This window comes from Agrobacterium tumefaciens, from assembly GCF_005221385.1.
GTDB classification, from domain to species: Bacteria; Pseudomonadota; Alphaproteobacteria; order Rhizobiales; family Rhizobiaceae; genus Agrobacterium; species Agrobacterium tomkonis.
In genome coordinates this window covers 284,119-513,942 of record NZ_CP039903.1, presented here as the reverse complement: position 1 = coordinate 513,942, position 229,824 = coordinate 284,119, and the positions used below count along the sequence as shown (strand labels likewise).

The following is a 229,824-nucleotide window of genomic DNA, read 5'->3' as shown; positions in this document are numbered from 1 at the left end:
TTCCTCTTTGTAACGCGTCCGGAAACCGCCGCGCATCAGGCTCTCCGCGACTGCGGAGCGAATTGCTCGGCCTGTTCAACGATTTCACGCATGGTGTCGAGCGCAGGATTTAGCCTTTCCTGCAGATCCCGCACGTGACCGAACATGCCCTGGACGGACTTCTCCACATTTTCCGTGTAGAGATCGAAAGCCTGGCCGAGCTTTCCATCCATTTCATCGAGGCGGTCGCCCTGCCCCTTCAGACGTTCCAGCATCACAGAGACACCGCCCAGCGCGTTCTCGATGGATTTCGCTTCCGCCTGGAGGATTTCCTTCGCAGCGGCAAGAGCAGAGGCTGCGGACTCGGCGGTAGCCTCCGAAGACCTCGATACGGTGCTCGCCGCGTGTTGCGTGCTGTCAGTAAGTTGCCGGATCGAACCTTCCATGCGATCCACGACGGCTTTCACGGGAGTGACAGCAGCCACGAGTGAGCTTGCCGCCCCGTTAAAGGTACCCGCAGCCTTTTCCGAAGCATCGGCACCAGCCTTCACTCCATCGGCCATGCGCCGCATGTCTGACGTGCCGTCATTGAGCTGCTTGACCAGACCTTCGAACCTGTTGCCTATTTCAGCCAGCGGAGCGAGCAAGCCGGCGCCGGCTTTCTCGGAAACCTCTTCCGCGACCCGAGCAATCTCCGCGCTGGTGCGGCTGAACACCTCTGCAACGTCCTTGCCGGCAACGCCGATAGCCGAGCTCACCTGCTGACCTGCAAGTTTCATGCGTTCCTGCGCAGCTTCTGTTCCTGTTCGCGCTGCGGACTCGATCTCCTGCTTGAAGGATTCGGCCGCCTGGCGCATGTCCTCAGCCGCTGCCGACATGGCGCGCGCACCTTCGCCCGTATTATCGCGAATGCCCTCAAGCGTACGGTTCATGACCGCAAGGAGCTTCTCGGCACCTTCGTTAAACGTCCCCCCGGTTACCTCGGCCGTGTTCGTGATAGCCGCACGGAGGTCTTCCACAGCTTGGGCGACACGCTCCGTAACGCCTTCCATCTCCGAGCCTATCCGCCCCGAGCTTTGATCGAGACGGTCAGCAAGCAACCCAAGCCTTTCACCTGCATCCGAGATTTTCTGGCTAGCCTCAGTTAGCGCAATACCGATTGAATCGGTAAGCTTGTCCGAAATTCCGGACACCATATCTCCCACGCCCTCTGCGCCGAGTTTGCCCACTCGCTCTACGATCGGTGCCATTGCACCGGCGATCGAACTCTGGATTGCCGCCGGGAGCTCCTCTCTCAATGGACGGCCAATCTCCGCGACCAACTCCATCCCAATCAATCGGAAATGCTCCCGCTGTTCCCGGGTTGCCTTCAGCTGTTCTGTGGCAAGGGCCTCCAGACTGATATAGGTGAGACGCTGCTCAATGGCGGCACATAGTTCATGGATCGACTGCTCCAGTCGCCCGTAGATGCTTCTAAGAAGGATCGTGAAGACGATTGAGCAGAAAAGCCCCGTCAACGACATAATAAACTTCGCCGAGGCCACAGAAAGCAGCTGTCGCATGACACCGCTATCGATCTCTGCTCCTTGCGCCATCGTAGAGAGAGCGGCGATCAACCCCAGGAACGTCAGAAAAAGGCCAACCGAAACAAAGAGCCCGGGTACGATGCGCCAAAAGCCAACCCCAAAACCCAAGTCCTCTGGATTGAGAAACATGGACGGTCGGACGGCATTGCGAAGCACGACCTTGCCGTCTTCTTCGTGAGGTACAAGCGTCTCCTTGTACTTGTCCCACGCCGCCGCCAGTTGCCGGCGGTACTTGTTTGTGCTGCTTTCCTTGATTGAGGCGGACACAACGTCAATGTCACGGCTGAAGTCAGCCCCCGTAGGACTGTTCTGAATTTCGCGCTTGAGCCATTGAACTGCTTTCCGGCGCTGAAAGACTTCCCGAAAGAAAGCGGCAGTAAAAATCACCAGAAGAACGACAATTCCCAGAGCGACGATACCCGGAGCAGCCGCGTCCTTTACAAGATAATTCGCCGCGTCAAGAATCGAGGCAACGACGAAACTTCCAATTTCCTGAACCACTTAATCCCATCCCCAACCACTACCCATGAGCGGTAACGGATTGGAAACTATTAGAGGCACGGCCGTGCAATCAAGTACACCCAGGCGGTTTGCCCGAAACTCCACAAAATTGAACTGCGATGTGATTTATTTTCCACAACTTGCGAAAGAGCGGCGAATCCCCGTTCGGAAGTGTGTGAGACCGGAGATGCCCATCCGGGACGCTCGCGCAGCAAATCTTTGGCGTCCTGGATTCTGTTGCAATACGGAAATGATTTCCGTGTGCAGTTCTTCGCGAAACACAGCAATGAGCATCACAGGAGTTGCATTGCCCTCGTTGGGCCGATTGTATCGGCGATACCGATTCTGGGACCAATTGCATGACCAAGCTATTTACGCCGATGAACTGCATAGATGATGCCAAGGCGTCATACCTAGCTAGCGAGGGTGTTCGTTTGCTACAAAACCATTCACATATCGACGTCATTCCCGACATTCACGCTGATCTGGATCGCCTAACTAAAACTCTCACTTACCTCGGCTATCGGGAATCAGCTTCATGCTGGGCACATCCTGAGGGCCGAATTGTCGCCTTTCTCGGGGACTTCATTGATGGAGGGGACCAAAACTCCGTGGTGATCTCTCTCGTGCGCGCAATGCAACGGCACGGTCACGCGATAGCGATCATGGGCAATCACGAACTCAACGCGCTACTCTATCATGAGCACGGCGAAAATTCGGAGCGCACTAGCGACGGGTTCATGCGGGCTCACACCCTAAAGAATACCGCACAGCACGAAACGTTTCTGAAAGAATTTCCAATAGGCGCACCTCAGACGCAAGAAGTGCTCGATTGGTTCATGACGCTACCACTGTTTATGGACCTGCCCGGGATCAGACTTGTCCACGCATACTGGGACGATCGTCACATCGACACTATTCGACGCCGAACCGGCGATGCGCGTTTGAAGCGAGATGATTTGCAGGAGTTGGCGTTCGAGACGGATGCCAGTCCATTCGCGGACGCGGTCCTATCCAGTCTAAAGGGGCCAGAGGCCGAGCTGCCGCACGGCCATTCTTTCACGGACATAAAAGGACATACCCGCACCGCGGTCCGGCTGAAATGGTGGCAGGCAGGCGATCGCACGTGGCGAAGCTCTGCGCTGTCCGTGCCTCGTTCAGACGACCTTCCGGATACGCCTGTGATCGAAAGTGGCGGGATCAACTTTTATGGCGCGCAGGAAAAACCTGTGTTCTTCGGGCACTACAAAATGCTCAGTCAGCCTGAACTTGCTGCACACAATGCCCTCTGCCTCGACTACATAGAAAGGCCCTGCGCGTATCGGTGGAATGGAGAGCAGTTGTTAAGTACGGACAATCTTATCCTGGTGCCAAAATAACAAGGACAAAGACGCATCCAACAGACGGTTATCGGGCTACAATGCGGAAATAATTTCCGTGTGCAATTCTTTGCCAAACACAGTAATCCGCATCGTAGGAGTTGCATCACCCTCGCGGAGGCGATTGAATGGCGATGCCGATTCTGGGACAGATTGCATGACCAAGCCATTTTACGCCGAGCCAATTCTTAATTCGCCATACGAAGTTCCCAAGCGCCATCATGCGCTGTCCGAAAGTGGCGAGCCGCTCAATCAACCGCCCATCGAAGGCCGGCGCCGGTCGAAATACGTGGCCCCCGTTCCGAAGAGCCGCAAGATCAAAGCAGATGCAAAAAAGCAGGCTACGCTTGATCTCGACCAGACCAAGGACGGCAGCAGCCACTACAACCCTACGCCGATCATCAACGAAATTCGCGGCCACATCGCGTCATGGCGCTCAATTCCCAATCCCAACGACTGGGGCGTCACGCCCGTTACCCAGCGATTGCTCCAATATTGGCGAAGCGACAACTTCTCCGGCCCCCGCCCCTTCTATTGCCAGGTGGAGGCCGTTGAAACTGCGATCTGGCTTGCCGAGGTGGCGCGCAAGAACAAGCAGTACGCTCACATCTTCCGCCATCTCGAAGAAGCAAACCGAGATGCCAACCCAGAAATCTTTCGTCTTGCGCTGAAATTGGCCACCGGCGCCGGCAAGACAACCGTCATGGCCATGCTCATTGCCTGGCAAGCAATCAATGCCGCTCGGCAGCCGAACTCCAGTTTGTTCTCGAGAGGTTTCCTCATCGTTGCGCCCGGCATCACCATCAAGGACCGACTGCGCGTACTGAAACCTTCTGACGGCAATAGCTACTATCGCTCTCGGGAACTTGTCCCACAGGACATGATGCCCGACCTGAACAAGGCGAAGATCGAAATCGTCAACTATCACGTCTTTCAGCGGCGCAAGGCTCACGAGCTGAACGCAGTAGGTCTCCGCCTGATGAAGGGCTGGAAAGGAGAAGCAATCGAGGAACTCGAGACCGAGGGACAGATGCTTCAGCGGGCCTGCGGCGATCTCCTGCAGATGAAGAACGTCGTCGTCATCAACGACGAGGCGCACCATTGCTATCGCGAACGTCCGGGAAGCCACGAAGAAGATGAACTGAAGGGCGAGGAAAAGGACGAAGCCAAGGAAAACAATGAAGCTGCACGGCTTTGGATTTCCGGCATCGAGGCTTTGAAGCGGAAAGTCGGCGTTCGCGCGGTCTATGATCTCTCGGCGACACCGTTCTTCTTGCGTGGATCGGGATACGAGGAAGGTACACTCTTCCCCTGGGTGGTTTCCGACTTTTCGCTCGTCGATGCTATCGAGTGCGGCATCGTCAAGCTGCCCCGCGTGCCGGTGTCGGACAATGCCGTCAATGCCGTCACCCCCGTGTTCCGCAATCTTTGGGATCACATCGGAAAGAAGATGCCGAAGAAGGGGGCGGGCAAATCCGGCGATCTTGATCCGTTGAGCATACCTGCCGAACTGCAGACCGCGCTCTACTCGCTCTACTCCCACTACGAGAAGGAGTTCGAGGCCTGGCAAAAGGTCGGCATCGGCGTCCCGCCGGTGTTCATCGTCGTCTGCAACAACACTGCCAGTTCGAAGCTCATATTCGAATGGATTTCCGGCTGGGAACGGGAAGTTGAAGGTGAGCGCCAGACAAAGCATTACGGGCATCTGGAACTCTTCCGGAACTACGATGACCGCAACGGCAATCGGCTGCCGCGCATGAACACACTGCTGATCGATTCCCAGCAGCTCGAATCCGGCGAGGCGCTGGATTCCAAATTCCGCGATATGGCCGAGGCGGAAATCGAACAGTTCCGCAGGGAGATCAAGGAGCGCGAGGGTGCCGCGGCGGCGGACAAGCTATCGGATTCCGAACTACTGCGCGAAGTGATGAACACCGTCGGGCAGAAGGGCAAGCTCGGGGAGCAGGTGCGTTGCGTCGTCTCCGTCTCGATGCTGACCGAGGGCTGGGATGCCAACACGGTCACCCACATCCTTGGCGTTCGCGCATTCGGAACGCAGCTCCTCTGCGAGCAGGTGATTGGTCGAGGCCTGCGCCGCCAGTCCTATGAGCTGAACGACAGGGGGCTGTTCAACACGGAATACGCCGACATCCTCGGCATTCCCTTCGACTTCGCCACCGAACCCCAGGAGGTCACACGAACACCACCGAAGCCGACCACACGTGTCCATGCGCTGAAAGAGCGCAACGACCTTTCCATCCGCTTTCCGTGCGTTGCCGGTTATCGCGCCGAGCTCCCCTCCGAGAGCTTTTCCGCCAATTTCTCGGCGGACTCAGTCCTCGACCTGACGCCAGAATTGGTCGGCCCCTGTACGGTCCGTCTCGAAGGGCTGGTCGGCGAAGGCCATGACATTTCTCCGGATGCGCTCGATGACATGCGGCCGAACACCGTCGCGACGCATCTCACCAAGAAGCTCATCGAGATGTATTTCCGTGAGCCGGATCAGGACGTTCCCTATTACCTCTATAATCAGCTCCAGCCCATTACCCGGCGCTGGATTGCCACTTGCCTGAAGCTCACTGGCGGCACCAGGGCGGGCATGCTGACCTATGCCGAGCTGGCGGAGAAAGCATCCGAGCTCATCTACCAAGCCATCGTCCGCAGCGCCGGCGAAGATGGGGAGAGTGTCGCGAAGGCGATGCTCGATCCCTACAATCCGCATGGCTACACCGACCAAGTATCCTTCATCACGACCAAGCAGACGCTTTGGGAGACCCGCCTCAGTCACGTAAATTATGTCGTTTGCGACAGCGATTGGGAGGCGGAGTTTGCCCGAGTCGTGGAAGCGCATCCGGCCACGATCTCCTACGTCAAGAATCAGGCGCTCGGTTTCGAAGTGCCCTATCGCTCCGGCAGCGTGCCGCGCCGCTACCTGCCGGACTTCATCATACAGGTTGATGATGGCCGAGGGCCGGATGATCCGCTGAACCTGATCGTGGAGGTCAAAGGCTTCCGCGGTCTCGACGAGCAAATCAAGGCCGAGACCATGACGAACCTCTGGGTCCCCGGCGTCAACAATCTCAAAGCCTATGGTCGTTGGGCGTTTGCTGAATTCCGAAACGCTTTTGCGATGGAGGAAGACTACGGGAAATTGATCGACAACTTCCTCAATGAGCGATCGGCAACTATGCGCGAAGTTTCTTGAAGCACGAAACGCAAAAATACTAGGGACTAGGGTCGGAAGAGCGCAGGGGAATTATGGCTTACACATCGGCGAAAGTTAAAGACATTGTAAAACGGTCTGTTGGTCATGAGTGGAGCATTCCTGAGTTCCAGCGCGGATTTGTCTGGAAGCCTACCCAAGTAAGGGACTTGGCTGAGTCTCTGTGGCTCAACTATCCAGTCGGAACGTTGCTCATTTGGGACAGCGGCGCGGGAGTAGAAACCCAGGGGGCCGTGGACTCGCAGGGCCCAAAGCAGTGGGTGGTCGACGGGCAGCAGCGTACCACGGCATTGTGTATCCTGAGTGGCCGCAAGCCATACTGGTGGCATTCAGGAAAGCCGTGGGACGATCTGGTTCGCAAGTATGACATCAGGTTTGACGTCCATGCAAAGACGCCACCGTTCTTCGTTGTTGCCAATGCAGCAACCCGAAAAGTCACGACCAAGCGCTACATACCCATCCGAGATATTCTGAACCTCGATGTCGAGAACGAGGCCGATCAAAAGAAACTTCTGGACCTCGCCAAGCAAGTAAAACTGGACGGATTGTGTGATGGCATGGACGTCACCGAGGTCTATACAAGGCTGGATCGGCTGCGAAAAACTCGTGACAAGGAAGTCGTTCTGATCACGGTAGACAACGAACTCGAAGACGTTGTCGAAATATTTGCTCGCCTCAACAGCCGCGGTACCCGAGTCACCGAGGCCGACATCTATCTCGGTGTTGTAGCAGCGCGAACGCCCGGCTGGGTTCGTCAACATTACCTTCCCTATATCGAAAGCCTAGCCGAGTCCGGCTTTGACGTGACTCCCAACCTGGTGTTCCGCACCCTCACCGGCATTGGGCGGAAACGCATCCGATACAAGGATATCGACACGGACTTCTGGAACGAGGCGCACATACTGCCTACGTGGGACCGAACGAAGAAGGCGTGGGCGTTGACAGTCAAGCATCTGCGCGAACGTGGCATCTCGGGCAATGCTCTCCTTCCTTCGGATAACGCTTTGGTCCCGCTGACTGCGTTGCTGGATCGCTATCCCGAAGCCCCTTTCAATCAGGTCTTCTACTGGTTCCTGCAAGCGTCGCGTTTCGGACGTTACTCGACGTCATCTACGAGCTCGATGGAAGAAGACCTGAAGGAGATCGCGGACTCGTCGAACGTCAAGGATGCACTCGAGCGCCTGCTGGCGAGAATTCGCTACCTACCGATGCTGACGTCGGAGGATTTCATGCGCGACTACTCCGACAGCCGATTTGGTCGCCTCCTGCTTTATCTGCTGATCCACAAGTCAGGAGCCGTCGATTGGGACAAACCGTACATGAGAATCGGTTTCGATTCGGACGAGCTTGTGGCTGGTTTTACGCCGCAGTTTCATCACATTTTTCCTCGCGGGTTTGTCGGCAACAGCCATCCTGAATCCCTGGTCAACGCCTTGGCAAACATTGCGTTGATAGGCCCCAAGACGAACATCCGAATTTCCAAGAATAATCCGATGAACTACGTCGCGAAATACAGCATCGACGATGAAAAGCTCGCGCAGCAATACATCGAGCCCTCGCTTGCGACAACCGATATAGGTGAGCTGCCAGCGTGGATAGTTTCCCGGGCTGAGCGCCTGGCAAAGGCAGGAAATGAACTGCTGTCTGCGCTACGTGGCGATCTCGAAATTCCCGAACCTATTGCATCCGAGGCAACGACCGAGCACGCATACGTCGGGGATTAAACCCCGTCGAACTTGGCCTTCGCGCCGATTGAAAGACACATGATAGGAAGCCGCTGATGGCCAAGACCCCGCGCGAAAAAGACGTCTCCACCCTCACACACGACAAGGCGGTGAGGCTGAACAATCCGACGGCCGAGATGGCGTCGCTCTATGAGCAGCAGGTGGAGATACTGGGCGAGAGTTCCCGTGAGATGCGCATTCCGCGCGACCGGCCGCTGGCTGAGGGCGAAGTGCGGGATCGGGACATGGACCGCGATCCGCAGATCATCTGGAACGGCGCGAAGATCAGGATCACTGAGGCGCAGATGAAGAAGCTCGCCGAGACCGGCGAGATCGAGATCGGCGACGCCCAGCTCGTCTGGCGCGGCAAGGACCGGCAGGACTGGTCCGATCTCGTGGTCAACGCGCCGCCGCTCTACATCCAGGAAAAGGTGCATCCCAAGGCGATCATCGACGATCTCAAGCGCCGGACGAACAGGGCGCGCGAGGAGAAGTCGGACGCGCCCGATCTGTTCGCCGATTTCAATGGCATTGCCGATCCGGAGGCGCGGGCGGAATTCTACCAGCACACCAAGCATTGGCAGAACCGCATGATCCTCGGCGACTCGCTGCAGGTGATGGCGAGCCTCGCCGAGCGCGAGGAGATGCGCGGCAAAGTGCAGTGCATCTATTTCGACCCGCCCTATGGCATCAAGTTCAATTCGAACTGGCAGGTCTCGACCATGAGCCGGGACGTGAAGGACGGCAAGAAGGAGGACGTTTCCCGTGAGCCGGAACAGGTGAAGGCCTTCCGCGACACCTGGAAGGACGGCATCCACTCCTATCTAACCTATCTGCGCGACCGGCTGATGGTGGCGCGGGAATTGCTGACAGAAAGCGGTTCGATCTTCGTGCAGATAAGTGATGAGAATGTTCACCGGGTAAGAGCGCTGCTGGACGAGGTTTTCGGTGACAAGAATTTCATCTCGGAGATATCAGTTCAAAAAACGGCAGGACAGGGTGCTGCTCATCTAGGAAGAACAAATGATTACATCATCTGGTATGCAAAGGACGTAAAGCTCTCAAAATACCGTCAGCTTTACACAAAGAAGCAGCCGGGAGAGGAAGGCGCGGCCGAATACAAACGGGTTGAGACGGCGTCTGGAGCATTCCGGCCCGCGATTGCGTCTGAGATCGAGGACTACCGCACACTTCCCGATGGCGACCGGCTGTTCGCCACCTACAGCCTTTTTTCAGCCGGGGAATCACCAAACGCCCCCAAGTTCTTCTCATACGTTTCTGAGGCGGGGCCACTGACTATTCCATGTGCTCCACGATATCATTTCAAGTTCACACAAAGCGGTTTGAACCGTATTGCTCGTGCCCGTCGGTTGCTCCCCCAGGTCGGCCAAAGAATTCTCAAACGCTACCTGTTGGATTTCGCATACTCGCCAGTCGTAAACTTGTGGACCGACACCCGCGGCGAGGTAGACATGTCTTATGTTGTGCAAACCTCAGAAAAGGTCGTGCAACGCTGCATACTAATGAGCACGGACCCGGGCGATCTTGTGCTAGACCCCACGTGTGGTTCGGGAACGACAGCAGCAGTCGCTGAGCAATGGGGACGGCGCTGGATCACAATCGATACCTCCCGGGTGGCACTAGCACTCGCCCGCACAAGGCTGATGTGCGCCCAGTATCCGTACTATTTTCTTTCAGACACTCCTGAGGGGCACGCAAAAGAACGGGAAGTTTCGGGTAAGATTCTCCCCGACGCCAGGGCGACTGGCGACATTCGTCAGGGTTTCGTCTATGAGCGGGCTCCGCGCATTACTCTCAAATCCATCGCTGACAACTCACAAATCGACGTGATCTGGGATAAGTGGCAGGACGTACTCGAGCCGCTGCGTCGCCAGCTCAACGAGGCGCTGTCCACCACCTTCGAGGAATGGGAAATTCCCCGCGATCTCGACGCTTGGCTCGACAGCAAGGACGGGGGGGCCAAGGTGCATCTCGTGACCGACGCGGTGCGCAAACTCCATGCCGGCTGGTGGGAGGGGCGCATTGCCCGCCAGAAGGAAATCGACGCCTCGATCGCCCGCGCCGCCGATGTCGAACCGCTCTATGACCGTCCCTATGAGGACAAGACCAAGGTGCGCGTTGCCGGGCCTTTCACCGTCGAGAGCCTGTCACCGCATCGTGTCGTCGCCGCCCGCGAGGATACACTGGGCGCGGAGCTTGGCGCAGCCGGCGCAATCACCTCGCGCGCATCCACCCCCGCCAACATGCCGGAGGCCGATTTCGGGGAGATGGTGCTGGCGCATCTGAGAAGTGCCGGCGTCCATCAGCAGGAGAAGCGTGATACGATCCACTTCAACTCCATCGAGCCCTGGCCGGGTAACTATATCGCCGCCGAGGGCCGCTATGCCGATGGCGGCTCTATCGAGAAACGCGCGGCGATCCTGATCGGCCCGGAATTCGGCACGCTGACCCGCAGCCAGATTACCGCCGCCGCCCGCGAGGCTTCCGACGCCCGCTTCGACGTGCTGATCGCCTGCGCCTTCAATTTCGACGCCCAGGCGACCGACCTCAACCGCCTCGGCCCACTCGCCATCCTGAAGGCACGCATGAACCCCGACCTGCACATGGCCGAGGACCTGAAGAACACCGGCAAGGGCAACCTCTTCGTCGTCTTCGGCGAGCCGGATGTCGAAATCCTCGATGCGCCCGGTGGTGAGATCAAGGTGAAGGTCCACGGCGTCGATGTCTTCGACCCCTCGACCGGCGAAATCCGCTCTGATGACATTAAGGGCATCGCCGCCTGGTTCATCGACACCGAATACGACGAGGAGAGCTTCTTCGTCCGCCACGCCTACTTCCTCGGCGCGAACGATCCCTACAAGTCGCTGAAGACGGCGCTGAGGACAGAGATCGACCCGGAAGCCTGGGAGTCGCTCTACGCCGATACCTCGCGGCCGTTCGCGCGGCCGAGCACGGGGCGGATCGCGGTGAAAGTGATCAACCACTTCGGGGACGAGGTGTTGAAGGTGTTTGGGGTGTGAGGAACAGTGAAGCGAAATGACGCTTAGCTCCGGGGGGATGCAATGCTGGATGTCTATCAGAAACAGTTCTGTGAGTCTTGGGCAGAGGACATAAGGCTGCTCGCCCCAGCCGGAAGCGGGAAGACTCATTCATTGCTGTGGCGATGCAAATCGATTTACGATCGCAAGAAGGGCAGCGCCCGCTTTCTGATCGTGACATTCACGCGTGCGGCCAGGGACGAGTTGCGCAAGCGTCTCGGCGAAAATTCGGAGTTTGCCGGAATTCGCTCCTCTGTTGAAGTCGCCACCCTCAATGCCTGGGGATATCGCCGGGTCCGTCAAAACCATCATAGCGCAAAACTCCACACGTCCGAAGCCGATCGCTCCTTCTGCGTACAGAACGCATTGCAGCCGGTTTGGCAGAACAATAAGCTGATCAAAGGTATGATTGATCATCAGAAGTTCGCCGCTGGCAAGGTCGTGATGAATCTCATGGACCTGCTGAAGTCGCTGGGTTTCAACCATAGAGAAAAAGCCGAAATTCAATGGCAGCACGTCGATCGGCTGAAGGACCAAGGGCTGTTCATAATTCTCGAAACGGCGCTTCGCGATCTGAAGAGCCTGGGGGTGGACATCGATGGGAATGAAGAGAAGACCCTCAAGGAGTTGCTCAAATTCTGGTCCAAGGCCTGCGACCACCTGTTCAGCCAATCACTTTTCACGCTGGAGGACCAGAAGTATGTTGCCTGGCTCGATCTTCTAAAGCAGATCGAGGCGGGCAAAAAACCTCTGGGCGGAGCAAGATATACAAATATTCTCGTTGATGAATTTCAGGACGTAAACCCGCTAGACCTGAATATGATCAAAGCGATTACAGCCATTAATGACGCCAGCCTCGTTATTGTGGGAGATGACGATCAGGCAATATTCGAATGGAGAGGCGCTACATTCAAATATATTGTCAACCCGGAGAAATACCTCTCAAAGAAGTTTGAGACCTTCATTCTGGAGAAAAACTATCGTTGCCCCGCAAACATCGTCGATCACTCACAAAGGCTGATAAAAATAAACAAGAATCGCGTTCCAAAGAACGTACAGGCTGTTCAGACAGCCACGGCTACCATTGAAGTCCGTCCCAAACCCACGTTCCATGAAGCGATTGACGAGGTCGTGAGCACGATCGAAGAGTTTCGCAAAGACCTTTCGTCGGGCAAAAAGCCACCACAAGGGCGTCTTGCCCTAATTTCCAGAAAACGGGCACAGTTAATTCCGTATCAGATACTCTTAGCTTCTCAGAATATTCCCTTTTGTGCAGCTGAGGACCTTCAAGTGTTCCTAAGCAAGGCCTTTGATAGTCTTATCGACGTACTCAGCATTTGCGCCGACGCGCGCGGTCGCCCGCGACCCAGAAAAATTGTTGAGGATGTGCTGACGCTTTGTGACGTCGTAAAACGTTATCCGCTCAGCAAGAACGATAAGGGCCAGCTTGAGGCACATCTGAATAGATCGGCTCCGAGGACATATGACGAAGCACTAGATTTACTTGGCTCCTATGCAGGCGAACTCAAAAAGCAAAAAGACGGTCGTGCAATGGCGCAGTCCTTTGCGTCCGCCATTCGCCCTATACTACGAGGCGAAACCGTTTCCGAAATCTTGGATGCCGTAAGTCAACTCAGCGGCATGGAGAAGGATTACGGAAAGAGCAACGAGGACATTTTCTTTGCCGATCCACCATTCTTTTACCTGAGCCGTTTTGCCTCCCGATACGGAGACGATTTGGAGCGATTCATCGAGGACCTGGAAGAGGCCAAGCGGCAGACTGCCCAGGTGCCGATCGACGATGACGAAGCGCAACAGAATGCTCGATCTGTCGGTGACATGTGGTCCCGACCAATTCACCTCATGACGGCGCTGCGGGCAAAAGGAAAGGAATTCGACACGGTTATCATGCTGGATGTCAACGACGGCATTTGGCCGTCGGTGCATGCCGAGACGGAAAACCAGAAGGAACAGGAAAGACGGCTGTTCTACGTGGCGATGACACGAGCTAAGTCCAAGCTGGTAATGACGCTCAGTGGCCGCATAGACGACAAGGTCATGGCGAGGTCGCCGTTTATCGCTGAAGCGGGGATTGTGTAATGCCCACGATTCTCGCCGACAGCTTTACGACCTCGCTCACTAAGCTCACCAATGACGAACAGAAGCAGGTGAAGCTGACGGCGTTCGATCTGCAGACCGATCCGAACCGGCCAGGCCTGCAGTTCCACAGGATCGATGCGTCCAAGGACCCGAACTTCTGGTCGGTGCGGGTCAATCGCGATCTCCGGATTATCATCCACAAGACCGGCGACAGCGTCATGCTCGCCTACGTCGACCACCACGACGACGCCTACAAGTGGGCAGAACGACGGAGAATCGAGACCCATCCGCGCACAGGTGCACTTCAGATCGTCGAAGTGCGTGAACGGGTTGAAGAGATCGTGATCCAGCCGGCGCCGGCGCGACAGCCAGAGTTGCCGTTCCTCGTTCAGTCAACGCCATCGGCTTCTGCTTTGCCGCTGTTTTCAAAACTGTCAACCGACGACGCATTGTCGATCGGGGTCCCCGAGGACTGGATCAAAGATGTCCTCGGTGCAAGCGAAGACAAATTCTTCACGCTTGCCAATCATCTACCCCAGGAAGCAGCCGAGGCTTTGCTGGAATATGCGGCAACGGGTGTCCTGAGTAAGCCGACTCCGCCGGCTACCTCCGATCCTTATAGCCATCCCGACGCTCAACGGCGGTTTCGTATTCTGGAAGGGCATGAGGAGCTGGCGGCGGCGCTCGACCAGCCATTCGAGAAATGGGCAGTCTTCCTTCATCCATCGCAGAAGGCGTTGGTGGATCGAGACTTCTCCGGACCGGTGCGCGTGGTCGGCTCGGCCGGCACCGGAAAGACGGTGGTCGCCTTGCACCGCGTCGCTCGCATTCTCCGCAACGAGCCTCAGGCGAAGGTGCTCTTGACGACCTTCTCGGAGCCGCTTGCCGCCGCGCTGAAGCGCAAGCTTGGCGTGCTCCTTGCCGACACCCCCTCTCTCGCCGACAGGGTGACCATATCGTCCTTCGAACAAGCGGCTGCTGACCTGTTCGCGCTCATGACGGGTCGAAAGGCCTATCTGATCGGTCGGGAGAAACTGAGGGCACTTATCACCGACGCGGCGAATGCGGGCAGCACAACGAAATACACGCCGCAGTTCCTGAATTCCGAATGGGAGCACGTCATCGACGCCTGGCAAATCGATAGCGCCGAAACTTATGCAACTGTGCCGCGGATGGGGCGTAAGAATCGACTTGGCGCGAAACAGCGCGATGAACTCTGGACAGTGTTTGCGGAGGTACGCAGGCAATTGCGTGCAAAGGCGCTGTTGACCGCTGCCGACCTGTTCACTGTGGTTACCGACCACTTCCGGGACCGCGCAGACAGGCCCTATACGCATGTAGTCGTCGATGAAGCCCAGGACCTCGGCGTCGCCGAACTGCGGTTCTTGAACGCCATAGTGCCCAACCGACCGGACTCGTTTTTCTTCGCCGGGGATATCGGCCAGCGCATCTTCCAGCAGCCGTTTTCCTGGAAGGGGCTGGGTATTGAAGTGCGTGGGCGGTCGTTCACGCTCAAGGTCAACTATCGCACCTCGCATCAGATTAGAAGGATGGCGGACAGGCTGCTTCCCGAAAGTGTCCGCGACGTCGACGGCGAGGAAGATCAACGCAAGGGAACTGTATCTGTCTTCGATGGCGTCGAGCCGGTTATCGTCGTTGCACCTACAATGGATGAGGAGGCTACGGCGGCGGCGCAATTCCTTCGCAACCTCCTGGAACAGGGAATACGAGCCAACGAGATCGGCATCTTCTGTCGATCAAACGATCAGATCGCTCGTGCATCGAAGGTGGCCGAACTGGCAGCCGTCGAGACAGTTTCATCGCTTGTCAGGCGGGGCACGGAAGAGGCAGTGCTCATCGGTACGATGCATCTCGCAAAAGGATTGGAATTCCGTGCAGTCCTGATCGTCGCATGCGATGAGGGGGTCCTGCCGCTGGCGACGCGGATCGATGAGGTCGCCGACGAGTTCGAGCTGGACGAGGTCGTGGCGACAGAGCGACAATTGCTCTACGTCGCCGCAACCCGCGCGCGGGACCATCTCTTCGTCTCGGCGGTCACGCCAGGTTCAGAGTTCCTGGAGGACCTGCTTCACGTTTGATCGGCCTCCTCCCGCGATTCTTATGCAAACGCCGTGATCAGGAGTAATGGGGGGAAGACGTTGGGAAATAGTGGAACGCCGTTTGCGGAATGATACTGCAAGCCTTCAGAGGAAGTGTGAGCTAACACCGCCGCACCCCCGCCATCAACATCATGGTTGAGAGACCATAGGTCGAGGCTTGAGATGCCATTTAGGCCGGAACGGAAAAAGGCCATCCGAGTACCGATCGGCCAGGTCTTCAAAGACATCCTCGCTTTCGCGGACATCGAAGCCCTGGCGTTCCAGCTCGCCAACGATGGCTTCGGACAGCTTGTCCAGAGCAAGTTGCGCATCTTTCCGTCTCTGAGCGGCGGTGATCATTTTCCAGAGCAGCACCCTCGCCAGATCGTCACGAGACGGCCGACGTCGGGCCTTGGCCGCATCCCTCACCCGCTGCTGCCGGGCGACCTGTTCTGCACTGCGTTGTTTCTTCGATTTCCGGGGCATTGCCTGTCTCCTTGTTGTGGAGCCTCAGCCTCGGTGCCGGCCACGCAAGGAACAAGCGGGGCTACCTGTGTTGACATTTCGGACTGGGAGGGCAGGTGCGTCTCCAATCGCCAGCGGGACGGCCTTCAGCCTGCAAATGCGGCTTGTCGGAATCGCCGATAGGGAGTTTGGCAACGAGAAAATTGGATCAGGAATCGCGGAAGGGTAAATTGAGATGATGTGTTACGAGTTGCCCGGAACGTAGACCAAGGCATGGTGCTTTGATCTGATGCGAATCGATTTGCAGAAGACTTGATCCGGCGTGAAGTGCATTGCCGCCACGTTGAGATGCCGCCTTCCGGAGGCGGACAGCATCACAACTCTCGACAACGTACCCTGAGGCCTGTCCAACCAGCTCTGCGGCTGGATTGTGGTGAGGCATCGAGGGTCACTCCGACACACCTCGTCATCGTCCTCTTGCAGCCTACGCCACCTCCGACGGCAGCCGATGGCAGGTCACCCGAACTCGTCCCAACGGTGCCTGTACCGGAGCGGGAATCGAACTTCCGTAGATCGGAATCGATTTCCGCGACTTCGGAATCGGCAATCGGGAACTCGGAATCGGGGTGGCGCCGGCAGGAATCGCGGTTTCAGAGCTCCCCGCCGGGTTTCGTCAGGTAGGTGGACCGGGGGACGCGATGAGCAGACGCGTGATCTCCTCGCCCGTCATGACCCCGACGTCCTTCAACCGCGTTGCGATGGCGACCAGCGCGTCCCGCCTGTTTTCCAGCAGACTGCGGGCCATCGCTTCGGCTTCCATAAGGCGACTGTTGACCCGGTCGGCCAGATGCCGGTCGAGACTGAGGTCATTGATGCTTCCCGCCGCAGACCGATAGAGCAACGGCTGATGATTGGAGAACCCGAGCCGGGTCTCGGCGGCGACCGCATGTTCGGTGGCCCTGGCGAGATCGCTATCATCGTATCCACCTGCCCCGGCCACCGTGTCACCAAAGATCAGCACCTCTGCCGTCCGCCCGGCCAGCATGCAGGCCACGCTGCGCATCAGCCAGTCCTGCGTCTGCGGGAGATGTTGACCTTGACGGCTGACCACCTGCCCCATTCCTCCCATCCCGATGCTTGCGGTAATGACCTCTGCGATCCCCATGTCACAGAAGGCGATGGCATGACCGGCTTCATGAATGGCGGTGCGCCACCGCACATCGTCCGAGAGTTTCAGCTGGCCGGCGAGCAGGGCATGCTCGAGATCGCCCCAAGTCAGGGACCGCTGCTGCCTTCTGGTCTTTCGTCTGATGTCACGAACAAGTCGCTCAATGTCGGCTCCGGTGCTGCCGGACGCCAGCAAGGCGAGCCGTCGAAGATCGGCATGCTGGTTTGATGTGACTGACTGATTTGCTTCACGCATCGCGGGAAACTCCTGGATTGGATTCGTTGATGACATCCGCATCGCGTTCGATAAGCACTTGCCGTTGCCGTTCGGCCTTGATCGTTCTGGAGCTGCCCGACGGCGCAGACGCCAACACACCCGCCAGATCGTCACCGAGATGATGAGCGAGGATGCCGGCCAGCACCTCCGTATCCGGTAGGGGGATGGCGACATGCTTTTCCAATCGCCCCGACCGCAGCAGGGCCGGATCGATCTTTCCGGGGAGGTTCGTCGCCGCAACGACGATCACGCCGTCGGTCTTCGAAGTCCCATCGAGAAGCTCAAGCAGCCGGTTGATCAGCGAGCGCCAGTAGTCATCATGCTGCTCCCGTCGACCTGAAGACCGGCTGCCGATATTGTCGATCTCATCCACGAACAGGATCACGGGCGCATTTTCCCGCGCCAGCTCAAAGGCTCTGGACATGCGCTTCAGGACATCACCGAGATAGCCGGGTTCAAGCCAGGACGCCACGGATGTCACAAGCAGTGGAACCTGCAATGTATTGCAGAGCGCGCGGGCATAGGTCGTCTTGCCGGTGCCGGGCGGCCCGGACAGCATCAGCTTGGTGCTCATTTCATTCCAGGCCAACCCACCGTCGCGCCAGAGCTGCAGGTCTGTCTTGAGGTCGAGCGCCCAATCCCGAGCCTCGCCATAACCCGAGAGCGTCTCGACCCGAAGCTGACGCAGCCGGCTGTGTTCCGGATTGGCCGGATCAACGGATGCGCTGCCACTGCTCTCCTTCCCGGACGACTCCGCTGGCTTCTCCGGTTGAACGACATCGATGCCATCCATGGATTTTGGTGGGTCTTCACCGTCGTTGATCAGGAAGCGGCTCTTGACCTTTGGCCGCCCCGACCGATCACTGCCGCGCCCGGAGACGCGGCCGTCGTCGTCGTCATCGCCCGACTTGTCGGCGGATCGCGCCCGTTCGCCGAGGACTTCGAGGATCGACAGGATGTGTTCGAGACCGCGCCCGGGACGAATTGCCAACGCCAGCGCATCGATCGAAAGCCCTTCAAGATCAAGCGCCATCTTCTCCATCTGCCGCAGCGAGTGCTTCGGCGCGATGCCGCAACACGTCTGCAGGAGTTCCGCGATCAGTTCATGATCGAGACCACCGCTCTCAAGAACGAGATCGGCCGTCATCGACGCAAAGGGCGGAAGCGCGGTCTTTGTCTCATCGGCAAGAACCACGGGCGCTGACCGCTCGAGCAGGACATCGACAAGGAATCGGCTCAACGACCGCTCGACCGCCTTCGGCACATCTGTCCCGGCAAGTGTCTTGATCGTCTTGCGGGGCTTTCCGCGGCGGCGATCACCGTATCCGTCCGAGAGCGGGCTGCTGCGATGGACGTCTTCGAGCTTCGTCCAGTACGGCAGGATCAAGCCATCTTCGAGCATGAGACCGAAGCGGCGTTCGAAACGGCCAACCGGCGCTTTGATCAGCACAAAGGCTCCTGGATGCCTGATGACGGCCGACAATGCTGACAGGTCGGGAACGCTTGAACCAACGGCACGGGCAACCAGCAGGGCGACAGCGACGTGGGCGACAACAGGTGGAGCAATATGTTCCCGAAGCAGTGCCAGGAATTCGCGGCACGTCGATGGCGTCTTCTCCTGAGCCGCGCCCGAAGTCGACTTCAGTGGGCCGGCGGCCGCACGGGTTTCATGGTTGCTCTTGGTCTTCCCGACAGAGCGAGCCTTGTCACGCGGCGGCTCTCCGGGAAGGTCCTGCATCAGCACGTCGAGGGTTGTCGTCTTGTATGGCGCTTTCCCGAGAAGCCGCTCGAGTTCGGCACGCGCCTTGACCGGCTCAGCATCGAGTAGGCGCAAGGACTGTTCCGGGACACGCCAGACCGTGCCGGACGTCTCATCGCCTTCGACGATGAAGTCCGCCTCCAGCAAGCCAACGACAGCGGCGCGCTCGTAGAGATCGAGGATGGCCAGTCGGCGGATGCGGGCAAGGAGGTAACGCGTGATGCGATCGGTCAGGGTTTCCATCACGCGCCCTCCCTCGTTCCATGCGCCCCACAAGGTCCGGGCATCCCATCGATGGTGAGCATCTTGCGATTGCCCTCGAGCCAGTCGCGCAACATCAGCGTCGTCGGATCGCCGGCCGCACACAGCGCAAGAAGTTGCTCGCGGAAGATTTTCGGAATGCTGTCCATCGCGATGCCCTTGCGTCGGGCGAAGCCGATCACGACCTGCGCGACGATCGCCGGATCGGGCAAGGCATCAGGCGTTGCCGCGCACTTGGCCATGGCCTGAGGAATTGCTTGTGACCTGGAAGTCGAACTCTGGCTTGTGGTTTCTTGCAACTTCGCCAGTCGCTTCAGCCGGCTGGATGGCTTCGGCGTCGAAGGCACCTGAAGCGCAGGGTTGTTGGGGAAAGGGATCACGTTGGAAGGGTGTCGGCTCATGACAGACGTCTCCTGTCGCCGAACAGCATGGTTCGGCGCGAACGAATGGAACAGAAAGCGGAAAGGAAGGTCGGCGGGCCGGTCAGCCCGTGCCGGCCCGTGGGATGCGGGCGAAGCCGACACGGATTTGGCCACGACCGGCTGGCTGATGGACCTCGGTGATCGAGCCCGCGTCGCAAGTCTCGTGTCCGTTCGCATCTGCAATGTCCGCCGAGGCACCTCGGCGACCCGGCTCCTCAGGCCCGGCAATGGAATTTCGAGCCAGCTTCCAGTTCTCGTCGATCCGACCATGGAAGCGTTCGCGTAACATGCCGATCGCCTTCCCCGCCCCGCCGACCTCGACGAGATGATCGAGATCGCTCAGTGGCCAGACGCCGCCGGCGATGTCGGAGCGCTGGTTTTCCGCATTCAGGATGACGACGCGAACTTCTTCGGCCACCAGCCGATGATGATCGCGGTAGAGGAGATCGGGAACGACGAGCGCCGCCGCCAGCATGCGGCTCTTCAGCTCGTTGATGCGTGAGACTTCGTATGAGCCGAGGCTGCGCTTGACGTCGATGACGTGCGCAAGCTTCGTCTTCCGGTTCACGACGATCAGGTCTGGCGTATACGTTTTGCGTCCGCCGGTATCCGCATCGAGGGTCAGGGATCGAAAGTGCTTCGGATCGTTTTTCTCGACCAGTTCGAGCGCCGTCTTGGTGACCGGAAGCCGCAGATTTTGCGTCAGCACCACAAGGTGCGGGTTCAAGTCGGCAATGATCCCAATGCCACGCTCGAGCAGCCTCCCCTCCTGGATAGGAATGGCGCGCAGGATCGCGGCGGCGTCAGAGACACCGCCGGCAAGCGCCGTGGAAAGGGCGGCGGCGGAGAAGGGCTGCGACGAAAGCTCGTCGATGAGGACTTCGAAGCGGGGTTCGAGGGCGTCGAGATCGACGGCATGCGGATAGGCTGGCGTGCCCGGCGCACCGGAAAGAATGGTCTTCATGGTATTGCTCCTGCTGACGGTGGCGACCGGCTGGCCAACTTCAGGCGCACGGCGTCCGACGCGGAAATGATTTCCGCATGCGGTGGCCGGCTGGCTTCAAACGAAACCGTGTCCGAAGTCAGGGACGATCAGTTAAGCGAGATCAGACGAGCGCCAGCCCAGAGGCGTGGGCGATCGCACAGCAAGTCAACCGGCGCCGCGGCGAAGCGCGGTCGTCAACAGGATCAGGAGACGGAGAAGCTTCCCGTTCGGAAGCGAAGCAGATATGGGTCGACATAGCCCAAGGCCTTTCGAGAGAAGGTTGCGGGTCAGGCCCTCGTTCGATGTTGGCGCATCGGCGGGGGCCGCTAAGTGTCTGCAGATATTCAATTTCTGCTGACCCCGTCGACATAGCCCGGAGAATCGCGTCCGGCAAGCCGGTCAGAACGCATCCGGAACAAAGAGCCCCGGTATGGTTAACGGGACACGCGGCAGCCAGCGGACAAAAAAATAGCCCCGCACGGCGGCGGGGCTCCTGGACGTCATCTTCAAGCTGCCAGCTTCCTGTATTGGCGTTTCAGGGGCTTGGGATCGAAGACGATCTGGCTCCTGATCTCGTCCCGGCGCTCGGGTGCCACGATCTCCAGGGCATTTTCGACGGTTTCCTGTACCTTGGAGGGCATGTCTTCGAATGCGAGCAGCCCGTCGTCAGCCTCCTCGTCGAGCGGAGCGGCGGCATCCGCACGATCCTCCCCGTCAGCGTCGTCGTGCAAGGCTTCACCGTGGACGACGAAGCGCAGCAGGGGAATGACCTCGGCCTGAAGCCAGGGGACGAAGTCTTCCTTGCCCGGCCAGCCGTTGGCTCCACCCATGGCGGACAGAAGCTCCTGCACCTTGCGCCAGGTCGTGCCTTCCGTCAGCTTGGCCGGCCGCCAGTTGACGCTCGCAACCATCGCCGGCTGCAAGGGGGCCGCGATGCTGTTGATCAGATCATGCGCGTGCTTGCAGTCGTCCATGACCAATTCCTGCAACGGACCCTTGAACACTGCACGGTTTTGCGCCAGCGGTTCCATGGCCTTCTCGACCCGTTTCAGGATGCCGGTTGTCAGCTGGAGGAACTTCACCGAGTCCTCCTCGACTTTCAGCTCGGCTATCTTGCGCAGACCGGCCATTCCGCCAACGTCGAGGACCGCTTCATTCTTCGCCTTCTTCGTAGGCACCGCACCGACCATCGCCTTGACCTGGGCGACGGTGAGCTCCTCGCCGGCCTCGATTGCCGAGATGACCCGTTCGACGTTCGGCTGCTCGGCGTAGGCCAGCACGAACAGGACTGTCGGAGCGACCGCCGCGGCCTCGAGGCGCTCCTTGTAGTCCATCAGGTTGGTATGGACCGCGATGTAGTTGCGACCGGTCTTCGGCGTGAACTTGCACACCGCCTTTATCCACGCGCCGAGCGCTTTCTCCGGGAGGATGGACTTTGCGCGCACGAGGTAGCCGCCGACCTCGTAGGCCTGCGCTGTCGTCCGACGTCCGAGCGAGTGAAAGGCATCGCCCAGCCGCTTCAGCTCGTCCTTCTGGGCCCGGCTGAGGGTCTGCCCCGGCTTGGTCTCGGCGATCGCCTGCCTCTTCCTATGGGTGTATTTCGCCATTCGTTTCTTGTCTCCGTTTTCATCCGGTCTTCATCGATGACCGTGAGATAATGGTGACATGGATTTCGGAAAGGTGTTACAACCGCGATTGTCAACACTCTGTATTTTAACGTTTTTTCTCCATATACAAGAGATTTCCGCCAATCGCTGCGCTGGATTCCTCAATGAATTCAACGCGGCGAAATTTTTTAGTTTGTATTTTAATTGCACAATCACTAATTCAATTAATGATTGATTCAAAATCTCTCACGTAGCAGATTTCCTGGCTCGAGCCGGACGGGACGCATGCGTCAGAACCGACTCGGTCAGATGGATGGGACGAGCCTTCAGGTGCGCGGTCGGCAAAGGCAATGTTGACAGAGCATCGGCCATGACACGCAGGCGTGCTGGGTTCGTATAGCGACCCTCGTTCACCCCTTCGTTGCTGTGTCCCAGGATGTCCTTCCTGATTTCCGCTTGAGTACCGGCCTGCTTCATTTCGTCGTTGCACCAGTGCCGGAGGGAGTGCAGCACCTTTCCCTCCTCCTTGGCCCGGGGTAGCGCTGCCGCCCGGATTTTTTGCCAGCTGTCGTCAAACACGTCGCCCATCGGTGTCGTTGCACATGCGGCCTTCAATTCAGGAAACAGCAATTCATGACCAAGGGTGCGAAGCTCTTCAACATATCGGAGAAAGCCCAGTCGGATCAGCTCCGGATGAACCGGTACACGTCGCTTCGATTGCTCGTTCTTGAGCTTGCGCATGGAATTTTTTTCGATGCGGATGCACGGAAGACCCTGGTCGGTTTCAACCTCCGACAGGAGCAGGCCGCACATTTCCTCCCGGCGCGCTCCGATATAGATCGCCAGCAGCGGAACCCAATAGGCGGCATCATGAAAAACCTCCTCTCCGCTCGCGAAGCGCTCGTCGAAACTGGCCGCGCCTTCCCACACAGGAAGCGAAAAAATCGTCCGGATTTCCTCAGTGGAAAAGCGTCCGCGTTCATTTCTGACGTCACCCCTCCTTTTGGCTCGCAGGCCAGAAACGCCTTCGAAATTGCCGAAGGGATACCCGGCGTGCTTGCAGATGTCGACGATGTTGCTGATCTGCGTCATGTAGCGGTTTATCGTCCCGGGCGACAAGCCAACCTCCTCGGGCGGCAGGCCCTTGGCGCGGGCCAAAAGCTCACTGAGCGGGATGATGTGATCTTTTGGTGACCTGCCGTGGTTTTTCGGCAGCTTGAACAGCATGCTGCGGAACTCCGAGATGTTTGTCTGTTGCATGCGCGCCGGCTGATCGTGCCCAACGAAGCGGACAAATAGCCTGGCGACGCTGACCTGTTGCTTGATCATATCCGATCGCCACTCCCCGATGGCAACCTTCTCCTCTGCTGCCTGCCGGACGATCTCGACGAGCCCCCTGTCCGACTCTTGCAGTTCCAGCTCTGCCTCGTCCTCGTCGTCGAGATCGATCTCATCCTCGGTTTCGGCCGGAGAGGCGGCAACCGCTATTGCACTAACCGGCGTAACCACTTTCGCTGGAGGTGCTACCGGTTGCGAAAACGACAGCGCTGTTCGGTTCGCCAATGGCGCTACCGACGTTTGCTGCGACATGGCCGGAGTCGGCGCAGCATGCGATGCAGCCGCCGCTGCCATATCTCCGATAAGCGCCGCATTCAGGAGGGCAATATCGTCAGGGCGGACACCGGACCATCGCCGCTCGGTATTGAGCAACGCCGCCGACATACCGCGCAAGCATAGCTGCTCGGCCTGGAGGATGTGCGCTTCCGCCGGTGCGATGTTGTGTTCCTTGAGGATCGCTTCCAGTTGGCGGCGACCAATCTGGCCGAAGCCGTTGGTGCTGAGGAATGCGATTGTCTCGCAAACGCCCTGGACCATTTCATCATCAAGGCCGGCAGCCCGCATTTCACGCTCTTCGTCGGGACCAACCCTTGCATTGATCCCCTGGGCTGCGAACAGGCGAAACGCCCAACCGGTACGAATTTCCGTTTGCCGCTTGTTTGCGGCGTCCACGCCTGCCCCCGAACCGATGGCCATCATCGCATCCAGATGGAAGCTGTGCTGCTTGGCGGCTTGGATGAGGATTTTCTTTGCGTCTTCCGGCGATATCATATTGTGTCTCAGGCTGGGCAGGAGACGATGGCTGGCAAGCGTCACCTCGGGAGCGACGACCCGCGCCCGTCCCAGTTCCTTGGTGTGCAGGCTGATTTCGAGCCGCACCCAAGCATGAACACCTGTTCCAAGTGGTAAACGACGCCGCCACCAGTAGACGGAACCGCGCTTGTAGACATGTTGAATCGTTGCCATGCTAAACCCTTTCCTAAGAGGGTGAGCAGGACTTGGGTACCCTTCCTGTAAGACAGCTGTGTACGACAGTCGTGTAAGACAATCCTGTACGACAGTGCCCCGAATTCGATTCCCAGCTAACTCGGAAGAGCTGGAAAACCGCGATTCTGGCTTGAAAAGGGAAGCTTGGCTGGGGCGCCAGGATTCGAACCTGGGAATGCCGGTACCAAAAACCGGTGCCTTACCGCTTGGCGACGCCCCAACAGGGCAGCGAAGGCGAAACGCCGCTGCCTGAACCGCGCCTGATTAGCAAAGCCTGCCCGGCCCGGCAATGACCCGGCGACTTATTTTTTCACAAAATCCAAGCTTTTTGGATGCCGTGCCAGAGATGGCATGTTAGGGCTTGGCGATGGCGCGGTTGAGGCCGTGGCTCAAGCTGGCATGGCATTTTTCAGGAGGTCTCGATGGCGGACCCGGCATTCGATCTCGATTTTAAGCCGGCCTATGGCGAGGCGGTTGCTGTCGCCCCGCTGATCCAGCGCCTCACCGTCAACAACCCTTCCGCCTTCACCTTCCATGGCACCAATTCCTATATCGTCGGCGACCGTTCCGTCGCCGTCATCGATCCCGGTCCGGAGGATGAGGCGCATTTTCGGGCGCTGATGGCGGCGCTCGAAGGCCGCGAGGTGACGCATATCTTCGTCAGCCATACCCATCGCGATCACTCGCCGCTTGCCCGGCGGCTGAAGGAGGCAACCGGGGCGCTGACGGTGGCCGAGGGCCCGCACCGGGCCGCCCGGCCGCTGCATGTGGGCGAGACCAACCCCTTTGCCGAAAGTTCCGATACGGCTTTTGCGCCGGATATCGCACTTGGCGACGGGCAGAGCCTTTCCGGCGACGGCTGGACGCTTACCGCGCTGCATACGCCGGGCCACACCGCCAATCACGCCGCCTTCGCGCTCGATGGCAGCGGCATCGTCTTTTCCGCCGATCACGTCATGGCCTGGGCCACCACCATCGTCGCACCGCCGGATGGGGCAATGAGCGATTACATGGCCTCGCTGGAGCGGCTGCTCACCCGCGACGACCGGCTGTTCCTGCCCGGCCATGGCGGCCCGGTCACCGATCCCGCCGCCTTCATGCGCGGGCTTCGCGCCCACCGCCGCATGCGGGAAAAGGCGGTTCTGAAACGCATCCGCGACGGCGACCGGTTTATCGCCGATATGGTGAAGGTGATTTATGCCAGCACCGACAAGCGCCTGCATGGGGCGGCCGCACTTTCCGTGCTGGCGCATATCGAAGACCTGATCGAAAAGGGCGAAGTGCGGACGGACGGGGCGCCTTCGCTCTCGGGTGAGTATTTTCCGGCGTAGTGGGGGAGCTTTCGAGGATCGTTCAGCCTCATCTCTTGCCGCATCTTTCGACGTGGGCGAGCGGGTGCTGCTTGTTTCTTCTCCCCGAGGGGAGAAGGTCGCGGCAGCGGGATGAGGGGGCGAGGGTCGAGATAAACGGAGAGCTTACCCCCTCATCCGACCCTTCGGGCCACCTTCTCCCCGGCGGGGAGAAGAAAGAGGTGGCGACCTCTCGTCCTCCATCAAGACGACGCGTAGCGTCAACTACACCTCAGTTATCGTTCAACCCCTGCATTTCCGCATCCAGCGCATCGAGATAGGCCTCGGCAATAGCAGCTCCCATGCCGAGATCGTGCGGGGCGTAGCGCGAGGCGACGCGGACATCGACGATGGTGGTTTCCGCCTCTTCCTTGAGGCGGATGAGAATATCGAAACGCAGGCCCCAGATGCGCGTGCGCGTTTCGCCCTGCATCAGCACCACACCGCTGCCGTTAAAGAAAGTGGGCTGCGGTGCCTCGGCCGGTCGGGCCGTGGGCACCGGCACGATAGAGGGCAGGTCTTCGACAGGCCCCTCTTCAGCCGGCGGCGTCTTGTCCTGTTCTGGAATGCCGGTGGAGGGCGCTTCCTCCGCGCCGATGACGCCTCTCGTGTGGCTGATGCGGATATTCTGGGCGGCGGCCATCTTCTTGGCGGCCGCATAGATGCGGTCGATCGCGCCTTCATAACGGCGGCCGGCGAGGCTGGCATAGGCAATCGCCTGCGCGTCCCGGTCTTCCTTTGCCACCATGGCGGGCCTTGCCAGCCATTGCTGGTTCGCCACCGGCACCACCAGCCATTCCGGCACGTCGGTCAGATCTGTCGAGATGTCGTAGATCTTCGGCTGCTGCCAATAAAGATATGCGCCGTAACCGACCACACCGAGCGGCAGGGCCGATAGAAGAAGAGCGGCAAGTGCTGAAAGCCCGCCCCGCGCGCCCCTTGTCCACAGCCGCTCAAGGCCGATCAGCGCCAGAAGCACCGCCATCAGCGCAATGCCGGCGGCAATCATCAGCAACCCCACAAGGTCAGGCGTCGTCAGCGGCCCGAAACGGTGGATACCGGCGGCGATGAGAAAAAGCGCCAGCGCCACTAGTGCGAGATAGCGGGAAAGATAGGCTGCAACCGAAAAAGGCCGGACGAAACGCACAGTCATGGAAGCGGATATCCGTATGATCGCATTGGCGTAAAAGCGTTGCACCCGAAATCTGGCAAGGGAATCACCTGCATATGATGTCATAGACCGGATTTGCGGCGAGGAAAACAAAGGAGGCGGCCGATCTGCCGGTAAAGCGTGCTCACAACCTCCCAAGACCTCTCTTCCGTTATGCCGGACATGATCCAATGCTGTCCGGGTTGAATTTCTGGGCAGGTCGCTGTCCACTTGAAGTCGGTGATGAAGGGTGAACATTCACTCAACGTCATCCTCGGCCTTGTGCCGAGGATCCAACCACGTCGAATAAAATCAATACGTTGGCGGATCCTCGGGACAGGCCCGAGGATGACGGCGGCGCAATTGACATGACTTTCCTTCTCATCGGACGACGGCGCTCTTCTTTGGTGTCCGGTTAAGGCGAAAATCCGGAAAGCCTATTCGAATGAGAGTCTTGTGTCTTGTCCAGAAATTTAAACCGGACACTGGTCCGGGGTGCGCAACACTCTTGCCAAATGCAGACACTCTCCTGGCCTCCGGTATTGCCCCGACGGACTGAGAGGCCACGGCAACAAGAAACGGGAATATTTTTTTGCGTTGTCGCCGCTTAAGAGAATAATTCCCCGACAATGCAACAAATACGCAAGCTCATCCCTTAATTGCTGAGGAAATCGGCGTATCCTCGGCGACCTCCCTCGAGAATGCGTGTAAAAAGTGCAACATTCTCGTTTTCTTGCACAATAAAGAGACATGTCATGTCACAGGCAACGACGTCCGCCGGCCCCTCCGGGCCTAAACCCTTTTATCGCAATTTCGGCTTTCAGGTTCTGATCGCCATGGTTATCGGCCTGCTGCTCGGGCTTCTTGCGCGCAACATCGGTCCCGATGCTGCCGGCAGCCCGAACGGGCTTTCGGTGACGCTGCAGACCATCGGCAGCATTTTCGTGCAGCTCCTGCGCGCGCTGGTGCCGCCGCTGATCTTCACGGCCATCGTTGCCTCCATCGCCAATCTCAAGAACCTTTCCAATGCGGCAAAGCTGGTATGGCAGACACTTTTGTGGTTCGCCATCACTGCGCTCATCGCCGTGGTCATCGGCATCGTGCTCGGCCTCGTCATTCAGCCGGGCGTCAACACGGCGATTGCCAATACGGCTGCGGCAGCGCCGTCCTCCACCGGTTCGTGGCTGGACTTCCTCAAGGGCCTCGTTCCTGCCAACGTCTTCGGCCTCGAAGCGTCTACCAAAATCAACAACGGTTCCGGCAGCACCTCGCTGAACTTCAACGTGCTGCAGCTGCTCGTGGTATCGATTGCCTTTGGTGTTGCGGCACTGAAAGCGGGCAAAGCGGCGGAGCCGTTCCTCGCCTTCAACCAGTCGCTGCTCGCCATCGTGCGTAAAATCCTCTGGTGGGTCATCCGCCTCACCCCGATCGGCACGATCGGCCTGCTCGGCCGCGCTGTTGACCAATATGGCTGGACGACGCTTTCGCAGCTCGGCTGGTATGCGGCGGCCGTCTATATCGGTCTGGCGCTGGTGCTCTTTGTGGTTTATCCGGCGCTGCTGATCGCCCATGGCCTGAAACCCTCGCGTTTCTTTGCCGGCGCATGGCCGGCCATCCAGCTCGCTTTCGTGTCGCGTTCCTCCATCGGCACGCTTCCCGTTACCGAAACCGTGACGGAAAAGAGCCTGGGCGTGCCGCGCGAATATGCCGCCTTCTCCGTGCCGCTCGGCGCCACCACCAAGATGGACGGCTGCGCAGCCATCTATCCGGCGATTTCAGCGATCTTCATCGCACAGTTCTTCCAGGTGCCGCTCGGCATTCAGGAATATGTGCTGATCGTTTTCGTCTCGGTGCTCGGTTCCGCCGCAACGGCAGGTCTCACGGGCGCAGTGGTGATGCTGACGCTGACGCTTTCGACGCTCGGACTGCCGCTCGAAGGCGTGGGCCTGCTGCTTGCCATCGACCCGATCCTCGACATGGGCCGCACGGCGGTCAATGTCGCCGGTCAGGCGCTGGTGCCCACCATTGTCGCCAAGCGCGAAGGCATTCTCAATGAGGCCGTTTATAACAACGCCAAGGATATCGACGCGCTCGATGACCGTGAAGTAGCACCGGCCTGACAGCGATAATTGTGGGGTGTTTCCGGTAAAACGGGAAACACCCCAGGTCGTTTTCTGCTGTCACAAATAGTATCAAAACCGCCTCCCATGGCGCTTATAAAATCTGCTGCATTCAGCTGGAATGGAACGCGCTTTGGAAATGCTTCGAATGTCCCGCGGTCTCGGCAAACACGACCCAGCTCTTACCGTTCGGCGTATTCTCAAGGTCAATCACGCCGGTGAATTTGGCGCTATTCGTATCTACGGAGCGCAGATATGGATGGCTCGCCGGCTGTTTCCGGAGATCGTGCCCGCTCTTCAGGAAATGCGGGAAGACGAAATTGATCATTGCCGCCGGTTCCGGGACGCCATGCCAGCCAGAAAAGCGAAACCTTGTCGCGTAATGGCATTTTGGAGCCTTGGAGGTCTCGTTCTCGGTTTTCTGACCGCGCTCGGCGGACGCAACATGGTCTGGATTTGCACCGAAGCTGTTGAAAGCACCGTTCACCGCCATCTGGAAGATCAATTGGCCTTCCTGCAAACAAGAGATCCCGAGCTTCACGGGCTTATCGCTTCAATTCAAGAACAGGAATTGGCCCATCTGCAGGAAGCCGAGAAAAACCAGACGACGCGCGGTTTGGGCCACAGGCTTCTGCTGCCGATTATCGGCTTTCTCACCGATCTGATGATCTGGCTCTCGACATGGGGGGATTCGAGCTGGATGCGCGCTGAAATGGCGAGATCCAGACAGTCTGGACGATAAGCGCCGTAGCTGGATACCGACTAAGGACCCGACATGACGGTAGAGAGGTTCTCGTTCCAAACGCAACTTTCCGCGCCAACGCGGCTTTTCCCCGTATGAAAACAGGCGTATCAATCGCGGCAATAAAAGTGCCGTACGGCTGTCATGTTCAAGGGAGAAACAAGATGCGTGTTTCCATCGTCCTCGGTGCGCTTGCCACTATGCTGGCGCTCACCGCCTGCCAGACGCTGACGCCGGAAGAGCGACGGGCGCGGGACGAGGCGACATGCCGGGGTTATGGTTTCCGCCCCGGCACAGACCCGATGGCGGGTTGCCTTCTCGATCTGGAAATGGACCGCCGCGCCGATAACCGCGCCTGGCAGGCGCAGATGAACCGCGACATGTTCTACCGGCCGGTCGTCGTCGAGCGTCAGATCATCGTCCGACAGAACCCCTGACGGGAATAAACGCGACATTGCTTGCCACCTGCCCCTCCTTCGCCCGCGCAGCAAGCGTTGCCTGCGCGGCGGCGAGGCGGGCGATGGGCACGCGGAAGGGTGAACAGGACACGTAATCGAGATCGGCATCCTCGCAGAAATGAATGGAGGCCGGATCGCCGCCATGTTCACCGCAGATGCCGAGCTTCAGTTCCGGCCGCGTCTGGCGGCCACGTTCGGCGGCAATACGGATCAACTCCCCAACACCGTCGAAATCGAGCGAGATGAACGGATCACGTTCGATGATGCCCTTGCGCTGATAGGTATTGATGAAGCGCGCCGCATCGTCGCGGGAAATGCCGAAGGTCGTCTGCGTCAAATCGTTGGTGCCGAAGGAGAAAAACTCCGCGGCTTCGGCGATGACATGGGCGCGCAATGCTGCGCGCGGCAACTCGATCATGGTGCCGGTCAGATATTCGAGCGTCATGCCGGTTTCTTCCGCCACGGCGGCAGCAACGCGATCGATAACCTCGGTAACATAATCCAGCTCCGATCGCAGGCCGACCAGCGGCACCATGATCTCAGGCACAACGGGCGCGCCGGTGATGCGCGCCGCCTCAACGGCGGCTTCGAAAATGGCGCGGGCCTGCATTTCGGCGATCTCGGGATAAGAAATGGCGAGACGGCAGCCGCGATGGCCGAGCATGGGGTTAAATTCGTGCAGCGCATCCAGCCGCTGGCGGAACACGGTCTGCGGCATGCCCATGGCGGCCGCCACCTCGACGATCTCGCCATCGGTCTTCGGCAGGAATTCATGCAGCGGCGGATCCAGCAGACGGATCGTCACTGGCAGGCCATGCATGATCTGGAACAGTTCGGTGAAATCCGAACGCTGCATCGGCAAAAGCTCATCGAGCGCTGCCCGCCTGCCCTTTTCGCTTTCGGCAAGGATCATCTCGCGCATCACATGGATACGGTCGCCCTCGAAGAACATATGTTCGGTGCGGCAGAGGCCGATGCCTTCGGCACCGAAGGCGCGGGCGGCGCGGGCGTCGGCCGGAGTATCGGCATTGGTGCGCACGGTCATGCGGCGCAGATTGTCGGCCCAAACCATCAGCTTACCGAAATCGCCTGACAGTTCCGGCTGCGTCATCGGCACTTCGCCCTTCAGCACCCTGCCGGAAGAGCCATCGATGGTGATGATATCGCCGCGCTTGAGCATACAGCCGACGCCGATCAGCACCTTGTTGCGCATGTCGACACGCATGGAGCCGGCACCGGTAACGCAAGGGATACCCATGCCGCGCGCCACCACCGCGGCGTGGCTGGTCATGCCGCCACGCGTCGTCAGAATGCCTTCGGCGGCATGCATGCCGTGAATATCTTCCGGGCTGGTTTCGATGCGCACCAGAATGACGCGGCGACCTTCGGCTTCCGCCGCAACCGCTTCTTCCGAGGTGAAGACGATCTCACCCGTCGCGGCCCCCGGCGAAGCCGGCAGGCCGGAACCGATGATGGGGCGGGAAATGCCCGGATCAATTGTCGGGTGCAACAGCTGGTCGAGCGATGAGGGCTCGATGCGGCAGACGGCCTCTTCCTGCGAAATCAACCCCGCTTCCACCATATCGACGGCGATCTTCATGGCGGCGCGGGTGGTGCGTTTGCCGGAACGGGTCTGCAACATCCAGAGCTTGCCGCGCTCGATGGTGAATTCCAGATCCTGCATGTCGCGATAATGGTTTTCCAGTCGATTGCAGATGGCCAGAAACTCACTGAACGCCTCCGGCATCAGCTTTTCCATCGAGGGCTTGTCGGAACCCGACGCCAGCCGCGCCGCCTCGGTGATGGATTGCGGCGTGCGGATGCCGGCCACCACATCTTCCCCTTGAGCATTGACGAGGAATTCGCCGTAAAGCTCCGCCTCGCCGGTGGAGGGATTGCGGGTGAAGGCGACGCCGGTTGCCGAGGACGAGCCGAGATTGCCGAAAACCATGGCCTGCACGTTGACCGCCGTGCCCCAATCGCCCGGAATATTGTGCAGGTGGCGGTAGGTTACGGCGCGGTGGTTGGTCCAGCTGGCGAAGACGGCGCCAATCGCACCCCAGAGCTGGACATGACAGTCCTGCGGGAAGGCTTCGCCCAGCTCATCTTCGATCAGCTTCTTGTAAAGCGAAACGACGTGCTGCCATTCGACCGCCGACATGTCGGTATCGTATTCGTGGCCGAGCCGGCCTTTCTCGTCCTCGAGAATTTCCTCGAATAATTCGTGGTCGAGGCCCATGACCACATCGGCATACATCTGGATGAAGCGACGGTAGCTGTCCCAGGCAAAACGGGCGTCGCCTGCATCATGGCCCAGCGCCTCGACGGTGCGATCATTGAGGCCAAGGTTCAGGACCGTATCCATCATGCCCGGCATGGAGGCGCGCGCGCCGGAGCGCACTGAGATGAGCAACGGCGAATGGCTGCCGCCGAAGGTCTTGCCCGTCACCGTTTCCATGCCGTGCAGGCCGGCCATGACTTGAAGCTTCAATTCCTCGGGAAGATCACGTCCGTTCTTGTGATAGAGGGCGCAGGCATCGGTTATGATGGTGAGGCCGGGGGGAACGGGTAGGCCGAGACTTGCCATTTCGGCAAGGTTCGCGCCCTTGCCGCCCAATATTGCAACGTCACCTGCCCTGCCTTCGGCAGCACCATTGCCGAAGGTATAAACCCATTTTTTCATTCCACGCTCTCCACCCAGAAGCGTTGTCATTTTTCTATCATCTACAGCATTGCCAGCATGTTGGGAACGCCGCAACGTACAGTTTACATCGCAGTGCAGCATAATTGCGGCGAATTGCGCGCCAGAATTGCCGCAAACACAAAATAACAGCAGGACTGACGCATTCGTGTAGTGCGCAGAAACGGAGTGTTCCCTAAGCCATTATCATCGCCGACAAAGAGATTATTCATGCAATTTACTCGCCGCCATACGTTGAAATTTGCCGGAATTTCTTGCGCCGCCACGGCGCTGGCCGGTGCGCTCAAGGCCGAGGGCGGCACGCCCGCCGCAAATGCCGCGCCCACCCTGCCCTTTGCCGTGACGACACCCATGCATATCGGCCAGGCCGCACTTCGCGTGCGCGACCTTGATCCGATGATCGATTATTACCGTTCGGTGCTTGGCATGAACGAGGTGGGACGCACGGCGAGAGGCGTGACGCTCGGCGTGGGAAGCGTGCCGCTGCTCGATCTCGTCCACAAACCGGCGGCAGATTTCGAAAGCCCTACCTCCGCCGGCCTGTTCCACATCGCCTATCTGATGCCCTCCCGCAAGGATCTGGCCCGCTGGCTGGTGCATGCGGCGCTCAGGCAGGTGCCGCTTTCCGGTTTTGCCGATCACAATGTCAGCGAGGCGGTCTATCTCAACGATCCCGAGGGCAACGGCATCGAGGTTTACAGCGACCGCCCAAAGGACGCGTGGGTCTGGAGCGGCCGCGTGGTGAAAATGGGCACCGAACCGCTTGATGTCGATAATCTCGTGGCGCTGACCGACACAAAAACCGACCATTACGAGGTCGCCCCGGCCGGGATGCGCATCGGCCATATTCACCTGCGGGTCGGTGAAATCGCCGCCGCCCGTGGCTTTTATGAACAGGCTGTCGGCCTGCAACCGACGCAGGATGCGCGTTCGGACGCATCATTCCTCTCCTCCGGCGGCTATCACCATCATCTGGCAGTGAATAGCTGGAACAGCCGGGGTGCGAAGGAACGCAACGCCATGGAGACCGGTCTCGACTGGTTTTCAATCACCGTTCGCAATCCCGATGATCTCGAGGCGCAGAAGACGCGGCTGCGAGCGGCCGGTTATGTGCTGGTGGAGATGGAAAACGATATGGTGGAGGCGATCGACCCCTGGGGCACGCGGCTGCGACTGGTGCCGGGGTGAGTGGTGGTGGGTCTCTCCATGCATGATGCGGAGTACACTGCGCGATTGACGGTTACGTCGAGTTGAGCGTTTAGAGGGCTTCGCAGCATCTTCTCCTTCCGACGTTCCGGCCTTGGAACGCTACTGTCCGGTTTAAATTTTCAGCGTTGGACACGAATGACGTATTGCCGTCGCCCTATGAATGGCAAACCTCGCCAAACACTCCGACGTCATCCTCGGGCCTGTCCCGAGGATCTGCAACGGCTTGATTTTGTTGACGTGTTTAGATCCTTGGGACAAGTCCAACGATGACGTCGAGAAAATGCTCAACGCTCACCACTGCCTTCCACGCCATATGAAGTGTCCAGAAATTTAAACGAGACGGCAGTAGCCTTGAGCCGTAATCCAGCCGACGCGCGTCGGCGCGACGGGAAGAGTCTTTTCAGCCCAAGGACTTGGGCTGGCTGGATACCGGCTCAAGGCCGGCATGACGGAGGAGGTTTGCGCCCCGGAAACGATTACCAGCCATGCAGCCACCTCGCCCTATGAACCCGGGAAAAGAAAGCCTTGCGAGGCCACGGCAGCGGCCTCGCAAGGCATTCCATCCGGTACAGGAAACCGGATGGGGGGTCTGGTGAGAGCCCTTGGTTGTTTCGGAAAACATAGCAAAATGCTGCGCATTGTCGCTCACCCGAATGGGTGATACGGCCAGATAAATTCGCGATGGAGAGAAACGGAAAAGGAGCCTCAGACGGCTTCGCGCAATTGCTCGGCGGTCTGCAAATCCACGGAGACGAGTTGCGACACGCCCTGTTCGGCCATGGTGACGCCGAAGAGGCGGTTCATGCGCGCCATGGTGATGGGATTGTGGGTGATGATGACGAAACGGGTTTCCGTCGAGGCCACCATTTCATCCATCAGGTTGCAATAACGCTCGACATTGTGGTCATCCAGCGGGGCATCCACCTCGTCCAGCACGCAGATTGGCGCGGGATTGGTGAGGAAGACGGCAAAGATCAGCGCCATGGCCGTCAGCGCCTGCTCGCCGCCGGAAAGCAGCGTCATGGTCTGTGGTTTCTTGCCCGGCGGCCGGGCGAGGATTTCCAGCCCCGCTTCCAGCGGATCGTCGGATTCGATCAGCTGCAATTCCGCCGTGCCACCGCCGAAAAGATGGGTGAACAGCCGCTGGAACTGCGAATTCACCACGTCAAAGGCGGCGATCAGCCGTTCACGACCCTCGCGGTTGAGATTCTGGATGCCGGCGCGCAGCTTGCGCACGGCATCGATGATATCGTCGCGTTCCTTGATGAGCGCTTCGAGCTTGGCGGAAAGCTCCGCCTGCTCTTCCTCGGCACGCAGGTTGACGGCGCCCAGCCTCTCGCGTTCGATCTTCAGCCGGTCGAGATCACGCTCGACATCGCGAATATCGGGCTTCGGCTGGTCCGGGCCAAGGCCGGTCAGACGCAGGGCCATATGCGGCTCGGTGTTCAGTGTTTCGCGGATGCGGTGTTCAGTCTCCTGCCGTTTTTCGCGGGCGGAAACCAGGCGTTCTTCGGCACGGCCGCGTTTTTCGCGGGCTTCGGCCAGTTCGGAAAGGGCCGTTGCAGCCACTCGGTCTGCACCGCGTTGCAGGTTCTCCGCCTCGGCCAGCCGGTCGGCGGCCTGCCGGCGGGCGTCCTCGGTCTTTTGCAACTCGTTGAGGAGGTTGCGGCGTTTCTCGTCGAATTCTTCCGGCGCTATATCAAGCTCGGCGATTTCATCGCGCGCCTCTTCCTCACGCGCACGCAACGTCGCGATGTGATCGGCCGCACTTGCCGCGCGCGATTGCCAGGTGGAACGCTCCTGCCCTATTGCCTGTATTCTGCGCTGGCGGCTTTCCGCCTCGCGGCTCACGCCCTCGTGGCGGGCGCGGGCCTCCGCCAGAAGACCGCGATCAGTCGCGACCTCCAGCTGGCTTTCGCGCAGCTTGAAATCCAGCACGGAAAGGTCAGGCGCATCTTCCATTTCGATGCGGGCGTTTTCTTCCTGAACGGCGATCTCGTCGACCTGCGCACCGATCTGGTTCAGCGCTTCGGAAACGATATCGCGACGACGCAGCAGATCGCCCGAAGCCCGTTCGGCTGATGTCAGCGCCTCTCGCGCTTCGGCAAGCTGACGGGTCGCGAGCCGGCTCCGGTCCCGCGCTTCCGAAAGCCGCAATTCGCTGCTTCTGATGGCCTCGGTTCTCGCGGCAAGCTGGTCTTCGGCCTCTTCCAGAATGGAGCGAGCCTCATCCAGTTCGGTCTCGATTTCGGCGAGGCGGTTCTTCTGCGACAGGCGAAGTGCTGCAGCGCCCGGGGCATCGGCACTGGCGATGTGGCCGTCCCAGCGGAACAGCGCGCCTTCGCGCGTTACCAGCCGCTGGCCAGCCTTGAGTGAAGGCAACAGGCGTCGGGCTTCCGATACGTCTGCAACGACACCGATCTGCGCCAGGGCGCGGCGCAGGGCATCCGGTGCCTGCGCGTAGTCCAGAAGCGGTTTCGCGCCCTGCGGCAAGGCGGGATCGCCCTCCCCGTCGCCATTGCCGGCCCAATAAGCGGGAGCGCCGGAATCGAGCGGGCTTTCGATATCGTCGCCAAGGGCGGCACCCAATGCCGCCTCAAAACCGCGCTCCACCGTCATTTCTTCCGCCACCGGCGTGAAGCTGCCATTGGCAGCAGCGCCGGAGGCGAGGATTTTGGTGATGGTGCGTGCTTCCGTTTCCAGCGCGTTCAGCCGGTTTTTCGCCGTTTCCAGCGGCCCGCGCGCCAGCGCTTCGGCGGAGCGCGCCTCGGCGACGGCGGCTTCGGCCTCCTCCGCCACGATCAGCGCATCCTCGACCGCGATTTCCGCCGCCTCTACCGCTTCTCGCCGTTCCGAAGGATCGGGAAGGCCGGAGAGTTTCTCATCGATGGTATCGATCTCGGCGGACGCTTCCTGCGACTGCCGTTCCAGCCGGAGCTTGCGGTCGGAAAGATCGCGGATCGCCCGTTCCAGCTGCTGGCGGGCGGCAGCAGCCTCGGCCCGCTCGGCGGTGATGGCGGTGAAAACGGCTTCGCTCTCCGCCAGTTTGACAGCGGCGGTTTCGAAGGCATCGCGTATTTCTTCCGCATGGCGGCCGGAATCGGAGAGGATTTCGAGGAGTTCGGCTTCCTCTTCATCGAGCCGTGCGAGTATCTGGGCATTGTCAGAGACAAGCCGTTCCTCGCGGATGATATCTTCGCCAAGCTGCGAAAGACGGCGCGCCAGCTCGTCACGACGGCGCAAAAGGCGGTTCGCCTCGTCATCCAGCTGGGTGCGGGCGATCTGCAGGCGTTGCAGGGCGGCGGCCACCCGCGCTTCATCCTCGCGCAGTTCCGGCAGTTTCAGGCTGGCGATGCCCTGCTGCTTGGCAGCTTCCATCTGGCCTTGAGCCTTTTCGGCGACGATATTTGTGGCCTGATTGAGCGCGCTTTCCGCCTCGCCTTCCGCTTCCTTCGCCTCCACCCAGCGGATGTGCAGAAGGGTCGCCTCGCGGGCGCGGATATCGGCCGACAGCATCTTGAAACGGTTGGCCTGTCGCGCCTGGCGTTTCAGGCTTTCGATCTGGCTTTCCAGCTGGGCGGTCACATCTTCCAGCCGCTCCAGATTGGTCTCGGCGGCGCGCAGGCGCAGCTCGGCCTCGTGGCGGCGGGAATGCAGGCCGGAAATGCCGGCCGCCTCTTCCAGCAACTGGCGGCGGGCCTGCGGCTTGGCGTTGATGAGTTCGCCAATACGGCCCTGCCCCACCATGGAGGGTGAGCGCGCGCCGGTGGAGGCATCCGCAAACAGCAGCTGCACATCCTTGGCGCGGGCTTCCTTGCCATTGATGCGATAGACCGAGCCGTTTTCACGCTCGATGCGCCGCGTCACCTGAATTTCATCGGCATCGTTGAAGGCGGCGGGCGCGGTGCGGTCGGAATTGTCAAGATAAAGGCCGACTTCGGCGGTGTTGCGGGCCGGGCGATTGCCGGAGCCGGAGAAGATGACGTCATCCATGCCGGATGCGCGCATGTTCTTGTAGGAGTTTTCGCCCATCACCCAGCGAAGCGCTTCCACCAGATTGGACTTGCCGCAGCCATTCGGACCGACGACGCCGGTGAGACCCGGCTCGATGATGAATTCGGAAGGTTCAACGAAGGACTTGAAACCGACAACGCGCAGCTTGTTGAACTTCATGCCGCCATGCTCCGGCCGGAAGACAGGCAATAAAAAACGGGCGAACGGAAATATCCGCCGCCCGTTTCTCTCAGGGTTCGGCGATCAGAGCAGCTTGTCGATGACAGCCGACATGTTTTCAACCGACATGTCTCCCGCATATTTCTTGCCGTTGATGATGAAAGTCGGCGTGGAGTTTATGCCGAATTCCGTCGCACCGCGTTGCATGGTTGCGTTCACATCATCCAGAAGTTTCTGGTTCGTCAAGCAGGCCTCGAAAGACTCCTGTGAGAAACCGGCCATTTTCGACAATTGCAGCAGGGCGGCGCGCGCATCCTGGGCTACAGCCCAGCTCTGCTGCTGCTTGAACAGCATGGAAACGAAGGGGAAATACTGTCCTTCCGGTGCGCAGCGCGCCAGCATGAAGGCGGCAGCAGCGCGCGGATCGAACGGGAATTCGCGCAGCACGAAATAGACCTTGCCGGTATCGATGTATTTCTTCTTGATCTCTTCGAAGGTCTTGTTGTGGAAGTTTGCGCAGTGCGGGCAGGTCATCGACATATATTCGACGATCTTGACGGGTGCGTTGGCATCACCCAGAGCCGCTTCCGGCAGCGGGCCGGGCTTCATCACGGCGGCCATATCCACGTCACCGGTGGATTCAGGCAGTTCCTGCGCCTCGGCGACACCGGGCGTGAAGGCAAACGGCAGGGCCGCGGCAACGGCGGCAAGGGCAACGCCGCCAAGGAGGCTGCGACGGGAAATGGTCAGTTCGGGAAAATGCATGAAAGCACCTGTTGGTAATAGACTCTATTGTCCGTTGATTCCGATATAGCGCCAGCCTGTTCATCACAAGCGGGGTTTTGAACTCTTCTTGTCAAAGAATTGTGACCAGTCAAGGACAGCGCCGTTCGTCAAATCGCCTTGCGTGGCGGTTTCTTCTGCAAGACCGCCGTGCCAAGCCGCTCCACCGCCTTGCGCAGCGCCTCGCTCTCGATGCCTTCCATCATGTCATCGAGACGTTTTGCCGCATCGCCGCGCAGCGGTGGTGGTTTTCTTTTGCGGGCAATGGTTTGGGAAACCGGCTTCTGCACGATCCGGATCTGGCGCACCGCCGGAAAGCCGAAAAAGCCGTTGATGCGGGCGATGAGTTCGCCCTGCGCATGGGTGAGGAACAAAGCGCGGGCGCCTTCGCAGGCAATGGTCAGCACGCCGGGCTGATAACCGCCGCGATCCGGCCCCTCGTCGCGGCGCGGCCAGGTTATCTTTTCCGGCCGGGTGCAATCGGCAAAGTCGTCACCGGCAATCTCGTCCCAGGAGCCGAGCAGCGCGGTGTTGATGCCCGCCCGCTTCGACAGCACGGGATCCATGATGCCGTTGGCGACTTCGGCGATCTGGACGACGCCCTTGCGGAATGAATCTGCGGGTTTCTTCATGCTCTCCTCGACAGAGGCGAAAGACCTCAAGCGGCCGCGCCGTCGTCATCTTCTTCACCGCGCAACAGCGCACGGAATCGCTGCCAGTCCCGGCGGGCGGCCAATCGTATCATTCCAGCCGCCAAACATCCAAAGAGGAAATATCCGGCGGTCAAAAACTGCAGATGCAATATTCCCGGTTTATCGGAGAGAAAGGCAATCACCAACATGCAGACCAACGCGACCGACAGGTATATCCACAGGCCATAGCAAAAAATCGCCCAGAAACCGGATTCAAAAATCCGAAAGCGGCGCGAAGGCTTTTGCCGCGTCCTTTCCAGTTCGCGAACATGCCGGATTATGCGTGCGATCGCCACGGCCACGCCGTTCTGCAACCCGAAACACAGCCGGCCGATGTGGTTCAGCAGGCTCATGATCAGGCACAGCGCCAGCAGAATTCCGATGACATACAGGAGCGGTTGAGGGATATTTTCCAGCAGCGCATCAGGCATAAGGGTCTTCCTCCGAAATCGGATCAGGGGGGCGATGTCATGGTGTTCATCGCCGGATGCGGTTTTCCACCTCGCCGCAACGGGTCTCCTGTTGCAGATTGCCGTGCCGTGTCTATGTTCAGCGGCGATGAACACACATACGCGGCAACAGATATCACATCCGACGGCGGAACACCTTCTCGCATGGTACGACCGGCACCATCGCGAACTGCCATGGCGCACGTCTCCAGCCATGGCGGCACAGGGGAAACGTGCCGATCCCTACCATGTCTGGCTTTCGGAGGTGATGCTGCAGCAGACAACGGTGCAGGCGGTCAAACCCTATTTCCTGAAGTTTCTCGCCGCCTGGCCTGATGTCAAGGATCTGGCGGCGGCGCCGGTCGAGGATGTCATGGCGGCCTGGGCGGGGCTTGGTTATTATGCCCGCGCCCGCAACCTTAAGAAATGCGCGGAAGCCGTGGCGCGCGACCATGGCGGCGTCTTTCCGGACACCGAAGAGGGACTGAAGGAACTGCCCGGCATCGGCGATTATACCGCCGCGGCCGTGGCAGCCATTGCGTTTAACCGGCAGGCGGCTGTCATGGACGGCAATGTCGAACGTGTCATTTCCCGCCTCTTCATCATAGATGCTCCCCTGCCCGGCTCCAAACCCGCAATGAAAGCGAAGGTGGCGGCGCTGACGCCTGCCGACCGGCCCGGCGATTTTGCCCAGGCGATGATGGATCTCGGCGCAACGATCTGCACACCAAAGCGGCCGGCCTGCGCGCTCTGTCCGTTCAATGGCGCCTGTCTGGCGCTTGCCCGTGACGAGCCGGAGCGTTTTCCGGTCAAGGCGGCGAAGAAGGCCAAGCCCGTGCGGCTCGGCGCCGCCTTCGTGGCCGTAAACAAAAGCGGCGAAATCCTGCTGCGGCGGCGCATCGATAGCGGGCTTCTCGGCGGCATGACCGAGGTGCCGACAACGGCATGGACTGCCCGCATGGATGGCGGCACCGATGCGAGCCACGCGCCCTTTGTCGCCGGCTGGCAGGCGGCAGGCGTGATTGTGCATGTCTTCACCCATTTCGAACTGCGGCTCACGGTCTATCGTGCCCAGGTGGCAGATGGCCTTGAAACCGGGCCGGATGACGGATGGTGGGAGCCGGTTACAAATCTTGACGCGCAGGCGCTGCCAACGGTGATGAAAAAAGTCATCACCCAAGCTATTCCATCCGCGTGTCGGCCCGAAAATCGAAATTGATTTTCGACAGGAACGATGCGCAACTCAAAGATTTAGAGCGTCTGAAAGGCGCGCTAATGTTCGATGAAAGCAGGAAGTTTCGATGACCAAGATTGAGCATATCGTATTCGACATCGGCAAGGTGCTGATCCATTACGATCCGCATATTCCCTATAGCCGCCTCATTCCCGATGCCGACGAGCGCAAATGGTTCTTCGAGAATGTCTGCACCCATGACTGGAACCTCGAACAGGATCGCGGCCGCCGCTGGGAAGATGCCGAAGCGCTGTTGCTGGAGCAATTTCCCGAGCGGGAAGAACATATCCGCGCCTTCCGCAAGTTCTGGCACGAGATGGTCTCGCATTCCTATGACGACAGCGTCGCGATCATGGTTGCCCTGATCAACAACGGCCACGATGTGACGATGCTGACCAACTTCGCTTCCGACACCTTTCGCGAAGCGCAGAAGATGTTTCCCTTCCTCACCTTGCCGCGCGGCGTGACGGTCTCCGGCGATGTGAAGCTCCTGAAGCCTGACGTGGCGATCTACGATCTGCACGCCCGGGAATTCGGCCTCAACCCGGCCACCAGCATCTTCATCGACGACACGCTGGCGAATGTGGAAGGCGCCAAGGCTGCCGGCTGGCAGGCCGTGCACTTCACCGGCGCGGAAAAGCTGCGGCAGGACCTGCGCGCCCATGGGGTGGAAGCCTGAAAATGACAGAACGGGCAGCTCCGAGGGAGTTGCCCGTTCCTTGAGATTGCACCGGAAACCCGGGGTTCAGCCCTGTGCGAAGGGCACGGCGACATAGGTCTGCGAATCGCCACGCTGGATGAGCAGCAGAACGGATTTGCGACCGGCCTTGCCCGCCTGCGCGATCGCCGCCTTGGCATCACCCGCCGATTTCACCGCTGTCTGATTGACCGAAACGATCACATCCCCCGCCTGCAAACCGGCCTCGGCTGCGGGTTTGGAGGGTGTCACGCTTTCGACGATCGTGCCCTTTTCATCCTGCGGGAGATTGAGGGCTTCACGGATCGCCGGGGTGATATCGGCCAGTCCGATACCGATCATCGGCAGGGCTTGCGATGAGGCATCGCCCTTCTGCTGGCCATTGTCAGGGGATGCCTGTGCGCTCTGGGCGTCGTTGCCGCCCACGGTCAGAAGCATGTCCTTGCTTTCTCCCTGGCGCCAGACCGTGACATGTTCCTTCTGGCCGGGCGACAGATCGGCGACCATGCGCGACAGGTCGCGCGGGGACTTGACCGGCTGTCCGCCGAGAGAGGTAATCACGTCGCCGGTCTTGATGCCGGCGCGGCCTGCCGGCGTACCCGCATCGACCTTGGCGACCAGCGCGCCTTCCGCCGTGGCAAGACCGATGGCATTGGCCACGTCAGGGGTCACCGGCTGTATCTGGACGCCGATGAAGCCGTGGTGGATCGATCCGTCCTTCATGAGACGGACAACGACGTTCTGCGCCTGGTCGGAGGGAATGGCGAAACCGACACCGACGCTGCCGCCATTCGGCGAATAGATCGCGGTATTGATGCCGACCACCTTGCCTTCGACATCGACCAGCGGGCCGCCGGAATTGCCGTGATTGATCGGTGCGTCGATCTGGATGAAATCGTCATAGGGTCCGCTATGCAGGTCGCGTCCGCGGGCCGAGACGATGCCGGCCGTGACCGTGGTGCCGATGCCGAACGGATTGCCGATCGCCAATATCTGATCGCCGGCCTTCAGCCTGTCGGAATCGCCCCAGGAAATCACCGCGAGCGGCTTGGGTGAGACGACCTTGAGGACCGCCAGATCGGATTTCGGATCAGCGCCGACAAGCGTGGCGGGAAGCTCCGTGCCATCATCCAGCGTCACCTTGATCGAAGTGGCATTGTCGATGACGTGATTGTTGGTGACGATATAGCCGTCCGGCGAGATGATGAAGCCGGAACCCAGCGCTTCCGCGGTCTGGGACTGGCGCTGCTGCGGCTGCTGTTGCGGCAGGGGAATGCCCTGCTGGCCGAAGAACTGGCGGAATTGCTGGTCGAACGGCGTGGTATCGTCGGTCGCCTGTTCCTGCGTCTTCATTTCCGTGGTGATGGTCACCACCGCCGGCTTGTCGGCGGTAACGATCCCGGCGAATGAACCGCCCGAGGTCACCGGACCGGGAACGGCCGATAATCCGGCCTGGGCAAAAGCGGGTGTGTTATGCAGAAAGACGGGCAGCACAAGCGGTGCGGCGACAAAGGCTGCGCCGAGCAAAGCTGCGATGCGATATCTGCGTAGAATACCGGACATGACGTTTCTCCTTTGTGAGGACATGCTCACGGCCTTAACCGGGAGGGGAGCAGGCTGGGCCGCACCCCGTGCAGCCGGCAGGCGCATGGTTTTTGAGTTTCCATTCGTTGTTTCGAAATCCGCGCGACCCCGTGGGGGATTGGATCGTTCTGACTTTTCTTCGAACCGCCAAAACGATCCAACTGTTTGTCCTGATGGCTGGAGGGCGGGTTCGTGCCCCGTCACCGCTCTCCGGCGCTATCTGCGGCGGCATGGCCGATCCTCGTCACGCGAGGACGGAAAGCCCCGGTCAGCTCATGCGGACGATGTTCCGGTCAAGTTGCCGGACTTCGCCCTGAAGGGTGGCAAATGCCTTCATGGGAATATGGCCACGATGCATTTGGGCGGTTTTCAGCGCCTGGGTACGGATTGCGGACGATTCATTTTCGAGCCTGTGGAAAGCGCTTGTGCTCAACCTGCCCTGCTGGCGTTCAAAATCGATCCGGTGGTCGGCGACACGAAGCTCGTGAAGCACACGAACCAGATGCGGTCTCTGCCCGTAAGCAGCAGGACCCGTATAGTTCATGTACATAGTGTTCATGGACAGGTCGTCATCGTTATGGCGGAAGAAATGTCTCCCACCCCGGTCGAAATCATGGGACCGTTCGCTATGCATTCCGCCGGAGCCGGAATGCTCGCCGTGCGAGTGTTCGGCCGCGAAAGCACCGCCGGTGGCGGCCGCCAGAATGAAGGATGCTATTGTGACTGTCTTGAAAAGCGAGCGCATGGCACGCCTCCTTGTTCATCGCAGGTTGGCCCGCGAATCCGGCTGTCTCGCATCGTCGCGTCGCGATCATTTTGGTCGCCGGCGACACTCAGCCTGGAAGAATATGTACTCCCCGCCGTGTATAGCGTCACGTTAATCTTCCGTAACGCGCAGGACATCTATTGTTAAGGCTGGGGAACTCGTCGCGGCCGGGCGGAGCGTCATGAATGGCTGATGAAAAGCCCGCGCAGGCCCAGAAAAGAAAATTGGCGCAGGCGGAAATGGCGGTCTCCGGCCTGCGCCAGTCCTGCCGCAAGCGGCATGGGACAGCAATGTTTTCGTGATCTGTCCGAACCGGATTTTCACAACCACTGCTTTGACCCAGACAGTATGGGCCGTCTCTTGCGCGAAACTTGTCTGGCTAAAGTTTTATATTCGAAAATACCAACGCCCGATACCGAGGTGCCGGGCGTTGGTCGTTCTCCATCCGGGACTGAAGGTACTAAACCGGACAGAGACGTATTCTGACAAGGGCGGGCGGTGGATCGTCCGTCTACAGCCTCCAAGGCTTTTGACTATTCGGCCTTTGCCATTTCACTGCGAATGATCGTTCTCAGATCATCGATCGGCTTCAATTCGTCGCCGTCCTCGAAATGCCAGAACGTCCATCCGTTGCATGCGTCGAGACCCTGCACCTTCGCGCCGAGGCGGTGAATGGAGCCGGCTGTCCCACCGGATGCCAGGGTACCATCCGCACGAATAATGGCGCTATAACGGCGTCTTGCATCCGTCAGAACCTGGCCGGGGCGAACGAGGCCGCTTTCTACCAGCGTGTTGAAGGCCACGCGCGGCTCAGCCTTCTTGCCGGTCATGACCGTCAGTTCGGCTTTGCCAAGCGGTTCGACGGCGGCGATGCGGGCGGAAGCCGCGTCGATATAATCCTGTTCGCGCTCGATGCCGACGAAGTGGCGGCCGAGACGCTTTGCGACAGCACCCGTGGTGCCGGAGCCGAAGAACGGGTCGAGCACGATGTCACCCGGTTTGGTGGAAGCCATGATGATGCGCGCCAGCAGCGCTTCCGGCTTCTGGGTCGGATGCACCTTCTTGCCGTCGTCACCCTTCAGCCGCTCATGGCCGCTGCAGATCGGGAACAGCCAGTCGGAGCGCATCTGCACATCGTCGTTGGAAGCCTTCAGTGCATCGTAGTTGAAGGTGTAGCTTTTGGCTTTCGGATCACGGCTTGCCCAGATCATGGTCTCATGGGCGTTCTGGAAACGGCGGCCCTTGAAATTGGGCATGGGATTGGTCTTGCGCCAGACGATATCGTTGAGGATCCAGAAATCGAGGTTCTGGAGCATGGCGCCGACGCGGAAGATATTGTGGTAGGAGCCGATGACCCAGATGGTGCCGTTCGGTTTCAGCACGCGGCGGCAGGCGAGCAGCCAGGCGCGGGTGAAGGCGTCATAGGCGTCGAAGGAGGCGAACTGGTCCCATTCGTCATCGACAGCATCAACCAGCGACTGATCGGGCCGGTGAAGCGTGCCGCCAAGCTGGAGATTATAGGGCGGGTCGGCGAAGATCGCATCCACCGACTGGCTCGGGAGGGCATCCAAGGCAGCGACACAATCACCTTTGATGATGCTGTCTTTCCAGGCGTCACTCTCGCCCGCACGATCAAAACCGGCACGCCGAAAATCGGCCAGCGGAAAAACTGCTGCCATTGGTACTCGCTCCATACGCTTACTCTCTACTGACGCTTATGGTTACCGAAGATGGTTATCAAAGCCTGAACAAGTCACGGAAAACGCAAAATAAATGGCTGTGGCGCCCGCCATGGGGGATTTGCGGCGATGGGCGGGGAACCCGAAGCGGCGCAAAAACGTTGTGCACAACGGGTTAGTCTGTCGCGCAGTTCGACGCGGCAGGAAGACGGCAATGGCAAGGGGTGATCCGCAATGGGGTCGATGATGAAAATGGCTTCTTTTTCCGTAAATGTCGTATGCGCTGCGCTTGTCGTTGCGGCGCTGCCGTTACCATTGCGGGCGCAGGCGCCGTCGGCGCAATTTAACGTGGTGACGGATGCGGTGCTGTTCGATGGCGGCCCCTCGCTTGGCAACAGCAACAGGGTGCGTTGGGATTTCTACAAGACCGACCGGGCCGGAGCGCGCACCGACGAAAATGCCGGCGGCTCCTATGACGCCACCTTCGAGGCAAAGCTGCCGGCGGGCAAATATGTCGGCGTCGCAGCGCTGGGCAATGTGAGCCGCGAAGTTGCCTTCGAGGTGAAGGATGGCAGCGTTGCAAGGCCGAAGGTGAATTTCGATGCGGCGGAACTGACTGTCGTGCCGAAACGCAGCCCCGACGGCGATGTGGAAAGCCAGGCGAAAACCGAAATCACCAAGGGCGATTTCAAGGACAGCGTCTATGGCCAGAATGCGGTCTTCGTGCCGGCGGGCGAGATTGTTCTCACCGGCAGCATCGGTCCGGCGCGAGTGCAGGAAACACTTGCCGTCAAGGCCGGCGAAACGATCAGCCACGAGCTCGTCATCCCGAGCGGCGTGGTGGTTGCCAAGGCGGTTTATGCGCAGGACGGCAAAGCGGTTGAAACGGACGACATACGTTTCGAGGCGATGTCGGGCAAGGAAACGCTTGATGGCACCCGCCAGACCATCAACGGCATTTACGGCACGGGCAAGATGATGGAAATGCCGGCAGGCGATTTCGTCATGCGGGGCCGTCTCGGCAAGGTGACGGTGGAACAGCCATTCACGGTGACCGCCGGAAAACGCTCGGAAATCACCGTTAATCTCGATGCCGGCGTTCTTGCCATCACCGCTCCCGGTGCGGAGCGGATTGATATCGTCGAGACCACCAAGGATCTTCAGGGTACGCAGAAGGAAATTTCCGGCCGCTACGGCACACAGCATCAGGAAACGCTGCATCCCGGCGATTATTCGGTGAAGGTAAGCTACGACAAGAAATCCGGGCGCGACCCGAAAGAGATCAAGGCAACGGTCAAGGCGGCCGAGCGGACCGAGACGAATGTGCCGGAGTAATGGCCCAGCCCCCTGCCCTCATTCCTGTGCCCGTCACGGGGATGAGGGTTTGGAATGTCGAACATCACAATTTCCGGCCATGCGGCCCATATTTGGGCCTGAGCATCGGATGCTTCGCAAACCGCGCCGCATCCTTCGGCACTGTCTGTAACGGCTCGCCGATCTTCACGCCCACGAAGCCAGATGCGGCGATGCGGTCACACAGCCTTATCCACTGGCAACCACGACAGGCCTGCCGGATGTCTCCCGCAGCGAAGGCAAGACGCATGTTCGCAAGAAAATCCGGCGTTGCCCGCAGCCGCTTGCCGCCGGTCAGTGCCTCACCCAAAAGCGCTGACACCGAAAGCCTGGCCGCCTCGTCCCGCTGCGCCACTCCTTCGTTAAAACAGTGCGCATGGCTTTCGCAGAGCAGGCCGGTGCAGATATCATCCGGTCCGTCCACCAGCTCGATATCCTCCTCACCCGCATTCAGGCGGGCGGCGACACGGTCGTAATTTTCGACGAAGCCCGAGGTATAGCCCTTGCCGACATAGGTCAGCATACAGAGAAGGTGGTGGGGGCGCAGCCGGACAGTCACGGGCGGCCGCCTATCCGACAATCGCAAAGGCGTCGCGCACCGAGCCGGACGAGGTGCGGATGGCCTTGCGGCCGATCCATTGCACATGTCCGTCGAGAATGCGCACCGCCTCCTCTGCCCTGCCGCCGCGCAGCGCATCGATGATCGCCCGGTGATCGGTATCCGTGCGACGCTCCCAGCCGGCCCGCCAGGCGGAAAACAGGAAACGAGCGCTTGCCGCATGCAGGCCGTCGATCGCTTCCATCAGGCGCGGCATGTTGCAGGGCGCGGTGATGAGGCGATGGAAGCGGCGATTGGCCTCTTCCCAGTGCTGCACGTCAACGGCGCTATCACCTTCCAGTGTCGCGGCCTCGGCCTGATCGAGAATGGCTGACGTCATGTTTGGAATGGCGTGGCGCAGCGCCAGAACCTCGAGCGCAGCGCGCATTTCTGCCACTTCGCGCACATCGTCAAGGCCGAAATCCGCCACCCGGACACCCCGGCGCGGAATGCTGGCGGCGAGCCCCTGCGCTTCCAACCTGCGAAACGCTTCGCGAACCGGCACATGCGACGCGCCGAATTCGGCGGCGATATGATCCTGCCGCAGCCGTTCGCCCGGCGACAGCTCACCGCGGACGATGCGGTCGGCGAGCGTGCGGCTTATGCGTGCGGCAATGGTGTCTTCAGGTGTGGTTTTCACTGGCTTGGGCATAATATCCCATAACGCATATGCCGCGCGACTGTGTAGCTGTTTTTGCAGGGTCCAGATGCGTAAAACCGAATATTCTAAATCAGTCAGCTGCTTATATTCCCCCCGTATTCGGAACGGGCAAGCTATGAGCCCGGTGGGACCGACCCTTGCGGGTGAGCCGGTTGAGCTTGGCGCGGACATGGTCTAAAAGCCCGGCATCACTTTTTCCAGGCACATTCGATACAGGGAGCGCCCATGAGCGGCTTCGACCTCATTATTTTCGACTGCGACGGCGTTCTGGTCGATTCCGAAATCATCGCGGCGCAGGTGGAATCCCGCCTTCTGACCGAGGCCGGTTATCCGATCTCCGTCGAGGAAATGGGCGAGCGCTTTGCCGGCATGACCTGGAAGAACATTCTTCTGCAGGTGGAAAGCGAAGCCAGCATTCCACTCTCCGCGTCGCTTCTCGACAAGTCGGAAAAGCTGCTCGACATGCGGCTGGAACGGGACGTGAAGATCATCGAGGGTGTTAAATTCGCCCTGTCGCGCCTGACGACGCCGCGCTGCATCTGCTCGAACTCTTCGAGCCACCGCCTCGACATGATGCTGACGAAAGTGGGCCTGAAGCCCTATTTCGCACCGCATATCTATTCCGCCAAGGACCTCGGCGCCGACCGCGTGAAGCCGAAGCCCGACATCTTCCTGCATGGCGCGGCCCAGTTCGGCGTCTCGCCCGACCGTGTCGTCGTCGTCGAAGATTCCGTCCATGGCATCCATGGTGCGAAGGCCGCCGGCATGCGGGTCATCGGCTTTACCGGCGCATCCCACACCTATCCGAGCCACGCCGACCGGCTGACGGATGCGGGCGCGGAAACGGTGATTTCGCGCATGCAGGACCTGCCCGCCGTGATTGCTGCGATGGCGGAGTGGGAAGGCGCTTTCTAAGTTGTGAAAGCGCTTCTTTCATGATCTGAGTAGCTACATTGATCTTTTAATAAATGTAGCTACATTAATTCATGAAAATTATATGGGACGAGCCCAAGAGGCTCGCCAATATCGAGAAGCACGGCTTCGACTTTGAAGATATCGATGGGTTTGACTGGGAGAACGCCATCATCGAGAAAAGCCTCACCGAACCGGGAAGTTCGCGTTTCAAAGCGATCGGATATTTTCGGGACGGGACTATGGCCGTTGTTTTTGCGACTGTCGGGACAGAAGCAATATCCATCATCAGCTTCCGACGGGCGAGTTCCAGGGAAAGAAGGAGGTTGCCATGGCCAAAGTTGCAAAACTGAAAGAATTCAAACCCGGCCGCGGCTATACCGAAGCGGATTGGGACGCCGTCGATTTCCCGGAGATGACGGATGAGGAGCTGGCAAATGCACGCCCCGCCCGAGACGTTTTGCCTCCTGCTTTCTTCGAAGCAATTGATGAATACAGAAAGACGCGTGGCCGCCCGCCGGTGGATAAGCCGAAGAAACAGGTAACATTGCGCCTCGATGAAGACGTGGTGGAGCGTTTTCGCGAAGGTGGCAAAGGATGGCAGAGCCGCATCAACGAGGCCTTGCGAAAGGCAGCTGGTATTTAAATCCGTTGCCATTCAAAAAAAACCGGAGCCCGCAAAAGCAGCCTCCGGTTTTTTACATTTCGCCCGTCAAATCACCGGCGCTTGGTCTTGGCCTTTGCGCCCTGCTCCGCGAAGCCGATGTAGACGCTGACCGACTTCGGTGCGCCGCCGGGTCCATTGGGAATGGCCACGTGGTCATTGTTGAAGATGAACTGCGTGCCAGCGGAGCCTGCCGGCACGTCGATGGCGAAATTGGTCGTTTCGCCGTAAATTTCACCGTCACCGTCCTTTACCGTCACGCGGATCGGAACCGTTACGCGGCCGGGCTTGGCCATCGGGCCGGGAACGAGACGACCCTGGGCCAGCACGTTCACCGTCAGCGTGGATTCGTTTGCAGTGCACGAGCGCGTCGTATCTGACAGCGAGACCTGATAGGCGAGCTTCTGCGGATCGTCCTTGGCGCCACCGGCATAAACGCGGTGGACGGCGCTGGCGTCGAGAACCGTGACCGTCGGGCAGTTGGCCTGCACCACCGGGGCAACGGCATTGGCCTGCGCCGCAGGAGGGTTGACGGCAAGCGAGTCCGACGGATTGGAGGAATTGCATCCTGCAACGACGGCCAGAAGCGACATCGCGGCGGACAAACGCAAGAAATTCCCTGACACTCTTCTAATTCCCTCTCCATTGTCCCGGAACCGAACCGGAGACGCTGTTTATTGACCTTTCACGCAGGTTGGCGATGGTCTATAGCAGCGACGCCGGAAAAAATCGATTGGCATGTTCGGTTTTGCTTGAATTTTCAAAAAAGCCCTTCATTACCTCGCCAATCGCCTCATTTCCGTGAGACGCTGCTGGAAAAGATGCCGAAGATCGGCGACGGACATACCGGTTAAGGACAGGGGACTATCTCGTGAAATATGTATCGACCCGGGGTGCGGCCCCTTCGCTTGGTTTCTGCGACGCGCTTCTGGCGGGCCTTGGCCGTGACGGCGGGCTTTACGTGCCGCGCGAATGGCCTTCCATGACGAAGAAGGAAATCCGCAACCTGCGCGGCAAGTCCTATCAGGACGTCGCCTTCGAGGTTCTCCATCGTTTCACGGGCGGCGAAATTCCGGCCGACAAGTTCAGGGCGATGATCGACGACGCCTATGCGACCTTCCGTCATCCGGCCGTCGCGCCGCTGACGCAGACCGGCCCGAACACCTTCGTGCTGGAGCTTTTCCACGGCACCACGCTCGCCTTCAAGGACGTGGCGATGCAGCTCCTCGCCCGCCTGATGGACTATACGCTGGCTGAGCGCGGCGAGCGCGCCACCATTGTCGGCGCCACCTCGGGCGATACCGGTGGTGCTGCGATAGACGCCTTTGCCGGGCGCGAGCGCACCGACATCTTCATCCTTTTCCCGAATGGCAAGGTCTCTCCGGTTCAGCAGCGCCAGATGACGACCTCCACCGCTTCCAACGTGCATGCGCTGGCGATCAACGGCAATTTCGACGATTGCCAGACGCTGGTGAAGGAGATGTTCAACGACGTTAAGTTCCGCGACAGCGTGAAGCTTTCCGGCGTCAACTCCATCAACTGGGCGCGCATCATGGCGCAGGTGGTCTATTATTTCACCGCCTCGCTTTCGCTCGGCGGCCCTGACCGGAAGATTTCCTTCACCGTTCCGACCGGCAATTTCGGCGATATCTTTGCCGGTTACGTCGCCAAGAAGATGGGCCTGCCGATCGACAAGCTGGTCATCGCCACCAATGACAATGACATTCTGGCGCGCACGCTGAAGACCGGCCGTTACGAGATGCGCGGCGTGAAGCCCACCACCTCGCCCTCGATGGACATCCAGATTTCTTCCAACTTCGAGCGTCTGCTGTTTGAAGCCTATGACCGCGATTCCGCTGCGGTGAAGGCATCGATGGATGGTCTGAAGCAGTCCGGTGCGTTTGAAATTCCGCCGAAGGCACTGAAATTCATCAAGAAGGATTTCCGTGCCGGCCGCGCCACCGAAAAGCAGGTGGCCGCGACTATTCGCGAGACACTTGAGAAGTCCGGCTACCTGATCGACCCGCATACGGCGACCGGTGTTTTCGTGGCGGAAAAGCATGAAAAGGCGGGAAGCCCGATGGTGGTTCTGTCCACCGCCCATCCGGCTAAATTCCCGGCAGCTGTAAAATCCGCTTGCGCAATCGAGCCTGCGCTTCCAGTATGGCTAGCTGACATTATGAACCGGGAGGAGCGTTTCGACATTCTGGACGCAGAGCTGAAAGCCGTGGAAACCTTCATTGGCCAACATGCACGCGCCGGCAAATAGAGACGCGGAAAGACGTTGAGTATGAGAGTTAATGTGACCCGGCTTTCGTCCGGGTTGACCGTTGTGACGGAAAGAATGCCGCATCTCGAAAGCGTTGCTCTTGGGGTGTGGATCAAATCCGGATCCCGCAACGAGACGACTGCCGAACACGGCATCGCCCATCTACTCGAACATATGGCGTTCAAGGGCACGGCGCGCCGCACCGCCCGGCAGATCGCCGAAGAGATCGAAAATGTCGGCGGCGAAGTCAACGCCGCGACATCGACGGAAACAACCTCCTATTATGCCCGCGTCCTCAAGGACCATGTTCCGCTCGCCGTCGATATCCTTGCCGATATTCTGACGGAATCTCTCTTCGACGAAGACGAGCTGGAGCGGGAGAAAAACGTCATCCTCCAGGAAATCGGCGCTGCGACCGATACGCCCGACGACGTGATCTTCGACAATTTCTCCGGTGTCGCCTATCGCGACCAGACCATTGGCCGCCCGATCCTCGGCACGCCGGACACCGTGCAATCCTTCACGACAGGCCAGATCAGACATTATCTCGCCCGCAACTACACGACGGATCGCATCTTCGTCGTTGCCGCCGGCGCTGTCGATCACGAAAGCTTCGTGAAGCAGGTGGAAGAGCGTTTCGCCTCGCTGCCGCAACTGCCTATCGCCACGCCGGTGCTTGAGAAGGCGATCTATACCGGCGGCGAAATCCGCGAAACCCGCGACCTCATGGACGCGCAGGTGCTTTTAGGCTTCGAGGGCAAGGCCTATCACGCCCGCGATTTTTATTGCTCGCAGATTCTCGCCAATATTCTCGGTGGCGGCATGTCGTCCCGTCTGTTCCAGGAAGTGCGCGAATATCGCGGCCTCTGCTATTCGGTCTATGCCTTCCATTGGGGCTTTTCCGATACCGGTATCTTCGGCGTGCATGCGGCCACCGGCAGCAATGACCTGCCGGAACTGGTGCCCGTCATTCTCGATGAGCTGCGCAAATCGTCGCAGACCATCCATCAGGAAGAAATCGACCGCGCCCGGGCGCAGATTCGCGCGCAATTGCTGATGGGGCAGGAAAGCCCAGCCGCCCGTGCGGGCCAGATGGCCCGGCAGATGATGCTTTACGGTCGGCCCATTCCCAATGAGGAGATGATGGAGCGCCTTGGCGACATCACGCGTGAACGCCTGACCGATCTTGCGGGACGGCTGTTTTTCGATACAGTTCCGACATTGTCCGCAATTGGCCCGCTTGAACATCTGCCGCCTCTTTCAGACATCACTGCCGCGCTTTCTGCGCAGCAGCCTGCAAGGATAAAGGCGAACGGCTGAGAAAATGGCGGTTTCTTCCGCACAGGGATGGTGAATGCTGCGTTTTCTTTCCCGACATAACGACACGCCTGAACTGCGCAGCGCCGACCATCTTCTCAGACTGCCGCGCTACAGCGATTTCAAGCAATGGCATGTGCTGCGCTCCGAAAGCCGGCAGTTTCTTCAGCCCTGGGAACCCACCTGGCGCCCTGATGAATTGACCGAAGGCTCCTTTCGCATGCGCGTGGTGCGCAACGGGCAGGAGTTTTCTTCCGGCACCGCCGTCTCGTTTCTGCTGTTCGAAAAGGAGACCCTCCTCGTCGGCGGCATCACCATCGGTTACATCCGCCGGGGTGCCGCGCAAAGCTGTATGATCGGCTATTGGACAGGCGAACGGCACGCCGCAAAAGGCCATATGTCTGCCGCATTAAAATTGGTAATACCCTATATCTTCAACGGACTTCAGTTGCACCGTATCGAGGCAGCCTGTATTCCGGAAAACTTCAAAAGCATCCGGCTTCTCGAAAATGCCGGGTTCCAGCGGGAAGGTCTCTTGCGGGAATATCTGAAAATCAATGGCCAATGGCGGGATCATATGATGTTTTCCCTTCTTGCCGACAAGCAAAGCTCCGGCGGAACGAAGTACGATACATGACCTACATTCACCCTGAGCCATGCCTTGCGAAACGTCTGGCGGCAATCGCGCTGGCTGTACCGTTTTTCCTGCTGTTCCTGCTTTTCTCTTCTTATTCCTACGCTTTCGAGCCGGTGAAGATTTCCCGCGACGACACCGCGCTTGATCTGACTGCCACCACCGATATCTATGCCAATCAGGGCGAAGCCTTTCAGGTCTCGACCGCGCCCGGCCCCGACGGCATCCGCCGCCGTATCGAGGTGCGCGCCAGTTCCACCGACCACCAGGGCGACTGGGCGGTTTTCGCGCTCGCCAACGTGTCGGAAGAACAGCTGGAGCGCGTCATCGTCGCCCCGCATTTCCGCCTCGTGAATTCCAAGCTGTTCTGGCCCGATCTCGGCTCGCAGCGCATCATGGCGATCACGCCGAGCGAAGGCTTCGCGCTCGACCGGCAGCCGAGCCCGGATGCCGACGTGTTCCGCATCACGCTCAATCCCGGCTCCGTCATCACCTTCGTTGCCGAGCTTTCCACGCCGCAGCTGCCGCAGCTTTATCTGTGGGAACCGGAAGCCTACAAGGACACGATCAACGCCTTTACGCTCTATCGCGGCATCGTGCTCGGCATTGCCGGCCTGCTGGCCGTACTTTTGACCATCCTTTTCGTGGTCAAGGGCACTTCGGTTCTGCCGGCGTCCGCCGCGCTCGCCTGGGCGGTTCTCGCCTATATCTGCGTCGATTTCGGCTTTCTCGAAAAACTCATCACCGTCACCTCAAGCGACCAACGAATATGGAGGGCGGGTGCCGAAGTGGCACTCGCCTCCAGCTTCGTGGTCTTCCTCTTCACCTATCTCAACCTCAACCGATGGCATGCGCATCTGGGTTATGCGACTTTTGCCTGGGTCGTGGGTCTGGCGCTGCTATTCGGTGTTGCTATCTACGATCCATCGGTCGCCTCGGGTATCGCCCGCGTATCCTTCGCGCTGACAGCGACCGCCGGCATCGCGCTCATCATCTATCTCGGTTTCAACAAATATGACCGGGCCATCTTGCTGGTTCCCTCCTGGGCACTGATCCTCGTCTGGCTGTTTGGTAGCTGGCTGACGGTGACGGGGCAGCTGGACAACGACATCGTGCAGCCGGCGCTTGGCGGCGGGCTGGTGCTGATCGTGCTTCTGATCGGTTTTACCGTGATCCAGCACGCCTTTGCCGGCAGCGCCTATCAGCAGGGTCTGTTTTCCGACCTCGAACGCCAGTCGCTGGCCCTGACGGGCAGCGGCGACACGGTCTGGGACTGGGATGTGACGCGTGACCGTATCGTCACCACGCCTGACATTTCCAACCGGCTTGGGCTGGAACCCGGCACCATGCATGGCGCTGCGCGCAACTGGCTGCCGCGCCTGCATCCTGACGATCGCGACCGGTTCAAAGCGACGCTCGACGTGCTGCTCGACCATCGCAAGGGCCGTCTCAACCACGAATTTCGCATTCGCGCCGAAGACGGGCATTTCCACTGGCTGCAAATCCGCGCCCGTCCGGTTCTCGGCTCCAATGGCGAAATCATCCGCTGCGTCGGTACCATCACCGATATTACCGAGCAGAAAAATTCGGTCGAGCGGCTGTTGCAGGATGCGATGAACGACAATCTGACCGGGCTTCCGAACCGGCAGGTCTTCCTCGACCGCCTGCAATCGATCCTCAATCTTTCACCCGACAGCGAGGGCGTGCGCCCGACGGTGATGGCGATCGATATCGACCGTTACAAGCTGGTCAATGATACGCTCGGCATTGCTGCCGGCGACAATATCCTCATCGCACTGACGCGGCGTCTGCGCCGGCTGCTGAAACCGCAGGATACGCTGGCGCGTCTCGGCGGCGATGAATTCGGCCTGATCCTGACCTCGGAGCGCGATCCGCAGCGTGTCGCCGATTTTGCCGATGCGGTGAACAAGGCGATCATGGTGCCGATCAATTTCGCCAATCGCGAAATCATCCTCACCGCCTCCATCGGCCTCGTCTCGTGGATCGACCAGCAGGAAAGTGCGGCCGGTCTGCTCAGCGACGCGGAGCTGGCCATGTACCGCGCCAAGCGCGCCGGCGGCAATCGCGTCGAACCGTTCCGCCCCGCCTTCCGCACCTCAGGCACCGACCGCCTGCAGATGGAAAGCGACCTTCGCCGCGCCATCGAACGCAAGGAGCTGTCGCTCGCCTATCAGCCGATCGTCAAGCTTGACGATGGCGAGCTGGCCGGCTTCGAGGCGCTGATGCGCTGGGAGCACCCCAAGCGCGGCAATATTCCGCCAAGCGAGTTCATTCCGATTGCGGAAGCCTCCGGCCTGATCGAACCGCTCGGCATGTTCGCGCTCGAACGGGCGGCCACCGACCTGATGGATTGGCAACATGCCATCGAGAAGATGCCGATCTTCATTTCCGTCAATATTTCCAGCGCGCAATTGCTGAACAACGAATTGTACAACGATGTGCGTGGCATGCTGACCCGCACGCGTTGCAATCCGCAGCAGCTGAAGCTGGAACTGACGGAATCCGTCGTCATGGAAAACCCGGAACAGGCGCGGCTTGTACTTTCCAAGCTGAAGGAAACGGGCTTGAGCCTCGCCATGGACGATTTCGGCACGGGCTATTCGTCACTCGCCTATCTCACCCGCTTCCCCTTCGACACAATCAAGCTCGACAAGGCGCTGGTGGCCAATACCAGCGACAAGCGCAACGTGCTCCTGCGCTCCGTCATCGCCATGGCGCGCGCGCTCGACATGCAGGTGGTGGCGGAAGGCATCGAAACGCCTGAAGATGCGGCCGAGCTTTCACGCATGAACTGCCATTTCGGCCAGAGTTTCCTGTTCGGTACCCCGGTCTCCGGCGATGCGGCGCTGAAGCTGTTGCGGGAGCGGTTCCAGCCGACGAAGCGGGCTTCGTAAGGGGACGGGGCGCGGTGATGTGTTGTGCCCTCGATGAGTGCGACGTCATCCTCGGGCCTGTCCCGAGGATCTAATCACGTCAACAAAATCAAAACGTTGCAGATCCTCGGGACAAGCCCGAGGATGACGGAGGAGAGGTGGTCGCTTTTCTCTCGCCTCGGATTTTTTCTACCTGCAAGCCAACGGGACAACGCAGATCCAGGCCGGGCATTCACTGCACTACCACATTCTGCCCTGCCATCGGCGCTTCATCCGCCGCCACCTTCCCATGCAGGAGGTCGTGAATGAACTCCATCTTGGTCACCACCGGCGGCGTCAGCACGAAGGGGTAGAGGTCCGCCTCCCCCATGCTGCGCTGGATGGAATTGATGGCGACACTGAGCGGGATCCAGGCCTTGACCAACTGTGCGGCACTGCGGGCATTGTAAGGATCGAATGTCACTTCGGCTGCCATTTCCTCATGCCCATCAGGATCGATTGCGACGCCGAAGGCGCGGGCGGTCTCAAGCGTATCGACGATATGCAGGTAATGGGCGAAACATTCGGCGAAATCCTCCCAGGGGTGGACGGAGGCGTAAGAGCTTATGAACGTCTCCTGCCAGTCGAGGCGCGGCCCCTGTTCGTAATTGCGTTGCAGCGCCGCAGCGTAGTCCTCGCGGTCATCACCGAACACCGCGCGGCAGGCCTCCAGCCGGTTCGCATCGCGCACCAGCTTGTTCCAGATGAAATGCCCGACCTCATGGCGGAAATGGCCAAGCAGGGTGCGATACGGCTCATTCATGTTGGTACGCACCTGCTCGCGCGTCACATCGTCGGCTTCCGCGGCGCGGATTGCGATCAGGCCTTCATCATGCCCGGTCATTGCCGGAATAACCGAGCCATCGGGTGCCACTTCATCGACCAGAAAGTCGAAGACAAGTCCACCGGCCGGATCAACATCACGGTTGGGATGTGGCAGGCCGAGCCGCAGGATCGAATAAAACAGGTGCCGCTGCGCCTGGCTGATGCGGCGCCACTGTTCGATCCCCTGCTCCGTGGCGATGTCCGGCACCAGACGATTATGGCTGCAGGCGGGGCAGAAGGCACTGTCGCTTTCCGCCGGCACCGCCCAATTGCAGATGTCGTTCACCTCATTGGCGCAGAAACGCACATGTTTTTGCGGCTCCACAACAATCTGCCAGTTCGGTTCGCCGGCCGGCGCCAGCGCTTCCATGGAAAGGCGCTCCGGCACGAAGGCAAGGCGATGACCGCAGGAGACGCAGAAACGATTGTCAAAATGGACCGGCTGGCCGCAGGATGCGCAGGAAAAAAGTCTCATTGATGAAACCCTTGCGATGGATCAGTTGGGAGAAGGCAAACATACGATGTCACCATGAACGGCGTAACAAACCCGTCGTTCCGGCATCCCATACGACAAGAGCGCATGTGCGATAACACATGCGCTCCAAGCGCCGCATCGTTAGAGAGGCGGAAGACTGTCAGGCGGCATTACATCCGGTCGACAGCGCCCTTGACGGCATCCTTGGCCTTGCCAACACTCTTCTGTACCTTGCCCTTGGTTTCCTGGGCGGCACCCTTGGCGCGCAGCTCGTTATTGCCGGTGGCTTCGCCGACGCTCTTCTTGACCTTGCCAGCAACTTCGTTTGCCGTACCGGAAATCTTGTCTGATGTGCTACCCATCTTACTGCTCCCTAGTTGAGCCGTACTGTCTGTCCGGCTTTCCGGGTGACTAACGTGAGGGAGCAGGATTTGGTTCCCACATATAATGATATGCGGGCGGCAGAAAATATACGCCCGCCAAATTTACGCGTGGCCGGCATCGGTGGAGAGCATGCGCGCATCAACGCCCATCAGGGCCAGCGCCCGCTCATATTTATTGTCCAGCCCGCGATCGAAAATCAGATCTTCCGCCGCCGGGCAGTTGAGCCAGCCATTATTGGCGATCTCGTTTTCCAGCTGGCCGGGTCCCCAGCCGGCATAACCGAGCAGCATGGTGGCCCTTTGCGGGCCACGGCCGTTGGAAATGGCGCGGACGATATCCAGCGTCGCCGTCAGCGAAATATCGTCGCTGACGGGTATGCTGGATTCGCTCAAGTAATCATCGGAATGCAGCACGAAGCCACGGCCGGATTCGACCGGTCCGCCGCACTGGATGGGAAATTCGCGGGTACGGTTGGGTAGCATGATGGCGTCATTGCTATCCACCAGTTTCAGATGCAGCAGAATGTCCGTAAACGTGATCTGCTGCGGCCGGTTGATGATGAAGCCCATGGCGCCGGCATCCGAATGGGCACAGATATAGATCACCGCACGGGCAAAATTACCGTCGTCCAGCCCCGGCATCGCCATGAGGAACTGACCGTCGAGAAAGCCACGTTCGCGTTTGTCCATCAGGGTTGAAAAGCTCACCGGCGCCTCCAGCAGACCGAATTCCGTGATTGAACGGAAAACGGCGTTCGCACTTCGACAAGGGACAGGATGCGGCATAGCGTGCCATCAATCAACCGAAAATGATGAACCCCACGAATTCGTAACTGGTCGGCCGGGCAATGTTGGGTTAGACGGGAAGCATGAGCGCCAGGACATTCTTCCGATTTTCACATCTTCGTTTCGCGGCCCTGTTTGCCGCTCTCCTCGGCGGCGCGCAAGCCGCCCGGGCCGAAATTACCGATTGGGCCAGAAGCGAAGGCGGCCAGATGCGCGTGGCAAGCCTTGCCATGGATGCGGACGGCGTGGTGCGCGGCGTATTGCAGATTGAGCCGAAAGACGGCTGGATCACCTATTGGCGCGAGCCGGGAGAAGCCGGGATACCGCCGAAGATCACGCTTGATCCGGCAAGCGGTGTTACGCTTGCCACCATGGCCTATCCCGTTCCCAAGCTCATCGAAAATGGCGACATTACCGATATCGGCTACGACCATGCCGTCAGCCTGCCTTTTCAGCTGAAAGCCACCGACCCGGCGGCCAGCGGAAAGATCGACCTCACCGCCTTTATCGGCGTGTGCCAGAATATCTGCATTCCCTTCGAGGCGACATTCTCCATCGACCGCGGCAATGCGGGTGATGACGATGGCGAGGAACGGCGTCTGCTGGAGGAAGCCCGCGAAACGCTGCCCGAAGCCGCCTCCGACGATTTCAAGGTCACCGATTTCCACATCACGCCCGACAAGACCATGCTCGGCGTGCAACTGCAATTGCCGGAAAACGCGCCGAAGGAAACCGAGATCTTCATCGCCGGTCCCTCTGGCTTTGCCTATTACGAGCCGCAGAACATGGTGCGCGACAAGCGCAAGCTGTCCTTTTACATGAACATCAAGGGCCTGCCGAAAACCTATCAGGTGCCGGGCAATAGCTGGCCTATCCTGGTCAAATCCGGCGACCGGGCCATGGAAACGATGCTGAATTTTCCGAAGCCCTGAGCGGTTTTCGCAAGGAGCCGAGCGGCCCTTTCAGGTTAAGCAATTTAACTCGAAAACCGCATGACGGATTTCATTTCCGTGCTCTGGAGCACGTCTGAACGGAACCATCGGGACGTGCTCCATTTCTTTGTTTTATCGCATTATCCGGACGTAAAACCGCTACGCACTTTTACTGGAAATGCTCTATAGTCGCGCCAACCGAACGACCACAGGAGCATGGACATGACCATCAAGATCGGCGAAAAACTGCCTTCCGCAACCTTCAAGGAAAAGACGGCCGACGGCCCGGTGGAAACCACCACGGATCAGCTTTTCGGCGGCAAGAAGGTCGTTCTTTTCGCCGTACCCGGCGCTTTCACCCCCACCTGCTCGCTGAACCATCTGCCGGGTTACCTCGAAAACCGGGACGCCATTCTCGCCAAGGGCGTGGATGACATTGCCGTGATCGCCGTCAATGACTGGCACGTCATGGGCGCATGGGCACAATCCTCCGGCGGTCAGGGCAAGATCCACTTCCTCGCCGACTGGGACGCGGCCTTCACCAAGGCGCTTGGCCTCGATGCCGATCTTTCCGGCGGCGGGCTTGGCGTGCGCTCCAAGCGTTATTCGATGCTGGTTGAAGACGGCGTGGTGAAGTCGCTGAATGTCGAGGAAAACCCCGGCCAGGCGACCGTTTCTGCTGCTGCGGCGATGATCGAGCAGCTTTAAAGCTGGCCGGTTAAACGAAAAGGGCGCATTGCGCTCCAATCACGAGCGCAAACGGGAGAAATCCTCTCCTTCGTCATCGCCGCCATTTCCCCTCCGTCATCCTCGGGCTTGACCCGAGGATCCACCGGCGCAAGGGGTTATGGATCCTCGGGTCAAGCCCGAGGATGACGTCGCGAGTGGAGCGACCAGACATTGAAGGGCGGCCACGCCGCCCTCTCACACGTTCATATCAAACACCAGAAGCCCGGCGAGACCGCCATCGGTGAGCGAGACCAGACGCTCCCCCACTTCCACATGCTGGGGGTGGGCCAGATAGCCGTCGCGGGCCTCGGGGCTTTCCAGCGTCACGATGAAGCCATCAACAAAACCGCCGTTCAGGCCTTCGGGCGAGACATTCTGGCCGTATTTCACATCGATGATACCGGGTATCACGTCCTTCAGGGCGGCAATCGCCTCGAATATCGCATGTTTTTCAGAGGATGCCGTCGCAGCCTTGAACCGTAGAAATACACAATGCAGGATCATCCGGATTCCTCTCCTCCGTTGGACGCAACGCAGGCGTCCTTGACGACAAGATAAGTCGGGTTTCGGTTTTCACAACCCCGATAAATGCGGCCCGGTTCAAATCGGCGCGGGTCAAATCGCCCCTGACTGGGCCGAGCGGAAATAAAGCAGGCTTGCGTTACCGGCGTTTGAAGGGCTCCATGCCCTTGCGCGCCAATTCGTCGGCGCGCTCGTTTTCCGGGTGGCCGGCATGGCCCTTGACCCAGTGCAGGGTAACCTTGTGGCGCTCCTGTGCCGCCTCAAGCGCCTGCCAGAGCTCGACATTTTTGACCGGCTTGTTATCGGCGGTCTTCCAGCCCTTCTTTTTCCAGCCGAAAATCCACTTGGTAATGCCGTCCTTGACATAGGCGCTGTCGGTATAAAGATCGACCTCGCAGGGGCTCTTTAATGCGTTGAGTGCGGAAATCGCCGCCAGCAGCTCCATGCGGTTATTGGTGGTCTCGGCCTCGCCTCCGGACAGTTCCTTCTCCACCTCGCCATAACGCAGCACAGCGCCCCAGCCGCCGGGACCGGGATTGCCGGAGCAGGCGCCATCGGTGAAAATATCGACATGTTTCATTCGCCCGCCAGCCCATATTCAGCGACATTGGCGATCGCGCGGTGGAACCGCAGCTTGCGCAGATATTCCAGCGGGTCTTTCTTCACCACCAGCGCGCCTTTCGGCGTCGTCAGCCAGTCGTAAAGCCGCGTCAGGAAGAAACGCAGCGCCGAACCGCGAGCCAAGAGCGGCAGCGCTTCCAGTTCCGCCTCGCTCATCGGGCGCACCGACTGGTAACCTTCCAAGAGCGCCTTGCCCTTGGTGACGTTATAGGCGCCATCCTTTTCGAAGCACCAGGCATTGAGGCAGATCGACACGTCATAGGCGAGCAGGTCGTTGCAGGCGAAATAAAAATCGATCAGGCCGGACAGCTCGTCACCGAGGAAAAATACATTGTCCTGAAACAGATCGGCATGAATGACACCGGCGGGCAGATCCTTCGGCCAATGGGCGGCGAGATAATCGATCTCGGGACGGATTTCGTCCCTCAAGCCCTTCTCCACCTCGTCGGCGCGGTCTTCCGACTTGTCCCACAGCACCTTCCAGCCTTCAACGGACAGTGCGTTGGGACGCGTGATTTCGAACCCCTCACCCGCCAGATGCATGGCGGCCAGCGCCTTGCCGACTTCGCGGCAATGTTTGGCTTCCGGCTTTCGCAGCCACATGCCTTCAAGGAAGGAAATCAGCGCCGCCGGCCGGCCCGACAATTCGCCCAGCAATTCGCCATCCCTGCGAGGCAGGGGCAAGGGGCAGGACAAGCCCTTGGCGGCCAGGTGCTGCATGAGGCCGAGGAAGAACGGCAGATCGTTTTTTTCCACCCGCTTTTCATAAAGCGTCAGGATCAACGGTTCCTTGGTGGTGTGCAGCAGGAAATTGGAGTTTTCGACACCTTCGGCAATGCCCTTGTAGGAGGTGAGGCTGCCGGTGTCGTATTGCGTGAGGAAATTCCTCAGATCATCTTCGGTGATATCAGTATAAACTGCCAATTTAAAATCTCTTGATGAAGGATGGAATAAGAATCTGGGGGAATGGCAGATGCAAGGTGAGAACCGCTCACCTCGTCGTCACCCTGTTCTAGGCACCGGCGGCGGTCTTCGGCGGCAGCGCATTGCTGGCATTGCCGTTGACGAAAGCCATGTCGTCCGTCGTCAGCTCGATGCTGCGCAGTTCGCGGTTGACGAGGAAATGTTCCGTTTCCTCAACCGTCACGGCAAGGTCGAGCGTGGTGTCGAAGCGTGCCTTGAAGGCCTCGATGATTTCATCGACGATAACCTCAGGTGCGGATGCGCCAGCCGAAAGACCAACGGTGCGGATATCGCCGATCGTGTCCCAGTCGATTTCCGCCGCCCGCTGCACCAGCACGGAGTGCTTTGCCCCGGCCCGCAGCGCCACTTCCACCAGCCGCTTGGAGTTGGAGGAATTGGGTGCACCGACAACGATGAACAGGTCGCAGCCGGGTGCCGCCTGTTTCACCGCATCCTGGCGGTTGGTGGTTGCGTAACAGATGCTATCGGCGGCGGGCGCCTGAATGGCAGGGAAACGTTCCTGCAAACGGGCAATGACGCCGGCGGTATCATCCACCGACAGCGTCGTCTGGGTGACGAAACCAAGATTTTCGCGGTCCACGGGTTCATATGTGCCAGCGTCTTCCACCGTTTCGACCAGCGAGACGGTGCCTTCAGGAAGCTGGCCCATGGTGCCGATGACCTCGGGGTGACCGGCATGGCCGATCAGCACCACGTGGCGGCCAAGGCGCTGGTGGCGCATGGCCTGCTTGTGAACCTTGGAGACCAGCGGGCATGTGGCGTCGAGATAAAACAGGTTGCGCGCCTGCGCATCTTCAGGCACGGATTTCGGCACCCCATGGGCGGAAAACACCACCGGCTGTTCGCGATGTTCGGCAGGGATTTCATGCAGTTCCTCAACGAAAACCGCACCCTTGGCTTCCAGCCCTTCCACCACATAACGGTTATGCACGATTTCGTGGCGGACATAGACCGGCGCACCATAGGCCTTCAGCGCCAGCACGACGATCTGGATCGCCCTGTCCACGCCCGCGCAAAAGCCGCGCGGTCCGCACAGCCTTATCGTCAAAGGGGGTTTGGAAACGGCGATGTTCATTCGTGCTCCTTGGCCTGCTTCTTGGCGTGCTCCATGCCTCGCCCGATAGCCTGCCCCTTGCCGGGCGGGGCGCGCGTTATTCGTCGCGCGCCTTGTGGTTCCGGAAATAGGCAAAACCAACGACGATGACAAGGGCCAGCGCCAAGCCATACCACGTTATCGCATATTGCAGGTGATTGTTGGGCAAATCTATCAGCGTCACTCCGCCCTGCGGCCAACCGCCGGGGTTCGGGGTATTGTCGGCATCCACGAAAAGGTTGACCAACCGATTGGAGGGAATATCGACGCTTGAGGCCATCACCGCCAGATCCTTCCAGTAGAAGATGTTCTTGGCGATATCATTATCCGGCAGCAGTGAAGAGGGCTTTGCGACAAGCGGTGCGCGTGCCAGCCCTGTTATTGCGACCTCGCCGGTTACCTGTCCTTCGGTCCGTTTGGCCTGTTCCTTCATCTCGAAGGGCGCAAAGCCGCGATTGACGAAAAGGATGCGGCCATCGGCAAGCGTGAGCGGCGTATAGATGTAATAACCGGTTCGGCCCTGATGCGTGGCGAAGAAATGGCGCTCGCGGGCGTGATCGAAAGTGCCTGACAGCCTGACCTTGCGATATTCGATATCGCCGCCGCTTTTCGCCATTGCTTCAATATCGGCAAGCGGAACCGGGCTCGCGCTCAGCCGCTCCTCGATATCGGCCATCAGCGCCTCTTTCCAGTAAAGCCGCTTCACCTGCCAGGTACCGAGACCGAGAAGAATGGCTAGCGCCAGCAGCACCAGCGGCGCGGCGAACCAGACCCGTCTTTCCGCCGCCTTCATGTGGGAAACCTCATTCACGACCAAGCCTGCCTTCGCTCGCATTGTTGCGATATTGCAGCGCAATCATGATCCCCTTCAGCTTGCGCAGCAGCACGAGCGAGACAATCACCGTAAACGGCAACCAGAGCATGACATGCACCCAGACGGGTGGCGCAAAACGCTGGTCGAACCAGAGCGCCAGCCCGACAACCAGAAAACCGACGATCAGCATGACGAAGACCGCCGGACCATCACCCGCATCGGCAAAACCATAGTCCAGCCCGCAGGCGCTGCAGGCCGGTTTCGGCGTCAGGAAACCGTCAAACAGCCGGCCGTTACCGCAACGCGGGCAGCAGCCTTTCAAGCCCACCTTGATGGGATCAACAGGTGCGAAATTGCCGTTTGATGGTTCGGACATGATGACCTCCCGCGAAGTTGCCTAACCCCTCCTCCGTCATCCTCGGGCTTGACCCGGGGACCCACGATTTCAGCGAGCTATGGATCCTCGGGTCAAGCCCGAGGATGACGTCAAATCTCTTGGAAGCTTGCCTCAAAACCCGGGCACTTGTTTGTTGCCCAACGGCGCCGCGACTTTCTTCTCCCCGCCGGGGAGAAGGTGGCCCGAAGGGTCGGATGAGGGGGCAAGCTCTCCGGATATCTCCACTCCCGCCCCCTCATCCCGCTGCCGCGGACTTCTCCCCGGCGGGGAGAAGAAACAAGTGGGACCCATCCCCTCACACGCAATGCCTTGCTCCGGGCGAGGCCCTATCCGGCGTCGTTTACCCGTGAACCGGCGCGCCCCAGCCACCCCAGATGTAGATGGCGAAGAACAGGAACAGCCAGACGACGTCAACGAAGTGCCAGTACCAGGCAGCCGCCTCGAAGCCGAAATGCTGCTTGGGCGTGAAACCGCCGGCAATGGCACGGAACAGGCAAACCAGAAGGAAGACCGTGCCGACGAAGACGTGGAAACCGTGGAAACCGGTGGCCATGAAGAAGGTCGCGCCATAGATCGAGTTCTTGAAATCGAACGGCGCGTGAATGTATTCGTAAACCTGCACGGTGGAGAACAACACGCCGAGCGCCACGGTGAGCGCCAGGCCGCTGATCAGGCCCTTGCGGTCATTATGCAGCAGCGCATGGTGCGCCCAGGTGACGCATGTGCCCGACAGAAGCAGGATGACGGTGTTGTAGAGCGGCAGATGCCAGGGATCGATGACCTCGATGCCCTTGGGCGGCCATTGACCGCCGGTATATTCAAGGCGGGACGCCTGAATGGCTTCGTGCGGGAACAGGCTCGCATCGAAATAGGCCCAGAACCACGCGACGAAGAACATCACTTCCGAAGCGATGAACATGATCATGCCGTAACGCAGATGCAGCGACACGACGCGGGTATGGCTGCCCTCATTGGCTTCCTTGATCGTATCCGCCCACCACGCATACATGGTGTAAAGCACGATGACGAGGCCGATATAGAAAAGCCAGGGGTTGGCGAGTTCCGCACCGAACAGCTTGAAGGAGCCACCCGACAGGTAGCGCATGTAACAGACGCCACCAAAGGTCAGGATGAAGGCGCCGATCGAGGCCAGAAGCGGCCAGGGGCTTGGGTCTATGATGTGGTAATCGTGGTTCTTCTGATGCGTATCTGCCATTGCGACAATCCCCTGGTATCTCTTCCCTGATCCGGCCTCAAGAAGGCCAGATCACCTCTCACAATTTGCTTTCGCCAGATTCAGTCTTTACCGGCAAGGACGCAACCGGTTTTTCGGTTTTGGCCGGATAAAACGTATAGGACAGCGTCAAAGTATGAATGCTCTTGGTTTCGCGCGCCGTGGCGATGTCAGGATCGACGAAAAAGACCACCGGCATTTCCAGTGTTTCGCCCGGCTGCAGCGTCGTTTCGGTGAAGCAGAAACACTCCACCTTGTTGAAATAGGCGCCCGCCTCCATCGGCGTGACGTTGAAGACCGCCGTTCCCGTGGTCGCCACGGGTGAGCGGTTGGTCGCCTTGAAGGTGACCTGCACCGTTTCGCCGATCTTCGGCGTGACCTTCCTGTCGACCGGCTGGAAATCCCAGTTGAGGCCGTTCGACGTGTTGGCGTCGAAGGTGACGTTGATGGTCTTGTCGAGGATGACGTCGGAATATTGCTCGACGCGCTGGGTCGTGCCGTTATAGCCGGTGACGCGGCAGAACAGCGTATAAAGGGGCACGGCGGCATAGGCCATGCCGATCATGCCGCAGAAAAACACAAGACAGAGTACGAGAATGGAGCGGTTGCTCACACGCTGCTTACCGGTCCCCGCCGTCTGCGCTTCCATATTTGCCATGTTCTCCTCCTCCTCTCCTCCAGTCAGATCGTCAATGCGAGCCAATCTTGATGATGGTGATGACGTAGAACAGCACCACCAGACCGGCGAGCAGGACGCCGAGCGCGATATTGCGCCCGCGTCTCGATTTTTTCTGCGCCGCGCTCAGTTCCACCGTTTCCATCACAGAACTCCCGAAATCACGGCCTTCAGGGCCGGAGCGAAATGATCGGCCAGAAGGCCGGAAAAGATGGCGAAGAGGTAAAGCACCGAATAGGCGAACATCTTCTTGGCGGGCAGCATCTTCTCGTCACCCTCAGGCATGCGCCGGACATCGAGCGAACAGTAGATGAAGATCGCACTCAGCACGGCCGCGAAAATGCCGTAACCGCCGCTCGCCAGACCCGTGAAATACGGCGCGACGGCCGCGGCCGCCGTCAGCACGGCGTAAACGATCATCTGGTTCTTGGTGGAGCGTTCGCCGGCCACATTGGGCATCATCGGAATGCCGACGGAGCCGTAATCGCGCATCTTGAACAGCGCCAGCGCCCAGAAATGCGCCGGCGTCCATAAAAAGATGATGAGGAACAGGATGATACTATCAAGCGAAACGCCGCCGGTGACACAGGCCCAGCCGAGCATGGGCGGGAAAGCGCCGGCAGCACCGCCGATGACGATGTTCTGTGGCGTCGAGCGCTTCAGCCACATCGTATAAACGACGGCGTAAAAAAAGATGGTGAAGGCGAGCAGACCGGCGGAGAACCAGTTGACCGCAAGGCCGAGGATGACCACCGAAAAGGCCGACAGCGTCAGCCCGAAGGCCAAGGCCTCACGCGGCGCGATACGGCCCGAAGGGATCGGCCGCTTTGCGGTTCGGCTCATCACGGCGTCGATATCGGCATCGTACCACATGTTGAGCGCGCCGGACGCGCCGGCGCCGACGGCGATGCAGAGAATGGCGATGAGCCCAAGCACCGGATTGATTTCACCCGGCGCCAGCACGAGGCCCGCAAAGGCCGTGAAGACGACGAGCGACATGACGCGCGGTTTCAGCAATTCGAAATAATCGCGCGCGCCGGCTTCCGAGAGTTCGGAGCTTTCAACACCCAGCATGTCGCGATTGTCGATAACGGTCATTTCCTGTCCTGTTTTCCTTCAGATGCCACTTGCCGCGACATCCCTTGCACCGGCCCGAAAACGAATGTGATTTCCGGCATGCGCGATGCGTCAATTCATTGGGTCCGAACGTTTCGGCATGGGCCGCATCGGCCAAAACCGATGTCATTCGCCCGGCCTGTCGCCGCGCCCACCCCGCTACTCGTCTGCGCCTGCTCATTCATAAAGGCCAAACTTGGCATTTATCACATCCGGGCATGTATCATGTCGGACGACAAGCTTCGCTTGGACAAAATGTCACGCAGCGGCGGACCTCCCGCCTTTGGAAACGGCACGGGCGCAACCACGCCGTCCCCTTTTTCAGCAACCGGAATGCGCGAGCAGCGCCCGCGCTTTCCGGTCCGGCATTCAGCGAATGCGCGGAAGCTGTTCCCACTGGTGGTAAGGCGGCGGCGAAGACAGCTGCCATTCGAGCGTCGTTGCACCCTCACCCCAGGGATTGTTGCCGGCGATCCGCTTCTTGGCGAAGGCTTCCCAGACGCCGAAGAGGAAGATGCCAACAGCAACGGCCGAGATATAGGAGCCGTAAGAAGACACCAGGTTCCAGCCGGCATAGGCATCGGGATAATCGATGTAGCGGCGCGGCATGCCGGCGAGGCCAAGGAAGTGCTGCGGGAAGAAAATCAGGTTCACGCCGACGAACATGACCCAGAAATGCAGCTTGCCGATGAACTCGCTATACATGTAGCCGGTGATCTTCGGGAACCAGTAATACCAGCCGGCAAAGATCGCGAAGACCGCACCCAGCGACAGCACGTAGTGGAAGTGGGCCACCACGTAATAGGTGTCATGCAGCGAGCGGTCGAGACCGGCATTGGCGAGCTGCACGCCGGTAACGCCACCGACCGTGAACAGGAAGATGAAGCCGATCGCCCAGATCATCGGTGTCGAGAAGGTCAGCGAACCACCCCACATGGTCGCGATCCACGAGAAGATCTTGATACCTGTCGGCACCGCGATGACCATGGTGGCGAAAACGAAATAACGCTGTGCTTCGAGCGACAGGCCGACCGTATACATGTGGTGCGCCCAGACGATGAAGCCGACCGCGCCGATGGCGACCATGGCATAGGCCATGCCGAGATAACCGAAGACCGGCTTCTTGGAGAAGGTGGAAATGATGTGGCTGATGATGCCGAAGCCGGGCAGGATCAGGATGTACACTTCCGGATGGCCGAAGAACCAAAACAGGTGCTGGTAGAGGATCGGATCACCGCCGCCTTCCGGCGAGAAGAACGCCGTGCCGAAGTTACGGTCGGTCAGAAGCATGGTGATGCCACCCGCCAGAACCGGCAGCGACAGCAGGAGCAGGAATGCGGTGACGAGAACCGACCAGGCAAACAGCGGCATCTTGTGCAGCGTCATGCCCGGGGCGCGCATGTTGAGAATGGTGGTGATGAAGTTGATGGCGCCAAGGATGGAGGACGCGCCGGCGACGTGCAACGAGAAGATCGCCAGATCCACCGCCGGTCCCGGCATGCCGCTGGTCGATAGCGGCGGATACATGGTCCAGCCGCCGCCCACACCATAAGCACCCGCCGGACCTTCGACGAAGAGCGACAGGAGCAGCAGGATGAAGGCCGGAACGATCAGCCAGAAGGAAATATTGTTGAGGCGCGGGAAAGCCATGTCAGGAGCGCCGATCATGATCGGGATCATCCAGTTGGCAAAACCGCCGATCATCGCCGGCATGACCATGAAGAAGATCATGATGAGCGCATGCGCCGTGGTGAACACGTTGAACATGTGCTTGCCGCCGTCGATGGCGGCGTCGCCCTCGAAGCCGTAGACCATGGAAGCCAGACCGTGGAAGATCTGGATGCCCGGCTCCTGCAGCTCCATGCGCATGACGACCGAAAGCCCGCCGCCGATGATACCAGCCATGATCGCGAAGATCAGGTAGAGCGTGCCGATGTCCTTATGGTTGGTGGACAGGAACCAGCGGGCGAAAAAGCCCGGCTTATGGGAATGATCATGCGAATGATCGTCATGCGCATGCGCGTCTTGACCATGCGAGTGATGATCGTCGTGTGCGGAAGGTCCAGCCATTGTCGTCACTCCAGTCGTCAGTTGGTTTCGTTGGCGGCAACGTCGACCGTGCGCGGAGCGCCGTCGACGGAGGCCATCAGCGCCCGGTTCGCGCCGTTCAGATCTGAAGCGGCGGCGGCGTGCCAGGCATTATATTGCTGTTCGGAAACCACCCGAATGGCGATGGGCATGAAGGCGTGGTCCTTGCCGCAAAGCTCGGAACACTGGCCGTAATAAAGGCCTTCCTTCTCCGGCTTGAACCATGTTTCGTTGAGGCGGCCCGGAACGGCATCGATCTTGACGCCGAAAGCGGGCATGGCGAAGGCGTGGATGACATCGGTCGGAGCCGCCGTCACCAGAAGGCGAACGGTCTTGCCGACCGGAACGACCATTTCATTGTCGACCGCAAGAAGACGCGGATAGCGGGCCTTGTCCTCCTTGCCCGCAGCAGCGCGATCCTGCTCCTTCAGCAGATAGCTGTCGAAGGAGAGCGGCTCGGCGCCCTCGGCGGCGGCATATTCATAGCTCCACAGCCATTGCGTGGCGGTCGCCTTCAGCGTCAGGTCCGGGTTTTCCGGCTGGGTCAGCTGCGCGTTCAGAAGATTGAACGAAGGGAAAGCAAGGAACAGGAGAATGAGTACCGGCGCCAGCGTCCATACCACCTCGATCGCCGTGTTATGGCTGGTCTTGGACGCCACCGGATTTTTCGCGGCGCGGAATTTCAGGGCGACGATGATGAGCAGCGCAAGAACGAAAAGCGTAACCGGAACAATGAACCAAAGCGTATATTGTTCGAACCAGCGTATTTCGTGCATGATCGGCGTGGCGGCCTCCTGCATGCCCATTTGCCAATGCACCGGCTGATCGGCGTGGGCGCCGACAGCCGTGAGCAGACAGGTCATCCCCGCCAATGCTGCGTAAATCCTATTCCTCACGGTACCCTCTCCCTCGCGCGTCTGATCTAGATCAATCACAGACGCAGAATCCATGCTAATGGTACTAACTTCAAACCACAGTTTGTCCTCTGCCGCAATATGCGTCGGGACACGGATGTCCGCCAATTTTGCCATTGGTCAATTGGCGGTCGACTTTCCCGCACTCCGCACCCGAATGGATAGGCCGCGACCGCTTTCAAACAGTCAAAATGCGGCACAGGCCCTTCTTTCAGAGGGTTTTGCGGCCTGCCAGCGCGGGCCGGACGCGGCGTGGCGGACGGAGAAATTACGGACATAAACAAAGCAGAAAGGTCCTATTTCCGCCCAACTCCGCTGGAATTGAGGTTCCAAGGCTTTTTTTTCCGGATTATGGCGTCAAAATAGCCGCACTGATTCGAATCCCAGAGGTATCCATGCGTCTTTCCCCGCTCGCGCGCACTTTTCTTGCCGCCGCCGGTCTTGCCATCATCGCCCCCGCCGCTGCGGCGCTGGCGCAACAGCAGCCGCCCGGCACGCCGAAGTCGACGCATGGCGCATGGTCTGTCATCTGCGACAAACCGGCGGGTGCGTCGGAAGAACAATGCGCCCTGATGCAGAACGTGATTGCCGACGACCGCCCGGAAGTGGGGCTTTCGGTGGTGGTGTTGAAGACCGCCGATCGCAAGTCGCGCATCCTGCGTATCCTCGCACCGCTCGGCGTTCTCCTGAAGGACGGCATGGAGCTTTATATCGACAACAATAATATCGGCCGCGCCTATTTCACCCGCTGCTTCTCCGAAGGCTGCTATGTGGAAGTGGATATTGACGATGAGCTGCTGAAGGTTCTGCGCGCCGGCAAGGCCGCCGTTTTTGCGCTGCGTGAATCCGTCGATCAGGACCGTGTCGGCATTCCGATCGAGCTGACCGGCTTTGCCGAAGGCTACGACGCGCTGCCGTAACGCCTCGTCGTCGACGGGCAGCCTTGCGTCTGCCCGCTCCAGTGCCTAAATCGGTCATTGAACGATAATGACTGGAGCCTCCCATGACCGACGATCTTGTAAAACTCTTCGATTGCGATGAAACGCAATTGCGCAAGCTCGTCGGAGAGGCGCTTGCCGGCGCTGACGATGGCGAGCTGTTCATCGAACATGCCCAGGCCGAATCGCTAACCTTCGACAATGGCCGGCTCAAGGGCGGCTCTTTCAACACGGATCAGGGTTTTGGCCTGCGCGCCGTTGCCGGCGAGACGGTGGGTTACGCCCATGCCGGCGAGCTTTCGCAAGGTGCGCTGAAGCGCGCTTCGGATGCAGTCGGCGCTGTCACCCGCGGTTATTCCGGCTCCTATGCCGCCGCGCCCCAGCGCACCAACAAGAAACTTTACGGCGACGAAAACCCGATCGGCAGCCCGAGCTTTGAAGAGAAGGTGAAACTTCTCACCGATATCGACGCCTATCTGCGCGACAAGGACGAAAACGTCCGGCAGGTGACGGCGACGATTTCCGCCAGCTGGCAGGTGGTGGACATACTGCGCGCCGATGGTCATCGCGTCAGCGACATCAGGCCCATGACCCGCATCAACATTTCCGTGGTGGGGGGTGACGGCGACCGGCAGGAAAGCGGCTCCTACGGCATTGGCGGCCGCGTCGGTTTTGGCGATTTCATTACCACGGAAAGCTGGCAGCGCGGTGCGGATGAAGCGTTGCGCCAGGCGCTCGTCAACCTGACCGCCATCGATGCACCGGCCGGCACCATGGATGTGGTGCTCGGCTCCGGCTGGCCGGGCGTGATGCTGCATGAGGCGGTCGGTCACGGTCTGGAAGGCGATTTCAACCGCAAGAAGACATCGGCCTTTGCCGGCCTGATGGGTGAGATGGTGGCCGCCCCCGGCGTGACTGTCGTGGATGACGGCACCATCGACAGCCGTCGCGGCTCACTCACCATCGACGACGAGGGTACGCCGTCCGCTTATAATGTGCTGATCGAGAACGGCAGGCTGGTGGGCTATATGCAGGACCGCCAGAATGCCCGGCTGATGGGCGCAAAGGCCACCGGTAATGGTCGCCGGCAGGGTTATTCGCATGTGCCGATGCCACGCATGACCAATACCTACATGCTATCAGGCGACAAGACGCCCGAGGAGATCATCTCCTCCGTCAGACAAGGCATCTATGCCGTTTCCTTCGGTGGCGGACAGGTGGATATCACCTCAGGCAAATTCGTGTTCGGCTGCACCGAGGCCTACCTCATCGAAAACGGCAGGATCGGCGCGCCGGTAAAGGGCGCCATGCTGATCGGCAACGGACCGGACGCGATGAAACGCGTATCGATGATCGGCAATGATTCCAAACTCGATACGGGCATCGGTAATTGCGGCAAGGCCGGGCAATGGGTGCCGGTCGGTGTTGGGCAGCCGCATCTGCGCATGGACCAGATCACCGTCGGCGGTACGAAAGCGTAAGGAATTCGGAGTTTGGATCACTACGGTCTGTCCCAAATTCCGTCATACCGGCCCTGAGCCGGTATCCAGCCGACGCGCGTCTGCACGGCGAGAAGAGTCTTGTCAGCCCAGGGACTTGGGCTGGCTGGATGCCGGATCCAGTCTGGCATGACGGCAGAGAGAGTTGCGGTCACGCGAAACGTTGAGCCTGCCGCATCAATCCCAGCCCATAACATCGCACATGGCTGCCATGATGAGGTTTCCTCTGGCACCTCGCCGAGAAGACGATAAGATCACCCTCACGGCAGGCCCTCCTCCAAACGCCGGGCCTGCGCGGCATAAGGAGACCATGACCATCATACGCAATGCCCTCGTCCCGGAACTTGCCGTCACGGATTGGCTGAAAAGCCGCGCCTTTTATTGCGACCTGATCGGTTTTCATGTGGTTTATGAGCGCCCTGAAGAGGGCTTCGCCTATCTTGCGCTCGATGAGGCACAGGTCATGATCGACCAGATCGGCGCGACCCGGACCTTCGTGGCTGACAATGCCGCGCTTGAGTTTCCGCTGGGTCGCGGCATGAACCTGCAGCTCGCCGTCCCTTCCCTGCAACCCATTCTCACGCGGCTGGAACGCTCTTCGATCGACCTCGTTCTGGCGCCGGAAGAGAAGTGGTACAGGCGCGGGACGGTCGAGGTTGGCAACCGGCAATTCATCGTCGCCGATCCGGACGGTTATCTGATCCGCCCATTCGAGAGCTTGGGCGAGCGCCCCTTCCGGTTCGGTTGAGCCCATGCTGCCCTTTCGCCCGCATGCGGTTGTTTTCGACATGGACGGATTGCTGATTGAAAGCGAGGTGCTTTATCGCGATTCATTTCTGGCGGCTTCTGCGGAAGGCGGCCATGGAATGCAGGTCGAGACCTATCAGAAGGTCTGCGGCAGTCCGTGGGATGTCATCACCGGCACCATCTTTGCCGACTATGGCGCGGATTTTCCCATAGACGCTTTTCGCGACGCATGGCTCCGGCATCTCGGTGTGATGATGGCGGAGGGTGTGGCGCTGAAACCCGGCGTCGCCGAAATCCTCGATCTCCTCGACCGGCTGGATATCCGCCGCGCCATCGCGACATCGTCGCAGCACACATCGGTCACCCGCCACCTCGGCCCTTACGACCTTCTCAGGCGCTTCGACACCATCGTGGCGCGCGGCGATTATACCGAACCGAAACCCGCGCCCATGCCCTATCTCACTGCCGCAAAGCGCCTCGGCCTCGATCCTGGCCGCTGCCTTGCACTGGAAGATTCCTATTCCGGCGTCCGCTCGGCCTCTTCGGCCGGCATGATGACAATCATGGTACCGGATGTCGCGCCGCCAACCGAGGAAATGCGGGAGAAGTGCGTTGCCGTCATGGGTGATTTGCATGCGGTGGCAGACATGCTGCAAGACGCACGGCTTTTACGGATTTGAAGAGTGGGCAGTGGCGTAAATGCGCGTCATACGCCTTTCGCCGTTTGAACTTATAGTGGAGGTTGTAGCGGCCGGAACGCCGATATTGGTCAAGCGCCTCCGTCGGCGCATCCATAACGGGAGTGGTCATGATGCTTGTGGCCGTGTCGCTCGCGACGCTTATATTGCTCGCTCTTTCCGCATTTCAGGTCACCCTCGCCGCCGGTGCGCCTTTTGGCCGTTTTGCCTGGGGCGGCGCGAGCCGCGTGCTGCCGGTCAAGCAAAGAATTGCAAGTGTCGCTTCTCTTGCGATCTATGGCCTTATGGCATCTTTTCCGCTGCAAAAGGCAGGCTTCGCAAAGATCTGGCCGGCAGGCTGGATCGAACCCGGCATCTGGATCATCGCCTGTTATCTTGCGGTGAGCGTTGGATTGAATGCAATGTCGAAGAGCCGTCCAGAACGGCTCGTCATGACCCCGATAGCCGCCGTTCTTGCGATCCTGTTCTTTATCGTCTCGCTCTCATAGAGGCATCAGGCCAAAGGCACGATACCGCAACGATCGAGCCTTTTCAGCGGATCGTCAGCCCATCGACCTGAAACGCCACTTACGCTCGATCGCTCCTTCAATATCGAGACCGTTATAATGGGCCAGCAACAGCACATGGCCGAGGAGATCAGCAGTTTCGTCGGCCAGATCCCCCTTCATCTCCTCTTTGCTCCTGCCCTTGATGCGCGCCCGCCCTGTCAGCCGGTTCCAGGCCTGCGTCACCTCGCCAACCTCTTCCTGAAGCTTCAGCATGTACCAGTCCGGGTCGCGGAATATTCCATTTTCAGCGGCATATTTTTGCGAGGCCTCTTCAAACCGGCGCATCATGTCAGCAAGCATTTGTTCATCCTTTGTTCGTGCGTTACAACTCTAACCACGATTCTCCGGCCGCGTCGATCCGAAAGGATGTTTCGCGACCTTGAACGGAAATCTCCGCGACAGATGCCCGCCATCGCGATAGGAACAGTCATTCGAAACAGTGCCGTCACCCATGCCTTATCTCGATTTTTTCTCATCGCTCATCACCGCCCATAGCCCGACGCTGCTGGCGATGTTTGCGGGCGCGGCTTTTCTTGCCGGTCTTGCCCGTGGCTTTTCCGGCTTCGGCGCGGCACTCATCTTCATTCCGCTTGCCAGCGCCATCGTCGGGCCACGCATCGCGTCAGCGGTTCTGCTGGTGGTGGACGGCGTGTTGACGCTCGGCATGATACCGCCTGCCTTTCGCATGGCGGACCGGCGCGAGGTCTTCACCATGGCGGCAGGCGCACTTGTCGGCGTCCCGCTTGGAACCCTGCTGCTTTCCCATGGCGATCCGCTGACCCTGCGCTGGATCATCTCCACCGTGGTCGTCGTGCTGTTATTGTTTCTGCTTTCCGGCTGGCGTTACAGCGGACGGCCAAAGACGCCTCTGACCCTGTTTACCGGGTTTCTGGCCGGGCTGTTTTCCGGCGCTGCGCAATTGGGCGGGCCGCCCGTGGTCGCCTATTGGCTTGGCGGGGCGCTTAAAGGTGCCTTCGTGCGCGCCAATGTCATTCTTTATTTCGCGGTTTCGACCGTGATTTCCACGGCAAGCTATTTTTTCGGTGGTCTTTTCACCGCCGATGTCTTCGTCTTTTTCCTGCTGGCCCTGCCGTTTTACGGGGCGGGCCTTTACGTCGGCGCGCGCCTGCACGGATTTGCCGATGAAGCGGCGTTCCGGCGCATCTGCTACGGCCTTATCGCCATTTCCGCCGTCATCGGCCTGCCGCTGTTCGATTCGCTGTTGAAATAGGCAGGCCGCACCGGCCTGCCTTTGCAGCGTTCAAGGATACATACGAACCTTGGACCACGGCGCATCCGGTGTCTCGCGGCGGAATTCGACGCGGTCGTGCAGGCGGAATTTGCGGTCGTGCCAGAATTCGATGCTGACCGGGCGAATGCGGAAACCGGACCAGTGGGCCGGGCGCGGAATATCGCCGATGGCATATTTCGCGGTATATTCGGCGACCGCCTTCTCCAGCGCGAAACGGCCTTCCAGAGGCCGTGACTGTTTGGACGCCCAGGCGCCGATGCGGCTGCCACGCGGGCGGGAGGCGTAATAAGCATCCGCCTCAGCGTCCGTCACGATCTCCACCTCGCCGCGCAGGCGCACCTGCCGTCGCAAGCTTTTCCAGTGGAAACACATGGCCGCTTTTTTCTGGCCGAGGATTTCACGGCCCTTCTGGCTTTCGAAATTCGTGTAGAAAACGAAGCCGCGATCATCGACGTCTTTCAACAGCACCATGCGCACGTTCGGCAGGCCGTTTTCATCGACGGTTGCGAGTGCAACCGCGTTCGGATCGTTGACTTCGGAAGCCGTCGCATCCTTCAGCCATTCGGCAAAAAGCGTGAACGGTTCATTTTCTTCCGTGAAGTCACTGGATGTTAACCCCATTTCCGACATATTGACTAAAATGCTCCCGAGCTGATTTGGACCCCAGAGATGATTTCTGGCGAAAGATGGTGACCGTCATAGCAAAGTCGAACAGTCGAACAAAGGGCCTCCTTTCGTCGATCGCGGAAGTTTCCGCCGTCGTGTCAATGCTCGTGGTGCTGAGCGGTTGTGTCAGCCTCGATCTGTTCGGCGGCGACAAGGTCGACCGCTCGCTCTCCACGGCCTCGGTTCCCAACCAGCAGAATAACGGCCAGCAGACCGATGATGCGACCATCCGCAATGCGGTAACATCGGCCGATCTTGCCAAACTTGCCGACCAGCCGCTGCCCTGGGCCAATGCCGCAACCGGCAGCGCCGGCGTGGTTACCGCCATTCACGAAGACAGATCCAGCGGTTTCGTCTGCCGCGATTTCAGGACGACGCGCCACTCCTTCGAAGGCGTGGCCGCTTACTCCGGGCAGGCCTGCCTGTCGGAAACCGGCGAGTGGTTGATGACCCGCTTCGAGCAGAAATAATCTATTTACCTTGGCGCATGGAATAAGGCCGGCCACCACGCGCCGCGCGTCCTGCGTAAAGGAGTGATTAGCAACTTATTGCAACAGTCGACGTTGATTAAACCGAGGGCGTGTACGCGAATGATCGCGGGCATCCCTTTTCGGAGGGGTTAGTTTCAGGATTGCGCCATGAACGGCGGCAGACTGAGCCAACGTAACTGGTGTTTCGCATGCGCGATCCATATTCGATCCTCGGCGTGAAACGTGACGCCCGCCATGAGGAAATCAAGGCTGCCTGGCGCACGAAGGCGAAAACCGTCCATCCGGACGCCAATCGCGACGATCCCGATGCTTCGGCGCGATTCGCCGAAATCGGGCAGGCTTATGACCTTTTGAAAGACCCCAAAAAGCGCGATCTTTACGATCAGGCCCGGCAGGCGGCTGAGAAGAAGAAGCGTGGCGAAACCATCATGCAACAGCGGGAGGCGGCGCGGGAGGCTGCCGAACGTGCCAGGGCAGCTGAGAAGCTGATGGAGGAACTGGCCCGCGCCGATGCCCGCAACCGGGCGCAGACCGGCCAGAAAACCGACGGGAAACCTGAAACGGCCGAGGATATCGTCGAGCGTATTTTCGGGGCCGATGCGCAGAACGACCCCAAGGTGCAACAGGCGGCGGAAGCGGCCAAGGCTGCGGCCAGCGGCACGAAAAGCGACATTCCGGGAACGGGTGAAACGGCACAATCGGCCACCGTTGACGACAAATCCACATCCGCCTCGCTTGCCGGCAATCTTTTTAGCGCCCTCGTGCGCCGGTTCCGCACGCCGCAGCCGGTTCCGGAAAAGGCACCTGATATTACAGCCGAAGCCACCATCACGGTTGCCGATCTTCTGGAGCGCAAATGGGTTACCATTGGGCTTGCCGAAGAGCGGGAAGCCCGTTTCCAGCTTGAGCCCGGCATGACCGACGGCCATGTGGTGAGGCTGAAGGGACAGGGGCTGAAACTTCCGGGAATGGCACGCGGCGATCTTGCCGTGACCTTGCTTGCCGCACGCGACGACGCCTTTTCCGTTCGCGGCTTCGATATTCACACGACTTTGCCGATCTCGCTTGGTGATGCGGTGCTGGGCTGCGAAACGAAAGTCCGCACCCCGCTTGGCGAGGAAAATCTCAGCATCCCGGCATGGTCCGGCTCGGACCGCATGCTGCGGCTTGCCGGCAAGGGCCTTGCCGATGGCAAGGGTGAATATGGCGATCTCGTCATCGAATTGCGTATCGTTCTGCTCGAAAAGCCGGATGAAAAGGTGACTGACCTCATGCGCCACATGCGCGAAGGCCTCTATTTGTGAAAGTTTTGCGAATAGCCGGGACAACGCACCCTTTGTTACGCTCCCTAACAGTTGATGATCTTTGACAATCTTGAACAGGATTGCAGCCTATGCCATAGGCAGGATCAATCGAAAGTATCAGGGAGCATAAAATGGCTCAGGCATCCGGCCTCATGGCTGGCAAACGCGGCCTCATCATGGGCGTCGCCAATAATCGTTCAATCGCTTGGGGCATTGCCAAGGCTTGCGCGGACGCAGGCGCGGAACTCGCACTCACCTGGCAGGGCGATGCGCTGAAGAAGCGCGTCGAGCCGCTCGCGCAGGAACTCGGCGCCTTCATGGCTGGCCACTGTGACGTGACGGACCTCGAGACGATCGATGCCGTTTTTGCTTCGCTGGAAAAACACTGGGGCAAGATCGACTTCGTTGTGCACGCCATTGCGTTTTCCGACAAGGACGAGCTGACGGGTCGTTACCTCGACACCAGCCGCGACAATTTCAACCGCACCATGGATATTTCCGTCTTTTCGCTGGCCGCTGTCGCCAAGCGCGCGGAGCCTATCATGAATGATGGCGGCTCGATCATCACGCTCACCTATTACGGTGCCGAGAAGGTCATGCCGAACTATAACGTCATGGGCGTGGCCAAGGCCGCTCTTGAGGCCAGCGTGCGTTATCTCGCCGTCGATCTCGGCAATCGCGGCATCCGCGTCAACGCCGTTTCCGCCGGCCCGATCAAGACGCTTGCCGCTTCCGGCATCGGCGATTTCCGCTACATCCTGAAGTGGAACGAATATAATGCGCCGCTGAAGCGCACCGTTTCCATCGAGGAAGTCGGCAAGTCGGCGCTTTACCTGCTATCGGACCTTTCGACCGCCGTGACAGGTGAAATCCACCATGTCGATTCCGGTTACCACACCATCGGCATGAAGGCGGTGGATGCGCCTGATATTTCGGTGGTGAAGGACTGATCGCCACTGGAATTAGAGCGGGATTTCTGGCGAAAACCACGCATATTTTTCACCATCCCGCTCCGGCAATGCTTGAAACAGGGGTATCGGCTTGCTCGTTTATGTGATCCGTCACGGACAAACGGACTGGAATGCGATACGCCGGCTTCAGGGCCAGAAAGACATTCCGCTCAACGATTTCGGCCGCCAGCAGGCGGTCGGCAATGGCAGGCTTCTGGCGCGCCTGCTGGGAGAACAGGCCACGGATTTCGATTACGTGGCAAGCCCGCTCGGGCGCACGCGCGAGACCATGGAACTGATGCGCGGCGCGATGGGTCTAGACCCCCTTGCCTACCGCACCGATGACCGCCTGATCGAAGTCTCCTTCGGCGACTGGGAGGGGCAGACCCTGCCGGAACTCAAAAAGGAGTTTCCCGACCGGGTGAAGGCGCGCAAAGCCAACAAGTGGGATTTCATTCCCCCCGGCCAGGACGCCGAAAGCTATGAAATCCTCTCCTGGCGCATCGGCGCATGGCTTTCCTCCGTCGAGGTGCCGACGATATGCGTCTGCCATGGCGGCGTCATCCGCTCGATTTTCCGGCTGGTATCAGGCATGGACAAGGACGAGGCGTCGCGGACGCAGATCCCGCAGGACCAGATCTTGAAGGTCGAGATCGACGGGAATAGTGCGGAGTGGATTTCGTAAGGTTAGTTGCGGACAGCGCGTGAACCACTGTCTCTCATAGTCGCCCTTTAGGCTTTAGATGTGGCACGGCGTTGCCGCTGGTTTCTTCTCCCCGCCGGGGAGAAGGTGGCCCGAAGGGTCGGATGAGGGGGCACTCTCTCCGAGTATCTCTACCCTTGCCCCTCATCCCGCTGCCGCGACCTTCTCCCCGGCGGGGAGAAGAAGCGGATGCAAACGCACGTTTCACAATGGAGGTTTGGCATAAGGGTTGAGCAAAGGGCAGCTGCTTACTGCACGACCTGAAGATCGTCGACCACGCGTTTGCCATCCACTTCCGTGTAGAAAACGACGACCTTGACGCCGGCTTTCAGGCCTTCGAAATTGAACTCTTCCGGCACGCGATAGGTCTTGCCGTCGTTGAGCGTAATGCTCAGCCCATTCGCATCGATTTTGCTGATCGTGCCTTCCACATCGACGCTCTGGGCGTAGCTGTTGATGGGCATCAGGAGGTTGGCGGTGGCCAGAAGGGCGGCAATCATCATACGCATCGATCTAGCTTTCGTGGATTTGCGTGAAAACCTTACATGCATGAAGAATTGCCTTTCGAATGTGGCGGAAATTGCCCGCAACCATGACATTTTCGGCCCAATTGATGAACGGATTTGGGATCGTGTTCAAGCCGTTAGTGATTTTTACACCGCATTTCGCGGCAATATTGGAAAACTGCGGATTAACGTGGAAAACCACGGCGCTTTTACATTTTCGTCATTTCGAAAAACATCTCCGCCCGGTGCGAATCGCCGCCGCCGCCCTCATTGACATGCCTACCATAGGGATGAAGGCAGCGAGCTGCCGTAGCGCGCACCGCACTTATCCGGCCGCTGAGAAAGAAAGGCTTTTGCCTTGTCCGGATTTACACTAAGACAAATCCGCTTGTTTTAAACGGCGCTACCCGCAGGCGCCCTGCATTCCGGTCTTGAGAACTATGTCGCATAACAGCTTCGGTCATCTATTTCGCGTTACCACCTGGGGAGAAAGCCATGGGCCGTCACTTGGCTGCGTGGTGGATGGCTGCCCGCCCGGCCTGCGCTTCACGCTTGCCGAGGTGCAGCACTGGATGGACAAGCGCAAACCCGGCCAGAGCCGTTTCGTCACCCAGCGTCGCGAAGACGACATCGTCAAGGTTCTCTCCGGCGTGATGCTGGATGACGACGGCGAGACGATGATAACGACGGGCACGCCGATTTCCATGCTGATCGAAAACACCGACCAGCGTTCCAAGGATTACGGCGAGATCGCCAAGCGGTTCCGTCCCGGCCATGCGGATTTTACCTATGACCTGAAATACGGCATTCGCGACTATCGCGGCGGCGGACGCTCCTCCGCGCGTGAGACGGCGGCGCGTGTCGCCGCCGGTGCAATTGCCCGCAAGGTGGTGCCTAGCCTCAATGTGCGCGGTGCGCTGGTGCAGATCGGCAAGCACAGGATCAATCGCGACAACTGGGATTGGGATCAGGTTGACCAGAACCCGTTCTTCTGCCCCGATGCCGCCATGGTGCCGGTGTGGGAAGAGTATCTCGATGGCATCCGCAAGGCCGGCTCCTCCATCGGGGCCGTCGTCGAAGTGGTGGCGGAAGGCGTTCCGGCCGGCATCGGCGCGCCGATCTACGCCAAGCTCGATCAGGATATCGCCTCCAGCCTGATGTCGATCAACGCCGTCAAGGGCGTGGAGATCGGCGAAGGTTTCGCCTCCGCCGAGCTTTCCGGCGAGGAAAATGCCGACCAGATGCGCATGGGCAATGACGGCAAGCCGATCTTCCTCTCCAACCATGCCGGCGGCATTCTCGGCGGCATTGCGACCGGTGAGCCAGTCATCGCGCGTTTCGCCATCAAGCCGACTTCCTCCATTCTGACGGAGCGCCTGTCCATCGATACCGACGGTAACAATGTCGATGTGCGCACCAAGGGCCGTCACGACCCCTGCGTCGGCATCCGCGCCGTGCCGATCGGCGAGGCGATGGTGGCCTGCACCGTTGCCGACCATTATCTGAGGGATCGCGGCCAGACCGGCCGGCTTTAGCGGACCGAAAAGTGTGAAGCGGTTTTCGGACAATCCGCTAAAGAAACAAAAAGAGCAACGAACCGTTGCTCTGAAGTGAGGGGATATCGCCATGGCCTATGACCAGAAACGCGTTGTCGACGCCATCCGCGCTTTCGAAGCCGGGGAAATCGTTGTCGTGACCGATGATGACGACCGTGAGAACGAAGGCGATCTGATCATTTCGGCGGTTCACTGCACGCCCGAGAAAATGGCGCTGATCGTGCGTCATACCTCCGGCATCGTCTGCGCGCCCATGCCGCGCGAGGAGGCCAAACGGCTGAACCTCAACGCCATGGTGGCGGAAAATGACAGCGCCCATACGACGGCCTTCACCGTCAGCGTCGATTTCAAGCACGGCACCACGACGGGCATTTCCGCCGACGACCGCACCTTGACGGTGCGCAACCTTGCCAACCCCAATGTCGGCGCATCCGATTTCACCCGGCCGGGCCATATCTTCCCGCTGATTTCCCGCGAGGGCGGCGTCTTGATGCGCTCCGGCCATACCGAAGCGGCGGTCGATCTCTGCCGGCTCGCCGGCCTGCCGCCCATCGGCGTCATCAGCGAGCTGGTGAATGACGACGGCAGCGTGATGCGCGGCCCGCAGGTTCTGGATTTCGCCGACACGCACGGCATGAAACACGTTTCCGTCGCCGATCTCATCGCCTATCGCCAGCGCAAGGAAACGCTGGTGGAGATGGAATCCTCCTTCACCATCGAGACGCCCTTCGGGCCGGCCAAGGCGCAGACCTATTCCCTGCCCTGGGATCCAATGCAGCACATGGCGGTGATTTTCGGTGACATCAGGGACGGCGTCGACATTCCTGTTCGCCTTCACCCGGAAAACGTCGCCGACGACGTGTTCGGCGACCGCCAGCCGGTGCGGCACTACATGCAGAAGATCGCCGAGGAAGGCCGCGGCGTCATCGTTTATCTGCGCGAAGGCTCCGTCGGCGTCGGCCAGGTGGCCGGCCGGCGCAAGGCGCGCGATCCGGACGAGGCGCATGCGCAGGCCCGTTCGCGCGAAAACGAATGGCTGGAAATCGGTCTCGGCGCTCAGATCCTGAAAGATCTCGGCATCAGCTCCATCAAGCTGCTGACCACCCGCGAACGGCATTATGTCGGTCTTGAAGGCTTCGGCATCCAGATTTCGGCGACGGATATCTGCTGATTTCGGGGTTTGCCTTGGTTTTCAGGGCAATTGTGAAGCGAGTGGGTGCCCCTTGTTTCTTCTCCCCGAGGGGAGAAGTTCGCGGCAGCGGGATGAGGGGGCGCCCTTGCCGGATTGCGGAGGGCTTGCCCCCTCATCCGACCCTTCGGGCCACCTTCTCCCCGGCGGGGAGAAGAAACAAGCGGCGACGCTGTGTGAAAAAGCGGCATCACGGATCGGTAACGTTGCGCCCGGGGACCTATCCTGAATCATCCGTGCGAAAAACCTCAGTTTTCCTCCCGCCAGCCCTCCAGGTAGTTCACGCTCTCCACCCGGGTAAACTTCGCCAGCCTCACCAGTTCCGCATCAAGCTTCTCCAGCCTACCCGCCGAGGCACGCACGCCCGGTTCCAGCCACAGGCGCCGAACATCCAGCGTGCTGCGCTTGCGATCCGCCTTCATGTCGATGCGTCCAATCACGCGGTCGCCCTCCAGAAGCGGGAAGACATAATAGCCATATTGCCGTTTCGGCTCGGGCACGAAGACCTCGATGCGGTAATAAAAGCCGAACAGCCGCTCCGTGCGGTTTCGGTCACGCAATAGCGGATCGAAGGGGCTGAGGACACGGACGCGGGCGGAAGGTTCCGGCACGTCGGTCAGGTCGGCGGTGAAACCGGCAAAGGCATAGGACGGGCGAGCAGTGTCGCCATCGCTTGCAAGAAGTGAGACCTCGCAGAGTTCGTCGCGATGGCTTTTGACCCAGTCCCTCGCCTCCTGCGGGGTGACGAGATCGAAAAACGCGGCGATTTCGCCATGGGTGGCGAAACCCAGCCGCTTCAGCGCCTGCCGACAGGCCCAGTCGACGAATTCCGCATGCTCCACCTCGGTTTCGTGGTGCTCACCGGGAATGACCCGTTCGGCAAGATCATAGACCTTCTGGAAGTTTACGCGGCCGGCAATCGCGAGCTTGCCGGTGTGCCAGAGATATTCGAGCGCGGTCTTGGAGGGATGCCAGTTCCACCAGCCGCCGGACTGGTACCCCTCCTCCTTCAGCTCCCGCGCCAGAACCGGGCCGGTTGCGGCGATGCGCTCCAGCGTTTCGCCGAAAGCGGCATCGAAGCCTTCACCGTGCCATTTGCGCCAGCGCTCCTGAATGATCGGCTCGCGGCGGCGGAAGCGGTGTTTCCAATAGGGATAAAACTCCGTCGGCACGATGGAAGCATCATGTGTCCAGTGCTCGAAAAGCGCGCGGTCCTTTTCCAGCAACGTCGTCAGATGGTCACGCCTGTAGGTCTGGTTGCGGGAGAAGATGATCTGGTGGTGGGCGCGCTCCACCGTGCCGATGCTGTCCACCTGCACAAAACCGATATCGGTGATGAGCTGCAGCAGCCCATCCTTGGAAAGCGCCTTGCCGGGCGGCGAGGAAAGCCCTTGCCGCGCCAGAAAAATTCGTCTTGCCGCTTCGTTTGAAACCTTGATCACCATGGCGCAGAAGGTATGACGGCTTTTTCAGGATTGCAATGTTCTTTTTTTGTTCCTTGTTTCACTTCTGTTGATGACGGGGTATAGAACCGGAAAACGAGCGCGAGGATGTAAGTTTGGAAATCCGTTTCGACGCCGCCGGTGTCGCTTTCGAGGGTCGGCAGGCCCTGCAGCCGCTGTCTGTGACATTGACGGAACGTCGCATCGGCGTGATCGGCCTCAATGGTTCTGGCAAGACCACCTTTGCGCGGCTGATCAACGGGCTGAACAAGCCAAGCGAAGGCAAGGTTTCGGTGAACGGCCTCGACACCGTGAGCGACGCCAAGGCGGTCTTGCAGGCGGTCGGCTTCATCTTCCAGAATCCGCAGAACCAGATCATCCTGCCGATCGTGCGCGACGATGTTGCCTTCGGTCTCAAGCGACTCGGTCTCGCCAAGGCTGAAACTGAAAACCGGGTGAAAGCCGTTCTTGCCCGGCTTGGCATTTCTCATCTTGAAGAGAGACGCGCGCATGAGCTTTCCGGCGGTGAGCTGCAACTTGCGGCGCTGGCCGCCCTTCTCGTCACCGATCCGCAAATCCTCATCCTCGACGAGCCGACCAACCAGCTTGATCTCAAAAACCGGACTGTCGTGGAAAAGACCATGGCGGCGCTTTCGCAGTCGCTCATCGTCATTACCCATGATCTGCCGTTGCTTGAAGGCTTCGACCGGGTGCTGGCTTTTCATGAAGGCGCGCTGGTCGCCGACGCTACCCCCGAAGAAGCGGTGGCGCGCTATCTGGAGGTGGCATCGCGATGAAATCGCTGCATGTCGAAGGCACCGGCTGGCTCTACCGCGTCTCGCCGCGCATCAAGCTTCTGGCGCTCATGGGTTTCAGCATCGCATTGTTCCTCACGCGCGATCTGCTGGTTCTCGCATGCGCGACGGTTCTGGCCACCCTTATTCTGGGCGCTACGCGGCTGCCCCTCAGGGAGATCGGCCTGCGGCTGCGGCCGGTGATGCTGACCATTCTCCTCGTCGCCGCCTTCAGCTACCTGCTGCTTCCGGCGCATGATGCGACCGTCAATCTTTTGCGGCTGACGGCGCTCGCGCTTCTCGCCACCGCCGTCACCATCACCGTCAGCATTTCGCAATTCATGGACGAAATCACGCTTGCCGCCGCCCCGCTGGAAAGGCTGGGGCTGGTGAAGGCTGCCGACATAGGGCTCGCAGTCGGGCTGGTGGTGCGCTTCGTGCCTGAAATCGTCAACCGTTACCATGCGGTGCGTGATGCGCACCGGGCGCGCGGCCTGCCGGTGCGCATGACAACCATCATCGTGCCGCTCGTCATTATGACGTTGAAGGATGCCGATGCCATTGCCGACGCCATTGACGCGCGCGGTTTCAGAGGCCAAAGCTTGGCGCCAGACAACCATCCGGAGTTTTGAGCGCCATGACGACCCGCGACCTCGTGCTGATTTCGCTGTTTTCCGCCATTATCATCGCACTCGGGCTTCTGCCGCCGATCACGCTCGGCTTCATCCCCGTGCCGATCACCGCGCAGTCGCTCGGCGTCATGCTGGCCGGTGTCGTGCTGGGCGCGAAACGCGGCACACTCGCGGTTCTGCTGACGATCCTGATTGCCGCTATCGGCCTGCCGGTCCTGTCAGGCGGACGCGGCGGCCTTTCGATCTTCACCACGCCGACCACGGGCTTCCTGATCGGCTGGATCGCAGCGGTTTTCGTTACCGGTTATCTCTCGGAAAAATTCGTGCATCGCGGCCAATCTGCACTGACGCAGGGCGTCGGTTTCTTCATCGCCAGCCTGATTGGCGGCGTGGTCGTGCTTTATGCTTTCGGCATCACCTATCTGGCGCTCGTCGTCGGGCTTGGTTTCGAAAAGGCCTTCATGGGTTCGCTCGCCTTCATTCCGGGCGATGCGCTGAAGGCCGTGCTTGCCGCACTTGCCGGCCGCGCCGTGATGGCCGGTTATCCGCTTCTGCCGCAGCGCGCCTGAGTTAGCTTTCTCCAGGAGGAAAAGAATGGCGACGCGTTTATACGAACATCCGATCTTCCTGGAGCATATCACGCCCGAAGGCCACCCCGAGCGGCCGGATCGTCTACGGTCGCTGAACATCGCGCTCGAACACCCGAATTTCGAGCGGCTGGAACGCAAAGAAGCGCCGCAGGCGAATGAGGATGCGGTCCTGCTGGCGCATCCGGAAGAACATCTGCTTGCCGTCATGCGCCAGATCCCGCAAGAGGATGGCGAGATCAATCGCATCGAGGCGGATACCTATGCCTCACCGAAAAGCCTGCAGGCGGCGCTGACCGGCATCGGCGCAGCCATGGCGGCGGTGGACGACGTGTTTACCGGTGCGGCCGACAATGTTTTCGTCGCCGCCCGCCCGCCCGGCCACCATGCGGAAACCGCAAAGGCCATGGGCTTCTGTCTTTTCAACAATGTGGCCATCGCCGCCCGTCATGCTCAGAAAAAACATGGCGCAGAGCGCATCGCCATCATCGACTGGGACGTGCATCACGGCAACGGCACGCAGGACATCTTCTGGAACGACACGTCAGTGCTGTTCTGTTCCACCCACCAGATGCCGCTTTACCCGTGGAGCGGCGATAAAAACGAAACCGGCGTGAAGAACAATATCGTCAACGCCCCGCTTTCTCCCAACACCGGCAGCGAATATTTCCGCGAGGCGTTCAAATCCCGCGTGCTGCCGGCGATTGCCGATTTTTCACCCGATCTCATCCTCATCTCCGCCGGTTTCGACGCGCATCACCGCGATCCGCTGGCGCAGATCAATCTGGTGGGTGAGGATTTCGACTGGGCAACGGGCCGGCTTCTGGAAATGGCCGACAAATACGCCTCGAACCGGGTCGTCAGCCTGCTTGAAGGCGGTTATGATCTGGAAGGGCTGGCAGAATCGGCAGCCATGCATATTTTGAGAATGATGAAGGGTTGAACATGACGGAAAATGCCAACACAGCCGATGTCAGCGGTTATTCCTTCGAAAAAGCCGTCGCCGAGCTGGAAAGCATTGTCGCACGCCTGGAACGCGGAGACGTGGCGCTGGACGAATCAATCGCCATCTATGAGCGCGGCGAGGCCCTGAAAAAGCACTGCGAGACGCTGCTGAATGCCGCTGAAAAGCGAATCGAGAAAATCCGTCTCGACCGCGCCGGAAAACCGCAGGGCGTGGAGCCGCTGGACGGGGAGTGATTTTCTCCTTCCTCATTCCTGTGCTTGTCACAGGAATCTAGCCAGACCAAGTCCTTGGGCTGAAAAGACTCTTATCGCCGCGCAGACGCGCGTCGGCTGGATTCCTGTGACAAGCACAGGAATGAGGGAGGCTGTAGGTCAAGCCGCGTTCAATTCTCTCCCGCGCATCCGGTGACAATGCACAAACACAGCGTTCGACATCCCGATACTCGCCCTCTCCGTCCGTTATGCTAAACTCCCGCCAGACGATACGAGGAGCTTGCCATGTCCTTTTTTCCCGGTAACGATCCCGTCGCGGGTGATGCTTTTGCCTGCGACGCCATCGAGAACCTCATCATTCCCCGCACCAGCGATATTGGCGGCTTTGCGGTGCGCCGCGCGCTTCCCACGCGGCAGCGGCGTCTCGTCGGCCCCTTCATCTTTTTCGATCGCATGGGCCCGGCGATCCTGAAGGCCGGTGAGGCGCTGGACGTCAAACCGCATCCGCATATCGGGCTTTCCACCGTCACCTATCTGTTCGACGGCGAAATCAAGCATCGCGACAGTCTCGGCACCGAGCTTGTCATCCGCCCCGGCGATATCAACCTGATGACGGCCGGGCGCGGCATCGTGCATTCGGAACGCACGCCGGAAAATCTGCGCGGCCATCCGCTTTCCATGTCCGGCCTGCAGACCTGGCTTGCCCTGCCTGACCATATGGAAGAAATCGCCCCCGCCTTTGCCCATACGGCCAAGGAAGACATGCCGCTGATCGATATCAAGGGCGCTTCCGGCCGCGTGGTGATCGGCGAGTTCGAAGGCCTCACCTCTCCGGTTTCGGCCTTTACCGATACGCTTTATGTCGATCTTTCGCTGGAGCCGGGGGTAAAATTTCCCTTCTCCGCCGATCATGAGGAGCGGGCGATCTATATTCTGTCCGGTTCGCTGGATGTCGCAGGCGATATTTTCGCCGCCGACCAGTTGCTCGTCTTCCGGCCCGGCGACGACATCACGTTGCAGGCCGGCAGCAATGGCTGTCACATCATGATCTTTGGCGGGGCGGCGCTCAATCAGCGCCGCTACATCTGGTGGAACTTCGTTTCGTCATCAAAAGAACGCATAGAGCAGGCCAAACAGGAGTGGAGAACCGGACGCTTCGACATCGTTCCCGGCGACGAAGAAGAGTTTGTCCCTTTGCCGGAAGGTTGAAATTCTATAGAAGTGTACGACATGCAGGGCTGAACCGTCGGCTTTCACCATGAAAGCCGCTCTGGCACGCCCTGCTGACGACAAGAAAAGGCCGAACGATTGACCGGAATGCCACAGACACCACTGCTCGACCGGGTGAATTTCCCTTCCGATCTCAAGGAGATCGACGATCGCGACCTGCCGGAACTGGCACGGGAACTGCGCGACGAGATGATTGACGCAGTGTCGAAGACCGGTGGCCATCTGGGTGCCGGCCTTGGCGTGGTGGAATTGACGATTGCCATTCACAAGGTCTTCAACACGCCCGAAGACCGGCTGATCTTCGATGTCGGCCACCAATGTTATCCGCACAAGATCCTCACCGGCCGGCGCGAGCGCATTCGCACGCTGCGCCAGGAAGGCGGGCTTTCCGGTTTTACCCGGCGGGCCGAAAGCGACTATGACGATTTCGGCGCCGGCCATTCCTCCACCTCCATTTCCGCAGGCCTCGGCATGGCGGTGGCGGCGGGGCTGGATGGCAGCGACCGCAAGGTCATCGCCGTTATCGGCGACGGCTCGATGTCTGCCGGCATGGCGTTTGAGGCGCTGAACAATGCCGGTGCGCTCGACGCGCGGCTGATCGTCATCCTCAATGACAACGACATGTCGATTGCGCCGCCGACGGGCGCGATGAGCGCCTATCTCGCCCGCCTCGCCTCCGGCCGCACCTATATGGGTTTCCGCGATTTCGGCAAGAAGCTGACGGCCTATCTCGGCAAGACCATCGACCGCGCCATTACCCGCGCCGTGACCCATGCGCGCGGTTACGTGACCGGCGGCACGCTGTTCGAGGAGCTTGGCTTCTACCATATCGGCCCGATCGACGGTCATTCCTTCGATCACCTGCTGCCGGTGCTGCGCAATGTGCGCGACAACCAGAAAGGCCCTGTCCTCATCCATGTGGTGACGCAGAAAGGCAAGGGTTATGCGCCGGCAGAAGCCGCAGCCGACAAATATCACGGCGTCAACAAGTTCGACGTCATCACCGGCGCGCAGGCGAAAGCCAAGCCGAATGCGCCGAGCTATACCAGTGTCTTCGCCGAAGCGTTGATCCAGGAAGCCACCCTCGACGACAAGATCATCGGGGTCACCGCCGCCATGCCGAACGGCACGGGCCTCGACAAGATGGCCGAGCTTTTCCCGTCCCGCACCTTCGATGTCGGCATTGCCGAACAGCACGCCGTCACCTTCGCGGCCGGGCTTGCGGCTGATGGTTACAAGCCGTTCTGCGCGCTTTATTCCACCTTCCTGCAACGTGGTTACGACCAGCTGGTGCATGATGTGGCGATCCAGAGCCTGCCCGTGCGTTTCCCCATCGACCGCGCCGGGTTTGTCGGCGCGGATGGACCGACCCATGCCGGCTCCTTCGATACGACGTTCCTCGCCACCCTGCCCGGCATGGTGGTGATGGCGGCCTCGGATGAAGCTGAGCTGAAACATATGGTGCGCACGGCAGCGGCCTATGATGAAGGCCCGATTTCCTTCCGTTACCCGCGCGGCGAAGGCGTGGGCGTCGAGATGCCCGCACGTGGTGAGATTCTTCAGATCGGCAAGGGCCGCATCATCAAGGAGGGCACCAAGGTTGCGCTGCTCTCCTTCGGCACGCGGCTGGCGGAATGCCTTGCGGCCGCCGAAGACCTCGATGCGGCCGGCCTTTCCACCACGGTTGCCGATGCGCGCTTCGCCAAGCCGCTCGATCTCGATCTCATCCGCCAGCTTGCAGCGCACCACGAGGTTCTGGTGACGATTGAAGAAGGCTCCGTCGGTGGCTTTGGCGCACATGTTCTGCATTTCATGGCGAGCGCCGGCCTGCTCGACCACGGTCCGAAGGTCCGGACGCTGACCCTGCCCGACCAGTGGGTGGAGCAGGCGAAGCCCGAGACCATGTATGCCAATGCCGGCCTCGACCGGGCCGGCATCGTGTCCACCGTGTTCCATGCGCTTGGCCAGCGTCAGGCCGATGTGGGATTTGCGGGCTAGACACACGTCCGGGGACAGAAGGCGGGCTAACCCGCCGCCTGTCATCCGCCTTACGTTGCGGCACCGTCGAGAAAGCCGACGACATTTTCAATTCGCCCATCGGCATCGCGGCTGACGACATCGGTGCCGCCCGCTACATCGTCTCCATCAGGCGAAACGAGACGCCATGAAAAACGGGTGAAGTTGCCGTGGCCATCCGGGGTGCCGGCAAGAACGAAGCGATATCCCGGAAATTTCTGCCGCGCCGCCTCGATCATTGCGGCGATCCCCTGTCGCCCTTCGCCCTGCATCAAAGGATCGATGTAGCGTGCCGTTTCGGCCCAAGCCTTGCCTAAAAGGTGCTTGCGGCGTTCATCGTCCTCTTCGTTCCAGAGCGTGAGATAGGTTTCGGCGATTGCGAGATGCTGCGTCATGATTGTGCTCCTTCTGGTTGACGGCCAGAGCATGCCGGGGGCTGTGACGCGGGACAATTACCTCAGAGGTAATCGCATTGCCGATATCTTCTGCTAGGCTACGGGGCATGACACATCATCGAGACCATGTCGGCCAGGTGCTGAAGGAATGGCGCGCGCGCCGCAGATTGAGCCAGCTTGATCTGGCATCCGATGCCGAGATATCGGCACGTCATTTGAGCTTCGTGGAAAGCGGGCGATCCTCGCCCAGCCGCGAAATGCTGGCGAGGCTGGCGGAGCAGCTTTCCATGCCCGCCCGTGCCACCAACCGGCTGATGCTGGCGGCGGGTTATGCGCCTGTTCATTCCGAACGGTCGCTCGACGCACCCGACATGGCCGCGGCCCGGCAGGCCGTCGAAACCGTGGTGCAGGGCCACATGCCCTTCCCCGCGCTTGCCGTCGACCGGCACTGGAACGTCATTCTCGCCAATGATGCGATCACATCGCTTCTGGCCGGTGTTTCCGAAGAGCTGCTTCGCCCGCCGCTTAACGCCTTGAGGCTGAGCCTGCATCCGGAGGGCTTGAGTTCCCGCATCGTCAACCTCGCCGAATGGCGGCATCACCTGCTGGAGCGTCTGCGCCGTCAGGTCGAGGAAACGGGAGACGAGGCGCTTTGCCGCTTGCATGCGGAGCTTTCGGCCTATCCCGCACCGAAGGCTTCGCCCCATGCTGCCGGAGCCGACCCGCTGGCCATACCATTGCAACTGCGCGATCCGGCATCGGGCGCCGTTCTGAGCTTCATTTCCACCACCACGGTTTTCGGAACCGCGACCGATGTCACGCTGTCCGAACTGGTGCTGGAATGTTTCTACCCCGCCGATGCGGCAACCCGCGCCGCCCTGATGCCAGGCACAAAGGAGTAAGACCCGTGCACACCACCTATCTCATCGGCTTCCAGGTCCGTGACGGCCAGCGCGAGCGCTTTCTCGAATTGCTGAATGCGCTGCTCGACGCCATGCGGCACGAAAAGACCTTCGTGAACGCCACCCTGCATCGGGATGGCGAAAACGACAACCGCTTCCTGCTGCACGAGACCTGGAGCGACCATCAGGACGTCATCGATGTCCAGATTCACCGCCCCTATCGTCAGGCATGGCATGATGCCCTGCCCGAGCTTCTGGAGGCCCCACGGGATATCTCCGTCTGGCATCCCATACGGGTGGATCACATCTGACGGGATGAGAGGCGAGGCCCGTTCGAAGATCTCGACACCGCCTAAACGAGCGAATGCCCCGCATTTGTCAGAAGATGGGATGCTTTCCCAATATCTTTCGACTTCACCAGCAGGTGGTCTCCGTCAAACGTCGAGACCACGAATATTCCTATTTCATTGGCCGATAAGGGTTCAATCACTGACAGGACGATACCCGTCTCATCAAAGGCAAATGGACCCTGAAATTTGAAACAAGCCCAACCGGTATCCACCTGCGCATCCTGCGGGATACGCTCCTGTCGGCAGACGACAGAAAGTTCGTCATCAGTCCGGCTGATGCTGACAAACCCGCCGCCATCGGCCCATGCAGGAATGGCTGCGTCCGCGTGAAGCCTGGCCACGCCGTAGGCCCCATCCAATAGTTTTAACGTTACGCGCGCTGCCATGCAGTTGTTACCCTCCCAAAAAAGCAGTGACCTCTTGTCAAAGCCGAATGGCCGTCTCCTCTTTCGCCGTCTTGATGACGACCATGGTGAAAAAGCGTGCGACATTGTGCTGGTCACGGAACAGCCTGTCGCACAGGGCGTCGAATTCTTCCATGTCGCGCAGGCGCAGCATCAGCACGACATCGCTTGCGCCTGTCACGGCATAGGCGTGCGACACGGCCTCTTCGGCACTGGCAACATCCAGAAAGCGGCGCATATGCTGCTCGCCATGCAGTTTCAGCTCCACCGTCACAAGAGCCTTGATCACACGCCCGGCCTTTGCGGGATTGAGGATCGCGACGATGCGGTCGATCACGCCCGATTTGCGCAATCTTTGTAGGCGGCGCAGGCAGCTGGAAGGAGACAGCCCAACCTCATCGGCCATATCTACATTGGTGCGCGACGCATCGCCCTGCAAGAGGTTGAGAAGTTTCCGGTCGATCCGATCCATGCCGGCAGCATATCTCCCGCAAACATATTTGCAATAAAATTGCACAAAGATGCAATCTTTGACCACAAATGCGAATGGGTTCAGCCTAGTGGATGGGGACAACCTTCGAGGAGCCTCACATGCCCATTTTCGTCACCATCTGGCAGAAAACCCGGGAAACGCTTGATATCTACTGGGTACTGGTGCGGATCACCGTTCCGATTGCCATCCTCACCGAGCTTTTGTCGAGAATGGGTGCGATCGAGGCTGTGGCGCCGGCCTTCGCGCCTGTCATGAACCTCGTAGGACTGCCGCCGGAGCTTGGTCTCGCCTGGTTGACAGCGATGCTCGTCGGCATTTGGGGCGCCGTTCCGCTTATCTTCACGCTTGTTCCCGCATCTTCGCTCAGTGTCGCGGACATCACGGTCTTTTCGGCGCTTATCCTTTTCGCGCACGGCCTGCCCATCGAGCAGAAGATCATCGAAAAGGCAGGGCCCGGCATGCTCGTCACCACGGCGCTGCGTATCGGGGGAGGATTGCTCTACGCCTTTGTTCTGCATCAGGTTCTGGAAGCGACGGGGTGGTTGTCTGCGCCGGTGAACCCCGCCTGGATTGCCATGAGCGCCACGCCGGAGTGGGCGGAGTATTTCCTGGGTCTCGGTAAAACCATGATCTGGATGTTCGTCATCCTTCTTGTGCTGTCACTCGGCCTCGAAATCCTCAGACTGACCGGGCTTCTGGCACTGATGATGAAGGCGCTTTCGCCCCTGCTGCGGCTTGCCGGCATTCGCGGCGAGGCCGAACATCTCACCGCCATCGGGTTGTTTCTGGGGATTTCCTACGGAGCAGGTTTTCTCATTCGCGAAGCGCAATCCGGGGCGATCTCGCTGCGTCAGGTCTTTCTGTCCTGCGTATTCATGGGTTTTGCTCACAGCGTGATCGAAGACACTCTTGTGGTGATGTCGCTCGGGGCCGATGTTTACGGCGTTCTGGTCGGACGGCTTGTTTTCGCCATCGCAGCAACCGCCGCTATTGCCGCCCTGCTTCACCGCCTGTCCGACGAGGTGTTTTTCCAGCGGATGTTCAGGCTACAGGGCACGTAGGCAGATCAGCGTCTGGCTTTACCGATTGCACACTGCCGATCTCATCTGAAAAGCAAATGCAAAAAGGGGGCCTCACGGCCCCCGATTTTTGCATCCAATCCGGAAAATCCGGCTCAGAACTCTGTCCAGTCCTGGTCCTTCGCGGCAGGTGCTTCGGCAGCGCCGCCGAAGGCGCGGGCGAGGCTCTGGCCCAGCGCCCGGGCCGGTGAGGCCACAGGCCTTGCCGTTGCGGAGGCCGATTTTACCGGAGCCTTGCGGACCGGTGCGGCAGGTGCCGGCTGGAAGGCAGGCTTGGCCGAAGACTGGCGCGGTGCAGAATATCCACCGGCACTCGCAACGGCAGCGCGTGCGCCGCCCACCCGGAACTGGCCGAGCAGGCTGTTCAGCGCTTCCGCTTCGCGGGCGAGCGAATGGCTGGCGGCGGTCTGCTGTTCCACCATGGCGGCATTCTGCTGCGTGCCCTGGTCCATGGTGTTTACGGCCGTGTTGATTTCCTGCAGGCCGGTCGCCTGTTCGCGCGACGCGACGACGATGGCGCTGACATGGGCGTTGATCTCTTCGACTTCCGAAACGATGAGTTCCAGCGCCTTGCCGGTCTCGTCGACGAGGCTCACACCATTTTCCACCTGCCGGCTGGAAGCGCTGATCAGCGTCTTGATTTCCTTGGCGGCATTGGCAGAACGCTGGGCGAGTTCGCGGACTTCCTGTGCGACGACCGCAAATCCCTTGCCGGCATCACCGGCGCGAGCGGCCTCAACGCCGGCATTCAGCGCCAGCAGGTTGGTCTGGAAGGCAATATCATCGATGACGCCGATGATGTTGCCGATTTCACCCGAGGATTTTTCGATCTCGCGCATGGCGGCGACCGCCTTGCGGACCACGGTGCCTGATTTTTCCGCGCCGGTGCGGGCACGCTGGACCAGATTGCCGGCATCTTCCGCGCCGCGCGCACTGTCACGCACGGTGGTGGTGACTTCTTCCAGTGCGGCAGCGGTTTCTTCGATGGAGGCAGCCTGCTGTTCGGTGCGGCGCGACAGGTCGTCGGCAGCCGACAGCATTTCCGAGGCGCCGGCATTGATCGCGGCGGCGTTCTCGCCGACCGTGCGCAGGGCCTGCTGGAGCTTTTCGACGGCGCTGTTGAAATTCACACGAACCGGATCAATGGCGGGCGCAAAAGGCGTTTCAATGCGATAGGAAAGATCGCCATCCGCGAGAGCGGCAAGGCCCTTGCCAAGCTCGGCGCTGGCAAAGGCGCTGGCGGCTTCGTCCTTGGCCCGTTCTTCCTCGTTGCGGCGGCGTTCAGTCTCCGTCGCGGAACGCATGCGATCTGTCTCACCGGCGAGGCGGGATTTTTCCAGCCCGGCTTCCTTGAAGACCAGAACGGCCTTCGCCATCTTGCCGACTTCGTCTCCACGATCCGTGGCCGGAACTTCCGTCTCCAGATCGCCATCGGCAAGCCGGCTCATTGCCGCCGTCATGCCGACGATCGGCGTGACGATCGAGCGTGACAGTGCCCAGATGAGGGCAACGGCCAGAAGACCGGCGACGGCGCCGCCACCCAGAAGCGCATATTTCAGGTTCAGTGCTGCTGCCTGCTGTTCAGCGGCATAGGCCGTGGACAGGCCGTTCAGCTGTTCCTTGATCTTGGCGGCAGAGGCGCGGAAGCCGTCAAGCTGGCCCTTGGCCTGATTGCGGCCGATCTCGATGATTTCGGAAATCGGCGCTTCCGTGGTCTTGCGGGCAGCGATCTGCGGTTCCGCCAGTTCCTTGAAGAATACGGTGGCGGATTTCTGCATGTCATCGATGGAATTCAGGACATCCGGCTGGCCGGCTGCAAGTGTGCGGGCTTCGTCCAGCTTCTTCAGCATGATGTCGCGCTGGGCGAAAACGTCATTATAGGTGCTGTCGCTGCGAAACAGCAGGAAGCCGCGCTGGTTGACGGCCTGTTCCAGCATGGCGGCCGTCGCGCCGTCCACCGCCTGGATGATATCCTTGGTCCGGTTGTTGTCGATTGTGACACGCTCGCTCCCCAGCGTCTGCCAGAATACGACCGCGGAGGCGAGCAGGCACACGCTCATCAAGGCACAGAAGGTAGCTATGAGCTTCAGGTTGATAGGGAGATTTTTCAGCGACATCGCAAACTCTCTCGGCGACCCGATGCCTCGAAGCCAGCGTCTGCGCTGCAACGGTCGCAATTTTGTGGATAGGAGGAGATGCCGTCATGGCAGGTTCCGGTGGCCGCACGGGCCTTGGGCACAAAGTGCAATACAAGCCTTTATATTGGATTAATCGAACATTCTGACTTTGCGGTGCAACACAAACATGACCGACGACAGCGGCATTCAGGGCCATTTCAGCGATAATTCACTTGCATCGGCGGGGTTTGACGGTCATTGAACGGGACCATGTCCAAAACATCTGAAAATGAACGGCTTGACCAGCTTCTTGTGTCGCTCGGCCACTTTGCCAGCCGCTCGCGTGCGCGCGACGCGGTTTCGCGCGGCACCGTGAGCGTGAACGGTAAAATCGTCACCAAACCGAGCCAGACCGTCGCTGCAAACGTCAAGATCACGATCACCGATCCGGCGCAGGCTTACGTCTCGCGCGCTGCCCTCAAACTTGCGGCCGCGCTTGATTATTTCAAGCTCGATCCGAAAGGCCTTGAGTGTCTTGATGTCGGCGCATCCACTGGCGGTTTCACCGAGGTTCTGCTTCATCGCGGCGCAAAACATGTCGTCGCCATCGATGTCGGCCACGGGCAGATCCATCCAAGGATCGAGAACGATCCGCGTGTCACCAGCCTGGAAGGGCTGAATGCGCGGTTCCTCACCACCGAAGATATCGATGACCGACCCATCGGTTTCATCGTTTCGGACGTGTCCTTCATTTCGCTGAAGCTTGCGCTTGCCCCGGCCCTTGAGCTTGCTGCGCCGGGTGCTCTGGCGGTTCTGCTGGTCAAGCCACAATTCGAGGCGGGGCGTGATGCCATCAGCAAGGCCGGGCTTCTGAAGGAGCCGGAAACCGCGCCCGCAGTTGCCGCCGAGCTGGAACGCTGGCTCGTCGAAGACATGGGCTGGAAAAGCCTCGGGCTTATTCCCTCGCCGATTTCCGGCGGCGACGGCAATATCGAATTTCTCCTCGGAGGCGAAAAGCCATGAGCACACAGACCGTCACCATCAAGAGCCTTGGTGCACAGGGCGACGGCATCGCGCACTGTCCCGACGGCCCGGTCTATGTGCCTTTCGCCCTGCCCGGCGAGACGGTGGCCATTGCCAAAGTGAAGGACCACGGCACGGTCATGTCGATTGCGGAAGCTTCGGCGGACCGCCGTGAACCCGCCTGCCGCCACTTCGGTCCTGATGGCGTCAACGGCACCTGCGGCGGCTGTTCGCTGCAGCATCTGGCCGACCAGCCCTACCATGCCTTCAAGCGGGAGCTGGTGGTTTCGGCGCTGAAATCGAAGGGCCTGACGCCTGATGTGGACGATCTCGTCATCTGTCGCCCCGGCGAGCGCCGCCGCGCGGTGTTTGCCGCCCGCAGGACGGAAAAGGGCCTGCTGCTGGGCTTCAGCCAGGCGAGCAGCCATCACATCGTCGCCATCGAGGAATGTCCCGTTACCTCGCCCGGCATTGTCTCGCGCCTCGATGCCATCCGTGCCATCGGGCTTTCGATGACGGCGAATGCCGAGCCGTTCCGCATGACCGTTCTCGAAACGCTTTCCGGTCTGGATATTTCCGTCGAGGGTATCAAGTCGGTCAACGACAAGCAGCGGCGGATGCTGACGGAAACGGTGCTGGCCATGCGCGGCATCGCCCGTGTCTCGCTTTCAGGTGAAATCCTGATCGAACCGCAAAAACCGATCATCGAATTCGGCGGCGTTCCGGTCTCACCGCCCGCCGGCGGTTTCACGCAGGCGACGAAGCAGGCGGAGGACGCCATGGCGGAACTGGTGCTGGCCCATATCGGCAAATCCAAGCGCATTGCCGACCTGTTCTGCGGTTCCGGCACATTTGCGCTCAGACTGGCGCGCATTGGCAAGGTGCATGCGGTGGAAGCTGAAGACAAGGCGTTGAAGGCCTTGGATTTCGCTGCCCGCAATACGCAGGGCCTCAAACCGGTCAGCGTCGAAAAACGCGATCTTTTCCGCCGGCCGTTGATGACCAGCGAATTGAAGAATTACGATGCCGTCGTGTTCGATCCGCCGCGCGCCGGGGCGGAAGTCCAGTGCAAGGAACTGGCCCGCAGCACGGTGAAAAAAATCGTTGCTGTCAGCTGCAATCCGCTGACGCTGGCGCGCGATCTCGCGCTTCTGGTTGAGGGCGGCTATCGCGTCACCCGCGTCACACCGGTCGACCAGTTCCTGTGGTCGCCGCATGTGGAAGCGGTGGCGGTTCTGGAGAAATAAGCAATCGGGGCGGAGAGCCGCTCACACGAAGCTGACGCAACGATCCCATATGCCCGCAATCACCACTGCCCTCATTCCTGTGCTTGTCACAGGAATGAGGGCCGAGGGTGACTCTTACCAGGCCGTATCGACCGTGCCGTTGCCCACCACGCCCGAGCAGCGGCACGAACCACCGACGCGGCCCCGTTCCAGCGGGCAGATATAGGGGCGGCGGCGATTGGCGCTTTCCGGCGGGGTGATGACGCAGACGAAGCGCGCGCGGCGCTGGTGGCTGCGGCTGTTGCCGGAATTATAGTCCGGGCTGTCGTCATCGCTTGACTGCACCAGAATGACGTTGCTGCTCGAAACCGGCAAGCGTGTGATCGCTGCTGCCTCCGCAACAGTTGCGGCGGAGAGAAAGACGGACAGGGCGAAAACGAGGTGACGCATGCGGGTGGCCTTCGGACGGAGAGTTTGTGCGATCCGTTTTTGCCGGACCGGTTTGGTGGACGATATATAATCCGTATTCAAAAGCACAGAGGCTTCCAAATTCCACGATGCCACCCATTTCTTCTCCCCGCCGGGGAGAAGGTGGCCCGAAGGGTCGGATGAAGGGGCGACGGTAGAGATTTACGGGGAGCTTGCTCCCTCATCCCGCTGCCGCGGACTTCTCCCCGGCGGGGAGAAGAAACAAGCGGCGGGCTTCCCGATTCCCGCACTCAGCGGCGCATGAATGCCTCGAAGGCGGCGCGGGCTTCGGCACTTTGCAATTGCGCGATGAAATGGCGGGCTTCTTCGTCGATGCGGGCCAGCACATCTTCCGGCTTGCCACGAACCAGATCGCGGGCGATCTTCAACGCCTGTTGCGGCTTGGAGGCGAGCCGCGTCGCGAGCGCCAGCGTTTCAGTTTCCACATGTTCAGGGGAAACGACTTTCCAGATCATCCCGGCCTGCAACGCCTGTTCGGCGGAAAAGCCCTCGCCCATGGCAAGCAGCGCAAAGGCGCGCTGGTGGCCGATGAGTTTTGGCGCAAGCAGGCTGGAGGCGGCCTCCGGCACCAGCGCCAGATCCACGAATGGCGTCTTGAACAGGCTGCGATTGGAAGCAACTGTCAGATCACAATGCAGGTTCAGCGTCGTGCCGATGCCGATGGCCAGCCCATCAACGCCCGAAACCAGCGGTTTTTCGAATGTCGCCAGCGCCTTCAGAAGATCGAGCACCGCAAGCTTACCCTTTGCGCCCGACATGGCGAAGGCAAGGAAATCGGCCATGTCGTTGCCGGCGGAGAAGCAGCCTTCCGTGCCGAGAAACGCGACCACACGAATTTCCGGGTCGGCATTGGCGGCGTGCAGAGCTTCGGCCATGCGCAGATACATGGCATCGGTGATGGCGTTTTTCTTTTCCGGCCGGTTGAAACGGATGGTCAGCACCTCAGGCGCATGGCCGACCCGTTCGACAAGAATATGTTCATCCGACATCTGCAGCTCCTCAAGCCAATACGGTGCGGGCGGCGGCAAGGCTTGCCGCGCCACCGATAACGCGATCCTTCAGCGCCGCCGTTTCCGCCAGCAGGTTTTCCGCCGCAAAACGGCAAAGTGCGGCGCGATGTGCGCCCCTGCCATCATCGACGGAAACCAATGCACCCTTGGCAAGATAGGCGCCGGTGAGCGCCAGACCGAAGAGGCGCTGATAGGGCGTCGCGCCGGCGAGTGCGGTTTCGGTTTCGCCCGCCTTGATGCGGTCCAGCAACCATTCGGTCGTCGTTTCCAGATCGTTGAGGCTGGCTTCGAGATAGCGAGCCGTCTCGCCGAGATCGTCACGGTTCGAAGCGGCTGTCCGGGCGGCGATCTCACGCAGTTCGGCGATGAAACCGCGCACCTGCGCGCCCTCGGAGAGCGGCAGCTTGCGCAACACCAGATCGATGGCCTGAATGCCGTTGGTGCCTTCGTAGATCGGGGCGATGCGGGCATCACGCAGATAACGCGCAGCCCCCGTCTCCTCGATGAAACCCATGCCGCCATGCACCTGAATGCCCATGGAGGCGACATCCACACCGGCATCGGTGGAGAAGGACTTGGCGATCGGGGTGAGCAGAGCAGCGCGCTCCTGCCAGTGAGAACGCTGCGGCCCGTCTTCGCTCGCATGCGCCATGTCTATGGCATGGGCGCAGCTGAAGGAAATCGCCCGCGACCCCTGCGTCAGCGCCTTCATCGTCAGCAGCGTTCTGGCGATGTCAGGATGTTCGATGATCGGGCTCATGCCGGAGCCCTGCCAGCCGGGCGCCTTGCCCTGCGTGCGCTCCTTCGCGTATTCGATTGCCTTCTGGGTCGCCGCCTCGCAGATCGCCACGCCCTGCATGCCGACGGCAAGGCGGGCATTGTTCATCATCGTGAACATGCAGGCGAGGCCCTTGTTCTCCTCACCGATCAACCAGCCGAGAGCGCCCTTCTCTTCCCCGAATTTGCCGTCGCCGAAGATCATCGTGCAGGTGGGCGAGCCGTGAATGCCGAGCTTGTGTTCCAGTGAATGGCAGAAAAGATCGTTGCGGCTGCCCGGCGCGCCGTTTTCGTCCGGCAGGAATTTGGGCACGAGGAACAGTGAGATGCCGCGCGTGCCGGCCGGTGCATCCGGCAGGCGGGCGAGAACGAGGTGGATGATATTATCAGCCGCGTCGTGTTCGCCCCAGGTGATGAAAATCTTCTGCCCGAAGATGCGATAGGTGCCGTCGCCATTGCGCTCGGCCTTAGTCTTCAACACGCCAAGGTCCGAACCCGCATGCGGTTCGGTGAGGTTCATCGTGCCGGTCCATTCACCGGAGACGAGCTTGGGAAGATAGGTGCGTTTCAGGTCGTTGCTGCCGTGGGTGACGATGGCTTCCACCGCGCCCATGGTGAGCGTGGGCGCCAGCGCAAAGGCCATGGAGCCGGAGTTCCACATTTCGAGTGCTGCGACATTCAGCATATGCGGCAGGTTCTGGCCGCCAAACTCCTCAGGCGCCGTCAGGCTGTTCCAGCCGGCTTCGGCCCAGCGGCGGTAAAGATCGGCCCAGCCATCCGGCGTCGTGACCTTGCCATCGGCAAGCTTCGCGCCCTGGCGGTCGCCGATTTCGGCAAGCGGCGCGACCTCGGCGGTGGCGAACCGGCCGGCCTCCTGGAGAATGGCATCCACCAGATCTTCACCGAGATCGCCCAGCACACCCTTTGCCAGCGCGTCTTCAAGACCCGCTACATGTTTGAGTGTAAAGGCGATATCATCCACCGGCGCGCTATACATGCTGCCTCCTCCCGAAGCTTTTGTATCCTGCTACTGCCTTCGGGCTAAATGATTTTTACGTAAACGTCAATTTGAAAATTCCCGTCATTTCAGCGGGATTGTTATAAAACTGTCATATGAATTTGCTCAGCATGCGCTGAAAGGCGCCGTGCCGCCACTGCCGCTCCCACACCAGAACGACGGACGCCTTCCCTCCTCCCATCCAGCCGGTCAGGACTGCCACGATGGATCTCGTAACGCCCAATATTCCCGGCCTTGTCTGGGCCTATCAGTTCCACCCCGGCACAGCGCCGTGCCGCCGGCTGGCGCCCGATGCGCGCTTTCACGAAGTGGCCGAGTGCGAAGGTTTCTTCTGGCTGCATCTCAATCTCGCCGACCAGCGGGTGGCGGCTTTTCTCGAAACCATCGACGGTCTCGATCCAGCGGCGCGGGCAAGCCTCACCACCCATGAGACGCACCCTTCCATCGTGGTCGATGAAAAATCGCTCTATGGCACATTGGTCGATTTCCAGCGGGAGTTCGACAAGGAAACGCGCGATTTCGGCTGGCTGCATTTTGCGGTGAGCGATCGTTTCATCATCACCACCCGCCTGCAGCCGCTGCATTCGGTGGACCGGCTGAAAGCGGCGGTCGACAAGAATTCCAGCCGCTACCTCACCCCATCTCATGTCTTCGAGGGGCTGGTGGCGGAATTCCAGCGCTCGCTCATCAATCTGGTGATGGAGACGACGGAGGAACTGAACGCCATCGAGGACATGGTCTATGACAGCGAGAACCGCGATGAGCGGCGGCGGCTCGCCCCGCTGCGCCGCACGGTGGTTCGTCTGCACCGGCATCTGCGCACCGTGCTGACCCTGATGCGACGCGCTTCGGCCGCCGATGAGGACGAAATGCCTGACGGTTTCGAAGATGTCGCCTCACGCCTGATGGGTCGCCTCGAAGCTGTGGATCACGACGTCTATGCCCTGCAGGAACGCGCAAGGCTGCTGCACGAAGAAATCGATTCCAAACTTTCGTCCGAAACCAACCGGCACCTTTACATCCTGTCGCTGATGACGGCCTTCCTGCTGCCGCCATCGCTGGTGACAGGCTTTTTCGGCATGAATACGGATGAGTTGCCGTTTACAGTTGGCACCGGCGGCACGTTGTCGGCCGGCGTCTTTATCGTGATTTCCGTCGTGCTTGCCTGGTTCGTGCTCAAACGGGCACGGATCCTGTAATAAAAAAGCCGCCCGGTGATGACCGGACGGCTCTGTCAATTTTAGCCTGGCATTCTATCAGCTGTAAGGCGAATAGCAGGGCTGGCGCGGGCCGTGGTAAGGCTGGAACGTGTTGCTATAGGCATCGTAGGAACGATAACGGCCATAGCACCAGTTCACGTGCGCCTGGCTCATGCCGCCACGGCGGACCGGGCGGTATTCGCGATAGACCGGGCGCGGACGATATTCCGGCACCGGACGGTAGACTTCACGCGGCTGCGAAAGAGCGCCGCCGATGATCGCGCCCGTCGCAAAGGCTGCGAGCGGGAACCAGTAACCGTCATGGTGACGATAGCCCGGGCGATAATCGCGATAACCGCGATGGCCGCCATACCAGCCGCGACGGTCACCCCAATCGCCGCGACCACCACGATCGCGCCAATATTGCACATTCACGATATTGCCGGCGTCGCTGCCTGTGGCCTCGACGCTTTTCGGCGCCATCGGCAACGGCATTGCTGCTTCTGCGGGAACGATCGCTCCTGCAACCACGATCGCAGAAAGACCGACAGCCAAGATATTCTTCATATAGTTTCTCATCTGACTTCCTCCATTCACGACGGTCAACAGGCCGCTTTCCGTGAATAATAGCACTTTTTTCTTCTCATTCGGCCAGTTTTTCGGTCTGGCTGGAACATTACTGGTTGCAGGCTAGGCGTTTTCGCCTGAACCCAGCATTAACGCTCCATTCACGCTTCGGTTACCCGATCCGGCAGCCGGAAAACAAAAGCCCGGATAAAAATCCGGGCTTTCGAAAATCCTGTCAGCGGCTGTACGGCGATACGCATATGCGGCGCGGACCGCTGTTCGGCTGGTAGCTATTGTCGTAAGCGCGGTAGGACCGCCAGCGGTTCTGACACCAGGAGACATGGCTGCCGCCATAGGTCGGACGCGGCTGCTGCATGGCGCCGCCGATGATCGCACCGGCCGCAAAGGCTGCCAGCGGGAACCAGTAACCGTTATGATAACGATAGCCCGGGCGGCGATCGCGATAGCCGCGGTGGCCGTTGTAATATCCGTCACGCGGCGGGCGGGGGCGATACATGCGGTCCCCATACCTGCGGTCGTTTCGGCGGTCCCATTCGCGGTACTGCACCGGCACGACATTATTGTCGGCGGATATCGCCGGCTTCGGCATCGGCACAGGCGCCTGGAAGGCCTGCGACGGCGTGAAGCTGGTGAGGAAAACGACAATCGCCGTGGCGACGCTCGTTGTCCGGAAATTCATCATGGTCTTCCTCCGTTTGCTCTGGCGCGTTAAACCGCGCCCTTTAACCGCTCGCTCTCATCGGAGGTAAGGGTCAGCCCCATGGAACACCCGAAAAGAATTCGATGACGTGCAAACGAGTTTAGGGAAATTTGGTTCCATGACAACCATCCGGTGAAGGATAGGGAAGATGACACGCTATTGGCGTCAGGCTTCCACCTTCACATCGGTCAAGGGCCGTGAACAGCAGGCGAGAATATAACCTTCCTCGATCTCGTCATCGAGAATGCCGCCATTGTGGTTCATCTCCACCTCGCCGGACAGCTTCAGCACCCGGCAGGTGCCGCAGATACCCGATTCGCAGGCCGCGCCGATGCGTACGCCGGCGGCGCGCGCCGTCATCAGAACCGTCTGGCCGGGCTGGCAGGCCATCTCTTTTCCGGAAAGCGTGAAGCCCACCATCGACAGCGCTTCACCGTCCACATCGGTGAGAACGCTCTCGCCGACCGTGACCGGGGCTGCGGGCGAGAAGCTTTCCTGATGGTAACGGCTCATGTCGAAGCCGGACGCGTCGAGCATGGAGCGGACGGCGGCCATGAAGGGCTCCGGCCCGCAGCAGAATACGGTGCGCTCCATGAAGTCAGGAGATAGAAGCGCGATCTTGGCCTTGTCGACCATGCCCTTCAGGCCGGACCAGAGATCGGTGCGGCCGCAGTTCTCGACGATGAAACCGAGCGACAGCTTCGGCATGAAGCGGGCGAGATATTCAAGCTCGTGGCGGAAGACGATATCGGACGGCGAGCGCGAGCAGTTGATGAAGGCGATGTCGCTCTGCGGAGCACGGTCGCTCATGTCGCGCACCATCGACATCATCGGCGTGACGCCGGAGCCTGCCGAGATGAACAGATATTTGTCACCGGGGTGGCGCACATAGGAGAAATCACCGAGCGGGCCGAGCGCCCGGATTTTCATGCCGGGCCTCAGATTATCGAACATCCAGCGCGTGCCGATGCTGTTGGCCTGCGCCTTGACCGTGACCGAAAGCGCATAGGGCCGTGACGGGCTGGAGGACAGTGTGTAGGTGCGATAGAGCGGCTCCTTGCCCACCGGCAGTTCCAGCGTGACGAACTGACCCGGCAGATACCGGAACCAGTTCTGATCTTCGGAGCGGAACAGGAATGTCATGACATCCTGTGTTTCGGGCGTCACCGAAATGCACTCCAGCAGCTGGAGCTTGTCGCTCCACGGCTTCATCTCGTCTATGTGCTTGTAGGTCACAACCATATTCATCTTCGCGTTACGCTACTGCCGAAAGCCGGGCCTTGTCGCCGGAAAGCCGGTCGATCATGAAATCGGAATACCAGTTGACGAACTGCATCACACCGCCCTCGTCTTCCATGGAATAAGGCCCAGGCTGGTAAGCAGGCGACCGGATGCCGAAGGCGTTTTCCTCGACGATGCGGCGGTCCTGATCGTTGGTTTCGTTCCAGACGTGGGTCAGGTCTTCCAGATCGTAGTCGACGCCTTCCACCGCGTCCTTGTGCACCAGCCATTTGGTGGTGACCATGGTCTCATTGGCATTGAGCGGCAGCACCCGGAAGGAAATGGTGTGGTCGCCGAGGAAGTGGTTCCAGGTCGTCGGATAATGGAACAGCAGCAACGCGCCGATATGGCTGATGCTGACATCCTCGGACAGCGGCCGGCGCACGGCGCGTTTGCCCGACATGGTGTAGCTTTCCGCCTCGCCGATCAGCGGCATGCGGGCGACGCGGAACTGGCCCTGCGGATCCATCTTGAAACGGCTCGGCAGGCCGGCGGCCTCGCAGCGCGCCCAGTGACCGCCGATCTCGGGATCGCTGGCGCCGCCATCCGTTCCCGTCACACTCGGGTTTTCGGGGTAAGTGCGGCAAAGTTCCGGGTGGTTGGCGGCGCAATGGTAGCACTCGCGGTTGTTTTCCCAGACCAGCTTCCAGTTGCCCTTTTCGATGATCGTGCTTTCATGCGCGACCTTGGCTTCCCAGATGCGGTGCGGGGCCATGTAGCTTTCGACTTCGGCCCGCATGGGCGCAAAATCCGCCGGCTGGTCGGCAAGGCAGATGAAGACGTAACCGGCAACTGTCTGGCAGGCGACCGGCTTCAGGCCGAATTCCGCCTTGTCGAACTCCTCGCCCATATGACGCGCGAACAGGAGCTTGCCATCCAGATCGTAGGTCCACTGGTGATAGGGACAGACGAGACGGGCGGACTGGCCCTTATGGGCGGAGCAGACGCGGGAACCACGATGGCGACAGGAATTGTGAAGGGCGCGGATCTCGCCGTCGCGTCCACGGACGATGACGACGGAATAGGAACCGACCTGCACGGTGAAATAATTGCCGGATTTGGGCACTTCGCAATCATGGCCGACAAACAGCCAGTCGCGATACCAGATGGTTTCCATATCCAGCTTGAAATAATCCTGGTCCGTGTAGAAGGGCTGTTCCAGGCTGAAGCCCTCGCGGCGGTTCTTCAGCTGGCGCAATACGGTATCACGCAATTCCATGGCCAAATCCTCGATCAAACCGCCCTGCCCGGCACCATTTACCGGGCTGCGGAAGCATGATCACATCTAAACACCGGCGGTCATTTGCAGCAGCACAGACAGCGACATCGGCTTCCGCATTGGCGACAAATTGCGACATCAGCAAATGCCTGCCATAGCCCATTCCGCTGCGAAATCCGGCAGCTACTTGGTGAACAAAACCACGTCGCAATATGACGCATCATATTGCGCGATTGCCTCTCCACCCATCAGAAAACAGGGGGTGCGACGCAACGGAGTATTAACGCGAACTAAATTATCTTGCCGCATCGACAGCAACGAGGGCGTTCCTGGTGGAGAAGGCGACACGCATACGTTATTTCGATGCGGCCAGACATTCGATCATGCCGATACGGTCGAAGACCGCGCATTCGGATTTTCTGCGCACCGGCCGGATCAGCCGTTATGAAGAACGCTGGTTGCCGCGGGAGCGTGTCTATTACAGCCATGAGGAGGTGGCGGCGATGACCGGGCGCAAGCTCGAGGCCGCCGCCGATGCCACCCATAGCCGCCTCAACACCTTTCACCAGTCTATCCGTTTTCCCAAGATGGTCTCCCACCATCTGCTCAACGACCGGCCGCATCTCGGCTATTGTCATGTCACGGCGGCGAAAACCAGTTTCGACGCTGAACGCCACGTGCTGTGGTCCTTCTATTTCGCGAATTTTTTCGCCGAACTGAGCGGTGAAGAGAACTTCTTCGAAAATATCGATGCACGTTATTCCCGGATGTATTTTGCCGTCGCCATCAATGCGCTTCCCGACAAGGAATTCGCAGTCGATACCTCCTTCCATCGCGGCGGCCTGCTGTTCCAGACCCATGACCCGCGCGTGGCGCTGAAAAATGTGCTGCTGCTCGGCGCGCGCTCGGAGGAGATGCGCAGGATCATCAAGGCGATATAAACGATAGCGCTTTCCATCCCGGCCAGAAATACGCTATTGAGCGCGCTGAAAGGCAGCATCATGGCGCGTCATATCAACATCGAAAATGAGCGGGAAACCGCGTTGCAGGCCGCCGTAGCGGAGCTTGCGGACGGCCAGCCCATCGCCCTGCCGACGGAAACCGTCTACGGCCTTGCCGCCGATGCGACCAATCCGGCGGCCATCACCCGCATTTACGAGACGAAAGGCCGGCCGCAGTTCAATCCGTTGATCTGCCATGTGGCCGATATTGCCATGGCCGAACGTTATGCGGTTTTGGACCCCATTTCGCTGAAGCTTGCGCAGGCCTTCTGGCCCGGCCCGCTGACGCTGGTTCTGCCGCTGAGACCGGAAAGCGGCATTCATTCGCTTGCGACGGCCGGGCTTGATACGGTCGGCATCCGCGTGCCGCAGGGTTTTGCCGGTGATCTGATCCGCCGGTTCGACAGGCCGCTGGCCGCCCCCAGCGCCAATAGTTCCGGCAAGATCAGCCCGACAAGTGCCGCCCATGTGGAGGCCGATCTCGGCCGGAAGATCAATCTCATTCTCGATGGCGGGGCCGCCTCGGTCGGCGTCGAATCCACCATCGTCAAGGTGGAAGAGGATGGTCGCGTACGGCTGCTTCGCCCCGGCGGCATCGTCACCGAGGACATAGAGACCATTGCCGGCCTGCGGCTGGAACGGCCCGAAAAAGCCTCTGCCGCCATTGAAGCGCCCGGGATGCTGGCGTCGCACTATGCGCCCGGTGCATCCGTGCGCCTCGGCGCCACATCTGTTTTGCCGAACGAAGCGCTGATCCGTTTCGGCAGCGTCACCATTAAGGGTGAAGAAGCGGCCCGCGCTGTTTTCGATCTCAGCCCCGCCGGCAATCTTGCCGAGGCCGCCGCCAATCTGTTCGATTATCTCAAAGCCGCCGATGCGACCGGCGCGAACACCATCGCCATCACCGCCATTCCCACACATGGTCTCGGAGAGGCGATCAACGACCGCCTTTCCCGCGCCGCCGCACCGAGAGGCTGACGGCACTTAACCCTTTTTCGCCCATGCTTCAAAAGACAGCGAGACACCCATGACCGCCATCCCCTCCTCCGACATCCTCGACCGCTTCACCGCCATTGTCGGCGAGAAAAATGCGGTGCGCGACCCGGCGGAAATGGCGCTGCGTCTGGTGGAAAATCGCGGGCTTTATCGCGGCGCCTCGCCGCTGCTCGTCAAACCCGGTTCGGTCGAAGAAGTTGCCGCCATCCTGAAGCTCGCCAGCGAGACCGGCACACCAATCGTGCCGCAGACCGGCAATACCGGCCTTGTCGGCGGCCAGACACCCCGGGCGGAAGGCACCGACATCATCCTGTCGCTGGAGCGCATGAACCGCATCCGCGATATTGATCCGGTCGCCAATGTCATCGTCGCCGATGCCGGCTGCATTCTCGATGACATCCACAAGGCAGCGGAGACGGTGGAACGGATGTTCCCGCTGTCGCTCGGCTCGCAAGGCTCCTGCCGCATCGGTGGCAATCTCGCCACCAATGCCGGCGGCACGGCTGTTCTCGCCTATGGCAATATGCGCCAGCTCTGCCTCGGGCTTGAAGTCGTCCTGCCAACCGGCGAAATCTGGAACGGGCTGCGCCGGCTGAAAAAAGACAATACGGGTTACGATCTGCGCGATCTCTTCATCGGTTCGGAAGGCACGCTCGGCGTCATCACCGGCGCGGTGCTGAAGCTGTTCCCGAAGCCGCTCGGCCATCAGGTGGCTTTTGCCGGGCTCGGCTCCACCGAAGACGCATTGAAGCTGTTCGAAATGGCCTCGAACCTCTGCGGTACGGCGCTGACCGGTTTCGAACTCATGCCGCACATCGGCGTCGAATTCACTACGAAACATATTCCCGGTGTGCGCGACCCGCTGCAAACGCCCCATGACTGGTACGCGCTCATCGATATCTCCACCTCCGATTCGGCGGAGACAGCCGAGACGATGATGCAATCGCTGCTGGAGCGCGGTTTTGAGGCAGGGTTCGTTCAGGATGCGGTGATCGCGGCGTCAGAAGCCCAGCGACAGGCGCTGTGGCACATGCGTGAAAGCATGTCGGATGCGCAAAAGCCGGAAGGTGGCTCGATCAAGCATGACGTTTCCGTTCCGGTCTCGAAAATTCCGGAATTCATGGCGACCGCGGAAAAGGCGGTGATTGCCGCTATTCCCGGCGCCCGCGTCTGCGCCTTCGGCCATCTTGGCGATGGCAACATCCACTACAATATTTCCCAGCCTGTTGGTGCCGACAAGGCCGAATTTCTTGGTCGCTGGCGAGACATGAACGAGATCGTCCATGGTATCGTGCTGACGCTCGGCGGCTCCATTTCCGCCGAACATGGCATTGGCCAGCTGAAACGCGACGAGTTGGCCGCCATTCGGCCCGGCATCGAAATGGACCTGATGCGGCGCATCAAGCACGCCTTTGACCCGGCCGGCATCATGAACCCCGGCAAGGTGCTTGCCGCTGGCTAGGTTGGGCTTTCAGGAAGACTGATGCGGGCGGTTTTGGCCGCCCGCTTTTCGTGACGACAGGGCCGGCTCAAACTAACGGGCGCATTCGATCAATTTCTGAAGACCGCCCCAATTGTCGAAATGCGTTTTTCCCATTGCCGCAATTTCAGCCCGCCATTTTTTAGCATCAACGGTCGGATGGGACGTCTTTCCGGGAAACACCACCGTAATAACCGGGATCGGATCTTTATTTTTGCGTTCGTCGGCAATGCCCGATTTCGCTCTCAGAACGCCACCCTTGTTCACCAGCGGATTGTTGCCGATATCCTGGTGGAAGCGCACGGAGGCCTCACCGAGTTTGCCGCCGTCACCATAAACCCCGTACGCGAAGCGCTTGGTCGCCGGGCGATAGACCACGGCGATATCGCCGTCCTTCACGCCATATTTCCTCACGAAGCTGCTGGACAAAACAACATAGGGAATTTCGGTGGCATCGACCCAGTGCCTCTGTGTTCCTGCCGGTCCATCCGGAACCGAAACAGTCGTTTCGGTGATAAAAGCCTTGCCGGGCAAGGGATCGCCAGCTTTTTGAATTATCGGCTTATTGTTCTCATCCTTCGAAAAGCCGAAAATTCTGACCTTCGAATAATCACCCGTGGCAACGGCTTTCTTCCAGGCATTCTGGCACTTTTTTTGCCATCCCTTGGGATCCGTATCGGGTGTTGAACCCACGGCCGTCATGCCGTCGCAGGTATAAGACAGCCCCTCCCCATTCACGAGATAAGAGTTGGGCGCCCCATCGGCATCGACCTTGAGTTCCTTTGTGGAAAAAACGACACCTCCCGTTCCACACATGGCCTGAGACAAGGCTGTCGTTGGCAGCGCCAATAGTGTGGCAGCGCAAAAGACAGCGTGCATCCTGGAAGAATTCGACCTGAAAAATCCGTATGACATGCAACCCTCCCCCTACAAAACATGTATAGGTTGCATTTATTCATGCAGAAGTCGAGTCCAGTCTTATTCAGGGACAGAATCGGGTGTCTCCCCGGCATTTCAGCCCGCTTAAATCTTCAATTTTTCAAAATTAGTCTTCAAGCAGCTTCAGGATTACGGGCTAGCCCGACGGCCGGGCGGTCCAGGCGGGAAGCAGCTCCGCATTCAGGCGGCGCGGCTTTTGCGCATGGACGAACTGCGTCAGGCCCATGCCGGATTTCGCAATCGCCACCGCATGTTTCTTCGGCATCAGGTAACCATATTCCAGCGGCGGCGGACGGCGAATGATTCGGCTGAAGAATGGACGCTTGTGGTAACGGGAGGGCGAAAACCGCGCCGGCTCCGCACATATCGTCACATATTCCAATATTTCCTCAATCCAGCCGCTTTGCGGCCGCGCACCTGGCTCCACCAGCAATATCCACTGTCCGCGTGCAGAGCGCATGACATCTTCAATGTCCCATTGCCCATAAAAGCGGCAGCCGGCGGCATCGGCGACACGCGACGATCCATCGCGCGAGCCGTGATCGAGGATCACCACATCGCTTACAAGCCCTTCCACGGCACCGGTTACAAGCGCAGACAAGGTATGCGCCAGCTCCGGTTCCTGATCCCGGCATTCCATTATGACTGTCAACATATGCATAGCTCTAACGCATCGCACAATAAATTGCCACTATGCCCTTCACGGTAAAATCTGCCATTCGCAGTGCGGATCGGCACCCCGCTTCGCGGCGAAATCACTCCCCCAACCTTTCCCTGCATGGATGTGGACAAAGATCAGTTCTGCGCTTTTTGTTCTTGTATTGTTCTCATTTTTGCGTTAGGAATTTAATCATCGAAGAGGTGATGAAAGCCTGTTTGAACGGAAACGGTTTAGGGTGTTTGGCGGGCCTTCAGGCGCGCGGCGCTCGGGAGCATCCAGATGAGAAACCATACGCTTTCGGGGCAGGCTGCCTTCCAGCCGAGCCATATGCCAGATATTGCCAACGCGCTGGCCGATGCATCGGGCCTACGGATCGAGATCGACCGTCGTCGCGGCCGTGGCGCCGGGATCAATCCGGACGGACGCTTCGAGGCCCTGCAGCGCGAGGTTTTCGACGATGGCTGGCAGACGCTCGAAGACATGCCGGAATTCCGCACCGAGGTGCAGGTGGAAAAGCCGCGCAGCATCATCACCCGCAACGAATCGCCCGATATCCCGTTCGACCGCTCCATCAACCCCTATCGCGGCTGCGAACATGGATGCATCTATTGTTTCGCAAGACCTACGCACAGCTATATGGGTCTTTCGGCCGGGCTGGATTTCGAATCGAAGCTGTTTGCCAAGCCGGATGCGGCGAAGCTTCTGGAACGCGAGCTGGCAAAACCGGGTTACAAGCCGCGGGTGATCGCCATCGGCACCAATACCGACCCTTATCAGCCAATCGAGCGTGAATGGCGCATCATGCGGCAGATACTGGAAGTGCTGGCCAAGGCCGACCATCCCGTCGCCATCGTCACCAAATCGGCGCTGATCAAGCGGGATATCGCCATTCTGGCGCCCATGGCCAAAAAGGGTCTCGCCAAGGTCGGCATTTCCGTGACGACGCTGGATCGCAAGCTCTCGCGCAACATGGAGCCACGCGCCGCCACGCCGGAGAAGCGTCTGGAAGCGGTCAAGGCGCTGACGGAGGCGGGTATTCCGGTTGCCGTGATGATGGCGCCTGTCATCCCGGCACTCAACGATCATGAAATCGAACGGATTCTGGAAGCCGGCAAGGCAGCCGGTGCGACCGAAGCGTCTTACGTGCTGCTGCGCCTGCCGCTGGAGGTGAGCCCGCTCTTCCGCGACTGGCTGCTGCGCAACTATCCGGACCGCTACCGTCACGTCATGTCACTGGTGCGCTCCATGCGCGACGGCAAGGATTATGATGCGGAGTTCGGAAAACGCATGAAGGGCGCCGGTCCTTACGCCTGGCAGATCGGCAGGCGTTTCGAGATGGCGACGAAGCGGCTTGGCCTCATCCGCCGCGGCATTCATCTGCGCGACGATCTCTTCGTGCCGCCGGGCGGTGCGGGGGTGCAATTGTCGCTGCTTTGAGAAGCAAAGGCAGGAAGTGGCTTGGGGTGATGAATGTCCGAAATACACTCAACCTCATCCTCGGGCTCGACCCGGGGATCCATCGTTCGACGGGTTGTGGATCCTCGGGTCGAGCCCGAGGATGACGTCGAGTTTGAAGGATAGGTCGTCAATAATTTGAGGCTCGGCAAGCCGAAAATAGATTGAATCCAAAACGATAAGGAGCAACCACCTCGTCTCGTTGCTCTCGACGAAATGCCCGGCGGGTTTTCCCTGGTCCGCCGGTCATCGCCCCCCGGAACCGCCGCCTCGCGTGCGATCGCTTTTCCTCCGCCGCCCCGCTGGAGGATAGAAGGTCATGATGACCTCAAGGGCATAGTGAGCCACGCCCCCCTCGACCCGGCTCACCCTGCCTGTCATCGCCCGCCTCCGGGGGCTTGCAGGAGATCGGGTGTGTGTGCAAGTTTCGCCGCATGAAACGCCGTACACCACCCGATTCTCCTGCCCTCTTCGATCTTGCCGATACCGGCCCGGATTTTTCCTTCGAGCTTGAGGCAAAAAAGAATGGTCTCTGGCCCGTGGCAGGCACGGATGAAGCAGGCCGCGGGCCGCTTGCCGGCCCAGTCGTTGCGGCAGCCGTCATTCTCGATCCGGACAATATTCCCAAGGGTATGGACGATTCCAAGAAGTTGACGAGGCTGAAGCGGGAAAGCCTCTTCGTACAGATCATGGAAACATCGATCGTATCGGTTGCGTCCTCCGGCCCCGGCCTGATCGACAGCATGAATATCCTGCGCGCCAGCCTCGACGCCATGCGCCGCGCCGTGCTCGGCCTCGAAACCTGCCCCGCCCTTGTGCTCGCCGACGGTCGCGACAGGCCGCCCGGCATCACCTGCGAAGCCAAAGCCGTCATCAAGGGCGATTCCCGCTCCCTCTCCATCGCCGCCGCCTCGATCGTCGCCAAGGTGACCCGCGACCGGATGATGGAACGCGCCGGTGCAGTGCATTCGTCCTATGGCTTCGAAGGCCATGCCGGTTACGGCACACCGGCCCATCTTCGCGCCATCGAAAGCCACGGCCCCTGCCCGCTGCACAGGATGAGTTTCCGGCCCCTGAAGCGGGATTGATTGCGTCGTCCACTCGTCGTAATCGGACGATTTTTAGCCCCATGGCGCTCCAATACCTTGCGGATGACGCCCCGTGATAGCGCAACGCCAAGACTGCATGGGGAAAGCTCGCCGGTTGACACTTTCGGCGAGCATGCAGACTAGATGACCGCACTGGGGATATCGCAAGTTCTTTCAGAGATCGTAGCGGAAGCCAGTAATACGCTCCAGATCATTGAACAGCTCTCGTGCTGCGGCCGGATCATCGGCGTAAGGTGCCGTCGTCGTTTCCTTGGGACTTCCACGTAACTCAAACAGTGCACTTGGGCCATAGTAGCCGCCGGGGCGAGCATTCGGCAGCGTTGCAGCCATTAGGGTCGGCCAGGCGCCATGCGCTGCATCTTGCAGCAATGGATAGGTGAGAATGCCTGCGATCTTCGTACTTAGAGTCGTGGCGGCGAAAAGATTCGTCCGGGCGCCGCCCGGATGGGCTATTGTGGAAAGCAGGCGGCTGCCAGCACGTTTCTGCAGTTCACGGGCAAACAAGATGTTAGCGAGCTTGGTTCTGGCATAGACCTGCATCGGAGCATATTTTGCCTTGGCCTCAAAGTCGGTGATCGGACCGGGCTTGAACATCTTGTGCGTGTTCGAAGCGACTGTAACCACGCGGGGGTCGGATGCCTGCAATAGGGAAGGTAGGAGCAGGCCAGTCAGTCTATAGGGCCCCAACACGTTAGTTGCGACCTGAAGTTCATAGCCATCAACGCTCATCTCCCGCTTCGGCAAACCCATTACACCCGCATTATTAATCAGCATATCCAGCGCATCCCCATCGGCGAGCCAAGTGTTGGCAAACGCCGTCACGGACGCGGGATCAGACAGATTTAAGATTCCTGTACGAATGTCCGCATGCGGTAAAATCACCCTGATACGACCAGCAGCATCTTCGCCTTTGTCAGCACTGCGGGAGGCAATAGTGACCTGGCTGCCGGCACGTGCCAGTTCCAGGGCAGTGTACCAACCGATACCGCTGTTTGCGCCAGTCACAATAATTCTTTTGCCTTTCTGCGATGGGATTTCCGCAGGTGTCCATTTCGAGGTCATGATTGATAGCCTTCATTTCAATTGAGTTATCGCCATTCGCGACCTGTACGAATTAACATTATGACGTTTTTTGTATTTTTTGTCAAAATAGATTGATAACTTAAACAACGCAAGCTCGTTACTCGGCTTGATTGACAAAAAACACAAATTTTGTCACGAGACGTTATGGCATCGAAGATCACCCCCGAAGAAGCGGCACAGCGCCGCGACAACATCCTGTTGGCGGCACGTTGGTGCTTCCTGAATTTCGGCTATGCGAAAACCTCACTCGATGACATCGCAAAGCGCGCCAACATCTCGCGGACACTGCTTTACAAAACGTTCACCGACAAAGAAGACATCTACACCGCCGTGTTCCGGCACTGGCTAATATCCCGGCACCCTGCCGCACGCCAGGCAGTAGAGGGTGTGGGGACACCCCGGGAGCGTCTGTTCGAAGTCTGCCGGATTATGATGATAGAGCCGTGGGCCGACATGATCGGCGCACCTATGGCTGGGGAGTTCTACGCGGTTTGCGAACGCCTCGATCCCGAAATTGACGCCCTCCATCGCATGGTCGCCTTGGAAAGCTTCGAGGCGCTGATAGGTGACGCGACATCGGCGGAGGTCTTCCTTTTCGCCTTGGATGGCCAGATTGGCGACGAGCCGGATGTACCCACACTCCGCGCGCGGATCAAACTGCTCATCGACCGCTTCATCTAGTCCGCCGTTTGTCCGAATGTCCCCTTCTTGGCGAAAAGCGGAAGCGCAATCGAACCCAACCCAGCCGCTGCGGTCGAAGAATACCCCTCGGAAAATTGCCGCATTCCCGATGAACAGACAATGTCATGTCTCGAAGCGGCTTCACCACCTCAAACAAAAAACCCCTCACGGCTCACGCCGGAGGGGTTTTTGATAGTCCGATGATGAACTTAGTTCAGCTTCGACTTCACTTCGCCGATCGTGGCGGAGAAAAGCTTGGCCTTTGCGGCGGCAGTCGTCTTTTCGGCAATGAGCTTCTCGGAAGCGGCAATGGCGATATCAACGGCGGCGGCGCGGACGGCGCCGATGGCGTCTTCTTCGGCCTGCTTGATCTTCTGTTCCGAAAGGGCCGTGCGGCGAGCGACGAATTCTTCCGTCTTCTGCTTGGCTTCTTCCGTCAGGGCAGCGGCTTCGCGCTCAGCGGCGGCAACAATGCCGGCGGCTTCGGCTTCTGCTTCCTTACGCTTACGCTGATATTCGGCCAGCAGGTGCTGGGCCTCTTCACGCAGGCGCTTGGCTTCGGCCAGCTCGTCCTGAATGTTCTGGGCGCGCTCGTCCAGAGACTTGGAGAGCATGCCCGGAACCTTGAGATAGGCGATCAGGACGAAGAAAAGGACGAGACCGACAAGAGCGAAAAATGATGCATCAAATGCCATGTCAGGCTCCCTTCACGTTCGAAGCGGCGGCAATGGCAGCCTTGACGTCGGTATCCTTGACCTTGGCGCCAACCAGCTGGTCGACGATCGCGGTCGCGGTTTCCTCGGCAATGGCGCCGACATCGGCGAAAGCCTGGTCCCTGATGCCCGCAATGCGCTTTTCGGCGGCAGCAAGCTTTTCAGCAAGTCCTGCCTCGATAGCGGCGCGGTCGGCATCGGCCTTGGCCTTGGCGGCGTCACGTGCCGCGGAGCCGATCGAGCTTGCCTTGGCGCGGGCTGCCGCGAGTTCTTTTTCATAGGTTTCGACGGCTGCGTCGGCTTCGGTTTTCAGCCGTGCCGCTTCGTCGAGATCCTGTGCGATGCGTCCATGACGGTTTTCGAGAATGCCGCCGACGCGCGGAACGATGACCTTCTGCATCAGCAGATAGAAAAGGCCGAACGTGATCGCCAGCCAAAGGACCTGCGATGCATAAGTAGACTGGTCGAACGGCGGGAATACGCCGGAAGCACCTTCGGAACCATGCGCTACACCGGTTTCCGTGTGCGTGGCTTCCGGTTGCGGCTGGCCGACAGCCGGAGTTTCCGTATGCGTTTCACCTACGGTCGGTGCTGACTGGGCATAAGCCTCGGTCACGAACATGCTCACCTCCAGGGGGACTGCAAATGCGAAGGATCACGGCACGCCATCAGCGCGAGCCGTGATCCAGACCTGATGCCGTTATCAGACAGCGAACAGGAGAAGGAGAGCAACGAGCAGCGAGAAGATGCCCAGAGCTTCCGTAACGGCGAAGCCGAATACCAGACGGCCGAACTGGCTGTCGGCAGCAGAGGGGTTGCGCAGTGCGCCGGACAGGTAATCACCGAAGATACGGCCGAGTGCGAGGGACGTACCAGCCATGCCGAGGCATGCGAGACCTGCGCCGATGTACTTTGCTGCTTCCGCTTCCATGTGAGACTCCTTGAGATATTGGTTGTTGCGGCTATTCTTGACACCCGTTACCGGGGCCAGCGACTTTACTTCTCAGTGACCACCATGCACGGCGTCGTTCAGGTACATGCAAGTCAGTACCGCGAACACATAAGCCTGCAGGAAGGCAACGAGAAATTCGAGAGCGGTCATTGCGACCGTCATGATGAGAGGCAGGACAGCGCCGCCGACGCCAAGCGCGCCGAGCGCACCCATGGAGGCGACGAAGCCCGCGAAAACCTTGAGCGTGATGTGGCCGGCCAGCATGTTCGCGAAGAGACGAACGGAAAGGCTGATCGGACGCGACAGGAACGAGATCATTTCAATCGACGCGACAAGCGGCAAAAGCGCCTTCGGCACACCCGAGGGGGCAAAGATACCGAAGAAATGCAGGCCGTGCTTGTAGAAACCGTAAACGATGACCGTGCCGATGACGAGGCAGGCGAGCGCGAAGGTAACGATGATCTGGCTGGTGACCGTGAAGAAATACGGGAACATGCCGAGAAGGTTTGCCGTCAGCACGAACATGAACAGCGAAAAGACGAAGGGGAAGAACACCATGCCCTTTTTGCCGGCGCCTTCGCGCAGCATGGAGGCGATGAATTCATAGGACATTTCAGCAACGGACTGCATGCGGGTCGGGATCAGACCGCGGTTCGACGTTGCGAAATAAAGGAAACCGGAAGCGGCGGCCACGGTCGCAACCATGAAAAGCGACGCATTGGTGAAGGAAAAATCGACGCCGCCAATTTCGATCGGAATGATCGGCTGCACCAAGAACTGATGGGTCGGATCGTTTGCCACCGGCTGCCCTCTTTACCTGTCGCCGCGCATCGCGGCATCTCAACTGCCAAGAAAAAGCAGCTTAAACGCCGCCTTTTCCACCCTCGTCTCGCTTGTCCGCCTTCTCCAGCAACGGCGGCTTGGCCACCGCGCCCGTCGAGCGCAACACATTCAATACGCCTGCGCAGAAACCGAGAAGAAGAAGAACGATCATCCCCCACGGCGTCGTGCCGACAAAATAATCCAGAAGATAACCCAGCATAGCGCCGACCACGATGGCCGAAATGAACTCCGATGAGAGCTTCACCGCCATCGCAAAACCCTTCCGGGTTTCCGCAGCGTTGGTCTCCGCCCTCACTTCCGCCTCATCCTCCGCTTTCACCTTTGCCAACTCATCAGCAAGGCGTTTGCGACGCTCGTCCAGACTATCGTCACGGTTGCCAGTCATCTTAAAATCCCACCCATTTTCTCCGTTCCAGCCATGCCAGAACCCTTTGGAGTTGTAAACGGTGACGGATTAAGCCTGTTCCAGCCCGCTCTGAAGTCGCGCGCAACATAGTTTTAGGGGCTTCTCTAGTCAAGGCACTGAGGGCGCTTGTTTCAGCACAAATTAATCATTGAAAAACAATAGCTTGATGCCAAATCACTGTTTGGCGGCGATGTTTCGCGAGGGAATCGGCATTTTTGACACGCAAAATGCGACAAATTGGCGGTGGTATCAGCTCCAGCCGCCACCATAGGTACGGTAAAACACGTGCAGACCGATCCGACCGACCTTTTTCATGGACTTGCCCCAGGCCGGGCGAACATAAACGGCATGATAATGAGTGGCGGAGCCCACTTCGTTCAGCCAGATCTTGCCGGCGGTGGTGGCCATGGCCACTTCGCGCGCCATTTTCCAATGGCGTTCGGAATTCACGCGGTCCTTTATATTGTCGCAGGCGAAGGAAAACTGGCAGCGGTTGCGCCAGTCCTTGTTCTGATAGACCACACCGCAGATGGTTTTCGGATAGGTAGGGTTACGCACACGGTTGAGGATGACCTGCGCCACCGCCGCCTGTCCCTTGACCGATTCTCCGCGCGCCTCGAAATAGATGCCGGATGCCAGGCACTGCTGTTCAGCTGCGGAAAACACCTCGGCCGGCAGCGGGGTCGCCGCCCAGGCGTGGTCTTCCGGGCTGATCTGCGGCACGAAACGGCCGGCATCGGGCTTTTTGAGAATGGCGTCGAAGGGCGATTCGCGGGCAAAATCGGGGGCGGCCGGCGCGTAGGCCGTGGCGAGAATGTCAGGGGTACGGTTGGTGATGAGTTCCGCCAACATCGGCGACACGCTCTTGTCCACCTTCTTTTCATCGCGGCGGAAATAGAAAGAGGCGAGTTCAACATCCTTGCCGCGTTTGGGCTTCACGAAGGCCGTGCGGTCCTTGCGCTTCAGCGGCTCGATATCCAGCATGCTGGTGCGTTGAAGGACGGAGCCGGCGGTGAAGGCCTTTGGCGGCTGCATGATTTCGGTGGCGACGATGCGGCCTTTCTTGGCGGCGCGGTTGACACGCTCGCTATCCGGCGTCGTCGCCTCGCCCTTCTTGTTGGTGACGAAGGCGACCTTGCTGCCATTCGGCAGGGTCATGCCGCTGCCATGCAGCGCCGCCTCGCCTGCCGCATCATTAAAAGTGAGCGAGGCATTGTGCACCGAACCCGCCGGAGAGGCAGTCAGCACCATGCGCCATTGCTCGCCGCCATTGTCCAACCCGGCCAAGAGCGAGGCCAGATCTGCACGCGCAGCGAGGGAAGGAAAGACGAGCCAGGCGGCAAGGCCGAAGACGACGGGCGAGGCCCATCTGGAGGTCCATGCCTGAAGGGACGCGGAGGACCGACGACGCATTACACTTTTCGAACGCAAAACCAGCACTCCGAACACCGACAACCATATTTGCTACAGGTGTTGAAGAATCTCTTATTAACCTTGATGCTTGGTTAACGCCGCGAGGGAACGCGGCTTCACGTTAATGTGTAAGCATCTTCTAAAGCGCGTGGCGTGGAGTCGAGTTCGCATTTGCCGATCATAACTGTCCCCGCAGGGCATCTCCACATCCGTCATTCCGGCCTTGAGCCGGAATGCAGCCGACACGCGTCGGCGTGGCGTAAAGAATCCTTTCAGCCCAAGGACTTGGGCTGGCTGGATGCCGGCTCAAGGCCGGTATGACGGAAAGAAGGAGGCCGCCCAGCTACATGGGGCATGCTCACGTCGTCACACGACGACGTGAGAACCCAGTTCCACCACACGGTTGGCCGGAAGGCGGAAATAGTCCGACGGATCGGCCGCGGTTTCGGCAAGGGCGATGAACAGACGGTTCTGCCAGCCTGGCATGCCCGATTTCGGATCCGGCACCAGCTTGCGGCGACCCAGGTAAAATGAGGTCGACATGATGTCGAACTTGTAGCCGGTGCGCCTCAGGTAACCCAGCGCCTGGGTGACATTCTGGGTTTCCATGAAGCCGAAATGCAGTTCCACCACCGCGAAACGGTCACTGAGTTTCGTCAGCGTGTACCTGTTCTCCGGGCGGACGCGCGGCTGGTCCTCGGTGCGGATTGTCAGGATGACGTTCTTGTCATGCAGGACGTGGTTGTGTTTGAGATTATGCAGCAGGGCCGCTGGTGCTGCCTCCGGATCGCCAGTCAGGAAAATCGCAGTGCCGGGCACACGCACCGGCGCATGGGCGCTTTCCTTTTCCACCGAGGCGACGAAAGCCTTCAGCGGCACGTCGCTGCGGCGGGTCTTGGCAAAGAGGATTCGCGAGCCGCGCTGCCAGGTGGTCATGATGATGGTGAAGGCGATCGCCAGCAGAACCGGCACGTAGCCGCCGTCGTGAATCTTCAGCAGGTTCGCACCGAGGAAGATCAGCTCCAGCAGCAGAAGCGGCGCCAGCACGGCAAGCGCCAGCCAGACCGACCACTGCCAGCGTTTGCGCACGAACTCAAAGAACATCAAGCTGGTTACGACCATCGCGCCCGTGACGGAAATACCGTAGGCGGTGGCCAGCGCATCGGAACTCTTGAAGGTGAGCACCAGAGCGACGACGCCGAACAGCAGGATGGTGTTGACGGCCGGCAGGTAGATCTGCCCGGTATTGGTTTCCGAGGTGAAGAGGATTTCCATGCGCGGCAGGTAGCCGAGATGGATGGCCTGACGCACCAGCGAAAACGCGCCTGTTATCACCGCCTGGCTGGCGATGATGGTGGCGGCGGTGGCGAGAATGACGGCAGGCAGGATCGCCCATTGCGGGAACATCAGGTAAAACGGATTGGACATCGCCGCCGGGTCTTTGAGCACCAGCGCGCCCTGCCCGAGATAATTCAGCGTCAGCGCCGGGAACACCAGACAGAACCATGCCCACTGGATGGGGCGGCGGCCAAAATGGCCGAGATCGGCATAAAGCGCTTCGGCACCGGTGATCGTCAGGAACACCGCGCCGAGCACGACGATACCGTAAAAGCCTTCATTGGCCAGAAACTCCACCGCGTGCCACGGATTGAAGGCAAAGAGAATGCCGAAATCATCCGCGATATGAATGAGGCCGGCGAGACCCATCACGAGGAACCAGACCGCCGTGATCGGCCCGAAGAATTTCGCCACCGTTCCCGTGCCATGCGACTGGATGGCGAAAAGACCGATGAGAATGCAGACGGATATCGGAATAATGAAGTCGTCCATAGCGGGCGTGACGAGTTTCAGGCCCTCCACCGCCGACAGCACCGACAGCGCCGGCGTGATCATCGCATCACCCAGAAACAGCGCCGCGCCGATGAGGCCGAGCACGATGAGCACGCCGCGGTGGGTACCCGCCGTCTTCATTAGCAGCGCCAGCAGCGAGAGCGTGCCGCCCTCGCCGTCATTGTCGGCGCGCAGCAGCAGCGTGATGTATTTGAACGTCACGATGATCGTCAAAGCCCAGATCATCAGCGATGTGAGGCCGATGACCTCCTCCCGCGTCACGCCATCATAGGCGATCGGCCGCAGTGCTTCGCGGAAGGCATAAAGCGGGCTGGTGCCGATATCGCCGTAAACAACGCCGATCGAACCAAGGATGGCGGCGTAAAGCCCCTTGTTCTGATGCTTGTCATCCGCATCCGGTTTCTCGGCAACGTCCTTGTCGACGATTTGAGACATGATGATCCTGGCTCCTTAGAGCCAGCCCTTCCAACGAAAAAAGAGAAACGGAATGATTGCGGACATCAGCATGATGACGAGCGCGAGTGGATAACCAAATGTCCAGTTCAACTCCGGCATGAGCTGAAAGTTCATTCCATAAACCGAGGCCACCAGCGTTGGCGGCAGGAACACCACCGAAGCGATGGAGAAAATCTTGATGATGCCGTTCTGTTCGATATTGATGATGCCGAGAGAGGCATCCAGCAGAAATGTCAGATTGCCGGAAACGAAGGCGGCATGTTCGTTCAGCGACTGGATATCGCGGCCGATCGACTTGCCCTGTTCCCGCGCTTCCTTGTCTCCGCGAGCCTGATCGCTGGTGGACAGGAAGGTCTGCAGGCGCGCCAGCGATGCGAGGCTGACGCGGACCTTTGAGATCAGCCGGTGATAGGCGGCGATGTTGGTCAGACGGTCTTCGAGATAACGCGGCGCCTTGCGTTTGGAGCGTGCCTGGCTGCCGAGAATGTCGGCGGCGAGATTGTCGATGCCGGCGACCGAATTTTCGAGAATTTCCGCCGTGCGGTCGACGATGGTTTCCAGCAGCTTCAAAAGCAGGGCCGTGCCGCTGCGCATTTCGTGCGGCACGCGGGTGATGGCGGCGATGAAGAGGTGGAAGGATTTCGGCTCGGCATAGCGGATCGTCACAAGGCGTTTGCCGGCAAGAATGAAAGCGACATCCGTGAGGCGCGGATCGTCCGATTCCGCCTTCCACACCAGAGAGGCAGTCATAAAGACGTTGCCGTCTTCCATATACAGGCGGCTGGAGGGCTCGATATCCTTCAAATCCTCACGGGTGGGCAGATCGAGCCCCAGCAGTTTTTCGACATGCTGCTCTTCCGCCCTGTCGGGATTGACGATGTCGATCCAGACGATGTCGTCGGGAATCTGTCCGGAGCCGTCGTCTGGCGACAGGCTGATTGCCTCGCAATTGGCGCGATAGGCTTTTATCAATCCGCTTCTCCGGTCCACATCGCAAGCTTCAGCCGCAATGCTGCTTAACATATCCTGTTTGCGGTCGGCAAACCTTTGGACGACACTTCAGGGCACGCCGGAACGAGCGGGATTTCATATCTCGCCAGCCCGATGGACCAAGAGCCAAACGGCGCAGGCGTATGCGCCCAAAGCGAGATGCAATCAAGCAATATTTTTTCTCGACAGCATTGCAGGCGAAGCATTTCTCGATATTCACATCCAGAAATATTGCCTGATACTGGCGATCAATCTTCTGTTTTAAAAAGATTATTTAATACCGACAGACGCCTTTTCGGTTTATGCCGGAAGCCGTTGCATTATTCGAAAACGATCTTCGGCGCGGCCTTTCTCTCGCCTGCACCGATGCGCGCCCAGACTTTTTCGGCGATATCGCGATAGATCTCTGCCTGCGGTCCATCCGGCTCGGCGGCAACAACCGGAGTGCCGGCATCCGACATTTCGCGGATGGAAATGGTGAGCGGCACTTCGCCGAGGAACGGCACGCCGATCCGCTCGGCTTCGGCCTTTGCCCCGCCATGGCCGAAGATATCGTAACGCGCACCGGTATCCGGCGCGATAAAATAGCTCATATTCTCGATGACGCCGAGCAACGGCACTTCCACCTTGCGGAACATGGTGATGCCCTTGCGCGCATCGATCAGCGCCAGATCCTGCGGCGTGGAGACGATGACGGCGCCGGCAAGCGGCACCTGCTGGGCGATGGTCAGCTGCGCGTCACCCGTGCCGGGCGGCATGTCCAGCACCAGCACGTCGAGTTCGCCCCAGGCAACTTCGCGCAGCATCTGCATCAGGGCGGACTGCACCATCGGCCCGCGCCAGATCATTGCCGCTTCCTCATCCACCAGAAAGCCCATGGACATGACCTTCAGCCCGTAATTTTCCATGGGAAGGATGATGCGGTCTTCCTGCTGCTGCGGGCGGCCGGAAATCTTCAGGAGTTTGGGAAGCGAAGGGCCGTAAATATCGGCATCGAGCATGCCGACCCTGAGGCCGAGCGCCTGAAGACCGAGCGCCAGATTGACAGCGGTCGTGGACTTGCCGACCCCACCCTTGCCCGAGGCGACGGCGATGATGGCGCCGACACCCGGCACGCCCACCTTGGAGGAGCGCGGCTGTGCAGCCGGGCGGCCGGTTGCTGCGGCGGGGCGCGGCGGCTGTTGCTGCTGGCCGGGCTTGCGATCCGCCGTCAGCGCGACCACGGCGCCGGCAATGCCCGCAACGCCGCTGGCCGCCTTTTCAGCGGCAAGCCGCAGCGGCTCCATCTCGGCGGCCTTGTCGGAGGGAACGGTAATCGAAAAATAGGCCTTCGCGTCGGCGATGAAGATTTCCGAGACCATACCGAGCGCCACGATGCTTTTGCCGCTGCCGGGATAGATGACGGCTTCCAGAGCCTTTTCCACCTGGTTCTTGCTGACGTCTGCCATTGTCTTACTCCGTATACGTGGTCCGGCCGGATATGGGCACTCTTCCGCGCCATCCATAGACAAGCGGGAGCGCTTCGCCAATGCCAAAGCGCAAACAGGAGAGATTAGCGGCGATTCGACACTGCCATTTCAGATTTCGTCGTCCATATCGAGCGTTTCCGGGTCAAAGACCCGGCCGTCGAAAAAACAGTCCGGGCCGAGGACGAGGCCCGTGCGCGACGCGCCGACATGCACCGGTTCCCTGAGCGTGCCTTCGAGTTTCAGGTTGGCGCCCGGCACCGGCACGAAAAGCGGCTTCATCGCCTTACGGAAAATATCCGGCCGATAGCCGTTGCGCGCGGCCTCCACCACGGCCGCGTCGAATCGACATTCGGCGGGAACCTCGCCCCAACGCAACATCTGGCTGAAGAACCAAAGCGCCTGGCTCTGCCACGGAAAATTTGCGGCCTTGGCGCTGGTCACGAAAAACTCCGGATAACGCCGCATATCCCTCTGCGAGGTGGAGATATAGCCCGTCAGCGCCGGCAGCAGGAATTCGCCGTTCTCGTCCATATAATGAGGGGCGGCGAGGATGCCCGTCAGTTCCTCGATATTGGCAGAATTGGCGCACCATTCGCCGGCGCGGTAGAGCGCGCGCAACAGCCCTTCCAGCAGCGTGGCGTTCTCCTCAGCCCACTGCCGCTTCACAGACAGTATCTTTTCCGGCGCATTTTGCCAGATCAGCGCCCCGGTGGTGACGATCCGCCCGGCGCCGCCCAGCACCACGGCGCTGCCCGCCGGTTCGGCGGCACAGAGCGCATCGACCTTGCCGTTTTCCAGCAGGCCGGGCATGGCTTTCGGCAGGGCCTCGACAATTTCCATGTCCCGGCCGAGCAGCACACCGCAGCTTCCGAGCAGATAACGCAACATATAAAACGGCGTGGAAACGATATCCTCGACCGCAAAGACCGGCGGGTTTTTACCTGCCGCGCGGCGCGCCGCGCAGACGCGGGCCATGGCTCGCCCGAAGGCCGCAGGGTCCGGAAGCTTCAGACCTTCACGGTAAAGCTCGTCGTAAAATGCGTGCGAAACAGTGGTTGCCGATCCGCCCAGGGAAAGTGTGAAAACGCCGATAATATCGGCCGGCAGCTCATCGAGGCCGACTGCGGAACCGACCGGCACCGGAGCGGGCAGATGGGCGATGCGAACCTCATCCTCGGCAAGCGCCGTTAAAACAGCGCGTGCGGATTGTTTTCGGACGAGTTGCAGTTCTATGCCTTCATCGGCAGCAAAGCCTTTTTCGGCAGCGACTATCAGCACGGCGCAATCGACAGTCGGAGAAAATCCCGCTTTTACCCTATGCCGCTCCGGCAAACGATTTCTCCTTTCCGGTGATTCGAAAGAAGGATCGCCTAGGAAAGGCTTTATCACAATGATAAAATTACGATTTCGCTATTTTATCAAACCGACCCGCAGCGCCTTGGCCACGGCCTGGGTGCGGTTGACCGTGTCGAGTTTTTTCGTCGCGCGGTTGAGGTAATGATTGATCGTATGTTCCGACAACACCATGATTTCAGCGATTTCAGCGCTGGTCTTGCCGGCCGCCGTCCAGTTCAGACAATCGATCTCCCGCTCGCTCAATGTTTCGGGAACCCGGAGATCGAGACGACGGATTTCCGATAGCCGGGCAAACACATGGCTTGAAATGTAAAACAGTTCCGCCAGCCGGCTTGCCGGCAAAATCGTCTTGTTGCCGGAGAACGACACCGCGCCCCTGGTTGTGGTGATGTCGTGAACGGGAAACCATACGGAGTTGATCATCTCAAATCGCTCGAACAGGCCGATCACGTTTTTTTTGGCGATCTGTTCGTTGCCTCCGGCCAGGAAATCCGCGGAGACGGAAAAGGGCACCGTCGACTTTTTCAACTGCGCCATCACCTTGCTGTTCTGCAGCATGCCCTCCTCGTCGTAACGCTGCAGAAGCTCGGCCGGCCAGCTGGTGATGATGGTATATTGCGACAGCTCGCTCGCCATTTCGGATGACAGGTCAAGCACCATAAAAGCCCTGAACTCCCAGGCCTCCGTCAACCGTTTCAAGAACCGGAATATGTCGAATTGCGTGTTCAGACCGGCGATCTCGCGAACGCAATCAACACCAATCGCCTGAACGGCGGCCGTCTCTGTTTTCTGCATGAAAGCTGTTCTTCGAGAATGAGAAATACCGCCGCAAAGGCCACCTTTGCCCGGAAATTGCCGGGGATGTTACTCACCAAAATGATTCATGCAAACAAAAGTTGAAAACTTAATTCAGAATAGTCGAAAATAAGATTTAACTCGCGCAATTCGACGTCAAACCCGTCTCCCCGGTCGCGAAAATCGACGGGGCAGCGCCTGTTTTTCCTCAACCATCCGCAACCGGCGACAGTCGGCAGGCAAGCTCCGCTGAAATTTTATCAGCGGTTTCGCGCACCAGCGGCGCCCATTTGTAAAGCTGTTCCACATCCACCCGATAGGCGGGGCCGGTGACGGAAATCGCCGCATGGAAATTGCGTCCCGGCGCGTGGACCGGCGCAGCGGCGCAATGAATGCCGATCTCGTGTTCCTGAAGGTCGAAACCGTAACCTTGCACGCGAATGGCCGACACATCCCTTATCAGCGCTTCCGGCGTTACGATCGTGTTTTCCGTAAAGCGTTGGAACTCCAGCCCGGCAGCCAGGTGTGCCAGCGCATCAGCAGGCAGCAGGGACAGCGCCGCCTTGCCAACACCCGTGCAATAGGCCGGCGAGGTCTTGCCGACCTGCGAATGCATGCGCATGGTGTGCCTGCCCTCGATCTTGTCGAGATAGGTGACTTGCCCACCGTTTAGAACGGCCAGATGTACAGATTCCTGCGTCATTTCCTGCAACGCCGCCAGATGCGGGGCAGCGACACTGCGCAGATCATTGCCGCTCCAGGCTTTCGCCGCAAATTGCAACAACCTCAGGCCGACAGCATAGGTCTGGTCGGGGGCATGGTCGATCAGGCCTTCGGCAAGGAGGTGGGCGAGCTGGCGGTGGACCGTGCCGCGCGGCTGGCCGCAAGCCTCGACCACATCGGTAAAGCGCATCGGTTTTTCCGCAAAGGCGATAAGTTCCAGAAGTGAGACCGCCTTTCCCAGCGTGCCGGTCTCACTTTGCGGTTTTCCTGCGCGACCGGGAACGGGGTCATGCTGTTGAGCATTGGGCGTTTTATTATCGGGCATGGCAACATCCACCGTCATCTGCCTTGACATAAGTGTGACGCCAAGAGAATAATTCCATTTAATAAAATCTAGTTCCATATATTGGAACAATCAAGCCCTCATGGATGAGACGATGTCGATGATGCAAGCCCAATTTCCCGACCTCAAGGATGCGGGCGTGCTCATTACCGGTGGCGGCTCCGGCATCGGGGCATCGCTGGTGGAAGCCTTCGCAATGCAGGGGGCGAAGGTCGCCTTCATCGACATCGCCGAGGAGCCGAGCGCCGCCCTTGTCCAGCGGCTCGCAGGAGTGGCTCCCCATCCGGTGCATTTTTTCAAGACAGACTTGAGCGACATTCCCGCCATCGGGCGGACGGTGGATGCGGCGGCCTCCGCCACCGGCGGCATCAAGGTGCTGGTCAACAATGCCGCGTGGGATGACCGCCACAACATAGACACCGTGACGGAAGCCTATTGGGACGCCAATCAGGCCGTCAATCTCAAGCAGATGTTCTTCACCGTTCAAGCCGCGCTGCCCTATCTCAGACAGGCGAAGAATGCATCCATCGTCAATTTTTCATCCATCTCATTTCTGCTGAACATGGGCGAACTGCCCTCCTATGCGGCGGCCAAGGCCGGCATTATCGGACTGACGAAGAGCCTTGCCGGCAGGCTGGGACCGGAGAATATCCGCGTCAACACGCTCCTGCCAGGCATGATCGTCACGGAGCGGCAGAAAGAACTGTGGCTGACGGACGAGGGCATCGCTGCCACCACGGCGCGGCAATGTCTCAAGCGCACGCTCATCGCCGCCGATCTCGCCGGGCCGAGCCTGTTTCTCGCATCCTCAGCATCAAGCGCCATCACGGCGCAATCCATAATCGTAGACGGAGGCCTCCTATAATGTCCGAACCCGCTTTTATCGCCGTCGACTGGGGCACGACCAGTTTCCGGCTCTGGCTTCTGAGCCGTTCTGGCGCGGTGCTGGCTGAGCGCAGAAGCGCGGAAGGCATGACGACCGCCGCGCGCACCGGTTTTGCCGAGGTGCTGCAATCGCATCTTGATGCCATCGGCGCACCTGACAATCTGCCGGTTCTCGTCTGCGGCATGGCGGGTGCGCGGCAGGGCTGGGTTGAGGCCGGTTATATCGACGTGCCGGCAGCGCTTTCAGCGGTTCTCGACGGCGCGGTTCGGGTACCAGGTCAGGCGCGGGATGTCCGCATTCTGCCGGGGCTGGCGCAGCGGGATAAAAATGCGCCCGACGTGATGCGCGGTGAAGAAACGCAATTGCTCGGTGCGCTCGCCTCCACTGATGCCGGCGAAAAGCTGGTCTGCATGCCGGGCACACATTCCAAATGGGTGACGGTCAAGGGCGGTGACGTGACCGGCTTTGCCACCTTCATGACCGGCGAACTGTTCGAGGTCATCTCCAAGCAGACGATCCTTTCCCATGCGGTGGCCGAAGCGGACGCTTTTACCGGCGAACACGAGGCCTTCAGGGCCGCCGTGCGCGACATCTACGCCAATCCCCAATTGGCGACCAACCGGCTGTTTACCCTGCGCTCGGGGCAATTGCTGCATGGCCTCACCGCGACCGACGCCAAGGCCAAGCTTTCCGGCATCATGATCGGGCTGGAAATTGCCGGCGCGCATGCCAATGCACGGCGGGACACACCGGTCGTGCTGATCGGCTCCGGCGCGCTCGGTGCGCTTTACGAAGGCGCCTTCACGGCCCTTGATATCCAATATACGGTCATCGATGCAGACGAGGCCGTGCGGCGCGGATTGCTGGCCGCCGCCAATACCATCTGGTCATAAAAGAAAGACCCACCATGCGTATCCCCTTCCCTGCCATGAAATATCCGCTGATCGCCATCCTGCGTGGTCTGAAACCCGAGGAAACCGAAGGCGTCGTCGGTGCACTGATCGAAACCGGCTTCCGTGCCATCGAAATCCCGCTTAATTCGCCCGATCCGTTCCGCTCGATCGAAATTGCCGCGAAGATGGCGCCTGCCGATTGCCTGATCGGTGCCGGCACGGTGCTGAGCGTAGAAGACGTGGAGGCACTGGATGCCGCCGGCGGCAAGCTGATGGTAAGCCCCAATGCCGATGCCGAGGTGATCATCGCCGCGCGCGTCAAGGGCATGGTAACGATGCCCGGCGTTCTCACGCCTACCGAAGCGCTGGTGGCTGCAAAGGCTGGTGCGACGGGGCTGAAATTCTTTCCCGCCAGCATCATCGGCCCGGCCGGCATAAATGCTATCAGGACGATCCTGCCGAAGGACCTCATCATTGCCGCAGTCGGTGGCGTCTCGGACAGGAATTTCGCCGAATATACCTCGGCCGGCATTACCGCTTTCGGGCTTGGAACCAGCCTCTACAAGCCGGGTATGACGGCGGCCGAGGTGCGCGAGCGTGCTACCGTCACACTTTCGGCCTATGACGCAGCCATCGGAGGATAAGAGCTTGGCGACTGTTTTTCCATTTGCCGGACATGTGCTTGACGAAACGCCGATGATGCTTGGCGAAGGCCCGACCTTCGACCCTGCGACAGGCACCGCCTGGTGGTTCAACATCATCGAGCGCGAGTTGCACGAGTTGCATTTCGCTTCCGGCCGCAAGACGGTATACGCCCTGCCTTTCATGGGCAGCGCACTGGCCAAGATCAGCGACCACAAGCAATTGATCGCCTCCGATGACGGACTTTTCCTGCGCGACACGGCGACCGGCGTGCTGACATTGCATGCGGAACTGGAAAAGGACTTGCCGGGCAACCGCTCCAATGACGGGCGCATGCACCCCTCCGGCGCGCTCTGGATCGGCACCATGGGCCGGAAGGCGGAGACAGGCGCCGGCAGCATCTATCACGTCGCCCGGGGAACCGTGACGAAACTGTTTGCCGAAGTCAGCATCCCCAATTCGATCTGCTTCTCCCCCGATGGCGCGACGGGATATTACGTCGATACCAAGGTGAACAAGCTGATGCGGGTGTCGCTCGACGCGGAGACCGGCCTTCCCACTGGCAAGGCAGAGGTATTCATCGATTCCGCTGGCGTCGAAGGCGGCATTGACGGGTCGGTCTGCGATGCCGAAGGGCATATCTGGAATGCCCGCTGGGGTATTGGCGCGGTCGATCACTACGATACGGACGGCAATCACATCGCCCGATATGAGGTGCCGGCGGGACAGACAACCTGCCCGGCCTTCATCGGACCCGACGCGTCGCGCCTTCTCGTCACCTCGGCGCGCGAACATCTCGATGATGACGCCATTGCCGCCAATCCGCAGCATGGGTTGACGTTCGAGCTGGGGGTTGAGGTGAAGGGTCGGTACGAGCCGCTTTACCGGTTGTGAAGCGCGGCGTAGGCCGCCCGCAACAAAACGCGGAGCGCCTTCTGGCAAGGGTTGTTCCCGAAACGACCTCCCTCATTCCTGTGCTTGTCACAGGAATCCAGTCAGCCCAAGTCCTTGGGCTGGAAGGAGTCGTTTCGCCGCGCAGACGCGCGTCGGCTGGATTCCTGTGACAAGCACAGGAATGAGGGCTGGTGAGTTCGACTCCGACCTATGGTCACCCGGTTTTCAGGAAATATCCGACAATATCTCGCGATAATTCTCATGCAGATACCGCTGGGTCGCGGCGGCATCGGCGGGGCGGCCGTAGAAATAGCCCTGCCCCATGGCGCAGCCGAGCGCGCGCAGCTTTTCCTCTTCCACCCGCTCCTCGATCCCTTCGGCCACCACTTCAAGATCAAGTCCGTCACACATGGCGACGATGGCCTTGATGATGTGTTCCGAGGGGCGGTCGCTGCTGATGCGGGAAACGAAGGCGCGGTCGATCTTCACCTTGTCGAAGGTGAAATCACGCAGGCGGCCGAGGCTGGACTGGCCGGTGCCGAAATCATCAAGCGAAATGCGAACGCCGGCACTCTGCAATTCGCTGATGATGCGTTGCGCGGTATCGGCTGACGTCATGACAGCCGTTTCGGTGATTTCAAGCTCCAGGCGGTGCGGATCGAGACCAACGCGGGCAAGGATCGAAAGAATGTTGTCTGCCGTGCTCGGGTCCATCAATTGCGCGGAAGACAGGTTGAAGGACAAAAACAGCTCACGCGGCCAGAACAGGGCGGCTTCCGCCGCCTTTCGCAGCAGTGCTTCCGACAGCGCGTCGATAAAACCCCGTTCTTCGGCAAGCGGCACGAAGACGGCGGGCGAAACAAAGCCGAGATCGGGGTCGTTCCAGCGGGCCAGCGCCTCGAAGCCGATGACCTTGGCCTCTTCCAGCCGGACGATGGGCTGGAAATGCACATCGATCGCATCGGTGATGATGGCGTTTCGCAAGGCCTGTTCCAGCTGGGTGGCGCGCTTCATTTCCTGCGCGATCTCACGCGAATAGACCGTTATCTGGCCACGTCCGCGCCGCTTGGAGCGATAAAGCGCCGTCTCGGCGCTTTTGAGCAGGTCCTCGAAATCATCGCCGGCAAAGGGATAGATGGCAAAACCGAAGGAGGAGGAAAGCCGAACGTTACGATCACCGAGATCGTAAGGGGCCGAGAGCACGTCCTTGATCATGTTGCCGATGCGCTCCGCGCCGGTGCGTTCGAACACGAGCGGCAGCACGAAGGCGAATTCGTCGCCATCATGGCGCGTCACGACCGCGCCATCGGGAATGCAGGCCTTCAGGCGGTGCGCGACCTGACACAGGATTTCATCCCCCGCCTGAACACCGAAAAGATCATTGATGGGTTTGAAGCCGTCTATATTGGCGATGCCGACCGTGAAGGGCGCGGGGTCGCTGGAGCGTTCGCTTGCGAGCATGCGGATCTTGTCCCGCAGACGGTAACGGTTGCCGAGCCCCGTCAGAGGGTCGCTGTAAGCCATCGCCTGCAGCTCGTTCTGGCTGACCTGCAACGATTGCGGTTCTGCCCGTTTCATTCCTGCATCTCGTTAATCCTGTGTGAACGCGCTCACAATGCAGGGCAAGTATTAAAAAAACCATAGAGCTGCGAACCAAAAATGCGGCGGCATTTTCGGAAAGTCTGCCGCTCGGGAAAAACGGCCGGGTCGGTGGGCGTTCAGGCCTGCAGCCGCATCGCATCCGCGCCGAAAACACGCAGGAAAACCGCCTCGACCATGTCAGGGCTGACGGGTTTCAGCAGCATGTCGTTCATTCCGGACGCCAGGCATTTGTCGAGATCGCCCTCGAAGGCGTGGGTGATGACCCCGACGATGGGAATGTTCTGGTCCCCCGCCAGTTCACGCATGCGGCGGGCGACCTCGAAACCGTCGATATCGGCGAGTGTCGTGTCGAGCAGGACGACGGAAGGCGCCTGCTCCGCAAAAAGCTGCAAGGCTTCCTCGCCCGAGGCGGCGAGCCGCCAGGAAAGCCCGAGACCTTCGAGTATCTGCGAAAAGACGATCTGGTTGACCCGGTTGTCCTCGACGAGAAGTATCTCGCAGACACCATCCGTCTTGAGGATCCTGGGCAGGTCTTCGGTCATGATTTCCCAGTCTTCCTCCGGCGATTTCTCGTTAGGAGACGATTTGAGACCGAGGGCGACGTGATGCAGCAGGGATGCGTCGATTTCCTCTTCCTCGATGGTGACGACTGGCAGGTCATGCGCAGCGGCTATATCGAGACATGTGACGCTCATCTGGGCATCGACGACGACGACATCAATGCCCACGCCGGCGGAGATAGCGATATCGATGAATGCCTGCTGTTCTTCCTCGCTCGTCACCGCCGCATGGTCCATGCCGCCCGCGGTCAACCGGCGGCCGGCGGCTTCGGCAAAACGCCCGCTTTCGGAGACGACCAGCACCGCCTTGCTTTTCAGCAGGTCTTTAGCCGGTGCGTCCCCCTCGTCCTTTCCATAGGTGGAGGCGACGAAAGCGACATGTTCGAGCGAGGGGATGACGGGCCTGCCGCTCGCATCGATGGTGGCAAGCGCGGTGACATCCTCCATCGTCGTCACCAGAAAATGCCGCCCCGGGCGACCCACGCGCTGCTTGCGGGTAATCGTCAGCACTTCCTCGCCGTTTATGCGTCTCACTCTTTCGGGAATGAGGCTCGGCGTGCCGCTGTCCATTACCGCGCGGTCAGCCGCATCGATCTGCGCGGCGACCTTGCGTGAATGCAGATCGAAAACCGTCTTGCCGAGAATGCTCTCCGCGCTGGTTTCAACCATGGTGCAGGCGGATTTGTTCACGGCCGCATAGGCCATGTTGCGGTCCTTGACCAAAACGGGGAATGGCAGATTGTCGAGGATGTCCTCGATCAGCTGCACCCGCTCAAGGTCGATGCGCCACTGTTCTTCCCTTTTCTTCTGTTCGGAAATATCGGCGACGACACTGATGCCGAGCCCGGAAGGCAGGCGGTTCATGACGAAACGCAGAAAGCGCTCGCCCTTCAGCCGTTCGGTCTTTTCCGATCTTTCCTTCCAGTGCAGCGCCAGCCGCTCGCCGATCCATTCGTCCCGCCCGAGCTGGCGGGCATTGGCGGCGAGATTTTCCGTCTCCAGCAGATAACAATCGTAAAGCGCGCTCAGATAGTCGCGCAGCCGCGCACCGGGGCCGACAACGGCCTCTTCCAGCGGGAAAAAATTCAACAGTTTCCGGCTTGCGAAAATAATGTGATCGTTACGGTCGTAAACGACGATCGCCGCGCCAAGCGCGTCGCAAAGGGCATCAAGCATCACCGTATGAACGCCCGCGCCAGAGGACGCCAAATCACTCAACTGCAAACTCCCGCCTGTTAATGGGTCAGGCTTATGTTTCTATTGGAATCGTTCAGGGCAGATGCCGGGATGAAACGACAAATTCCGAAAAAGAGACATCAGGGTTCGCCACTTGAAGCAGTCTTGAGGAGAAGATGACGTTCACCCATAATCGACGTCACACACCACCCGGAACGGGGGCCTCTTGCCTGCGGTCATTTCAAGCCGCCCCACCATAATCAAGGCCGATTAAAAGCGGATTAACGCTTAACCCGGCGTTGCCGGAAATGATCAAATGCCCGGAAGTCCACAAAACATGTGCAAATTGCCGCAATTGGCGTTTTTTGCTTTCGAAGCCATGGCGAATCCGCGAAAATGACGATCATGGCCATCAAGCAGCTTTCAGAAACCCTCATCAACCAGATCGCCGCCGGCGAGGTCATAGAAAGACCGTCCAGCGCCACGAAGGAACTGGTGGAAAATGCCATCGACGCGGGCGCAACCCGGATCGAGATCGCCACGGCGGGCGGTGGCAAGGGGCTGGTGCGGATCACCGATAACGGTTCCGGCATGTCACCCGCCGATCTGGAGCTTGCGGTGAGGCGCCACTGCACATCAAAAATATCCACGACGCTGGATGACATCCGCACGCTTGGTTTTCGCGGCGAGGCGCTGCCCTCCATCGGTTCGGTCGCCAAGCTTTCGATCACCAGCCGCCAACAGGGCGCGGAACAGGGTTCGGTGATTTCGGTTACCGGCGGCAAGGTTTCGGACGTGCGCCCCGCCGCCGCGAATGCCGGCACCATCGTCGAGGTGCGCGACCTGTTCTTCGCCACGCCCGCGCGGCTGAAATTCCTGAAGACGGAACGGGCGGAGGCGGCCGCCATTACCGAGGTCGTCAAGCGGATGGCGATCGCCTTTCCGCATATCCGCTTCGTGCTGTCAGGCACCGACCGTTCGACGCTCGAAATCCCCTCGACCGGCGATGACCACCTTGCCCGCATGGCGCAAATCCTCGGCGCGGACTTCAAGGACAATGCCATCGAGATCGATGCCGGGCGCGAGGACGTGATGCTGACCGGTTTTGCCGGCGTGCCGACCTTCAACCGCGGCAACTCGGCGCATCAATATGTTTTCGTCAACGGCCGCCCGGTGCAGGACAAGCTGCTTTTATCCGCCATTCGCGGCGCCTATGCCGAAACCGTGCCGCATGGGCGATACCCGGTCGCGGTGCTGTCCATCACGCTCGACCCCGCTTTTGTGGATGTGAACGTGCATCCGGCGAAATCCGATGTGCGTTTCCGCGATCCCGGCCTCATTCGCGGGCTGATCGTCGGCGCGATCCGGCAGGCGCTGACGCGCGACGGTGACAGGGCGGCGACGACCGGCGCGAGTCAGATGATGAATGCCTTTCGTCCCGGATACAGCCCGTCCGGCCTGCGGCCTTCTCCCTCCGTGACATGGTCCGCCGCCACCTCGCCTTCACGGCCGCTCGCCGTTTCCGGCGGGTCACAGTTTGCGGAGGCGGTGCAATCGCGCTTTTCCGACATCACCATGCCGACGGCGCGGACGGAACCACGGGAGGCTTACGAAGCCGCCGCAAATTCCTCGTCCGAACCGGTGCTTTACCCCCTCGGAGCCGCACGGGCGCAGCTGCATGAGAACTACATCATCGCACAGACGGAAAACGGCCTCGTCATCGTCGATCAACATGCCGCACATGAGCGGCTGGTGTTCGAGGAAATGCGCAATGCACTGCATTCCCGGCGTCCGCCGTCGCAGGTTCTGCTGATCCCCGAGATCATCGATCTGCCCGAGGAAGACTGCGACCGGCTGATGGATCATGCCGCCGGTTTCGATGGGCTGGGCCTCGTCATCGAGCGTTTCGGGCCGGGAGCGGTTGCGGTTCGGGAAACACCGGCCATGCTCGGCGAGGTCAATGTGCAGGGGCTGGTGCGCCAGCTTGCCGACGAGATCGCCGAATGGGACGCCGCCTCCACGCTTGCCAACAAGCTGGAATATGTCGCGGCCACCATGGCCTGCCATGGTTCGGTGCGCTCCGGCCGGCGCATGCGGCCGGAGGAGATGAACGCGCTTCTGCGGCAGATGGAAAACACGCCGGGCTCAGGACAATGCAATCACGGCCGCCCGACCTATATCGAACTGAAACTTTCCGATATAGAACGGCTCTTCGGTCGAAGCTGACGTCTTCACCCAGCCGCAAGCGGCCGGGGCTGGCCTTGTGCCGCGCCGAACGATATAAATCCAGGACATTGGAGCATCCGGATTGTTCAGGAAAACGCTACGCCGTTTCGGACTGGGTGCCCTGACAGGACAGAGCAGGAGACGAAAACGGATGAACAGATTTGAGGGAGGCGGAAATCGTCTCGCCGTCATCGAATATCTCGACGGAGACTTCCGGATCGTGCAAACCGGCTCACATGTCGTCTGCGCCATCACCGGAAAGACCATTCCGCTCGATGAATTGCGTTACTGGAGCGTGGCGCGGCAGGAAGCCTATGTGGACGCGGCCGCTTCGCTTGAGGCTGAACGGAAGGCTGGTAGTTTGCCGGCTTGAGCCGGAAACGTCGTGCTGAAGCGTTTACGTGTGTTAAGCGGCTTTCTCGGGAGAAGTTGCAGAGGCGGCTGACACCCTCACTCGACGTCATCCTCGGCCTTGTGCCGAGCATCTGCTGATGTCTCATAAATCGATAGGTTGCAGATGCTCGGGACAGGCCTTGCCGATAACCTCCACAATTACGACCGCGCATTTTCCCGCAGCAGGCGGGTGCGGCAATGCTGGATCGCGGCATCGATGATCGTTGAGGCCGCATTGGGGTCATCGAACACCATATCGATCTCGATAACCTGGCTGTTCCACAGCAGTTCCTCTGCCCGACCGTGATGCCCATTGAGACGCACGGCGTCCTTGGCCGTCGTCACCAGCTGCAAGTTCTCCTTGCCCGCATCCTGCAGGAGATCAGCGACCTCGTCGTCGCTGAAATGGTGATGGTCCGGGAAGGAGCGCTGCTGCACGATGTCACCGCCAAGCGCCTCAACGGTTCGATAAAACTTGGCCGGATCGGCGATGCCGGCATAGGCCAGCACGCGCTTTCCCCTGAACTCCTGCGGTTCCTGCGGCGTAATCGCTGCAACGAAGACGGGTTTGGCGGCCTTTGCCGCCTGTCTCACCAGCGGATCGGCCGCATGGCCGTTGCCGACCTTCAAAAGGCCGCTCATCTGCCGCATCTGATCGGCCAGCGGCGCTCTCACAGGCCCACCCGGCACGAGGTGGCCATTGCCGATGCCACGCACCGTATCGATGACAACAAGCGCATAATCCAGCGTCAGGCGCGCGCTCTGGAAGCCGTCATCCATGATGATGAGATCGACGCCCTCTTTCACCAGCCGATGCGCGCCCTCGACGCGCCTGCGCGAAATCACCGTCACCGCCTCACGCGCCAGCAGCAGCGGCTCATCGCCGACATCGGCGGAGCGGTGGTGGTGCGGATCAACAAGGGTGGTGACATCAAGCGTGCCGCCATAACCGCGGCTGAGGAAACCGGGTTTCAGGCCTTTAGCGGTAGCAGCCCGGGCGATTGCCATCGCCGTCGGTGTCTTGCCCGCTCCGCCGACAGTGAAATTGCCGATGCAGATCACCGGGACGGATACGCTTGCCCGCTTTGCCGTCCGCATCCGCCGTCCGGCAACCTTGCCGTAGAGAAGCGAGAAAGGCGACAGGAGCCATGCCTGCCAGCCCGCTTTCTGCCACCAGAATGGCGGCGCTTCAGAAACCATCTATGCCCGCTCCCGGCCGCGTCGCCCACGGCATTCGTTCGGATGTTATACGTCAGGGGTTGTTTGCCAGAAAAAACCATAAATTGCAAAAAAGCTCTCCGTCATTCCGGCCTCGAGCCGGAATCCATCCGGCGCGCGTCTGCGCGGCGAGAAGAGTCTGTTTCAGCCCAAGGACTTGGGCTGGCTGGATTCCGGTTCGAGGCCGGAATGACGGAAGAGATGGGTGGTTCCTTCTTAAACAACCCGTTCCGGCAACAGCGCTTCCAGCGCGGTAATATCATCGAAACAATAATGCGCATCCGCACCGAGGCTTTCGCGTGAGCCGGTTCCCGTCAGAACGGCGATGCGTAAACCCGCGCCCGCATTTTTTGCCATATGCAGATCGTGATTATTGTCGCCGACAACAGCCACACGTTCCGGCGGAAATCCGATTGCTTCGCAGAAACCGAGAACCATGCCGGGCTGCGGCTTGGTGCCGTAACCGCTGTCATAACCCGCGACGAAATCGACATCGCTCTCGAAACCGAAGCGGATTGCCGTCTGGCGGATGGAATTTTCATTGTCGCTGGAGGCGATACCGAGCTTGTAGCCGCGCGCCTTCAGCCGTGCAAAGAACGCCTTGAGATCGGTGACGGGCACGGATTTATCCGCGGCTTCGGTGAAGAGCCGGTCGAGGCGCTGCGTCAGTTCGACAACATCGCAGGGCGAGCCGGCGGCAACCAGACCGGCGGCGATTTCCGCCGTATTTCCGGCGGCGAGCAGGCTGTCCGGCACCACGTGGCCGGTGATCGGGTCCATGCCGCAAGCAATGAGAAGCCGATCGGCAAGTGCCGCATCGCCTTTGGCAGCGATCGCCGCAAGTTCGCGGTTTACCGGTCCCCAGCTCGCGTCATAACCTAAAAGCGTACCATCCTTGTCGAAAAGCACGGCGGCGATCGACTGCGCCGCATCAACTTCGATATCCGCTACCATGAACCGATGGCGCTCCGCGGTTGCAGCTTGGCCGAAACGGTAAGCGGGTTGATATAGGGTTCCAGCGCCTTGACGGTGGAGGACAACGCGCCGCGCATGTCCTGAATGACCCGGTTGCCGGCATCGATCATCTTGTAACGCTCATTGTCGTTGACCAGCAGATAGTGCACCGCCTTGGCCAGCATCTCCACATCACGGATGATACGACCGCCGCCGGCGCGGATCAGCTTCTGATAGGCCTCGCGGAAATTCTGCACATGCGCGCCCGATAATACGGCGCAGCCCAGCATGGCCGGCTCCAGCGGGTTCTGCCCACCTTCCGCCGTCAGCGAACGGCCGACGAAGGCAAGTTCGGTCAGCCGCAGGTAAAGCCCCATTTCGCCGATGGAATCGCCGAGGAAAATATCGGTTTCCGGCGTGATCACGTCGTTGCGGCTACGGCGCGCGACCGTCAGTCCCATGCCCTTCAGCATGGCTTCCACGTCGTCGCCACGCTCGGGATGGCGCGGCACGATGATGGTCAGTTGCCCGTTGCGCGACTTGATCGCCGCATGCACGGTGGCGGCAGCCTTTTCTTCGCCGTCGAAGGTGGAGATCGCCGCCCATGTCTTGCGATTGCCGACCTGCTTGCGATAGGTCTCCAGCAGCGTCTCGTCACAGGGCGGCGGATCGGTATCGCCCTTGAGGTTGCCTGAAATCACCACCGGCCAGGAGCCGAGATCGCGGAAGCGTTCGGCATCGAGATCGGATTGCGCAACCACCAGCGCCAGCTTGGAAAACAGCGATTCCGCAATATCGTGACGGCTTTTCCAGCGGTCGAAGGAACGGTCGGACAGACGGGCGTTGACCCGGATCTGCGGGATGTGCCGGCGCTCCAGCTCCATCATCGTCACCGGCCAGATTTCCGATTCAGCGGTGATGGCGGCATCCGGCGCCCAATAGGTGAGGAAGCGGTTGACCGCGATCTTGATATCGAGCGGCACATATTGGTGGATCACATCATCGCCAAGCCGCGTACGGGTCAGTTCGGCCGAGGTGACGGTGCCGGTGGTCAGGAGCACGAAAATGTCGCGTTTGCGGATTTCGCGGATCAGCGGAATGAGGGCAAGCGTTTCGCCCACACTTGCGGCATGGAACCAGACGAGTGGCCCGCGCGGGCGCTCGGCGCTGGCATAACCGAAACGTTCGAAGCGGCGGCGCTTGTCTTCCTTGCCCTTTGCGGCCCGATAGGAAAGATAGGGTCGGGCAAAGGGATAGGCGGCGATACCGGCGATCCGGTAACCCGAAAGAGCGAAACGTGCGATACGGCTGCTCATGACATTCTGCCCTTGATCATTCCGCGCAAAGCCTGCCCCTGTTCTTGTTGTTGTCGCCGCCTACTTCTTCTCAAATTGCGTCATTTTTTATCATCGGAAACGAAAGCGCGATCACATTTTCTCGTGCCGGAACTCCCGGCCTGCGCTGAACGGCAGGAATCACGGAAAGCTCGCCTTCACCCAATAGTATTACAACGCAAGGGCAAAAGGACTCAATTTTTGTCGTCGGGATTGAGAAGACGGTGCATATGCACGATAAAATAACGCATATGGGCATTATCGACCGTCATCTGCGCCTTGGACTTCCATGCCGTGAGGGCAGAAGCATAGTCCGGATAGATGCCGACGATATCGAGCGCATTCAAATCCCGGAACTGAACATCCTGAAGGTTTTCAAGTTCGCCGCCGAAGACGAGGTGCAGCAGCTGTTTCGGTTTGCCGGATTCCGTCATGTCATTATCTCTTTCTTAAACGCTGAGAGAGGCCTTCATCTGCGGGATTTCCGGGCAAACGTCAACCGTCGGAAACGTGTGAAAACGCTTTCAAAAGTGCGGGCAGCGCATAATCTGCTGCGGCGCACAATGCGGGGTGGTTCACCTCACGGCGATTATACATCAGAGGTTTTCCATCGAGGCCGACAAGCTGCCCACCTGCTCTTTCCAGGATGAGGTCGGCCGCGGCCAGATCCCACTCGTGGGAATTGGCCTTGACCAGCGTTCCGTCGATGCGGCCATCCGCCACCACGGCCAGCCGGTAGGCGAGCGAAGGCACGTGCGGAATGCGCTTGACGCCGGCGCGCACCTCCTCCGGCAGATAAGCGATCACGTCTTCGGGGGCCGCCAGATGGAAGATGCCGGCATTTTCGCGCGCGACGGAAATGGCCTGCCCGTTCTTCAGCGCCTCGCCGCCTTCAAGCGCCGTGAATTCCTCGGCAAGCGCCGGAGCAACAAGGACCGCAACGACCGGCCGCCCCTCATGCACCACCGCGACGCTGACACACCAGGTATCCCGGCCGCCAATGAAGGCGCGGGTCCCGTCGATCGGATCAACGACGAAAACGGTGGAGCGGGAAAGCCTGTCGGCATCGTCATCCGTCTCTTCCGAAAGCCAGCCATAATCCGGCCGGGCGGAACGCAGGATGGTTTCGAGAATTTCGTTGGCGGCGTAGTCGGCGGCACTGACCGGCGAAAGCCCGCCATTCTTCCACCAGACCTCGGGGTCCTTGCGGAAGAAACCGAGAGCCGTCTCGCCAGCCTTGCGCGCGGCTTCGAGGACCAGCCGCAAATCGGAGGCCCAGCGGGCCTCAGCCATATCGTTCATTTTGCCGTCTTTTCCGCGCGCCTCAAACGGCGCGCCTGTTTTTCTCTTCGCACTTGCACATAAAGTGCCGGCGAAAACAACCCGCAGGCTGGTTACTTGCCTGCGATCGTCATGCCTTCTATCGCAAGCGTCGATGCGGCAACGCCATATTTGCGGTCGATATCATTGGCCGGCGTGACCCGCATGAACATGTCCTTCAGGTTCGAGGCGATGGTCACCTCGGAAACCGCAAAGGTCTTTTCGCCGTTCTCGATCCAGAAACCGCTCGCGCCGCAGCTATATTCACCCGTTATCATGTTGGCGCCGTGGCCAATCAATTCGGTGACGTAAAAGCCTGACCCGACCTGTTTCAGCAAATCCTCCGGCGAAATATCACCCGGTTCCAGCGCCAGATTGGTGGAGGCCGGCGAGACAGAGGTGCCGCCGCGCACGCCGCGGCCGTTGGTTTCAAGGCCAAGCTCCCGCGCCGCCGAGGTGGACAGGAACCAGTGTTTCAGCACGCCGTCCTCGATCATCGTCATCTTCTCGCCGCGCACGCCCTCGCCATCGAAGGGACGGGAGGACGGGCCGCGGACGATCTGCGGATCGTCGGTGAGATAAAGACCCTTTTTCAGAACCTGCTGGCCCATCTTATCGCGCAGGAAGCTGGTCTTGCGGGCAACCGAGGCGCCGTTGATCGCACCAGCGATGGCGCCGACGAAACCGCGAGCGATGCGGGGATCGAAAACCACCGTGATGTTGCTGCCGGTATCGACCTGACGGGGGCCGACGCGCCGCACGACTTTTTCACCGGCACGGCGGCCGATTTCTTCGGCGGCATCCAGGTCGGTATAATAAAGGCGGCTGTCGAAATCGTAGTCGCGCTCCATCTTGGTGCCTTCACCGGCGATGACGCTGACGGAGCGGCTGAAGCGGCTGCCCATATAGCTGCCGGAAAAACCGTGCGATGTGGCAAGGACGAGGCCGCCCATGCCGCTCGATGCGCCGGCGCCGGAGGAATTGCTGACACCCTTGATGGCAAGTGCTGCCTCTTCCGAAGCAAGGGCGGCCTCGCGCAGCTGATCGGACGAAACCTCGGTGGCGTCAAAAAGCTCGAGATCGTCATAGGAGTTCGCCAACCGTTCTTTGTCCGCAAGGCAGGCAAAGGGGTCTTCCGGCGAGACCTTCGCCATCGCCACCGCCCGCTCAGCCAGCGTCTTCAGATCAAAGCCCGGATTGGCCGAAACGCTTGCCACCCGGCGGCCGACGAAGACGCGCAGGGAAAAATCGTCGCTTTCCGACGATTCGGTGCTCTCCACCTTGCCAAGCCGCACACCGACCGATTGCGAGCGGGAGCGCACGACAACGGCATCCGCCTCATCCGCGCCGGCGGCACGGGCAAGATCGACAAGTTCGCTGGCGCGATCGAGAAGTTTGGAAGAATCTATTTCTGAGGACATGAGTTGGCCTTTCATTCCTGTTCCATTTATTGTGCCAGCAACCCCGCATCAAGGGCGAAACGCCGCTTTCTCAATCGGCAAGGCTTCTGTCGCCACCATATTCGAAAGTCCGCCCGCATGACCGAGCACGATGCTCTCTTTTCCGAACCCTTGCTGCTTCTGGCCGGAGCGGTCGTCGCGGCCTCGGTTTTCCGCAAGCTCGGGCTTGGCACCGTGCTCGGTTATCTGGTCGCCGGTATCATCATCGGGCCGTTCCTGCATCTCGTCACGGATGCGAAGGACATTTTCAATGTCTCGGAACTGGGCGTGGTTTTCCTGCTCTTCATCATCGGTCTGGAACTCAAGCCTTCGCGCATCTGGCAGATGCGCCGCGATATTCTGGGCCTCGGGCTGGCGCAGGTGCTGGTGACCGGCAGCGTGCTGGCTGCGATTGCCTGGTGGGCGGGGCTGATCGATGCGCGCGGCAGCCTTGTCGCCGGTTTCGGCCTTGCGCTTTCCTCCACCGCCTTTGCGCTGCAGATTCTTGAAGACGACGGCGACATGAACACGCGGCACGGCAACCGCTCGTTTTCGATCCTGCTGTTTCAGGATCTCGCCATCGTACCGCTTCTTGCGCTCGTCACCATTCTTTCCAACCGGCCGGATGTGGCTTCGGATTCGATGGTCTACGACCTCGTCGCCTCGGTCGTTGCGGTGGCGGGCATGGTGCTGGCCGGACGCTTCCTGCTGACCCCGATGTTCCAGATCATCGCCCGCACGGGTGCACGCGAAGTCATGATCGCGGCGGCACTCTTCGTCGTCATCGGCGCTGCCGCCGTCATGGAGGCTGTGGGGCTTTCCATGGGCATGGGGGCGCTGCTGGCGGGACTGATGCTGTCGGAATCTTCCTACCGGCATGAGCTGGAAGCCGACATCGAACCGTTTCGCGGGCTGTTACTGGCGCTGTTCTTCATGGCTGTCGGCATGTCGCTGCATGTCAAAATCGTCTATGAGCACATCCTCCTCATCCTGATCGCCGTGCCGGCAATGATGGCGGTCAAGGCCGCACTGATCTACAGCCTTTGCCGCATTGCCGGCTCGTCACGATATGCGTCGAGCCGTATCGCACTCCTTCTGGCGCAGGGCGGTGAATTCGGTTTCGTGCTCTTCACAACGGCAGCCGCCTCCGGGCTGTTTCCACAGGCGACTGCCTCGATCCTCGTCGCCGTCGTCACGCTTTCCATGGCGCTGACGCCGCTTCTGGCGGTGATATCGCGCCGGTTGACGGCGGAGGATGCCGCCGAAGACACGCTGGACGAAGATTTCGACGGGGCTGGCGCGGATGTGCTGATGATCGGCTTTTCGCGCTTCGGCCAGATCGCCTCACAGATCCTTCTCGCAGGCGGACGTGACGTCACCGTCATCGACAGTTCCGCCGATCGCGTGCGTCAGGCCGCACGTTTCGGTTTCCGCATCTTTTTCGGCGACGGCACCCGCAAGGATGTGCTGATCGCCGCCGGCATCGAACGGGCCGATCTGGTGGCGGTCTGCACCCACAAGAAAGAAGTCACCGACCGCATCATCGACATGATCCAGTCGGAATTTCCAAGCGTGCGCATCTATGCCCGCTCTTATGATCGCGTGCATTCCCTCGATCTCAGGAAAAAGGGCGTGGAATACGAACTGCGCGAGACGCTGGAATCCGGCTTGCTGTTCGGGCGGCGCATTCTGGAGGGGCTGGATATGGATGGCGAGCGGGCGCTGGCGATCTCCGACGATATTCGCGAACGTGACGAGGAGCGGCTCCAGCTGCAGGCCGTGGAAGGCCTCGCCGCCGGCCGGCAGATGCTGCACAACAAGCCGGTGCGCGAGGTGAAACCGGAGCCGCTGATGAAGCCGAAGAACAAGGCGGAGAAGCGGGAGGAGGAAGAAGAGGATTTGGAGGACAGCGAGACGGAGGTGTCGCTATAGGCGGCAAGGTGCGCGTTCGAACCAGGAGAGCGCCGCTTGTTTCTTCTCCCCGCCGGGGAGAAGTCCGCGGCAGCGGGATGAGGGGGCAAGCTCTCAGCCTCTCGCTGGCGTTGCCCCCTCATCCGACCCTTCGGGCCACCTTCTCCCCCTCGGGGAGAAGAAATCAGTGGCACCCGCTCGTTTCTGGCAAATACTTGGCGAGTAACCCTCAGGCCTCCACGCCCTGCCCGCGATGAAACAGCTCCACCTGCATTTCAATCTGCCGTTTCAGATCGTCCTTGATGCTGGCGGAGGCGTTCAGCACCTCTTCGGACTTCAGAAAATCCAGCACGCCGAAGCGGTGCACCGGCGGACGCAGGAAGATGTGTGGCGGGCGTAATCTGAGTTTCAGGGCAATCGCCGCCTGCATCATCAGCTGGCTGGCGCCGAACAGGCTGTCCAGACGGTTAGGCATGGTGGTGCCGTCACCTTCCGGGCCGCCGACCACATCGACGCCGATGACGATATCGGCATGATCCAGCAGATGTTCGTAAGGAACGGGATTAAAAATGCCGCCATCGATCATGATGCGGCCATCGATACGCACCGGCATGAACAGCGCCGGAATGGCAGCGGACGCCGCCAGCGCCTGAATGATCTCGCCGCTTTCCACCACCACTTCGGTCTGAGCGTAATAATCTGTCGTTATTACCTTCAGCGGGATCGCAAGCTCCGAAAAATCCTTCGGCAGCGCCTGCGGCATCAGGGCGTGCAGGATGAGTTCGAGATTGAACTGCCCGAGGCGAAAACCATCGACCGCATGGCGCATGGATGCGGGCCCAAGGCTCCAGAGCCGGTTTGCCACCGAGCCCTTCCGTCCCATGAGCTCAAGAGTGTATTCGCGGATTTCCCGGCCGCTCATGCCGGCCGCCATGCCCGCGCCGATTATGGAGCCGATGGAGGAGCCGGACAACGCCACCGGCCGAATGCCGAGTTCGTCGAAGGCCTCGACGACGTTGATGTGGCAGATGCCGCGCGCGCCACCACCGCCGAGCGCCAGTCCGAATGTCGGCTCATGGCCGCCCGCGCCGTCGCCTTCGAGGACATCTTCCCCGGCACGCACGATCGTGACACTCTCGTTTACACCCTGGTCCATGCGAATACCCAAATTCTTTCCGCAGAAAAAATCCTGCCTATTGCGCAAACAAGACAAGACCGTGGCGTGACGGGAAGGTGTTCCCGTCAGGGCTCATAGCGGTAGAAATGCATTTTCGTGTCGCCGAAGATACGGCTTTCGAGCGGTTTGAACGCCGCATCGACGGTTACCGCAACATCGCCGCGCTCCTCCAGAATGGCAAGCGCGCCGGGCGTCAGCCAGCCGCCGCCATGGGCTGCGGCAAAAGCCTTCTCGCCATGGCCCTGCCCATAGGGCGGATCGGCGAAGAGAAGATCGAAGGGCTCGATATTGTTGACGCCGCCCAGCTTGGTGGCGTCACGCCGCAGGATGCGGGCACGGCCGTGCAGCCCCAGCGCATCGATATTTTCCCAGAGCAGCCCCCTGCCCTCGACGCCATTTTCGACGAAGAGCGCCACACGACAGCCGCGCGACAGAGCTTCCAGCCCCACCGCCCCGGTTCCGGCGAAAACATCCAGAACGCGCGTACCGTCAAGACTTTCCGGATAGGCATGGCTCAGAATGTTGAAGAGGCTTTCCCGCGTCCTGTCGATGGTCGGACGAATGGAATTTGTTTTCGGCGCGGCCAGATTCCGGCCGCGGAACTCACCGCCTACGATCCGCATTACGTGTCATTCCCCTGCCACCAGAAGGTTTGCCACCCGGGCCTTTGCCACCCGGCTTGCCGCCGCCGGGGCTATTGCCACCGGGGCCTTTACCTTTACCCGAAAAACCCGAACGTTCGCCACGCTCGCCCGATTTGCCAAAGGACGGCTTGCCTGATGCGGGCCTGCCGCCCGGCTTTCCAGCCGGCTTGCCACCACGCGGTTTGTCGCCGAAAGGCCGCTCGCCGCGTGGACGATCCCCCTCTTCGCGGGGCTTGTCACGGAACGGACGTTCGCTGAATGGCTTTTCACCACGCGCGGTACGATCGCCAAAACTCTTCTCGCCACGCGGACGGTCGCTGCGCGGGCGATCACCATCTTCGCGAGGCCGGTCCCTGAACGGACGGTCACCGAAGGGTTTGTCGCCGCGCGCGGGACGATCCCCGAAGCTCTTTGCGCCGCTGCGTGCCGGGCGCTCGCCACGCGGGCGGTCGCCGTCTTCGCGGGGGCGATCCCTGAAAGGCCTGTCGCCAAAGGATTTGCCGCCAGAGGGCCGGTCGCCAAAAGATTTGCCGCCGCGTCCACCGCGATCGCCAAAGCTCTTTTCACCGCGCGCCGGGCGCTCGCCGCGGCCGTGGCCACGATCATCCTCGCGGGCGGGTTCGGAGCGGATCCATTCACCCTCTTCATCGGCATGGCGCACGACGCTGCGGCGCGCCTCTTCCTGAGCGGAAGGCTTCTTGAACAGGTTTTCGGCCTCAGCGCGGGCGGACGACTTGCGCTCCTTGCCGTCACGCGTTGGCTTTGCGCCGGGCGCCATCCAGACATTGGCCGTCCGGTTCGTGCCCACCGGCTGGCGGGGGCTGCGGCGCTCTTCGCCATCATCCTCGCTGCGGCCCTTGCCACCGAATTTCCCGGCGGGCTTCGCGCCAAACTTGCCCGCAGGCTTGTCGCCACGTTTGGTGTCCAGACGTCCGAGCGCCTTTTCGCGGCGGTCTTCCGGCTTTCCGGCTGCCTTGTCGAAACGCGGCCTGCCTTCCGGCGCGTCGCTCTTTGCCCATTCGGACTTGGCGCGCTTGGCTGGCGCTTCGTCCTCGTCATCGACGGATGTATTGTAGATCGGCGCGTCGAAATTGGCGCCGGCCTCTTCGATCAGGCGCGGGCCAAGCTGATCGCGCAGCATGCGGCCGCGCACTTCAAGCACCTTGCCCTCGGGTAGATCGCCAAGCTGGAACGGACCATAGGAGATACGGATCAGGCGGTTGACCTCGAGACCAAGCGCGCCGAGCACGTTCTTGATTTCGCGATTCTTGCCTTCGCGCAGACCCATGGTGATCCAGACATTGTGGCCCTGGGTACGGTCGAGCGTCGCGTCGATCGCGCCGTAAAGCACACCGTCGACGGCGATGCCGTCCTTCAGCTTGTCGAGTGCGGCCTGATCGACCTCACCATGGGCGCGCACGCGGTAACGGCGCAGCCAGCCGGTGGTCGGCAGTTCCAGCACACGGGAAAGGCCGCCGTCATTGGTCAGCAGCAGCAGGCCTTCGGTGTTGATATCGAGACGACCGATGGAGAGCACACGCGGCAATTCACCCGGCAGATTGTCGAAAACAGTCGGGCGACCTTCCGGGTCGGAGTTGGTCGTCACCAGGCCGGCAGGCTTGTGGTAAAGCCACAGGCGCGTGCGCTCGGCGCCGCGAATCGGCATGCCGTCCACTTCGATCTTGTCGGAAAGCGTGGCGTTGACCACCGGGCTATCCAGCTTGACGCCGTTCAGCGAGACCCGGCCTTCCATGATCATGCGCTCGACATCGCGTCGCGAAGCGACGCCAGCGCGCGCCATGATCTTGGAAATACGCTCGGGCTTGGTGCCGATGACGGCTTCCTGTGCCGGCGCCGCCTTGGCTTCCACCGGTTTCTTTTCGCGTTCTGCAGCGGGTTTGCCGGGGCCTTTCGGCTTGTTGTCGCGGCTAAATGTCTTGCCGCCGTCACGCTTCGGCTTGTCTTTAAAAGTCATTTGCTGTTTGCCTGTTGTTTGGGCTGTCCTATCAGGTCCAAGCACAAGGGTTAAGAGGAAATTGAAACGCAATGGCCGAAAGGACGCATTTCATGGAGCTGGCGCTTTCGGAAGCCCGTGCCGCGGCTGAGCGGCAGGAGGTTCCGATCGGCGCCGTGCTGGTTCTGGACGGTCGGGTCATTGCCAGTTCCGGCAATCGCACCCGTGAACTGAACGATGTGACGGCGCACGCCGAAATCGCCGTGATCCGCATGGCATGCGAGGCGCTGGAACAGGAACGCCTGCCCGGTGCCGATCTTTACGTAACGCTGGAGCCCTGCACCATGTGCGCGGCGGCGATCTCATTTGCTCGCATTCGCCGTCTCTATTACGGCGCGCAGGACCCGAAGGGTGGCGCGGTGGAGAGTGGCGTGCGCTTCTTCAGCCAGCCGACATGCCACCATGCGCCGGATGTCTATTCGGGACTGGCGGAAAGCGAAAGTGCTGACATTCTGCGGCAGTTCTTTCGCGACAAACGTCTCGAGGATTGAGCGGCAAGCGGGAGAGACGAAGCTTCCCGCCGGTCATCAGCCATTTTTACAGGCAGTTGTTACTGGAAAGGGTTCCACCAGCTCTTGCCGGTGTTTGCCACGGCCGCTTCTTTCTTGCGGCGCTTTTCCTTCTTCTGTTCCGGCTCGCCAAGATCGGTCAGCTGATCCTGCGGAACGCTGCGATATTCAGCCGGCGGGTCGGTGAGGAACCGGCGCTGGGCGTTGACGACAGAGCCGCCCTGAGCATCGGCCTTGGCCTTGCGGAAGGCTTCCCACTTCTGGCTTTCGGTCATCTGGCCAGCCGTGCCGTTGCCGGCAAGCAGCGGCGAGCGGTAATGCGGGTTGTTCTTGTTGGCATCCGCCTCGTCGCGCAGGCGTTCACGGGTTTCTTCCGGCGATTCGACCCATTGCGGGTTGGATTCGCGGTTCGCCATGTTCTGCTGCGGCGCGGCCAGCTGTTCGGCGCGGGACTGGGCCGGAACGACGAGGCCGGGGCGCGGGCCGTATTTCAGGTTGCGCTTGGTCTGGTCGCCGGTGATCGAGGTCGCGTTGCCGAGATCGTCGACCAGCTGTTCCGCCGCCGTCTTGCCTGTACCATAGGTCGGGCTGGTGCAGGCGCCGAGCAACACGCCTATAGCGGTGATGCCAACAACCGTGCGAAACATGCCCAAACCCTGCGCATTACCCTGCATCATATTCATTGAACCCTTCCAGCCGTCCGTCCCACTTTGCCAGACATCGTCTTTCGGCAGGCAGCAGCCCGCATTGCCGTGCAAATCCGGCCATTTTCAGGCAGGTGTACCGGATGAAGAGGCAAAGCGCAATTCATCCGGTTATTTTCCTCGCGCATCGGCCCCAAACCGGAATCGGTTTCGCAAGGAACGATGCGCAGCTTGAAATCATGCCAGGGTGGCAAGCTCGCGCAGTGCCGCCGCATCGCGGGCCGATACGTCAGGATATTGCGGATCGGAGCCGACATCGGTGGTGATGCGCCAGGAGCGGGCGCATTTTGCACCTTCCGCCAGCTTCTGTTCGACCACGACCTTCGCCACTTCCGGCAGACGGAAGCCATCGGCCGGGCCTTCATCACCCACCACCGAGATGGCCGAGGTGATGCAGATTTCGGCGAAATCCTGCCCGTTCAGCGCCGCCAGAAGATCGGCATCGGCGATGTGCACGACGGGGGCCGCCTCAAGCGAGGAGCCGATGCGCTTTTCACGGCGCTCGACTTCCAGGGCGCCTGTCACGACCGTGCGGACCTTGCGGATCTTGTCCCACTTGGCTTCAAGAGCATCGTTCTTCCATTCCGCCGGGATTTCCGGGAACTGGACAAGATGCACCGATTCCGCATCCGGATAACGCGACAGCCACGCTTCTTCCGTCGTGAAGGGCAGCATCGGCGCCAGCCACGAAACGAGGCAGTCGAACAGTTTCGCGATGACCGACAGCGATGCCCGGCGCTTCAGCGACGACGGCGCGTCGCAATAAAGCGTGTCCTTGCGGATGTCGAAATAGAAGGCGGAAAGCTCGACATTCGAGAAATCCACCAGCGCGCGGGCGATTTTCTTGAACTCGAAACCGTCATAACCTTCGCGCACAACCTTATCCAGATCGGCCAGACGGTGCAGCACCAGCTTTTCCAGCTCGGGCAGATCGTCATAGGCGATCTCCTCGCCCTTATAATGGGCGAGCGTGCCGAGCATCCAGCGGATGGTGTTGCGCAGCTTGCGATAGGCATCGACATTGGTCTGGATGATGGCCTTGCCGAGGCGTTGGTCATCCCAATAATCGGTGGTCATGACCCACAGGCGCAGGATATCGGCACCGGCGTCCTTCATGACTTCCTGTGGCGAGACCACGTTGCCCTTGGACTTGGACATCTTCTCGCCCTTCTCATCCATGGTGAAACCATGGGTGACAACGGCGTTGTAAGGCGCACGGCCGCGCGTCGCGCAGCTTTCGAGCAGCGACGAATGGAACCAGCCGCGATGCTGGTCGGAACCTTCGAGATAGACGTCCGCCGGCCACTTCATGTCCGGGCGGTCTTCCAGCGTGAAGGTATGGGTGCAGCCGCTATCGAACCACACGTCGAGGATATCCATGACCTGCAGCCACTTTTCGTGGTCGTGGTCATTGCCGAGGAAGCGCTGTTTGGCGCCTTCGGCGAACCAGGCGTCAGCACCTTCGGCCTCGAAAGCCTCGAGGATGCGGGCGTTGACGGCCTCATCGACCAGAACCTCGCCCTTCTCATCGGCGAAGACGGCGATCGGCACGCCCCAGCTGCGCTGGCGCGACAGGACCCAGTCGGGCCGGCCTTCGATCATGGCGCGCAGGCGGTTCTGCCCGGAGGCCGGAACGAAGCGGGTCTGGTCGATGGCACTCAAGGAGCGCGAACGCAGCGTCGTGCCGTCGCCCAGTTCCTTGTCCATATAGACGAACCATTGCGGCGTGTTGCGGAAGATGACCGGCTTCTTGGAGCGCCAGCTATGCGGATAGCTGTGCTTCAGACGGCCACGGGCAAACAGGTTATTGGCAGCGATCAGCGCCTTGATGACACGATCATTGGCATCGCCCTTCTTGCCGTTATCGTCCATGACGCGGGCAGCACCACCTTCGGCAGATGGCCCGAAACCGGGAGCGTCTTCGGTGTAGAAACCGTCATCGCCAACCGGGAACGGGATGGCCGACGAAACGCCACGCGCTTCCAGCTCGCGCTGATGCGCGGTCCATACGTCAAAGTCCTCGCGGCCATGGCTCGGCGCGGTGTGCACGAAACCCGTACCGGCATCGTCGGTGACGTGGTCGCCATCGAGAAGCGGAACCGGGAAATCGTAACCAAGCGACGCCAAAGGATGGGCGCAGGTGATGGCGGCCAGTTCTTCGGTTTTGACATCGCGAACGAGCTTGAAGGTCAGCTTCGCCTTGGCCGCGGCCTCATCGGCAAGCTTCTTGGCGAAGATCAGCTTTTCACCCGGCTGCGGGCCGAAATCATTCTGCGCGCTTTCGACTTCGAACAGGCCGTATTCGACCCGCGAAGAGAACGCGATGGCGCGGTTGCCGGGGATGGTCCACGGCGTCGTCGTCCAGATGACGACGGAGGCACCAGCTAGCACAGAAGCCGCATCCACGACCGGGAACTTCACCCAGATCATGTCGCTCTCGACATCGGCATATTCGACTTCGGCTTCCGCCAGCGCCGTGCGCTCGACCACCGACCACATGATGGGCTTCGAGCCGCGATAAAGCTGGCCGGTGCGGGCGATCTTCAGGAGTTCGCCGGCGATGCGGGCTTCGGCGTGGAAGTTCATCGTCGTATAGGGGTTTTCGAAGTCGCCCTCGATGCCGAGGCGCTTGAACTCTTCCGACTGAACCTTGATCCAGCCGGCCGCGAAGTCACGGCATTCCTTGCGGAATTCGTTGACCGGAACCTCGTCCTTGTTCTTGCCCTTGGCGCGATAGGCTTCCTCGATCTTCCATTCGATCGGCAGGCCATGGCAATCCCAGCCCGGCACGTAATTGGCGTCGTAACCGCGCATCTGGAACGAGCGGGTGATGACGTCCTTCAGGATCTTGTTGAGCGCGTGGCCGATGTGGATGTTGCCGTTGGCATAGGGCGGGCCGTCATGCAGCACGAATTTTTCGCGGCCGGCGGCGGAGGCGCGCAGGCGCTTGTAAAGGCCCATCTCCTGCCAGCGCTTCACCGTTTCCGGTTCTTTTTGCGGCAGGCCAGCGCGCATCGGAAAATCCGTCTGCGGCAGATAGAGGGTGGCGGAATAGTCGAGTTTTTCTGCGGTGTCGCTCATAATCGTACCGTTGTTGCGCGCCGTGTCGGTCGCGCCGTCTCAATTTAAAAACAGGGCAAATACGGAAAGCGCCATGACAAATGTCATGACAAGCGCCAAAATCCCGGACCTTCCGGCTCGTCAGAGCGGGCGGAAAGCCGGGCCAATAATTCGGCCAATCTGAGTTTTAAACATCAACCGGTATTGGGACATGGCGGATTGTTTATGCGGTTTTCCAGTAAAAAGGAAGAGAAAAGCGACAGCAATCGGGGCCGGAATAAGGGTCGGCCAGCCCTTTCAGCTCAAAAGGCGATCTTGGCGTCCAGTTCGCTCAGCGGCCGCACGCCCGACAGCATCGCCCTTGCCTCTTCCTCGTCGCGCCTGATCTGCGCCACCAGCGGTTCGAGACCGTCAAATTTCAGCTCGTCGCGCAGATGCCCGAAGAAGGATACCGAACAGATTTCGCCGTAGAGATCACCCGAAAAATCGAAGACGAATGTTTCAAGCAGTGCCGCGCCGTTTTCCGTGACGGTCGGGCGGTAACCGAAGCTTGCGACGCCATCGCGGATCGAACCATCGGGACGGCGGAACCGCACGGCATAAATGCCCGCCTTCAGTTCCGTCTCGGGTGCCAGCGCCATGTTGGCGGTGGGGTAACCCAGCGTGCGGCCGAGCTTCTTGCCGTCTATGACTTCGCTTTCAACGGTGAAACGATAGCCAAGCAGCCCGGCAGCCCCCGCCACATCGCCCTCGCACAGAAGCGAGCGGATACGGCTGGAGGACACGACATCGGCACCCTCGTCGCGGAAGGCATCCACCAGCGTCACGTCGAAGTCATGGCGCTTGCCGGCAGCCATCAGAAATGCCGGACCGCCTTCGCGGCCCTTGCCGAAATGGAAATCGAAACCGGTGACGACGGCGCTGGCGCCCAGCCAGTCGACCAGAATGGATTGGACGAATTCTTCCGCCGAGCGCTGCGAGAATTCCCGGTCGAAGGGATATTCGATGACGGAGCGGAAGCCGATGGCCTCGAGAATGCGCGCCTTCAACGGCGCGGGCGTGAGGCGGAAGACCGGCGTATCAGGGCGGAAGACGGAACGGGGGTGTGGTTCGAAGGTCAGTACCAGCGCGGGAACGCCACGGGCTTCCGCCAGCTCCAGTGCCCGGTCCAGCACCGCGCGGTGGCCGCGATGCACGCCGTCGAAATTGCCGATCGCGATGACACCGCCGCGAAGATTGTCCGGCAGCGGTTCCTTTTTTTCATTGCGATGAAAGACGGTCATGGCAGTCGATCCATATTTTACGCCGGCTTAAGCCAGACGTTCTTAGGCAAGGCGGGGCATCCACCAGCCGGGAGCCGCGCCCTGCCCCTTGAGATAGGCGTTGAGAAGTGCCTCGTCCGTCTGGCCATTCAGCGTATATTCGGCGGCGTGAATGCCGCCGCTGATATAAAGAAGGTTGAGGCCGCTCGCAATCGCGCCTTTCACATCCGTCGGCATGCCGTCGCCGATGGCGAGCACGCGATCCCTGGGGAATGCGCCGCGCACGTCTTTCGCCGCAGCAAGGCAGGCTTCATAGATCGGCGCGTGCGGCTTGCCGGCAATGCGGACCTCGCCGCCCAGCTGCTCATAATAAGCGGCCATGGCGCCGGCGCAGGGAATGATGCGCTCGCCGCGTTCCACCACCAGATCGGGGTTGGCGCAGATCATCGGCGCCTTGCGGGCGATGAAGCCCTTGAGCATCTCGGTATAATCCTCCGGCGTTTCCGTCTCGTCATCGAAGAAGCCGGTGCAGACGACGGATTGCGCCTCCGCCTCGCCGACCCGTTCGACATCGAGGCCCTCCAGCAGCGGCAGGTCGCGCTCCGGGCCGAGCAGGAAGACTTTTTTCGGGCCTTCCGCAATCAGCCCGCGGGTGACGTCGCCAGAGGTGATGATGCGGTCATAGGCTTCGTCCGGAACGCCGAGAACACGAAGCTGATCGATGACGCCGGGAGCGGGGCGCGGCGAATTGGTGATAAGCACCACGGTCTTGCCGGCCTTGCGCGCTTCCTGCAGCGCAACCGCCGCATCAGGGAAGGCGTTGACCCCGTTGTGCAGCACGCCCCAGACATCCGAGAGAATAACGTCGAACCCATCAGTGATTTCGCCGAGGGTGAGAATGCGATGGGCCATGAGAATGCTTTCCGGATGCGAGAAAAGGGTGTGCGTGACATCGCAAAGCGTAACGCCGATGGCAAGGAAAAAAGCGGCGCCGAGCCTGCCTGCGATCCATCCGCCACTGTGCGGACATAAAACCCCGCTAGGCCCGAAACGATGAGGAGTTGCCAAAAGGGTTGGTTTTCACCCGCCGGTCAGCGCATGGGAAATTTCTGTCATGGAACGCTGATAACCATAAGCCATGAAATTTTTCCGACAGGCCGTTCTTGACTCAAGCAGAAGGCCTCCTTATCTCGGCTTCGCTGGCACTCAAACAAGAAGAGTGCTAACACCCATCACGCGAGCCTCTGAAGGTTCGTGAAGTCATTTGATCGAGGGATTAGGCAATGACAAGCACCAATTTCCGCCCGCTTCACGATCGCGTCGTCGTTCGTCGCGTTGAATCCGAAGCAAAGACCAAGGGCGGCATCATCATTCCCGATACCGCAAAGGAAAAGCCGCAGGAAGGCGAAATCGTCGCCGTCGGTTCCGGCGCACGCGATGAGTCCGGCAAGGTCGTCGCTCTCGACGTCAAGGCTGGCGACCGCGTTCTGTTCGGCAAGTGGTCGGGCACCGAAGTCAAGCTCAACGGCGAAGACCTTCTGATCATGAAGGAAGCCGACATCATGGGCATCATCGGCTGATTTAGCCGAACCCGTCCTTCCTTAAATTTCAAGCCGGACCCGTTTCCGGCCATTCGAAACCAGGAGTTTTGAACATGGCAGCCAAAGAAGTAAAATTCGGCCGCACAGCGCGCGAAAAGATGCTCAAGGGCGTCGACGTTCTTGCTGATGCAGTGAAGGTAACCCTCGGCCCGAAGGGTCGTAACGTCGTTATCGACAAGTCCTTCGGCGCTCCGCGCATCACCAAGGACGGCGTTTCCGTCGCCAAGGAAATCGAACTGGAAGACAAGTTCGAGAACATGGGCGCACAGCTCGTTCGCGAAGTTGCCTCCAAGACCAACGACATCGCCGGTGACGGCACCACCACCGCAACGGTTCTGGCCCAGGCCATCGTTCGCGAAGGCGCCAAGGCAGTTGCTGCCGGCATGAACCCGATGGACCTGAAGCGCGGCATCGATCTTGCTGTTGCAGAAGTCGTCAAGGACCTTCAGGCCAAGGCCAAGAAGATCAACACTTCGGAAGAAGTTGCACAGGTCGGCACGATCTCTGCAAACGGCGAGCGTCAGATCGGCCTCGACATTGCTGAAGCAATGCAGAAGGTTGGCAACGAAGGCGTTATCACCGTCGAAGAAGCCAAGACCGCTGAAACCGAACTCGAAGTCGTCGAAGGCATGCAGTTCGACCGCGGCTACCTGTCGCCCTACTTCGTGACCAACCCGGAAAAGATGGTTGCGGACCTCGAAGACGCATACATCCTCCTGCACGAAAAGAAGCTTTCGAACCTCCAGGCCATGCTGCCGGTTCTCGAAGCTGTCGTTCAGACCGGCAAGCCGCTCGTCATCATCGCTGAAGACGTCGAAGGCGAAGCTCTTGCAACGCTCGTCGTCAACAAGCTGCGTGGCGGCCTCAAGATCGCTGCCGTCAAGGCTCCGGGCTTCGGCGACCGCCGCAAGGCCATGCTGGAAGACATCGCCATCCTGACCGGTGGTACCGTCATTTCCGAAGACCTCGGCATCAAGCTCGAAAACGTTACCCTCGACATGCTCGGCAAGTCGAAGAAGGTTTCGATCTCCAAGGAAAACACCACGATCGTTGACGGCGCCGGCCAGAAGTCCGACATCGAAGGTCGTGTTGCCCAGATCAAGGCCCAGATCGAAGAAACCACTTCCGACTACGACCGCGAGAAGCTGCAGGAACGTCTTGCCAAGCTCGCTGGCGGCGTTGCCGTTATCCGCGTTGGCGGTTCGACGGAAGTCGAAGTGAAGGAAAAGAAGGACCGCATCGACGACGCTCTCAACGCGACGCGCGCTGCCGTTCAGGAAGGCATCGTACCGGGCGGCGGCGTTGCCCTGCTGCGTTCTTCCACGAAGATCTCCGCCAAGGGCGAGAACGACGACCAGGAAGCCGGCATCAACATCGTGCGCAAGGCTCTGCAGGCTCTGGTTCGCCAGATCGCAGAAAACGCAGGTGACGAAGCTTCCATCGTTGTCGGCAAGATCCTCGACAAGAACGAAGACAACTACGGCTACAACGCCCAGACCGGCGAATATGGCGACCTGATCCAGCTCGGCATCGTCGACCCGGTCAAGGTTGTTCGCACGGCTCTGCAGAACGCAGCTTCGGTTGCTTCCCTGCTGATCACCACCGAAGCCATGATCGCCGAACTTCCGAAGAAGGAAGCTGCGATGCCGGCAATGCCGGGCGGCGGCATGGGCGGCATGGACTTCTAATCAGTCCTGTCACTGAAATTAAGAAAGGGCGGTCTTCGGATCGCCCTTTTTCGTTGCCGCCCATACCTTTTTCTGGTCCGGCGTCACAAGCGCGCCGGAAGGGCGGCATGGACTTCCAATCACTCCTGTCACCGGAATTAAGAAAGGGCGGTCTTCGGATCGCCCTTTTTCGTTGCCGCCCATGCCTTTTTGCTGGCCCGGCGTCACAAGCGCGCCGGACGGGCGGCATGGACTTCCAATCAGTCCTGCCACCGGAATTAAGAAAGGGCGGTCTTCGGATGGCTCTCTTCTGTTGAAATTTCGCAGGAAAGACTGCAATGCAAGATGGCAGGACATCTTCTCGCGCGGGAAACCGGGCACAGACTCAAGATATTGTCTCTTTTTGAGACAGCGGCAAATTTAGCCGGCTTTTTTTCGATGACCTATGCAATAATCGGACATCAAGACAGGCGAATCACCACCGTCGATGGGCGGGATTTCCGCCTCATCAAGCTTATAAGTGCGACATTTAGTTGTCTTTTTTCATATATTTCGCGATTACGATGAAGGAATACATAATATTTTTGATTTTCTCACTGAGTGGTTGTTGTAGGCGGAAGAAAATAAACTATAAGTCACCCCCCATAAGGGTGCCGCGACTGGACGCAAGCATTGAAGGGGTTTCAATGCCTGGCAAATACGTCCGACTGCGGATGGCGGTGAAAATTCGACCTGGCGGCGAAGCTTGAAAGAGCGGCGCTGGCACGATCTTCATGCGGGGGCGCGATTTGTTCGAAATATCAAGACGCAACGATGCTCTGCCTATGGCTGCATCAACCATGCCCGATCCGCGAACCCTGTCGCATTTCTTTATTTCGGAAGAATGGAACAGCGATCTTTCGAGCGGCGTCATTCGGCTTGGCGAACACGCCTCTTTCATGCACGGCCTGCCGCCAGGTGAATGCGGGCTGCTCAGCCTGATCCGCTGCTATGATCGCGGCGACCATGCCCGTGTGCTGGAACTCTTCGAACAGGCCTCCACCGCAGCCTCGCGTTTCTGTTTTTCGACCGGCGTCTCCATCTTGCCGGCAATGCGGCAACCGGTCATCTGCATGGGTGAATCCTCCGGTTTCGACGAGGGCCAGCAGGGTCATATTTCCGGGCTGTTTCTGTTTCCGCGTTTCGAAGATATTCGCTTCGCCGCCTAAGCATCAACGTCAATCGAACGAGCTTCGTTCACAAAATGAAGACAATTTGTCTCCTATTGTTCATCTTTATTGGCGGATGAATTTCGGCCATTGATATTTCCAGACATTGCCTTGCAGCTAACCGGCGAAACGCCGATCATCTACCGGAGATATCCATGTCCAGCAGCCAGAACGTTCTCGTTCTCATCGCCCGCATTCTGCTTTCCTTCATCTTCATCTCGTCAGGCTTCGGCAAGCTCGTCGATCCGGCCGGCACGGCTGGCATGATCACGGGCGCCGGCCTGCCCGCCGCAACCGCGCTTGCCTATCTCGCAGGCCTGTTCGAACTCGTTGCCGGTCTTGCCATTCTCGCTGGTTTCCAGACCAAAATCGCTGCCTGGGCGCTTGCCGTCTTCTGCGTCTTCACCGGTCTGGTGTTCCACAGCGGCACCGTTGCCGTTCCCGGCTGGCCTGAGCCGGCTCTTGGCTGGATCAACACGCTGAACGGCATCATGATGGTGAAGAACATCACCCTTGCCGGCGCATACATCCTGCTTGCCGCCTTCGGCCCCGGCGCCTATTCCGTCGACGCCAGGCGCGGCACGGCTGTGGCCCACGCATAAGCCAAATAGGCCCACCAGAAAAAAAGCCGCCGGATCGCTCCGGCGGCTTTTTTGTTTTACGTGATCAGACCGCAGCCCTTATGCGCGAGGCGATTTCCTGAACCGCCGCATCGCCCTCATGTTCCGGCTTGCGGGCACGCACAAAGCAGGCTTCCGAGCGAACAATGATGCCGTCGGAGAGGATTTTCAGGTGGTTGGCCTTCAGCGTCGAGCCGGTCGAGGTGATATCGACGATGATATCCGCCTGCCCCGCCGCCGGCGCACCCTCGGTCGCGCCAAGGCTTTCGACGATGCGATAAAGCTGGATGCCGTGCTGGCGCGAAAAGAACTGCTGTGTCAGCCGCCAGTATTTGGTGGCGATGGCGAGCCTGCGGCCATGACGGGCGCGGAACTCCGAGGCAACGTCGCCGAGATCGGCCATACTGTCCACATCCAGCCAGATTTCCGGCACGGCGACGACGACATCCGCATGGCCGAAACCGAGCCGGGCGCAGAATTCCACCTGCGCATCGGCATTGGTCAGTCCCTCGCGCACGAGGTCCTCACCCGTCACGCCGAAATCCACCGTGCCGGCGCCGATCTCGCGGGCGATCTCGGAGGCCGACAGATAGGCGATCTCGATATCGTCGCGCCCTTCGATGCGGCCGCGATAGGAACGGTCATTGCCGACGGCCGCGACTTTCAGCCCGGCGCGTTCCAGAACAGCGGAGGCGTCTTCCTTCATCCGGCCCTTGGAGGGCAATGCGATGGTGATCATGGCTTGTCGCTCCCGCGCACCGTTTCGATGCGATCCAGCCAGAGCGAGAAGCCCACGGCCGGGATTTTTTCCTGTGCGCCGAGCAGGGTCAGCAACCGGTCGAAACGGCCACCACCGGCGAGAACGCTGTCTCCGCCCGCTTCCACCACCTCGAAGACAAGGCCGGTATAATAATCGAGCGGACGACCGAAGGCCGCGCCATAGGTGACGGTTTCGAGATCGACACCGGCATTGGCAAGCGCTGCGACGCGTTTGTCGAAAGCGGAAAGCGCGCCATCCAGTTTCAGCTTCGCCTTTACGGCAAAATCGGCCAGAACCTGCGAGGCCTGTGGCAGCGGCGCCTTCAGGGCCAGGAACTGCTTGAGCAGCGCAAAGCTTTCATCCGGCAGGCGCGTGGCGGCAAGCGCCAGTTTTTCGCGCAGGCGGCGGGCGATTTCCTGCGGCGAGCGGCTGGCATTGGTGGAATAGCCGGTTTCCTGCATCACCGTATCGAGATAATCGACCAGCACCGCCTCATCGCCCGTCGCCAGAAGACCGGCGACCCGGGCGTCAAGCCCGGTCATCGGCTTGGGATGCATAAGGCTTTCCAGCAACGCGTCGAGCTGCGCCATATCGCCAAAGGCCTGCACCAGCCGCTTCTGCCAGCCAATCGGCAGGCCGAGGGCGGCAACAACCGCTTCGAACACCTGCTGGTCGCCCAGCGTGACGGCAAGCGAACGGCCGGGCAGCAGGCGCTGCAGAATGCCGGTGGCGTCAATGACAGCGCGGGCATCGGCGGCGGCGATATCGGTATCGCCAAGATCCTCGATGCCGGCCTGATAAAACTCGTTGCCACCTTCGCGGCGCTGGCGGAAGACTTCGCCGAGATAGGAATAACGCTTCGGCGTGCCGGTCGCCGTTTCGATATGGCGCAGGCAGACGGGAATGGTGAATTCGGGGCGCAGGCAGAGGCTTGTCCCCGTTTCGCTTTCCGTCATGAAGATACGGCGGCGCAAATCCTCGCCGGCCATATCCAGAAACGGTTCGGCGGGCTGGATGACCGGCGTGTTCACACGGCTCGTGCGGCGCGCGGCGAATTCTTCCAGTAGCTCTCCGGAAAATTCCGGCATGTCGATCAGGGGCATGGAACATTTCCTGTACAGGCGGCGCTATACCCCCCTCTGCCCTGCCGGGCATCTCCCCCACAAGGGGGGAGATCAGCAAGGCGGATAACCGCCGCTCTATTTTCAAGCATCGAGATGGCCGAAACGTCGCCACAGACCGATCTCCCTCCTTGTGGGGGAGATGCCCGGCAGGGCAGAGGGGGGTAAGCGACGCGCACCACGTTACTTTCCTTGCGCCTGCAGCGTATCTTCGGCGGCGCGGCGAACGTCCTCTGCCTGGTGCTCCAGAATCTCGCGAACCTTCGCCACCAGATCCGCTTCCAGTACGGTGACCTGCGCCACACGCGCCTCGCGCCAGCTGGCATTGTCCTCGATCTCGCCGGAGAGGCGCTTGCCTTCGATCAGATCCTTGATCTGCACCACACCTTCGGCACGCTCATCACCGCCCTGGATGATGGCGATGGGGGAACCGAGGCGGTCGGCATATTTCAACTGGTTGCCGAATTTCTTCCAGTTGCCCTGATACATTTCGGCGCGGATGCCCTCGGCGCGCAACGCCTGCGTGAATGTCTGGTAACGGCCCATGCTTTGCACATCACCGTCCATGACGGTGATGAGAACGGGGGCAAGCGGCTTCATCTGACCGAGCTTGCCGAGGTTCTTCAGTGCCGTCATCAGGCGCGAGACGCCGATGGAGAAGCCGGTGGCCGGAACCGGCTGGCCCATGAAGCGCGAAACGAGGCCATCATAACGCCCGCCGCCACCGACAGAGCCGAATACGACCTTTTCGCCCTTTTCATTGGTGACATCGAAGGTCAGCTCGGCCTCATAGACCGGGCCGGTATAATATTCGAGACCGCGAACAACCGAGGGGTCGATCTTGATACGTGTCGAATCGTAGCCGGCACTGGTGACCAGAGCGCCGATGATGTTCAGCTCATCAACGCCTTCCTCGCCTTTCGAGGTGCCCGCTACCAGTTTGGCGAGATCATCGGCACTTGCCGCATAATCCTTGATGCCGACGAAAAACAGCACCTTTTCAATCTGCTCCTCGCCAAGACCAGCGCCCTTGGTGAAATCACCGGACTCATCCTTGCGGCCGGGGCCGAGCAGCAGCTTCACGCCTTCCGGGCCGAACTTGTCGAGCTTGTCGATGGCGCGCAGCACGTTGAGGCGACGGCCGGCATTCTCCTCGCCGCCGAGACCGATGGCTTCCATGACGCCATCGAGCACCTTGCGATTGTTGACGCGAATGACATAGTCGCCACGCGCAATACCGAGCGCTTCCAGCGTATCGGCCATCATCATGCACATTTCGGCATCCGCCTGCACGCCGGCAGCGCCCACCGTATCGGCATCGAACTGCATGAACTGCCGGAAACGGCCGGGGCCGGGCTTTTCATTGCGGAACACATAACCGGCGCGATAGGTGCGGTATGGCAGCTGGATTTCATTGAAGTTTTCCGCCACATGACGGGCGAGCGGCGCGGTGAGATCGTAGCGCAGGCTCATCCACTGGTCGTCGTCATCCTGAAGCGAAAACACGCCTTCGTTCGGACGGTCGCTGTCCGGCAGGAACTTGCCGAGCGCATCGGTATATTCGAACTGCGGCGTTTCGATCGGATCGAAACCGTAAAGCTCGTATACCTTGCGGATCTTGTCGATCATCTCGTTGGTGGCATGGATATCGGCAGCCGAGCGGTCCACGAAGCCACGCGGCAGGCGGGCTTTCAGTTTCTGAGGCTTTTTTGCTTTTTCGCTCATGATGCCGATCCGATATTTTCCTGAAATTATGCCGGTGTATTAGAGGATGAAGCCCTGTGCGGCAAGCCGCAAAGGCTCCGGTTTTACTGGCAGCACGGGGCAAGCGGTGCTATATGGGATGCATGTATCCCATTTTAGTCGGAAAGGACGCAAGCCATGAGCAAACAGACGGCCATTCGACTGCCGGATGAGACCTATGAGCGGCTGAAAGCGCTTTCCGAGCGCACCGGCCGCACCTCCGCCTATTATATCCGCGAGGCGATCGAGAAGCATATCGAGGATATGGAAGATCTCTATCTTGCCGAAGAGGCGACGCGGCGGCGGATCGCAAACAATGAGCGCACCTATACTCTGGAAGAAGTGATGCGCAATCTTGACCTGGAAAATTGAGTTTCAGCACCGCGCCGTCAAGCAGCTTGCAAAGCTGTCCAAGCAAGATGCGAACCGCATCGTTTCGTTTCTCGCAGATCGAGTGGTCCAAGACGAAAATCCTCGCAGGACCGGCACCGCCCTGCAAGGCTCGGAACTCGGAAGTTTCTGGCGCTACCGGGTGGGCGACTACCGCATTATCTGCGATATACAGGACCACAAGCTGGTCGTGCTGGTGGTCGAAATCGGCCATCGCCGTGAAATCTACCGTTAGGCATTCATGATCCTCGAAGCCCTGCAATATGCCGCCACCCGCACGGTGACGCCGAAAGAATTCCGCCCGCATATCCGCTATTCCGTCAACCTGTGGGCACGCGCCAACCGCTGCGCCAAGGCATGGGCGGAGCATGAAAACAACAGCCGGCAATTCGTGCTGCAATCGGCCAGAAAGCTGAAGCAGCGGCGGACGGCAGTGGTGCTGGGATCGGGCCTGTTGCGCGATGTGCCCTATGATGCGCTGGTGGCTATGTTCGATACCGTCGTTCTGGTTGATCTGGTGCATCTTGCCAGCCTGCAGGCGAAGCTGCGCCTCAATGCCAAAAAGAATGTCCGCATCGCCAACCGCGATCTTTCCGGCTTTGACGAAATCCTTGCCGGGAAAGAAGCAGAACCGCTCGATTTCCTGCGGCGGGTGCCCTATCTCGATCTCGTCGTTTCGGCCAATCTCCTGTCGCAGATCGGTACCGGCGCGTACCACCGCCTGGAGCGGGAGAAGATCACGAATGCGCCGGACGATCTGCTGCCGAAACTCATTCAGACGCATGTCGATGCGCTGGCCGGGCTTCCCTGCAAAGCCAGTCTGGTAACGGACACGTCCTTCGATGTCATCGGCAAGGATGGCAGCTTGCAGCAGCACGAGAATTTACTGCACGGCATCCAGATTTCCTCGCCCACCGCCGCGTGGGAATGGCCGCTTGCCCCCCTTGGAGAGGAAAGCAGGGATTATCGTATCGTACATCACGTCATCGCGCGTGAACTGACCTGAGCGTCATGCTTATTCCACAATTTTCGCGGTAAATTCGCGTCATGCGCCTGATGATCCGCACTTTGATGTTCCTTGCCTGCCTGCTTTACGGTGCAATGCCGGCGCAGATGGCGATGAGCATGCCGATGGACGCGGGCATGGCTGTTTCGCCGCAATCCGCGATGAGCCATGAAAATGGCCATTCAAACCATGCCGGAGATCGGGACACCGGTGCCGAGACCCATTTGCGAGATACAGCCAAAGCCCATAAATCGGGCATGGGCGATTGCTGCCCACATGGCGATGACGCCGCGCATCCCGGATCCTGCGCTGCCTGCCTGATCGTGGTTCCCCAAACGATCTTCGCCGATGCCGGCCGGATGATCTTCGCCTACCCCAAGCCGCAGCGTGGCATTCTCTTCAACGGCAAGGCTTTCGCCCCGCCGCTGCCGCCTCCCCGCGCCTGACGCCAGATTTTTCCAATCAATCCATCGAAAAATCCGTCAGACACAGGAAGGATAATCCATGTCTATCAAGACCATCACACTCGCCGCCGCTTTTGCAACCGCTTTCGCCATGCCCCTTTTCGCCCAGGAAGCGGGCGGCCATGCCGGGCACACCATGTCCAAGGGTGCCGCAAGCGAAACCGATTCCACCAAGGCTTTCATGGAAGCCAGCAAGAAGATGCATGGCGATATGGCCATCGATTATAGCGGCGATGCCGATGTCGATTTCGTGCGCGGTATGATCCCGCATCATAAGGGCGCGATCGATATGGCCAAGGTCCAGCTCCAATATGGCAAGGACCCGGAAATCCGCAAGCTGGCCGAAGAGGTCATCAAGGCGCAGGAAGGCGAAATCGCCATGATGGAGGCCTGGCTGAAATCCAAGGGCAAGTGATTGCTTTTGTGGAAGGGGAGCGCCGGCTGCGGCGCTCTTCCGGCGACTTTGCGGCATGTTTCTTCTCCCCGCCGGGGAGAAGGTGGTCCGAAGGGTCGGATGAGGGGCAACGTTGCCGGATTTCGGGAAGCTCGCCCCCTCATCCCGCTGCCGCGACCTTCTCCCCGGCGGGGAGAAGAAGCAAGCGGAAGCCTATCGCTTCATCGGCGACGCTATGGCGCAAGGGTGACACAATGTCGGATGCCTGGACTTGTCTGGCGCCTCACCAGCGCCAAACATCTACACCCCCGCAAGACCGGCCTTGTAGTCCTCCGATGCCGCACGGCTAAGGCGTTCCAGCTCCATGGCCGCCCGGCTGGTGTGGCGTTCCTTGTGGCGCAAAAGGGCGAAGTTGCGGGCGGGCAGATCAATGCCGGCGCGGACGAGCAACCCTTGCCGCAGAAAGAGGGACGCCACCGAGGCTGAAACTGCCGTCGCAGCGCCGCCGGAGCGTGCCGCCATCACCACCGCCTCGTTGGACGGCAGTTCCAGCATGACGGAAAGCTCGCCGGGATCCACTCCCATCTGCCGCACCGCCGCCTCGAAGGCGGAACGGGTGCCGGAGCCCTGCTCGCGCAGGACCCATGAGGTGCCATAGAGCATATCGAGCGCGGTGAGATAACGGCCATCGGCGAATGGGTGGGCCGAACCGGTGACGACCAGCAGCTTGTCCGACACGACGGGCTGCACCATCAATGCCGGCTCATCGATCCTGCCTTCGATGAAACCGACCTCCGCCAGACCGTCCAGCACTGCCTGCGTGACAGTCTTGGTATTGCCGATATCGAGCCGGACGGTCACGCCGGGATAAAGCTTCTTGAATTGCATCAGGATCGGCGGCAGCCAGTAGCTTGCAATGGTCTGGCTGGCGCAGACGGTGATTTCGCCGCGCGTCAGCCCACCCATTTCAGAAAGAATCAATTCGGCATTGCGCACACGCGCCAAGGTCGCCTTTGCTTCGCCCAGAAATACCCGGCCGCTTTCGGTCAGCTCGATGTTGCGGCCGACACGATGGAACAGCTCGACATTATAAAAGGCCTCGAGATTCTTGATGGCAGAGCTGACGGCGGAAGCTGTCAGACCGATGGCTTCGGCGGCCCTCGTCAGATGCTCCCGTTCGGCGACGGCGATGAAGATGCGGAGTTGTTCAAAGGTCATGATGCTTCATTCGATTTTATCGAATAATATATGCCATATTATTTGATAGAATAAAACAGGCGGCTACGGCATTGTCTGACCATGGCACAGCATCGCACCCTCACCTATCCCTTTCAGTTTTCCCTTCGCTGGCTCACCCCGCTTCTGCCGGGCATCCTGCTCTGCGCCGCCGTCAGCTGCGCCGCCATTCTGGCCGAGCGCTTTCAGGTGCGGCTTGCCGGCCATGCATGGCTTGGTGATCTCGTGCTTGCCATTCTGATCGGCACGATCCTACGGTCGCTGGTGTCGCTGCCGGCTGTCGCTTCGGCCGGCATCAAATTCAGCGCCAAGACCCTGCTCGAAATCGCCGTGGCGCTTCTCGGTGCGTCCCTCAGCCTTGCCATTCTCAAGGGCGCCGGCGGGCTGCTGATCGGCGGCATCGCGCTGATCGTCGCATTGTCGCTAATCGTCAGCTATGCCGCCGGGCGGATGCTGGGGCTGCCGCCCAAGCTTGCAACGCTGATTGCCTGCGGCAATTCCATCTGCGGCAACTCCGCCATTGCGGCCGCTGCGCCCGCCATTGGCGCCAAGCCGGAAGATGTTGCCGCCTCGATTGCCTTCACCGCGGTTCTCGGCGTCGCCGCCGTGCTTTTGATGCCGTTCCTGCCGCAGCTCCTCGGCCTCGACGCCACCCAATATGGCATCTTCGCTGGTCTCACTGTCTATGCCGTGCCGCAGGTTCTGGCCGCCACCGCGCCGCTTGGAGCCGTGGCCGTGCAGACCGGCACCATCGTCAAGCTCATCCGTGTGCTGATGCTGGGGCCTGTGATCGCCACGCTTTCCGTCATCCATGGCCAGTCCGGCAAGGGACGTCTGAAGTTGCAGCAGATGGTTCCGTGGTTCATCATCGGCTTTGTGCTGATGATCATGGCCCGCTCATTCGGCCTCATCCCCGAAGTTCTGCTTTCCCCCGTCGCCTCGCTGTCCAATATCCTCACCATCATGTCGATGGCGGCGCTGGGGCTTTCGGTCGATATCCGCAGCCTTCGCCATGCCGGTGGCAAGGTCATTCTCGCCGCCAGCCTGTCGCTGGTGCTGCTGGGTGTTCTGAGTTTCGGCCTGATCGTGCTGACACAGGCGGCCTGAGGGCGCGCCGTTATGTCCCGGTGCTGACCGTCAACGTGTAATGCGCGCCGAGGCCACGGCGCGGCGACCCCAGAATGAGTGTCGGGCGGATCAGCCATTCGGTATCCGCCTTCGGCGTCAGCGTCGCGACCTTGCCGCCGGAATCGCTGAAGAAGATCGCGTCCTCATCCGGCGTCGAAAAATCAAAGACCGCCATCAGGACGAATTCACTGGAGGCGGCAAGTTCGATCTTCACCGTCTGCCCGGCCTTTACTTTCAGGCGGTAGACATCACCACGCCCGCGCCGGGTCCAGCCATCCAGCTTCAGCGGTCCGGCAGGCGGCAGGGCCACTTGCTTCAGCGTTTCGCCGTCATCGAGCCAGATACCGTCAACATTGCGGCTTTCCGCGAATGACGGATGCGGCACGGCGGCCACAGTCATGGTGAAAGCCAGAAGAAGGGAAGTTGCCTTCATGGACGTATGAACTCCCGCCGCATGACCTCGATCGGCTGGCGGCAATGGCAGCCTTCGATATGGTCATTGACCATACCCATGGCCTGCATGAATGCATAGACGGTCGTCGGGCCGACGAAACTCCAGCCCCGCTTCTTCAGATCCTTCGAAAGACGGATGGAGGCGGCGCTGGTGGGGTTGGCCCTTAACGTCGCATAGTCCAGCCTTTGCGGCCTTTCTGCGGCGGCGGGTTCGAAACCCCAGAAATATCGGGCGAGCGAGCCGAATTCGTCTCGCAGTTCCAAAGCACGGCGGGCATTGTTGATGGTCGAAACGATCTTGCCGCGATGACGGATGATGCCCTTGTCCACAACGCAGCGCTCAATATCGGCATCGCCGAACTCAGCCACCTTTTCGAATTCGAAATTGGCGAAGGCAAGCCGGAAAGCTTCGCGCTTGCGCAGAACCGTCAGCCAGGAAAGGCCGGACTGGAACCCTTCCAGGCAGATCTTCTCGAACAGCCGGCGATCGTCGGTGACGGGATAACCCCATTCCTCATCGTGATAACGGCTGTAATCCTCCAGCCCCTGCTGCCAGAAACACCGCACACGGCCATCCGCACCGGTTTCAAGTCCCGCTTCGCTCATTCCGCAACAACCCTTTTCCGCTCCCGCGCGTAACCGGTGGAACCTGCGCACTTACCACTTATTCACCACGTTTCAAAACCGGGCACTAACCTTAAATCCAGCTTTCCCTAATCAAGGGCTTTTTAATGAACAGCCATTTACGATTCGCTGGCGTCGAGGTGCGAACGTGTCCGGCAATGCGGGACAATATTCCCCGCCATTTCCATTGTTGCGGCATACCGCAGAGAGAGTCCACCCGATGACGATGAAGTCCGTTTTTCTGGCGCTGAGCCTCGTTTCCACCCTCACTGTCCCGGCCGCCATGGCCAATGAGCGTTACCGCGAGCGCCCGCCGATCGTCGTCAGCCCGGACCTTTCCGCCCCATGGGTCACGCAGCTGGGTGGCCGTGGCAATGTGCGCCCGGTGGTTTATCCGCGCGCGCCTGCCGCACGCCAGCCATTCTTCCAGCAGCGTCAGGCCGCCATGCCGCAGCGCCCCAGCTCCGGCGTCACATCACAGCGCCCGGCACGGGTGCAGAATGCCGCCGTGCGACCCAACGCGCCGGTGCGCACGCAGATCGCGCCGCAATTCCTGCCGCAGATCGTCACCTATCAGACCAATGAAAAACCCGGCACCATCGTCATCGATACGCCGAACCGCTTTCTCTATCTCGTGCTCGCCGATGGCAAGGCACGGCGTTATGGCGTTGGCGTCGGCAAACCCGGCTTCGAATGGGCCGGGACACACAAGGTGACCCGCAAGGCCGAATGGCCGAGCTGGACCCCGCCGAAGGAAATGATCAGCCGCGAGGCGGCGAAGGGACATTACCTGCCGGCCTTCATGGAAGGCGGGCCGGCCAACCCGATGGGCGCGCGCGCCATGTATCTCGGTTCCACGCTTTACCGCATCCACGGCACCAACCAGCCATGGACGATCGGCAGCAACAATTCCTCCGGCTGCATCCGCATGCGCAACGAGGATGTCACCGATCTTTATGAGCGCGTAAACGTCGGAACGCGGGTCATTGTGATATGACGGCAACGGTTGCGCCATTCCGGCCGCTGCAGGGCCGGCGTGGCGGCGTATCCGCTTGAATTGCCGCCTTTCAGCGGTACACTCCAGGCCAATTCAATCGAACGAAGCATTCCACGAGACTTGGCGGGGGACGCCAGGCGCCGGACCTCTCTCAGGGGGATGACGGAACGGCCTTAAAACGGGTGGTCAACTGACCGCCCGTTTTTCGTTTCTGTCATTCAAATGTTATCAAAAAACGGTTTGGTGGATTTCTGATATCAACCTGGATTCTCTCCATGCCGCGCCATGCTTCTTTTGTCTGCGCCCTGCTCCTCAGCGGCGTTTCCTTCTCTGCCGCGATTGCAGGTGAATTTGAAATTTCCGGTTATGGCGGCTGGCAAAGCGCCCCGCATAGCGATGTGACGGTTTCCGACGGACCGGACTTCCGGGCCGGATGGGAAGGCAAATCATTTTCCAGCCCTCCCTATTGGGGCGTGCGCGGCACCTACTGGTTCGAAGAGGGCCGGCTCAACAATTTTGGTATCTCGCTCGATTTCACCCATGACAAGGTCTATGCCGACGACCAGACGCTTGCACGCTCCGGCTGGTCGCATTTCGAATTCACCGACGGCCTGAACCTTCTGACGCTGAACGCGCTCTACCGCTTTCCGCTCGAATCCCTGCCGATCACCCCTTATGTGGGCGCCGGCGTCGGCATCAACGTGCCGCATGTGGAGGTGAACCGTCCGTCGGGGAAAACCTTCGAATACCAGTTCGGCGGCGCCACCCTGCAGGCACAGGCCGGCCTCAGCTACCGCATCACGGACAACTGGTCGACCTTCGTGGAATATAAGGGCACCTATTCCTTTATCGACGTGGATATCGACAATGGCGCCTCGTTAAAGACCGATATCATCACCAATGCGGTGAATTTCGGCGTGGCGTATAAGTTCTAAAACATGTGGTGCAAAGCCTGCCGGTTGGAAGACGCTCTCTTTTTCCGTCATTTTGGCCGTGACGTTAAATAGGAACGCTAACCGAGCCAATCGCACTGACGTCATCCTCGGGCTTGTCCCGAGGATCTGCCAACGTGTTGATTTTATTCGACGTGTTTAGATCCTCGGGACAAGCCCGAGGATGACGCAGAGAGGTCTATGCCCGTCACCACCGACTTTCCGACGGCGGACGCGTGCATGAAAATCTGAACCGGACAATAGTGGTCATGGCCGCCGTGACGGAGAGACGCGAGCGGGAGAGCTGTCTCGTGTCGTGCGAAATCGGAATACCTCCAGACTCTAGATTCGTTTATCTTTTCGGGAAAACCGGGTTCCACTTTTCCCTGGCAGACTCTAAACCGAGAGCCGCGCCGGTTTCGGCCCACCATAGGCCCAGTCCAAGAGCTCCACCGTGTGCAGGATCGGCATATCAGTGCCGGTTCCGATCTGCGTGATGCAGCCAATATTGCCGGTGGCGATGACATCCGCCCTTGTGGCTTCGATATTCTTGACCTTGCGCGCCTTGAGCTTGGCGGAAATTTCCGGCTGCAGAATATTGTAGGTTCCGGCTGAGCCGCAGCAGAGGTGCCCTTCCGCCGGATCGCGCACGGTAAAACCCGCCGCCTTCAGCAGCTGTTTCGGGGCGAGCGTGATTTTCTGGCCGTGCTGCATGGAGCAGGCGGAATGATAAGCGACCGTCAGGCCCTGGTTTGGCTTTTGCGGCAGATCGAGGGTGGCGAGATATTCGGTGATATCCTTTGCAAACGCCGAGACCCGCGCGGCTTTTTCCGCATAGGCCGGATCAAGCCGCAGCATATGACCATAATCCTTGATGGTGGTGCCGCAGCCGGAAGCGGTGATGATGATGGCGTCGAGGCCGTCATTCTCCATCTCCCGTGTCCAGACATCGACATTGCGGCGTGCCGAGGCGAGCGCCTCTTCCTCCCGACCCATGTGATGCACCAGAGAACCGCAGCAGCCCTCCCCCTTCGGCACCACGACCTCGATGCCGAGCCGCGCAAGCAGGCGCAGCGTCGCCTCGTTGATACCAGGGTCGAGCACTGGCTGGGCGCAGCCGGTGAGAATGGCGACACGCCCGCGTTTTTCGCCTTCGGCCGGCCGGTCACCCGGACGGGCGGAAGCGGAGGCTGCAGGCACGGCGGCGGGTGCAAGAGCGAGCATGGATTGCAGCGGTTTCAGCGCCGGAACCCTGGCAAGCAGGCCGGAGAAGGGCCGCGCCAGCCGTGCCAGATGCAGGGCCAGCCGAAAACCCGTGGGATGGGGCAGGACGGCAACCAGAAGATTGCGGAACAGCCGATCCATGAAGGGGCGTTTATAGGTCTGTTCGATATGGGCGCGGGCATGATCGACCAGATGCATGTAATCCACGCCGGAGGGACAGGTGGTGGTGCAGGCAAGGCAGGAGAGACAGCGATCGATATGGGTGACGACCTCACGGTCAGCCGGGCGACTGTTTTCCAGCATGTCCTTGATGAGGTAGATGCGGCCACGCGGGCTGTCCAGCTCGTTGCCGAGCGTGACATAGGTGGGACAGGTGGCGGTGCAGAAACCGCAATGCACACATTTGCGCAGGATTTTTTCGGATTCCGCCACATGCGGATCGGCCAGCTGCTCGGGCGTGAAGGATGTTTGCATGGTTCAGACGGCCCTTTCCATCGCTGCGGCCATCTTGCCGGGATTGAAGATGCCCGCCGGATCGAGCTTCTCCCTGATACGTGCAGAAAGCAGCGCTTCCGCCGCCGAGCGCGGTTCGAAGGCAGCGACAGTGGCGCGCGCCGCATCACTTGCCCTCACCAAAGTTGCGTGGCCGCCGCCGAGTGCCCGGATCGCGCCGCGCAGCAAATCCGCCTCGGGGTCGGCCTCCATCTGCATCCAGACAAGGCCGCCCTGCCAGTCGTAAAAGGCATCAATGCCTGCTTCCATGCGCAGCGCCGCGACAAGCCGGTGGCCCGCGGCGGGCGCGACGGAAACTTTCCAGAGCGGCTTGGTATTCTGCCCGGCATAGGGCGCGACATCACGCACCTGTCGCCATAGAAGGCCGCTCTCTTCTTTCTCCAGCAGCGCCCATGGCCCGACCCGGTCCATTACCGACAGAAGCTTGCGGACGCGCGCTTCCACCGATGCGGCAAGCCCTTCCAGCCGCAGGATCGTCGCTGGGCCTTCCGGCAGGCTACCTTCGATAAAGCGCGAGCGAACGCTTTCCGGCAGATGCGCCGCGCCGGATACTTCGACGCTCATCGCCATCGCCGCCGCCATGATGCGTGTCGCCGCCTCGTCATCCAGACCGGACACGACCACTGTTTTTTCAGCCGGCGGTTTCGGCAGCACGCGGAATGTGACTTCGGTGAGGAAACCAAGCGTGCCGAAGGAGCCGGCGAGGAATTTCGACAGATCGAGACCGGTGACATTCTTCATCACCCGGCCGCCAGCCTTGATGATCTCGCCATTGCCGTTGACGAAGCGGATGCCGAGCAGGCTATCGCGCGCCGCGCCCGCTACATACCGCCGCGGCCCGGAAACATTGGCGGCAAAGACGCCACCGATGGTCGGCTCGCCTTTGGTACCCATGATCGGGCGATGGTCCATCGGCTCGAAGGCCATCATCTGGCGGTTTTCAGCAAGGGCGGCTTCGACGGTGGCGAGCGGGGTGCCGGCCTTTACGGTCATGACCATTTCGGCGGGAACGTAAGAGACGATACCGTTCATCGCACGGGAAGAGAGCGTGGAGTCTGCCGCCGCCACGTTGCCGAAACCGGAGCGGGTGTTGCCGCCGATGATTTTCAGCGCGGCTTTTCGGGTTGCGTGGTCGCGGATGATATCGGCGGCCTGAGTTTCTGCGTATGGGGTCAGCATGGGGCGGCGAACTCCGGGCATGGGATAGCGACGTTTGCGCAGGAGAGGTTGCGCTCCGATCGAGAGATACCCCCCTCTGCCCTGCCGGGCATCTCCCCCTCAAGGGGGGAGATCGGCAAGAGGCTGGCACATCGTTTCAATTGCACCGTTCGAGAACTGAGTGGGAAATCGCCGCGAGTCGATCTCCCCCCTTGAGGGGGAGATGCCCGGCAGGGCAGAGGGGGGTAAGCCACACCCATCATCGTCACAAAATCCACACCCATCATCCCCTCCCCTCCAACGGAAATACCTTCGACGGGTTCATCAACCACCCCTCATCAAAAGCCGCTCTCACCGCCATCTGCTGGGCAAGATCGGCCTCGCCATACTGGTGGCGCATCAAATCGCGTTTTTCGATGCCGACACCGTGCTCGCCGGTTAAACAGCCGCCGGCATCGACGCAGAGCTTCAGGATTTCATTGCCCGCCTCTTCGGCGCGGGCCGCGTCATCAGGGTCGTTGGCGTTGAACAGGATGAGCGGGTGCATGTTGCCATCGCCGGCATGGAAGACATTGGCGACGCGCAGGCCCAGCCGGTCGGTAATCTCGCTCGTCTTTTTCAGCACGTAAGAAAGCTGCGAAAGCGGCACCGTGCCATCCATACAGATATAATCCGCAATACGGCCCGTGGCGCCGAAGGCGGATTTGCGGCCTTTCCAGATCGCCGCCGCCTCCATGGCCGACTGGCATTCCTTCACGGTCTTCACGCCATGTTTTTTGGCGATGGTGACGATATCAGCCAGCATGGCGTCCATTTCCGCCTCCGAGCCTTCGACCTCGACAATCAAAAGCGCGCCGACATCCAGCGGATATCCCGCCTTGGCGAAGGCCTCGCAGATCTCGATGGCCGGCTTGTCCATGAATTCGATGGCAACAGGGATAATGCCGGCCCCGATGATATCGGCGACGCAGGAGCCAGCCTCCTCGGATGTCTCGAAGCCGAACAGCACCGGTCGCGCGCCTTCCGGCTTGGCGATCAACCGCACCGTCGCTTCGGTGACGATGCCGAGCTGGCCTTCCGAGCCGCAGACGAGAGCGAGCAGATCATAACCGGCGGCGTCGAGGTGCTTGCCGCCCAGTTCGAGCACCGTGCCATCCACCAGCACCATTTTCACGCCGAGCAGATTATTGGTGGTTACGCCATATTTCAGGCAATGCGCGCCGCCGGAATTCATGCCGATATTGCCGCCGATGGTGCAGGCAAGCTGCGAGCTTGGGTCCGGCGCATAAAAGAAGCCTTCCGCACCGGCCGCATCCGAGATGGAGAGATTGGTGACGCCCGCCTGCACCCGTGCGGTGCGATTGTAAAAATCGAGTTCGAGGATCGAGGCCATTTTCGAAAGGCCGATCACCACCGCATCCTCCTGCGGGATCGCGCCACCAGACAGCGAGGTGCCGGCGCCGCGCGGTACGACCGGAATGCCGTAGCGATGACAATATTTCATCGCTGCTGCCACCTGCTCCGTCGTCTTCGGCAGTGCGACGGCCAGCGGCAGACGGCGATAGGAAACGAATGCATCGGTTTCGAAAGGCACGAGTTCGCGCGGTTCGTGCACAAGACAGTCTTCCGGCAAGATATCCTTCAGATCGGCTATGATGCGGTCACGGCTTGCGACGACCTTCGCACGCGGCTCCAGAAACTTGATCGGCTGCGTCACCGCCCCCTCCTCCATGCATATCCTGCCAACTGGTATTCTTTCTTTACCACTTTGAAACAGCGCAATCAAATGTTATGGATTTTTTCCATTCCGGAAATAATCGAGGGCAACTGTGACAAATCTGGGTGATCTGGAAGTCTTTGCAAGCGTTGTCGCCTCCGGCAGCATGTCGCTGGCCGCCAAGGAGCTTGGTTATTCGCCCGCCGTCATTTCCAAGCGCATCAAGCGGCTGGAAGAAAAGCTCGGCGCGCGGCTTTTCCAGCGCACCACGCGGCAAATTTCGCTGACCGAGGCCGGACAGGGATTTTACGAGCGGGTGCTTGCCGTGCTGGAAGGGCTGGAAGAGGCCGAGGATTTCGTGTCCGGCCGCGCCAACACCGTCAACGGTACGCTGAAGATTTCCGCCCCCACCTCCTTCGGGCGCATGCACATCGCGCCGCATCTCAAGGCTTTCATGGAGCGACACCCGGACCTTTCAGTCAATCTGGTGCTGAGCGACGAATTCATCGATATCATTGAAGGCGGTTACGATCTGGCCATCCGCATTGCCGATCTCAATTCCTCCAGCCTCGTGGCCCGAAGGCTGGCGCCGGTGCGCCGCGTGCTTTGCGCTTCGGCGGAATATGTCGCGGCCCATGGTATGCCTGATACAATCGAGGATCTGAAAAAGCACCGCTGCCTGCCGGCCCATAATAACGATGTCTGGCGGCTGGAAGGACCGGGCGGTGCGATGAGCATCCGCCCGGAAGGCATGCTCATCACCAATTCCAGTGAGGTGATCCGCGAGGCGGTGATATCAGGGCTTGGCATTGCGCTGCGTTCCACCTGGGATATCGGCCATGAATTGCGCGCCGGCAAACTGGTGCAGGTTCTGCCCGGCTACGAGGGGTCGCGCAACGTCACGCTATCAGCGGTTTATCCGAGCCGGCAGTTCCTGCCCGCGAAAGTGCGGCTGTTCATCGATTATCTGGCCGGGCTCTATGGCCCTTCACCCTATTGGGAGCAGGGCTGAGGGGGCCGCCGCCTCCCTCAGCCCTGTGCTTGTCACAGGGATCCAGCCAGCCCAAGTCCTTGGGCTGAAAGGACTCTTTTCGCCGTCCAGACGCGCGTCGGCTGGATTCCTGTGACAAGCACAGGAATGAGGGAAACTTGGCCCTCAGTGCCCGCCCTCTGCATGGGAACGGCGGATGCGGCGCACCACCCACCACACGCCGAGTACGGCGAGCGGAACGGAGAGACCGGTAACGACGGCGGGATCGACCGGCAGAACGTCGTGGCTGATCGCCTTGGTGAGATAACCGATCAACCCGACGACATAATAGGAGATGGCAGCAACCGACAGGCCTTCCACGGTCTGCTGCAGGCGAAGCTGCATGGCGGCGCGTTTGTTCATGGTATTGAGCAGCACCGTATTCTGCCGTTCCAGTTCCACATCGATCCAGCTTCTGACGAGCGCCGTGGCGCGGTAGAGCTTGCGCGAGAGGTTGGCCTGCCGCTCCTCAACCGACTGGCAGGTGCGCATGGCGGGCGCCATGCGCCGCTCCAGAAAGCTGCCCATGGTCTCATGGCCCTGCACCGGGGTTTCCGCAAGCGCCCGGATGCGTTCGCGCACGATGCCGTCATAGGCGCGGCTGGCGCCGAAACGATAGAGGCTGAGCGCGGCATTGGCTTCCAGTTCCGCCGCAAGCCGAGTCATTTCCGCCAGCAGCGCATCGGCCTCGTCGCGCGCGCCGTTTTTCATGCGCTGGGTGATGCCCGTCAGACCATCCTCGATGCGGCGGATTTCCGGCGAGAGCGTCTGCGCCATCGGCAGGCCGAGCATGGCAAGGGTGCGATAGGTCTCGATATCGAGAAGCCGCTGCACCAGCGCGCCGCGGCTGTAATCGCTCAAGCCGCGATCGATTACCAATATCTGCGTCAGCCCGTCGCGATCCTGCCGGAAATCGGTGAGGATCGCCGCCTGCCCGTCGCGCACGTCGCTGTGACAGAGGCTGGTCGGTTCGAAGATCGCCTCCGCCTGAGACGCCACACCATTCTCCGGGCGGATTTCCAGCCGCACGCCCGAGATCAGCGAGCCGGGTGGCGAAAAGCCGTCGCCGAAGGGATCCCCGGCAATCTCGCCGCCGAATTTTTCCGGCGCGGGGCCATCCCAGAACCAGGTCGAGAATTCCGTGTGCCGCTCCCAGCGCAAGGTCCCCTGCCCCCAGGGCATGGCATGGTGGCGGGCGTCGCGTTCCGGCGGCGCAACACCGCGGCCGCGCGACATTTCCGCGATGACCGAGTGATGTACCGCCGAGCCGCCATCCATCATGAAGGCAAGCTGGACGATGATGCGCGACGGGGCGAGAAGCACCGTCGGCCGCGCATGAACCTCCCCGAGCGCCAGCGACCTTTCCGGCGCGCTTGCGAAAGCAAATCTACCCTTGGCCATGCGATACCGTCCCCGCCTGTTTCCGCCGGTTTTCTAAAGCATCAATGGCGATGAAAACACCACAATCGAAGCCGCTGTCATTGTTTTGATCCAACCGGCGGAAAAATCCACCATCGTCACCCTGTCCTGCCGCTGCTTTAACAAAAGCCAGTTTCAAAAGGCAGATGTCGTGTTGCCGCAGGCATGGCACAGCCTGGCGGAGAACTGGATAGAATATTTGACCAGTGCGACGCTTCGCTGATAGTTTGCTCCACATCAAATACGGGGCGGGATTTCGCCGGAGACTTCTGCGATGGACGAAACGCTTTTTGCGCGCATCGAGCACAGCCGCACATCACAGGAGGTGATCTTACGCTTCGAGGAATTGATCCTCGACGGCATATTGCGGGATGGCGACCGGCTGCCCGGCGAGCGCGAACTGGCGCAAAAGCTGGATGTCTCGCGGCCGATCCTTCGGGAAGCGCTGAAGGAGCTTGAGACCCGTGGCCTTCTCATCAGCCGGCATGGTGGCGGCACCTATGTCGCGGATATTGTCGGCCCGGTCTTTTCCGATCCCCTGAGCGCGCTCATCACCCGTCATAGCCGGGCGACCCGGGATTTCCTCGAATATCGCCGTTATATCGAAGGCATGACAGCCGAACTTGCCGCACAGCGGGCGACGGAGCCGGACAGGCGCAACCTCGCCGCCATCGTTGAGAAAATGCGCGAGGCGCATGAGGCGGGCCGTTTCGAAGAGGAGCTTTCGGGCGATGTGGAATTTCACAATGCCATTGGCGAAGCGGCGCATAATATCGTGCTGATGCACACATTGCGGTCATGTTACCGGCTTTTGAGCGATGACATCTTTTATAACCGCCATCTCATCTTCACCGTCGCGGGCGCCCATGACGAGGTGCTGAGACAGCATATCGCGATCCATGACGCCATCGCGAGCGGGGATCCGGCGGCGGCAAGGGCTGCGGCCGAGGCTCATATCGACTTCATCGTGGAAACGACATTCCGGGCGCATCAGGCGCGCGAATGGGACCGGATTTCCCGCCTGAGACAACAGCAGCGCAGCACCTGAAAACGCCATCCGGCGAAATACGGCACCTATTTTATTCAGGTTTTTATGGAACCTTTTGTGCTCTTTGGTCTTTTAATCGGGTTAATTGGAAAAATTTACCAAGATGGGACCCATGACGACCACGAGCGAAACTGAACGCTATCCGCGGATAGCTCTCATATCGACGCATGGCTATGTCGCCGCGCACCCGCCGCTGGGCGCTGCCGACACCGGTGGACAGGTGGTTTATGTGCTTGAGCTTGCACGCAAACTCGGCCAGCTCGGCTATACTGTCGATCTGTATACCCGCCGCTTCGAAGACCAGCCGGAATTTGACGAGGTTGACGAGCGCGTGCGTGTGGTGCGCATTCCCTGTGGCGGGCGCGATTTCATTCCCAAGGAATATCTGCATCGCCACCTGATGGAATGGTGCGAAAATGCGCTGCGTTTCATCAAGAAGAACGACCTGAATTATTCTTTCATCAACAGCCATTACTGGGATGCCGGCGTGGCCGGACAGCGGCTGTCCGAAGCGTTGAAAATCCCGCATCTGCACACGCCGCATTCGCTCGGTATCTGGAAAAAACGCCAGATGGAGACCGACTATCCGGAAAAGGCCGATACGTTCGAACTGGAATTCAATTTCAAGGAGCGTATCCAGCACGAGCTGATCATCTATCGCAGCTGCGACATGGTGATTGCCACGACGCCGGTGCAGCTTGACGTGCTGATCGAAGATTACGGGCAAAAGCGCAAACACATCCACATGATCCCGCCGGGTTATGACGATAATCGCTTCTTCCCGGTTTCGGATGCAACGCGGCAGATGATCCGTCAGCGTTTCGGTTTCGAAGGCAAGGTGGTGCTGGCGCTGGGGCGGCTTGCCACCAACAAGGGTTATGATCTGCTGATCGATGGTTTCTCCGTTTTGGCGGAGCGCGAGCCGGAAGCCCGCCTGCATCTGGCCGTCGGCGGCGAGAATATGGACGAGCAGGAGACCACCATTCTCAACCAGTTGAAGGACCGGGTAAAAACGCTCGGTCTGGAAGACAAGGTGGCATTTTCCGGTTACGTCGCGGATGAGGATCTGCCGGATATATACCGCGCCGCCGATCTCTTCGTGCTTTCCAGCCGTTACGAACCTTTCGGCATGACGGCGATCGAAGCGATGGCGAGCGGCACACCCACCGTCGTTACCATCCATGGCGGGTTGTTCCGGGCCGTCAGTTATGGCCGCCATGCGCTGTTTGCCGATCCTTTCGACAAGGAAGACCTCGGCATAACCATGATGAAACCGTTCAAGCATGAGCGGCTTTACGGGCGGCTTTCGCGTATGGGCGCGCACAAGGCGCGCAGCCTGTTCACATGGACGGGCATCGCGCAGCAATTGCTGGCGCTTGTAGAAGGCAGGACCATGATGCCGGTTCTGGAAGAAGCGGACTGGGCCGAACCGTGGAATGACGGCGATTGAGACCGCTTCGCCTTTTTTCCACCGATCTCGACGGAACTGTCGTCGGCAACAACGATGCCACGCGTCGGTTCCGCGATTTTTGGCAATCATTGCCGGACGAGCATCGTCCGGTTCTGGTCTTCAATAGCGGCAGGCTGGTCGATGACCAGCTTGCGCTGTTGGAAGAGGTGCCACTGCCGCGGCCCGATTATATCATCGGCGGCGTCGGAACCATGCTGCACGCGAAGGAGCGCGGCGAGCTGGAAAGCGCCTACAGGCACTCACTCGGCACCGGCTTCGACCCGAGGAGGATTGCCGATGTCATGGGACGCCTGCCTGATGTAACGATGCAGGAGGAGCGATATCAGCACGGCCTCAAATCCAGCTGGTTCCTGCATGATGCCGATGAGAAGGCGCTTGCCGATATCGAAGCAGCGCTGCTGGCGGCTAAGATCGATGCCCGCATCGTCTATTCCAGCGGTCGTGACCTCGACATATTGCCAAAGGCCGCCGACAAGGGTGCCGCATTGGCATGGTTATGTGGACAACTGCATATCGGCCTCGACGAATCGGTCGTCGCGGGCGATACTGGCAATGATCGGGCGATGTTCGAGTTAAATGACGTTCGCGGCGTGATCGTTGGCAATGCCTTGCCGGAACTTGTTTCCATGGCGAACAGCAATGGCCGATTTTACCTCTCGGGCGCGACTGAAGCGGATGGTGTGATTGAAGGTCTCCGACATTGGGGACTGGATATGGGGCCAGCGCAATTCCGGCCGTAACCCTTGAACGGTTTGCGTTCCGAATGACCTGAAAGCAGACAGATACGGAATTCCGCAATCGGCTGTTGAACCGGGAACACCCCGGCGAGCTTCCGTTCGCCTCCATCTGCCCCCCTGATCTTCATCAGCGTGAAGACAATAGTGGGTTATGGATGAAGGGGGATTGGCGGAACATCCAGCATATCTATATTAGCAATTATCACTACCCGGCAAACAAGGATTTATACGGATTGAAGATTTTGAATCGATTGGCGACAGACGTTGGCTTGATGTTGCGCAGACCGCCGCGACAGCAATATGCGGCGCTGTGCTATCGATTGTCCAAAAAAAATCCGGAGCCGGAAGTCCTGCTGCTGACCAGCCGGGACACGGGACGATGGGTCATTCCCAAAGGCTGGCCGATGGGCGGCAAGAAGGCCCATGCGGTGGCCGAGCAGGAAGCCTATGAGGAAGCCGGCGTCAAAGGCACGGTGGAGAAGGCTCCTTTCGGCTTTTATGAATATGAGAAAAAACTGAACAGCGGCATCAACGTGCCGTGCAGGGTTCAGGTGCATCTGCTCGAAGTCTCGGAAATGCAGGAGAGCTTTCCCGAAAGAGACTCCAGAAGGCTGGAATGGGTCACCCCCAAGGAAGCGAACAGGCGGGTCAATGAGCCGGAGCTGAAGGCGCTGATGCTGGCTTTCGACAAGCGGATGGCGCATTCGAAATAGCGCCGCCGCCCGAAGCGTGGCAATGTGCAGTTTGTTTTTCCAACATGGCTTTTATCGTCTTTCATTTTGGAAAGATGTGCGAGATGTAACAGTCTTTCTGTAAAATTGCCTTCAACCTGCGACACTGCCGGACGAGAGGGAATGCTGGCAAACGAGGTCTGAATTGGCAATAAAGCCACCATCGAACATGAAACCGACGCTCGACAAGGATCTCGACAAGATCACCCGTGTCGAAGAGGCGACGCTGCACGTCACGCAGCAGCTTGCAGGCCTTGGCGCGGGGTTCATGTTCGTTGTTCTGGCGGCGATATTTGCCGGTGCCTTCGTCACAGGCACCGACGGCTCGGTCATCATCATCGCCGCCGTCGCCATCGGCGCCTATATGGCGATCAATATCGGCGCGAACGACGTAACGAACAATGTGGGCCCTGCGGTTGGCGCCAAGGCCTTGCCACTTGCCGCAGCACTCATCATTGCCGCCATCTGCGAGATCGCCGGTGCACTGATCACCGGCGGCAATGTGGTCGAAACCATTTCCAGCGGCATCATCAACGTCCAGACCATTCCGGACAGGACCGCATTTTCCTGGGCGATGCTGTCGGCGCTTCTCGCCGCCGGCCTTCTCGTCAATCTCTCGACCTGGACCAAAGCGCCGATTTCCACCACCCATACGGTGGTCGGTGGCGTTGCGGGTGCCGGCATGGCGGCCTATGGCATCGGCGCAGTCGACTGGCTGTCGCTCGGCAGCATTGCCTTTGCATGGGTGCTTGCGCCCTTCATCAGTGCGGTTATCGCCGTCCTCATCCTTGCCTTCATCAAGGAATGCATCATCTATCGCGAGGACAAGATCGAATCCGCGCGGCTGTGGGTGCCTGTTCTCATCGGCCTGATGGCGGGGGTTTTTACCGCCTATCTCATCTGGGTCGGGCTGCGGCAGCTCATGCATGTGTCATTGGGCCACGCCAGCCTCATCGGGCTTATGACCGGCCTAGTTGCCTGGCGTCTCTGCGTGCCGATCATCCGCAAACAATCCGAAGGGCTGGAGAACCGTAACCAGTCGCTGCGAACGCTGTTCCAATGGCCGCTCGTGCTCGCCGCCGGATTGATGTCCTTCGCGCACGGGGCAAATGACGTGTCCAACGCCATTGGCCCGGTGGTGGCCATCGTGCGGGCATTGCACAACGAAGCGGTGGAGACGTCCGCCCGCGCACCGCTCTGGGTAATGCTGGTCGGCGCGTTCGGCCTTTCCTGCGGTATTCTGCTTTATGGCCCGCGCCTCATCCGCCTGGTCGGTGAACAGATCACCAAGCTCAATCCAATGCGCGCATTTTGCGTTTCCGTGGCGACCGCGCTCACCGTTCTTGTCGCCTCACGCTTCGGCCTGCCGGTCAGCACAACCCATACGGCAATCGGCGCGGTATTCGGCGTCGGTTTCTTCCGTGAATGGTACACGCAGTCATCGCGCCGGCGGCAGGAACTCGTCAATGCGGGCACCGGGGATATCCGCCGGGCTGCACGATTTGCCGACAATTCCTCCGAGGTGCGCCGCCGCTACCTTGTCCGGCGTTCCCACTTCATGACGATCATCGCTGCCTGGCTGGTCACCGTTCCCGCAAGCGCTACGCTTGCGGCGCTGCTCTACTGGCTGATGTCTTTCCTCTTTCTGTAAACCTGAAACCAAATCCCATGCGCGCAAATTTCCGGATGCAACGCCTGTTTATCGAAGCCCCGCTTGCCGCGGACATCGCACTGGAGGCGACGGGCGAACAGTTCAACTACCTCGCCAATGTGCTGCGTATGGCGGATGGCGCGGAAATCCTGCTGTTCAACGGCCGCGACGGCGAATGGAGGGCGAAACTTTCCTTTCCGAGCCGCAAGAAGATCGTTCTCATCCCTCTGGAACAGACGCGGCCGCAGCCGGACGCGCCGGATCTGCATTATCTCTTTGCGCCGCTGAAGGTCGGCCGCATGGATTATCTGGTGCAGAAGGCGGTTGAGATGGGTGCCGGCCTGTTGCAGCCGGTGATGACGCAGCATGTTCAGGGCAAAATACACAACACCGACAAGCTGCGCGCCAACGCCGTCGAGGCCGCCGAACAATGCGGCATACTGTCTCTGCCTGAGGTCGCCGAGCCGGTGAAGCTGAAAGACATGCTGGAGAGCTGGCCACAGGACCGGCGCATCATCTATTGCGACGAAGGCGATGCGGGGCAAAATCCGCTGCCGGTTCTGCAATCCGTCAAGGAACGCAAAATCGCCCTGCTGGTTGGCCCGGAAGGCGGGTTTTCCGAGGACGAACGGGACCTTCTGCGCAGTCTTGCTTTCGTTACCCCCATTCCGCTCGGGCCGCGTATCCTGAGGGCCGATACGGCCGCCGTCGCAGCATTGGCGGTCATTCAGGCGACCATCGGCGACTGGAACTGAGGTGGAATATTACGCTTGATGCATCTTTAAAAGAAATTCATTTGCCTCCGGATGCGATCCGGCTCTATCTGCCAATCATATGCCTCGCCGCAACAGAGACGTCATAACAAGGTAAGCCATGGCACGCGACACAACCGACCAGACACCCCTCTCCTCCGTCACGGAGCTTACAGACTATCTGGCGGGCGGTTGCAAAGCTGAAGCCGATTTCCGCATCGGTACCGAGCACGAGAAATTTGCATTCTTCCGTGAGGATAATAGCCCCGTTCCCTATTTCGGCGAGGCCAGCATTTCCGCCCTCCTGAAGGGCATGCAGGCAAAGCTCGGCTGGGAACCGATCATGGACGGTGAGAACATCATCGGGCTTGGTGAACAGCACGGCATGGGGGCCATCTCCATCGAGCCGGGCGGCCAGTTCGAACTTTCCGGCGCGCCGCTCGAAAACCTGCACCAGACCTGCAAGGAATCTAACCAGCATCTGGCGACCCTTCGCGAAGTGGCGGAGCCGATGGGTATCCGTTTCCTCGGCATCGGCGGCAGCCCGCTGTGGAGTTACGACGAAACACCGCATATGCCGAAATCACGCTATGCGATCATGACGCGTTATATGCCGAAGGTCGGGACCAAGGGTCTCGACATGATGTACCGTACCTGTACGATCCAGGTGAACCTCGACTTTTCCTCCGAAGCGGATATGCGTCAGAAGATGCGCGTTTCCATGAAGCTGCAATCGCTGGCAACCGCACTGTTTGCCTCTTCGCCCTTCACCGAAAGCAAGCCAAACGGCCTTCTTTCCTGGCGTGGCGATATCTGGCGCGACACCGACAATCAGCGTTCCGGCGTGCTGCCCTTCACCTTCAACGACGATTTCGGCTTCAAGGACTATGTCGAATGGGCGCTGGATGTGCCGATGTATTTCATCGTGCGCGACAGCAAATATCACGATTGCACCCATGTCACCTTCCGTCAGTTCATGAATGGGGCGCTGAAAGGCGAAATCGCCGATTGGCAGCCGACCATGGGTGACTGGACAAACCATCTCTCTACCCTTTTCCCGGATGTGCGCCTGAAGCGTTTCCTTGAAATGCGCGGCGCCGATGGCGGCCCCTGGAGGCGCATCTGCGCACTGCCGGCTTTCTGGGTTGGCCTTCTGTATAACCAGGAAGCGCTTGACGCTGCCGATGCACTGACGGCCGGCTGGAGCTTCGAAGAGGTGATCGCACTTCGCGACGCCGTGCCGGTCAAGGGACTGGGTGCCGAGATAGCCGGCAAGCCGCTTCTGGGTATCGCCCGCGAGGTTGTCGATATTTCCCGCACCGGCCTTAAAAACCGTAACAGGCTGAACGGCGAAGGCCAGGACGAGACCGTGTTCCTGTCATCGCTGGACGAGGTGCTGGCCAAGAAGACCACGCTCGCCGACGACCTGCTGGCGCTCTATAACGGACGCTGGGGCGGCTCGGTGCTGCCGGTGTTCGAGGAATATCAGTATTAAGATATCCCGCCGAACCCCGCTATGGGGTCAGGAGCCCGCGTAACAGCAAGCGAAGAAAGCCATAAAAAAGCCCGGCGCGGCCGAGGGGCCTGACACCGGGCAAAGGCAGGGCTATTGGCAAATCACCCTGCGGGGAAAACTTTTCGGTTCGAAGCAGTTCCAGCCGCTGGAGGCCCTCTGGAACTGCGCGAACGAAGCCGCTTTTGCTGCAATGCTTACAGCGTCTTGAACCGTGTCACTGCCCGCTTGCGCGCGGCGCGAGTCAGATGAGCGGTCGGATCTTCGAACAGGCCGGTATTAAGCGCGTCCCGCACATCCGAGTGCGCCAGCCCGATATCGGCAAGAAGGCGGTCGTCAAGCTCGGTCAGCCCATTGGCGACGATACGGTTGTAGATGCGCTGCAAAAACGTTTTCACGGCCGAAGCACCACCGACGACGATGCGACGCAGGGTGTCGCTCTGCCTTGTGGTTGCGAGTTCCAGTTCCATTCTCCGTTCTGCCGTGCGCATGACACTTATCCTTCCGTAACGGCACGATGCGGCACCGCCCCCGACGCACCACGCGCGAGAAGCTGCCTTGGGTTGGGGCCTGACGTTTCGCCGGCCCGTGGTTGAGGTTGATTTGTTGAATGTCAAAATGTCGCAAGACTATTGATCAGTCCAACGAATGTTTCTAATGTAAGACATCAATCATTCTGATGGATGACCATCCATGTCCGCACCTCTCGATATAGATCAGCTGCACACCTTCATCGCCATCATCGATACGGGCAGCTTCACCAAAGCCGCCGACCGCGTTTTCAAGACGCAATCCGCCGTCTCCATGCAGATGCGGCGGCTTGAGGAGCGGATCGGCAAACAGCTTTTCGCCAAGGACGGGCGTGGCAACCGCCTGACGGCGGAGGGCGAAAAGCTGATGAATTACGCCCGCCGTATCATCCGCCTCAACAATGAGGCGATCGCCGCCTTTGACGACAACCGGCTCGAAGGTACATTGCGCATCGGCACGCCTGATGACTATGCCGACCGCTATATGCCTGAAATCATCGGCCGTTTCGCCAAGACTCATCCGAATGTCGAGCTTTACATCGTCTGCGAACCTTCGGTCAGCCTTGCCGAAAAAATGGCGCGCGGCGAGCTGGATATTGCGCTCGTCACCCACAATCCCCGCGCCCGCTCTTCGGATGTGGTTCGCACCGAACCGCTGTGCTGGGTCGCTTCCGCCAACCATCCGCTGAAGGATGATGCGCCGGTGCCGCTCGCCGTCGGCCGTCGCGACTGCCACTGGCGGCAGCTTGCCTGTTCGGCGCTCGATGCCGACGGGCGGGATTATCAGGTTCTGTTCACCAGCTGGTCTTCCACGGTGGTCGCCGCCGCCGTGCTGGCCGGCATGGCGGTCTCGGTCCTGCCGGAATCGGCGCTGCGTACCGGTATGAAGGTTCTGAGCGCTGCCGACGGTTTCCCACCGCTGCCACCGGTGCAGATCGGCCTGATGAAGCGGCCGGGCCTCTCGCCCTCGCTGGTGAATGCGATTACCGACCATATCACCGCCTGCCTCGACAACATCTCGCCGATGAACGTTGCCGATGAGATGGACAGTGACGTGAAGACCTACCCGAAGATGCCGCGCCTGCGGGCCGGGCATATGCTGCCGGGGTGGTGAGCGGATAGTACAAATACGAAGGCCGGGGTAAGCTCCGGCCTTTCTGTTACGCGTTTGCGCGCTGCCGTTTACCGCGCCCGCAGCGATGCGACCGCCAGCAGCGTCTCGCCGCTGATACCCGCCGAGCCGCTGCCATTAAACAGCATCATGATCGGATCGGTGGTGTTCTGTGCGTTGTCGTACATGATGGTGAAGCGGGAGACGAGTTTCTTGACCTTTTCCGGGTCCTGAAAATCCTCGATGTCGAAATATTTCTTCATCATCGCCACCTGTGTATCGACCGGGGCGTTGCCGAGTTCATCGGGAATACCAAAGGTGGTGTTGATGAAATTCTGGATCGCGGTGTCGGCAAGGATGGAATAATAGGACGTCGTTCCTGCCGCCATGCGCTTGAAATAGAGCGCCAGGCGCACGCCGGCATTCTCTTCACCCGCCTGCGTTTCCAGCGTCTGCGTCAGGTAATTGTCCAGCGTCTCGTAAAGACCACGCCGCGTCTGGATCAAACTGCGGTCTTCGCGAAGGATATTGCCGTCCGTATCGAAGTTGAAGGCTGTGACGAGACGACGGAAGACCGGGTCCATCTCCTTGTTGACGTAGCTTTCGCTATCATCCAGCTTGGAAGAGAATATCTTTTCCAACTGTTCCTTTGTCACGCTTTTCGGATCGATGCCCAGCGATTCCATCGCAAATTTCGTCAGGCGATCATTGGCCAGGAATTCCTTGAACGTCTTGATCTTCTGCATCTCGGCGGTGAAATACTCCGCCTCTTTCTTGGCCGCTTCCTTGTCCTTCTCCGTGCCGAAAGCAGACTTCTTCTTGATATAATCGGCCGACATGGTCTGCATTTCGATTTCCGACTGAGCCAGAACGGGAGACCCCAGACTTCCGTCGGACTTGAAGTTGAAAAGATCCGCCAGCTTGACGTAGCGCTCGTCCTTCAGCGTATAGACGTAACTCTTCTTGTCCTGCAGGTCGCTGGTAAGGACCTTGCGGATATCGGCAACATTCACCTTGGCCGGATCGAGACCGACCGCCTTCAGCGCGTAGTTATAGACCGCGCTGCTGTCGAGAAAATCCTTGACGGATGTGACGCTTCTTATGTCGCTCTTGAACAGTTTGAGCGCATTCGCGTCGGCCGCGTCATCCTTGTCGTTATAATGGGTCATGTAGCCGTTGGTGGTGGTCGCGGTCTGCAACGTCGTCTGGGGCGTCGTGCCGGCGGCAAGCGTTCCGTCCGCCTGGAAGTTGAACGCATTTCTCATGGCGATGTAGCGTTTGTCGTTCTTGCCGAAGGTCGCGATGTAGTTGTTCGGGTCGCTCAGATCGCTGGTCAGAATATTCTCGATCGTCGCCGTCACGATCGTCACGTCGTTCAGGTCGAAAGCAACCTTTATATAGTTGAGAAGGCGCGCATCCGAGGTCAGTTCGTCCACGGTCTTGATCGAGCCGATCTTCGATTCGAAATAATCCCTGTTCAGGGTGGCGACCGTCGGCGTCACGCGCGGCGCGCTGGCGATATAGGCATCCGTCATCACTTTGACATTGTCAGCCTTCTGCGCTCCGCCGGCGGCCACCGTGCCGTCGTTCTTGAACTCGAAGGCAGCCGCAAGCTGTGCCATCTTGTTATATTGCGTGACGGTGTTGGACAGCGTCGTCTGCTCCGCCGTGATTGCGGCGAGCTTTGCTTCCCACTCGCTCTTCGGCGGCAACACGGCTTCAAGCTGTGTCAGCTGATCCTGCCTCGTCACCTTTTCCGCCTCGAGTGCCGTGCGCTGCTCGGCCGTCAGGTCCGTCCCAGCAAGCGAGGTGTCGATGGCGGTGATGCGGGCCGTGACCTGCCCGTGAAGTTCGATATTGCCCTTCATCGCCAGCTTTTCGACCGCGTCATTATAGGCGGCACCAAATTTCTGGTTGAGGTAGCTATCGGGATCGGCGATATCGCTCGTCATCAATCCGCGGATATGGGCATAGGTATAGGTCTTCTCATCGATGCTGAAGACCTGGAAAATATAGGCGCGGGTCCTGTCATTCTGCAGCAGCTGATCCACATTGGTGACCGAGCCGATGATCGCCTTGTAATAGCGCGTTTCTTCCGAAAGGCTGTTATCAAGATCGGATATCGACGTACCGTAAAGCCCGATCATCTTGTCGAGCTGGGCCTCCGTCTGGACGGTCTTCGTTGACGCCGTGAAGTTGAAGGATGCGGCGAATTCGCGGTAGCGCTCATCCGTCAGCTTGTTGGCAAAGCTGTTCTGGTCGTTCAGATCGCTTTCCAGAACTTTCTTCATAAAGGCCTTGGCATAGGTCATCTCACCGAGACCGAAGGCATCCATGGCGTAGGAATAGAGCTGATAATTATTCAGGAACTCATCGACACTTTTCACATTGCCGATGTTTTCCTTGTAATATTTCGTCTGTCGCTCGATGAGACCCTGCTGCGCCACGCGAGAGATGCTCGTCTTCATATCGCGGTTGATGAGGTCGTAGCTGAGATACGTCGATACCATCTGAATGCCCTCTGAAACATCGCGCATCCCTTCGGGAGCATCGAGGTTCCGGTTATTAAATCCACCCAACACGCCCCATCCGGACGCACGGCAAGCCTTGGCAGGACTATGCATGACGCTCCTTGCCCGGAGCTTGAAAGAGCACATTTTCGGGGGTGATAAAAACCGCATTGTCTCAATCCGCTTTACGCAAACGAAACCATGCCACAGTGGGTTTTGCTAACCATTTGGGAATGCAAAGTTTTCTTAACCGCGATTTTTAAGCAGTCTCGAACATGCGGCGGATAATCTCCTGACATCAGAGGACGAAAAGTCCCGATGAGAAGACCGGAAACCGGCTCTCAGGTAAAACAAGGGTAGATTAAACATGACCAAGACCGTTCTGAAGCCCGACTGGGCCGTTGCCACACTCAGACTCGACCCGGCACGTTTTCCGCAACAGGTCACCTATGGAAAAGGCAACGGCGCGACCGACGTCGCCGTAACGCTCGATGAACGGGGCGCCGTTCTGAGAAAGGTTCTTTCCTCTTCCGGCCTGCCTTTGTCTTTCGCCCTGCCAGCCCGCGCCTTCAAGGGTGTCGCCGCCCGCGCCATCGACCATGGCGACGGCCAGGTGACCGTGACGCTGGAACTTCACCATGATGATCCGGATCTCTGCGTTCCGCTGCTGGTCGCCCACGATCTCTGCGATATCGCCGCCGACTGGCGCAGCTGGTCCGAAGCCTACCGCATTCCCATGCTGATGGTGGAAGCCGATGGCGTTGCCCGCCCGCTGGAAGAACATCTCGGCAAGGTGCGCACCCAGAATACCCGCCCGCGCCGCCGCCATTCCTATTTCGCGGATCGCCGCCCGCGCTTCCTCGTTCGCCGCTCCACCGGTTCTCTCGGCATGAGCATGAAGATCGAGGGCAAGGAAATCATCGCCCGCAGCTGATAATCTTCAGCGAAAACAAACCAAAAGCCCGGCGCGCGTAATGCGGCCGGGCTTTTTTGTATCTTGCTTTCCAGCTGCTTCACACCAGCAGAAGCGGCAGAATGAGGCCCGCGAAAATCATCACACCGACGCGGTTGTTGGATTTGAACAATACGAGGCATTGCTCGACGTCGTCGATATCCAGAACCCAGACCTGCCGGAACAGCATGATGGCTGCGGCGGCAAGGCCGCTATAGGCAATGACGTTAACACCCGCACCCCAGAAAGAGAGAGCAATCATGACAAGGGCTGTGCCATAAAGAAAAACCAGCCAGCGATGTGTGTTTTCTCCAAACAGCAGGGCGGTGGAACCGATGCCTACCGCCGTGTCGTCTTCCTTGTCCTGATGGGCGTAGATTGTATCATAACCGATCGTCCAGGCGATGGAGGCGACATAAAGCAGGACAACCGGCCAGGCGATGGAGCCGAACTGCCCGGCCCAGCCCATCAACGCGCCCCAGGAAAAGGCAAGGCCGAGAAAAAATTGCGGCCAGTTGGTGAAGCGCTTGGCAAAAGGATAGATCGCTACGAAGATCAGCGAGAAGATGCCTGTCGCGATTGCGAAGCTGTTGAACTGCAAAAGCACCACAAATCCGGCAAGCGCCTGCAACACGATGAATATCTTGGCCTGCAGCCGGGTTACGCGGCCGGATGGCAACGGACGGGAGCGGGTGCGCGCCACGGCCATGTCGATCTTGTGGTCGGCCAGATCATTATAGGTGCAGCCCGCACCGCGCATCGCCACCGATCCGATGAAAAACAGCGCCAGATGCCAGATCAGCGTGCCCCAGGAAAAGCCGCCACTCACCGTCGCGGCATTGGCCGCAAGGGCGGCGGACCAGAAACACGGCCACATCAACAATTGCCAGCCGATGGGGCGATCCCACCGTGCCAATTGCGCATAGGGCCAGAGGGACCTCGGCAAAATCCGATAGACCCAGTTGTTGGATGGCGCGTCGGAAACGCGGTCTGACAAATCGCTGTGGTGAACCATGGGATGGTTCTACAGCATTGGCGGGCGAATCGGAATGGATTTCAGCATTGGCCGCGCCCACAAAAAAGCCCCGCAGCGCTTTCGCGGCGAGGCTTTGCATCACCTTATTCGCGTCGCCTCAGGGCAGCGAGAAATTGAATTTGTAGCTTGCCTGAACACCGATGATGAACTGGTTCTTCGAACCACGCTCGCGCACCAGCGAACTGTCGGCGGCGTCGCCCGTCAGACGGCGATATTCCGCGAAGGAACCGACTTCGGCGTTTTCGGTGACTTTCCAGGTGATGGCGGCACCGATACCGGCGGAATGCAGGCCGCCGCCCGGGCTATAGGGCGAAGGTGCGCCGGCGGCTGTCTGCGCCGCGCTCACGCCGTAATAGCGCTCATTGTATTTGCTGCTGACCCATGTGGCGCGCGGGCCAGCGGAAATCTGGATGCCGGGGGCGATATCGGTAAAGGCATCGACGGAGACGTCACCAACCACGCCGCTGTGGCTGCGGATGCCCTGACGAACTTCGCCGCGCACGCGCAGCCAGTCGGTCGGATAGGCCTCGGCGAAACCACCAAGCTCGCCACCGCGCTTGATGCGGGTCATGCCCTTCAGATCGGAAGAATCGCCTTCGTCACGCGGGGATACGAGCTTGCCGGCCAGACCCATGCTGATCGGACCGTTATCCAGAAGCGAGATCGAGGCGCTGTCATTGCGCGAGGTGAAACGCGCGCCCTGCCCCTGACGTCCGAGCGAAATAATGGGCGAGAAGCCGAATTCGTTCTTGTTGTCGCCCTGATATTTCGGCGCAGTGAAACCGGCGCCGCCGAGCTTCAGATACCAGTCGCCGGAAAACCAGCCTTCGGCATGGGCATTGCCCACGGCAAAAAGCGACAGGACACAGGCGGCGACTGCCGCTGATGGCTTGAACATGAAAGAACCCCAGAAACGCAATACAGACAGGTGCCCGTAGAATTAGAGGGATTGTCTTTCCATTCCATTAACCAGCGCGGGATGAAATTCGACTCCTGCGGAGGGTGGTGACAAGGCCTCAAAACCCACCTCCGTCATGCTCGGGCCTGTCCCGAGCATCTACAAACCGAAGGACTTTACGCAACGTGGATAGATCCTCGGGACGAGCCCGAGGATGACGCCGAGATTGCGGAGACGTTTGTCAACACTCTCCGCAATTCGGTCACCCGTCACCCACGCCGTGGTCAGAACGTCACCTTCTCCAGCGGTGAACGGGTCTTTTCAAACTCCAGCAGCTTCGCCTCGTTCTGCGCAATGTAATCGCGATTATGCGGAACGGCATCGCGATCCTTGGCGAGCTGGATCTGGAAGATATGGAAATTTTCATGGGTGAAGGCCATTTCGGACCCCGCCAGATAAAATTCCCACATGCGGAAGAAGCGCTCGTCGTAAAGTGCGATCGCTTCGGCCTTGCGCGCCACGAAACGTTCACGCCAGTGCCGGAGCGTATGGGCGTAATGCATGGGCAGGATTTCGATATCCTTCACCAGCAGCCCGGACTTCTGGATCGCCGGCAGCACTTCGGCAAGCGAGGGAATATATCCGCCGGGGAAAATATATTTTTCTATGAAGGGATTAGTCGCCAGTGCCGGATAGGGCTGGCCGATGGAATGCAGTACCATCACGCCCTTATCGTCGAGCACCTCCGCCACCTTGTCGAAATAATCGCGATAATGCGTCGGCCCGACATGTTCGAACATGCCGACGGAGACGATACGATCATATTTCTTCGAGGCCGGAAGGTAGCGGTAATCCTGCAATTCGAAACGGACATTGCCGGCAATACCGCGTTTTGCCGCCCGGTCGCGGGAAACACGCAGCTGTTCCTCGCTGAGCGTGATGCCCGTCACATCGGCACCGGCGCTTTCGGCGATATACATCGCCATGCCGCCCCAACCGGAGCCAATCTCCAGCACGCTCTGGCCCGGCTCGGTCATCAGCTTGGCAGCAATATGCCGTTTTTTGGCAACCTGCGCCTCATAAAGGCTGATACCAGGCGGGTTGAAATAGGCACAGGAATATTGCCAGTCCTCATCGAGGAAGAGGTCGAACAGCTTGGCGCTCAGATCATAGTGGTGGGCGACGTTGCTCTTGTTGTGATTGACCGGCAGATGCATCTTGATGCGGGCGGCGATGATGCGCGCCATGCCGCGCCAGACCATGCCAAAGGACAACGCCTCGCTCAGCGTATTGCCTTTGACCAGCGCCAGAAAGTCGTAAATATCGCCCTCGGCGATGGTCATACGGCCTTCCATATAAATTTCGGCGAGTTTCAATGCAGGATCGGCGGCGATCTCCTGCATGGCAGCTTCGTCGGTGAAATTCAGAACAACCCGTTTTCCAGTGCCGTCACCAAATGTGCGGCTGCCCTGCGGGCTGTGAACGGCAAGATCACCGATCTTGATTATCTTTTCGAGAAGAACATGCAGAGACGACGCCATGGCACCCCCAATTGCTAAGTCTCACTTATCAATTTTGCTGACCGTATTCCTTTCGGCACAAGTTTCAAGATAGTCTTATTTCAAAAAAATTGAACGATTTCATCAAATAAAAAGCCCCGCCGGGGTATCCGGCAGGGCTTTTCGGCAAAAAATCATTTCAACCCTAGGTCAGCGTCTCTTCATTGCCTCAGCCAAAGCCGCGGCAAGAGCACCACCGGATTGCGACCCCTCGTTGCGATCTTTCGGCTTGGATGTCGCGTGGCGCATGGCGTTGGCATTGCCTTTCTCGCGCATCGGCTGAGGTGCTGCCTCACCGCCATCCTTGCGCATGGTGAGACCGATGCGCTTGCGTTTCACATCCACTTCAACGACTCGCACCTTAACGACATCGCCCGCTTTGACGACCTCATGCGGATCCTTCACGAAACGGTCGGCAAGCTGCGAGACATGCACCAGCCCATCCTGATGCACGCCGATATCCACGAAAGCGCCAAAGGCGGCGACATTGGTGACTGTGCCTTCCAAAAGCATGCCCGGTTTCAGATCGGTGATCTCGTCCACGCCTTCGGCAAAAGTCGCGGTCTTGAAGCTCGGGCGCGGGTCGCGGCCGGGTTTTTCCAGTTCAGCGATGATGTCTTTGACAGTCGGCAGGCCGAATTGCTCGTCGATGAAGCGCTTCGGGTCGAGACCCTTCAGCGTGGCGCTGTCGCCCATCAGCGTGCGCAGGTCGCGGCCGCAGGCGGCAACGATCTTCTTCGCCACACCATAGGCTTCCGGGTGCACCGAAGACGCATCCAGCGGCTCCTTGCCATTGGGAATGCGCAGGAAGCCAGCGCATTGTTCGAAGGTACGCTGGCCAAGGCGCGGCACTTTCAGCAGCTCCTTGCGGCTGGCAAAGGGGCCGGTCTGATCGCGATGGGCGACGATGGCGTCGGCAATCGAGCTGCCAAGACCGGACACCCGCGCCAGAAGCGGCGACGAGGCCGTATTGAGATCAACGCCGACGGCATTCACCGCATCTTCCACGACGGCATCAAGCGAGCGGCTGAGGCGACCCTGATCGACATCGTGCTGATATTGGCCAACACCGATGGATTTCGGTTCGATCTTCACCAGTTCCGCCAATGGGTCCTGAAGGCGGCGGGCGATGGAGACGGCCCCGCGCAGCGAAACGTCGAGATTGGGGAATTCCGCCGCCGCCCGTTCCGAAGCGGAATAGACCGAAGCGCCCGCTTCCGAAACGATGACCTTGGTGGGTTTTGTGCCGGAAGCCGAAGCGGGCATCTGCGCCAGAAGATCGGCAACCAGCTTTTCCGTCTCGCGGCTGCCGGTGCCGTTGCCGATAGCGATCAGCTCGACATTGTGCTTGCGGATGAGCAAGGCGAGTTCCGCCTGCGTGCCGCGCACATCGTTCTTTGGCGGGAAAGGATAGACCGTCGTGGTCTCGAGGAGCTTGCCGGTGCCATCCACCACGGCCACCTTGACGCCGGTGCGGATGCCCGGATCGAGACCCATGGTGGCGCGGGAACCCGCCGGTGCAGCCAGCAGCAAATCTTTCAGATTGCGGGCGAAAACATTGATCGCCTCTTCTTCGGCCCGCTCACGCACTTCACGCATGAGATCGAGCGACAGCGACATGGAGAGCTTCACGCGCCAGGTCCAGCCCGCCACTTCCATCAGCCACTGATCGGCGGGGCCGGCATTGCGGATATCGAAGGCGGCAGCGACGGTGCGCTGGGCCGGCTTGACCGGCGACGGATCGTCAGCATCGACATCGATCGTCAGTGTCAGCACTTCCTCGTTCCAGCCGCGCAGCATGGCGAGCGCCCGGTGGCCCGGCACGGTTGCCCAGCGCTCGAAGTGGTCAAAGTAATCGGAGAATTTCTCGCCGGTCGCCTGTTTGCCGTCCACGACCTTGGCGCGGAAAATGGCGTTCTGGCGCATATAGTCGCGCAGCCGGCCGAGAAGATCGGCGTTTTCCGTCATGGTCTCGGCCACGATATCACGCGCGCCTTCAAGCGCTGCCTTCACATCCGCTACCTCGCCCTTGATATAGGCCTCTGCAAGCTTTGCCGGATCGCCAGCGCGGTTATCCCAGATGGCTTCGGCAAGCGGACCAAGGCCGCGTTCGCGGGCGATTTCGGCGCGGGTGCGGCGCTTGGGCTTATAGGGCAGATAAAGGTCTTCCAGTTCCGCCTTGGTGCCCGCCTGCATGATCTTGACCATCAGCGCGTCGGTCATCTTGCCCTGACCGTTGATGGTCTCGACGATGGAGGCGCGACGCGCATTGAGTTCGCGCAGATAGACAAGGCGTTCCGCCAGCGTTCGAAGCTGGGTGTCATCGAGGCCGCCGGTCACCTCCTTGCGGTAACGGGCGATGAAGGGAACGGTCGCGCCCTCGTCCAGCAAGCCCACCGCCGCCTTCACCTGATCGGGGCGGGCGTTGATTTCGGAGGCGATGAGCGTGGCGAGGCGGGCATTATCTGCGGTCATGAGGTTCTCTGATGTGGCGTCTGGAGCGGCGAACATAATGTCTGATTGTGGCGTGACAACAAGAGGCGGCAACGATTCCACAGGAAAGGCTGACTTCAAGGGAAAGACAGGCCTTTGCGGCGCTTTCTCCTTGACCTTTCGCCCCCCTGCCCTTAACGCCGCTGACACAAGGTTACTGGCGAATTTGCAGGGGTGTTGACCATGAAAGTTCTGTTGATCGGTTCCGGCGGACGCGAACATGCGCTGGCGTGGAAAATCGCCCAGTCTCCCCTGCTCGATGAGCTTTATGCTACACCCGGCAATCCCGGCATCGCCGACCACGCAACGCTGGTTGTACTTGACGTGGAAGACCACGCCGCCGTCATTGCCTTTGCAAAGGAAAAAGCGATCGACTTCGTCGTTGTCGGCCCGGAAGCGCCGCTGGTGGCGGGTCTGGCGGATGATCTGCGTGCCGCTGGCATCGCCACTTTCGGCCCATCGAAAGCCGCTGCCCAGCTTGAAGGTTCCAAGGGTTTCACCAAGGATCTCTGCGCGCGCTACGATATTCCGACCGGCGCTTACCAGCGTTTCAAAGCCGCCGAGCCGGCCAGGGATTATGTCCGTGAACAGGGTGCGCCCATCGTCATCAAGGCGGACGGGCTTGCCGCCGGCAAGGGCGTGACCGTGGCGATGACGGAAGCGGAAGCGCTTGCCGCCATCGACGAATGTTTCGACGGCGCTTTCGGTGCGGCCGGCGCCGAAGTGGTGGTGGAGGCCTTCCTCGATGGCGAAGAAGCCAGCTTCTTCTGCCTTTCGGATGGCAAAACGGCGCTGGCGCTGGCCACCGCGCAGGATCACAAGCGCGTCGGCGACGGCGACACCGGCCCGAATACCGGCGGCATGGGCGCCTATTCCCCTGCCCCCGTCATGACATCCGCCATGGTGGAACGCACCATGAAGGAGATCATCGAGCCGACGATTTCAGGCATGGCCAAGGACGGCAATCCCTTCTCGGGCGTGTTCTTCGCCGGCCTGATGATCACCGCCAAAGGCCCGGAGCTGATCGAATATAATGTGCGCTTCGGCGATCCCGAGTGCCAGGTGCTGATGATGCGCCTCAAGAGTGACCTTCTGCCGCTCCTCTACGCCACCGCCACCGGCACGCTGGACAAGGCGCAGGCGGAATGGCGTGATGATGCGGCGCTGACTGTCGTTCTCGCATCCAAGGGTTATCCCGGCACTTACGACAAGAACACGCCGATCGCCCATATTCCCGATGCCAGCGCAGAGGCGAAGGTCTTCCATGCCGGAACAGCATTGAAGGACGGCAAACTCGTCGCAACCGGTGGCCGTGTGCTGAACGTCACCGCTTTTGGAAAAGACGTGACGGAGGCCCAGGCACGCGCCTATGCTTTGACGGACAAGGTCGAATGGGAAAATGGCTTCTGCCGCCGCGATATCGGCTGGCAGGCCGTGGCCCGCGAAAAGGCCTGATACTTGCAGCAAACGGTGATGGAGCGAATATTTCGTTCAATTTTTACCAAGTTTGCTGACCCGATGGAAACGAAAGACCAGTAATATTTGCCCGAATATTGAATGACGCACCGTGCCTGAGCCACGGATTTTGCGGTTATTTCGGGGGTTTTTCGATGCGTCGTCTTCTTTTGACAGCCATTCTCGCGCTGACCGGCGGTTCGGCCATGGCGTCTTCCATCGAATATATCAATGGCGTACATGTCAGTAACGGTAGCTTTGTTCGCCGTGACTGCACGGGCTGCGAACCAGTACAAGACAAAACGGCAGCGCAAGGTTATGCCATCCCATCCATCGAGCCGGGCACGCAACATACCGAAATGCGCGAAGTCGATGGCAAACGCACACTCATCCGCACCGAGGCCTGGCTCGGCGGTGCGCCGGTTACCTTCGTCAGCACCAATCCCGCATGGATGTCGGAAACCTCCAGTACCGCAATCGCAACCTATGACGATGCCGAACCCGTGGCGCACCCGGAAGAAACGGTTTCGACACCTGCCGGTATCGACGTGACGACGACGACCGCAGGCGTCAAGGAAATCTCTGGCGATGATGCCGCAGCTCCAACCAGCGCCTCGGCGATTACCGCACCCGTATTCCCGGATTTCAAATTGCGTGGCAACTGACGGGCAGCACTCGGCGCGTTTTCCTGACAAACGTTAAATAATCGCGTCATTGCTGTATTTATCGTAGCTCTCAGCAACCATTCGGAGAATAATATATTTTCCGGCCGTTATTCTGTCAGCCAAGCTGATAAAGCTTTCGCTAATTAAATATTTATTCAAATTTTTGGCCGCTAAGTGACTTCATGGTGCAATGCAGCACAATATGAGGCCTGGGCGGACGCTCGCTTTTCAGGCCCTTCACCGCGCATCAGGCGCCCTTTCCATTTCCGAAACTTCGGCAGCGCGCGACCTTTTAAGGCCGCGACGCCAAACGCTTGTGAGCGCCCATGAAGAACCTCTCCATTTCCCGCCAGCTGATCGTACTCGTTGTGGCCCTTATGGCCGCCTTCTCCGTGGCGACGTTTTACCAGCTGAAATCCGCCACCGATGCGATCTATGAGGAACGCTACGGCATGCTGCGGACGCAGGTGCAATCGGCCATTTCCATTCTGCAATCCTTCCATGACAAGGAAACCGCCGGAACGCTGTCGCGGGAAGAAGCCATGAAACAGGCTTACGCCACCGTCAGCGCCATACGGTTCACCCCTGATGGCTATCTGTTCGGGTACGACTATGACGTGACGATGAAGTTCCATCCCGATGCCAAGCGGGTCGGCGAAAACTTCAAGGGCAAGCCTGATAGCAAGGGGTTCGCTTATCGCGACGAGCTGGTGCGGCTTGGTCGCAAGGGCGGCGGCCAGACGGATTTCTACGGTCCGAAGCCCGGCATGGAAGGCAATGATTACGCCAAGAGTTCCTACGCACTTGCCTTCGAGCCCTGGCAGGTGGTGGTCGTGACCGGCGTCTATATCGACGATCTGAACGCGCAGGTGCGCGGCGAAGTGATGAAGGCGCTGTCCATCGGTGCCGCCATCTTCATCCTGGCGCTTGCCGCCGCCTTCTACGTCATCCGCGGCATTTCCAAACCGCTTGGCGATATTCACCGTGCGCTTGGCGAAGTGGCCAATGAGAATGTCTCGCTCAAAATCCCCCATACCGGTCTCACCAACGAGGTAGGCATGATGGCGAAGGCCACCGCCTCGCTGCAGGACAAGGTGCGCGAGCGCCACGCCATGCAGCGCCGGCAGGAAGAACAGCAGGAACAGCTCGACACGGAACGCCAGAACAATCTCGACATGCAGCGCGACGAAGCCGCATTGCAGGCGCGCGTCGTCACCACCATCGGCGAGGCGCTGGAGAAGCTCGCCGGCGGCGATCTGACCGTTCGCTGCGGCGATCTCGGCAACCGTTATGCGGCGCTGCGCGACAATTTCAACGAGGCCCTGACCCATCTCGACGCCGCCATGGCCAAGGTGAACTCCAAGAGCATCGACATCGGCGGCTCCAAGGAGGAAATCCGCAAGGCCTCCAACGAGCTTTCGCAGCGCACCGAACGGCAGGCAGCAAACCTCGAGGAAACTTCGGCCGCTCTGGATGAATTGACCGTTGCAGTGCGCCAGACAGCAGAGGGTGCAGCCGACGCCGCCAAGCGCGTCACCACCGTCAGCTCGGAGGCCATGCGCAGCGACCGGGTGGTGGAAGAGGCGATATCAGCGATGAGCGGCATCGAGCAATCTTCCGACCAGATTTCGAACATCATCGGCGTGATCGACGACATTGCCTTCCAGACCAACCTTCTGGCGCTGAATGCCGGTGTGGAGGCAGCACGTGCCGGTGAAGCCGGTAAGGGTTTTGCCGTGGTGGCGCAGGAAGTGCGCGAACTGGCGCAGAAATCCGCCGCCGCTGCCAAGGAGATCAAGGACCAGATCGCCCGTTCTTCCAGCCAGGTCGAAAACGGCGTGCGCCTTGTCGGTGAGGCCGGTGACGCGCTGAAACGCATTTCGGACCAGATCAAATCCGCTAACGAGATCGTCAGCAAGATCGCCCATTCGGCTGCCGAACAGGACACGACATTGCGCTCGATCTCCTCGTCGCTCAACCAGCTCGATGTCGCCACCCAGCACAATGCCGCCATGGCGGAAGAAACCACGGCTTCGGCCGAAGCGCTGGCCGTGGATACCGAAGAATTGCTGAACCTCATCCGCGGCTTCCGCGTTTCCGCCGGCCACCAGCTTCACGGCATGGCAGAGCAGATGCGTATGGCGGGGTGACCACTAACGGTCTCATGCGATTGAAACAAAATGCCGGGCACAGACCCGGCATTTTTATGTGGTTTTCCAACCGTTCCCCACATATCCGGCATCATCCTCGGGCTCGACCCCAGGATCCATGGCCAGACTGCGTTCAGGATTCTTGCCTTAAGGGGGAGGATGACGGCAGAGAGTACTTGCAACGTTGAGAAGCAGGCAACGCCGTATTGGCGGCGTCTCATTTCAGCGGGTCAGCGTATCGAGACGATCGATATCGGCAGGTGAAAATACGGTAATACCGGCTTTTCCGAGCAGCGCCGCCGTCACGCCATTGCCCGGATGTTTGAGGCCGGAGAACGAACCGTCATAGATCGCGACCGACCCGCAGGACGGGCTGCCATCGATCAGCAGCGCATGGGTGCAGCCATTGGCCTTGGCGAAGGCCAGCGCCTTTTGCGCACCGGCGATGAATTGCGCGGTGACATCGCCACCGGTCACCTCCAGCACACGGGCGCGGCCCTCCAGCACATCGAGACCGGACGCGCCCCTCTCAATTTCCGCCGGTGGACGCGGAACGGGCATACCACCCGCCATCTCCGGACAGATCGTCACCAGCCTGCCCTCGCTTCGCCAGCGCTCTATTGCAGGGTGGGATAGAGATTTGCCCTTGCCGTCGTAGCGGACGGGCTGGCCGAGGAGGCAGGCGCTGATGAGGATTTTGGGAGGTGCGTGGGTCAATGGGGAGTCATCCTGCGGGAATGGAGGCTGCGGCTTACCCCCCTCTGCCCTGCCGGGCATCTCCCCCTCAAGGGGGGAGATCGGCAAGAGGCATGCTCCTCGCTCTTCCCGAAACGTTCAATGTGGCTGGGAGGTTGCCACGGGTCGTTCTCCCCCCTTGAGGGGGAGATGCCCGGCAGGACAGAGGGGGGTGAACCAAGCACGCTTACATACCTGGCTACCCCGAAACCCATCACCCCGTAATCTTCGAGAAATCCGCAACCGTTCCGGTCGCCTCGCGGATGGCCTTCAGCAGCGCCAGACGGTTGGCGCGGATGGCCGCATCCTCGTCATTGACGAGCACATCCTCGAAGAACTTGTCGACAGGGACGCGCAGCGTCGAAAGCGCCTGCATGGCCGAGCGGAAATCCTCACCTTCGACGGCCTTCGCGGCATCGGCAGAGGCAGTCTTGATCGCCGCATAAAGCGCCTTTTCGGCGTCGAGCTTCAGCAGCTCTTCAGAGACGCCATCGGCAACCACGGTGCCCTTCTTTTCCTCGGCGGCCAGAAGCTGGGTGGCGCGCTTGGCGCCCGCCAGAAGGTTTCGGCCTTCCTCACCGGTGATGAAGGCGGTGAGCGCCTCGACACGGCGGGCGATCATCAGCAGATCGTCGGATTCCGGTGTCAGGACGGCGTCAATCAGATCGTAACGCGCGCCGAGATCGCGGAGATAGACTTTCAGGCGGTCGTGGAAGAAGGCCAAGAGATCAGCCTCAACTTCAAACATGACGTCATCTGGATTTTTCGCGAAAGTTACGTTTTCCGTAACGTGCTGTAGCCATGGTTCAAAAATGCCCGCTATCGGCAGCCGAACATTCCGCTCCAGAATAATGCGCACCACACCGAGCGCCGCACGGCGCAGCGCGAAGGGGTCCTTCGAACCGGTCGGCTTCTCATCGATGGCCCAGAAACCAACGAGTGTATCGAGCTTGTCGGCCAGAGCGACCGTAATCGCCACCTTGTCGGCCGGCAGGCGGTCAGACGGACCCTGCGGCTTGTAGTGATCTTCGATGGCGGCGGCGACGCTTTCGTTTTCGCCCTGAAGCGCCGCATATTTGCGGCCCATCAGGCCCTGAAGCTCGGGGAATTCACCCACGGCTTCGGTGCGCAAATCAGCCTTGGCCAGCACCACGGCGCGGTCCACCAAATCGGCATCGGCGCCGACAACCGGGGCCAGTGCCTTCGCCAGTTCGCGGATGCGGGCGACGCGCTCACCCTGCGTGCCGAGCTTGGCATGGAAGGTGACGTTCAATGCATCGAGCTTCGCCATGCGCTGATCGAGCGGCTTCTTGAGATCGAGGCCGAATTTCGCGGCCGAATCTTTCAGCGTTTCCAGATCCGGCAGGTCGCCCTGGTCGCGGTTCCAGAAGTGGCGGGCGTCCGACAGGCGGGCGCGCACGACCTTGCCATTGCCGTGGATGATTTCCTTGCCGCCATCGCTTGCCTCGATATTCGAGATCAGGATGAAGCGGTTGGAAAGGCCTTCTTCCGCACCCTGATTGCGGGTGACGAAACACTTCTGGTTGGTCTTGATGGTGAGGCGGATGATTTCCGCAGGGATCTGCAGGTAGTCCTCCTCGAAGGTGCCCATCAGCACCTGCGGCCATTCGACAAGGCCGGAGACTTCTTCTAGCAGGCCTTCGTCTTCCACCAGATCGAGACCGTTGGCGAAAGCCAGATCCTTGGCGTCGTGCAGGATGATATCCTTGCGGCGCTCGGCATCGAGAATGACCTTCGCCTTTTCGAGGCTCGAAACATAATCTTCGAAACGGCGCACGGTGATCGGGCCGGGCGCATGGAAACGATGGCCATAGGTGACGTTGCCGGCGACGATGCCGTCGATGGCGAAAGGAATGACCTGGGTTTCGTCATGTTCGGGGCCGAACAGGCAGACGATGGATTGCAGCGGGCGCACCCAGCGCAGGCTTTCCGAGCCCTTGCCTTCGATGCCGGCATAGCTGGAACCCTTCGGCATGGAGGCCGGGCCGGAGCGCATGGATTTCGGCCAGGGAAAGGAGCGGATGATGCCGGGCATCACCTCGGCGATGATCTCTTCCGCCGGGCGGCCCGGCTTGTTGATGATGGCGACGTAGAAATCGCCCTTCTTCGGATCGGAAACGACCTGAGCCTCGGAAATATCGTTGAGGCCGGCGCCGCGCAGAAAGCCCTCGATGGCCTTTTCATTGGCGTCGGTGCGCGGGCCTTTCTTTTCCTCGCGCACATCGGCGGAGCGGGCGTTGAGGCCGCGAATATCCAGCGTCAGGCGGCGCGGCGTCCAATATTCACGCGCGCCCTCATAGGTCAGCCCTCTCTCCACAAGCGCATCGGTGACGAGTTTCTTCAGATCGCCCGCCGCCTTGCGCTGCATGCGGGCGGGGATTTCCTCGGAGCGGAGTTCAAGCAGAAGATCGGGCATGGGATCAGGACTTTATCTGTTGTCGGACGATTGCGGTCGGCTTAGCAAGCAACGCGGCAAAAGTCACCAAGGCATTCGGTTAAATTACCGCTGGCAGGCTTCACCAGCCGCCGCCACCACCGCCGCCGCCACCGGAGCCGGAAAAACCGCCGCCGCCGCCACCGCCCGAAAAGCTGGAGTTGGACGAACTGACGGGTTGTGGGATGGTGGAGGCGATGGTGCTCGCCATGGAGGTGGAAAAGCCGCCGATCCTGTCGCCGAAGCTGCCGTAATTGCTGCCCAAATACCAACCGGGCGCATAACTTGCCACGGCGGCACCTGCGGCAGCTGTTGCGAGCCAGGTCTCGAAGGTGCGGCTCCACGGTTTTTCAACGCCGAGCGCCACGGCATAGGGCAACAGCGTCTCGAAATGCTGCGGCGACATGGCGGGAGCGGCCGCCATGTTCATCCGGTCTTTTTCCGCCAGCGTCAGATAGGTTCTAAGGCCTTCGATGCCGTCCATCAGCTTGCGGCCGAGCGGTGTGGGCGCCCCCATCAGAAACAGGAAAAGCGCATTGGTAAGCACGATGCCACCGATAGCCGCCAGCGCCAGCGACTTGGTGTCATGCGTCACATCCAGCAGGACTTGTGTGGCGATGCCGCCGATGGCTGAAAAAGCCACGAAACCGGCAAAGGCCAGCATGACGATACCGCCGATGCGTTTCCTCAGAGATGCGCCGCGCGAGAACTGCCGGCCGATGCCGATCGACAGGATGCTGAAGAAGAAGGCGAAAAAGCCGAAGACCAGCACGGCGGCAATGGCAAACTCATCCAGATCGCCGAAGACCAGTGTTGCAACGATGAGGGCGATGCTGAAGAAGATGCCGAAGAAAATATAACCGGAATTGCTGTGGTAATATTTGCCCCGATGCTCTTTTTCAATCGCTGCGCGGAACTGCTTGCCGACCTTTTCGACCTCCGCACCATGGGCCTTGTCGATGGTGAGCGTCTCGCCCGGACCGCCGATGGAGGAAAGCAGCGTCTTCTGCCCAGTCGGCAGATCGGCGGCGGCTGCCTTTTCCGTGCGGCGAATGACGATGGAGTTCTTCAGATCTTCCAGAACGACATAGCCTTTTACCGCCAGATCAAGGGCCGAGGCAGAGAGTGCCGTCCAGCCAGCGCCGGAAAAACCCCTGTTGTCGACATAATTGACGAGAGCCGGAGAAAGGCCCTCCGGCGCATCCCAGCGCGGCACGACCACGCCCTTCGCCGGATCGCGGCCAACGGCGAACCATGCCCGCAGGTAATAAAACAGCACAGCCAGAAGCCCGCCGCCCGAAAGCAGGATGGCGAGATTATCCCGCAGCCACCAGCCCGCCTCCTGCGAGGTATCGGGGGCGGCAATCGCACCCTTGGGCAGCTTGACGGCAACCGTCATGCCCTCGCCAACCGTAAACGGGCGGGTGGAGGCGAAGAACACCTCGTTGCCTTCGTTCAGAATGCGCGCATCCTTGCCCTTCGCGCCAAGCGGGCCGGTGAAGACGGCGGTATCGGTGGCCTTGACGCCCTGCGGCAGAGTGATGGTCGCGGAAATCTCGCCCATCGGGAATTGCCAGCCATTACCGGTGACGTTCCAGGTCAGCTCGTCATAATCGCTGAAATAACGGATTTGCCGGGCGGTGGTGTAGGTGATCTGGAAGACATGTTCGCCGGTCGGCAGAAAACGGTCGGCGCTGCCGGTATAGATCCGGATGCCGCCATCAATATTTTCGGTGCGCCAGCTTTCCGGCGTGCCATCGCGCTCGACCGAAACGACGTTGAAATCCACCTTCGTGCGGCGGTTATTCGCGTCCAGCGCATAAAGCGGAAAATCGCGGAAGATGCCGCGCTTGATGTTCTGGCCTTCGGCGCGGGCGGTGATGGTTTCCGTCACCGCCAGCTTGCCATCCGCCGCCACCTCGACGACGGAATGGTAGGAGCGGATGAATTCCTCCGCTAGGGCCGGAAAGGCGACGCCCAGGAAGACGAACAGCGCGAGAAGTCTTGCGGCGATGGTCTTCACGGGGCGATCCCTCCTCATTGGCTTCAGTGCTGCGGCTCGGCAGCGCTTTCCTTTTCCGTGTAATCGACGCCGAGCGAGGCGAGCGCCTTCCAGTAACCGGGATAGGTCTTGGCCACGCAGGCCGGGTTCTGGATGGCGATGCCGCCGATCTTCAGCGCCGCCAGCGCAAAGCTCATGGCGATGCGATGATCGGCGAAGGTGTCGATGGAAGCATCGACCGTCTGGCCTGCAAGTGCGGGATCGGCATGCACGATCAGGTCGTCGCCTTCTTCATGTGCCAGACCATCGCGGATTTCGTTGAGGCCGAGCGAAACGGCACGGATACGGTCGCACTCCTTGACGCGCAGGTTGGCGATGCCGACGAAGCGCACCGGCGTTTCGTTGAAGGCAGCAAGAACCGCGATGGTGGGAATGGCGTCCTGCATCTGCGAACCGTCGATTTCGGCGGGCAGATGCGGGAACTTGGCCATGACGTCGTAGGCCTTGGCATCCGGCTGGGTGAACTTGTCGGCGGGCGTGCCGATATCGATCGCACCACCGGTCAGAAGTTCCGCGCCCCAGAGATAGGTGGCGGCGGAGGCATCCGGCTCGATGTGGAAATCCGTCGCGGTATAGCCGGTCGGATGCACGCGCCAGATGGCGTTGCTGACCCGCTCAATCTTGGCACCGAAGGCTTCCATGGCTGATGTGGTGAGGTCGATATAGCCTTTCGCGCCGATTTCCTCGCCCTTGAGGATGATATCGACAGGCTTGTCGCCGCAGGCGGCGGCCATCAGAAGTGCCGACACATATTGGCTGGACAGGTTGGCATCGATGGTGACGCTGCCCTTCGGGAAACCCGTGCCCTTGCCGCAGACCGTGACGGGCGGGCAACCGGTCGGCGCTTCCGCTTCGACGCCGAGCGAACGCAGCGCCTCCACCAGCGGCATGATCGGGCGTTTGCGCATATGCTCGTCGCCATCGATGATGACGGCACCATCCACAAGTGCGGCAGCGGCAGTGAGGAAGCGCGTGGCGGTGCCGGCATTGCCGAGGAAAAGCGGCTTTTCCGGCTGTTGCAAAACGCCCGTGCCTTCCACCACGAAGGTCGTGGCATCAGGCTCGGTGACCTTCACGCCCATCTCGCGCAGGGCTTCTGCCATATAAAGCGTGTCATCGCTTTTCAGTGCGCCGGTCAAACGGCTTTTGCCCTTGGCAAGACCAGCCAAGAGAAGCGCACGGTTGGTGATGGATTTGGAGCCGGGCGGTTCGACCTTGCCGGAAAGCGGGTGGCCGGGTGGGGTGATGGTCAATTCGATCATGATTGTCGTCTTGTCAATGAATGCGGCGAAGAGCCGGATTATCGGAATTTGAGCGGGAGGTTTTAAGCCGCGGGGGCAGTACCCTTAGAACTTCACTGTCGGCACGGCGCGGTCAGCCGGGTTCTCGATCTCGAAATAGGGCGCCTTGGCAAATCCGAACTGGCCTGCAACCAGATTGGACGGGAAGCTTTCCACCTTGACGTTGAGATCGCGGGCGGCGCCATTGTAATAACGGCGCGACATCTGGAGCTCGCCTTCGATGGTTTCAAGCGAACGCTGCAATTCCAGGAAGTTCGTATTGGCCTTGAGGTCGGGATAGGCTTCGGCGAGCGCGAAGAGTTTGCCGAGCGCCTGCGACAGCAGCCCTTCCGCCTGGGCGCGGCCTTCGACATCCCCTGCCGGCACGGCCTGCGCCCGGTTGCGCATGGCGATCACCTCCTCGAAGGTGCTCTTTTCATGTGCCGCGTAACCCTTCACGGTCTCGATGAGGTTGGGGATGAGATCGGCGCGGCGCTTCAGCTGCACGTCGATGCCCGACCACGCCTCTTCCTTCATCTGCCGCGCCTTGACCAGCCCGTTATAGATGAAGACGACATAAAGCGCGATTGCCGCGATGATTGCCAGCGTGATGAACATGAATTGCGATTCCCAGCTTCGATGCGCGCACGATAGCCGCTCATTCCCGCAAAGTCATGAGGCTTCGGTCATTCTCTGTGTTTTTGCCGGAAGAGAGACGCCGCGAGAAGCAAACACCCGTTATTTATAAAAGACGGTACAATATAACTTCAGACCGGATACCTTGCGTACAAAAAGAGTATAGGAGGCAAGCCTGTAGCCGCGCTCGGCCCAATATTCCTTGTTTCCTTCCAGATGATTCCAGCCGTCAATGACCCAGTCGAGCATTTTCGTATTACGCGTGTAGTGCATGCGGACGAGCGCGCTGCCCACATCGAGAGAGCGCTGGCCGCTATCCTTGCATTCCATGCGGGTGACGATCATTCCGAAAGAACGCAGTTTGTCGGCGCGGGCAAAGGCATCCTTGCCGCTCATCCAGTCTGTCGTTTCCGCAGCCGCGCCATTGCCGAAAATGCATCCGAGTGTAAGCACAAATAAAAAACAGAAATTTCTAATATTATTCACGGTTAAACCCACTGCTATATTAAGGATACCAATCCACACAAAATAAAAGGCCGTCAAGAACGGCCTTCCATTTTCATTAAAAGTCTGGCTTGAACTCGCCTTCAAAAATCAGGCGGCCCTGTTCCAGTTCAGCCCGCCCGCATCCGTCAGCAGGAAGGCCTCGCCGCAGGCTTTCGCCAGCGTGCGCACGCGCAGGATATAGCTCTGGCGCTCCGTCACCGAGATCACGCCGCGCGCATCCAGAAGGTTGAAGACGTGGCTTGCCTTGATGCACTGGTCATAGGCCGGGAAAACGCATTTGTGCAGGCGCTGGTTGTCGTTATCATCAGGTGCGCCGGCGGCGAGCAGCGCCTGGCATTCTTTTTCGGCGTCGATGAAATGCCGATGCAGCATGCCGGTATCGGCAAATTCGAAGTTGTGGCGGGAATATTCCTGCTCGGCCTGCAAAAAGACGTCGCCATAGGAAATCTTCTCTTCACCCTCGCGGCCGTTGAAGTTCAGGTCGTAGACATTGTCGACGCCCTGAACATACATGGCCAGACGCTCCAGACCATAGGTCAACTCGCCGGCAACCGGCGAGCATTCGATGCCACAGACCTGCTGGAAGTAGGTGAATTGCGAGACTTCCATTCCGTCGCACCAGCATTCCCAGCCAAGACCCCAGGCGCCGAGCGTCGGGCTTTCCCAGTCGTCTTCAACGAAGCGTACGTCATGCAGCAACGGATCGAGACCGATTGCCTTCAGCGAACCGAGATAGAGTTCCTGCAGGTTCGACGGGTTGGGCTTCAGAATGACCTGGTACTGGTAATAGTGCTGCAAACGGTTGGGGTTTTCGCCGTAACGACCGTCGGAAGGACGACGCGACGGCTGCACATAGGCGGCCTTCCACGGCTTCGGGCCGAGTGCGCGCAGCGTCGTTGCCGGATGAAATGTACCCGCGCCCACTTCCATATCGTAAGGCTGCAACACCGCGCAGCCCTTATCGGCCCAGTAATTGTGCAGCGTCAGGATCAGCGCCTGAAAGGAACGCTTCGGGTTCATATGGTCTGGAATATCGGTCATTGCAGTCATCGCGGCGTTAGGAGGACAAGTAAGCACTGACTTACTTCGGATGCGGACACGTGCCACGGCATGGCGTGGGGGTCAAGGTTTTATGCATAAGCCGCCTTCGGCCCTCGGCTGATCAGCCCGCAGCTTCTGCGCGTGAACTTGCGACACCGCGATCGGCGAACTTTCTGAAAAGCCTGATGACGGGCTTTTCGAACAGAATATGCGCCGCAATAGACACAGCCAGTGCAACAACAACGATCACGATGCTCGCCGCAAAGCCCGGCGCAATGACCTTCAGGACTATCGAAATGACCAGACCATGCAGGAGATAAAGCGCATAGGAGGCGTCGCCAACAATTTCGAAAGGCTTCAGCCACGATTCCGGCCAGCCACCGGCTCTTTCGATCCAGACACAACCCGCAACGAGCAGAAAGGCAGGCAAACCCCAGCTCAGTATGCGCAAAAGGCCAAATTGCTCACCGATACCGGCCGCGAAAACAAAACCGACAAAAGACAGGGCCAGAGCGGCGATGCCACTGCGCATGCCCGCAAAGGCAATCCGGGACAGGATAAGCCCGGCGAGGAATTCCAGCAGCAGGGGCGATGCCCAAATCTGCATGAACGGCGATTGCCAGTCCGCCATTTGCCCCACGGCCACCATTGCCGACAGGATGACGACGGTTACGGAGATCGGCGCACGCAATGCAAGACCCAGCGCGAAAACGAGATAGAAGAATATCTCCATATTCAGCGTCCAGCCCACCAGCACCAGCGGCGTCACTTGGCCCGCAGCGTTGACATAGGGGACAAAGAGCAGTGATTTCCAGAGATGTTCCATTGTGAAGGTGAAGGTGGAAAACACCCCGGCCAGTGCGCCAAGGCACATGACGAATGTGATGGCCCAGTAAAGCGGCACGATACGGAAGAGACGATGGCGCAGGAACTTGCCGGGCGGCGACTTGTCAGCGACCAGCCCCATGACAAATCCCGATATGACGAAGAAAACATCCACTCCGGCTGCGCCGATCGTGAAAGGCGTGCCGGCAATGTGGAAAAACATGACGGCCAGCGCTGCGACTGCTCGCAAAAACTGAATGGAATGAACTTTCTGCAAAAAATACCCCGTCCAGCAACCTCGTGCGAGGCTTCAGCCGGCTTTGGGCGAAGCGCTGCAGATCAATCTCAAATATCGTGGACCAGTAGTTGCATAAATCCTGCAAAAATACTTGCAGAAATTGGGGTATATCTGAACAAGCTGCTTTTTGGGTTAACCTGTGACTTAAGCCCCGATGCTGGCGCAACGCGTCGCTTCGCGCCCGCGGTTACGCATCATCCTCGCGCTTGACGCGATATTCGCCGGTCTCCGGGTCCTTGATCAGCGTGCCGATGGCACCGGTTTCGCGTTCCTTTTCGCGCTGTTTCGATTTTGCAGACAGCTTTTGCGCATCGCGCACAAAGCGGCGGTAAAGGATGATGGATCCCACCACCAGAAGGATGATTGTAATCAGCTGCGCCATAAGGCTCTATTCCCGCGACATCAAAGACCGAAACGCGACCACAATGCCTTTTCTTCGGCAACCTCCGCAAGTCCCGAGACTGCCCCTGCAGCGAGCCTTTCGCCATTCAGCCCGAGTGCCGCATTCACGCCCGGCACTTTTTTGCCGAACAGGGTGCGCCCGCCGCTGACGAGCTGGAGCTTGACCTTTTCGCCGTAACGACGGCGCAACACCTCGCGCATATCGCCCAGCCCGTCGATCAGGCCAATATCGAGACCGCGCATGCCGGTCCAGAACAGACCGGAGAAGATCGTCTCATCGTCCACCAGTTTCGCGCCGCGGCGCATCTTCACCATATCGATGAAAACATTGTGGATTTCGACCTGAAGCGACTTCAGGTAGTCGATATCGCCTTCCTTTTCCGGCTGGAAGGGATCGAGGATGACCTTGTTTTCGCCGGCCGTGTAGACGCGACGCTCCACGCCGATCTTCCGCAGCATTTCGGGGAAACCGAAACCGCCGGAGACGACGCCGATCGAGCCGACGATGGAGGTGGGGTCGGCAATGATCTCATCACCGGCAAGCGCGATCATGTAGCCGCCGGAGGCCGCCACATCCTCAACGAAGATCAGGACTTTCTTTTCGTTTTCCTCGGCAAGCTGGCGGATGCGATTATAGATCATCCGCGCCTGCACCGGAGAGCCGCCGGGAGAGTTGAGCGAGATGGCGACGGCCGGCGCGTCCTTGATGGCGAAGGCCTTTTCAAGCAGCGGCGCATAGGAGGCTAGATTAAGCGCGGGGCGAAACTGGCTGCCGCCCGCCATGATCGCACCATGCATGCGCACGACAGGGATGACGAGTTCTTTTTTGCGAAAGCGTTTCGGTACCAGATACTTCAAAAAACCCACAACTCAATCCTCGCAGCATTTGCCTGTTCGTCAGGCATGTATGTATCGCCCGGGAAAACACAATGGTGCGGCCGGCGGAACGGCGATATTTATAAGCCGGGTTTGATTGCCTTTACATTGCGGCGATAGGCGATACGGCCATTGTTCAGGTCGTCTACGAAGGGGGTAAAGGCGTGGCTGTCAGTCGCATGCATGATGAGCGGGGCCCGAAAAGACAGCCTCGCCCGCGAGCCCTTTATGGCGGTAACCAGCATGCGCACCGCGTCTTCGCCGGGACGTGGATGAATGAGGGTAATCTCCATGCCGCCGAAGCGGCTGCCGCAGGCGGCAATGATGTCCGCCACCGATTGTGGCCGTGCAATCAGCGACAACTGCCCGCCCGAAACCATGATCGCACCTGCGGTTCTGATCCAGTCCTCGAACAGGCCCTGCGTCATGGCGTGGGCTTCGGCCTTCAGGGCATCCGGCGTGCGGCGATCACCCGCATCATTATAGGGCGGGTTCATGATGACGTGATGGAAATAGTCATCGGGCAAGCCCGCCTCGATACGCGCTTTCGCCCGCAGCGTCACGTCGGCCTCGCGCACGCTTAGCCGAGCGGAAAAGCCAGCATTTTCCGGCAATAGCAGGCTGCGGCGGGCAAAATCCGCCATTTCCGGCGAACGTTCGTAGAGCGTTACCTCGGCCGTCTCCAGCCGGGCGGCAACCGCAAAACCCGCCGCACCTGCGCCCGCACCGAGATCGGCAATCCGGCAGGGGCGGTCATCGGCCACCAGCGAGGCCAGAAGCATGGCGTCCATGCCGGCGCGGTGCCCCCTGCCCTTCGGCTGAAGGATGTGAAACCGGCCCCGGTGAAAGGCGTCAATCGTTTCGGAAATATCGTCGCCCACGTCGCCTTAAGCCTCTTCGCCCCGCAACTCGTCGCCCAGCCCGGCATCGATGAGGATGCGCCGCCCCTCATCGGCACGCTCCTCTTCCACAAGGAACCTTCGGGGCAAAAGGCCGAGCGAACCTTCCAGAATGCTCATCGCCTGATCGGCAACAAGGCAGTGGATGCCGGCGTCCTTCATCAGGCTTTCAGCGAAGGAGAGCAGCACGGCATCGTTGGTACGGATCAATTCACGCATGGATAAGCCCTAAATTCCCATCTTTTTGAATGGCTAGCGGCAATTCGCCCCTTGCCGCGCAAGGCGCCAGTTTTTATTGTCGAATTCAAATTCGAACAGGAGTCCTGTCCCTTGGGCGTCGTCATACCGCTTGAAGAAAGCAAAAACAAACTCGCATCCGTCAAGCCGCTTGTCGACCTGACCCGCCCCGACATGGAACAGGTGAACCAGCTTATCCTCTCCAAGGCCGGTTCCGATGTCCAGATGATACCCGAGGTGGCCAACCATCTGATCTCATCCGGCGGCAAGCGCCTGCGGCCGATGCTGACGCTCGCTTCGGCCTCGATGTTCGGTTACGAGGGCGACCACCACATCAAGCTCGCCACCAGCGTGGAATTCATGCACACCGCGACGCTTCTGCATGACGACGTGGTGGATGAAAGCGACCTGCGCCGCGGCAAATCCACCGCCCGCACCATCTGGGGCAACCAGGCGAGCGTTCTCGTCGGCGACTTCCTGCTCGGCCAGGCCTTCCGCATGATGGTGGATGTCGGCTCTCTCGATGCGCTCGACGTGCTGTCCACCGCCGCTTCTGTTATCGCCGAGGGCGAGGTGCTGCAGCTTTCGGTCGCCAAGAACATGGAAACCACCGAAGACGATTATCTGCAGGTGATTCGCGCCAAGACCGCGGCCCTGTTTGCGGCTGCGGCGGAAGTCGGCCCGATCGTTGCGAAGACCGACAAGGCCACCCGTAGCGCGCTGAAATCCTACGGCATGAATCTCGGCCTTGCCTTCCAGCTCGTCGACGATGTGCTGGATTACGGCGGCAAGTCCGCCGATCTCGGCAAGAATACCGGCGACGATTTCCGCGAAGGCAAGATTACGCTGCCGGTCATCCTTTCCTATCGTCGCGGCACGCAGGACGAGCGCGCCTTCTGGCGTAACGCCATTGAAAAGGGCGAAAGCAGCGACGAGAACCTCGAAAAGGCGCTGGGCCTGATTACCAAATATAATGGTCTTGGCGATACGATCGGCCGCGCCACACATTATGGCACCATTGCCCGCGATGCGCTGGCCCCGCTGCCGCAGAGCCCGTGGAAAAATGCGCTTCTGGAAGTGATCGACTTCTGCATCGAGCGTCTGAACTGAGGCTGAAGGCCCACGCGAACGGCGGATGGGCAGGACCATCCGCCCGATGTTTCGGGCCGGATTTTTCGCAAGGCGCAATTGTGGCCGGGCCATAATTTCTTGCGGGGTTGCTTCAAAAAAGCCATTCTATCGTGACCAAACAATGGAAACTGATTTTTCCGTGCATTCGCACAAAGGCAAAGGTTCCCTCATGCGGCGTAAACCAGCACTTCGTCTTCTCTGCAGCGCGGCTCTTGCCGCCGCTCTCACGATTGGTGCGGGTGCAAGCCCCGGCTTTGCTGAGACAAAGGCGAAAACGGAAGACAAGGCCGTCACCTTCGATCCCGGCAAGGTGAACACCTTCTCCGGCGCTTTCCTTGCCGGTCGGAATGCCGATGTCGACCAGGATTATCCGACGGCGATTTCGCTCTACAAGAAGGCGCTGGAATTCGATCCGGCCAATACGGAAATCCGCCAGCGGCTGATGATCGCCGAACTTCTGAGCGGCAATTTCGAGGCTGGCGCCAAGATCGCCGATTCGATGAAGGACGATACGTCCGTCGAACGGGTGACGACCATCGTGCGCGGCCTTGACGCCATCAAGGACAAGGAATTCACCAAGGCCGAAAAAATCCTGAAATATACCGGCCCGAACGATCTTGACCGCATGGTCAACACGCTTTTGACCGCATGGGCGCGTGCCGGTTCCGGCAAGCCGAAGGAAGCGCTGGCGCTCGTCAACAACATGAAGGGCCCGGGCTGGATTTCGATCTTCCAGAAATACAATGCGGCCGCCATCGCCCTTGTCAGCGGCAATATCGATGCCGCCCGGAAAAGCCTCAACGAAGCGGTGACGGATCGCGAAGGCGGCGCAACGGCGTCCGATACCTATATGCGCGCGGTGATGGCGCTTGCACGCCTGGAGGCTTCCGCCGGCAACAGGCAGAAGGCGCTGGATGCGATTGCGGTCGGCGATACTTTCGCGCCCAATTATGCGCCGCTGAAAGCGCTGCGCGAAGCAATCGAAAAGGGTGAGAAGCCGGAACAGCAGATCACCAATGCGGTGGAAGGCGCGGCCAGCGTCATGTTCTCCATTGCCGGGGCATTGAACCGCGAAGGCGCCGAGGAAATCGTTACGCTTTATCTGCAGACGTCACGCGCGCTCGATCAAAAAAGCCCCGATACGCTTATTCTTCTCGGCGGGCTTGCTGAAGCCATGAAGCAGCCTGAACGCGCCATCGTGTTTTACCGCGATGTGCCGAAGGATTCGCCGATGTATCGCATCTCCGAGCTGCAGCTCGGACTGACGCTCGCGCAGACCGGCAAGGTGGATGAGGCGCGCCAGCACCTCAAATCCCTGCTTGAATCCGACCCGAAGGACGTCCGCTCCTACCTCGCTTATGGCAGCGTGCTTTCGGACGCCAAGGACTATCGCGCCATGGCCGAAAATTACGACAAGGCCATCGAGGTTATCGGCGCCGTGCCGCAGAAATCCGACTGGTCGGTGTTCTTCCAGCGCGGCATCGCCTATGAGCGGCTGAAGGAATGGGACAAGGCCGAACCGAATTTCAAGCGGGCGCTGGAGTTGAACCCGGAGCAGCCGCAGGTGCTGAACTATCTTGGTTATTCCTGGGTGGATAAGGGCATCAATCTCGACGAAGGCATGAAGATGATCAGCCGCGCCGTCGAGCTTCGCCCCAATGATGGTTACATCGTCGATTCGCTTGGCTGGGCGCATTATCGCCTCGGCGCTTTCGATGACGCCGTGACGGAGCTGGAGCGGGCAATCGAACTCAAGGCCGGCGACCCGACCATCAACGACCATCTGGGCGACGCCTATTGGCGCGTGGGCCGCAAGATCGAGGCCGTCTACCAGTGGAACCGTGCCATGATCGGCGACAGCGATGATGTGGACAAGGCGAAGGTGAAGGAAAAGATCGCCAACGGCTTGCCGCCGGTGGAAAAAGATGCCGAAAACACCGCCAAGAAGGATGCCGCGCCGCAGCCGCCGGCTCCTCCGGCACCGGCCGCTCCTACCCCGGACAAGAAATCCTGACGCCGCATGCGTGTGCATGAGGTTTCCGGGGCCACCGAGACCATCGAGGCGGCCCCGGCAAAAATCAATCTGGCACTGCATGTGACCGGCCAGCGGGCGGATGGCTATCATCTGCTCGAAACGCTGGTGACATTCACCGAGGCCGGCGACGTGATCCGTATTCGCGATGCGGATGCCGATGCCTTCTCTATCTCCGGCCCTTTCGGCGATCTCCTGCGTACCGACGATGGCGGCGACAATCTCGTCACCCGCGCCCGGGACAGACTGCGTGATGCGCTTGCGGCCACGGGTCAGTCAGGCCGTCCGGTTGCCATTCACCTCGAAAAGAACCTTCCGGTCGCCTCCGGCATTGGCGGCGGTTCGGCGGATGCGGCGGCTACCTTTCGGGCGCTTCTGCGGCACTGGCAGGTTACGATAGAGCCGGAAAGACTGGCATCGCTTGCGCTCACACTCGGCGCGGATGTGCCGATGTGCCTTGAAAGCCGGCCCCTCATCGCACGCGGCATTGGCGCGGAGATCGAACCGGTCTCCGATCTGCCCTGCCTGTTTCTGGTGCTCGCCAATCCGCTGAAAGCCGTCTCGACGCCGGATATATTCCGACGCCTGCAAAACAAGACCAATCCTCGCCTGCCGGCACGTGCGACAATTGGCTGGGTGGATTTTCTGGCGCAAAGCCGCAACGATCTGCAACCACCCGCGCAAACGTTGCTGCCGGAGATCGGCGAGATCATCGACATGCTGTCGCAGGAAGATGCCGCGCTTGTCCGCATGTCCGGTTCGGGTGCGACATGCTTCGGGGTTTTCCATTCCTTCGATGCCGCCCGAAACGCGGAAACATCGCTTCGGAAGAAACGCCCCGGCTGGTATTTTCAGGCGACGCGGACCATTTGAGGACCATATAATTCGAGGATAAGGCCATGGCAGGCGAAAGACCCTTCATTCCCCTTGGCATTGCGGTTTTGACCGTGTCGGACAGCCGCACGCTGGAGAACGACAAATCCGGCGATACGCTCGTCGCTAGGCTCGAGGAGGCGGGACACCGTCTCGCCGCGCGCGCCATTGTACCGGATGACAGGGCCGCCATTTTCAACACCGTGCGTGACTGGACGCTGGCCCCGGGCGTGGATGTGGTCATCACCACCGGCGGCACCGGTTTTACTGGCCGCGACGTGACGCCCGACGCGCTGGAACCGCTGTTCGAAAAGCGCATGGACGGGTTTTCCGCCGTCTTCCATCGCATCTCCTATGACAAGATCGGCACTGCCACCATCCAGTCGCGGGCAACCGGCGGGGTCGCCAACGCCACCTTCATCTTCGTGCTGCCCGGCTCTCCGGGTGCGTGCAAGGATGCCTGGGACGGTATCCTCAAGGCCCAGCTGGATTATCGCCACCTGCCCTGCAATTTCGTGGAGATCATGCCAAGGCTGGATGAGCATTTGAAGCGTGGGGGTGGTGGGGTTTAGAGCATCCCCTGAGATCGGACCAAAGGTGCGTGGGGCTTTACCCCCTCTGCCCTGCCGGGCATCTCCCCCTCAAGGGGGAGATCAGCAGGAGGGGCTACCTCCACTTCATTCTCAGACTATGAGATGGGCGAAACCTATCCGCGTATCGATCTCCCCCCCTTGAGGGGGAGATGCCCGGCAGGGCAGAGGGGGTAAAGCCCCACGCACCTTTGGCCCATTATAAGTGGACAACATCTAGAGCCTTTCCTCCTTCCCCGACGGGAAGAAGGAACAAGCGGCCACCTCGAAAACCCATCACCCCAGATATTTCTTGAAAAACTCCACCGTCCGCCCCCAGGCGAGATCGGCGGCCTTCTTGTCGTAGCGTGCCGAGGACGTATCATTGTTGAAGGCGTGGTTGACGCCGTCATAAACGAAGATTTCGAAGGTCTTGCCGTTGTCTTCCAACGCCTTCTTATAGGCATCGATGCCGGCATTGATGCGCTCGTCGAGACCCGCATAGTGCAAGAGCAGCGGCGCCTTGATATCAGGCACATCGGCCGCCGGGGCCTGCTGACCGTAATAGGCGACGCCGGCATTCAGGCCGGCCGATTTGGTGGCGAAACGGTTGACCAGCCCACCACCCCAGCAGAAGCCGACCGCGCCGACCTTGCCGTTCGCACCCTGCCGGGCCGCGAGCCACACCCGGCCCGCTTCGGCATTGGCGACCGTTGCGTCCATGTCGAGGCCGCTGAACATTTCCCGCGCCTTGTCCTCATCGGCAGGCGTACCGCCCTGCGGGGAGAGGAAATCGACCGCAAGCGCCCTGAAACCGGCAAGCGCCACACGTCTTGCCACATCGCGGATATGGTCGTTCAGGCCACGGTTCTCGTGGATGACGATGACGGAGCCGATCGGTCCCGACACCGATTTCGGCGTGACGAGGTAACCTTTCATCTCGCCACCGGGAGCGGGATAGGTCACGTCTTCCGCCACGATCCCCGCATCGTCAGGCGCGACGATGGCCGCACGGGCGCTGTTGGCCGAAAGAAGCGGCGCGATCGCCGCCGCAGCAGCGCCGGAACCGGCAAGTACTGTGAGTTTTTCCATGAATTTGCGGCGGTCGAGGCTGAGATGGGTATATTCATCGTAAGCGTCGATCATGGCCTGCGTAATCTTCGGCTTGTCCATCACCCTGTCCTCCTTGAGCGCGCGGATGCGGCAGGGAGGATAACGCAGATCGCCCCGCGGGGAACGGGGTGGGCGGAAGCGGCGCCACACTTTTGCGTGAGCGCCGCAACCCATGTCATTTGTCTCAGGCGGCGAGGTCGACGACGATACGGCCGTCGATCTTGCCCTCTTCCATGCGGTGGAAGATATCGTTGATGTTTTCGAGCTTGTCCCAGGAGAAGTGGGCCGCCACCTTGCCTTCACCGGCAAAGGTCAGCGCTTCCTCCAGATCCTGCCTTGTGCCGACGATGGAACCGCGCACCGTGATGCGCTTCAGTACCGTGTCGAACACCGGAATGGAGATGAAGCCCGGCGGAAGGCCGACAAGCGCCATGGTGCCCTTGGAGCGCAGGAAGCCGTAGGCCTGCTCCATGGCCTTGGGCGACACCGCCGTCACCAGCGCGCCATGGACGCCGCCGGTCGCCTTCTGCACCTGCTCCACCGCGTCAGGCGCACGACCATTGACGACGACATCTGCACCGAGTTTTTTCGCAAGCGCCAGCTTGTCGTCGAAAATATCGGCGGCAACGACATGCATGCCCATGGCCTTGGCGTATTGCACGGCCATGTGACCCAGGCCGCCAATGCCTGAAATGACCACCCATTCACCGGGCCTGACCTCGGTTTCCTTGAGGCCCTTATAGACGGTGACACCGGCGCAGAGCACCGGGGCCGCCGGGCCGAAGTCCAGATTGTCCGGCAGGCGGCCGACGAATTTCGGATCGGCAAGGCCATATTCGGCAAAGCTGCCATTGACGGAATAGCCGGAATTCTTCTGGCTCGGGCAAAGGGTTTCCCAGCCGGTGCGGCAGGGGATGCAGCATCCGCAGGCGGTATAGAGCCAGGGCGTGCCGGCGCGGTCGCCTTCCTTGATGCCGGTGACGCCAGCGCCGATTTTCGCGACATAACCCGCACCTTCATGGCCGGGAATGAAGGGTGGGTTGGGTTTGACCGGCCAATCGCCCGTTGCGGCGTGCAGGTCGGTGTGGCAAACGCCCGTCGCCTTGTAGTTGATGAGAATTTCACCGGGGCCGGGATCCGGTATCGCCACTTCCTCGATGGTCAGCGGTTTTCCAAACGCGCGGACGACGGCTGCCTTCATTGTTTTTGCCATGACATACTCCTCAATCTCTGCTCGCCTGAAATCCTCGACGGCAGGCAGAGATTAACGGGGATGGGACGTCATGGAATTGACCCATCGCAAATCGGGTGATTTTAAAGGCGCGATTGTCTCACTTATGAGTCAACCTGACGGTGCTGTTTCATTCCAGCGCCAACCAGATGGCGAGCCATGCCCACAGGCACACGATTAGGGCAAAGCCGATGCCGAACAGTGCCCCGCGGTGACGCAGCCGGTTAGTGGTAACGTGGACATAGGAATGGGCATAACGCGAGAGCACGAACAGCCAGGCCAGTACGATGGTGACGATGTTGTCCGCATCGGTGATGTAGAGCAGCAGGCAGGCGATATGAAACAGGACGGGAAGTTCGAACTGGTTGGCGATATTGCGGTTCACCAGATAGCTTTCCCGCGCTTCTTCACTCTTGTCGCGAAGACGAATGGCCGATTCGCGATCCGTGAAGGTATATTTCTTGCGACGGTAGAGCAGTAGCCCGTAAAGCCAGAAAACGAGAAAGACATGGGCGATCATCGGCCAGAACATTGCGGTCGTCGGTGACATGTTTTCTCCCCCAATCATGAAAACGCTTCCCGATCCGGCTGGAATCGGGAAGCGCCAAATACTCAGTCTATCTTCTTACGGATTCGGTTCGAAAGATCAAACCGCGCCGGGATAGTTCGGGCTTTCGCGGGTGATCGTCACGTCATGTGCGTGGCTTTCACGCAGGCCGGCGCTGGAGATGCGAACGAAGGTGGCGCGCTCCTGGAATTCCTTGATGTTGCTGCCGCCGACATAACCCATGGCAGCCTTCAGGCCGCCGGCCAGCTGGTGCAGCACACCGGAGACCGGTCCCTTGTAGGGAACCTGACCTTCGATACCTTCCGGCACGAGCTTCAGCGTGTCACGCACTTCGGCCTGGAAATAACGGTCGGCGGAACCGCGCGCCATGGCGCCAACGGAACCCATGCCGCGATAAGCCTTGAAGGAACGGCCCTGATAGAGGAACACTTCACCCGGGCTTTCATCCGTGCCGGCCAAAAGCGAGCCGATCATGACGGCGGAAGCGCCGGCAGCGATTGCCTTGGCCAGATCGCCCGAGAATTTGATGCCGCCATCGGCAATGACGGGGATGTCGGCCGCATTGGCCACTTCGACCGAGGCCATGATCGCTGCAAGCTGCGGAACGCCGACACCGGCGACGATGCGGGTGGTGCAGATGGAACCGGGGCCGATGCCGACCTTGACGCCATCGGCGCCGGCATCGATCAGCGCCTTGGTGCCGTCAGCGGTGGCGACATTGCCGGCGATGATGCGAACCGAGTTCGACATCTTCTTGACCTGCGAGACGGCATCCAGCACGCGCTGCGAATGGCCATGCGCGGTATCGACGACCAGAAGGTCGACGCCGGCATCGATGAGGCGCTCGGCGCGCTCGATGGCGTCAGCACCGACGCTGATGGCGGCAGCGGCGCGAAGGCGGCCCTGCGCATCCTTGGTGGCGTTGGGGTTCAGCTGCGACTTCTCGATATCCTTGACGGTGATGAGGCCGACGCAATTGCCTTTTCCATCCACCACCAGCAGCTTTTCAATGCGGTGCTTGTGCAAGAGATGGCGGGCTTCCTGCTGGTCGACGCTGCTTTCCTTGACCGTGACCAGGTTTTCGCGGGTCATCAGTTCGTAGATCTTCTGCTGCGGATCGGAGGCAAAACGCACGTCGCGGTTCGTCAGGATGCCGACGAGCCGGCCGTTCTTATGGCCACCGGCACCGCCGTTTTCAACCACCGGAATGCCCGAAATGCCGTGCGCCTTCATCAAGGCCTGTGCTTCGGCAAGCGTCGCATCTGGGCCGATTGTGACCGGGTTGACGACCATGCCGCTTTCGAACTTCTTCACCTGCCGCACTTCTTCGGCCTGCTCGATGGGGGTCAGGTTACGGTGGATGACACCGATGCCGCCGGCCTGGGCCATGGCGATGGCAAGACGGCCTTCGGTGACCGTATCCATGGCAGAAGACAGGATCGGCAGGTTGAGATCGATATCGCGGGCGATGCGGGTGGCGATATTCGTCTGCCCCGGCATGACTTCGGAATGCCCGGGCTGCAGCAACACATCGTCAAATGTGAGAGCGTCCAAACCAGTGGGTGTTTGAATGATGCGTGCCATGACCAAATTCCTTCATACTGAAAATGCGTGGCCGTTCCGGAACGAAAAGTTCACCCCGGCGCCCTGCAAGGATTGCTTGGAAGTTGGCGAGGGCTGGTAACACGTTCATGACAGGAAGGGAATAGAAAAAACCCGGAATAACCTTCCGGGTTTCCTCTGTTGCTGCATTGCAGCAGATATCAGATATCGAACTGGTAGGATTTCGGCACGAAACGATAACCCGTATCCAGCTTTTCCGCATAACCGACGGAAGGGAAAGGCATGTGATAGCCGAGGAAGGGCAGACGGTCGGTGGCGATCATGTCATAGACCTTCTTGCGGGTGGCGGCGGCCGCTGCCTTGTCCATGTCGAACTTCACTTCCCAGTCCGGCCTTTGCAGCGACAGGACGAAATGGTTGGCAGTATCCGCCGTCAGGATCAGCTGCCTGCCTTCCGATTCGACACGGAAAATCATGTGTCCCGGCGAATGGCCGAAAGCCGCGATGCCGGTGATGCCGGACACCACATTGTCGCCGTCACCGATGAAGGTTGCCTTTTCCGCCAGTGGCTTGACGTTGGCGATAACGCCCTTGTGCCCACCCTCGGCAGGCGTGCCGACCCGCTTCTCATCCGTCCAGAAATCATATTCCGCCTGACCGACCACGTAACGCGCCTTTGAAAAGGCTGGTGCACCCTTTTCCATCAGTCCGCCAATATGGTCGCCGTGCATGTGGGTCAGCACGACAACAGTCACATCCTCCGGCGTGTAACCGGCCGCCGCCATGCCTTCGATCAGGCGGCCATTCCCCGCCCCACGGCCGGCCTCGCCGAAGCCGGTGTCGAACAGCACGAGGTCTGAGCCGGTATTGACGAGAACCGGCGAGAAGGAATTGACGAATTGGTCCTTCGGCAGAAAATTGTCTTCCAGCAGTTTACCGACCGTCTCCGCCGATTGGTCAGTGCCGAAGGTCTCGCCCGGATTGGGCGCGGCGCGCGCGCCGTCCTTCACGACAAGCACTTCGAAATTGCCGAGCTTGAAGCGGTTGGTTTCCGGCGGCATGGCGTGTTTGATCTCCATGGAGGTTTGTGGCTGGTTGGTCTGGGCCGTTGCGGTGCGCGCCATCAACAGCGGCGCGCCGAGGACGGTTGCGCCGGCCGCACCGATGAGGCCGCGTCTGCTCATGCTCAAGGATTGGGTCATCATCTTGTCTCCGATTTCGCCAACTGGCCGTTATCACCAACTGAACTCACCCAACGGACAATAGAGCGAGAAAGTTGCAAGAAAACCGGCCTCACGCAGGTTTGATCGGAACTTCCGAAATTGATAATTAACGTGTTGGCAAGCCGGCCTATCAGGCGTAGGAGGAACGGCGATATCCTTGTCGCAGCGGAAAGCCGCAGGCAGCCTCATGAACCGCATCATTCCCCTGATCCTGGCAGTCGCTCTCTTTATGGAGCAGATGGACTCCACCGTCATCGCCACCTCGCTTCCGGCGATTGCAGCAGACCTCAATGTCGGACCGATCACGCTGAAGCTCGCGCTGACCGCCTATATGGTGGCGCTGGCGATCTTCATTCCCATCAGCGGCTGGATGGCCGACAAATATGGCGCGAAGAAAATCTTCCGTTTCGCCATCGGCGTCTTTGTGGTCGGGTCGATCTGTTGCGCGGTCTCATCGTCGGTGTTTGAATTCGTGCTCTCGCGTTTCCTGCAGGGCATGGGCGGTGCGATGATGACGCCCGTTGGTCGCCTCGTTCTCCTGCGCACGACCAAGCGCAGTGAACTCGTTTCCGCCATGGCGTTGCTGACGATACCGGGACTTGTCGGGCCGCTCACCGGTCCGCCGATTGGCGGCTTCATCACCACCTATTTTTCATGGCACTGGATTTTCCTGATCAACGTGCCCATCGGCATCATCGGCATCTGGCTCTCCACCATCTTCCTGCCGGAAATCGAAACCACCAATCCCCCGCCGATGGATGGCAAGGGGTTCGTGCTCTCAGGCATCGCCGCTTCGGGCGTGGTATTCGGTGTGTCGGTGGTCAGTCTTCCGGCTCTGCCACCCGCCATCGGCATCGCCTCGACGATCATCGGTTTTATCTGCGGATTTCTTTACATGCGCCACGCCGCGCGCCACCCCGCCCCCATTCTGGATTTCCGGATTTTTCAGAATGCGACCTTCCGGGCGGCCTCCGTTGGCGGCACGATCTTCCGCATTTCAACGGGCGCCATTCCCTTCCTGATGCCGCTGATGTTGCAGATCGGCTTCGGGCTCAACCCGTTCCAGTCAGGCATGATCACCTTTGCCGGTGCGATTGGCGCGATCACCACAAAATTCATGGCCAAGCGGGTGTTTGCGGCAACCGGGTTCAAGTCAACGCTGATCGGGGCCGGCATCGTCGGCGCCTGCACGACACTCGCCAACAGCTTCTTCACGCCGGATACGCCCTACCCGCTAATCATGATCTTTCTGGTCACGGCCGGATTTGCCCGGTCGTTCTTCTTCACCGGATCAAACGCGCTCAGCTATTCCGATATCGAGGACAGTCAGGCCAGCCAGGCAACCTCGATGGCCTCGGTGCTGCAACAGATCAGCCTGGCACTTGGCGTGGCATTCGCCGCGTCCATTCTGGAAGTCAGCAACATGATGTCGGGTACGCATCTTCAGCTTGCCGATTTCCACATCGCCTTCACCATCGTGGCGCTGGTTTCGCTGTTCGCCGTCGTGCCGATCATCCGCATGGACGCACAGGCCGGGGCGGCCGTCTCCGGCCACCGCGGCAAGGTTTCGCAACCGGCGGAGTGACAGGGTTTCGCAACCGGCGGATTGATCAGTCTTCAGCCGCTTCTTCAGCGTCGGCATCGATAGCGGGCTCGTTCTTGCGGCCCTTGAAGTGCTTGGCAAGCAGGAACATCTCGACCGATTCCGAGCGTGACGACGCCGGCTTGATGTGCAGCACCTGCTTGAAGTTCTTCTTCAGCATGTCCAGCAGCGCCTTTTCGGTGCCGCCCTGGAAGGTCTTGGCCAGGAAATGGCCGCCTTCCGCCAACACCTGAACCGCAAAATCGGCTGCGACTTCGCATAGATGCATGGTGCGGATGTGGTCGGTCTTCTGGTGGCCCGTGGTTGGCGCCGCCATATCCGACAAGACAAGATCGGGCGTGCCGCCGACAGCTTCCATCAGCTGGTCCGGCGCGGTCGGGTCGAGGAAGTCGAGCTGCAGGATCTTCACGCCGGGGATCGGATCGATTTCAAGAAAATCGATGGCCGCAACGCGGATATCATCCTCGGTGGAATCCGTGACCTTGGAGGCGATCTGCGACCAGCTTCCGGGTGCGGCGCCAAGGTCGATGATGCGGGTCGCACCCTTCAGAATCTGATGCTTGTCGTTGATTTCCAACAGCTTGAAGGCGGCGCGGGCGCGATAGCCTTCCAGCTTGGCGCGCTGCACATAGGG

210 protein-coding genes and 1 tRNA gene (2 of these 211 cut by a window edge) are annotated in these 229,824 nt (G+C 59.9%); 94 read left to right on the top strand and 117 right to left on the bottom strand.

What is annotated here, in order from left to right; translation table 11 throughout:
* Together CFBP6623_RS02525 and zorA are read right to left on the bottom strand one after the other, a co-directional pair.
* Window positions 1-36 carry the 5' portion of an OmpA family protein gene (locus CFBP6623_RS02525; RefSeq protein ID WP_080842228.1) on the bottom strand. The gene continues 963 nt to the left of window position 1, outside the view, so 36 of the gene's 999 nt are visible here — the first part of the coding sequence; it begins with the start codon at window positions 34-36; its stop codon lies beyond the left edge, outside the window.
* On the bottom strand, window positions 36-2,066 hold the full coding sequence (gene zorA / locus CFBP6623_RS02520; RefSeq protein WP_080842229.1) for an anti-phage ZorAB system protein ZorA: 2,031 nt from the start codon (window positions 2,064-2,066) through the stop codon (window positions 36-38). The genes CFBP6623_RS02525 and zorA overlap by 1 nt, the downstream gene beginning before the upstream one ends.
* A gap of 359 nt (window positions 2,067-2,425) precedes the next feature.
* On the opposite strand from zorA, the gene CFBP6623_RS02515 reads away from it, so the two are divergent.
* The 6 genes from CFBP6623_RS02515 (at window position 2,426) to CFBP6623_RS02490 (ending at window position 15,650) form a co-directional block, all read left to right on the top strand.
* A complete protein-coding gene (locus tag CFBP6623_RS02515; protein ID WP_080842231.1) occupies window positions 2,426-3,445 on the top strand; it encodes a metallophosphoesterase in 1,020 nt (339 codons plus the stop codon).
* Window positions 3,446-3,602: 157 nt separating this feature from the next.
* Window positions 3,603-6,650 carry a BPTD_3080 family restriction endonuclease gene (locus CFBP6623_RS02510; RefSeq protein ID WP_080842232.1) on the top strand — a complete coding sequence of 1,016 codons (3,048 nt, stop codon included), beginning with the start codon at window positions 3,603-3,605 and terminating at the stop codon, window positions 6,648-6,650.
* 53 nt (window positions 6,651-6,703) lie between these two features.
* Complete coding sequence (locus CFBP6623_RS02505; RefSeq protein WP_080842233.1) at window positions 6,704-8,392, top strand: GmrSD restriction endonuclease domain-containing protein; 1,689 nt, start codon at window positions 6,704-6,706, stop codon at window positions 8,390-8,392.
* A gap of 56 nt (window positions 8,393-8,448) precedes the next feature.
* Window positions 8,449-11,433, top strand: coding sequence for a site-specific DNA-methyltransferase (locus CFBP6623_RS02500; protein ID WP_080842234.1), 2,985 nt, complete (start codon window positions 8,449-8,451; stop codon window positions 11,431-11,433).
* Window positions 11,434-11,475: 42 nt separating this feature from the next.
* On the top strand, window positions 11,476-13,551 hold the full coding sequence (locus CFBP6623_RS02495) for a UvrD-helicase domain-containing protein (RefSeq protein WP_080842235.1): 2,076 nt from the start codon (window positions 11,476-11,478) through the stop codon (window positions 13,549-13,551).
* Window positions 13,551-15,650 (top strand): 3'-5' exonuclease, encoded by a 2,100-nt coding sequence (locus tag CFBP6623_RS02490; RefSeq protein WP_080842236.1) that lies wholly within the window; start codon window positions 13,551-13,553, stop codon window positions 15,648-15,650. The genes CFBP6623_RS02495 and CFBP6623_RS02490 overlap by 1 nt, the downstream gene beginning before the upstream one ends.
* A gap of 150 nt (window positions 15,651-15,800) precedes the next feature.
* Here CFBP6623_RS02490 and CFBP6623_RS02485 read toward each other — a convergent pair whose 3' ends face one another.
* Complete coding sequence (locus CFBP6623_RS02485; protein ID WP_080842238.1) at window positions 15,801-16,136, bottom strand: hypothetical protein; 336 nt, start codon at window positions 16,134-16,136, stop codon at window positions 15,801-15,803.
* A gap of 652 nt (window positions 16,137-16,788) precedes the next feature.
* A complete protein-coding gene (locus tag CFBP6623_RS02480) occupies window positions 16,789-17,295 on the bottom strand; it encodes a hypothetical protein (RefSeq protein WP_233282616.1) in 507 nt (168 codons plus the stop codon).
* Between CFBP6623_RS02480 and CFBP6623_RS27055 the strand changes: the two genes are divergently transcribed.
* Window positions 17,212-17,511, top strand: coding sequence for a hypothetical protein (locus CFBP6623_RS27055; RefSeq protein ID WP_233282617.1), 300 nt, complete (start codon window positions 17,212-17,214; stop codon window positions 17,509-17,511). The genes CFBP6623_RS02480 and CFBP6623_RS27055 overlap by 84 nt on opposite strands.
* 19 nt (window positions 17,512-17,530) lie before the next feature.
* Here the strand turns inward: CFBP6623_RS27055 and CFBP6623_RS02475 are convergent, their stop codons facing one another.
* The 6 genes from CFBP6623_RS02475 to CFBP6623_RS02450 form a co-directional block, all read right to left on the bottom strand.
* Entirely contained in the window at window positions 17,531-19,561 is a 2,031-nt protein-coding gene (locus CFBP6623_RS02475) for an AAA family ATPase (protein ID WP_080842240.1), read from the bottom strand.
* On the bottom strand, window positions 19,561-19,980 hold the full coding sequence (locus tag CFBP6623_RS02470) for a hypothetical protein (RefSeq protein WP_080842242.1): 420 nt from the start codon (window positions 19,978-19,980) through the stop codon (window positions 19,561-19,563). Before CFBP6623_RS02470 ends, CFBP6623_RS02475 begins: the two co-directional genes overlap by 1 nt.
* Window positions 19,981-20,062: 82 nt before the next feature.
* A complete protein-coding gene (locus tag CFBP6623_RS02465) occupies window positions 20,063-20,965 on the bottom strand; it encodes a hypothetical protein (protein ID WP_080842243.1) in 903 nt (300 codons plus the stop codon).
* A gap of 527 nt (window positions 20,966-21,492) precedes the next feature.
* The gene (locus CFBP6623_RS02460; RefSeq protein WP_080842246.1) at window positions 21,493-22,593 is read right to left on the bottom strand and encodes a hypothetical protein; all 1,101 of its coding nucleotides are present in this window, start codon (window positions 22,591-22,593) and stop codon (window positions 21,493-21,495) included.
* Window positions 22,594-22,839: 246 nt separating this feature from the next.
* Complete coding sequence (locus CFBP6623_RS02455) at window positions 22,840-24,897, bottom strand: site-specific integrase (protein ID WP_080842248.1); 2,058 nt, start codon at window positions 24,895-24,897, stop codon at window positions 22,840-22,842.
* Between the two features lie 166 nt (window positions 24,898-25,063).
* A tRNA-Gln gene (locus tag CFBP6623_RS02450) sits at window positions 25,064-25,138 on the bottom strand.
* Window positions 25,139-25,340: 202 nt separating this feature from the next.
* On the opposite strand from CFBP6623_RS02450, the gene CFBP6623_RS02445 reads away from it, so the two are divergent.
* On the top strand, window positions 25,341-26,249 hold the full coding sequence (locus tag CFBP6623_RS02445; RefSeq protein ID WP_046798539.1) for an MBL fold metallo-hydrolase: 909 nt from the start codon (window positions 25,341-25,343) through the stop codon (window positions 26,247-26,249).
* 250 nt (window positions 26,250-26,499) lie between these two features.
* Here the strand turns inward: CFBP6623_RS02445 and CFBP6623_RS02440 are convergent, their stop codons facing one another.
* Window positions 26,500-27,420, bottom strand: coding sequence for a DUF1499 domain-containing protein (locus CFBP6623_RS02440; protein WP_046798930.1), 921 nt, complete (start codon window positions 27,418-27,420; stop codon window positions 26,500-26,502).
* 752 nt (window positions 27,421-28,172) lie between these two features.
* On the opposite strand from CFBP6623_RS02440, the gene CFBP6623_RS02430 reads away from it, so the two are divergent.
* The 3 genes from CFBP6623_RS02430 to CFBP6623_RS02420 all read left to right on the top strand — a co-directional run bounded on the left by CFBP6623_RS02430 (window position 28,173) and on the right by CFBP6623_RS02420 (window position 30,716).
* Window positions 28,173-29,537 carry a dicarboxylate/amino acid:cation symporter gene (locus CFBP6623_RS02430; protein WP_046798538.1) on the top strand — a complete coding sequence of 455 codons (1,365 nt, stop codon included), beginning with the start codon at window positions 28,173-28,175 and terminating at the stop codon, window positions 29,535-29,537.
* Window positions 29,538-29,685: 148 nt separating this feature from the next.
* On the top strand, window positions 29,686-30,279 hold the full coding sequence (locus CFBP6623_RS02425) for a demethoxyubiquinone hydroxylase family protein (protein WP_232370419.1): 594 nt from the start codon (window positions 29,686-29,688) through the stop codon (window positions 30,277-30,279).
* Window positions 30,280-30,443: 164 nt separating this feature from the next.
* Window positions 30,444-30,716, top strand: coding sequence for a hypothetical protein (locus tag CFBP6623_RS02420; RefSeq protein WP_046798537.1), 273 nt, complete (start codon window positions 30,444-30,446; stop codon window positions 30,714-30,716).
* Here CFBP6623_RS02420 and ppdK read toward each other — a convergent pair.
* Entirely contained in the window at window positions 30,694-33,420 is a 2,727-nt protein-coding gene (gene ppdK / locus CFBP6623_RS02415) for a pyruvate, phosphate dikinase (protein ID WP_046798536.1), read from the bottom strand. The genes CFBP6623_RS02420 and ppdK overlap by 23 nt on opposite strands.
* A 228-nt stretch (window positions 33,421-33,648) precedes the next feature.
* Between ppdK and CFBP6623_RS02410 the strand changes: the two genes are divergently transcribed.
* Window positions 33,649-34,626 carry a VOC family protein gene (locus tag CFBP6623_RS02410; RefSeq protein ID WP_046798535.1) on the top strand — a complete coding sequence of 326 codons (978 nt, stop codon included), beginning with the start codon at window positions 33,649-33,651 and terminating at the stop codon, window positions 34,624-34,626.
* A gap of 726 nt (window positions 34,627-35,352) precedes the next feature.
* Here CFBP6623_RS02410 and CFBP6623_RS02405 read toward each other — a convergent pair.
* From CFBP6623_RS02405 to CFBP6623_RS02390, 4 genes are all read right to left on the bottom strand, one after another.
* Window positions 35,353-38,820: a chromosome segregation SMC family protein gene (locus tag CFBP6623_RS02405; RefSeq protein ID WP_080842250.1), complete on the bottom strand. Its 3,468-nt coding sequence runs from the start codon at window positions 38,818-38,820 to the stop codon at window positions 35,353-35,355.
* 84 nt (window positions 38,821-38,904) lie between these two features.
* Window positions 38,905-39,585: a DsbA family protein gene (locus CFBP6623_RS02400; protein ID WP_046798533.1), complete on the bottom strand. Its 681-nt coding sequence runs from the start codon at window positions 39,583-39,585 to the stop codon at window positions 38,905-38,907.
* A gap of 128 nt (window positions 39,586-39,713) precedes the next feature.
* Window positions 39,714-40,235, bottom strand: coding sequence for a DUF721 domain-containing protein (locus tag CFBP6623_RS02395; protein ID WP_046798532.1), 522 nt, complete (start codon window positions 40,233-40,235; stop codon window positions 39,714-39,716).
* Between the two features lie 26 nt (window positions 40,236-40,261).
* Window positions 40,262-40,726 (bottom strand): hypothetical protein, encoded by a 465-nt coding sequence (locus tag CFBP6623_RS02390; RefSeq protein ID WP_046798531.1) that lies wholly within the window; start codon window positions 40,724-40,726, stop codon window positions 40,262-40,264.
* 127 nt (window positions 40,727-40,853) lie between these two features.
* Between CFBP6623_RS02390 and mutY the strand changes: the two genes are divergently transcribed.
* Entirely contained in the window at window positions 40,854-41,963 is a 1,110-nt protein-coding gene (gene mutY, locus CFBP6623_RS02385; RefSeq protein WP_062654338.1) for an A/G-specific adenine glycosylase, read from the top strand.
* A gap of 82 nt (window positions 41,964-42,045) precedes the next feature.
* Complete coding sequence (locus CFBP6623_RS02380; RefSeq protein ID WP_046798529.1) at window positions 42,046-42,657, top strand: HAD family hydrolase; 612 nt, start codon at window positions 42,046-42,048, stop codon at window positions 42,655-42,657.
* Window positions 42,658-42,723: 66 nt separating this feature from the next.
* On the opposite strand, the gene CFBP6623_RS02375 is transcribed toward CFBP6623_RS02380, so the two are convergent.
* The 3 genes from CFBP6623_RS02375 to CFBP6623_RS02365 form a co-directional block, all read right to left on the bottom strand.
* Window positions 42,724-44,238, bottom strand: a complete 1,515-nt coding sequence (locus tag CFBP6623_RS02375) for a Do family serine endopeptidase (RefSeq protein ID WP_046798528.1) — start codon at window positions 44,236-44,238, stop codon at window positions 42,724-42,726.
* Window positions 44,239-44,527: 289 nt separating this feature from the next.
* Window positions 44,528-45,004 (bottom strand): hypothetical protein, encoded by a 477-nt coding sequence (locus tag CFBP6623_RS02370; RefSeq protein WP_046798527.1) that lies wholly within the window; start codon window positions 45,002-45,004, stop codon window positions 44,528-44,530.
* A gap of 554 nt (window positions 45,005-45,558) precedes the next feature.
* On the bottom strand, window positions 45,559-46,704 hold the full coding sequence (locus CFBP6623_RS02365; RefSeq protein WP_046798526.1) for a site-specific DNA-methyltransferase: 1,146 nt from the start codon (window positions 46,702-46,704) through the stop codon (window positions 45,559-45,561).
* A gap of 234 nt (window positions 46,705-46,938) precedes the next feature.
* On the opposite strand from CFBP6623_RS02365, the gene CFBP6623_RS02355 reads away from it, so the two are divergent.
* Complete coding sequence (locus CFBP6623_RS02355) at window positions 46,939-48,039, top strand: hypothetical protein (protein ID WP_046798525.1); 1,101 nt, start codon at window positions 46,939-46,941, stop codon at window positions 48,037-48,039.
* Window positions 48,040-48,103: 64 nt separating this feature from the next.
* On the opposite strand, the gene CFBP6623_RS02350 is transcribed toward CFBP6623_RS02355, so the two are convergent.
* Together CFBP6623_RS02350 and CFBP6623_RS02345 are read right to left on the bottom strand one after the other, a co-directional pair.
* Window positions 48,104-48,580 (bottom strand): DUF1284 domain-containing protein, encoded by a 477-nt coding sequence (locus tag CFBP6623_RS02350; RefSeq protein ID WP_046798524.1) that lies wholly within the window; start codon window positions 48,578-48,580, stop codon window positions 48,104-48,106.
* A gap of 46 nt (window positions 48,581-48,626) precedes the next feature.
* Entirely contained in the window at window positions 48,627-49,307 is a 681-nt protein-coding gene (locus CFBP6623_RS02345) for a GntR family transcriptional regulator (RefSeq protein WP_035218528.1), read from the bottom strand.
* Window positions 49,308-49,541: 234 nt separating this feature from the next.
* Between CFBP6623_RS02345 and CFBP6623_RS02340 the strand changes: the two genes are divergently transcribed.
* The 3 genes from CFBP6623_RS02340 (at window position 49,542) to CFBP6623_RS02330 (ending at window position 50,874) form a co-directional block, all read left to right on the top strand.
* Entirely contained in the window at window positions 49,542-50,231 is a 690-nt protein-coding gene (locus tag CFBP6623_RS02340) for an HAD family hydrolase (protein WP_004440401.1), read from the top strand.
* A 71-nt stretch (window positions 50,232-50,302) separates the two neighbouring features.
* Window positions 50,303-50,581, top strand: coding sequence for a BrnT family toxin (locus tag CFBP6623_RS02335; RefSeq protein WP_046798523.1), 279 nt, complete (start codon window positions 50,303-50,305; stop codon window positions 50,579-50,581).
* Window positions 50,560-50,874, top strand: coding sequence for a BrnA antitoxin family protein (locus CFBP6623_RS02330; protein WP_046798522.1), 315 nt, complete (start codon window positions 50,560-50,562; stop codon window positions 50,872-50,874). Before CFBP6623_RS02335 ends, CFBP6623_RS02330 begins: the two co-directional genes overlap by 22 nt.
* Window positions 50,875-50,945: 71 nt before the next feature.
* Here CFBP6623_RS02330 and CFBP6623_RS02325 read toward each other — a convergent pair whose 3' ends face one another.
* Window positions 50,946-51,485 carry a hypothetical protein gene (locus CFBP6623_RS02325; RefSeq protein ID WP_046798928.1) on the bottom strand — a complete coding sequence of 180 codons (540 nt, stop codon included), beginning with the start codon at window positions 51,483-51,485 and terminating at the stop codon, window positions 50,946-50,948.
* Window positions 51,486-51,763: 278 nt separating this feature from the next.
* Between CFBP6623_RS02325 and thrC the strand changes: the two genes are divergently transcribed.
* The 4 genes from thrC to CFBP6623_RS02305 are packed head-to-tail and all read left to right on the top strand — an operon-like array spanning window position 51,764 to window position 58,027.
* Window positions 51,764-53,161 (top strand): threonine synthase, encoded by a 1,398-nt coding sequence (gene thrC / locus CFBP6623_RS02320; protein ID WP_046798521.1) that lies wholly within the window; start codon window positions 51,764-51,766, stop codon window positions 53,159-53,161.
* A gap of 21 nt (window positions 53,162-53,182) precedes the next feature.
* Window positions 53,183-54,481 (top strand): M16 family metallopeptidase, encoded by a 1,299-nt coding sequence (locus CFBP6623_RS02315; protein ID WP_046798520.1) that lies wholly within the window; start codon window positions 53,183-53,185, stop codon window positions 54,479-54,481.
* A gap of 34 nt (window positions 54,482-54,515) precedes the next feature.
* Window positions 54,516-55,115, top strand: coding sequence for a GNAT family N-acetyltransferase (locus tag CFBP6623_RS02310; protein WP_046798519.1), 600 nt, complete (start codon window positions 54,516-54,518; stop codon window positions 55,113-55,115).
* Entirely contained in the window at window positions 55,112-58,027 is a 2,916-nt protein-coding gene (locus CFBP6623_RS02305; protein ID WP_046798518.1) for a sensor domain-containing phosphodiesterase, read from the top strand. Before CFBP6623_RS02310 ends, CFBP6623_RS02305 begins: the two co-directional genes overlap by 4 nt.
* 211 nt (window positions 58,028-58,238) lie before the next feature.
* Here CFBP6623_RS02305 and CFBP6623_RS02300 read toward each other — a convergent pair whose 3' ends face one another.
* The 3 genes from CFBP6623_RS02300 to CFBP6623_RS02290 all read right to left on the bottom strand — a co-directional run bounded on the left by CFBP6623_RS02300 (window position 58,239) and on the right by CFBP6623_RS02290 (window position 60,436).
* Complete coding sequence (locus CFBP6623_RS02300; protein ID WP_046798517.1) at window positions 58,239-59,345, bottom strand: zinc-binding metallopeptidase family protein; 1,107 nt, start codon at window positions 59,343-59,345, stop codon at window positions 58,239-58,241.
* A gap of 170 nt (window positions 59,346-59,515) precedes the next feature.
* Complete coding sequence (locus CFBP6623_RS02295) at window positions 59,516-59,707, bottom strand: CsbD family protein (RefSeq protein ID WP_046798516.1); 192 nt, start codon at window positions 59,705-59,707, stop codon at window positions 59,516-59,518.
* A 123-nt stretch (window positions 59,708-59,830) separates the two neighbouring features.
* Entirely contained in the window at window positions 59,831-60,436 is a 606-nt protein-coding gene (locus tag CFBP6623_RS02290) for a YqgE/AlgH family protein (RefSeq protein ID WP_046798927.1), read from the bottom strand.
* A gap of 161 nt (window positions 60,437-60,597) precedes the next feature.
* Between CFBP6623_RS02290 and CFBP6623_RS02285 the strand changes: the two genes are divergently transcribed.
* Together CFBP6623_RS02285 and CFBP6623_RS02280 are read left to right on the top strand one after the other, a co-directional pair.
* The gene (locus CFBP6623_RS02285; protein WP_046798515.1) at window positions 60,598-61,446 is read left to right on the top strand and encodes a protein-disulfide reductase DsbD domain-containing protein; all 849 of its coding nucleotides are present in this window, start codon (window positions 60,598-60,600) and stop codon (window positions 61,444-61,446) included.
* A gap of 222 nt (window positions 61,447-61,668) precedes the next feature.
* Window positions 61,669-62,154 (top strand): peroxiredoxin, encoded by a 486-nt coding sequence (locus CFBP6623_RS02280; protein ID WP_046798514.1) that lies wholly within the window; start codon window positions 61,669-61,671, stop codon window positions 62,152-62,154.
* Between the two features lie 216 nt (window positions 62,155-62,370).
* Here CFBP6623_RS02280 and CFBP6623_RS02275 read toward each other — a convergent pair whose 3' ends face one another.
* The 12 genes from CFBP6623_RS02275 to coxB all read right to left on the bottom strand — a co-directional run bounded on the left by CFBP6623_RS02275 (window position 62,371) and on the right by coxB (window position 72,583).
* On the bottom strand, window positions 62,371-62,679 hold the full coding sequence (locus tag CFBP6623_RS02275) for a Dabb family protein (protein WP_046798513.1): 309 nt from the start codon (window positions 62,677-62,679) through the stop codon (window positions 62,371-62,373).
* Window positions 62,680-62,836: 157 nt separating this feature from the next.
* Window positions 62,837-63,277 (bottom strand): ribonuclease HI, encoded by a 441-nt coding sequence (rnhA, locus tag CFBP6623_RS02270; RefSeq protein ID WP_003494262.1) that lies wholly within the window; start codon window positions 63,275-63,277, stop codon window positions 62,837-62,839.
* Window positions 63,274-64,242 (bottom strand): homoserine kinase, encoded by a 969-nt coding sequence (locus CFBP6623_RS02265; RefSeq protein WP_046798512.1) that lies wholly within the window; start codon window positions 64,240-64,242, stop codon window positions 63,274-63,276. The genes rnhA and CFBP6623_RS02265 overlap by 4 nt, the downstream gene beginning before the upstream one ends.
* Window positions 64,243-64,330: 88 nt before the next feature.
* A complete protein-coding gene (gene ispH / locus CFBP6623_RS02260; RefSeq protein WP_046798511.1) occupies window positions 64,331-65,377 on the bottom strand; it encodes a 4-hydroxy-3-methylbut-2-enyl diphosphate reductase in 1,047 nt (348 codons plus the stop codon).
* 76 nt (window positions 65,378-65,453) lie between these two features.
* On the bottom strand, window positions 65,454-66,188 hold the full coding sequence (locus CFBP6623_RS02255; protein ID WP_046798510.1) for an SURF1 family protein: 735 nt from the start codon (window positions 66,186-66,188) through the stop codon (window positions 65,454-65,456).
* A gap of 10 nt (window positions 66,189-66,198) precedes the next feature.
* On the bottom strand, window positions 66,199-66,585 hold the full coding sequence (locus tag CFBP6623_RS02250) for a DUF983 domain-containing protein (RefSeq protein ID WP_046798509.1): 387 nt from the start codon (window positions 66,583-66,585) through the stop codon (window positions 66,199-66,201).
* Window positions 66,586-66,946: 361 nt separating this feature from the next.
* Window positions 66,947-67,822: a cytochrome c oxidase subunit 3 gene (locus CFBP6623_RS02245; protein WP_046798508.1), complete on the bottom strand. Its 876-nt coding sequence runs from the start codon at window positions 67,820-67,822 to the stop codon at window positions 66,947-66,949.
* Between the two features lie 58 nt (window positions 67,823-67,880).
* Window positions 67,881-68,498 carry a cytochrome c oxidase assembly protein gene (locus CFBP6623_RS02240; protein ID WP_046798507.1) on the bottom strand — a complete coding sequence of 206 codons (618 nt, stop codon included), beginning with the start codon at window positions 68,496-68,498 and terminating at the stop codon, window positions 67,881-67,883.
* A gap of 31 nt (window positions 68,499-68,529) precedes the next feature.
* Window positions 68,530-68,661 (bottom strand): hypothetical protein, encoded by a 132-nt coding sequence (locus CFBP6623_RS27180; RefSeq protein ID WP_003509137.1) that lies wholly within the window; start codon window positions 68,659-68,661, stop codon window positions 68,530-68,532.
* Entirely contained in the window at window positions 68,661-69,614 is a 954-nt protein-coding gene (locus CFBP6623_RS02230; protein ID WP_046798506.1) for a heme o synthase, read from the bottom strand. Before CFBP6623_RS02230 ends, CFBP6623_RS27180 begins: the two co-directional genes overlap by 1 nt.
* A gap of 387 nt (window positions 69,615-70,001) precedes the next feature.
* On the bottom strand, window positions 70,002-71,702 hold the full coding sequence (gene ctaD / locus CFBP6623_RS02225; protein WP_046798505.1) for a cytochrome c oxidase subunit I: 1,701 nt from the start codon (window positions 71,700-71,702) through the stop codon (window positions 70,002-70,004).
* Between the two features lie 17 nt (window positions 71,703-71,719).
* Window positions 71,720-72,583 (bottom strand): cytochrome c oxidase subunit II, encoded by an 864-nt coding sequence (gene coxB, locus CFBP6623_RS02220; protein ID WP_046798504.1) that lies wholly within the window; start codon window positions 72,581-72,583, stop codon window positions 71,720-71,722.
* Between the two features lie 446 nt (window positions 72,584-73,029).
* Here coxB and CFBP6623_RS02215 point away from each other — a divergent pair, with 446 nt between their 5' ends.
* From CFBP6623_RS02215 to CFBP6623_RS02195, 5 genes are all read left to right on the top strand, one after another.
* Window positions 73,030-73,554 carry an invasion associated locus B family protein gene (locus tag CFBP6623_RS02215; protein ID WP_003494243.1) on the top strand — a complete coding sequence of 175 codons (525 nt, stop codon included), beginning with the start codon at window positions 73,030-73,032 and terminating at the stop codon, window positions 73,552-73,554.
* Between the two features lie 83 nt (window positions 73,555-73,637).
* Window positions 73,638-75,053, top strand: coding sequence for a metalloprotease TldD (gene tldD, locus CFBP6623_RS02210; RefSeq protein ID WP_080842252.1), 1,416 nt, complete (start codon window positions 73,638-73,640; stop codon window positions 75,051-75,053).
* A gap of 328 nt (window positions 75,054-75,381) precedes the next feature.
* A complete protein-coding gene (locus tag CFBP6623_RS02205; protein ID WP_046798502.1) occupies window positions 75,382-75,819 on the top strand; it encodes a bleomycin resistance protein in 438 nt (145 codons plus the stop codon).
* Between the two features lie 4 nt (window positions 75,820-75,823).
* Window positions 75,824-76,498, top strand: a complete 675-nt coding sequence (locus CFBP6623_RS02200) for an HAD family hydrolase (RefSeq protein ID WP_046798501.1) — start codon at window positions 75,824-75,826, stop codon at window positions 76,496-76,498.
* A gap of 128 nt (window positions 76,499-76,626) precedes the next feature.
* Window positions 76,627-77,004: a hypothetical protein gene (locus tag CFBP6623_RS02195; protein WP_046798500.1), complete on the top strand. Its 378-nt coding sequence runs from the start codon at window positions 76,627-76,629 to the stop codon at window positions 77,002-77,004.
* Window positions 77,005-77,058: 54 nt separating this feature from the next.
* Here CFBP6623_RS02195 and CFBP6623_RS02190 read toward each other — a convergent pair whose 3' ends face one another.
* Window positions 77,059-77,364 carry a MazG nucleotide pyrophosphohydrolase domain-containing protein gene (locus tag CFBP6623_RS02190; RefSeq protein ID WP_046798499.1) on the bottom strand — a complete coding sequence of 102 codons (306 nt, stop codon included), beginning with the start codon at window positions 77,362-77,364 and terminating at the stop codon, window positions 77,059-77,061.
* A gap of 151 nt (window positions 77,365-77,515) precedes the next feature.
* Between CFBP6623_RS02190 and CFBP6623_RS02185 the strand changes: the two genes are divergently transcribed.
* Window positions 77,516-78,295 (top strand): sulfite exporter TauE/SafE family protein, encoded by a 780-nt coding sequence (locus CFBP6623_RS02185; protein WP_046798498.1) that lies wholly within the window; start codon window positions 77,516-77,518, stop codon window positions 78,293-78,295.
* A gap of 30 nt (window positions 78,296-78,325) precedes the next feature.
* Here the strand turns inward: CFBP6623_RS02185 and pdxH are convergent, their stop codons facing one another.
* A complete protein-coding gene (gene pdxH, locus CFBP6623_RS02180) occupies window positions 78,326-78,946 on the bottom strand; it encodes a pyridoxamine 5'-phosphate oxidase (RefSeq protein ID WP_046798497.1) in 621 nt (206 codons plus the stop codon).
* 56 nt (window positions 78,947-79,002) lie between these two features.
* On the opposite strand from pdxH, the gene CFBP6623_RS02175 reads away from it, so the two are divergent.
* The 4 genes from CFBP6623_RS02175 (at window position 79,003) to CFBP6623_RS02160 (ending at window position 82,412) form a co-directional block, all read left to right on the top strand.
* Window positions 79,003-79,452, top strand: a complete 450-nt coding sequence (locus CFBP6623_RS02175) for an RT0821/Lpp0805 family surface protein (protein WP_046798496.1) — start codon at window positions 79,003-79,005, stop codon at window positions 79,450-79,452.
* Window positions 79,453-79,661: 209 nt separating this feature from the next.
* Window positions 79,662-80,777 carry a DnaJ C-terminal domain-containing protein gene (locus CFBP6623_RS02170; protein WP_046798495.1) on the top strand — a complete coding sequence of 372 codons (1,116 nt, stop codon included), beginning with the start codon at window positions 79,662-79,664 and terminating at the stop codon, window positions 80,775-80,777.
* A 131-nt stretch (window positions 80,778-80,908) separates the two neighbouring features.
* Entirely contained in the window at window positions 80,909-81,727 is an 819-nt protein-coding gene (gene fabI, locus CFBP6623_RS02165) for an enoyl-ACP reductase FabI (RefSeq protein WP_046798494.1), read from the top strand.
* Window positions 81,728-81,818: 91 nt separating this feature from the next.
* The gene (locus CFBP6623_RS02160; RefSeq protein WP_046798493.1) at window positions 81,819-82,412 is read left to right on the top strand and encodes a histidine phosphatase family protein; all 594 of its coding nucleotides are present in this window, start codon (window positions 81,819-81,821) and stop codon (window positions 82,410-82,412) included.
* A gap of 266 nt (window positions 82,413-82,678) precedes the next feature.
* On the opposite strand, the gene CFBP6623_RS02155 is transcribed toward CFBP6623_RS02160, so the two are convergent.
* On the bottom strand, window positions 82,679-82,939 hold the full coding sequence (locus CFBP6623_RS02155) for a DUF1344 domain-containing protein (RefSeq protein ID WP_046798492.1): 261 nt from the start codon (window positions 82,937-82,939) through the stop codon (window positions 82,679-82,681).
* Between the two features lie 83 nt (window positions 82,940-83,022).
* Between CFBP6623_RS02155 and CFBP6623_RS26665 the strand changes: the two genes are divergently transcribed.
* The 3 genes from CFBP6623_RS26665 (at window position 83,023) to ribB (ending at window position 85,663) form a co-directional block, all read left to right on the top strand.
* Entirely contained in the window at window positions 83,023-83,313 is a 291-nt protein-coding gene (locus CFBP6623_RS26665) for a hypothetical protein (RefSeq protein ID WP_162249025.1), read from the top strand.
* A gap of 63 nt (window positions 83,314-83,376) precedes the next feature.
* Window positions 83,377-84,471 (top strand): chorismate synthase, encoded by a 1,095-nt coding sequence (aroC, locus tag CFBP6623_RS02145; RefSeq protein ID WP_046798490.1) that lies wholly within the window; start codon window positions 83,377-83,379, stop codon window positions 84,469-84,471.
* Between the two features lie 91 nt (window positions 84,472-84,562).
* Window positions 84,563-85,663 carry a 3,4-dihydroxy-2-butanone-4-phosphate synthase gene (gene ribB, locus CFBP6623_RS02140; RefSeq protein WP_046798489.1) on the top strand — a complete coding sequence of 367 codons (1,101 nt, stop codon included), beginning with the start codon at window positions 84,563-84,565 and terminating at the stop codon, window positions 85,661-85,663.
* A gap of 266 nt (window positions 85,664-85,929) precedes the next feature.
* On the opposite strand, the gene CFBP6623_RS02135 is transcribed toward ribB, so the two are convergent.
* Window positions 85,930-87,126 carry a winged helix-turn-helix domain-containing protein gene (locus tag CFBP6623_RS02135; RefSeq protein WP_046798488.1) on the bottom strand — a complete coding sequence of 399 codons (1,197 nt, stop codon included), beginning with the start codon at window positions 87,124-87,126 and terminating at the stop codon, window positions 85,930-85,932.
* 113 nt (window positions 87,127-87,239) lie between these two features.
* Here CFBP6623_RS02135 and CFBP6623_RS02130 point away from each other — a divergent pair, with 113 nt between their 5' ends.
* The 7 genes from CFBP6623_RS02130 to dxs all read left to right on the top strand — a co-directional run bounded on the left by CFBP6623_RS02130 (window position 87,240) and on the right by dxs (window position 93,543).
* Window positions 87,240-87,920 (top strand): energy-coupling factor ABC transporter ATP-binding protein, encoded by a 681-nt coding sequence (locus CFBP6623_RS02130; RefSeq protein WP_080842256.1) that lies wholly within the window; start codon window positions 87,240-87,242, stop codon window positions 87,918-87,920.
* Window positions 87,917-88,549, top strand: coding sequence for an energy-coupling factor transporter transmembrane component T family protein (locus CFBP6623_RS02125; RefSeq protein WP_080842257.1), 633 nt, complete (start codon window positions 87,917-87,919; stop codon window positions 88,547-88,549). The genes CFBP6623_RS02130 and CFBP6623_RS02125 overlap by 4 nt, the downstream gene beginning before the upstream one ends.
* Window positions 88,550-88,554: 5 nt before the next feature.
* Window positions 88,555-89,118 (top strand): biotin transporter BioY, encoded by a 564-nt coding sequence (locus CFBP6623_RS02120; protein ID WP_046798485.1) that lies wholly within the window; start codon window positions 88,555-88,557, stop codon window positions 89,116-89,118.
* Window positions 89,119-89,143: 25 nt separating this feature from the next.
* Window positions 89,144-90,079: a histone deacetylase family protein gene (locus tag CFBP6623_RS02115; protein WP_080842258.1), complete on the top strand. Its 936-nt coding sequence runs from the start codon at window positions 89,144-89,146 to the stop codon at window positions 90,077-90,079.
* 2 nt (window positions 90,080-90,081) lie between these two features.
* Window positions 90,082-90,336 carry an exodeoxyribonuclease VII small subunit gene (locus CFBP6623_RS02110; RefSeq protein ID WP_003503059.1) on the top strand — a complete coding sequence of 85 codons (255 nt, stop codon included), beginning with the start codon at window positions 90,082-90,084 and terminating at the stop codon, window positions 90,334-90,336.
* A 264-nt stretch (window positions 90,337-90,600) separates the two neighbouring features.
* Window positions 90,601-91,524, top strand: a complete 924-nt coding sequence (locus tag CFBP6623_RS02100) for a pirin family protein (RefSeq protein WP_006309798.1) — start codon at window positions 90,601-90,603, stop codon at window positions 91,522-91,524.
* Between the two features lie 99 nt (window positions 91,525-91,623).
* Window positions 91,624-93,543, top strand: coding sequence for a 1-deoxy-D-xylulose-5-phosphate synthase (dxs, locus tag CFBP6623_RS02095; RefSeq protein WP_046798483.1), 1,920 nt, complete (start codon window positions 91,624-91,626; stop codon window positions 93,541-93,543).
* A 50-nt stretch (window positions 93,544-93,593) separates the two neighbouring features.
* On the opposite strand, the gene CFBP6623_RS02090 is transcribed toward dxs, so the two are convergent.
* Window positions 93,594-93,956, bottom strand: coding sequence for a nuclear transport factor 2 family protein (locus CFBP6623_RS02090; protein ID WP_046798482.1), 363 nt, complete (start codon window positions 93,954-93,956; stop codon window positions 93,594-93,596).
* A gap of 107 nt (window positions 93,957-94,063) precedes the next feature.
* Between CFBP6623_RS02090 and CFBP6623_RS02085 the strand changes: the two genes are divergently transcribed.
* Window positions 94,064-94,858 carry a helix-turn-helix domain-containing protein gene (locus CFBP6623_RS02085; protein ID WP_046798481.1) on the top strand — a complete coding sequence of 265 codons (795 nt, stop codon included), beginning with the start codon at window positions 94,064-94,066 and terminating at the stop codon, window positions 94,856-94,858.
* 5 nt (window positions 94,859-94,863) lie between these two features.
* Entirely contained in the window at window positions 94,864-95,169 is a 306-nt protein-coding gene (locus CFBP6623_RS02080) for a putative quinol monooxygenase (protein ID WP_046798480.1), read from the top strand.
* 41 nt (window positions 95,170-95,210) lie between these two features.
* Here the strand turns inward: CFBP6623_RS02080 and CFBP6623_RS02075 are convergent, their stop codons facing one another.
* Complete coding sequence (locus CFBP6623_RS02075; RefSeq protein WP_046798479.1) at window positions 95,211-95,594, bottom strand: ACT domain-containing protein; 384 nt, start codon at window positions 95,592-95,594, stop codon at window positions 95,211-95,213.
* Window positions 95,595-95,631: 37 nt separating this feature from the next.
* Complete coding sequence (locus CFBP6623_RS02070; RefSeq protein WP_046798478.1) at window positions 95,632-96,084, bottom strand: Lrp/AsnC family transcriptional regulator; 453 nt, start codon at window positions 96,082-96,084, stop codon at window positions 95,632-95,634.
* 119 nt (window positions 96,085-96,203) lie between these two features.
* On the opposite strand from CFBP6623_RS02070, the gene CFBP6623_RS02065 reads away from it, so the two are divergent.
* Window positions 96,204-97,166, top strand: coding sequence for a nucleoside recognition domain-containing protein (locus CFBP6623_RS02065; RefSeq protein WP_046798477.1), 963 nt, complete (start codon window positions 96,204-96,206; stop codon window positions 97,164-97,166).
* A 113-nt stretch (window positions 97,167-97,279) separates the two neighbouring features.
* Here CFBP6623_RS02065 and CFBP6623_RS02060 read toward each other — a convergent pair whose 3' ends face one another.
* Window positions 97,280-99,301 carry a methyl-accepting chemotaxis protein gene (locus CFBP6623_RS02060; protein ID WP_046798476.1) on the bottom strand — a complete coding sequence of 674 codons (2,022 nt, stop codon included), beginning with the start codon at window positions 99,299-99,301 and terminating at the stop codon, window positions 97,280-97,282.
* 270 nt (window positions 99,302-99,571) lie between these two features.
* Here CFBP6623_RS02060 and CFBP6623_RS02055 point away from each other — a divergent pair, with 270 nt between their 5' ends.
* Window positions 99,572-100,324: a TlyA family RNA methyltransferase gene (locus CFBP6623_RS02055; RefSeq protein WP_052817386.1), complete on the top strand. Its 753-nt coding sequence runs from the start codon at window positions 99,572-99,574 to the stop codon at window positions 100,322-100,324.
* Window positions 100,321-101,571, top strand: a complete 1,251-nt coding sequence (locus CFBP6623_RS02050; protein WP_046798474.1) for a class I SAM-dependent RNA methyltransferase — start codon at window positions 100,321-100,323, stop codon at window positions 101,569-101,571. The genes CFBP6623_RS02055 and CFBP6623_RS02050 overlap by 4 nt, the downstream gene beginning before the upstream one ends.
* Before the next feature lie 114 nt (window positions 101,572-101,685).
* Here the strand turns inward: CFBP6623_RS02050 and CFBP6623_RS02045 are convergent, their stop codons facing one another.
* From CFBP6623_RS02045 to CFBP6623_RS02035, 3 genes are all read right to left on the bottom strand, one after another.
* The gene (locus CFBP6623_RS02045; protein WP_046798926.1) at window positions 101,686-102,000 is read right to left on the bottom strand and encodes a hypothetical protein; all 315 of its coding nucleotides are present in this window, start codon (window positions 101,998-102,000) and stop codon (window positions 101,686-101,688) included.
* Window positions 102,001-102,269: 269 nt separating this feature from the next.
* On the bottom strand, window positions 102,270-103,028 hold the full coding sequence (locus CFBP6623_RS02040; RefSeq protein ID WP_046798473.1) for a crotonase/enoyl-CoA hydratase family protein: 759 nt from the start codon (window positions 103,026-103,028) through the stop codon (window positions 102,270-102,272).
* Between the two features lie 10 nt (window positions 103,029-103,038).
* Window positions 103,039-104,823, bottom strand: a complete 1,785-nt coding sequence (locus tag CFBP6623_RS02035) for an acyl-CoA dehydrogenase (RefSeq protein ID WP_046798472.1) — start codon at window positions 104,821-104,823, stop codon at window positions 103,039-103,041.
* 224 nt (window positions 104,824-105,047) lie between these two features.
* Between CFBP6623_RS02035 and CFBP6623_RS02030 the strand changes: the two genes are divergently transcribed.
* On the top strand, window positions 105,048-106,043 hold the full coding sequence (locus CFBP6623_RS02030) for a transporter (protein ID WP_046798471.1): 996 nt from the start codon (window positions 105,048-105,050) through the stop codon (window positions 106,041-106,043).
* Between the two features lie 57 nt (window positions 106,044-106,100).
* On the opposite strand, the gene CFBP6623_RS02025 is transcribed toward CFBP6623_RS02030, so the two are convergent.
* The 4 genes from CFBP6623_RS02025 to CFBP6623_RS02010 form a co-directional block, all read right to left on the bottom strand.
* On the bottom strand, window positions 106,101-106,622 hold the full coding sequence (locus CFBP6623_RS02025) for a BA14K family protein (protein ID WP_046800723.1): 522 nt from the start codon (window positions 106,620-106,622) through the stop codon (window positions 106,101-106,103).
* A 223-nt stretch (window positions 106,623-106,845) separates the two neighbouring features.
* Window positions 106,846-107,313: a BA14K family protein gene (locus CFBP6623_RS02020; protein ID WP_046800722.1), complete on the bottom strand. Its 468-nt coding sequence runs from the start codon at window positions 107,311-107,313 to the stop codon at window positions 106,846-106,848.
* A gap of 183 nt (window positions 107,314-107,496) precedes the next feature.
* Complete coding sequence (locus CFBP6623_RS02015; protein ID WP_046800721.1) at window positions 107,497-108,579, bottom strand: hybrid-cluster NAD(P)-dependent oxidoreductase; 1,083 nt, start codon at window positions 108,577-108,579, stop codon at window positions 107,497-107,499.
* A gap of 7 nt (window positions 108,580-108,586) precedes the next feature.
* Entirely contained in the window at window positions 108,587-109,831 is a 1,245-nt protein-coding gene (locus tag CFBP6623_RS02010) for an aromatic ring-hydroxylating oxygenase subunit alpha (protein WP_046800755.1), read from the bottom strand.
* Between the two features lie 332 nt (window positions 109,832-110,163).
* Between CFBP6623_RS02010 and CFBP6623_RS02005 the strand changes: the two genes are divergently transcribed.
* From CFBP6623_RS02005 to CFBP6623_RS01995, 3 genes are read left to right on the top strand one after another with little or no spacing between them, the layout of a single operon-like run.
* Entirely contained in the window at window positions 110,164-110,772 is a 609-nt protein-coding gene (locus CFBP6623_RS02005) for a DUF6656 family protein (protein WP_162249027.1), read from the top strand.
* A 60-nt stretch (window positions 110,773-110,832) separates the two neighbouring features.
* Window positions 110,833-111,810, top strand: a complete 978-nt coding sequence (locus CFBP6623_RS02000) for an L-threonylcarbamoyladenylate synthase (RefSeq protein WP_046800753.1) — start codon at window positions 110,833-110,835, stop codon at window positions 111,808-111,810.
* 49 nt (window positions 111,811-111,859) lie between these two features.
* Window positions 111,860-113,290 (top strand): FAD-binding oxidoreductase, encoded by a 1,431-nt coding sequence (locus CFBP6623_RS01995; RefSeq protein WP_046800720.1) that lies wholly within the window; start codon window positions 111,860-111,862, stop codon window positions 113,288-113,290.
* 72 nt (window positions 113,291-113,362) lie between these two features.
* Here the strand turns inward: CFBP6623_RS01995 and CFBP6623_RS01990 are convergent, their stop codons facing one another.
* Window positions 113,363-114,223 carry a glycoside hydrolase family 75 protein gene (locus tag CFBP6623_RS01990; protein ID WP_080842261.1) on the bottom strand — a complete coding sequence of 287 codons (861 nt, stop codon included), beginning with the start codon at window positions 114,221-114,223 and terminating at the stop codon, window positions 113,363-113,365.
* 160 nt (window positions 114,224-114,383) lie between these two features.
* Window positions 114,384-114,902 carry a glycosyltransferase family 2 protein gene (locus tag CFBP6623_RS01985; protein ID WP_046800752.1) on the bottom strand — a complete coding sequence of 173 codons (519 nt, stop codon included), beginning with the start codon at window positions 114,900-114,902 and terminating at the stop codon, window positions 114,384-114,386.
* 285 nt (window positions 114,903-115,187) lie between these two features.
* Between CFBP6623_RS01985 and CFBP6623_RS01980 the strand changes: the two genes are divergently transcribed.
* Together CFBP6623_RS01980 and CFBP6623_RS01975 are read left to right on the top strand one after the other, a co-directional pair.
* Window positions 115,188-116,345: a PA0069 family radical SAM protein gene (locus CFBP6623_RS01980; RefSeq protein ID WP_167379162.1), complete on the top strand. Its 1,158-nt coding sequence runs from the start codon at window positions 115,188-115,190 to the stop codon at window positions 116,343-116,345.
* A gap of 452 nt (window positions 116,346-116,797) precedes the next feature.
* A complete protein-coding gene (locus CFBP6623_RS01975; protein ID WP_046800717.1) occupies window positions 116,798-117,451 on the top strand; it encodes a ribonuclease HII in 654 nt (217 codons plus the stop codon).
* A gap of 174 nt (window positions 117,452-117,625) precedes the next feature.
* On the opposite strand, the gene CFBP6623_RS01970 is transcribed toward CFBP6623_RS01975, so the two are convergent.
* Window positions 117,626-118,534, bottom strand: coding sequence for an SDR family NAD(P)-dependent oxidoreductase (locus CFBP6623_RS01970; RefSeq protein WP_046800716.1), 909 nt, complete (start codon window positions 118,532-118,534; stop codon window positions 117,626-117,628).
* A 165-nt stretch (window positions 118,535-118,699) separates the two neighbouring features.
* Between CFBP6623_RS01970 and CFBP6623_RS01965 the strand changes: the two genes are divergently transcribed.
* Entirely contained in the window at window positions 118,700-119,236 is a 537-nt protein-coding gene (locus CFBP6623_RS01965; RefSeq protein ID WP_046800715.1) for a TetR/AcrR family transcriptional regulator, read from the top strand.
* Window positions 119,237-119,445: 209 nt separating this feature from the next.
* On the opposite strand, the gene CFBP6623_RS01960 is transcribed toward CFBP6623_RS01965, so the two are convergent.
* The 12 genes from CFBP6623_RS01960 to CFBP6623_RS01905 all read right to left on the bottom strand — a co-directional run bounded on the left by CFBP6623_RS01960 (window position 119,446) and on the right by CFBP6623_RS01905 (window position 131,558).
* Entirely contained in the window at window positions 119,446-119,931 is a 486-nt protein-coding gene (locus CFBP6623_RS01960; protein ID WP_046800714.1) for a F0F1 ATP synthase subunit B, read from the bottom strand.
* 1 nt (window position 119,932) lies between these two features.
* The gene (locus CFBP6623_RS01955; protein WP_046800713.1) at window positions 119,933-120,571 is read right to left on the bottom strand and encodes a F0F1 ATP synthase subunit B; all 639 of its coding nucleotides are present in this window, start codon (window positions 120,569-120,571) and stop codon (window positions 119,933-119,935) included.
* Window positions 120,572-120,652: 81 nt separating this feature from the next.
* On the bottom strand, window positions 120,653-120,880 hold the full coding sequence (locus CFBP6623_RS01950; RefSeq protein WP_003494147.1) for a F0F1 ATP synthase subunit C: 228 nt from the start codon (window positions 120,878-120,880) through the stop codon (window positions 120,653-120,655).
* 72 nt (window positions 120,881-120,952) lie between these two features.
* On the bottom strand, window positions 120,953-121,702 hold the full coding sequence (locus CFBP6623_RS01945; protein WP_006309767.1) for a F0F1 ATP synthase subunit A: 750 nt from the start codon (window positions 121,700-121,702) through the stop codon (window positions 120,953-120,955).
* Window positions 121,703-121,763: 61 nt separating this feature from the next.
* Window positions 121,764-122,129 (bottom strand): AtpZ/AtpI family protein, encoded by a 366-nt coding sequence (locus CFBP6623_RS01940; RefSeq protein ID WP_046800712.1) that lies wholly within the window; start codon window positions 122,127-122,129, stop codon window positions 121,764-121,766.
* 270 nt (window positions 122,130-122,399) lie between these two features.
* A complete protein-coding gene (locus CFBP6623_RS01935) occupies window positions 122,400-123,563 on the bottom strand; it encodes a cell wall hydrolase (RefSeq protein WP_046800711.1) in 1,164 nt (387 codons plus the stop codon).
* Between the two features lie 366 nt (window positions 123,564-123,929).
* The gene (locus tag CFBP6623_RS01930; protein ID WP_046800710.1) at window positions 123,930-125,849 is read right to left on the bottom strand and encodes a potassium transporter Kup; all 1,920 of its coding nucleotides are present in this window, start codon (window positions 125,847-125,849) and stop codon (window positions 123,930-123,932) included.
* Between the two features lie 15 nt (window positions 125,850-125,864).
* A complete protein-coding gene (locus CFBP6623_RS01925) occupies window positions 125,865-126,842 on the bottom strand; it encodes a magnesium transporter CorA family protein (RefSeq protein ID WP_046800709.1) in 978 nt (325 codons plus the stop codon).
* A gap of 338 nt (window positions 126,843-127,180) precedes the next feature.
* Window positions 127,181-128,308, bottom strand: a complete 1,128-nt coding sequence (locus tag CFBP6623_RS01920) for an Mrp/NBP35 family ATP-binding protein (protein ID WP_046800708.1) — start codon at window positions 128,306-128,308, stop codon at window positions 127,181-127,183.
* A gap of 129 nt (window positions 128,309-128,437) precedes the next feature.
* Window positions 128,438-129,661, bottom strand: coding sequence for a CmpA/NrtA family ABC transporter substrate-binding protein (locus CFBP6623_RS01915; protein WP_080842263.1), 1,224 nt, complete (start codon window positions 129,659-129,661; stop codon window positions 128,438-128,440).
* Between the two features lie 78 nt (window positions 129,662-129,739).
* Window positions 129,740-130,480: a helix-turn-helix transcriptional regulator gene (locus CFBP6623_RS01910; protein WP_046800706.1), complete on the bottom strand. Its 741-nt coding sequence runs from the start codon at window positions 130,478-130,480 to the stop codon at window positions 129,740-129,742.
* Between the two features lie 208 nt (window positions 130,481-130,688).
* Window positions 130,689-131,558 (bottom strand): IclR family transcriptional regulator, encoded by an 870-nt coding sequence (locus CFBP6623_RS01905; RefSeq protein ID WP_046800705.1) that lies wholly within the window; start codon window positions 131,556-131,558, stop codon window positions 130,689-130,691.
* A gap of 70 nt (window positions 131,559-131,628) precedes the next feature.
* On the opposite strand from CFBP6623_RS01905, the gene CFBP6623_RS01900 reads away from it, so the two are divergent.
* Genes CFBP6623_RS01900 through CFBP6623_RS01885 form a run of 4 tightly spaced genes read left to right on the top strand, consistent with a single transcriptional unit; the run spans window position 131,629 to window position 134,861 of the window.
* The gene (locus tag CFBP6623_RS01900) at window positions 131,629-132,411 is read left to right on the top strand and encodes an SDR family NAD(P)-dependent oxidoreductase (protein WP_080842265.1); all 783 of its coding nucleotides are present in this window, start codon (window positions 131,629-131,631) and stop codon (window positions 132,409-132,411) included.
* Window positions 132,411-133,325, top strand: a complete 915-nt coding sequence (locus CFBP6623_RS01895; RefSeq protein WP_046800704.1) for a 2-dehydro-3-deoxygalactonokinase — start codon at window positions 132,411-132,413, stop codon at window positions 133,323-133,325. The genes CFBP6623_RS01900 and CFBP6623_RS01895 overlap by 1 nt, the downstream gene beginning before the upstream one ends.
* Before the next feature lie 14 nt (window positions 133,326-133,339).
* A complete protein-coding gene (locus CFBP6623_RS01890) occupies window positions 133,340-133,969 on the top strand; it encodes a 2-dehydro-3-deoxy-6-phosphogalactonate aldolase (protein ID WP_046800703.1) in 630 nt (209 codons plus the stop codon).
* A 4-nt stretch (window positions 133,970-133,973) separates the two neighbouring features.
* Entirely contained in the window at window positions 133,974-134,861 is an 888-nt protein-coding gene (locus CFBP6623_RS01885; protein ID WP_046800702.1) for an SMP-30/gluconolactonase/LRE family protein, read from the top strand.
* Window positions 134,862-135,086: 225 nt separating this feature from the next.
* Here CFBP6623_RS01885 and CFBP6623_RS01880 read toward each other — a convergent pair whose 3' ends face one another.
* Together CFBP6623_RS01880 and CFBP6623_RS01875 are read right to left on the bottom strand one after the other, a co-directional pair.
* Window positions 135,087-136,439, bottom strand: coding sequence for a putative bifunctional diguanylate cyclase/phosphodiesterase (locus CFBP6623_RS01880; protein WP_046800701.1), 1,353 nt, complete (start codon window positions 136,437-136,439; stop codon window positions 135,087-135,089).
* A gap of 140 nt (window positions 136,440-136,579) precedes the next feature.
* The gene (locus CFBP6623_RS01875) at window positions 136,580-138,199 is read right to left on the bottom strand and encodes a response regulator (RefSeq protein ID WP_046800700.1); all 1,620 of its coding nucleotides are present in this window, start codon (window positions 138,197-138,199) and stop codon (window positions 136,580-136,582) included.
* A 405-nt stretch (window positions 138,200-138,604) separates the two neighbouring features.
* Here CFBP6623_RS01875 and mutL point away from each other — a divergent pair, with 405 nt between their 5' ends.
* Both mutL and CFBP6623_RS01865 read left to right on the top strand, forming a co-directional pair.
* The gene (gene mutL / locus CFBP6623_RS01870; protein ID WP_046800750.1) at window positions 138,605-140,425 is read left to right on the top strand and encodes a DNA mismatch repair endonuclease MutL; all 1,821 of its coding nucleotides are present in this window, start codon (window positions 138,605-138,607) and stop codon (window positions 140,423-140,425) included.
* A 151-nt stretch (window positions 140,426-140,576) separates the two neighbouring features.
* Window positions 140,577-140,798 (top strand): DUF2093 domain-containing protein, encoded by a 222-nt coding sequence (locus CFBP6623_RS01865; RefSeq protein WP_046800699.1) that lies wholly within the window; start codon window positions 140,577-140,579, stop codon window positions 140,796-140,798.
* A 179-nt stretch (window positions 140,799-140,977) separates the two neighbouring features.
* Here the strand turns inward: CFBP6623_RS01865 and lpxK are convergent, their stop codons facing one another.
* The 6 genes from lpxK to CFBP6623_RS01835 all read right to left on the bottom strand — a co-directional run bounded on the left by lpxK (window position 140,978) and on the right by CFBP6623_RS01835 (window position 147,065).
* Window positions 140,978-142,018, bottom strand: coding sequence for a tetraacyldisaccharide 4'-kinase (lpxK, locus tag CFBP6623_RS01860; protein ID WP_046800698.1), 1,041 nt, complete (start codon window positions 142,016-142,018; stop codon window positions 140,978-140,980).
* A 234-nt stretch (window positions 142,019-142,252) separates the two neighbouring features.
* Window positions 142,253-142,990, bottom strand: a complete 738-nt coding sequence (locus CFBP6623_RS01855) for an HAD family hydrolase (RefSeq protein WP_046800697.1) — start codon at window positions 142,988-142,990, stop codon at window positions 142,253-142,255.
* Window positions 142,984-144,306, bottom strand: a complete 1,323-nt coding sequence (gene waaA / locus CFBP6623_RS01850; protein ID WP_046800696.1) for a lipid IV(A) 3-deoxy-D-manno-octulosonic acid transferase — start codon at window positions 144,304-144,306, stop codon at window positions 142,984-142,986. The genes CFBP6623_RS01855 and waaA overlap by 7 nt, the downstream gene beginning before the upstream one ends.
* A gap of 212 nt (window positions 144,307-144,518) precedes the next feature.
* Complete coding sequence (locus CFBP6623_RS01845; RefSeq protein ID WP_046800695.1) at window positions 144,519-144,758, bottom strand: DUF4170 domain-containing protein; 240 nt, start codon at window positions 144,756-144,758, stop codon at window positions 144,519-144,521.
* Window positions 144,759-144,819: 61 nt separating this feature from the next.
* The gene (locus tag CFBP6623_RS01840; RefSeq protein ID WP_080842267.1) at window positions 144,820-145,626 is read right to left on the bottom strand and encodes a 3'(2'),5'-bisphosphate nucleotidase CysQ; all 807 of its coding nucleotides are present in this window, start codon (window positions 145,624-145,626) and stop codon (window positions 144,820-144,822) included.
* Between the two features lie 92 nt (window positions 145,627-145,718).
* On the bottom strand, window positions 145,719-147,065 hold the full coding sequence (locus tag CFBP6623_RS01835) for a TldD/PmbA family protein (protein ID WP_046800749.1): 1,347 nt from the start codon (window positions 147,063-147,065) through the stop codon (window positions 145,719-145,721).
* Between the two features lie 117 nt (window positions 147,066-147,182).
* On the opposite strand from CFBP6623_RS01835, the gene CFBP6623_RS01830 reads away from it, so the two are divergent.
* Window positions 147,183-149,015: a monovalent cation:proton antiporter-2 (CPA2) family protein gene (locus CFBP6623_RS01830; protein ID WP_046800693.1), complete on the top strand. Its 1,833-nt coding sequence runs from the start codon at window positions 147,183-147,185 to the stop codon at window positions 149,013-149,015.
* A gap of 208 nt (window positions 149,016-149,223) precedes the next feature.
* On the opposite strand, the gene CFBP6623_RS01825 is transcribed toward CFBP6623_RS01830, so the two are convergent.
* The 3 genes from CFBP6623_RS01825 to CFBP6623_RS01815 form a co-directional block, all read right to left on the bottom strand.
* Window positions 149,224-150,150, bottom strand: coding sequence for a patatin-like phospholipase family protein (locus tag CFBP6623_RS01825; RefSeq protein WP_046800692.1), 927 nt, complete (start codon window positions 150,148-150,150; stop codon window positions 149,224-149,226).
* Between the two features lie 86 nt (window positions 150,151-150,236).
* Window positions 150,237-150,794, bottom strand: a complete 558-nt coding sequence (gene rsmD / locus CFBP6623_RS01820) for a 16S rRNA (guanine(966)-N(2))-methyltransferase RsmD (protein WP_046800691.1) — start codon at window positions 150,792-150,794, stop codon at window positions 150,237-150,239.
* Window positions 150,775-152,790 (bottom strand): pseudouridine synthase, encoded by a 2,016-nt coding sequence (locus tag CFBP6623_RS01815; protein ID WP_046800690.1) that lies wholly within the window; start codon window positions 152,788-152,790, stop codon window positions 150,775-150,777. The genes rsmD and CFBP6623_RS01815 overlap by 20 nt, the downstream gene beginning before the upstream one ends.
* Before the next feature lie 71 nt (window positions 152,791-152,861).
* Here CFBP6623_RS01815 and CFBP6623_RS01810 point away from each other — a divergent pair, with 71 nt between their 5' ends.
* Complete coding sequence (locus CFBP6623_RS01810) at window positions 152,862-153,320, top strand: nucleoside deaminase (RefSeq protein ID WP_080842268.1); 459 nt, start codon at window positions 152,862-152,864, stop codon at window positions 153,318-153,320.
* Between the two features lie 59 nt (window positions 153,321-153,379).
* Here the strand turns inward: CFBP6623_RS01810 and CFBP6623_RS01805 are convergent, their stop codons facing one another.
* The 4 genes from CFBP6623_RS01805 to CFBP6623_RS01790 form a co-directional block, all read right to left on the bottom strand.
* Window positions 153,380-154,021 carry a hypothetical protein gene (locus CFBP6623_RS01805; protein WP_046800748.1) on the bottom strand — a complete coding sequence of 214 codons (642 nt, stop codon included), beginning with the start codon at window positions 154,019-154,021 and terminating at the stop codon, window positions 153,380-153,382.
* 198 nt (window positions 154,022-154,219) lie between these two features.
* Window positions 154,220-157,123: an isoleucine--tRNA ligase gene (ileS, locus tag CFBP6623_RS01800; protein WP_080842270.1), complete on the bottom strand. Its 2,904-nt coding sequence runs from the start codon at window positions 157,121-157,123 to the stop codon at window positions 154,220-154,222.
* Between the two features lie 281 nt (window positions 157,124-157,404).
* Window positions 157,405-158,385, bottom strand: coding sequence for a bifunctional riboflavin kinase/FAD synthetase (locus tag CFBP6623_RS01795; RefSeq protein WP_046800687.1), 981 nt, complete (start codon window positions 158,383-158,385; stop codon window positions 157,405-157,407).
* Between the two features lie 42 nt (window positions 158,386-158,427).
* Complete coding sequence (locus CFBP6623_RS01790; RefSeq protein WP_080842271.1) at window positions 158,428-159,276, bottom strand: TIGR01459 family HAD-type hydrolase; 849 nt, start codon at window positions 159,274-159,276, stop codon at window positions 158,428-158,430.
* Window positions 159,277-159,647: 371 nt separating this feature from the next.
* On the opposite strand from CFBP6623_RS01790, the gene groES reads away from it, so the two are divergent.
* From groES to CFBP6623_RS01765, 4 genes are all read left to right on the top strand, one after another.
* Window positions 159,648-159,944, top strand: a complete 297-nt coding sequence (gene groES, locus CFBP6623_RS01785) for a co-chaperone GroES (protein WP_003522946.1) — start codon at window positions 159,648-159,650, stop codon at window positions 159,942-159,944.
* A 74-nt stretch (window positions 159,945-160,018) separates the two neighbouring features.
* Entirely contained in the window at window positions 160,019-161,653 is a 1,635-nt protein-coding gene (gene groL, locus CFBP6623_RS01780; RefSeq protein ID WP_046800686.1) for a chaperonin GroEL, read from the top strand.
* 752 nt (window positions 161,654-162,405) lie between these two features.
* A complete protein-coding gene (locus CFBP6623_RS01770; RefSeq protein ID WP_046800746.1) occupies window positions 162,406-162,840 on the top strand; it encodes a hypothetical protein in 435 nt (144 codons plus the stop codon).
* Window positions 162,841-162,995: 155 nt separating this feature from the next.
* On the top strand, window positions 162,996-163,442 hold the full coding sequence (locus CFBP6623_RS01765; protein WP_046800685.1) for a DoxX family protein: 447 nt from the start codon (window positions 162,996-162,998) through the stop codon (window positions 163,440-163,442).
* Window positions 163,443-163,506: 64 nt separating this feature from the next.
* Here the strand turns inward: CFBP6623_RS01765 and hisG are convergent, their stop codons facing one another.
* The 3 genes from hisG to hisS all read right to left on the bottom strand — a co-directional run bounded on the left by hisG (window position 163,507) and on the right by hisS (window position 167,066).
* Window positions 163,507-164,199 carry an ATP phosphoribosyltransferase gene (gene hisG / locus CFBP6623_RS01760; protein ID WP_020812640.1) on the bottom strand — a complete coding sequence of 231 codons (693 nt, stop codon included), beginning with the start codon at window positions 164,197-164,199 and terminating at the stop codon, window positions 163,507-163,509.
* Window positions 164,196-165,323, bottom strand: a complete 1,128-nt coding sequence (locus CFBP6623_RS01755) for an ATP phosphoribosyltransferase regulatory subunit (RefSeq protein ID WP_046800684.1) — start codon at window positions 165,321-165,323, stop codon at window positions 164,196-164,198. The genes hisG and CFBP6623_RS01755 overlap by 4 nt, the downstream gene beginning before the upstream one ends.
* A 201-nt stretch (window positions 165,324-165,524) precedes the next feature.
* Window positions 165,525-167,066, bottom strand: coding sequence for a histidine--tRNA ligase (gene hisS / locus CFBP6623_RS01745; protein WP_046800683.1), 1,542 nt, complete (start codon window positions 167,064-167,066; stop codon window positions 165,525-165,527).
* A gap of 156 nt (window positions 167,067-167,222) precedes the next feature.
* On the opposite strand from hisS, the gene relB reads away from it, so the two are divergent.
* Genes relB through copM form a run of 5 tightly spaced genes read left to right on the top strand, consistent with a single transcriptional unit; the run spans window position 167,223 to window position 169,359 of the window.
* The gene (relB, locus tag CFBP6623_RS01740) at window positions 167,223-167,456 is read left to right on the top strand and encodes a type II toxin-antitoxin system RelB family antitoxin (RefSeq protein WP_004440186.1); all 234 of its coding nucleotides are present in this window, start codon (window positions 167,223-167,225) and stop codon (window positions 167,454-167,456) included.
* The gene (locus tag CFBP6623_RS01735; protein ID WP_046800682.1) at window positions 167,440-167,709 is read left to right on the top strand and encodes a type II toxin-antitoxin system RelE family toxin; all 270 of its coding nucleotides are present in this window, start codon (window positions 167,440-167,442) and stop codon (window positions 167,707-167,709) included. Before relB ends, CFBP6623_RS01735 begins: the two co-directional genes overlap by 17 nt.
* A 6-nt stretch (window positions 167,710-167,715) precedes the next feature.
* Window positions 167,716-168,480, top strand: a complete 765-nt coding sequence (locus CFBP6623_RS01730) for a hypothetical protein (protein ID WP_046800681.1) — start codon at window positions 167,716-167,718, stop codon at window positions 168,478-168,480.
* Between the two features lie 41 nt (window positions 168,481-168,521).
* Window positions 168,522-168,926 carry a hypothetical protein gene (locus tag CFBP6623_RS01725; RefSeq protein WP_232370421.1) on the top strand — a complete coding sequence of 135 codons (405 nt, stop codon included), beginning with the start codon at window positions 168,522-168,524 and terminating at the stop codon, window positions 168,924-168,926.
* A gap of 58 nt (window positions 168,927-168,984) precedes the next feature.
* Entirely contained in the window at window positions 168,985-169,359 is a 375-nt protein-coding gene (gene copM, locus CFBP6623_RS01720; protein WP_046800679.1) for a CopM family metallochaperone, read from the top strand.
* Between the two features lie 279 nt (window positions 169,360-169,638).
* On the opposite strand, the gene CFBP6623_RS01715 is transcribed toward copM, so the two are convergent.
* Window positions 169,639-170,556, bottom strand: a complete 918-nt coding sequence (locus tag CFBP6623_RS01715) for a LysR substrate-binding domain-containing protein (RefSeq protein ID WP_046800678.1) — start codon at window positions 170,554-170,556, stop codon at window positions 169,639-169,641.
* Between the two features lie 81 nt (window positions 170,557-170,637).
* Between CFBP6623_RS01715 and CFBP6623_RS01710 the strand changes: the two genes are divergently transcribed.
* A complete protein-coding gene (locus tag CFBP6623_RS01710; RefSeq protein ID WP_046800677.1) occupies window positions 170,638-171,681 on the top strand; it encodes a YeiH family protein in 1,044 nt (347 codons plus the stop codon).
* Between the two features lie 10 nt (window positions 171,682-171,691).
* Here the strand turns inward: CFBP6623_RS01710 and CFBP6623_RS01705 are convergent, their stop codons facing one another.
* Window positions 171,692-172,135 (bottom strand): hypothetical protein, encoded by a 444-nt coding sequence (locus CFBP6623_RS01705; RefSeq protein WP_046800676.1) that lies wholly within the window; start codon window positions 172,133-172,135, stop codon window positions 171,692-171,694.
* Window positions 172,132-172,761 carry a DNA-3-methyladenine glycosylase I gene (locus CFBP6623_RS01700; protein ID WP_046800675.1) on the bottom strand — a complete coding sequence of 210 codons (630 nt, stop codon included), beginning with the start codon at window positions 172,759-172,761 and terminating at the stop codon, window positions 172,132-172,134. Before CFBP6623_RS01700 ends, CFBP6623_RS01705 begins: the two co-directional genes overlap by 4 nt.
* Before the next feature lie 238 nt (window positions 172,762-172,999).
* On the opposite strand from CFBP6623_RS01700, the gene CFBP6623_RS01695 reads away from it, so the two are divergent.
* Window positions 173,000-173,776, top strand: a complete 777-nt coding sequence (locus CFBP6623_RS01695) for a L,D-transpeptidase (protein ID WP_046800674.1) — start codon at window positions 173,000-173,002, stop codon at window positions 173,774-173,776.
* A gap of 275 nt (window positions 173,777-174,051) precedes the next feature.
* Complete coding sequence (locus tag CFBP6623_RS01690) at window positions 174,052-174,711, top strand: outer membrane beta-barrel protein (RefSeq protein ID WP_046800673.1); 660 nt, start codon at window positions 174,052-174,054, stop codon at window positions 174,709-174,711.
* 393 nt (window positions 174,712-175,104) lie between these two features.
* Here CFBP6623_RS01690 and glcF read toward each other — a convergent pair whose 3' ends face one another.
* The 3 genes from glcF to CFBP6623_RS01670 all read right to left on the bottom strand — a co-directional run bounded on the left by glcF (window position 175,105) and on the right by CFBP6623_RS01670 (window position 179,335).
* Window positions 175,105-176,406, bottom strand: coding sequence for a glycolate oxidase subunit GlcF (gene glcF / locus CFBP6623_RS01685; RefSeq protein WP_046800672.1), 1,302 nt, complete (start codon window positions 176,404-176,406; stop codon window positions 175,105-175,107).
* 3 nt (window positions 176,407-176,409) lie between these two features.
* Window positions 176,410-177,624, bottom strand: coding sequence for a glycolate oxidase subunit GlcE (gene glcE, locus CFBP6623_RS01680; protein WP_046800671.1), 1,215 nt, complete (start codon window positions 177,622-177,624; stop codon window positions 176,410-176,412).
* 262 nt (window positions 177,625-177,886) lie between these two features.
* A complete protein-coding gene (locus CFBP6623_RS01670) occupies window positions 177,887-179,335 on the bottom strand; it encodes an FAD-binding oxidoreductase (protein ID WP_408606470.1) in 1,449 nt (482 codons plus the stop codon).
* 97 nt (window positions 179,336-179,432) lie between these two features.
* Between CFBP6623_RS01670 and CFBP6623_RS01665 the strand changes: the two genes are divergently transcribed.
* A complete protein-coding gene (locus CFBP6623_RS01665) occupies window positions 179,433-180,332 on the top strand; it encodes a LysR family transcriptional regulator (RefSeq protein ID WP_046800670.1) in 900 nt (299 codons plus the stop codon).
* Between the two features lie 144 nt (window positions 180,333-180,476).
* Here CFBP6623_RS01665 and CFBP6623_RS01655 read toward each other — a convergent pair whose 3' ends face one another.
* Window positions 180,477-181,751, bottom strand: coding sequence for a DUF3422 family protein (locus CFBP6623_RS01655; protein WP_046800669.1), 1,275 nt, complete (start codon window positions 181,749-181,751; stop codon window positions 180,477-180,479).
* Window positions 181,738-181,908, bottom strand: a complete 171-nt coding sequence (locus CFBP6623_RS26660; RefSeq protein WP_167379163.1) for a hypothetical protein — start codon at window positions 181,906-181,908, stop codon at window positions 181,738-181,740. Before CFBP6623_RS26660 ends, CFBP6623_RS01655 begins: the two co-directional genes overlap by 14 nt.
* Window positions 181,909-182,043: 135 nt before the next feature.
* Between CFBP6623_RS26660 and CFBP6623_RS01650 the strand changes: the two genes are divergently transcribed.
* The 7 genes from CFBP6623_RS01650 (at window position 182,044) to CFBP6623_RS01620 (ending at window position 189,654) form a co-directional block, all read left to right on the top strand.
* A complete protein-coding gene (locus CFBP6623_RS01650) occupies window positions 182,044-182,817 on the top strand; it encodes a FadR/GntR family transcriptional regulator (RefSeq protein ID WP_046800668.1) in 774 nt (257 codons plus the stop codon).
* Between the two features lie 103 nt (window positions 182,818-182,920).
* Entirely contained in the window at window positions 182,921-184,267 is a 1,347-nt protein-coding gene (locus CFBP6623_RS01645) for a glycosyltransferase family 4 protein (RefSeq protein ID WP_162249028.1), read from the top strand.
* A complete protein-coding gene (locus tag CFBP6623_RS01640) occupies window positions 184,264-185,028 on the top strand; it encodes an HAD family hydrolase (RefSeq protein ID WP_046800666.1) in 765 nt (254 codons plus the stop codon). The genes CFBP6623_RS01645 and CFBP6623_RS01640 overlap by 4 nt, the downstream gene beginning before the upstream one ends.
* A 269-nt stretch (window positions 185,029-185,297) precedes the next feature.
* A complete protein-coding gene (locus CFBP6623_RS01635) occupies window positions 185,298-185,738 on the top strand; it encodes an NUDIX hydrolase (protein WP_046800665.1) in 441 nt (146 codons plus the stop codon).
* Between the two features lie 163 nt (window positions 185,739-185,901).
* Window positions 185,902-187,407 carry an inorganic phosphate transporter gene (locus CFBP6623_RS01630; protein WP_046800664.1) on the top strand — a complete coding sequence of 502 codons (1,506 nt, stop codon included), beginning with the start codon at window positions 185,902-185,904 and terminating at the stop codon, window positions 187,405-187,407.
* 17 nt (window positions 187,408-187,424) lie between these two features.
* Entirely contained in the window at window positions 187,425-188,162 is a 738-nt protein-coding gene (locus tag CFBP6623_RS01625) for a 16S rRNA (uracil(1498)-N(3))-methyltransferase (RefSeq protein ID WP_046800663.1), read from the top strand.
* A gap of 118 nt (window positions 188,163-188,280) precedes the next feature.
* On the top strand, window positions 188,281-189,654 hold the full coding sequence (locus tag CFBP6623_RS01620) for a glutamate--cysteine ligase (protein ID WP_046800662.1): 1,374 nt from the start codon (window positions 188,281-188,283) through the stop codon (window positions 189,652-189,654).
* Window positions 189,655-189,869: 215 nt separating this feature from the next.
* Here CFBP6623_RS01620 and CFBP6623_RS01615 read toward each other — a convergent pair whose 3' ends face one another.
* Window positions 189,870-190,163: a DUF1127 domain-containing protein gene (locus CFBP6623_RS01615; protein WP_046800661.1), complete on the bottom strand. Its 294-nt coding sequence runs from the start codon at window positions 190,161-190,163 to the stop codon at window positions 189,870-189,872.
* A 202-nt stretch (window positions 190,164-190,365) separates the two neighbouring features.
* Here CFBP6623_RS01615 and CFBP6623_RS01610 point away from each other — a divergent pair, with 202 nt between their 5' ends.
* Complete coding sequence (locus tag CFBP6623_RS01610) at window positions 190,366-191,316, top strand: LysR substrate-binding domain-containing protein (RefSeq protein WP_046800660.1); 951 nt, start codon at window positions 190,366-190,368, stop codon at window positions 191,314-191,316.
* A 68-nt stretch (window positions 191,317-191,384) separates the two neighbouring features.
* Here the strand turns inward: CFBP6623_RS01610 and CFBP6623_RS01605 are convergent, their stop codons facing one another.
* Window positions 191,385-193,823 carry a DUF1217 domain-containing protein gene (locus CFBP6623_RS01605; RefSeq protein ID WP_046800744.1) on the bottom strand — a complete coding sequence of 813 codons (2,439 nt, stop codon included), beginning with the start codon at window positions 193,821-193,823 and terminating at the stop codon, window positions 191,385-191,387.
* 367 nt (window positions 193,824-194,190) lie between these two features.
* Here CFBP6623_RS01605 and CFBP6623_RS01600 point away from each other — a divergent pair, with 367 nt between their 5' ends.
* Window positions 194,191-194,757: a DUF6101 family protein gene (locus CFBP6623_RS01600; protein WP_046800659.1), complete on the top strand. Its 567-nt coding sequence runs from the start codon at window positions 194,191-194,193 to the stop codon at window positions 194,755-194,757.
* A 79-nt stretch (window positions 194,758-194,836) separates the two neighbouring features.
* Here the strand turns inward: CFBP6623_RS01600 and ubiA are convergent, their stop codons facing one another.
* From ubiA to CFBP6623_RS01580, 4 genes are all read right to left on the bottom strand, one after another.
* Window positions 194,837-195,790 carry a 4-hydroxybenzoate octaprenyltransferase gene (gene ubiA, locus CFBP6623_RS01595; RefSeq protein WP_046800658.1) on the bottom strand — a complete coding sequence of 318 codons (954 nt, stop codon included), beginning with the start codon at window positions 195,788-195,790 and terminating at the stop codon, window positions 194,837-194,839.
* A gap of 118 nt (window positions 195,791-195,908) precedes the next feature.
* Window positions 195,909-196,709: a MipA/OmpV family protein gene (locus CFBP6623_RS01590; RefSeq protein WP_046800743.1), complete on the bottom strand. Its 801-nt coding sequence runs from the start codon at window positions 196,707-196,709 to the stop codon at window positions 195,909-195,911.
* Between the two features lie 284 nt (window positions 196,710-196,993).
* Window positions 196,994-198,250, bottom strand: a complete 1,257-nt coding sequence (locus CFBP6623_RS01585; RefSeq protein WP_052817305.1) for an SAM-dependent methyltransferase — start codon at window positions 198,248-198,250, stop codon at window positions 196,994-196,996.
* Between the two features lie 168 nt (window positions 198,251-198,418).
* Window positions 198,419-200,743: a Tex family protein gene (locus CFBP6623_RS01580; RefSeq protein WP_080842276.1), complete on the bottom strand. Its 2,325-nt coding sequence runs from the start codon at window positions 200,741-200,743 to the stop codon at window positions 198,419-198,421.
* 201 nt (window positions 200,744-200,944) lie between these two features.
* Here CFBP6623_RS01580 and purD point away from each other — a divergent pair, with 201 nt between their 5' ends.
* The 3 genes from purD to CFBP6623_RS01565 all read left to right on the top strand — a co-directional run bounded on the left by purD (window position 200,945) and on the right by CFBP6623_RS01565 (window position 205,031).
* On the top strand, window positions 200,945-202,216 hold the full coding sequence (purD, locus tag CFBP6623_RS01575) for a phosphoribosylamine--glycine ligase (protein ID WP_080842277.1): 1,272 nt from the start codon (window positions 200,945-200,947) through the stop codon (window positions 202,214-202,216).
* 155 nt (window positions 202,217-202,371) lie between these two features.
* Window positions 202,372-202,881 (top strand): plant virulence effector HPE1-like domain-containing protein, encoded by a 510-nt coding sequence (locus tag CFBP6623_RS01570; protein ID WP_080842708.1) that lies wholly within the window; start codon window positions 202,372-202,374, stop codon window positions 202,879-202,881.
* Window positions 202,882-203,207: 326 nt separating this feature from the next.
* A complete protein-coding gene (locus CFBP6623_RS01565) occupies window positions 203,208-205,031 on the top strand; it encodes a methyl-accepting chemotaxis protein (RefSeq protein ID WP_080842278.1) in 1,824 nt (607 codons plus the stop codon).
* 222 nt (window positions 205,032-205,253) lie between these two features.
* Here CFBP6623_RS01565 and CFBP6623_RS01560 read toward each other — a convergent pair whose 3' ends face one another.
* The 12 genes from CFBP6623_RS01560 to CFBP6623_RS01500 all read right to left on the bottom strand — a co-directional run bounded on the left by CFBP6623_RS01560 (window position 205,254) and on the right by CFBP6623_RS01500 (window position 217,266).
* Complete coding sequence (locus CFBP6623_RS01560) at window positions 205,254-205,748, bottom strand: DUF523 domain-containing protein (RefSeq protein WP_080842280.1); 495 nt, start codon at window positions 205,746-205,748, stop codon at window positions 205,254-205,256.
* Between the two features lie 232 nt (window positions 205,749-205,980).
* The gene (gene glyS, locus CFBP6623_RS01550) at window positions 205,981-208,203 is read right to left on the bottom strand and encodes a glycine--tRNA ligase subunit beta (RefSeq protein ID WP_046800651.1); all 2,223 of its coding nucleotides are present in this window, start codon (window positions 208,201-208,203) and stop codon (window positions 205,981-205,983) included.
* Between the two features lie 100 nt (window positions 208,204-208,303).
* Window positions 208,304-210,244, bottom strand: a complete 1,941-nt coding sequence (locus tag CFBP6623_RS01545; RefSeq protein WP_046800742.1) for a DUF2207 domain-containing protein — start codon at window positions 210,242-210,244, stop codon at window positions 208,304-208,306.
* A gap of 23 nt (window positions 210,245-210,267) precedes the next feature.
* The gene (locus tag CFBP6623_RS01540; RefSeq protein WP_046800650.1) at window positions 210,268-211,545 is read right to left on the bottom strand and encodes a 3-phosphoshikimate 1-carboxyvinyltransferase; all 1,278 of its coding nucleotides are present in this window, start codon (window positions 211,543-211,545) and stop codon (window positions 210,268-210,270) included.
* A gap of 84 nt (window positions 211,546-211,629) precedes the next feature.
* Window positions 211,630-212,181, bottom strand: coding sequence for a LemA family protein (locus tag CFBP6623_RS01535; RefSeq protein WP_020010489.1), 552 nt, complete (start codon window positions 212,179-212,181; stop codon window positions 211,630-211,632).
* Between the two features lie 120 nt (window positions 212,182-212,301).
* Window positions 212,302-212,742, bottom strand: a complete 441-nt coding sequence (locus tag CFBP6623_RS01530) for a hypothetical protein (RefSeq protein WP_046800649.1) — start codon at window positions 212,740-212,742, stop codon at window positions 212,302-212,304.
* A gap of 51 nt (window positions 212,743-212,793) precedes the next feature.
* The gene (locus CFBP6623_RS01525) at window positions 212,794-213,747 is read right to left on the bottom strand and encodes a glycine--tRNA ligase subunit alpha (protein WP_046800648.1); all 954 of its coding nucleotides are present in this window, start codon (window positions 213,745-213,747) and stop codon (window positions 212,794-212,796) included.
* Window positions 213,748-213,868: 121 nt separating this feature from the next.
* Entirely contained in the window at window positions 213,869-214,849 is a 981-nt protein-coding gene (locus tag CFBP6623_RS01520; protein ID WP_046800647.1) for an acyltransferase family protein, read from the bottom strand.
* A gap of 208 nt (window positions 214,850-215,057) precedes the next feature.
* On the bottom strand, window positions 215,058-215,252 hold the full coding sequence (locus CFBP6623_RS01515; protein ID WP_046800646.1) for an NfeD family protein: 195 nt from the start codon (window positions 215,250-215,252) through the stop codon (window positions 215,058-215,060).
* A gap of 20 nt (window positions 215,253-215,272) precedes the next feature.
* Window positions 215,273-216,139, bottom strand: a complete 867-nt coding sequence (locus tag CFBP6623_RS01510) for a S49 family peptidase (RefSeq protein WP_046800645.1) — start codon at window positions 216,137-216,139, stop codon at window positions 215,273-215,275.
* An 89-nt stretch (window positions 216,140-216,228) separates the two neighbouring features.
* Window positions 216,229-217,029, bottom strand: coding sequence for a tRNA1(Val) (adenine(37)-N6)-methyltransferase (locus CFBP6623_RS01505; RefSeq protein WP_046800644.1), 801 nt, complete (start codon window positions 217,027-217,029; stop codon window positions 216,229-216,231).
* 6 nt (window positions 217,030-217,035) lie between these two features.
* Window positions 217,036-217,266: a DUF2007 domain-containing protein gene (locus tag CFBP6623_RS01500; protein ID WP_046800643.1), complete on the bottom strand. Its 231-nt coding sequence runs from the start codon at window positions 217,264-217,266 to the stop codon at window positions 217,036-217,038.
* Between the two features lie 111 nt (window positions 217,267-217,377).
* Between CFBP6623_RS01500 and CFBP6623_RS01495 the strand changes: the two genes are divergently transcribed.
* The 4 genes from CFBP6623_RS01495 (at window position 217,378) to moaB (ending at window position 221,892) form a co-directional block, all read left to right on the top strand.
* Window positions 217,378-218,394 carry a polyprenyl synthetase family protein gene (locus tag CFBP6623_RS01495; RefSeq protein WP_046800741.1) on the top strand — a complete coding sequence of 339 codons (1,017 nt, stop codon included), beginning with the start codon at window positions 217,378-217,380 and terminating at the stop codon, window positions 218,392-218,394.
* A gap of 190 nt (window positions 218,395-218,584) precedes the next feature.
* Window positions 218,585-220,429, top strand: a complete 1,845-nt coding sequence (locus tag CFBP6623_RS01490) for a tetratricopeptide repeat protein (protein WP_080842712.1) — start codon at window positions 218,585-218,587, stop codon at window positions 220,427-220,429.
* A gap of 6 nt (window positions 220,430-220,435) precedes the next feature.
* The gene (locus tag CFBP6623_RS01485) at window positions 220,436-221,320 is read left to right on the top strand and encodes a 4-(cytidine 5'-diphospho)-2-C-methyl-D-erythritol kinase (protein ID WP_080842283.1); all 885 of its coding nucleotides are present in this window, start codon (window positions 220,436-220,438) and stop codon (window positions 221,318-221,320) included.
* A gap of 26 nt (window positions 221,321-221,346) precedes the next feature.
* Window positions 221,347-221,892, top strand: a complete 546-nt coding sequence (moaB, locus tag CFBP6623_RS01480) for a molybdenum cofactor biosynthesis protein B (RefSeq protein WP_046800640.1) — start codon at window positions 221,347-221,349, stop codon at window positions 221,890-221,892.
* A 294-nt stretch (window positions 221,893-222,186) separates the two neighbouring features.
* On the opposite strand, the gene CFBP6623_RS01470 is transcribed toward moaB, so the two are convergent.
* From CFBP6623_RS01470 to CFBP6623_RS01445, 5 genes are all read right to left on the bottom strand, one after another.
* The gene (locus CFBP6623_RS01470) at window positions 222,187-223,062 is read right to left on the bottom strand and encodes a dienelactone hydrolase family protein (RefSeq protein ID WP_046800639.1); all 876 of its coding nucleotides are present in this window, start codon (window positions 223,060-223,062) and stop codon (window positions 222,187-222,189) included.
* Window positions 223,063-223,186: 124 nt separating this feature from the next.
* Window positions 223,187-224,215: an alcohol dehydrogenase AdhP gene (adhP, locus tag CFBP6623_RS01465; protein ID WP_046800638.1), complete on the bottom strand. Its 1,029-nt coding sequence runs from the start codon at window positions 224,213-224,215 to the stop codon at window positions 223,187-223,189.
* A 148-nt stretch (window positions 224,216-224,363) separates the two neighbouring features.
* On the bottom strand, window positions 224,364-224,765 hold the full coding sequence (locus CFBP6623_RS01460; RefSeq protein ID WP_046800637.1) for an MAPEG family protein: 402 nt from the start codon (window positions 224,763-224,765) through the stop codon (window positions 224,364-224,366).
* A gap of 114 nt (window positions 224,766-224,879) precedes the next feature.
* Complete coding sequence (gene guaB / locus CFBP6623_RS01455; protein ID WP_046800636.1) at window positions 224,880-226,385, bottom strand: IMP dehydrogenase; 1,506 nt, start codon at window positions 226,383-226,385, stop codon at window positions 224,880-224,882.
* 179 nt (window positions 226,386-226,564) lie between these two features.
* Window positions 226,565-227,566 carry an MBL fold metallo-hydrolase gene (locus tag CFBP6623_RS01445; protein WP_046800740.1) on the bottom strand — a complete coding sequence of 334 codons (1,002 nt, stop codon included), beginning with the start codon at window positions 227,564-227,566 and terminating at the stop codon, window positions 226,565-226,567.
* Between the two features lie 208 nt (window positions 227,567-227,774).
* On the opposite strand from CFBP6623_RS01445, the gene CFBP6623_RS01440 reads away from it, so the two are divergent.
* The gene (locus CFBP6623_RS01440; RefSeq protein ID WP_046800635.1) at window positions 227,775-229,172 is read left to right on the top strand and encodes an MDR family MFS transporter; all 1,398 of its coding nucleotides are present in this window, start codon (window positions 227,775-227,777) and stop codon (window positions 229,170-229,172) included.
* Window positions 229,173-229,197: 25 nt separating this feature from the next.
* On the opposite strand, the gene CFBP6623_RS01435 is transcribed toward CFBP6623_RS01440, so the two are convergent.
* A protein-coding gene (locus CFBP6623_RS01435; protein WP_046800634.1) for an RlmE family RNA methyltransferase crosses the window boundary here: on the bottom strand, window positions 229,198-229,824 show its 3' portion. It continues 114 nt past the right edge of the window; only the last 627 of its 741 coding nucleotides appear in the window; its start codon lies beyond the right edge, outside the window; it ends in the stop codon at window positions 229,198-229,200.

Coding starts and splice junctions, on each gene's coding strand:
- CFBP6623_RS02515 (WP_080842231.1), top strand. CDS start 2,426: ATGACCAAGCTATTTACGCCGATGAACTGCATAGATGATGCCAAGGCG.
- CFBP6623_RS02510 (WP_080842232.1), top strand. CDS start 3,603: ATGACCAAGCCATTTTACGCCGAGCCAATTCTTAATTCGCCATACGAA.
- CFBP6623_RS02505 (WP_080842233.1), top strand. CDS start 6,704: ATGGCTTACACATCGGCGAAAGTTAAAGACATTGTAAAACGGTCTGTT.
- CFBP6623_RS02500 (WP_080842234.1), top strand. CDS start 8,449: ATGGCCAAGACCCCGCGCGAAAAAGACGTCTCCACCCTCACACACGAC.
- CFBP6623_RS02495 (WP_080842235.1), top strand. CDS start 11,476: ATGCTGGATGTCTATCAGAAACAGTTCTGTGAGTCTTGGGCAGAGGAC.
- CFBP6623_RS02490 (WP_080842236.1), top strand. CDS start 13,551: ATGCCCACGATTCTCGCCGACAGCTTTACGACCTCGCTCACTAAGCTC.
- CFBP6623_RS02485 (WP_080842238.1), bottom strand. CDS start 16,136: ATGCCCCGGAAATCGAAGAAACAACGCAGTGCAGAACAGGTCGCCCGG.
- CFBP6623_RS02475 (WP_080842240.1), bottom strand. CDS start 19,561: ATGGAAACCCTGACCGATCGCATCACGCGTTACCTCCTTGCCCGCATC.
- CFBP6623_RS02470 (WP_080842242.1), bottom strand. CDS start 19,980: ATGAGCCGACACCCTTCCAACGTGATCCCTTTCCCCAACAACCCTGCG.
- CFBP6623_RS02465 (WP_080842243.1), bottom strand. CDS start 20,965: ATGAAGACCATTCTTTCCGGTGCGCCGGGCACGCCAGCCTATCCGCAT.
- CFBP6623_RS02460 (WP_080842246.1), bottom strand. CDS start 22,593: ATGGCGAAATACACCCATAGGAAGAGGCAGGCGATCGCCGAGACCAAG.
- CFBP6623_RS02455 (WP_080842248.1), bottom strand. CDS start 24,897: ATGGCAACGATTCAACATGTCTACAAGCGCGGTTCCGTCTACTGGTGG.
- CFBP6623_RS02445 (WP_046798539.1), top strand. CDS start 25,341: ATGGCGGACCCGGCATTCGATCTCGATTTTAAGCCGGCCTATGGCGAG.
- CFBP6623_RS02440 (WP_046798930.1), bottom strand. CDS start 27,420: ATGACTGTGCGTTTCGTCCGGCCTTTTTCGGTTGCAGCCTATCTTTCC.
- CFBP6623_RS02430 (WP_046798538.1), top strand. CDS start 28,173: ATGTCACAGGCAACGACGTCCGCCGGCCCCTCCGGGCCTAAACCCTTT.
- CFBP6623_RS02425 (WP_232370419.1), top strand. CDS start 29,686: ATGTCCCGCGGTCTCGGCAAACACGACCCAGCTCTTACCGTTCGGCGT.
- CFBP6623_RS02420 (WP_046798537.1), top strand. CDS start 30,444: ATGCGTGTTTCCATCGTCCTCGGTGCGCTTGCCACTATGCTGGCGCTC.
- ppdK (WP_046798536.1), bottom strand. CDS start 33,420: ATGAAAAAATGGGTTTATACCTTCGGCAATGGTGCTGCCGAAGGCAGG.
- CFBP6623_RS02410 (WP_046798535.1), top strand. CDS start 33,649: ATGCAATTTACTCGCCGCCATACGTTGAAATTTGCCGGAATTTCTTGC.
- CFBP6623_RS02405 (WP_080842250.1), bottom strand. CDS start 38,820: ATGAAGTTCAACAAGCTGCGCGTTGTCGGTTTCAAGTCCTTCGTTGAA.
- CFBP6623_RS02400 (WP_046798533.1), bottom strand. CDS start 39,585: ATGCATTTTCCCGAACTGACCATTTCCCGTCGCAGCCTCCTTGGCGGC.
- CFBP6623_RS02395 (WP_046798532.1), bottom strand. CDS start 40,235: ATGAAGAAACCCGCAGATTCATTCCGCAAGGGCGTCGTCCAGATCGCC.
- CFBP6623_RS02390 (WP_046798531.1), bottom strand. CDS start 40,726: ATGCCTGATGCGCTGCTGGAAAATATCCCTCAACCGCTCCTGTATGTC.
- mutY (WP_062654338.1), top strand. CDS start 40,854: ATGAACACACATACGCGGCAACAGATATCACATCCGACGGCGGAACAC.
- CFBP6623_RS02380 (WP_046798529.1), top strand. CDS start 42,046: ATGACCAAGATTGAGCATATCGTATTCGACATCGGCAAGGTGCTGATC.
- CFBP6623_RS02375 (WP_046798528.1), bottom strand. CDS start 44,238: ATGTCCGGTATTCTACGCAGATATCGCATCGCAGCTTTGCTCGGCGCA.
- CFBP6623_RS02370 (WP_046798527.1), bottom strand. CDS start 45,004: ATGCGCTCGCTTTTCAAGACAGTCACAATAGCATCCTTCATTCTGGCG.
- CFBP6623_RS02365 (WP_046798526.1), bottom strand. CDS start 46,704: ATGGCAGCAGTTTTTCCGCTGGCCGATTTTCGGCGTGCCGGTTTTGAT.
- CFBP6623_RS02355 (WP_046798525.1), top strand. CDS start 46,939: ATGGGGTCGATGATGAAAATGGCTTCTTTTTCCGTAAATGTCGTATGC.
- CFBP6623_RS02350 (WP_046798524.1), bottom strand. CDS start 48,580: ATGCTGACCTATGTCGGCAAGGGCTATACCTCGGGCTTCGTCGAAAAT.
- CFBP6623_RS02345 (WP_035218528.1), bottom strand. CDS start 49,307: ATGCCCAAGCCAGTGAAAACCACACCTGAAGACACCATTGCCGCACGC.
- CFBP6623_RS02340 (WP_004440401.1), top strand. CDS start 49,542: ATGAGCGGCTTCGACCTCATTATTTTCGACTGCGACGGCGTTCTGGTC.
- CFBP6623_RS02335 (WP_046798523.1), top strand. CDS start 50,303: ATGAAAATTATATGGGACGAGCCCAAGAGGCTCGCCAATATCGAGAAG.
- CFBP6623_RS02330 (WP_046798522.1), top strand. CDS start 50,560: ATGGCCAAAGTTGCAAAACTGAAAGAATTCAAACCCGGCCGCGGCTAT.
- CFBP6623_RS02325 (WP_046798928.1), bottom strand. CDS start 51,485: ATGTCGCTTCTGGCCGTCGTTGCAGGATGCAATTCCTCCAATCCGTCG.
- CFBP6623_RS02315 (WP_046798520.1), top strand. CDS start 53,183: ATGAGAGTTAATGTGACCCGGCTTTCGTCCGGGTTGACCGTTGTGACG.
- CFBP6623_RS02310 (WP_046798519.1), top strand. CDS start 54,516: ATGCTGCGTTTTCTTTCCCGACATAACGACACGCCTGAACTGCGCAGC.
- CFBP6623_RS02305 (WP_046798518.1), top strand. CDS start 55,112: ATGACCTACATTCACCCTGAGCCATGCCTTGCGAAACGTCTGGCGGCA.
- CFBP6623_RS02300 (WP_046798517.1), bottom strand. CDS start 59,345: ATGAGACTTTTTTCCTGCGCATCCTGCGGCCAGCCGGTCCATTTTGAC.
- CFBP6623_RS02295 (WP_046798516.1), bottom strand. CDS start 59,707: ATGGGTAGCACATCAGACAAGATTTCCGGTACGGCAAACGAAGTTGCT.
- CFBP6623_RS02285 (WP_046798515.1), top strand. CDS start 60,598: ATGAGCGCCAGGACATTCTTCCGATTTTCACATCTTCGTTTCGCGGCC.
- CFBP6623_RS02280 (WP_046798514.1), top strand. CDS start 61,669: ATGACCATCAAGATCGGCGAAAAACTGCCTTCCGCAACCTTCAAGGAA.
- CFBP6623_RS02275 (WP_046798513.1), bottom strand. CDS start 62,679: ATGATCCTGCATTGTGTATTTCTACGGTTCAAGGCTGCGACGGCATCC.
- rnhA (WP_003494262.1), bottom strand. CDS start 63,277: ATGAAACATGTCGATATTTTCACCGATGGCGCCTGCTCCGGCAATCCC.
- ispH (WP_046798511.1), bottom strand. CDS start 65,377: ATGAACATCGCCGTTTCCAAACCCCCTTTGACGATAAGGCTGTGCGGA.
- CFBP6623_RS02255 (WP_046798510.1), bottom strand. CDS start 66,188: ATGAAGGCGGCGGAAAGACGGGTCTGGTTCGCCGCGCCGCTGGTGCTG.
- CFBP6623_RS02250 (WP_046798509.1), bottom strand. CDS start 66,585: ATGTCCGAACCATCAAACGGCAATTTCGCACCTGTTGATCCCATCAAG.
- CFBP6623_RS02245 (WP_046798508.1), bottom strand. CDS start 67,822: ATGGCAGATACGCATCAGAAGAACCACGATTACCACATCATAGACCCA.
- CFBP6623_RS02240 (WP_046798507.1), bottom strand. CDS start 68,498: ATGGCAAATATGGAAGCGCAGACGGCGGGGACCGGTAAGCAGCGTGTG.
- CFBP6623_RS27180 (WP_003509137.1), bottom strand. CDS start 68,661: ATGGAAACGGTGGAACTGAGCGCGGCGCAGAAAAAATCGAGACGCGGG.
- CFBP6623_RS02230 (WP_046798506.1), bottom strand. CDS start 69,614: ATGACCGTTATCGACAATCGCGACATGCTGGGTGTTGAAAGCTCCGAA.
- ctaD (WP_046798505.1), bottom strand. CDS start 71,702: ATGGCTGGACCTTCCGCACACGACGATCATCACTCGCATGGTCAAGAC.
- coxB (WP_046798504.1), bottom strand. CDS start 72,583: ATGACCTGTCTGCTCACGGCTGTCGGCGCCCACGCCGATCAGCCGGTG.
- CFBP6623_RS02215 (WP_003494243.1), top strand. CDS start 73,030: ATGCGTCTTTCCCCGCTCGCGCGCACTTTTCTTGCCGCCGCCGGTCTT.
- tldD (WP_080842252.1), top strand. CDS start 73,638: ATGACCGACGATCTTGTAAAACTCTTCGATTGCGATGAAACGCAATTG.
- CFBP6623_RS02205 (WP_046798502.1), top strand. CDS start 75,382: ATGACCATCATACGCAATGCCCTCGTCCCGGAACTTGCCGTCACGGAT.
- CFBP6623_RS02200 (WP_046798501.1), top strand. CDS start 75,824: ATGCTGCCCTTTCGCCCGCATGCGGTTGTTTTCGACATGGACGGATTG.
- CFBP6623_RS02195 (WP_046798500.1), top strand. CDS start 76,627: ATGATGCTTGTGGCCGTGTCGCTCGCGACGCTTATATTGCTCGCTCTT.
- CFBP6623_RS02190 (WP_046798499.1), bottom strand. CDS start 77,364: ATGCTTGCTGACATGATGCGCCGGTTTGAAGAGGCCTCGCAAAAATAT.
- CFBP6623_RS02185 (WP_046798498.1), top strand. CDS start 77,516: ATGCCTTATCTCGATTTTTTCTCATCGCTCATCACCGCCCATAGCCCG.
- pdxH (WP_046798497.1), bottom strand. CDS start 78,946: ATGTCGGAAATGGGGTTAACATCCAGTGACTTCACGGAAGAAAATGAA.
- CFBP6623_RS02175 (WP_046798496.1), top strand. CDS start 79,003: ATGGTGACCGTCATAGCAAAGTCGAACAGTCGAACAAAGGGCCTCCTT.
- CFBP6623_RS02170 (WP_046798495.1), top strand. CDS start 79,662: ATGCGCGATCCATATTCGATCCTCGGCGTGAAACGTGACGCCCGCCAT.
- fabI (WP_046798494.1), top strand. CDS start 80,909: ATGGCTCAGGCATCCGGCCTCATGGCTGGCAAACGCGGCCTCATCATG.
- CFBP6623_RS02155 (WP_046798492.1), bottom strand. CDS start 82,939: ATGCGTATGATGATTGCCGCCCTTCTGGCCACCGCCAACCTCCTGATG.
- CFBP6623_RS26665 (WP_162249025.1), top strand. CDS start 83,023: ATGACATTTTCGGCCCAATTGATGAACGGATTTGGGATCGTGTTCAAG.
- aroC (WP_046798490.1), top strand. CDS start 83,377: ATGTCGCATAACAGCTTCGGTCATCTATTTCGCGTTACCACCTGGGGA.
- ribB (WP_046798489.1), top strand. CDS start 84,563: ATGGCCTATGACCAGAAACGCGTTGTCGACGCCATCCGCGCTTTCGAA.
- CFBP6623_RS02135 (WP_046798488.1), bottom strand. CDS start 87,126: ATGGTGATCAAGGTTTCAAACGAAGCGGCAAGACGAATTTTTCTGGCG.
- CFBP6623_RS02125 (WP_080842257.1), top strand. CDS start 87,917: ATGAAATCGCTGCATGTCGAAGGCACCGGCTGGCTCTACCGCGTCTCG.
- CFBP6623_RS02120 (WP_046798485.1), top strand. CDS start 88,555: ATGACGACCCGCGACCTCGTGCTGATTTCGCTGTTTTCCGCCATTATC.
- CFBP6623_RS02115 (WP_080842258.1), top strand. CDS start 89,144: ATGGCGACGCGTTTATACGAACATCCGATCTTCCTGGAGCATATCACG.
- CFBP6623_RS02110 (WP_003503059.1), top strand. CDS start 90,082: ATGACGGAAAATGCCAACACAGCCGATGTCAGCGGTTATTCCTTCGAA.
- CFBP6623_RS02100 (WP_006309798.1), top strand. CDS start 90,601: ATGTCCTTTTTTCCCGGTAACGATCCCGTCGCGGGTGATGCTTTTGCC.
- CFBP6623_RS02090 (WP_046798482.1), bottom strand. CDS start 93,956: ATGACGCAGCATCTCGCAATCGCCGAAACCTATCTCACGCTCTGGAAC.
- CFBP6623_RS02085 (WP_046798481.1), top strand. CDS start 94,064: ATGACACATCATCGAGACCATGTCGGCCAGGTGCTGAAGGAATGGCGC.
- CFBP6623_RS02075 (WP_046798479.1), bottom strand. CDS start 95,594: ATGGCAGCGCGCGTAACGTTAAAACTATTGGATGGGGCCTACGGCGTG.
- CFBP6623_RS02070 (WP_046798478.1), bottom strand. CDS start 96,084: ATGGATCGGATCGACCGGAAACTTCTCAACCTCTTGCAGGGCGATGCG.
- CFBP6623_RS02065 (WP_046798477.1), top strand. CDS start 96,204: ATGCCCATTTTCGTCACCATCTGGCAGAAAACCCGGGAAACGCTTGAT.
- CFBP6623_RS02060 (WP_046798476.1), bottom strand. CDS start 99,301: ATGTCGCTGAAAAATCTCCCTATCAACCTGAAGCTCATAGCTACCTTC.
- CFBP6623_RS02055 (WP_052817386.1), top strand. CDS start 99,572: ATGTCCAAAACATCTGAAAATGAACGGCTTGACCAGCTTCTTGTGTCG.
- CFBP6623_RS02050 (WP_046798474.1), top strand. CDS start 100,321: ATGAGCACACAGACCGTCACCATCAAGAGCCTTGGTGCACAGGGCGAC.
- CFBP6623_RS02045 (WP_046798926.1), bottom strand. CDS start 102,000: ATGCGTCACCTCGTTTTCGCCCTGTCCGTCTTTCTCTCCGCCGCAACT.
- CFBP6623_RS02040 (WP_046798473.1), bottom strand. CDS start 103,028: ATGTCGGATGAACATATTCTTGTCGAACGGGTCGGCCATGCGCCTGAG.
- CFBP6623_RS02035 (WP_046798472.1), bottom strand. CDS start 104,823: ATGTATAGCGCGCCGGTGGATGATATCGCCTTTACACTCAAACATGTA.
- CFBP6623_RS02030 (WP_046798471.1), top strand. CDS start 105,048: ATGGATCTCGTAACGCCCAATATTCCCGGCCTTGTCTGGGCCTATCAG.
- CFBP6623_RS02025 (WP_046800723.1), bottom strand. CDS start 106,622: ATGAGAAACTATATGAAGAATATCTTGGCTGTCGGTCTTTCTGCGATC.
- CFBP6623_RS02020 (WP_046800722.1), bottom strand. CDS start 107,313: ATGATGAATTTCCGGACAACGAGCGTCGCCACGGCGATTGTCGTTTTC.
- CFBP6623_RS02015 (WP_046800721.1), bottom strand. CDS start 108,579: ATGAATATGGTTGTGACCTACAAGCACATAGACGAGATGAAGCCGTGG.
- CFBP6623_RS02010 (WP_046800755.1), bottom strand. CDS start 109,831: ATGGAATTGCGTGATACCGTATTGCGCCAGCTGAAGAACCGCCGCGAG.
- CFBP6623_RS02000 (WP_046800753.1), top strand. CDS start 110,833: ATGGCGCGTCATATCAACATCGAAAATGAGCGGGAAACCGCGTTGCAG.
- CFBP6623_RS01995 (WP_046800720.1), top strand. CDS start 111,860: ATGACCGCCATCCCCTCCTCCGACATCCTCGACCGCTTCACCGCCATT.
- CFBP6623_RS01990 (WP_080842261.1), bottom strand. CDS start 114,223: ATGTCATACGGATTTTTCAGGTCGAATTCTTCCAGGATGCACGCTGTC.
- CFBP6623_RS01985 (WP_046800752.1), bottom strand. CDS start 114,902: ATGTTGACAGTCATAATGGAATGCCGGGATCAGGAACCGGAGCTGGCG.
- CFBP6623_RS01980 (WP_167379162.1), top strand. CDS start 115,188: ATGAGAAACCATACGCTTTCGGGGCAGGCTGCCTTCCAGCCGAGCCAT.
- CFBP6623_RS01975 (WP_046800717.1), top strand. CDS start 116,798: ATGAAACGCCGTACACCACCCGATTCTCCTGCCCTCTTCGATCTTGCC.
- CFBP6623_RS01970 (WP_046800716.1), bottom strand. CDS start 118,534: ATGACCTCGAAATGGACACCTGCGGAAATCCCATCGCAGAAAGGCAAA.
- CFBP6623_RS01965 (WP_046800715.1), top strand. CDS start 118,700: ATGGCATCGAAGATCACCCCCGAAGAAGCGGCACAGCGCCGCGACAAC.
- CFBP6623_RS01960 (WP_046800714.1), bottom strand. CDS start 119,931: ATGGCATTTGATGCATCATTTTTCGCTCTTGTCGGTCTCGTCCTTTTC.
- CFBP6623_RS01955 (WP_046800713.1), bottom strand. CDS start 120,571: ATGTTCGTGACCGAGGCTTATGCCCAGTCAGCACCGACCGTAGGTGAA.
- CFBP6623_RS01950 (WP_003494147.1), bottom strand. CDS start 120,880: ATGGAAGCGGAAGCAGCAAAGTACATCGGCGCAGGTCTCGCATGCCTC.
- CFBP6623_RS01940 (WP_046800712.1), bottom strand. CDS start 122,129: ATGACTGGCAACCGTGACGATAGTCTGGACGAGCGTCGCAAACGCCTT.
- CFBP6623_RS01935 (WP_046800711.1), bottom strand. CDS start 123,563: ATGCGTCGTCGGTCCTCCGCGTCCCTTCAGGCATGGACCTCCAGATGG.
- CFBP6623_RS01930 (WP_046800710.1), bottom strand. CDS start 125,849: ATGTCTCAAATCGTCGACAAGGACGTTGCCGAGAAACCGGATGCGGAT.
- CFBP6623_RS01920 (WP_046800708.1), bottom strand. CDS start 128,308: ATGGCAGACGTCAGCAAGAACCAGGTGGAAAAGGCTCTGGAAGCCGTC.
- CFBP6623_RS01910 (WP_046800706.1), bottom strand. CDS start 130,480: ATGCAGAAAACAGAGACGGCCGCCGTTCAGGCGATTGGTGTTGATTGC.
- CFBP6623_RS01905 (WP_046800705.1), bottom strand. CDS start 131,558: ATGTCAAGGCAGATGACGGTGGATGTTGCCATGCCCGATAATAAAACG.
- CFBP6623_RS01900 (WP_080842265.1), top strand. CDS start 131,629: ATGGATGAGACGATGTCGATGATGCAAGCCCAATTTCCCGACCTCAAG.
- CFBP6623_RS01895 (WP_046800704.1), top strand. CDS start 132,411: ATGTCCGAACCCGCTTTTATCGCCGTCGACTGGGGCACGACCAGTTTC.
- CFBP6623_RS01890 (WP_046800703.1), top strand. CDS start 133,340: ATGCGTATCCCCTTCCCTGCCATGAAATATCCGCTGATCGCCATCCTG.
- CFBP6623_RS01880 (WP_046800701.1), bottom strand. CDS start 136,439: ATGAAACGGGCAGAACCGCAATCGTTGCAGGTCAGCCAGAACGAGCTG.
- CFBP6623_RS01875 (WP_046800700.1), bottom strand. CDS start 138,199: ATGCTTGATGCCCTTTGCGACGCGCTTGGCGCGGCGATCGTCGTTTAC.
- mutL (WP_046800750.1), top strand. CDS start 138,605: ATGGCCATCAAGCAGCTTTCAGAAACCCTCATCAACCAGATCGCCGCC.
- CFBP6623_RS01865 (WP_046800699.1), top strand. CDS start 140,577: ATGAACAGATTTGAGGGAGGCGGAAATCGTCTCGCCGTCATCGAATAT.
- lpxK (WP_046800698.1), bottom strand. CDS start 142,018: ATGGTTTCTGAAGCGCCGCCATTCTGGTGGCAGAAAGCGGGCTGGCAG.
- CFBP6623_RS01855 (WP_046800697.1), bottom strand. CDS start 142,990: ATGGTAGCGGATATCGAAGTTGATGCGGCGCAGTCGATCGCCGCCGTG.
- waaA (WP_046800696.1), bottom strand. CDS start 144,306: ATGAGCAGCCGTATCGCACGTTTCGCTCTTTCGGGTTACCGGATCGCC.
- CFBP6623_RS01845 (WP_046800695.1), bottom strand. CDS start 144,758: ATGACGGAATCCGGCAAACCGAAACAGCTGCTGCACCTCGTCTTCGGC.
- CFBP6623_RS01840 (WP_080842267.1), bottom strand. CDS start 145,626: ATGAACGATATGGCTGAGGCCCGCTGGGCCTCCGATTTGCGGCTGGTC.
- CFBP6623_RS01835 (WP_046800749.1), bottom strand. CDS start 147,065: ATGTCCTCAGAAATAGATTCTTCCAAACTTCTCGATCGCGCCAGCGAA.
- CFBP6623_RS01830 (WP_046800693.1), top strand. CDS start 147,183: ATGACCGAGCACGATGCTCTCTTTTCCGAACCCTTGCTGCTTCTGGCC.
- CFBP6623_RS01825 (WP_046800692.1), bottom strand. CDS start 150,150: ATGGACCAGGGTGTAAACGAGAGTGTCACGATCGTGCGTGCCGGGGAA.
- rsmD (WP_046800691.1), bottom strand. CDS start 150,794: ATGCGGATCGTAGGCGGTGAGTTCCGCGGCCGGAATCTGGCCGCGCCG.
- CFBP6623_RS01815 (WP_046800690.1), bottom strand. CDS start 152,790: ATGACTTTTAAAGACAAGCCGAAGCGTGACGGCGGCAAGACATTTAGC.
- CFBP6623_RS01810 (WP_080842268.1), top strand. CDS start 152,862: ATGGCCGAAAGGACGCATTTCATGGAGCTGGCGCTTTCGGAAGCCCGT.
- CFBP6623_RS01805 (WP_046800748.1), bottom strand. CDS start 154,021: ATGAATATGATGCAGGGTAATGCGCAGGGTTTGGGCATGTTTCGCACG.
- ileS (WP_080842270.1), bottom strand. CDS start 157,123: ATGAGCGACACCGCAGAAAAACTCGACTATTCCGCCACCCTCTATCTG.
- CFBP6623_RS01795 (WP_046800687.1), bottom strand. CDS start 158,385: ATGACCGTCTTTCATCGCAATGAAAAAAAGGAACCGCTGCCGGACAAT.
- CFBP6623_RS01790 (WP_080842271.1), bottom strand. CDS start 159,276: ATGGCCCATCGCATTCTCACCCTCGGCGAAATCACTGATGGGTTCGAC.
- groES (WP_003522946.1), top strand. CDS start 159,648: ATGACAAGCACCAATTTCCGCCCGCTTCACGATCGCGTCGTCGTTCGT.
- groL (WP_046800686.1), top strand. CDS start 160,019: ATGGCAGCCAAAGAAGTAAAATTCGGCCGCACAGCGCGCGAAAAGATG.
- CFBP6623_RS01770 (WP_046800746.1), top strand. CDS start 162,406: ATGCGGGGGCGCGATTTGTTCGAAATATCAAGACGCAACGATGCTCTG.
- CFBP6623_RS01765 (WP_046800685.1), top strand. CDS start 162,996: ATGTCCAGCAGCCAGAACGTTCTCGTTCTCATCGCCCGCATTCTGCTT.
- hisG (WP_020812640.1), bottom strand. CDS start 164,199: ATGATCACCATCGCATTGCCCTCCAAGGGCCGGATGAAGGAAGACGCC.
- CFBP6623_RS01755 (WP_046800684.1), bottom strand. CDS start 165,323: ATGCCCCTGATCGACATGCCGGAATTTTCCGGAGAGCTACTGGAAGAA.
- hisS (WP_046800683.1), bottom strand. CDS start 167,066: ATGAGCGAAAAAGCAAAAAAGCCTCAGAAACTGAAAGCCCGCCTGCCG.
- relB (WP_004440186.1), top strand. CDS start 167,223: ATGAGCAAACAGACGGCCATTCGACTGCCGGATGAGACCTATGAGCGG.
- CFBP6623_RS01730 (WP_046800681.1), top strand. CDS start 167,716: ATGATCCTCGAAGCCCTGCAATATGCCGCCACCCGCACGGTGACGCCG.
- CFBP6623_RS01725 (WP_232370421.1), top strand. CDS start 168,522: ATGCGCCTGATGATCCGCACTTTGATGTTCCTTGCCTGCCTGCTTTAC.
- copM (WP_046800679.1), top strand. CDS start 168,985: ATGTCTATCAAGACCATCACACTCGCCGCCGCTTTTGCAACCGCTTTC.
- CFBP6623_RS01715 (WP_046800678.1), bottom strand. CDS start 170,556: ATGACCTTTGAACAACTCCGCATCTTCATCGCCGTCGCCGAACGGGAG.
- CFBP6623_RS01710 (WP_046800677.1), top strand. CDS start 170,638: ATGGCACAGCATCGCACCCTCACCTATCCCTTTCAGTTTTCCCTTCGC.
- CFBP6623_RS01705 (WP_046800676.1), bottom strand. CDS start 172,135: ATGAAGGCAACTTCCCTTCTTCTGGCTTTCACCATGACTGTGGCCGCC.
- CFBP6623_RS01700 (WP_046800675.1), bottom strand. CDS start 172,761: ATGAGCGAAGCGGGACTTGAAACCGGTGCGGATGGCCGTGTGCGGTGT.
- CFBP6623_RS01695 (WP_046800674.1), top strand. CDS start 173,000: ATGACGATGAAGTCCGTTTTTCTGGCGCTGAGCCTCGTTTCCACCCTC.
- CFBP6623_RS01690 (WP_046800673.1), top strand. CDS start 174,052: ATGCCGCGCCATGCTTCTTTTGTCTGCGCCCTGCTCCTCAGCGGCGTT.
- glcF (WP_046800672.1), bottom strand. CDS start 176,406: ATGCAAACATCCTTCACGCCCGAGCAGCTGGCCGATCCGCATGTGGCG.
- glcE (WP_046800671.1), bottom strand. CDS start 177,624: ATGCTGACCCCATACGCAGAAACTCAGGCCGCCGATATCATCCGCGAC.
- CFBP6623_RS01670 (WP_408606470.1), bottom strand. CDS start 179,335: ATGGAGGAGGGGGCGGTGACGCAGCCGATCAAGTTTCTGGAGCCGCGT.
- CFBP6623_RS01655 (WP_046800669.1), bottom strand. CDS start 181,751: ATGGCCAAGGGTAGATTTGCTTTCGCAAGCGCGCCGGAAAGGTCGCTG.
- CFBP6623_RS01650 (WP_046800668.1), top strand. CDS start 182,044: ATGGACGAAACGCTTTTTGCGCGCATCGAGCACAGCCGCACATCACAG.
- CFBP6623_RS01645 (WP_162249028.1), top strand. CDS start 182,921: ATGGGACCCATGACGACCACGAGCGAAACTGAACGCTATCCGCGGATA.
- CFBP6623_RS01635 (WP_046800665.1), top strand. CDS start 185,298: ATGTTGCGCAGACCGCCGCGACAGCAATATGCGGCGCTGTGCTATCGA.
- CFBP6623_RS01625 (WP_046800663.1), top strand. CDS start 187,425: ATGCGCGCAAATTTCCGGATGCAACGCCTGTTTATCGAAGCCCCGCTT.
- CFBP6623_RS01620 (WP_046800662.1), top strand. CDS start 188,281: ATGGCACGCGACACAACCGACCAGACACCCCTCTCCTCCGTCACGGAG.
- CFBP6623_RS01615 (WP_046800661.1), bottom strand. CDS start 190,163: ATGCGCACGGCAGAACGGAGAATGGAACTGGAACTCGCAACCACAAGG.
- CFBP6623_RS01610 (WP_046800660.1), top strand. CDS start 190,366: ATGTCCGCACCTCTCGATATAGATCAGCTGCACACCTTCATCGCCATC.
- CFBP6623_RS01605 (WP_046800744.1), bottom strand. CDS start 193,823: ATGGTATCGACGTATCTCAGCTACGACCTCATCAACCGCGATATGAAG.
- CFBP6623_RS01600 (WP_046800659.1), top strand. CDS start 194,191: ATGACCAAGACCGTTCTGAAGCCCGACTGGGCCGTTGCCACACTCAGA.
- ubiA (WP_046800658.1), bottom strand. CDS start 195,790: ATGGTTCACCACAGCGATTTGTCAGACCGCGTTTCCGACGCGCCATCC.
- CFBP6623_RS01590 (WP_046800743.1), bottom strand. CDS start 196,709: ATGTTCAAGCCATCAGCGGCAGTCGCCGCCTGTGTCCTGTCGCTTTTT.
- CFBP6623_RS01585 (WP_052817305.1), bottom strand. CDS start 198,250: ATGGCGTCGTCTCTGCATGTTCTTCTCGAAAAGATAATCAAGATCGGT.
- CFBP6623_RS01580 (WP_080842276.1), bottom strand. CDS start 200,743: ATGACCGCAGATAATGCCCGCCTCGCCACGCTCATCGCCTCCGAAATC.
- purD (WP_080842277.1), top strand. CDS start 200,945: ATGAAAGTTCTGTTGATCGGTTCCGGCGGACGCGAACATGCGCTGGCG.
- CFBP6623_RS01570 (WP_080842708.1), top strand. CDS start 202,372: ATGCGTCGTCTTCTTTTGACAGCCATTCTCGCGCTGACCGGCGGTTCG.
- CFBP6623_RS01565 (WP_080842278.1), top strand. CDS start 203,208: ATGAAGAACCTCTCCATTTCCCGCCAGCTGATCGTACTCGTTGTGGCC.
- glyS (WP_046800651.1), bottom strand. CDS start 208,203: ATGCCCGATCTTCTGCTTGAACTCCGCTCCGAGGAAATCCCCGCCCGC.
- CFBP6623_RS01540 (WP_046800650.1), bottom strand. CDS start 211,545: ATGATCGAATTGACCATCACCCCACCCGGCCACCCGCTTTCCGGCAAG.
- CFBP6623_RS01535 (WP_020010489.1), bottom strand. CDS start 212,181: ATGTTCATCACGCTGGCAATCATCGCGGCAATCGCGCTTTATGTCGTC.
- CFBP6623_RS01525 (WP_046800648.1), bottom strand. CDS start 213,747: ATGACCGATATTCCAGACCATATGAACCCGAAGCGTTCCTTTCAGGCG.
- CFBP6623_RS01515 (WP_046800646.1), bottom strand. CDS start 215,252: ATGGCGCAGCTGATTACAATCATCCTTCTGGTGGTGGGATCCATCATC.
- CFBP6623_RS01500 (WP_046800643.1), bottom strand. CDS start 217,266: ATGCGTGAATTGATCCGTACCAACGATGCCGTGCTGCTCTCCTTCGCT.
- CFBP6623_RS01490 (WP_080842712.1), top strand. CDS start 218,585: ATGCGGCGTAAACCAGCACTTCGTCTTCTCTGCAGCGCGGCTCTTGCC.
- CFBP6623_RS01485 (WP_080842283.1), top strand. CDS start 220,436: ATGCGTGTGCATGAGGTTTCCGGGGCCACCGAGACCATCGAGGCGGCC.
- moaB (WP_046800640.1), top strand. CDS start 221,347: ATGGCAGGCGAAAGACCCTTCATTCCCCTTGGCATTGCGGTTTTGACC.
- CFBP6623_RS01470 (WP_046800639.1), bottom strand. CDS start 223,062: ATGGACAAGCCGAAGATTACGCAGGCCATGATCGACGCTTACGATGAA.
- adhP (WP_046800638.1), bottom strand. CDS start 224,215: ATGGCAAAAACAATGAAGGCAGCCGTCGTCCGCGCGTTTGGAAAACCG.
- CFBP6623_RS01460 (WP_046800637.1), bottom strand. CDS start 224,765: ATGTTCTGGCCGATGATCGCCCATGTCTTTCTCGTTTTCTGGCTTTAC.
- guaB (WP_046800636.1), bottom strand. CDS start 226,385: ATGGCACGCATCATTCAAACACCCACTGGTTTGGACGCTCTCACATTT.
- CFBP6623_RS01445 (WP_046800740.1), bottom strand. CDS start 227,566: ATGACCCAATCCTTGAGCATGAGCAGACGCGGCCTCATCGGTGCGGCC.
- CFBP6623_RS01440 (WP_046800635.1), top strand. CDS start 227,775: ATGAACCGCATCATTCCCCTGATCCTGGCAGTCGCTCTCTTTATGGAG.